201 protein-coding genes, 3 tRNA genes, 2 pseudogenes and 1 riboswitch (2 of these 207 only partly in view) are annotated in these 228,359 nt (G+C 70.6%); of the genes and pseudogenes, 114 read left to right on the top strand and 92 right to left on the bottom strand.

Translation table 11 applies throughout. From position 1 onward, the window contains the following. Positions 1-873: the 3' end of a penicillin acylase family protein gene (locus ACQPWZ_RS15410; protein ID WP_433571622.1), read on the top strand. It extends 1,953 nt beyond the left edge of the window; the window shows 873 of its 2,826 coding nt (coding positions 1,954-2,826); the start codon falls outside the window, past its left edge; the stop codon is at positions 871-873. On the opposite strand, the gene ACQPWZ_RS15405 is transcribed toward ACQPWZ_RS15410, so the two are convergent. Then, entirely contained in the window at positions 854-1,447 is a 594-nt protein-coding gene (locus ACQPWZ_RS15405; protein WP_433571621.1) for a 5-formyltetrahydrofolate cyclo-ligase, read from the bottom strand. The two genes, ACQPWZ_RS15410 and ACQPWZ_RS15405, sit on opposite strands and share 20 nt — an antisense overlap. A 94-nt stretch (positions 1,448-1,541) precedes the next feature. Here ACQPWZ_RS15405 and galU point away from each other — a divergent pair, with 94 nt between their 5' ends. The 7 genes from galU (at position 1,542) to ACQPWZ_RS15370 (ending at position 6,859) form a co-directional block, all read left to right on the top strand. Beyond that, positions 1,542-2,444 carry a UTP--glucose-1-phosphate uridylyltransferase GalU gene (gene galU, locus ACQPWZ_RS15400; protein ID WP_340473633.1) on the top strand — a complete coding sequence of 301 codons (903 nt, stop codon included), beginning with the start codon at positions 1,542-1,544 and terminating at the stop codon, positions 2,442-2,444. 4 nt (positions 2,445-2,448) lie between these two features. Further along, the gene (gene glp / locus ACQPWZ_RS15395; RefSeq protein WP_356705714.1) at positions 2,449-3,750 is read left to right on the top strand and encodes a molybdotransferase-like divisome protein Glp; all 1,302 of its coding nucleotides are present in this window, start codon (positions 2,449-2,451) and stop codon (positions 3,748-3,750) included. A 71-nt stretch (positions 3,751-3,821) separates the two neighbouring features. Beyond that, positions 3,822-4,301, top strand: coding sequence for a cyclic pyranopterin monophosphate synthase MoaC (gene moaC / locus ACQPWZ_RS15390; protein ID WP_433571620.1), 480 nt, complete (start codon positions 3,822-3,824; stop codon positions 4,299-4,301). A 23-nt stretch (positions 4,302-4,324) separates the two neighbouring features. Further along, complete coding sequence (locus tag ACQPWZ_RS15385; protein ID WP_433573826.1) at positions 4,325-4,852, top strand: MogA/MoaB family molybdenum cofactor biosynthesis protein; 528 nt, start codon at positions 4,325-4,327, stop codon at positions 4,850-4,852. After that, positions 4,849-5,478 (top strand): GNAT family N-acetyltransferase, encoded by a 630-nt coding sequence (locus ACQPWZ_RS15380; RefSeq protein ID WP_340477884.1) that lies wholly within the window; start codon positions 4,849-4,851, stop codon positions 5,476-5,478. Before ACQPWZ_RS15385 ends, ACQPWZ_RS15380 begins: the two co-directional genes overlap by 4 nt. 136 nt (positions 5,479-5,614) lie before the next feature. Further along, positions 5,615-6,715 carry a divisome protein SepX/GlpR gene (gene sepX, locus ACQPWZ_RS15375; protein ID WP_383234589.1) on the top strand — a complete coding sequence of 367 codons (1,101 nt, stop codon included), beginning with the start codon at positions 5,615-5,617 and terminating at the stop codon, positions 6,713-6,715. A gap of 70 nt (positions 6,716-6,785) precedes the next feature. Continuing rightward, positions 6,786-6,859, top strand: a tRNA-Ala gene (locus ACQPWZ_RS15370). 133 nt (positions 6,860-6,992) lie between these two features. Here ACQPWZ_RS15370 and ACQPWZ_RS15365 read toward each other — a convergent pair. Both ACQPWZ_RS15365 and ACQPWZ_RS15360 read right to left on the bottom strand, forming a co-directional pair. Then, positions 6,993-7,565, bottom strand: a complete 573-nt coding sequence (locus tag ACQPWZ_RS15365) for a hypothetical protein (RefSeq protein WP_433571619.1) — start codon at positions 7,563-7,565, stop codon at positions 6,993-6,995. Between the two features lie 15 nt (positions 7,566-7,580). Beyond that, entirely contained in the window at positions 7,581-8,150 is a 570-nt protein-coding gene (locus ACQPWZ_RS15360) for a hypothetical protein (RefSeq protein WP_433571618.1), read from the bottom strand. A 237-nt stretch (positions 8,151-8,387) separates the two neighbouring features. Between ACQPWZ_RS15360 and ACQPWZ_RS15355 the strand changes: the two genes are divergently transcribed. Then, complete coding sequence (locus tag ACQPWZ_RS15355) at positions 8,388-10,601, top strand: MMPL family transporter (protein WP_433571617.1); 2,214 nt, start codon at positions 8,388-8,390, stop codon at positions 10,599-10,601. 186 nt (positions 10,602-10,787) lie between these two features. After that, on the top strand, positions 10,788-12,158 hold the full coding sequence (locus tag ACQPWZ_RS15350) for a hypothetical protein (protein WP_433571616.1): 1,371 nt from the start codon (positions 10,788-10,790) through the stop codon (positions 12,156-12,158). 56 nt (positions 12,159-12,214) lie between these two features. Here the strand turns inward: ACQPWZ_RS15350 and ACQPWZ_RS15345 are convergent, their stop codons facing one another. Both ACQPWZ_RS15345 and ACQPWZ_RS15340 read right to left on the bottom strand, forming a co-directional pair. Beyond that, positions 12,215-13,192 (bottom strand): trypsin-like serine peptidase, encoded by a 978-nt coding sequence (locus ACQPWZ_RS15345; protein ID WP_433571615.1) that lies wholly within the window; start codon positions 13,190-13,192, stop codon positions 12,215-12,217. 109 nt (positions 13,193-13,301) lie between these two features. Beyond that, a complete protein-coding gene (locus tag ACQPWZ_RS15340; RefSeq protein WP_340473624.1) occupies positions 13,302-13,793 on the bottom strand; it encodes a GNAT family N-acetyltransferase in 492 nt (163 codons plus the stop codon). Positions 13,794-13,843: 50 nt separating this feature from the next. Here ACQPWZ_RS15340 and ACQPWZ_RS15335 point away from each other — a divergent pair, with 50 nt between their 5' ends. Then, on the top strand, positions 13,844-14,650 hold the full coding sequence (locus ACQPWZ_RS15335; RefSeq protein WP_405570396.1) for an exodeoxyribonuclease III: 807 nt from the start codon (positions 13,844-13,846) through the stop codon (positions 14,648-14,650). Positions 14,651-14,784: 134 nt separating this feature from the next. Here the strand turns inward: ACQPWZ_RS15335 and ACQPWZ_RS15330 are convergent, their stop codons facing one another. Continuing rightward, positions 14,785-15,420 (bottom strand): MerR family transcriptional regulator, encoded by a 636-nt coding sequence (locus ACQPWZ_RS15330; RefSeq protein ID WP_433573825.1) that lies wholly within the window; start codon positions 15,418-15,420, stop codon positions 14,785-14,787. Positions 15,421-15,587: 167 nt separating this feature from the next. Here ACQPWZ_RS15330 and ACQPWZ_RS15325 point away from each other — a divergent pair, with 167 nt between their 5' ends. The 4 genes from ACQPWZ_RS15325 (at position 15,588) to ACQPWZ_RS15310 (ending at position 19,358) form a co-directional block, all read left to right on the top strand. Beyond that, positions 15,588-17,174 carry a flavin-containing monooxygenase gene (locus ACQPWZ_RS15325; protein WP_433571614.1) on the top strand — a complete coding sequence of 529 codons (1,587 nt, stop codon included), beginning with the start codon at positions 15,588-15,590 and terminating at the stop codon, positions 17,172-17,174. Next, complete coding sequence (locus ACQPWZ_RS15320) at positions 17,171-18,109, top strand: alpha/beta fold hydrolase (RefSeq protein WP_433571613.1); 939 nt, start codon at positions 17,171-17,173, stop codon at positions 18,107-18,109. Before ACQPWZ_RS15325 ends, ACQPWZ_RS15320 begins: the two co-directional genes overlap by 4 nt. Beyond that, positions 18,106-18,987, top strand: coding sequence for an SDR family oxidoreductase (locus tag ACQPWZ_RS15315; protein ID WP_328860851.1), 882 nt, complete (start codon positions 18,106-18,108; stop codon positions 18,985-18,987). The genes ACQPWZ_RS15320 and ACQPWZ_RS15315 overlap by 4 nt, the downstream gene beginning before the upstream one ends. A gap of 98 nt (positions 18,988-19,085) precedes the next feature. Further along, the gene (locus ACQPWZ_RS15310) at positions 19,086-19,358 is read left to right on the top strand and encodes a hypothetical protein (protein WP_356705703.1); all 273 of its coding nucleotides are present in this window, start codon (positions 19,086-19,088) and stop codon (positions 19,356-19,358) included. 95 nt (positions 19,359-19,453) lie between these two features. Here ACQPWZ_RS15310 and ACQPWZ_RS15305 read toward each other — a convergent pair whose 3' ends face one another. After that, positions 19,454-22,720, bottom strand: coding sequence for a S41 family peptidase (locus ACQPWZ_RS15305; protein ID WP_433571612.1), 3,267 nt, complete (start codon positions 22,718-22,720; stop codon positions 19,454-19,456). Between the two features lie 185 nt (positions 22,721-22,905). Here ACQPWZ_RS15305 and ACQPWZ_RS15300 point away from each other — a divergent pair, with 185 nt between their 5' ends. Continuing rightward, the gene (locus tag ACQPWZ_RS15300) at positions 22,906-23,481 is read left to right on the top strand and encodes a TetR/AcrR family transcriptional regulator (RefSeq protein ID WP_327683330.1); all 576 of its coding nucleotides are present in this window, start codon (positions 22,906-22,908) and stop codon (positions 23,479-23,481) included. Positions 23,482-23,624: 143 nt separating this feature from the next. Then, positions 23,625-25,805 (top strand): MMPL family transporter, encoded by a 2,181-nt coding sequence (locus ACQPWZ_RS15295; RefSeq protein WP_433571611.1) that lies wholly within the window; start codon positions 23,625-23,627, stop codon positions 25,803-25,805. A gap of 108 nt (positions 25,806-25,913) precedes the next feature. Here ACQPWZ_RS15295 and ACQPWZ_RS15290 read toward each other — a convergent pair whose 3' ends face one another. After that, positions 25,914-26,261, bottom strand: coding sequence for an SsgA family sporulation/cell division regulator (locus tag ACQPWZ_RS15290; protein WP_313945822.1), 348 nt, complete (start codon positions 26,259-26,261; stop codon positions 25,914-25,916). A gap of 157 nt (positions 26,262-26,418) precedes the next feature. Here ACQPWZ_RS15290 and ACQPWZ_RS15285 point away from each other — a divergent pair, with 157 nt between their 5' ends. From ACQPWZ_RS15285 to ACQPWZ_RS15260, 6 genes are all read left to right on the top strand, one after another. Next, positions 26,419-27,498 carry an energy-coupling factor ABC transporter permease gene (locus tag ACQPWZ_RS15285; protein WP_433571610.1) on the top strand — a complete coding sequence of 360 codons (1,080 nt, stop codon included), beginning with the start codon at positions 26,419-26,421 and terminating at the stop codon, positions 27,496-27,498. A gap of 1 nt (position 27,499) precedes the next feature. Next, entirely contained in the window at positions 27,500-28,261 is a 762-nt protein-coding gene (cbiQ, locus tag ACQPWZ_RS15280) for a cobalt ECF transporter T component CbiQ (protein ID WP_340473616.1), read from the top strand. Continuing rightward, positions 28,258-29,064 carry an energy-coupling factor ABC transporter ATP-binding protein gene (locus tag ACQPWZ_RS15275; RefSeq protein WP_433571609.1) on the top strand — a complete coding sequence of 269 codons (807 nt, stop codon included), beginning with the start codon at positions 28,258-28,260 and terminating at the stop codon, positions 29,062-29,064. The genes cbiQ and ACQPWZ_RS15275 overlap by 4 nt, the downstream gene beginning before the upstream one ends. A 9-nt stretch (positions 29,065-29,073) precedes the next feature. Beyond that, entirely contained in the window at positions 29,074-29,202 is a 129-nt protein-coding gene (locus tag ACQPWZ_RS15270; RefSeq protein ID WP_356705695.1) for a hypothetical protein, read from the top strand. Between the two features lie 69 nt (positions 29,203-29,271). Further along, positions 29,272-30,435 carry a serine hydrolase domain-containing protein gene (locus tag ACQPWZ_RS15265; RefSeq protein WP_340477882.1) on the top strand — a complete coding sequence of 388 codons (1,164 nt, stop codon included), beginning with the start codon at positions 29,272-29,274 and terminating at the stop codon, positions 30,433-30,435. Then, a complete protein-coding gene (locus tag ACQPWZ_RS15260; protein WP_383233446.1) occupies positions 30,432-31,250 on the top strand; it encodes an SDR family NAD(P)-dependent oxidoreductase in 819 nt (272 codons plus the stop codon). The genes ACQPWZ_RS15265 and ACQPWZ_RS15260 overlap by 4 nt, the downstream gene beginning before the upstream one ends. Before the next feature lie 46 nt (positions 31,251-31,296). Here the strand turns inward: ACQPWZ_RS15260 and ACQPWZ_RS15255 are convergent, their stop codons facing one another. The 7 genes from ACQPWZ_RS15255 to ACQPWZ_RS15225 form a co-directional block, all read right to left on the bottom strand. After that, positions 31,297-31,737 carry a VOC family protein gene (locus ACQPWZ_RS15255; protein ID WP_356705693.1) on the bottom strand — a complete coding sequence of 147 codons (441 nt, stop codon included), beginning with the start codon at positions 31,735-31,737 and terminating at the stop codon, positions 31,297-31,299. 76 nt (positions 31,738-31,813) lie between these two features. Next, positions 31,814-32,665 carry a DMT family transporter gene (locus ACQPWZ_RS15250; protein ID WP_340473610.1) on the bottom strand — a complete coding sequence of 284 codons (852 nt, stop codon included), beginning with the start codon at positions 32,663-32,665 and terminating at the stop codon, positions 31,814-31,816. Continuing rightward, positions 32,662-33,150, bottom strand: coding sequence for a YbaK/EbsC family protein (locus tag ACQPWZ_RS15245; RefSeq protein WP_340473609.1), 489 nt, complete (start codon positions 33,148-33,150; stop codon positions 32,662-32,664). The genes ACQPWZ_RS15250 and ACQPWZ_RS15245 overlap by 4 nt, the downstream gene beginning before the upstream one ends. A gap of 115 nt (positions 33,151-33,265) precedes the next feature. Continuing rightward, positions 33,266-34,909, bottom strand: coding sequence for a penicillin-binding transpeptidase domain-containing protein (locus ACQPWZ_RS15240; RefSeq protein WP_433571608.1), 1,644 nt, complete (start codon positions 34,907-34,909; stop codon positions 33,266-33,268). Positions 34,910-35,045: 136 nt separating this feature from the next. Continuing rightward, on the bottom strand, positions 35,046-36,020 hold the full coding sequence (locus ACQPWZ_RS15235) for a helix-turn-helix domain-containing protein (protein WP_433571607.1): 975 nt from the start codon (positions 36,018-36,020) through the stop codon (positions 35,046-35,048). 351 nt (positions 36,021-36,371) lie between these two features. Then, positions 36,372-36,866 carry a hypothetical protein gene (locus ACQPWZ_RS15230; RefSeq protein ID WP_383233434.1) on the bottom strand — a complete coding sequence of 165 codons (495 nt, stop codon included), beginning with the start codon at positions 36,864-36,866 and terminating at the stop codon, positions 36,372-36,374. 122 nt (positions 36,867-36,988) lie between these two features. Beyond that, complete coding sequence (locus ACQPWZ_RS15225; RefSeq protein ID WP_340473605.1) at positions 36,989-38,710, bottom strand: dolichyl-phosphate-mannose--protein mannosyltransferase; 1,722 nt, start codon at positions 38,708-38,710, stop codon at positions 36,989-36,991. Between the two features lie 53 nt (positions 38,711-38,763). Between ACQPWZ_RS15225 and rsmI the strand changes: the two genes are divergently transcribed. The 12 genes from rsmI to ACQPWZ_RS15165 all read left to right on the top strand — a co-directional run bounded on the left by rsmI (position 38,764) and on the right by ACQPWZ_RS15165 (position 54,554). Continuing rightward, a complete protein-coding gene (gene rsmI, locus ACQPWZ_RS15220) occupies positions 38,764-39,651 on the top strand; it encodes a 16S rRNA (cytidine(1402)-2'-O)-methyltransferase (protein ID WP_433571606.1) in 888 nt (295 codons plus the stop codon). 128 nt (positions 39,652-39,779) lie between these two features. Continuing rightward, positions 39,780-40,208 (top strand): hypothetical protein, encoded by a 429-nt coding sequence (locus tag ACQPWZ_RS15215; protein ID WP_340473603.1) that lies wholly within the window; start codon positions 39,780-39,782, stop codon positions 40,206-40,208. 33 nt (positions 40,209-40,241) lie between these two features. After that, positions 40,242-41,111 carry a TatD family hydrolase gene (locus ACQPWZ_RS15210; protein ID WP_340473602.1) on the top strand — a complete coding sequence of 290 codons (870 nt, stop codon included), beginning with the start codon at positions 40,242-40,244 and terminating at the stop codon, positions 41,109-41,111. 385 nt (positions 41,112-41,496) lie between these two features. Further along, a complete protein-coding gene (locus ACQPWZ_RS15205) occupies positions 41,497-42,852 on the top strand; it encodes a ubiquitin-like domain-containing protein (RefSeq protein WP_433573824.1) in 1,356 nt (451 codons plus the stop codon). Further along, positions 42,849-43,706: a 16S rRNA (adenine(1518)-N(6)/adenine(1519)-N(6))-dimethyltransferase RsmA gene (gene rsmA, locus ACQPWZ_RS15200; RefSeq protein ID WP_313945836.1), complete on the top strand. Its 858-nt coding sequence runs from the start codon at positions 42,849-42,851 to the stop codon at positions 43,704-43,706. The genes ACQPWZ_RS15205 and rsmA overlap by 4 nt, the downstream gene beginning before the upstream one ends. After that, on the top strand, positions 43,703-44,614 hold the full coding sequence (locus ACQPWZ_RS15195; RefSeq protein WP_340473599.1) for a 4-(cytidine 5'-diphospho)-2-C-methyl-D-erythritol kinase: 912 nt from the start codon (positions 43,703-43,705) through the stop codon (positions 44,612-44,614). The genes rsmA and ACQPWZ_RS15195 overlap by 4 nt, the downstream gene beginning before the upstream one ends. A 164-nt stretch (positions 44,615-44,778) precedes the next feature. After that, positions 44,779-46,116, top strand: a complete 1,338-nt coding sequence (locus tag ACQPWZ_RS15190) for an acyltransferase family protein (RefSeq protein ID WP_433571605.1) — start codon at positions 44,779-44,781, stop codon at positions 46,114-46,116. Positions 46,117-46,163: 47 nt separating this feature from the next. After that, positions 46,164-47,963: an ABC-F family ATP-binding cassette domain-containing protein gene (locus tag ACQPWZ_RS15185; protein WP_433571604.1), complete on the top strand. Its 1,800-nt coding sequence runs from the start codon at positions 46,164-46,166 to the stop codon at positions 47,961-47,963. Positions 47,964-48,218: 255 nt separating this feature from the next. Further along, positions 48,219-49,874: a PQQ-binding-like beta-propeller repeat protein gene (locus tag ACQPWZ_RS15180; protein WP_433571603.1), complete on the top strand. Its 1,656-nt coding sequence runs from the start codon at positions 48,219-48,221 to the stop codon at positions 49,872-49,874. Positions 49,875-49,950: 76 nt separating this feature from the next. Then, positions 49,951-51,723 carry a PQQ-binding-like beta-propeller repeat protein gene (locus ACQPWZ_RS15175; protein ID WP_433571602.1) on the top strand — a complete coding sequence of 591 codons (1,773 nt, stop codon included), beginning with the start codon at positions 49,951-49,953 and terminating at the stop codon, positions 51,721-51,723. 58 nt (positions 51,724-51,781) lie between these two features. Beyond that, positions 51,782-53,587 carry a PQQ-binding-like beta-propeller repeat protein gene (locus tag ACQPWZ_RS15170; protein ID WP_433571601.1) on the top strand — a complete coding sequence of 602 codons (1,806 nt, stop codon included), beginning with the start codon at positions 51,782-51,784 and terminating at the stop codon, positions 53,585-53,587. 226 nt (positions 53,588-53,813) lie between these two features. Beyond that, positions 53,814-54,554, top strand: coding sequence for a helix-turn-helix transcriptional regulator (locus tag ACQPWZ_RS15165; protein WP_328860831.1), 741 nt, complete (start codon positions 53,814-53,816; stop codon positions 54,552-54,554). 16 nt (positions 54,555-54,570) lie between these two features. Here the strand turns inward: ACQPWZ_RS15165 and ACQPWZ_RS15160 are convergent, their stop codons facing one another. Together ACQPWZ_RS15160 and ACQPWZ_RS15155 are read right to left on the bottom strand one after the other, a co-directional pair. Then, the gene (locus ACQPWZ_RS15160; RefSeq protein ID WP_313945843.1) at positions 54,571-54,849 is read right to left on the bottom strand and encodes a hypothetical protein; all 279 of its coding nucleotides are present in this window, start codon (positions 54,847-54,849) and stop codon (positions 54,571-54,573) included. A gap of 21 nt (positions 54,850-54,870) precedes the next feature. Continuing rightward, positions 54,871-56,541: a sodium:solute symporter family protein gene (locus ACQPWZ_RS15155; protein WP_340473588.1), complete on the bottom strand. Its 1,671-nt coding sequence runs from the start codon at positions 56,539-56,541 to the stop codon at positions 54,871-54,873. A gap of 211 nt (positions 56,542-56,752) precedes the next feature. Here ACQPWZ_RS15155 and galT point away from each other — a divergent pair, with 211 nt between their 5' ends. The 4 genes from galT (at position 56,753) to ACQPWZ_RS15135 (ending at position 61,239) form a co-directional block, all read left to right on the top strand. Then, positions 56,753-57,796 (top strand): galactose-1-phosphate uridylyltransferase, encoded by a 1,044-nt coding sequence (galT, locus tag ACQPWZ_RS15150; protein ID WP_433571600.1) that lies wholly within the window; start codon positions 56,753-56,755, stop codon positions 57,794-57,796. Then, the gene (galE, locus tag ACQPWZ_RS15145) at positions 57,793-58,758 is read left to right on the top strand and encodes a UDP-glucose 4-epimerase GalE (protein WP_340473584.1); all 966 of its coding nucleotides are present in this window, start codon (positions 57,793-57,795) and stop codon (positions 58,756-58,758) included. Before galT ends, galE begins: the two co-directional genes overlap by 4 nt. Next, entirely contained in the window at positions 58,755-59,861 is a 1,107-nt protein-coding gene (galK, locus tag ACQPWZ_RS15140; RefSeq protein ID WP_433571599.1) for a galactokinase, read from the top strand. Before galE ends, galK begins: the two co-directional genes overlap by 4 nt. Before the next feature lie 589 nt (positions 59,862-60,450). Continuing rightward, entirely contained in the window at positions 60,451-61,239 is a 789-nt protein-coding gene (locus ACQPWZ_RS15135; protein WP_383237261.1) for a LuxR C-terminal-related transcriptional regulator, read from the top strand. Here ACQPWZ_RS15135 and tamR read toward each other — a convergent pair. Further along, entirely contained in the window at positions 61,198-61,695 is a 498-nt protein-coding gene (gene tamR, locus ACQPWZ_RS15130) for a MarR family transcriptional regulator TamR (RefSeq protein WP_340473580.1), read from the bottom strand. The genes ACQPWZ_RS15135 and tamR overlap by 42 nt on opposite strands. A gap of 131 nt (positions 61,696-61,826) precedes the next feature. Between tamR and ACQPWZ_RS15125 the strand changes: the two genes are divergently transcribed. Then, the gene (locus ACQPWZ_RS15125) at positions 61,827-62,651 is read left to right on the top strand and encodes a trans-aconitate 2-methyltransferase (RefSeq protein ID WP_433571598.1); all 825 of its coding nucleotides are present in this window, start codon (positions 61,827-61,829) and stop codon (positions 62,649-62,651) included. Then, positions 62,651-63,016 (top strand): VOC family protein, encoded by a 366-nt coding sequence (locus ACQPWZ_RS15120; protein WP_340473575.1) that lies wholly within the window; start codon positions 62,651-62,653, stop codon positions 63,014-63,016. The genes ACQPWZ_RS15125 and ACQPWZ_RS15120 overlap by 1 nt, the downstream gene beginning before the upstream one ends. Positions 63,017-63,145: 129 nt before the next feature. Here ACQPWZ_RS15120 and ACQPWZ_RS15115 read toward each other — a convergent pair whose 3' ends face one another. Both ACQPWZ_RS15115 and ACQPWZ_RS15110 read right to left on the bottom strand, forming a co-directional pair. Continuing rightward, a complete protein-coding gene (locus tag ACQPWZ_RS15115) occupies positions 63,146-63,829 on the bottom strand; it encodes a TetR/AcrR family transcriptional regulator (RefSeq protein WP_340473573.1) in 684 nt (227 codons plus the stop codon). Then, complete coding sequence (locus ACQPWZ_RS15110; protein WP_433571597.1) at positions 63,826-64,806, bottom strand: acyl-CoA desaturase; 981 nt, start codon at positions 64,804-64,806, stop codon at positions 63,826-63,828. Before ACQPWZ_RS15110 ends, ACQPWZ_RS15115 begins: the two co-directional genes overlap by 4 nt. A gap of 217 nt (positions 64,807-65,023) precedes the next feature. On the opposite strand from ACQPWZ_RS15110, the gene ppc reads away from it, so the two are divergent. Continuing rightward, positions 65,024-67,753: a phosphoenolpyruvate carboxylase gene (gene ppc, locus ACQPWZ_RS15105; protein WP_433571596.1), complete on the top strand. Its 2,730-nt coding sequence runs from the start codon at positions 65,024-65,026 to the stop codon at positions 67,751-67,753. Between the two features lie 54 nt (positions 67,754-67,807). Here ppc and ACQPWZ_RS15100 read toward each other — a convergent pair whose 3' ends face one another. From ACQPWZ_RS15100 to ACQPWZ_RS15070, 7 genes and pseudogenes are all read right to left on the bottom strand, one after another. Next, the gene (locus ACQPWZ_RS15100; protein WP_433571595.1) at positions 67,808-68,269 is read right to left on the bottom strand and encodes a hypothetical protein; all 462 of its coding nucleotides are present in this window, start codon (positions 68,267-68,269) and stop codon (positions 67,808-67,810) included. Positions 68,270-68,324: 55 nt separating this feature from the next. Then, complete coding sequence (gene pth, locus ACQPWZ_RS15095) at positions 68,325-68,918, bottom strand: aminoacyl-tRNA hydrolase (RefSeq protein ID WP_433571594.1); 594 nt, start codon at positions 68,916-68,918, stop codon at positions 68,325-68,327. A 132-nt stretch (positions 68,919-69,050) separates the two neighbouring features. Next, positions 69,051-69,647: a 50S ribosomal protein L25/general stress protein Ctc gene (locus tag ACQPWZ_RS15090; RefSeq protein ID WP_356705499.1), complete on the bottom strand. Its 597-nt coding sequence runs from the start codon at positions 69,645-69,647 to the stop codon at positions 69,051-69,053. Between the two features lie 239 nt (positions 69,648-69,886). Then, complete coding sequence (locus ACQPWZ_RS15085; protein ID WP_433571593.1) at positions 69,887-70,864, bottom strand: ribose-phosphate diphosphokinase; 978 nt, start codon at positions 70,862-70,864, stop codon at positions 69,887-69,889. 109 nt (positions 70,865-70,973) lie between these two features. Further along, entirely contained in the window at positions 70,974-72,419 is a 1,446-nt protein-coding gene (gene glmU / locus ACQPWZ_RS15080; protein ID WP_340473563.1) for a bifunctional UDP-N-acetylglucosamine diphosphorylase/glucosamine-1-phosphate N-acetyltransferase GlmU, read from the bottom strand. A 106-nt stretch (positions 72,420-72,525) separates the two neighbouring features. Next, positions 72,526-72,598: transfer RNA gene (locus tag ACQPWZ_RS15075), tRNA-Gln, on the bottom strand. A gap of 7 nt (positions 72,599-72,605) precedes the next feature. Then, a pseudogene (locus ACQPWZ_RS15070) lies at positions 72,606-73,482 on the bottom strand (hypothetical protein). A gap of 154 nt (positions 73,483-73,636) precedes the next feature. On the opposite strand from ACQPWZ_RS15070, the gene ACQPWZ_RS15065 reads away from it, so the two are divergent. Next, entirely contained in the window at positions 73,637-74,992 is a 1,356-nt protein-coding gene (locus tag ACQPWZ_RS15065; RefSeq protein ID WP_340473561.1) for a sensor histidine kinase, read from the top strand. Between the two features lie 43 nt (positions 74,993-75,035). On the opposite strand, the gene ACQPWZ_RS15060 is transcribed toward ACQPWZ_RS15065, so the two are convergent. Together ACQPWZ_RS15060 and ACQPWZ_RS15055 are read right to left on the bottom strand one after the other, a co-directional pair. Next, complete coding sequence (locus ACQPWZ_RS15060; protein WP_340473559.1) at positions 75,036-75,527, bottom strand: SUKH-3 domain-containing protein; 492 nt, start codon at positions 75,525-75,527, stop codon at positions 75,036-75,038. Positions 75,528-75,537: 10 nt separating this feature from the next. Next, the gene (locus ACQPWZ_RS15055) at positions 75,538-76,062 is read right to left on the bottom strand and encodes a YwqJ-related putative deaminase (RefSeq protein ID WP_340473557.1); all 525 of its coding nucleotides are present in this window, start codon (positions 76,060-76,062) and stop codon (positions 75,538-75,540) included. 218 nt (positions 76,063-76,280) lie between these two features. Here ACQPWZ_RS15055 and ACQPWZ_RS15050 point away from each other — a divergent pair, with 218 nt between their 5' ends. The 3 genes from ACQPWZ_RS15050 (at position 76,281) to ACQPWZ_RS15040 (ending at position 80,838) form a co-directional block, all read left to right on the top strand. Continuing rightward, positions 76,281-77,294, top strand: a complete 1,014-nt coding sequence (locus ACQPWZ_RS15050; protein ID WP_383242794.1) for an SMI1/KNR4 family protein — start codon at positions 76,281-76,283, stop codon at positions 77,292-77,294. Positions 77,295-77,301: 7 nt separating this feature from the next. Beyond that, complete coding sequence (locus tag ACQPWZ_RS15045; protein WP_433571592.1) at positions 77,302-79,794, top strand: SUKH-4 family immunity protein; 2,493 nt, start codon at positions 77,302-77,304, stop codon at positions 79,792-79,794. Between the two features lie 153 nt (positions 79,795-79,947). Further along, entirely contained in the window at positions 79,948-80,838 is an 891-nt protein-coding gene (locus tag ACQPWZ_RS15040) for a cellulose-binding protein (RefSeq protein ID WP_433571591.1), read from the top strand. A 94-nt stretch (positions 80,839-80,932) separates the two neighbouring features. Here the strand turns inward: ACQPWZ_RS15040 and ACQPWZ_RS15035 are convergent, their stop codons facing one another. Beyond that, a complete protein-coding gene (locus tag ACQPWZ_RS15035) occupies positions 80,933-82,495 on the bottom strand; it encodes an MFS transporter (protein WP_433571590.1) in 1,563 nt (520 codons plus the stop codon). Between the two features lie 345 nt (positions 82,496-82,840). On the opposite strand from ACQPWZ_RS15035, the gene ACQPWZ_RS15030 reads away from it, so the two are divergent. From ACQPWZ_RS15030 to mfd, 3 genes are all read left to right on the top strand, one after another. Further along, positions 82,841-83,629 (top strand): ABC transporter ATP-binding protein, encoded by a 789-nt coding sequence (locus tag ACQPWZ_RS15030; protein WP_313945866.1) that lies wholly within the window; start codon positions 82,841-82,843, stop codon positions 83,627-83,629. Further along, positions 83,626-86,196 (top strand): ABC transporter permease, encoded by a 2,571-nt coding sequence (locus ACQPWZ_RS15025; protein WP_356705505.1) that lies wholly within the window; start codon positions 83,626-83,628, stop codon positions 86,194-86,196. The genes ACQPWZ_RS15030 and ACQPWZ_RS15025 overlap by 4 nt, the downstream gene beginning before the upstream one ends. A 487-nt stretch (positions 86,197-86,683) precedes the next feature. Next, positions 86,684-90,214: a transcription-repair coupling factor gene (gene mfd / locus ACQPWZ_RS15020; RefSeq protein ID WP_433571589.1), complete on the top strand. Its 3,531-nt coding sequence runs from the start codon at positions 86,684-86,686 to the stop codon at positions 90,212-90,214. Positions 90,215-90,343: 129 nt separating this feature from the next. Here mfd and ACQPWZ_RS15015 read toward each other — a convergent pair whose 3' ends face one another. After that, positions 90,344-90,844: a GNAT family N-acetyltransferase gene (locus tag ACQPWZ_RS15015; RefSeq protein ID WP_433571588.1), complete on the bottom strand. Its 501-nt coding sequence runs from the start codon at positions 90,842-90,844 to the stop codon at positions 90,344-90,346. A gap of 55 nt (positions 90,845-90,899) precedes the next feature. Next, positions 90,900-91,448 (bottom strand): TetR/AcrR family transcriptional regulator, encoded by a 549-nt coding sequence (locus ACQPWZ_RS15010; RefSeq protein WP_433571587.1) that lies wholly within the window; start codon positions 91,446-91,448, stop codon positions 90,900-90,902. Positions 91,449-91,542: 94 nt separating this feature from the next. Here ACQPWZ_RS15010 and ACQPWZ_RS15005 point away from each other — a divergent pair, with 94 nt between their 5' ends. The 3 genes from ACQPWZ_RS15005 to ACQPWZ_RS14995 all read left to right on the top strand — a co-directional run bounded on the left by ACQPWZ_RS15005 (position 91,543) and on the right by ACQPWZ_RS14995 (position 94,160). Continuing rightward, positions 91,543-92,409, top strand: coding sequence for an SCO6745 family protein (locus tag ACQPWZ_RS15005; protein ID WP_433571586.1), 867 nt, complete (start codon positions 91,543-91,545; stop codon positions 92,407-92,409). Positions 92,410-92,526: 117 nt separating this feature from the next. Then, positions 92,527-93,306 carry an HNH endonuclease family protein gene (locus tag ACQPWZ_RS15000; protein ID WP_340473539.1) on the top strand — a complete coding sequence of 260 codons (780 nt, stop codon included), beginning with the start codon at positions 92,527-92,529 and terminating at the stop codon, positions 93,304-93,306. A 107-nt stretch (positions 93,307-93,413) separates the two neighbouring features. Then, on the top strand, positions 93,414-94,160 hold the full coding sequence (locus tag ACQPWZ_RS14995; protein WP_433571585.1) for an N-acetyltransferase: 747 nt from the start codon (positions 93,414-93,416) through the stop codon (positions 94,158-94,160). A gap of 118 nt (positions 94,161-94,278) precedes the next feature. Here ACQPWZ_RS14995 and ACQPWZ_RS14990 read toward each other — a convergent pair whose 3' ends face one another. Together ACQPWZ_RS14990 and ACQPWZ_RS14985 are read right to left on the bottom strand one after the other, a co-directional pair. Then, on the bottom strand, positions 94,279-95,082 hold the full coding sequence (locus ACQPWZ_RS14990; protein WP_433571584.1) for a hypothetical protein: 804 nt from the start codon (positions 95,080-95,082) through the stop codon (positions 94,279-94,281). A 137-nt stretch (positions 95,083-95,219) separates the two neighbouring features. After that, positions 95,220-96,053: a hypothetical protein gene (locus tag ACQPWZ_RS14985; RefSeq protein WP_433571583.1), complete on the bottom strand. Its 834-nt coding sequence runs from the start codon at positions 96,051-96,053 to the stop codon at positions 95,220-95,222. Positions 96,054-96,265: 212 nt separating this feature from the next. On the opposite strand from ACQPWZ_RS14985, the gene ACQPWZ_RS14980 reads away from it, so the two are divergent. The 3 genes from ACQPWZ_RS14980 to ACQPWZ_RS14970 all read left to right on the top strand — a co-directional run bounded on the left by ACQPWZ_RS14980 (position 96,266) and on the right by ACQPWZ_RS14970 (position 100,773). Beyond that, a complete protein-coding gene (locus tag ACQPWZ_RS14980) occupies positions 96,266-98,335 on the top strand; it encodes an N-6 DNA methylase (RefSeq protein ID WP_340473533.1) in 2,070 nt (689 codons plus the stop codon). 255 nt (positions 98,336-98,590) lie between these two features. Beyond that, complete coding sequence (locus tag ACQPWZ_RS14975; protein ID WP_433571582.1) at positions 98,591-99,229, top strand: hypothetical protein; 639 nt, start codon at positions 98,591-98,593, stop codon at positions 99,227-99,229. Next, positions 99,226-100,773, top strand: a complete 1,548-nt coding sequence (locus tag ACQPWZ_RS14970) for a serine/threonine-protein kinase (protein ID WP_356705515.1) — start codon at positions 99,226-99,228, stop codon at positions 100,771-100,773. Before ACQPWZ_RS14975 ends, ACQPWZ_RS14970 begins: the two co-directional genes overlap by 4 nt. 63 nt (positions 100,774-100,836) lie before the next feature. Here ACQPWZ_RS14970 and ACQPWZ_RS14965 read toward each other — a convergent pair whose 3' ends face one another. The 3 genes from ACQPWZ_RS14965 to ACQPWZ_RS14955 form a co-directional block, all read right to left on the bottom strand. Next, positions 100,837-101,763 carry a class I SAM-dependent methyltransferase gene (locus ACQPWZ_RS14965; protein ID WP_340473528.1) on the bottom strand — a complete coding sequence of 309 codons (927 nt, stop codon included), beginning with the start codon at positions 101,761-101,763 and terminating at the stop codon, positions 100,837-100,839. A gap of 475 nt (positions 101,764-102,238) precedes the next feature. Next, positions 102,239-104,227, bottom strand: coding sequence for a tachylectin-related carbohydrate-binding protein (locus ACQPWZ_RS14960; RefSeq protein ID WP_433571581.1), 1,989 nt, complete (start codon positions 104,225-104,227; stop codon positions 102,239-102,241). Between the two features lie 87 nt (positions 104,228-104,314). After that, positions 104,315-106,792 carry a YfhO family protein gene (locus tag ACQPWZ_RS14955; protein WP_433571580.1) on the bottom strand — a complete coding sequence of 826 codons (2,478 nt, stop codon included), beginning with the start codon at positions 106,790-106,792 and terminating at the stop codon, positions 104,315-104,317. Between the two features lie 124 nt (positions 106,793-106,916). On the opposite strand from ACQPWZ_RS14955, the gene ACQPWZ_RS14950 reads away from it, so the two are divergent. Both ACQPWZ_RS14950 and ACQPWZ_RS14945 read left to right on the top strand, forming a co-directional pair. Beyond that, the gene (locus tag ACQPWZ_RS14950) at positions 106,917-107,894 is read left to right on the top strand and encodes a glycosyltransferase family 2 protein (RefSeq protein WP_433571579.1); all 978 of its coding nucleotides are present in this window, start codon (positions 106,917-106,919) and stop codon (positions 107,892-107,894) included. Beyond that, a complete protein-coding gene (locus ACQPWZ_RS14945; protein ID WP_433571578.1) occupies positions 107,891-108,307 on the top strand; it encodes a GtrA family protein in 417 nt (138 codons plus the stop codon). Before ACQPWZ_RS14950 ends, ACQPWZ_RS14945 begins: the two co-directional genes overlap by 4 nt. Positions 108,308-108,383: 76 nt before the next feature. Here the strand turns inward: ACQPWZ_RS14945 and ACQPWZ_RS14940 are convergent, their stop codons facing one another. Together ACQPWZ_RS14940 and ACQPWZ_RS14935 are read right to left on the bottom strand one after the other, a co-directional pair. Beyond that, positions 108,384-110,318, bottom strand: a complete 1,935-nt coding sequence (locus ACQPWZ_RS14940) for a tachylectin-related carbohydrate-binding protein (RefSeq protein WP_433571577.1) — start codon at positions 110,316-110,318, stop codon at positions 108,384-108,386. Between the two features lie 31 nt (positions 110,319-110,349). Next, on the bottom strand, positions 110,350-112,269 hold the full coding sequence (locus ACQPWZ_RS14935; RefSeq protein WP_433571576.1) for a tachylectin-related carbohydrate-binding protein: 1,920 nt from the start codon (positions 112,267-112,269) through the stop codon (positions 110,350-110,352). A 257-nt stretch (positions 112,270-112,526) separates the two neighbouring features. Between ACQPWZ_RS14935 and ACQPWZ_RS14930 the strand changes: the two genes are divergently transcribed. Beyond that, complete coding sequence (locus tag ACQPWZ_RS14930; RefSeq protein WP_433571575.1) at positions 112,527-122,183, top strand: polymorphic toxin-type HINT domain-containing protein; 9,657 nt, start codon at positions 112,527-112,529, stop codon at positions 122,181-122,183. After that, positions 122,156-122,620 carry an Imm10 family immunity protein gene (locus ACQPWZ_RS14925; protein WP_433571574.1) on the top strand — a complete coding sequence of 155 codons (465 nt, stop codon included), beginning with the start codon at positions 122,156-122,158 and terminating at the stop codon, positions 122,618-122,620. The genes ACQPWZ_RS14930 and ACQPWZ_RS14925 overlap by 28 nt, the downstream gene beginning before the upstream one ends. Before the next feature lie 136 nt (positions 122,621-122,756). Here the strand turns inward: ACQPWZ_RS14925 and ACQPWZ_RS14920 are convergent. The 7 genes and pseudogenes from ACQPWZ_RS14920 to ACQPWZ_RS14890 form a co-directional block, all read right to left on the bottom strand. Further along, positions 122,757-124,036, bottom strand: a pseudogene (locus tag ACQPWZ_RS14920) (tyrosine-type recombinase/integrase). Beyond that, a complete protein-coding gene (locus ACQPWZ_RS14915; RefSeq protein ID WP_433571573.1) occupies positions 124,036-124,263 on the bottom strand; it encodes a helix-turn-helix domain-containing protein in 228 nt (75 codons plus the stop codon). The pseudogene ACQPWZ_RS14920 and the gene ACQPWZ_RS14915 overlap by 1 nt, the downstream one beginning before the upstream one ends. Beyond that, entirely contained in the window at positions 124,263-125,693 is a 1,431-nt protein-coding gene (locus tag ACQPWZ_RS14910) for a replication initiator (RefSeq protein ID WP_433571572.1), read from the bottom strand. Before ACQPWZ_RS14910 ends, ACQPWZ_RS14915 begins: the two co-directional genes overlap by 1 nt. Positions 125,694-125,845: 152 nt before the next feature. Continuing rightward, the gene (locus ACQPWZ_RS14905) at positions 125,846-126,583 is read right to left on the bottom strand and encodes a DUF2637 domain-containing protein (RefSeq protein WP_433571571.1); all 738 of its coding nucleotides are present in this window, start codon (positions 126,581-126,583) and stop codon (positions 125,846-125,848) included. A gap of 36 nt (positions 126,584-126,619) precedes the next feature. After that, complete coding sequence (locus ACQPWZ_RS14900) at positions 126,620-128,011, bottom strand: FtsK/SpoIIIE domain-containing protein (RefSeq protein ID WP_433571570.1); 1,392 nt, start codon at positions 128,009-128,011, stop codon at positions 126,620-126,622. A 1-nt stretch (position 128,012) separates the two neighbouring features. Beyond that, positions 128,013-128,201: a hypothetical protein gene (locus ACQPWZ_RS14895; RefSeq protein ID WP_433571569.1), complete on the bottom strand. Its 189-nt coding sequence runs from the start codon at positions 128,199-128,201 to the stop codon at positions 128,013-128,015. Then, positions 128,198-128,551: a hypothetical protein gene (locus ACQPWZ_RS14890; protein ID WP_251416331.1), complete on the bottom strand. Its 354-nt coding sequence runs from the start codon at positions 128,549-128,551 to the stop codon at positions 128,198-128,200. The genes ACQPWZ_RS14895 and ACQPWZ_RS14890 overlap by 4 nt, the downstream gene beginning before the upstream one ends. 155 nt (positions 128,552-128,706) lie before the next feature. Between ACQPWZ_RS14890 and ACQPWZ_RS14885 the strand changes: the two genes are divergently transcribed. Then, positions 128,707-129,570: a GntR family transcriptional regulator gene (locus ACQPWZ_RS14885; protein WP_433571568.1), complete on the top strand. Its 864-nt coding sequence runs from the start codon at positions 128,707-128,709 to the stop codon at positions 129,568-129,570. A 560-nt stretch (positions 129,571-130,130) separates the two neighbouring features. Here ACQPWZ_RS14885 and ACQPWZ_RS14880 read toward each other — a convergent pair. Next, the gene (locus tag ACQPWZ_RS14880; protein WP_336552384.1) at positions 130,131-130,376 is read right to left on the bottom strand and encodes a hypothetical protein; all 246 of its coding nucleotides are present in this window, start codon (positions 130,374-130,376) and stop codon (positions 130,131-130,133) included. Further along, positions 130,364-130,606 carry a hypothetical protein gene (locus tag ACQPWZ_RS14875; RefSeq protein WP_433571567.1) on the bottom strand — a complete coding sequence of 81 codons (243 nt, stop codon included), beginning with the start codon at positions 130,604-130,606 and terminating at the stop codon, positions 130,364-130,366. Before ACQPWZ_RS14875 ends, ACQPWZ_RS14880 begins: the two co-directional genes overlap by 13 nt. A gap of 281 nt (positions 130,607-130,887) precedes the next feature. Here ACQPWZ_RS14875 and ACQPWZ_RS14870 point away from each other — a divergent pair, with 281 nt between their 5' ends. From ACQPWZ_RS14870 to ACQPWZ_RS14850, 5 genes are all read left to right on the top strand, one after another. Further along, positions 130,888-131,607: an XRE family transcriptional regulator gene (locus ACQPWZ_RS14870; protein WP_336552456.1), complete on the top strand. Its 720-nt coding sequence runs from the start codon at positions 130,888-130,890 to the stop codon at positions 131,605-131,607. Positions 131,608-131,609: 2 nt separating this feature from the next. After that, complete coding sequence (locus ACQPWZ_RS14865; RefSeq protein ID WP_433571566.1) at positions 131,610-132,080, top strand: NUDIX domain-containing protein; 471 nt, start codon at positions 131,610-131,612, stop codon at positions 132,078-132,080. Between the two features lie 130 nt (positions 132,081-132,210). Next, positions 132,211-132,591: a hypothetical protein gene (locus ACQPWZ_RS14860; RefSeq protein WP_433571565.1), complete on the top strand. Its 381-nt coding sequence runs from the start codon at positions 132,211-132,213 to the stop codon at positions 132,589-132,591. A 51-nt stretch (positions 132,592-132,642) separates the two neighbouring features. Further along, complete coding sequence (locus ACQPWZ_RS14855) at positions 132,643-133,818, top strand: ankyrin repeat domain-containing protein (protein ID WP_433571564.1); 1,176 nt, start codon at positions 132,643-132,645, stop codon at positions 133,816-133,818. A gap of 96 nt (positions 133,819-133,914) precedes the next feature. Beyond that, positions 133,915-134,655 carry a DUF6193 family natural product biosynthesis protein gene (locus tag ACQPWZ_RS14850; protein ID WP_433571563.1) on the top strand — a complete coding sequence of 247 codons (741 nt, stop codon included), beginning with the start codon at positions 133,915-133,917 and terminating at the stop codon, positions 134,653-134,655. A gap of 15 nt (positions 134,656-134,670) precedes the next feature. On the opposite strand, the gene ACQPWZ_RS14845 is transcribed toward ACQPWZ_RS14850, so the two are convergent. Then, on the bottom strand, positions 134,671-135,252 hold the full coding sequence (locus ACQPWZ_RS14845; protein WP_433571562.1) for a hypothetical protein: 582 nt from the start codon (positions 135,250-135,252) through the stop codon (positions 134,671-134,673). Positions 135,253-135,572: 320 nt separating this feature from the next. Between ACQPWZ_RS14845 and ACQPWZ_RS14840 the strand changes: the two genes are divergently transcribed. From ACQPWZ_RS14840 to ACQPWZ_RS14770, 15 genes are all read left to right on the top strand, one after another. Then, positions 135,573-136,073, top strand: a complete 501-nt coding sequence (locus ACQPWZ_RS14840; protein WP_433571561.1) for a hypothetical protein — start codon at positions 135,573-135,575, stop codon at positions 136,071-136,073. 191 nt (positions 136,074-136,264) lie between these two features. Continuing rightward, positions 136,265-136,546, top strand: coding sequence for a hypothetical protein (locus ACQPWZ_RS14835; protein WP_433571560.1), 282 nt, complete (start codon positions 136,265-136,267; stop codon positions 136,544-136,546). Positions 136,547-136,730: 184 nt separating this feature from the next. Then, the gene (locus ACQPWZ_RS14830) at positions 136,731-137,579 is read left to right on the top strand and encodes a tetratricopeptide repeat protein (RefSeq protein WP_433571559.1); all 849 of its coding nucleotides are present in this window, start codon (positions 136,731-136,733) and stop codon (positions 137,577-137,579) included. A gap of 42 nt (positions 137,580-137,621) precedes the next feature. Then, positions 137,622-138,143, top strand: coding sequence for a hypothetical protein (locus tag ACQPWZ_RS14825; protein WP_433571558.1), 522 nt, complete (start codon positions 137,622-137,624; stop codon positions 138,141-138,143). Between the two features lie 185 nt (positions 138,144-138,328). Next, positions 138,329-138,979 carry a SurA N-terminal domain-containing protein gene (locus tag ACQPWZ_RS14820; RefSeq protein WP_433571557.1) on the top strand — a complete coding sequence of 217 codons (651 nt, stop codon included), beginning with the start codon at positions 138,329-138,331 and terminating at the stop codon, positions 138,977-138,979. Between the two features lie 19 nt (positions 138,980-138,998). After that, positions 138,999-139,973, top strand: a complete 975-nt coding sequence (locus ACQPWZ_RS14815; RefSeq protein WP_340473512.1) for a nucleoside triphosphate pyrophosphohydrolase — start codon at positions 138,999-139,001, stop codon at positions 139,971-139,973. Beyond that, complete coding sequence (locus ACQPWZ_RS14810; protein ID WP_433571556.1) at positions 139,970-141,205, top strand: cytochrome P450 family protein; 1,236 nt, start codon at positions 139,970-139,972, stop codon at positions 141,203-141,205. Before ACQPWZ_RS14815 ends, ACQPWZ_RS14810 begins: the two co-directional genes overlap by 4 nt. Before the next feature lie 132 nt (positions 141,206-141,337). After that, the gene (locus tag ACQPWZ_RS14805) at positions 141,338-142,267 is read left to right on the top strand and encodes a transglycosylase family protein (RefSeq protein ID WP_433571555.1); all 930 of its coding nucleotides are present in this window, start codon (positions 141,338-141,340) and stop codon (positions 142,265-142,267) included. Between the two features lie 262 nt (positions 142,268-142,529). Continuing rightward, positions 142,530-142,704: riboswitch (cyclic di-AMP (ydaO/yuaA leader) on the top strand. A gap of 4 nt (positions 142,705-142,708) precedes the next feature. Next, complete coding sequence (locus ACQPWZ_RS14800; protein ID WP_340473507.1) at positions 142,709-143,371, top strand: transglycosylase family protein; 663 nt, start codon at positions 142,709-142,711, stop codon at positions 143,369-143,371. 266 nt (positions 143,372-143,637) lie between these two features. Then, positions 143,638-144,924, top strand: a complete 1,287-nt coding sequence (gene eno / locus ACQPWZ_RS14795) for a phosphopyruvate hydratase (protein WP_313945899.1) — start codon at positions 143,638-143,640, stop codon at positions 144,922-144,924. Between the two features lie 160 nt (positions 144,925-145,084). Beyond that, the gene (locus tag ACQPWZ_RS14790) at positions 145,085-145,555 is read left to right on the top strand and encodes an FtsB family cell division protein (RefSeq protein ID WP_328860789.1); all 471 of its coding nucleotides are present in this window, start codon (positions 145,085-145,087) and stop codon (positions 145,553-145,555) included. A gap of 49 nt (positions 145,556-145,604) precedes the next feature. After that, a complete protein-coding gene (locus ACQPWZ_RS14785; protein WP_383243484.1) occupies positions 145,605-146,201 on the top strand; it encodes a DUF501 domain-containing protein in 597 nt (198 codons plus the stop codon). After that, complete coding sequence (locus tag ACQPWZ_RS14780; RefSeq protein WP_433571554.1) at positions 146,198-147,127, top strand: exopolyphosphatase; 930 nt, start codon at positions 146,198-146,200, stop codon at positions 147,125-147,127. The genes ACQPWZ_RS14785 and ACQPWZ_RS14780 overlap by 4 nt, the downstream gene beginning before the upstream one ends. Before the next feature lie 319 nt (positions 147,128-147,446). Continuing rightward, positions 147,447-148,832 (top strand): NAD(P)/FAD-dependent oxidoreductase, encoded by a 1,386-nt coding sequence (locus tag ACQPWZ_RS14775; protein WP_340473501.1) that lies wholly within the window; start codon positions 147,447-147,449, stop codon positions 148,830-148,832. A 224-nt stretch (positions 148,833-149,056) separates the two neighbouring features. Next, complete coding sequence (locus tag ACQPWZ_RS14770) at positions 149,057-150,346, top strand: cyclopropane-fatty-acyl-phospholipid synthase family protein (RefSeq protein ID WP_340473499.1); 1,290 nt, start codon at positions 149,057-149,059, stop codon at positions 150,344-150,346. Between the two features lie 61 nt (positions 150,347-150,407). Here ACQPWZ_RS14770 and ACQPWZ_RS14765 read toward each other — a convergent pair whose 3' ends face one another. Together ACQPWZ_RS14765 and ACQPWZ_RS14760 are read right to left on the bottom strand one after the other, a co-directional pair. Beyond that, positions 150,408-152,954 (bottom strand): ABC transporter permease, encoded by a 2,547-nt coding sequence (locus tag ACQPWZ_RS14765; RefSeq protein WP_340473498.1) that lies wholly within the window; start codon positions 152,952-152,954, stop codon positions 150,408-150,410. Between the two features lie 51 nt (positions 152,955-153,005). Beyond that, entirely contained in the window at positions 153,006-153,776 is a 771-nt protein-coding gene (locus ACQPWZ_RS14760; protein WP_433571553.1) for an ABC transporter ATP-binding protein, read from the bottom strand. A gap of 401 nt (positions 153,777-154,177) precedes the next feature. On the opposite strand from ACQPWZ_RS14760, the gene ACQPWZ_RS14755 reads away from it, so the two are divergent. Both ACQPWZ_RS14755 and ACQPWZ_RS14750 read left to right on the top strand, forming a co-directional pair. Continuing rightward, positions 154,178-154,260 (top strand) — tRNA-Leu (locus ACQPWZ_RS14755). A 186-nt stretch (positions 154,261-154,446) separates the two neighbouring features. Then, complete coding sequence (locus ACQPWZ_RS14750) at positions 154,447-155,337, top strand: Bax inhibitor-1/YccA family protein (protein ID WP_340473497.1); 891 nt, start codon at positions 154,447-154,449, stop codon at positions 155,335-155,337. Between the two features lie 78 nt (positions 155,338-155,415). On the opposite strand, the gene ACQPWZ_RS14745 is transcribed toward ACQPWZ_RS14750, so the two are convergent. Further along, positions 155,416-155,646 carry a DUF4287 domain-containing protein gene (locus tag ACQPWZ_RS14745; RefSeq protein ID WP_313945908.1) on the bottom strand — a complete coding sequence of 77 codons (231 nt, stop codon included), beginning with the start codon at positions 155,644-155,646 and terminating at the stop codon, positions 155,416-155,418. A 99-nt stretch (positions 155,647-155,745) separates the two neighbouring features. Here ACQPWZ_RS14745 and ACQPWZ_RS14740 point away from each other — a divergent pair, with 99 nt between their 5' ends. Then, positions 155,746-156,072 (top strand): hypothetical protein, encoded by a 327-nt coding sequence (locus tag ACQPWZ_RS14740; protein WP_327683490.1) that lies wholly within the window; start codon positions 155,746-155,748, stop codon positions 156,070-156,072. A gap of 118 nt (positions 156,073-156,190) precedes the next feature. Here ACQPWZ_RS14740 and ACQPWZ_RS14735 read toward each other — a convergent pair whose 3' ends face one another. The 3 genes from ACQPWZ_RS14735 to ACQPWZ_RS14725 all read right to left on the bottom strand — a co-directional run bounded on the left by ACQPWZ_RS14735 (position 156,191) and on the right by ACQPWZ_RS14725 (position 159,978). Further along, complete coding sequence (locus ACQPWZ_RS14735) at positions 156,191-157,033, bottom strand: hypothetical protein (protein ID WP_433573823.1); 843 nt, start codon at positions 157,031-157,033, stop codon at positions 156,191-156,193. Positions 157,034-157,609: 576 nt separating this feature from the next. Continuing rightward, complete coding sequence (locus ACQPWZ_RS14730; protein WP_340473496.1) at positions 157,610-158,830, bottom strand: acetyl-CoA C-acetyltransferase; 1,221 nt, start codon at positions 158,828-158,830, stop codon at positions 157,610-157,612. A gap of 152 nt (positions 158,831-158,982) precedes the next feature. Then, a complete protein-coding gene (locus tag ACQPWZ_RS14725; RefSeq protein WP_340477879.1) occupies positions 158,983-159,978 on the bottom strand; it encodes an SGNH/GDSL hydrolase family protein in 996 nt (331 codons plus the stop codon). 134 nt (positions 159,979-160,112) lie between these two features. Between ACQPWZ_RS14725 and ACQPWZ_RS14720 the strand changes: the two genes are divergently transcribed. Beyond that, a complete protein-coding gene (locus ACQPWZ_RS14720; protein ID WP_340473495.1) occupies positions 160,113-161,501 on the top strand; it encodes a cystathionine beta-synthase in 1,389 nt (462 codons plus the stop codon). 311 nt (positions 161,502-161,812) lie between these two features. On the opposite strand, the gene ACQPWZ_RS14715 is transcribed toward ACQPWZ_RS14720, so the two are convergent. Further along, entirely contained in the window at positions 161,813-162,643 is an 831-nt protein-coding gene (locus ACQPWZ_RS14715) for a helix-turn-helix transcriptional regulator (RefSeq protein ID WP_340473494.1), read from the bottom strand. 157 nt (positions 162,644-162,800) lie between these two features. On the opposite strand from ACQPWZ_RS14715, the gene ACQPWZ_RS14710 reads away from it, so the two are divergent. Further along, complete coding sequence (locus tag ACQPWZ_RS14710; protein WP_433571552.1) at positions 162,801-163,559, top strand: SDR family oxidoreductase; 759 nt, start codon at positions 162,801-162,803, stop codon at positions 163,557-163,559. Between the two features lie 33 nt (positions 163,560-163,592). On the opposite strand, the gene ACQPWZ_RS14705 is transcribed toward ACQPWZ_RS14710, so the two are convergent. The 6 genes from ACQPWZ_RS14705 to ACQPWZ_RS14680 are packed head-to-tail and all read right to left on the bottom strand — an operon-like array spanning position 163,593 to position 168,787. After that, a complete protein-coding gene (locus tag ACQPWZ_RS14705) occupies positions 163,593-164,018 on the bottom strand; it encodes a hypothetical protein (protein ID WP_433571551.1) in 426 nt (141 codons plus the stop codon). Between the two features lie 11 nt (positions 164,019-164,029). Continuing rightward, a complete protein-coding gene (locus tag ACQPWZ_RS14700; RefSeq protein WP_433571550.1) occupies positions 164,030-165,475 on the bottom strand; it encodes a purine-cytosine permease family protein in 1,446 nt (481 codons plus the stop codon). A gap of 3 nt (positions 165,476-165,478) precedes the next feature. Next, positions 165,479-166,420, bottom strand: a complete 942-nt coding sequence (locus tag ACQPWZ_RS14695) for an ABC transporter substrate-binding protein (RefSeq protein ID WP_356705534.1) — start codon at positions 166,418-166,420, stop codon at positions 165,479-165,481. Positions 166,421-166,429: 9 nt separating this feature from the next. Continuing rightward, on the bottom strand, positions 166,430-167,092 hold the full coding sequence (locus ACQPWZ_RS14690) for an ABC transporter permease (protein WP_433571549.1): 663 nt from the start codon (positions 167,090-167,092) through the stop codon (positions 166,430-166,432). A gap of 1 nt (position 167,093) precedes the next feature. After that, positions 167,094-167,738, bottom strand: a complete 645-nt coding sequence (locus tag ACQPWZ_RS14685) for an ABC transporter permease (protein ID WP_313945917.1) — start codon at positions 167,736-167,738, stop codon at positions 167,094-167,096. After that, positions 167,735-168,787, bottom strand: a complete 1,053-nt coding sequence (locus ACQPWZ_RS14680; protein ID WP_340473488.1) for an ABC transporter ATP-binding protein — start codon at positions 168,785-168,787, stop codon at positions 167,735-167,737. Before ACQPWZ_RS14680 ends, ACQPWZ_RS14685 begins: the two co-directional genes overlap by 4 nt. Positions 168,788-168,929: 142 nt before the next feature. Here ACQPWZ_RS14680 and ACQPWZ_RS14675 point away from each other — a divergent pair, with 142 nt between their 5' ends. From ACQPWZ_RS14675 to ACQPWZ_RS14665, 3 genes are all read left to right on the top strand, one after another. Continuing rightward, a complete protein-coding gene (locus ACQPWZ_RS14675; RefSeq protein WP_340477878.1) occupies positions 168,930-170,435 on the top strand; it encodes an aromatic amino acid ammonia-lyase in 1,506 nt (501 codons plus the stop codon). Next, on the top strand, positions 170,432-171,268 hold the full coding sequence (locus ACQPWZ_RS14670) for a MurR/RpiR family transcriptional regulator (RefSeq protein WP_313945919.1): 837 nt from the start codon (positions 170,432-170,434) through the stop codon (positions 171,266-171,268). The genes ACQPWZ_RS14675 and ACQPWZ_RS14670 overlap by 4 nt, the downstream gene beginning before the upstream one ends. Positions 171,269-171,427: 159 nt before the next feature. Then, the gene (locus ACQPWZ_RS14665; RefSeq protein WP_433571548.1) at positions 171,428-171,988 is read left to right on the top strand and encodes a hypothetical protein; all 561 of its coding nucleotides are present in this window, start codon (positions 171,428-171,430) and stop codon (positions 171,986-171,988) included. A gap of 35 nt (positions 171,989-172,023) precedes the next feature. On the opposite strand, the gene ACQPWZ_RS14660 is transcribed toward ACQPWZ_RS14665, so the two are convergent. From ACQPWZ_RS14660 to ACQPWZ_RS14630, 7 genes are all read right to left on the bottom strand, one after another. Then, entirely contained in the window at positions 172,024-172,398 is a 375-nt protein-coding gene (locus ACQPWZ_RS14660; RefSeq protein ID WP_313945921.1) for a hypothetical protein, read from the bottom strand. A gap of 57 nt (positions 172,399-172,455) precedes the next feature. Then, on the bottom strand, positions 172,456-172,884 hold the full coding sequence (locus tag ACQPWZ_RS14655) for a roadblock/LC7 domain-containing protein (protein WP_340473486.1): 429 nt from the start codon (positions 172,882-172,884) through the stop codon (positions 172,456-172,458). A 37-nt stretch (positions 172,885-172,921) separates the two neighbouring features. Further along, positions 172,922-173,674 carry a transcriptional regulator gene (locus ACQPWZ_RS14650; protein ID WP_433573822.1) on the bottom strand — a complete coding sequence of 251 codons (753 nt, stop codon included), beginning with the start codon at positions 173,672-173,674 and terminating at the stop codon, positions 172,922-172,924. Positions 173,675-173,691: 17 nt separating this feature from the next. Next, entirely contained in the window at positions 173,692-174,138 is a 447-nt protein-coding gene (locus tag ACQPWZ_RS14645; RefSeq protein ID WP_356705540.1) for a hypothetical protein, read from the bottom strand. A 174-nt stretch (positions 174,139-174,312) separates the two neighbouring features. Then, complete coding sequence (locus ACQPWZ_RS14640) at positions 174,313-175,677, bottom strand: APC family permease (protein ID WP_433571547.1); 1,365 nt, start codon at positions 175,675-175,677, stop codon at positions 174,313-174,315. Positions 175,678-175,828: 151 nt separating this feature from the next. Continuing rightward, complete coding sequence (locus ACQPWZ_RS14635) at positions 175,829-176,293, bottom strand: SRPBCC family protein (RefSeq protein WP_356705542.1); 465 nt, start codon at positions 176,291-176,293, stop codon at positions 175,829-175,831. 54 nt (positions 176,294-176,347) lie between these two features. Beyond that, positions 176,348-177,661: a diaminopimelate decarboxylase gene (locus ACQPWZ_RS14630; protein ID WP_433571546.1), complete on the bottom strand. Its 1,314-nt coding sequence runs from the start codon at positions 177,659-177,661 to the stop codon at positions 176,348-176,350. A 148-nt stretch (positions 177,662-177,809) separates the two neighbouring features. Here ACQPWZ_RS14630 and hutU point away from each other — a divergent pair, with 148 nt between their 5' ends. The 4 genes from hutU to hutI all read left to right on the top strand — a co-directional run bounded on the left by hutU (position 177,810) and on the right by hutI (position 183,292). Beyond that, on the top strand, positions 177,810-179,468 hold the full coding sequence (gene hutU, locus ACQPWZ_RS14625) for a urocanate hydratase (protein ID WP_340473479.1): 1,659 nt from the start codon (positions 177,810-177,812) through the stop codon (positions 179,466-179,468). Positions 179,469-179,494: 26 nt separating this feature from the next. Continuing rightward, positions 179,495-180,685 (top strand): allantoate amidohydrolase, encoded by a 1,191-nt coding sequence (locus ACQPWZ_RS14620; protein WP_433573821.1) that lies wholly within the window; start codon positions 179,495-179,497, stop codon positions 180,683-180,685. Beyond that, positions 180,676-182,013, top strand: a complete 1,338-nt coding sequence (locus ACQPWZ_RS14615) for a formimidoylglutamate deiminase (RefSeq protein WP_433571545.1) — start codon at positions 180,676-180,678, stop codon at positions 182,011-182,013. Before ACQPWZ_RS14620 ends, ACQPWZ_RS14615 begins: the two co-directional genes overlap by 10 nt. 109 nt (positions 182,014-182,122) lie before the next feature. Then, complete coding sequence (hutI, locus tag ACQPWZ_RS14610) at positions 182,123-183,292, top strand: imidazolonepropionase (protein ID WP_340473477.1); 1,170 nt, start codon at positions 182,123-182,125, stop codon at positions 183,290-183,292. Here the strand turns inward: hutI and ACQPWZ_RS14605 are convergent. Next, positions 183,271-184,137, bottom strand: a complete 867-nt coding sequence (locus ACQPWZ_RS14605) for an SDR family oxidoreductase (RefSeq protein ID WP_433571544.1) — start codon at positions 184,135-184,137, stop codon at positions 183,271-183,273. The genes hutI and ACQPWZ_RS14605 overlap by 22 nt on opposite strands. 74 nt (positions 184,138-184,211) lie before the next feature. On the opposite strand from ACQPWZ_RS14605, the gene ACQPWZ_RS14600 reads away from it, so the two are divergent. After that, positions 184,212-184,901 carry an aspartate/glutamate racemase family protein gene (locus ACQPWZ_RS14600; protein WP_383237488.1) on the top strand — a complete coding sequence of 230 codons (690 nt, stop codon included), beginning with the start codon at positions 184,212-184,214 and terminating at the stop codon, positions 184,899-184,901. Positions 184,902-184,964: 63 nt separating this feature from the next. Here ACQPWZ_RS14600 and ACQPWZ_RS14595 read toward each other — a convergent pair whose 3' ends face one another. The 6 genes from ACQPWZ_RS14595 to ACQPWZ_RS14570 are packed head-to-tail and all read right to left on the bottom strand — an operon-like array spanning position 184,965 to position 190,421. Next, the gene (locus ACQPWZ_RS14595) at positions 184,965-186,170 is read right to left on the bottom strand and encodes a cytochrome P450 family protein (protein ID WP_433573820.1); all 1,206 of its coding nucleotides are present in this window, start codon (positions 186,168-186,170) and stop codon (positions 184,965-184,967) included. Positions 186,171-186,196: 26 nt separating this feature from the next. After that, entirely contained in the window at positions 186,197-187,528 is a 1,332-nt protein-coding gene (locus ACQPWZ_RS14590; protein WP_340473474.1) for a cytochrome P450, read from the bottom strand. Then, positions 187,525-188,181, bottom strand: coding sequence for a GTP-binding protein (locus ACQPWZ_RS14585; RefSeq protein WP_433571543.1), 657 nt, complete (start codon positions 188,179-188,181; stop codon positions 187,525-187,527). Before ACQPWZ_RS14585 ends, ACQPWZ_RS14590 begins: the two co-directional genes overlap by 4 nt. Next, positions 188,159-188,518 (bottom strand): DUF742 domain-containing protein, encoded by a 360-nt coding sequence (locus tag ACQPWZ_RS14580; protein WP_340473472.1) that lies wholly within the window; start codon positions 188,516-188,518, stop codon positions 188,159-188,161. The genes ACQPWZ_RS14585 and ACQPWZ_RS14580 overlap by 23 nt, the downstream gene beginning before the upstream one ends. Further along, a complete protein-coding gene (locus tag ACQPWZ_RS14575) occupies positions 188,515-188,961 on the bottom strand; it encodes a roadblock/LC7 domain-containing protein (protein WP_313945935.1) in 447 nt (148 codons plus the stop codon). The genes ACQPWZ_RS14580 and ACQPWZ_RS14575 overlap by 4 nt, the downstream gene beginning before the upstream one ends. Then, positions 188,958-190,421, bottom strand: a complete 1,464-nt coding sequence (locus ACQPWZ_RS14570; protein WP_433571542.1) for an ATP-binding protein — start codon at positions 190,419-190,421, stop codon at positions 188,958-188,960. Before ACQPWZ_RS14570 ends, ACQPWZ_RS14575 begins: the two co-directional genes overlap by 4 nt. A gap of 323 nt (positions 190,422-190,744) precedes the next feature. On the opposite strand from ACQPWZ_RS14570, the gene ACQPWZ_RS14565 reads away from it, so the two are divergent. The 6 genes from ACQPWZ_RS14565 to ACQPWZ_RS14540 all read left to right on the top strand — a co-directional run bounded on the left by ACQPWZ_RS14565 (position 190,745) and on the right by ACQPWZ_RS14540 (position 197,596). Further along, entirely contained in the window at positions 190,745-191,830 is a 1,086-nt protein-coding gene (locus tag ACQPWZ_RS14565) for a GNAT family N-acetyltransferase (protein ID WP_340473471.1), read from the top strand. Between the two features lie 31 nt (positions 191,831-191,861). Then, positions 191,862-193,160 carry a glycosyltransferase gene (locus ACQPWZ_RS14560; RefSeq protein ID WP_433571541.1) on the top strand — a complete coding sequence of 433 codons (1,299 nt, stop codon included), beginning with the start codon at positions 191,862-191,864 and terminating at the stop codon, positions 193,158-193,160. 17 nt (positions 193,161-193,177) lie between these two features. Further along, a complete protein-coding gene (locus tag ACQPWZ_RS14555) occupies positions 193,178-193,969 on the top strand; it encodes a polysaccharide deacetylase family protein (RefSeq protein ID WP_433571540.1) in 792 nt (263 codons plus the stop codon). Positions 193,970-194,157: 188 nt separating this feature from the next. Beyond that, a complete protein-coding gene (locus ACQPWZ_RS14550; protein ID WP_433571539.1) occupies positions 194,158-196,086 on the top strand; it encodes a hypothetical protein in 1,929 nt (642 codons plus the stop codon). Continuing rightward, entirely contained in the window at positions 196,083-196,484 is a 402-nt protein-coding gene (locus ACQPWZ_RS14545; protein WP_356705556.1) for a hypothetical protein, read from the top strand. The genes ACQPWZ_RS14550 and ACQPWZ_RS14545 overlap by 4 nt, the downstream gene beginning before the upstream one ends. A gap of 26 nt (positions 196,485-196,510) precedes the next feature. Continuing rightward, entirely contained in the window at positions 196,511-197,596 is a 1,086-nt protein-coding gene (locus ACQPWZ_RS14540) for a glycoside hydrolase family 26 protein (RefSeq protein WP_433573819.1), read from the top strand. Here the strand turns inward: ACQPWZ_RS14540 and ACQPWZ_RS14535 are convergent. The 3 genes from ACQPWZ_RS14535 to ACQPWZ_RS14525 all read right to left on the bottom strand — a co-directional run bounded on the left by ACQPWZ_RS14535 (position 197,571) and on the right by ACQPWZ_RS14525 (position 202,002). After that, a complete protein-coding gene (locus ACQPWZ_RS14535) occupies positions 197,571-199,763 on the bottom strand; it encodes a lipopolysaccharide biosynthesis protein (RefSeq protein ID WP_433571538.1) in 2,193 nt (730 codons plus the stop codon). The genes ACQPWZ_RS14540 and ACQPWZ_RS14535 overlap by 26 nt on opposite strands. Next, positions 199,756-200,988 carry a DegT/DnrJ/EryC1/StrS family aminotransferase gene (locus tag ACQPWZ_RS14530; protein WP_433571537.1) on the bottom strand — a complete coding sequence of 411 codons (1,233 nt, stop codon included), beginning with the start codon at positions 200,986-200,988 and terminating at the stop codon, positions 199,756-199,758. Before ACQPWZ_RS14530 ends, ACQPWZ_RS14535 begins: the two co-directional genes overlap by 8 nt. A 120-nt stretch (positions 200,989-201,108) precedes the next feature. Next, entirely contained in the window at positions 201,109-202,002 is an 894-nt protein-coding gene (locus ACQPWZ_RS14525) for an RNA polymerase sigma factor SigF (protein ID WP_356705572.1), read from the bottom strand. Positions 202,003-202,330: 328 nt separating this feature from the next. Here ACQPWZ_RS14525 and ACQPWZ_RS14520 point away from each other — a divergent pair, with 328 nt between their 5' ends. The 6 genes from ACQPWZ_RS14520 (at position 202,331) to ACQPWZ_RS14495 (ending at position 207,541) form a co-directional block, all read left to right on the top strand. Further along, the gene (locus ACQPWZ_RS14520) at positions 202,331-202,699 is read left to right on the top strand and encodes an STAS domain-containing protein (RefSeq protein WP_340473464.1); all 369 of its coding nucleotides are present in this window, start codon (positions 202,331-202,333) and stop codon (positions 202,697-202,699) included. A 158-nt stretch (positions 202,700-202,857) separates the two neighbouring features. After that, a complete protein-coding gene (locus ACQPWZ_RS14515; protein ID WP_340473463.1) occupies positions 202,858-203,349 on the top strand; it encodes an ATP-binding protein in 492 nt (163 codons plus the stop codon). A 175-nt stretch (positions 203,350-203,524) separates the two neighbouring features. Continuing rightward, positions 203,525-204,244 (top strand): peptidase, encoded by a 720-nt coding sequence (locus ACQPWZ_RS14510; RefSeq protein WP_433571536.1) that lies wholly within the window; start codon positions 203,525-203,527, stop codon positions 204,242-204,244. A 5-nt stretch (positions 204,245-204,249) separates the two neighbouring features. Beyond that, positions 204,250-205,086 carry a COG1470 family protein gene (locus ACQPWZ_RS14505; protein ID WP_433571535.1) on the top strand — a complete coding sequence of 279 codons (837 nt, stop codon included), beginning with the start codon at positions 204,250-204,252 and terminating at the stop codon, positions 205,084-205,086. Beyond that, on the top strand, positions 205,083-206,171 hold the full coding sequence (locus tag ACQPWZ_RS14500; protein ID WP_433571534.1) for a hypothetical protein: 1,089 nt from the start codon (positions 205,083-205,085) through the stop codon (positions 206,169-206,171). The genes ACQPWZ_RS14505 and ACQPWZ_RS14500 overlap by 4 nt, the downstream gene beginning before the upstream one ends. A gap of 14 nt (positions 206,172-206,185) precedes the next feature. Then, positions 206,186-207,541 carry a hypothetical protein gene (locus ACQPWZ_RS14495; RefSeq protein ID WP_433573818.1) on the top strand — a complete coding sequence of 452 codons (1,356 nt, stop codon included), beginning with the start codon at positions 206,186-206,188 and terminating at the stop codon, positions 207,539-207,541. A 69-nt stretch (positions 207,542-207,610) separates the two neighbouring features. On the opposite strand, the gene ACQPWZ_RS14490 is transcribed toward ACQPWZ_RS14495, so the two are convergent. Then, the gene (locus ACQPWZ_RS14490) at positions 207,611-209,101 is read right to left on the bottom strand and encodes an oligopeptide:H+ symporter (RefSeq protein ID WP_433571533.1); all 1,491 of its coding nucleotides are present in this window, start codon (positions 209,099-209,101) and stop codon (positions 207,611-207,613) included. 459 nt (positions 209,102-209,560) lie between these two features. Here ACQPWZ_RS14490 and ACQPWZ_RS14485 point away from each other — a divergent pair, with 459 nt between their 5' ends. Together ACQPWZ_RS14485 and ACQPWZ_RS14480 are read left to right on the top strand one after the other, a co-directional pair. Then, a complete protein-coding gene (locus ACQPWZ_RS14485) occupies positions 209,561-210,238 on the top strand; it encodes a response regulator transcription factor (RefSeq protein ID WP_313945949.1) in 678 nt (225 codons plus the stop codon). 601 nt (positions 210,239-210,839) lie between these two features. Then, positions 210,840-212,105, top strand: a complete 1,266-nt coding sequence (locus tag ACQPWZ_RS14480) for an ATP-binding protein (protein ID WP_340473458.1) — start codon at positions 210,840-210,842, stop codon at positions 212,103-212,105. Between the two features lie 68 nt (positions 212,106-212,173). Here ACQPWZ_RS14480 and ACQPWZ_RS14475 read toward each other — a convergent pair whose 3' ends face one another. Then, the gene (locus tag ACQPWZ_RS14475) at positions 212,174-212,683 is read right to left on the bottom strand and encodes a GtrA family protein (RefSeq protein WP_340473457.1); all 510 of its coding nucleotides are present in this window, start codon (positions 212,681-212,683) and stop codon (positions 212,174-212,176) included. A 147-nt stretch (positions 212,684-212,830) separates the two neighbouring features. On the opposite strand from ACQPWZ_RS14475, the gene ACQPWZ_RS14470 reads away from it, so the two are divergent. The 4 genes from ACQPWZ_RS14470 (at position 212,831) to ACQPWZ_RS14455 (ending at position 216,960) form a co-directional block, all read left to right on the top strand. Continuing rightward, complete coding sequence (locus ACQPWZ_RS14470) at positions 212,831-213,970, top strand: 5-(carboxyamino)imidazole ribonucleotide synthase (protein WP_433571532.1); 1,140 nt, start codon at positions 212,831-212,833, stop codon at positions 213,968-213,970. Beyond that, a complete protein-coding gene (gene purE, locus ACQPWZ_RS14465) occupies positions 213,967-214,500 on the top strand; it encodes a 5-(carboxyamino)imidazole ribonucleotide mutase (RefSeq protein WP_340473455.1) in 534 nt (177 codons plus the stop codon). Before ACQPWZ_RS14470 ends, purE begins: the two co-directional genes overlap by 4 nt. Positions 214,501-214,506: 6 nt before the next feature. Beyond that, entirely contained in the window at positions 214,507-215,739 is a 1,233-nt protein-coding gene (locus ACQPWZ_RS14460) for a dipeptidase (protein ID WP_433571531.1), read from the top strand. Between the two features lie 120 nt (positions 215,740-215,859). Then, positions 215,860-216,960, top strand: a complete 1,101-nt coding sequence (locus ACQPWZ_RS14455; RefSeq protein ID WP_433571530.1) for a membrane dipeptidase — start codon at positions 215,860-215,862, stop codon at positions 216,958-216,960. Positions 216,961-217,022: 62 nt separating this feature from the next. Here the strand turns inward: ACQPWZ_RS14455 and ACQPWZ_RS14450 are convergent, their stop codons facing one another. Next, positions 217,023-217,385, bottom strand: coding sequence for a VOC family protein (locus tag ACQPWZ_RS14450; protein WP_340473452.1), 363 nt, complete (start codon positions 217,383-217,385; stop codon positions 217,023-217,025). 116 nt (positions 217,386-217,501) lie between these two features. Between ACQPWZ_RS14450 and ACQPWZ_RS14445 the strand changes: the two genes are divergently transcribed. Continuing rightward, complete coding sequence (locus ACQPWZ_RS14445; RefSeq protein ID WP_340473451.1) at positions 217,502-218,020, top strand: CGNR zinc finger domain-containing protein; 519 nt, start codon at positions 217,502-217,504, stop codon at positions 218,018-218,020. Positions 218,021-218,138: 118 nt separating this feature from the next. On the opposite strand, the gene ACQPWZ_RS14440 is transcribed toward ACQPWZ_RS14445, so the two are convergent. Then, positions 218,139-219,482 (bottom strand): UDP-glucose dehydrogenase family protein, encoded by a 1,344-nt coding sequence (locus tag ACQPWZ_RS14440; RefSeq protein WP_327683579.1) that lies wholly within the window; start codon positions 219,480-219,482, stop codon positions 218,139-218,141. 163 nt (positions 219,483-219,645) lie between these two features. Between ACQPWZ_RS14440 and ACQPWZ_RS14435 the strand changes: the two genes are divergently transcribed. Next, positions 219,646-220,827 (top strand): acyl-CoA dehydrogenase, encoded by a 1,182-nt coding sequence (locus ACQPWZ_RS14435; RefSeq protein ID WP_433571529.1) that lies wholly within the window; start codon positions 219,646-219,648, stop codon positions 220,825-220,827. A gap of 241 nt (positions 220,828-221,068) precedes the next feature. Here the strand turns inward: ACQPWZ_RS14435 and ACQPWZ_RS14430 are convergent, their stop codons facing one another. From ACQPWZ_RS14430 to ACQPWZ_RS14395, 8 genes are all read right to left on the bottom strand, one after another. Next, positions 221,069-221,557: a hypothetical protein gene (locus ACQPWZ_RS14430; protein WP_433571528.1), complete on the bottom strand. Its 489-nt coding sequence runs from the start codon at positions 221,555-221,557 to the stop codon at positions 221,069-221,071. A gap of 108 nt (positions 221,558-221,665) precedes the next feature. Then, positions 221,666-222,106: a hypothetical protein gene (locus ACQPWZ_RS14425; protein WP_433571527.1), complete on the bottom strand. Its 441-nt coding sequence runs from the start codon at positions 222,104-222,106 to the stop codon at positions 221,666-221,668. A 549-nt stretch (positions 222,107-222,655) separates the two neighbouring features. Then, entirely contained in the window at positions 222,656-223,486 is an 831-nt protein-coding gene (locus tag ACQPWZ_RS14420) for a helix-turn-helix domain-containing protein (protein ID WP_433573817.1), read from the bottom strand. Next, positions 223,483-224,010, bottom strand: a complete 528-nt coding sequence (locus ACQPWZ_RS14415) for a DUF6879 family protein (RefSeq protein WP_356706221.1) — start codon at positions 224,008-224,010, stop codon at positions 223,483-223,485. Before ACQPWZ_RS14415 ends, ACQPWZ_RS14420 begins: the two co-directional genes overlap by 4 nt. After that, entirely contained in the window at positions 223,994-224,185 is a 192-nt protein-coding gene (locus ACQPWZ_RS14410; protein WP_433571526.1) for a hypothetical protein, read from the bottom strand. Before ACQPWZ_RS14410 ends, ACQPWZ_RS14415 begins: the two co-directional genes overlap by 17 nt. Before the next feature lie 230 nt (positions 224,186-224,415). Beyond that, positions 224,416-225,561, bottom strand: a complete 1,146-nt coding sequence (locus ACQPWZ_RS14405; RefSeq protein WP_433571525.1) for an RNA polymerase sigma factor — start codon at positions 225,559-225,561, stop codon at positions 224,416-224,418. Positions 225,562-225,569: 8 nt separating this feature from the next. Next, positions 225,570-225,977: a YciI family protein gene (locus ACQPWZ_RS14400; RefSeq protein ID WP_383245815.1), complete on the bottom strand. Its 408-nt coding sequence runs from the start codon at positions 225,975-225,977 to the stop codon at positions 225,570-225,572. A gap of 167 nt (positions 225,978-226,144) precedes the next feature. Then, positions 226,145-227,350: an LCP family protein gene (locus ACQPWZ_RS14395; protein WP_433571524.1), complete on the bottom strand. Its 1,206-nt coding sequence runs from the start codon at positions 227,348-227,350 to the stop codon at positions 226,145-226,147. Between the two features lie 118 nt (positions 227,351-227,468). Here ACQPWZ_RS14395 and ACQPWZ_RS14390 point away from each other — a divergent pair, with 118 nt between their 5' ends. Further along, positions 227,469-228,017: an acyl-CoA thioesterase gene (locus ACQPWZ_RS14390; protein ID WP_313945972.1), complete on the top strand. Its 549-nt coding sequence runs from the start codon at positions 227,469-227,471 to the stop codon at positions 228,015-228,017. Positions 228,018-228,092: 75 nt separating this feature from the next. Here the strand turns inward: ACQPWZ_RS14390 and ACQPWZ_RS14385 are convergent, their stop codons facing one another. Further along, positions 228,093-228,359, bottom strand: partial view of an LCP family protein gene (locus ACQPWZ_RS14385; protein WP_433573816.1) — the end only. It continues 1,098 nt past the right edge of the window; 267 of the gene's 1,365 nt are visible here — the last part of the coding sequence; its start codon lies beyond the right edge, outside the window; the stop codon is at positions 228,093-228,095.

The raw sequence follows: 228,359 nt of genomic DNA, 5'->3' as shown, positions 1-228,359 counted from the left end.
GAGATCGCCGAGCTGCTGACGCCGTATCTGCTGAAGATCGACATCTCGGACCCCTACGTCCGTGAGGCGCAGAAGCTGCTGGAGGGCTGGCGCTACACCCAGGAGCCCGACTCCGGTGCCGCCGCCTACTTCAACGCGGTCTGGCGCAATGTCCTCAAGCTCGCCTTCGGCAACAAGCTGCCCAAGGAGCTGCGCGTCGAGGGCCAGTGCCTGAACGTCCTGCCCGCCGACAGCACGGCGCCCGAGGACGAGCTCACCGAGCGGGTGCGCGAGTGCGGCCAGCGCGACACGGACACCGCGCAGCCGGACGGCGGCGACCGCTGGTTCGAGGTGGTGCGCCGGATACTCAAGGACGAGCAGAACCCGTGGTGGCACTCGCCGGGCAACCGTACGGAGAAGCCGACCGACACCCGTGACGAGCTGCTCGCCCGGGCGATGGACGACGCCCGCTGGGAGCTGACGGCCGAGCTGGGCAAGGACGCCTCCCGCTGGAGCTGGGGCCGTCTGCACCAGCTGACGCTGAAGAACCAGACGCTCGGCACCGAGGGCCCCGGCTTCCTCCAGTTCGTGCTCAACCGCGGCCCGTGGAACCTGGGCGGCGGCGAGGCAGCGGTCAACGCCACCGGCTGGAACGCGGCGGGCGGCTACGACGTGGTCTGGGTGCCGTCGATGCGGATGGTCGTCACCGTCGGGGACTGGGACAAGTCGGGCTGGATCAATCTGACCGGCGCCTCCGGACACGCCTACAGCGCGCATTACACCGATCAGACGGACAAGTGGGCCGACGGCGAACTGCTCGACTGGTCCTTCAGCGAGCAGGCGGTGTCCGCGAAGACGGTGGACACCCTGAAGCTCATTCCCCGAAACGCCTGACGGCATCGGGTGTGACGACGGCATGGACGGGGTGGTCGTGCGGTTCCCGCGGAACGTGCGCGACCACCTCGTCCGCGTACAGCAGCACCACCAGCGCGGGATCGGCGCCGGCCGCCGCGAGCCGGGCGAGCACCCGGTCGTAGGAGCCGCCCCCGCGGCCGAGCCGCATCCCCTGTGCGTCCACGGCGAGCCCGGGAAGGAGCACGGCGTCGGCCTCCAGCACGGCGTCCGGTCCGAGCCGCGCCCCGTCCGGCTCCAGCAGCCCGCGCCTCGCGCGCACCAGCTGCTCGACGCCTTCGTACACGGCCCAGTCCAGGTCGTTGTCCGGCAGCAGGACGGGCAGCAACACGCGTACGCCGCGGGCGCGCAGGGCGTCGAGCAGCGCGCGGGTGCCCGGTTCGCGGCCGACCGAGACGTACGCGGCGACCGTGGCCGCCTCGGCCAGTTCGGGCAGGGCGAGCGCCTGTCGTGCGAGGACGGCGGCGGCGGCGCGGACGTCCTCGGGGGACAGGAGGCCGCGTGCGTCCAGGAGTTCACGGCGAACCGCACTCTTTCCGGACAAGTCACTGCACATGGTGACTTCACAAACCTCTCGTATACGTCTTTATGAGAAGGAAGTTAACCGGAGGCTCATCTTCAGCCCATACTCACCGGTTATTGTGCAGCGCATGACTCCTCCGAAGCCCAGGATCAGCAAGGCTGTCATCCCGGCCGCCGGTCTCGGCACGCGGTTCCTGCCCGCCACGAAGGCCACTCCCAAGGAGATGCTGCCTGTCGTCGACAAGCCCGCGATCCAGTACGTCGTCGAGGAGGCGGTCTCCGCCGGTCTCTCCGACGTGCTGATGATCACGGGCCGGAACAAGCGGCCGCTGGAGGACCACTTCGACCGGAACTACGAGCTGGAGCAGGCGCTCACCCGCAAGGGCGACGAGAGCCGGCTGAAGAAGGTCCAGGAGTCCAGCGACCTGGCCACCATGCACTATGTGCGCCAGGGCGATCCACGCGGCCTCGGTCACGCCGTCCTGTGCGCGGCGCCGCACGTCGGCGACCAGCCCTTCGCCGTCCTCCTCGGCGACGACCTCATCGACCCGCGCGACCCGCTGCTCGCCCGCATGGTCGAGATCCAGGAGCGGGAGGGCGGCAGCGTGATCGCCCTCATGGAGGTCGACCCCGCCCAGATCCACATGTACGGCTGTGCGGCCGTGGTGGCCACCGGCGAGGACGACGTGGTCAAGGTGACCAAGCTGGTCGAGAAGCCCGAGGCGTCCGAGGCCCCGTCGAACCTCGCCATCATCGGCCGGTACGTCCTGGACCCGGCCGTCTTCGACATACTGCGGGAGACCGCACCCGGCCGCGCCAACGAGATCCAGCTGACCGACGCCCTGGAGAAGCTCGCCGAGGACGAGACGATCGGCGGCCCGGTGCACGGCGTCGTTTTCCAGGGCCGCCGTTACGACACCGGCGATCGCGGCGACTATCTGCGGGCCATTGTCAGACTGGCGTGCGAACGTGAAGACCTGGGACCCGAGTTCCGGACCTGGCTCCGCAGTTTTGTGACCGAGGAGATGTAACACGGTGAGCAGCACGACCTGGTCGGTGGACGACCACCTCGAGGACATCCTCGCAGCGATCCGCCCGCTCGACCCGATCGAGCTGCAACTGCCGGACGCCCAGGGCTGTGTCCTCGTCGAGGACGTCACGGTCCCGGTCGCCCTGCCGCCGTTCGACAACAGCTCCATGGACGGGTACGCCGTCCGTACGGCCGATGTGCGGGGCGCCACCGAGGAGTTCCCCGCCCTCCTCACGGTGATCGGCGATGTGGCGGCCGGCAGCGGCGGGCTGCCGACGGTCGGCCCCGGCCAGGCCGCGCGGATCATGACGGGTGCACCGCTGCCGCCGGGCGCGGAGGCCGTCGTCCCGGTCGAGTGGACCGACGGCGGCACCGGCGGGGGAGCGGCCACCACGATGCGCCCGGCGGGCGAGTCCCCCGAGGGCGCGAGCGGTGAGGTCCGGGTCCACCGGGCCGCCGAGGCCGGCGCCCATGTCCGCTCCCGCGGCAGCGACGTCCAGGCCGGTGACCTCGCCCTCGCGGCGGGCACGGTGCTCGGCCCGCCGCAGATCGGCCTGCTCGCCGCGATCGGCCGCGGCACCGTGCGGGTCCGACCGCGTGCGCGTGTCGTCGTGCTCTCCACCGGCAGCGAACTGGTCCAGCCCGGCGAGGTGTTGGGCGAGGGCCAGATCTACGACTCCAACAGCTTCGCGCTCGCCGCGGCCGCGCGGGACGCCGGCGCGATCTCCTACCGGGTGGGCGCGGTCACGGACGACGCCGAGACCCTGCGCGCCACCATCGAGGACCAGCTGATCCGCGCGGACCTGCTGGTCACGACGGGCGGCGTCAGCGTCGGCGCGTACGACGTGGTCAAGGAAGCCCTGTCCTCGGTGGGCGACGAGGACGTCCCGGGCAGCGGCATCGACTTCCGCAAGCTCGCCATGCAGCCCGGGAAGCCGCAGGGCTTCGGCACGATCGGCCCCGAGCACACCCCGCTGCTCGCGCTGCCGGGCAACCCGGTCTCCTCGTACGTCTCCTTCGAGCTGTTCGTCCGCCCGGCGATCCGGCGCCTGATGGGCCTGCCGGACGTCCGGCGGCCGACGACCCGCGCGACCCTGAAGGCCGACAAGGCACTCACCTCACCGTCCGGCAGGCGCCAGTTCCTGCGGGGTGCGTACGACTCCGGCTCGGGCGCCGTCACTCCCGTGGGGGGTTCCGGTTCCCATCTGATCGCCGCCCTCGCGCACGCCGACTGCCTGATCGTGGTCCCGGAACAGGACACCTCGGTCCAGCCCGGCGCGGACGTCGAGGTGGTCCTCCTCGGCTGACCTGCTTACCGTGGCGGTACCGTGTCTGCCCACACAGGCCCTGAGGGCCCGGACGGGAGCAGCGCACCGACATGAGTACCCAAGGCAGGCTGACGCACATCGACAAGGCGGGGGCGGCCCGTATGGTCGACGTCTCCGAGAAGGACGTCACCGCACGCACCGCCCGGGCCAGCGGCCGGGTCCTGGTCTCCCCACGCGTCGTGGAACTGCTCCGGGGTGAAGGCGTCCCCAAGGGGGACGCGCTGGCGACGGCGCGTATCGCCGGGATCATGGGCGCCAAGCGCACCCCCGAGCTGATCCCGCTCTGCCACCCGCTGGCCCTCTCCGGCGTCACGCTCGACCTGGCCGTCGCCGACGACGCCGTCGAGATCCTCGCGACGGTCAGGACCACCGACCGCACGGGCGTCGAGATGGAGGCGCTGACCGCCGTCTCGGTCGCCGCGCTCACGGTCGTCGACATGGTCAAGGCCGTGGACAAGGCGGCCGTGATCACGGACGTCCGGGTGGAGGAGAAGACCGGCGGCAAGTCCGGCGACTGGAGCCGGCCGTGATCCGGGCGGCACGCGCCGGAGAGGTGCACAGCCACAGTCACGGCCCCGGCCCGGACGCGGTCCGCCGCGCCCTGGTGATCACCGCGTCCAACCGCGCCTCCGCCGGGATCTACGAGGACAGGGGCGGCCCCGTGCTCGTCGAGGGGCTGACCGCGCTCGGCTTCCGGGTCGACGGTCCGCGTGTGGTCCCGGACGGCGAGCCGGTCGAGCGGGCCCTGCGCGAGGGTGTCGCCGCCGGCTACGACGTCATCCTCACCACCGGCGGCACCGGCATCTCGCCGACCGACCGCACCCCCGACGTCACCCGGTCCGTCATCGATCACGAGGTCCCCGGCATCGCGGAGGCGATCCGCGCGTACGGGCGCGAGAAGGTGCCGACGGCGGCCCTCTCCCGCGGCCTCGCCGGTGTCGCGGGCCGCACCCTGATCGTCAATCTGCCCGGCTCGACCGGCGGGGTGAGGGACGGGATCGCGGTGCTGGAGCCGCTGCTGCCGCACGCCGTCGACCAGCTCCGCGGCGGGGACCATCCGAGTTCGGGGAGCCCGACCTGAACGCGCCCTGGCCGGTCATCCTGGCGGACGGCGACATCGTCCTCCGCCCGATAAAGCTGCGCGACCAGCGGAGCTGGCGCGAGGTCAACCGCCGCAACCGTGACTGGCTGCGGCCGTGGGAGGCGACGATCCCGCCGCCCGGGCCCGGCGCACCGCTCACGCAGCGCCCCACGTACCGGCAGATGGTCCGGCATCTGCGGGCGGAGGCCAACGCGGGCCGGATGCTGCCGTTCGTCATCGAGTACCAGGGCAGGCTGGTCGGCCAGTTGACGGTCGCCGGCATCACCTGGGGTTCGATGTGCTCGGGCCATGTCGGGTACTGGGTCGACCGCGAGGTGGCCGGACGCGGGGTGATGCCGACCGCGGTGGCGCTCGCGGTGGATCACTGCTTCCGCTCGGTCGGGCTGCACCGGATGGAAGTGTGCATTCGGCCGGAGAACGCGCCGAGCCGCCGCGTCGTGGAGAAACTCGGTTTCCGGGAAGAGGGTCTGCGCCCCCGATATCTGCACATCGACGGTGCGTGGCGGGACCATCTGGTCTTCGCGCTCACGGCCGAGGAGGTCCCTGACGGACTGCTCCGCCGCTGGCACCGGGCGCGACCGGGAACACCACGAGAAATAAAATAAACGTTCGAAATTGATCGGCACCGACCATGCGTTGATCTGAACAATCGCAAAAAAAGTCAGTGATATCAGCCGGATCGTGCGACACACCGGGCCAATTGGCGGATGCCCTTGCGCGAATCCCTCTACGGTGTGATGCGTGAGCAGCAGCGGCCTCATCTACGCAGTCATCGTCGGGGCCTGGGCCGCCTACTTGGTGCCGATGTGGCTCCGCAGGCAGGACGAGCTGAACGAAGCCCGTCCGACGGAACGCTTCTCCACCGCCATCCGGCTGCTGTCCGGACGCGGGGCGATGGAGCGCCGGTACGCCAGGGAGCTGCGGGAACGCACCGCCGAATCGGCGGAGCCGTCACACGGCGACGCCGATGAGGCAAGGCGGCCGGGCGAAGGGCGCAACGAACCCGACGCGGACCCGGATGTCGCCACGGACCCGATGAGTTCCGTGGACGTCCGGGCCTTCGCCGCGCCCCGCACCGAAGCCCGGATCCCGGTCCCCGCACCCCGTGCCCGTCCGCGCCAGAGCGGCCCGGCCGCCGAGCGCGCGCGGCGGAGCAAGGTGCTCGCCCGTCGCAGACGCACCACCGTGATGCTGTTCCTGGCCTTCACGGTGGGCGCGGTGGTGGCGGCGGTCGGCGGACTCGGCTTCCTGTGGGCGCCCGGTGTTCCCGCCGTCCTTCTCAGCGCGTACATCATGCATCTGCGCGCGCAGGAGCGGCGGCGCTTCGTGGTGGTCATGGACCGGCGCCGTGCGGAGATCGCCGCGCAGCGGCTTCGGGAGAACCGGCCCCGCCGGCACCAGGCCGCGGCAGCCTCCTCCGCCGAGCCGGACGAGGAGCCCGAAGCCCGCCCGGAGCCCGACGCCGCCAGGCTCTCGCCGCAGGAGGCGGGCCGCCGGGCGCTGGTCGAGCAGACCGATCACGCGGAGTGGGTGAGCCAGCAGCGCGACCGCGGCCCGGCGACGGGCGACAGCTGGGACCCGGTCCCGGTGCCCCTGCCGACGTATGTCACCGCACCCGTCGCCCCGCGGGCGACGAGCGGCGTGGACATGAGCGACCCGGAGACCTGGAGCTCCGCCCGCTCCTCGACGGCGGAGCCGGCGGCCGACCAGGCCGAGGAGGCCGAGCCGGCTGCCCCGAGCCGCCGCGCACCGCAGCCCCGCCGCTCCTCGCGCGACCGCGGCCGCACCCCGCTGTTCGACCAGTACGCGGACGAGGACCGGCCCCGCGCCGCCAACGAGTGACCCTCGTGACCAGCGAAGGAACGGATTTCCAAGCACCCCGATGGGGATGCTAGAGTTTCCTTCGTTGCAAGGGCCTGTGGCGCAGTCTGGTAGCGCACCTCGTTCGCATCGAGGGGGTCTGGGGTTCAAATCCCCACAGGTCCACCGCAGCTGAGAGCCTCTGTCGGAGAGATCCGACAGAGGCTCTCTCTTGTTGTCCGGCGGTGAAGCCACCCACCGGCCTCAACTGGTGTCCGCCCGGCGGCCTGTGGTCCTGCCCGGTCCCCACGCGGCCGGATCAGGTCGTCAGCAGCCGGTCGAAGAAGGACCGGTACTGGCGCAGCGCGATCCGCAGGTCCTCGGTGGCGACCTCGTTGCCCTGGTGCCACTGCTTCTCCAGACCTTCCTTGTGCTCGGCGAAGGTCGTGGCGAGCAGTTGCATGACCTCGGCGACCAGCGCGTCCGCGGAGCGTACGGCCGCCTGGGGGTCGTCGACGAAGCCCTGCTGGATGTCGCTCCAGCGGGAGCGCATGTCCCCTTCCGTGCCGGAGTCCAGCAGCGGAACGGCTTCTTCGTCGTGGCTCGGGGTGTCCGTCTTGTGCGAGGTCTTCTCGGTCGCCGACGGCCTGATGTCTTCCGTGGCCGGGGTAGCGCGCTCGCCGGGTTCCGCAGGCGCCGCGTCGGTCATCTCCTTGCGCCGGGGCGGCATCGCCGTCTTCGCCGGGGGACTCACCGGTGCGGAGGGCGCCGCGAGCCGGGGCGGCTCCGCCGGCTCCGTGTCCGTCCTGGCGATGTCCTCGGTGGACAGCTTCTCCTCGCCCGGTGCGAAACGACCGGGATTCTCTCGCCCGAGTCCGCCTTCTCGCTGCATGTCACTCTCCCTTGCTCACGGCTGTCGTCGGCCGGTGTCGGGTGAGCTGTCGGTCTCGTCCCGCAACAGCTCGTCGAACAACGCGCGGTAGTGGACCATCGCGCTCCGTAGCTCTTCGGTGGAGGTGTTTCCGACGCCGACACGGCTGTTGATCTCATGGGCGGTCCGGTAGTGCTCCAGCGTGCGGGCGTGATCGACCGACAGGTCGCGCGTCTGCTGCTCGTAGCCCTCGGTCGGGTATCCGCGTTCCCCCATCAGCAGGATCACCAGCCGGTCGGCCTCGCCCACCGCCTGGTCGGGACTGTCCACAAACCGTTCCTGGACCGCGGTCCACTCCCGCGCGTACCGGTCCCGGGTCGTGGGCGGCAGCGCTCTGATCTGCAGATCCTCATGCCGCTGTTCCCGCGCGGCGAGGTCGCGCTCGGCCTCGCGACGGCTCTCGCCGTCCTGCACCGCGCGGTCGTACTCGGGGCCGAAACGCTCCTGGAGGCGTCGGCGTCGCGTGGTCTGCTGCGCGGTCATGGCGAGCAGCGCGACGACGATCACAGCAACCACGATGATGACGATCAACCACACCGTATCCATGGCACTCTCCGCTCATGAGCAGCCAGGGGACCGCTTCATCCATCGGGTTCCACGTTCCTGGCACAAAATGCACAATTCTGTCCATCACTCCTGAATTTCCCCTGTCCTGCGACCGTCTGAGCGGCCCGAAGCCGGTCGTCACGATCCGGCGAGGCCCCGTCGTTGCGCCCACACTCTCGGCGGAATCGGCTATTTAATGCCTGATGTCCCATTGGTCTCGCTCGGTCGGGAGAAGCCATGCTGCGTCGGCTCGGTGAATGGTGTGCTCGGCGCTGTGTCTGGGTGATCGTGATCTGGCTGGTCGGTCTGGCGGGGCTTCAGGTGCTCAACCACGCCTACGGCGGGGACTACTCCGACAACTTCGCGCTGCCGGGTGTCCAGTCGACGGAAGGGCTGGACGTACTGAAGGCGCACGACCCCGCGGCCGGCGGGTACAGCAGCCAGATCGTGCTGCACGACTCCTCGAAGCCGCTCACCGCCTACAGCTCGCAGATGTCCACGGTGATCGGCAATCTGCAGAAGCTGCCGGACGTGCTCTCCGCCCAGAACCCGTTGCCCCCGGCGGGCAGCACGCCACCGCCTCCGCCGCCCGGGCCGAACGTCGGCCCGCTGTCCACGGACGGTGAGACCGCCTACATCACCGTCCGCTTCGCCGTGCAGCCCTCGACGCTCCAGGAGTCGTACCTCGACGGTGTCGACGAGGCCGTGGAGCCGCTGCGGGCCGCCGGGGTGGACGTGGAGTACGGCGGGCAGCTCGGCGAGCTGGCACGGCCCGAGGCCAATGACCACACCAGTGAGCTCATCGGCTTCGGGGTCGCGATCGTGGTGCTGCTGATCGGGTTCGGCAGCGTGCTCGCCGCCGTACTGCCCCTGGTCACGGCCCTGGTCAGTGTGATCTTCGGGCTCGCGGGGCTGGGGCTGCTCGCCGCCGCGTTCACCTTTGCCACGGTCTCGCCGACGCTCGCCACCATGATCGGTATCGGTGTCGGGATCGACTACGCGCTCTTCCTGATCACGCGGCACCGGCAGAACCTCATGGACGGCGTCGATCCGGTCGCCTCGGCCGGCAGGGCGGTCGCGACCAGTGGGCGAGCGGTGCTCGTCTCCGGCTGCACGGTCATCATCGCCCTGACGGGTCTGTCGGTCTCCGGGATCAGCTTCATCGCGCTGCTCGGGGTGGCCGCCGCCGTCACCGTCGTCTCGGCCGTCCTGGGCGCGCTCACCCTGGTGCCCGCACTGCTGGGACTCTTCGGGCGGGCGATCGACAAGTACCACGTGCGCAAGCCGATCGCGGAGACGGAAGCCGCGCCCGGCCAGGAGGCGCACGGTACCTGGCACCGGTACGCGATGCGTGTGGAACGGCGGCCCTGGTGGTTCCTCGCCGGGGGAGTGATCGCCATCGTCGTCCTCGCCATCCCGGTCTTCTCCATCCAGCTCGGGCACATCGGGGACGGCGCGGATCCGAAGTCGTTCACGGACCGGCGGGCGTTCGACCTGATGTCGGACGCCTTCGGGCCGGGCTCCAACGGGCCGCTCACCATCGTGATCGACCAGACCTCTCTCGCCGCGGCCGACCGGCAGGCGCTCGCGAGCCAGGCCCAGAAGGCGCTCACCGATGTCCCGAACGCCGCGCTGATCACTCCGCTGAAGCCGACGCAGGACGGCGACGTACTCGTCGGCACGGCCTACTCGACGCAAGCGCCGCAGGACGAGCGGACCACCGAGCTGACCAATCACCTCGTGGACGACGCCCTGCCCCAGGCGGTCGCGGGCACCTCCGCCAAGGGCTATGTCGCCGGCACGACGGCCGCCCAGGTCGACTTCCTCGACATCGTCTCCAGCCGGCTGCCGGTGATCATCGCCGTGGTGGTCGCCCTCGCGTTCCTCATCATCCTGATCGTCTTCCGCGGAGTGCTGGTCGCGGTCAAGGCGGCCGTGCTGAACGTCCTGTCCATCGCCGCCTCGTACGGCGTGGTCGTGGCCGTCTTCCAGTGGGGCTGGGGCGGCCCGGCGCTCGGGGTGTCGGGCACGGTGCCCATCGAGAGCTATGTGCCGATGATGATGTTCGCGATCGTCTTCGGCCTGAGCATGGACTACGAGATCTTCCTGCTCTCGCGCGTCCACGAGGCCTGGGTGCGCACGGGCGACCCGAAGGCCAGCGTCGCGCACGCGCTGGAGATCACGGCCCGGGTGATCACCTGTGCGGCGCTGATCATGGTGAGCGTCTTCGCCGCCTTCATCGTCAGCGACAACATCGTGATCAAGATGATGGGCCTCGGGCTGGCGGTGAGCGTGCTCATCGACGCGACCGTGGTGCGGCTGCTGCTGGTGCCCGCGGTGATGACGCTCCTGGGCAGCGCGGCCTGGTGGACGCCGCGCTGGCTGGACCGGATCCTGCCGCACGTGGACACCGAGGGGGAGCACGAGAAGGGGAGCCCGGTCTCCCGCTGACGCAGCGTCATGTGGGCGCGGGAGTGCCCGTGGTGAGGGTGTGACAGAGGTCATCCACGGGGTTGGCGGGAACGTCCTCGGTGGCTGCGGCGCGTGTGGGATCGTACGGCCGGTTGTTACTCGTCGGTATTCGCGAGTTCCTTCCTGTTGCGCGTACCCCCCACCACACGCTCCGAGGATTCCCACGTGCCCAAGCTGTCTGTCAGACATGCCCTGTTGGCGACTCTGGCCTCCATATCCCTGCTGACCACCGGCTGTTCGGCAGCCGCCACGGCGACGGCACCGGCCGCCGCCGACGTACCGAGCACCACCGCTCCCACCCCCGACACCGGCCCGTCGCGAAAGCTCGCCGTCGCCGGGGCGCCGGAGGGCAGGCCCACCGCCGCCGCCCGCTCCGGCAAGGACGGGCAGGCCCGCAAGTCCCCGCTGAAGGTGGCCTCGTACGACCGCACGAAGCGGCGGGCCGTCATCTCCACGGAGGGCATCGGGGCATCGCCGCAGAAGCCCGCGGAGAAGGCCCCCGCAGTCGGGGACATCATCGCCAGCGGACCCGCCCCGGGAGCTCCCGACGGACTGCTGGCCAAGGTCACCGACGTGGCCGGCAAGACCTCCAGGGGGACCGAGGTCGCCACGGAGCCGGCCACACTGGGCGCCCTGCTCGGTGACGACACCGCACGGGGCACGGTCCCGGTCGACCCCGCTGCCGTCGATGTCGAGCCGCTCGTCGAGGGCGTCAAGGTCTCGTGGGCGAAGAAGGGCAACGTCCACGTCGGCCCGCAGGGCGCGAAGGTGCCGCTCGGCAGCCTGCGCATCGACGTCGGGGCCTCCGTACCGCTCCCGGTCACCGAAGGCGCGCCCGTCGCCGGTGCGGCCTCGGTCGCGGGCCATGTGCAGCTGGCACCCGAGGTCGAGTTCTCCTACGACGGGTCCTCGGTGCTCTCGCCGGACTCCGCGTTCCTCGGGCTGAGCGGGCGGTGGACCTCCGGCTGGGAGCTGAAGGGCAAGCTGACGGCCGGCAACGAGCCGGTCCGGATCCCCTTCGCCAAGCTGCACGCCGACCCCGTGATCCAGGTCGGTCCGGTGCCGGTCGTGGTGAACCTCGACCTCACCGTCTACGTCCAGGTCGCCGCCGACGGCAGCGTCAGCGTGGAGGTCGCGCAGGATCTCGAGGGAGGCTTCCGCGTCGGCGGTGGTTACACCAAGGCCGAGGGCTGGAAGCCGGTCAGCACCTCCGACATGACCGGGACCCCGGTGCGGGCGAAGGTCACCGCGGCGGGCAAGGTCAAGGCCGCGCTCGGCGCCGAGGCCTCGATCGGTCTGTACGGCGCGGTCGGCGTGACCGCCGATCTCGCTCCCTATCTCCGCGGCGAGGCCGCCGCGTCCGCGACGCCCGGGTCCGTCGTCGGATCCTGGAAGCTGTACGGCGGCGTCGATCTCAGCGGCTGGCTCCAGCTCCAGCTGTCCGTCTTCGGCACACCCGTCTTCCAGCACCGCATCCCGCTCGGCACCCTCAACCGGGAGTGGCCGCTGGCGTCGGGCGAGGCCGCCCTCGCCTGACGCGGCGCACCATGTGATGAGCCCCTGCCGGGAGTTCCGGCAGGGGCTCGTGCGCGTCAGGCCACCTGGGCCTTGTCGTAGACGGCCTTGGCGTCGTTGCCGAAGTACGGGCCGAACATCCGGTTCGGCAGGAAGACATAGCCGAAGCTGTTCACCGACGCCTGGAGTCCGGTGCCGGTGGCCTCGTCGAAGGACGTGAACCAGGGGCCGCCGCTGGAACCGCCGGTCATGTTGCAGCCGAGGCTGTGGTCCTGCGAGAAGAGGAAGTCGCGGGAGGAGTTGCCACTGCAGTGGATCAGCTTGCTGCCGTCGTACGGGGCCGCCGCCGGGAAGCCGAAGGCGTACATCGCCTTGTTGTAGCCGCCGTTGAAGTTCAGGCCCTGCGCGCCGACCGTCGCCGCGAGTGTCTTGCCGTTCAGCGGGGCGACGACCGCCGCGCCCACGTCGTAGTTGATGTCCTCGCGCGCCACCCACTGCGGTGTCGAGAACGTCTGGGTGGCGGACCACTGGCCGTACGGCGCCTGGCCGTTGTCGTAGCCGGGGACGAAGACCCAGTTGGTGTGCCACGTGCCCTGGTACTTCACGCAGTGGCCCGCGGTGATCACCGTGCCGCCGTTCTGGCTGGTGACCGAGTTGCCGGAGCACGATGCCGTCCGGCCCTGGAGGGTGAAGAAGACCCGGCCGGACGTTTTGACGACGGCGCCGCCGCTCGTCCAGGGGCCGCCGGGCTGCGGGAAGGACAGGACGGATGTGCCGGATGCCGTGCCGGACGGCAGGGTCGGCGGGATCACGGTCGGTGTGCCCGCCGGCGCCGGCGCCGGGGCCGTGAGCGTGCCGCGTCGCTCACGCGGCAGCAGGTCGAGCGGTGTGGCGCCGCGCATCCGCTCCGCGGTCCAGAAGCCCTTTGTGTGCTGCTGGGTGAAGGCGGTGGGCGTGGGGGAGGGGGCGGCGTGCGCGGTGGCGGCCGAGAGGGCGCCTGCGAGCAGGGTGCCGACGGCCAACAGGATCCCGGCGGCGGTGCGATGGCGTCTCACGCATGTCTCCTTCTGCCGCGCCCGCGCGTGAGGCCGCGCGGGCAGGGTGGGGGATGAGCCGGTGCGGATCGGCGTGCGTGAGGCAGAGTGCCACGGGAAGCGTGCGTTGTCAGGAGCGCGACAAGACCTTGGCGAAGCAGCGGCTGCTGTCGTACTCGCGGTAGTGGCCGAATTTCTGCGGCGCCGGGGTGTAGCCGCTGGAGAGGTAGAGCGCGATCGCCTCGGGCTGCGCGGTGCCCGTCTCCAGCACCATCCTGGTCCGGCCGGCGGCCAGTGCGTCCGCCTCCAGGGCCGCGAGGATCCTGCGGGCGAGGCCCAGGCCGCGCGCCTCGCGGATCACGAACATCCGCTTGAGCTCGGCGTCGCCGTCCTCGTACCCCTCGCCGCCCGCGGCGTCCTGGGACCGCCAGCCGCCGGTGGCGACCGGGCTGTCCCGGTCGTCGTACGCGATCAGATACAAGCCGCGCGGCGGCGCGAACATCGATGCGTCGAGGGGTGTCACATCACCCTCGTCCCCGTACCGCTCGGCGTACTCGAGCTGGACCTGGTCGTTCAGTTTGGCGGCATCGGGGTGGTCGAAGGCAACCGGGCGCACATGCATGGCATCGAGCGTACGTGCAGCTGTTTCGAGGTCGTGGGTAAGGTGCCCGGATGCTCACCGTGACCTCCGTGAATGTGAATGGGCTCCGCGCCGCCGCCAGGAAAGGCTTCGTGGAGTGGCTGGCCGGTACCGCCGCCGACGTGATCTGTCTGCAGGAAGTGCGGGCCGAACCGGACCAGCTGCCGCAGGAGGTGCGGCAGCCGGACGGCTGGTACACGGTGCACGCCCCGGCCGCCGCGAAGGGCCGCGCGGGCGTCTCCCTCTACACGCGCCGGGAGCCGGACCGGGTGCGGACCGGATTCGGGTCGCAGGAGTTCGATGGCAGCGGGCGCTACGTCGAGGCGGATCTGCCCGGTGTCACGGTCGCCAGCCTCTATCTGCCGTCCGGCGAGGTGGGGACCGCGAAGCAGGACGAGAAGACCCGCTTCATGGACGAGTTCCTGCCGTATCTGGCCGGCCTGAAGGAACGGGCGGCGGCCGATGGGCGCGAGGTCGTCGTGTGCGGCGACTGGAACATCGCGCACCGCGAGGCCGACCTCAAGAACTGGCGCGGCAACCGGAAGAACTCCGGCTTCCTGCCCGAGGAACGGGCCTGGATGTCCCGTGTCTTCGACGAGGTGGAGTACGTGGACGTGATGCGGGCGCTGCACCCCGACCAGGAGGGGCCGTACACCTGGTGGTCCTACCGCGGGCGGGCGTTCGACAACGACTCCGGCTGGCGCATCGACTACCAGGTGGCGACGCCGGGGCTGGCGGGGCGGGCGGTGAAGGCGTGGGTGGAGCGGGCGTCGTCGCACGGGGAGCGGTGGAGCGACCATGCGCCGGTGAGTGTGGCGTACGAGTCGGCGCTCGGGTAGCGGGGGCAGGCCCCTCGGCGCGCCCGGGTCGGCTCAGGCGGATCGGGGCCGATGCGATCAGGCGGCTCGGGTCGGTCCGGCTCGGCTCAGGCGGCTGGGCTCGGGCCGGGCGGGATCGGCCTGCTCGCCCCGCCTCAGTCCCCCGCCGGACCCGAGGTGTCCCGCAGCCGCCGGTCCAGGGCCATCGACAGTTCCGCCTCCACCACGCTCTTGGCCAGCGGGCGCAGTTTCTCCACGTCCGACGCGGCCGTGTGGGCACTGAGGACCTCGACGAACAGGTCCGCCAGCGCCTCGGCGTGCGTCCGCACCCGGCGGCCCGCGTCCAGCACCGCCGCCAGTGGTACGCCCTCCCGTACGAGCGCCGCCGACACGTCGAGCAGGCGGCGGCTGATGTGGACGATCTCGTCGCCGTCCGTGGCGAGATAGCCGAGGTCCAGGGCCGCCGCGAGATTCTCCGGGGTGACCTCGCCCTCGAAGTAGTCGGCGAGTTCCTCGGGGCTCAGCCGCACCGGTGTCTCCTCGGTGGGTTCGCCGAGGCCGAGCACCTCCCCGACGTCGCGTCCGCTCTCGAAGGCGGTGGCGAGGTCGGCTATCCCGTTCAGGGTGTGCCCGCGCTCCAGGAGCGCCGCGATCGTGCGCAGTCTGGCCAGGTGGTGTTCGTCGTACCAGGCGATGCGGCCCTCCCGGCGAGGCGGCTGGATCAGCCCGCGCTCGCGGTAGAAGCGCAGGGTGCGCACCGTGATGCCGGCCTGTGAGGCCAGCTCCTCCATGCGGTACTCGCGTACTTCAGCCACGGGGGAAGCCTATGTTGTACCGCCGGTAACTTGTCGCGGCATACCCCTACCGCTCGGTATGCCGCTGCTCTACTCTCCCAACTGTGCCAGTGATTGCTGGCATGGTTGGGATCGGGTTGTGACGTTCAGCGAGAGGCGGCGGCATGGGCCAGGGGAAGCAGGCAGCGCACGAACATGTGCGGGTGGCGGTGATCGGATCCGGGTTCGGCGGCCTGGGGGCCGCGGTCCGGCTGCGCCGCGAGGGGATCACCGACTTCGTCGTCCTGGAGCGGGCGGACTCCGTCGGCGGGACCTGGCGGGACAACAGCTATCCGGGCTGTGCCTGCGACGTGCCCTCGCATCTGTACTCGTTCTCCTTCGCGCCCAACCCCGACTGGCCGCGCACCTTCTCCGGCCAGGAGCACATCCGCGCCTACCTCGAACACGTCGCGGACACCTTCCATCTGCGTCCCCACCTCCGCCTCAGCCACGAGGTGCGGATGATGACCTGGGACAACGAGCAGCTGCACTGGACGATCGAGACGTCCCAGGGCACCTTCACGGCGGACGTCGTCGTCTCCGCGACCGGCCCGCTGTCCGACCCGAAGGTCCCCGACATCCCGGGGCTCGCCGGCTTCCCCGGCCAGGTCTTCCACTCCGCCCGCTGGGACCACGACTACGACCTGCGCGGCAAGCGCGTGGCGATGATCGGGACCGGGGCGTCCGCCATCCAGATCGTCCCCGCCATCCAGCCGGAGGCCGGGAAGCTGACGCTCTTCCAGCGGACCCCGCCGTGGGTGATGCCGCGCGTGGACCGGAAGATCACCGGGGCCGAGCGCTGGCTGCACCGGCAGCTGCCGTTCACCGGGTCCGCGCGGCGCGGACTGCTGTGGGGCATCCGGGAGTTGCAGGTCCAGGCGTTCACCAAGCGGCCGAACGAACTCGGGCTCGTCGAGTCCCTGGCCAAGGCGAACATCGCCAAGTCCATCAAGGACCCGGCGCTGCGGGCCCGGCTCACCCCGTCGTACCGCATCGGCTGCAAGCGGATCCTGCTGTCGAGCACGTACTACCCGGCCCTGGCCCGGCCCAATGTGGACGTCGTGGCGTCCGGGCTCGCGGAGGTACGCGGCTCCACGCTGGTGGCGGCCGACGGCACCGAGACCGAGGCCGACGTGATCATCTTCGGTACCGGATTCCATGTCACCGACCTGCCGATCGCCGAACGGGTCGTCGGGGCGGACGGCATCACGCTCGCGGAGGCGTGGAAGGACGGCATGCAGTCGCTGCGCGGCGCCACCGCCGCCGGCTTCCCCAACTGGATGACGATCATCGGCCCCAACACGGGCCTCGGGAACTCCTCGATGATTCTGATGATCGAGTCCCAGCTCTCCTACATGGCCGACTATCTGCGGCAGTTGCACATCCTCGGCGGACGCAAGGCGCTCACCCCGCGGGCGTCCGCGGTCGGCGCCTGGAACCGCCGGGTGCAGGACCGGATGAAGCGCACCGTGTGGAACACCGGCGGCTGCACCAGCTGGTACCTCGACGCGAGCGGGCGCAACACCACCATCTGGCCGGGGACGACACGTGAGTTCCGCCGGGCGACGCGGGAGGTGGACCTCGCGGAGTACGAGATCCTGCGGGCGCCCGTGCCGGCCGGTGCGCCGGACCCCGCAGGTGAAGCCGTGGCGACCGGCCCGTCCGGGTCCGCCGATGACGTCGTGACCGAGCAGCCGGAGGCCGTGCGATGAGCCGCATACTGACCGCGACCCGCATCCTGACCGCCGTCTCGGTCGACGGATCGCGCATCCACGCCGAGGTGTACGGCCCCGACGGCGCGCCCGCCGTCGTCCTCGCCCACGGCTGGACCTGTTCGACCGAGTTCTGGTCCGCGCAGATCCGGGACCTGGCCGGTGACTTCCGGGTCGTCGTCTACGACCAGCGCGGCCACGGCCGTACCGCTGCCGCCGCCGTGAGCACGGACGTGCTCGCCGACGATCTGGAGGCGGTGCTCGCGGCCGCGCTGGCTCCCGGTGAGAAAGCCGTCCTCGTCGGACATTCGATGGGCGGGATGACGCTGATGGCTGCGGCGGGACGGACCGCCTTCGCGGAGCACGCCGCCGCGGTGCTGCTGTGCAGCACCGGCAGTTCCCGGCTGGTCGAGGAGTCGCTGGTGCTGCCGATGCGCCGCGGTCCGCTGCGGACCCGGCTCACCGGCATGGTGCTCGGGGCGCGCGCCCCGCTCGGGCCCGTCACGCCCCTGTCCCGGCGGCTCCTCAAGTACGGGACCATGGGGCCCGACGCCACGCCCGGGCAGGTGAAGGAGTGCGCCAGGATCGTCCACGCCTGCGCGCGGGCGGCCCGGGTGGCCTGGTCGCAGGTGCTCGCCGGCCTCGATCTCGACGACGGCGTACGGCAGTTGAACGTCCCCACCGTGGTGCTGGCGGGCACGGCCGACCGGCTCACGCCGATGGTGCACGCCCGGCGGATCGCCGCCGATCTGCCCGACTGCCGTGAGCTGGTGGAGCTCGACGGCACGGGCCACATGACACCGGTGGAGGCCCCGGAGGCCGTCACCGCGAAGATCCGTGAGCTGGCCGCTGCCCATGGGGTCACCGACTCCTCCGGGGACGCCGAGGGCGCGCCCCACGGGGACATCAAGAGCGTGAAGGAGGAGGCCGCATGAGCAGGACGAGCCTGGAGGGACAGGTCGCCGTTGTCACGGGTGCCGCCCGCGGCGTGGGTGAGCTGCTGGCCCGCAAGCTGTCGGCGCGCGGCGCGAAGGTCGCCCTGGTGGGCCTGGAGCCCGACGAGTTGAAGAAGGTCTCGGCGCGGCTCCACAGCGAGAGCGACCACTGGTACGCGGACGTCACCGACCACGAGGCGATGGCGCGGGTCGCGCAGGAGGTCAAGGAGCGCTTCGGCAAGGTCGACATCGTCGTCGCCAATGCCGGGGTCGCCGCGGGCGGGCCGTTCATGGACTCCGACCCGGTCGCCTGGCGCCGGGTCATCGAGGTCAATCTGATCGGAAGTGCCGTCACCGCACGGGCATTTCTGCCGGTCCTCGTGGAGAGCCGCGGCTACCTTCTCCAGATCGCGTCGCTGGCTGCCATCACACCCGCGCCGATGATGACGGCGTACTGCGCGTCGAAGTCCGGCGTCGAGGCCTTCGCGCACAGCCTGCGGGCCGAGGTCGGCTACCGCGGGGTGCGGGTCGGCGTCGCCTATCTGTCCTGGACGGACACCGACCTCGTACGCGGTGCGGACCAGGACGACGTGATGCGCGAACTGCGGCAGCGGCTGCCGTGGCCCTCCAACCGCACCTATCCGCTGGGCCCGGCGGTCGACCGGATCGTGGCCGGGATCGAACGGCGCTCGGCGCATGTCTACGGACAGTGGTGGCTGCGCGGGATGCAGTCGCTGCGCGGGTATCTCCCGCCCGTGATCGGGCTCGTGGGACAGCGGGAGATGAAGCGCTTCGAACCGCGTCTGGCCAGTGTTGCCAAGGGCCTTGTGGGTGCCGGAGGGGCGGCCGACGAGGCGGCGCGCACGCAGCGTAGTTGATCGAAATGCGCAGCGTGTCCGTGCGTGCCACGCTGGTCGAGGCCCAGGGGGCACACCAGTCCCCGCTCTCCCTCACACCCCTCTAGGAGTGAACAAGCATGGGCATTCAGGACCAGTTCAAGGACAAGGCGCAGGAGCTCAAGAACCAGGCCAAGCAGGCCCCGGCCGGCGCGAAGGACGAGACGTCCCAGCGCGGTCAGCAGGGTCAGGAGCGCCGGCGCCCGCAGGGTCAGCAGCAGCCGCAGGAGCGTCGTCGGCCGCAGGGCCACGAGGAGCCGCGTGAGCGGACCTCCCGTGAGGAGCCCACGCGTGAGCGGACGCCCCGCGAGGAGCCCATGCGTGAGCAGTTCGGTCAGGACCGCAACGCCTGACGCTGCGTGTGACTGAAGAGGCGCATCCGCGCGAGCGGATGCGCCTCTTGCCTGCGGTGCCTGCCCTCACCTGCGCGCCCCGGCGTCCAACTTCCTCAGCGCGGCGGGAGCTTGGGGCGGCGGAGGTCCGGCACGGAGTCGTAGCCGGGAGGTTCCGCCGGCGGCTGCCGGGTCAGCATCTCCAGGGCGAGCTGCACCGCGTCGTCCAGCTGGACATGGCGGCCCTCCGCCCAGTCCAGCGGCGAGCGCAGCGCGTCCAGGTCCGGTTCCACGCCGTGGTTCTCGACCGACCAGCCGTAGGCGTCGAACCAGGCCGCGTTCATCGGCACCGTGATCACCGTGCCGTCTCCCAGCCGGTGGCGGCCGGTCATGCCGACCACCCCGCCCCAGGTGCGGCTGCCCACCACCGGGCCCAGGTTGAGCAGTTTGAACGCCGCCGTGATCATGTCGCCGTCCGAGGACGTCGCCTCGTCGGCCAGCGCGACCACCGGGCCGCGCGGTGCGTTGGAGGCGTACGAGACCGGCTGCGCGTTCCGCGTCAGGTCCCAGCCGATGATCTTCCGGGTCAGTGTCTCCACCACCAGTTCGCTGATGTGTCCGCCCGCGTTGCCGCGGACGTCGACGATCAGCGCCGGCCGGGAGACCTCCAGCCGCAGATCGCGGTTGAACTGCGCCCAGCCGGAGCCGCCCATGTCGGGGATGTGGAGGTAGCCGCACTGGTCGCCGCTCAACTCCCGTACAACTTCACGGCGTTTGGCCACCCAGTACTGGTACCGCAGCGGGCGCTCGTCGATCAGCGGCACGATCGCCACCCGGCGTGAGCGCTCCTCGTTCTCGGCCGGGCAGAACGTCAGCTCCACCGTCGTCCCGCCCGCGGCGGCCAGCATCGGGAACGGACCGGTCACCGGGTCCACCGGCCGGCCGTCCACATGCGTGAGGATCTCGCCCTCGTGGACGCCCGTACCGGCGAGCGGGGAACGGGCCTTGGAGTCGGACGAGTCGCCGGGCAGGATCCGCTTGACCATCCACTGCCCGTCCCGGCAGACCAGGTCCGTGCCCAGCAGGCCCATCGCCCGCTGGTAGTGCGGCGGTCCTTCGTTGCGGCGGGCGGGGGTGACGTACGCGTGCGAGGTGCCCAGCTCGCCCAGCACCTCACGCATCAGATCGGCGAACTCGTCGGGTGAGGCGACCCGTTCGACCAGGGGGCGGTACTGGTCGAGCACCCCGTCCCAGTCGATCCCGCACATCTCCGGTTCCCAGAAGTAGGCGCGGATGAGCCGGCCGGCCTCGGCGTACGCCTGGCGCCATTCGGACGCCGGGTCCACGTCGTGCAGAATCCTGCGCAGATCCAGGTAGACCGTCGAGTCGCTGTCGCCCGACTCGGTGGCGGGCACCGCGCGCAGATCGCCGTCGTCGACGACCACCAGCCTGCTGCCGTCACCGCTGACCGCGAACCAGTCGAGATGGCCCACCAGTTCGGTCTTGCGGGCCTTGGCGATGTCGAAGTGCTCCAGCGTGGGGCGCCCGGAGGTGTCGGCGGGATTCACGAAGGTCTCGCCCAGGGCTCCGGAGATCGGCCAGCGCAGCCAGACGAGTCCGCCGCCGCTGACGGGATACAGCGCCGAGTACTTGGACGCCGAGACCGGGAACGGCGTCACCCGGCTCTCCAGTCCCTCGAGCTCCACCATGACCGTGCTGGTACCGGCTCCCTCCTCGGGCGGCAGCAGGGAGTCTTCGATGGGGTCGAGACCGCCGGCCGCAGGCCGTCCGTCCGGGGACAGCGCGAAGGGCGAGGGCGTGGCCGAGGAGAGCGGTACGAGGTAGGGCCGGCAGCCCAGCGGGAACGACAGGTCGCCGGTGTGCACGTCGTACACCGGGTCGAAGCCGCGCCAGGACAGGAACGCGAGATAGCGGCCGTCGCTGGTGAAGACCGGATTCTCGTCCTCGAAACGGCCGTTGGTGACATCGACGATCGTGCGGTCCGCGATCCGGGCCATCTTGATCTGGCGCAGGGAACGTCCGATGCCCGGGTGCGACCAGGTCAGCCACGTCCCGTCGGGGGAGAAGGCCAGATCGCGCACCGGCCCGTTGAGGGACCGGATCAGCTCGGTGGTCTCGCCCGCGGAGTCCTCCGCCGCGTCGAGCAGCAGCAGCCGGCCGTCGTGCGCGGCGACGGCGAGCCGCTCCCCGTCCGGGTCGGACACCATCTCCAGCACCCGGCCGAGCCGGCCGGACGCCAGCCGGCGCGGTTCCCGCTCGCCGCTCGCCCGCGGGAGATAGGCGATCTCGACGGCGTCGTCGCCCTCCGCGTCGGTGACATAGGCGACCTGGCCGCCGGTGCCGAGCATCTCGGGCAGCCGCACGCGTACGCCCGGGGTGTCGGCGATCGTCCGGGCCGGCCCGTCGCGGTGGGTGAGCCAGTACAGACTGCCGCGGACGGTGACGGCGCTGGCCCGGCCCGTCGTGTCGACCGAGATCGAGTCGACGTGGTTGGAGGCCGGTACCTGGTAGGGGCGGCGTCCGGCGCGCGGTCCGCCGAGCCGCACGTCCAGCTTGCGGGGCATCCCCTGCGGGCCGAGGTCGTCGACGATCCACAGGTCCCCGGCGCACTGGTACACGATTCGGTGGCCGTCGCTGGAGGCGTGCCGGGCGTAGAACGCGTCGTGGTCCGTGTGGCGCCGCAGATCGCTCCCGTCGGGAAGGCAGGAGTAGAGATTGCCGATGCCCTCGTGGTCGGAGAGGAACGCGATCCGGCCGGAGACGAACATCGGGCAGTCCAGATGCCCGTCCAGGTCGGCGAGGAGCCGTCGGCCGTGCAGCCACAGCCGGCCGGTGGCGCCACCGCGGTAGCGCTTCCACGCGGCCGGCTCGTGCGGCGGTTTGCCGGTGAGCAGCAGGGTGCGCCGTTCTCCCTCCACGTCGGTGACCGCGATGTGCGAGACGGGCCCCCACGGCAGCTTCGCGCCGGGAGCGCCGTCGGTCGGGACGTTGTAGGCCCAGGAGAAGTACGAGAAGGGCTGGGCGTGCGAGGAGACGGCGAGGATCTGGCCGTCCGGGGTCCAGCCGCACACCCGGGTGTCGGTGGAGCCCCAGTAGCTGAGTCTGCGGGCCGGTCCGCCCTCGACGGGCGCGAGATGGATCTCGGGGTCGAGGCTGCGCCAGGTCGTGTAGGCGATGTGCCGGCCGTCGGGGGAGAAGCGGGGATGGCCGACCCGGGTCCGGTCGACGGTGAGCCGCCAGGCCCGTCCCGGCCGCTGCCCCTGCGGCACCAGAGGGGCGATCCACAGATCGTCCTCGGCGGCGAAGCACAGCAAGTCGTCGTGCAGATGCGGGAAACGGAGGTACGCCACGTCGTCGCTCACCTTCCAATGCTTTCCGTGTGCAGGGGGTGCGGCAACTCGTGGGGCCGGGTGAATCCGGCCGGATCCGGTGTGGCCGGAACCGATTCGTGATCCACGACACAAGCGAAACGTTGTCGTTTCGCTGAGGGGTGGGGTACCTTTCGATGTGTACGAAACCGTTTCGTTCGGATGGAGGGAGGCCGATCATGACCACACGCAGTCGGCTCACCCCCGAGCGCGAGGCAGAGCTGTACGAGGCCGTACTGGACCTGTTGCGCGAAGTCGGATACGACGCCCTGACCATGGACGCCGTGGCCACCCGGACCCGATCGAGCAAAGCGACCCTCTACCGTCAGTGGCGCGGCAAGCCCGAGCTGGTGGCCACCGCCCTGCGGCACAGCAAGCCGGTGAATGTCGGCGACATCGACACCGGCAGCCTGCGTGGTGACTTCCACGCGATGCTGGACCAGACCGACGACTGTCAGATGGAGAGGGACTCCGCGCTGATGCGGGGTCTCGCCCAGGCCATCCACGGCAACCCCGATCTCCATGAGGCCCTGCGGGAGCTGCTGATCGAGCCCGAGATCACCGGGCTGGACACACTGCTGCGGCGGGCGGTGGAGCGCGGGGAGGTCAGTGCGGACAACCCCGCGCTGGACTTCGTGCCGCACATGCTGGTCGGCGCGTTCGTCGCCCGGCAGATGATCGAGGACCGGCTCCCCGACCGGGCCTTTCTCAACCGGTACATCGACGCCGTGGTCCTGCCGGCCCTCGGAGTCTGATGCTTTGTCGCCGCCCCACGGCGACCGACGTTCCCCACGTCACCTCTCCCCGCAGCACGACCCGCACCACCTGACGCGCGCCGCTCTCGTCGTCGGGCCGGCTCCCCATGCCCTGTTCACCTCACACACGGGAGTACGCCCTCGTGGCCACGTTCCTCTACAAACTCGGGCGGTCCGCCTTCCGGCGCCGCAAACTCGTCCTGCTGCTGTGGGTCGCTCTGCTCGCGCTCGCCGGGGTCGGTGCGGCCTCCGCGTCCACCGCCACCTCGTCGTCCTTCTCGATACCCGGCACCGAGGCGCAGAAGGCCTTCGACCTGCTGGAAGAGCGGTTCCCCGGGGCCAGCCCCGACGGTGCGACCGCACGTGTCGTCTTCAAGGCCCCGAGCGGCGAGAAGATGACCCAGGCGGACAACAAGGCCGAGGTGAACAAGGCGGTCGCCGACCTCAAGGCCGGCTCCGACCAGATCTCCTCCGTCACCGACCCGTACACCGCGAACGCGGTCTCCAAGGACGGTTCGACGGCCTACGTCTCGGTCACCTACAAGGTCAACGGCATGGAGCTGACCGACGAGACCCGGGAGGCGCTGGAGAAGACGGGCCACCAGGCGCAGGGCACCGGACTGACCGTGGAGATCGGCGGCGACGCGCTGCAGACCGTCCCGGAGACCGGAGCGGGCGAGATCATCGGTGTCGCGATCGCCGCTGTCGTCCTGGTCATCACCTTCGGCTCGCTCGTCGCGGCCGGACTGCCGCTGCTCACCGCGATCATCGGTGTCGGCATCGGCATCTCCACGATCACGGCGCTGGCGAACGTCCTCGACCTCGGGTCCACCACCTCCACGCTGGCGATGATGATCGGCCTCGCGGTCGGCATCGACTACGCCCTCTTCATCGTCTCCCGCTACCGGGCCGAACTCGCCGAGGGGCGTGAGCAGGAGGACGCGGCCGGCCGGGCCGTCGGCACCGCCGGCTCCGCCGTCGTCTTCGCGGGCCTGACCGTGGTCATCGCCCTCGTCGGCCTCGCCGTCGTCAACATCCCGATGCTCAGCAAGATGGGCTTCGCCGCGGCCGGCACGGTCGTGATCGCCGTTCTCATCGCGCTCACCCTCATCCCCGCCCTGCTCGGCTTCGCCGGCAAGCGGGTGCTCGGCCGCAAGGTCCGCAAGGGCAAGCCGGTCACCGACAAGCCGAACATGGGCACCCGCTGGTCCCGCTTCGTGCTGCGCCGGCCGGTCATGGTGCTGCTCGCCGGTGTGGTGGGCCTCGGCGCCATCGCCATCCCGGCGGCGTCCCTGGAGATGGGACTGCCCGACGACGGCTCCCAGCCGGTCAGCACCACGCAGCGCAAGGCCTACGACATGCTGTCCGACGGCTTCGGCCCCGGCTTCAACGGGCCGCTGCTGGTGGTCGTCGACGGCGACAAGAGCGCCGCGGACCGTACGGTCGAGACGATCAAGGGCCTGGAGGGCGCCGCGGCGGTCACCCCCGCGACGCTCAACAAGGCCGGCGACACCGCGATGATCACGGTCATCCCGAAGGACCGGCCGTCCTCGGTCGCCACCGAGGATCTGGTCCACTCCATCCGTGACTCCAGCGGCGACGACGTGCTCGTCAGTGGCGCCACCGCGATGAACATCGACTTCTCGCAGCGGATGAACGATGCCCTGCTGCCCTATCTCGCCCTGGTCGTCGGACTCGCGTTCCTGCTGCTGATGGTGGTCTTCAGGTCACTGCTCGTACCGCTGAAGGCAGCCCTCGGCTTCCTGCTCTCCGTCGTCGCCGCACTGGGCGCGGTCGTCGCCGTCTTCCAGTGGGGCTGGCTGGGATCGCTGTTCGGGGTCGAGCAGACCGGGCCGATCATGTCGATGATGCCGATCTTCATGGTGGGTGTCGTCTTCGGCCTGGCGATGGACTACGAGGTCTTCCTCGTCACGCGCATGCGGGAGGCGTACGTCCACGGGGAGCGCCCGGGTGCGGCGATCGTCACCGGCTTCCAGCACGGTGCCCGCGTCGTCAGCGCCGCCGCGGTGATCATGATCGCCGTCTTCTCCGGATTCATCGGGTCCAGCGAGCAGATGATCAAGATGATCGGCTTCGGCCTCGCGATCGCGGTGTTCTTCGACGCCTTCGTGGTCCGGATGGCCGTCGTGCCCGCGGTCCTCGCCCTGCTCGGCCACAAGGCCTGGTGGCTGCCGCGCTGGCTGGACCGACTGCTGCCGAACGTCGACGTCGAGGGCGAGAAGCTGCACAAGCAGCTGACCTCGAAGGACGACGGCGTCAGCCCCGAAGACCCGGACGAGGAGCGCAACCTGGTGCGCGTCTGACTCCGGCACGAGCCCGGGGGCGCCGCTGCGAGCGGCTGTGCGCGCCCCCGGTTGCGCGACGGACCCGTGGGGACGGGGGCCGTCGCGGGGACACGGTGGTCGTGCTCGTCACCCCTGGGGGGCGGGTGCGGCCACCGCGTACGTGTGCCGCAGGAAGCGCATCAGGGCCTTGGAGTCGAACTGCACCACCGCTACGCCGTCCGAGGTGTGGAACTCCACGACCGTCTGGACCCGGCCGCACGGCCAGACCTCGACATCGCCGCGGCGCACGGGGACGCGCAGTCCCTTCTCCAGCAGCTCGCGGGGGAAGGTCCACTCCCGTCCGTCGGGGAAGGTGAAGCGGACGGACTGCGGCGCGTCCGTCGGTTCGTACCAGAGAGCGACGCGGACCGGCCGGTGCTGAGGAGCGTCCGTGACGATGCGTGCCCATGCGTGTTCTTCGATGACCGTGGACATGTGCCGCTCCTCACGATTTAACCTCTATGCCCTCCAATGTCCCATATTTCCGGGCGAGGGACTCGATCACCAGTTGTGACGCGTCCGCTCTTGCAAGTCGTTCGCAACAGGGCACTATCATTGAACAGTTATTCACCTGTCCGGAGCGGAGCCCGCTATGCATGTCCCCGACGGATTCATCAACGCCCCGGTCTCGGTGGCCGCCGGTGTCGTCGCCGCCGGCGCGGTCGCCGTCAGCCTCCGCGGCGCCCGCCGTGAGCTGGGTGGATCCCCCGTCGCACTGATCGGCGCCGAGCGCACCGCGCCGCTGGCGGGCCTCGTCGCCGCCTTCATTTTTGCCGTACAGATGCTCAACTTTCCCGTCGCGGCCGGCACCAGCGGACATCTGCTGGGCGGCGCGCTCGCCGCGATACTCGTCGGTCCTTACACCGGCGTGCTCTGCGTCGCCGTCGTTCTGCTGATGCAGGGCGTGCTCTTCGCGGACGGCGGCCTCACCGCGCTCGGCGTGAACATCACCGTCATGGGCGTGGTCACGGTCCTCGTCGCCTACGGGCTGTTCCGTGGACTGCTGGCGGTCCTGCCCCGCAAGCGCCGCTCGATCACCGTCGCCTCCTTCGTTGCCGCGCTGATCTCCGTACCGGCCGCCGCCGCGGCCTTCACCCTGATCTACGCGATCGGCGGGACCACCGAGGTCCCGATCGGCAAGGTCCTCACCGCGATGGTCGGCGTCCATGTCCTCATCGGCATCGGCGAGGCCGTGATCACCATGCTCACCGTCGGCGCCGTCATCGCCGTCCGGCCCGACCTCGTCTACGGCGCCCGCGGTCTGAGCACCCCGCTGAAGCTCCGCGTCGGCGGTGAGCTGGTCGACGCCGAGCCCGTCGCCCCCGAGCCCGTCGCCGCGCGGTCGCCGCGCACGGTCTGGCTGGCCGGCCTCGCGACCGCCGTCGTCCTCGCCGGCTTCGTGTCCTTCTACGCCTCCGCCAGCCCCGACGGCCTGGAGAAGGTCGCCGCCGACAAGGGCATCGACAAGAAGGTCGAGGAGCACGCGGCCGCCGATTCCCCACTAGCCGACTACGGGGTCGCGGACGTCTCGAACGCCCGGATCTCCGGCGGTCTCGCGGGCGTCATCGGCGTCGGCTCGACCGTCGTGGTCGGCAGCGGCATCTTCTACGTCGTCGTCCGCCGCCGCCGGGCCACCGAGTCCGAGGCCACCCGCGTCCCCGACTCCGTCTGACATGGGCGCCGGCCACAGCCACAAGCTCTACCGGCACGGGCACTCGCCCGTGCACGAGCTCCCCGCGCACTGCAAGCTCGTCGCCGTCTTCTGCTTCGTGCTGGTCGTGGTCTCCACACCGCGAGAAGCGGTGTGGGCCTTCGGGCTGTACGCGGTGCTGCTGGCCACGGTCGCGGCCGTGGCCCGGGTGCCCGCCGGGTATCTCCTGCGCCGGCTGCTCATCGAGATCCCGTTCGTCGCCTTCGCGCTGCTGATGCCCTTCGTCGTGCCCGGCGAGCAGGTCTCCTTCCTCGGCCTCTCGCTGAGCGTCCCGGGCCTGTGGGGCGCGTGGAACATCCTCGCCAAGGGCACGCTCGGCGTCGCCGCGTCCGTGATCCTCGCCTCGACGACCGAGCTGCGCTCGCTGCTGCTCGGGCTCCAGCGGCTCAGGCTGCCACCCCTGCTGGTCCAGATCGCCTCCTTCATGATCCGCTACGGCGATGTCATCGCGGACGAGATGCGCCGTATGTCGATCGCCCGACGTTCGCGCGGCTTCGAGGCGAAAGGGGTGCGCCACTGGGGTGTGCTCGCCAAATCCGCGGGCGCGCTGTTCATCCGCTCCTACGAGCGCGGCGAGCGGGTGCACCTGGCGATGGTGAGCCGGGGATACACCGGGACGATGCCCGTGATCGACGAGGTCACCGCGTCCCGGGCCCAGTGGTCGTACGCGGCGGCCCTCCCCGTGACCGCGCTCGCGGTCTGTCTGCTGGGATGGACACTATGACGAACGCGCCGACCGACCCGACCGACCCGGTGACGAACGCCCCCGCCGACCCGACGCCTCCGTCCCTCGAAGTGAAGGGGCTCGCCTACGCCTATCCGGACGGGCACCAGGCGCTCTTCGGCGTCGACCTGACGGTCGGCCGCGGTGAGCGGGTCGCCCTCCTCGGCCCCAACGGCGCGGGCAAGACCACCCTGGTCCTCCATCTCAACGGCATCCTGGCCGGCGGCGCGGGGACCGTGTCCGTCGCCGGACTCCCGGTCGCCAGGCGGCATCTCGCGGAGATCCGCCGCCGCGTCGGCATCGTCTTCCAGGACCCCGACGACCAGCTGTTCATGCCCACGGTCCGCGAGGACGTCGCCTTCGGACCCGCGGCCTCGGGCCTGCGCGGCCCGGAGCTCGAAACGCGCGTCGTGGCGGCCCTGACGCAGGTGGGCATGGCGGAGTTCGCCGACCGGCCCCCGCACCATCTCTCCTTCGGCCAGCGCCGCCGGGTCGCGGTCGCCACCGTGCTCGCGATGGAGCCCGAGATCCTCGTGCTGGACGAACCGTCGTCCAACCTCGACCCGGCCTCGCGGCGAGAACTCGCCGACATCCTGCGGTCGTTGGACGTCACCGTCCTGATGGTCACGCACGATCTGCCGTACGCCCTGGAGCTCTGCCCGCGTGCGGTGATCCTCAGCGAGGGCGTCATCGCCGCCGACGGGCGTACGCAGGATCTCCTGGGCGACGACGCCCTGATGCGCAAGCACCGCCTCGAACTGCCCTTCGGCTTCGACCCGAGGTCCGTGACCATGGGCGCGTGAACGAGGACTGTGTCCCGCTGGCTCGCTGCCCCGCTCGACCAGGAGCTCGCCGCCGCACGGGTCTGCGCCGCACACCAGGTGGGCCCGTACTCCCACGCCACCCGCGACAAGATCGACCTCCCGATCGTCCTGAGCTGACCCGCGAGTCACGAGCGGTGGCGTCCGATGCACCATGGAGGGATGAGCGGGAGCGGGAGATCAGCAGCAGTGGATGTCCGGGGCACGGTGGCGGCAGGCTTCGAGCCGGTCCAGGACGCCTTCCTACGCAATTTCGAACAGCGCGGTGACCGGGGCGCGGCCGTCGCCGTCTACCGGGACGGGAAGAAGGTCGTCGACCTCTGGGCCGGCACACGTGACGTGGACGGCCCCGAGCCGTGGGCCCTGGACACCGCACAGATCGTCCGCTCCGCCACCAAGGGCGTCGCGGCGGCCGTCGTCCTCCTGCTCCACCAGCGCGGCCAGATCGACCTGGACGCCCCCGTCGGCACGTACTGGCCCGAGTTCAAGGCGGCCGGAAAAGACCGCGTCGTCGTACGGCAGTTGCTCTCCCACCGTGCCGCAGTGCCCGTGCTCGACCGTCCGCTGACCCCGGCGGAGGCCTGCGACGGTGTCAGCGGGCCCGCCGCTCTGGCCGCGCAGCACCCCGCCTGGGACCCCGGAACCGCTCACGGCTACCACGCACAGACCTACAGCTGGCTGATCGGCGAACTCGTCCGCCGGGTCACCGGCCGGACCATCGGCCGCTGGGTCGCCGAGGAGATCGCCCGCCCGCTCGGCCTCGACTTCTGGATCGGACTGCCGGCGGACGAAGCCCACCGCGTGGGCCGCATCGGGCCGGTGCCCGAGCCGGAGACGGCCGACGGCGGCGGACTCAAACTGCGGCCCAAGCCGGCCGTCGTGGAGGCCTACCACAACCCCGACTCCCTCACCCGCCGCGCGTTCGGGGCCATCGACCCGCTGCCCGACGAGAACGACCCCACTTACCGCGCCGCCGAACTCCCGGCCTCCGGCGGCATCTCCACCGCCCGCGCCCTCGCCCGCTTCTACGCCGCCACCATCGGCACGGTGGACGGCGGCCCGCGGCTGTTCGCCCCGGCCACCCTCACCCTCGCCCGCACCGAGGAGTCGGCCGGCCCCGACCGCGTCCTGATCGTCAACACCCGCTACGGCCTCGGCTTCATGCTCCACGGCCCGGCCGCCCCGATGCTCGGCCCGGGCTCGTTCGGCCACCCCGGCCGCGGCGGCTCCCTCGGCTTCGCCGACCCCGAGTCGGGCATCGCGCTCGGCTATGTGACCAACGGGATGCGCAAGGGCGTCACCGCGGACCCCCGTGCCCAGGCGCTGATCCGGGCGGTACGTTCGGCGCTATGAGCAGCGGAAGCGGCATCGGCGGACCGAGGCGGTTCGAGGGACAGGGCGCACTGATCACCGGCGCGGCGCGCGGCATCGGCGAGGCGATCGCACGACGGCTCGCCTCCGAAGGCGCCCGCGTCCTGGTCACCGACCTGGACGCGCAAGCCGCGGCACGGACCGCCGACGACATCCCCGGAGCCGACTCCCTCGGCTGCGACGTCGGCGACCGCGCCCAGGTCGAGGCGGCCGTGGCGTACGCCGTCGAACGGTTCGGCGCCCTGCACGTCCTGGTCAACAACGCCTACTCCTGCGCCCCCGACACCCCGCGGCTGGAGGACCAGCCCGACGACACCTGGGCGCGCGACCTCGACATCTCGCTCACCGGGGCCTTCCGCTGCGCCCGCGCCGCCCTGCCGCATCTGGAGGCCTCCGGCACCGGCGCGATCGTCAACATCGGCTCCGTCAACGCCGAACAGGACTTCGGCAACCACGCCTACAGCGCGGCCAAGGCAGGCCTCGCCTCGCTCACCCGCACGCTGGCGGGCGACGCGGCACCCCGTGGCGTGCGCGTGAACCAGGTCAACCCGGGGACCGTCCGTACGCCGTCGTGGGCGGGCCGCGAGGAGAGCCTCGCGGCACTCGGCCGGGTCTACCCCCTCGGGCGCGTCGGTGAACCGGAGGACATCGCGGCGGCCGTCGCCTTCCTGGCCTCGCGGGACGCGGCCTGGATCACGGGCATCACGCTGCGGGTGGACGGCGGCCTGCTCGCGGTGAACACGGGGTTCGACGAGGTGATCGCGCCGCACCGGGTGACATGGGCGCAGCAGGACTGAAGGCGGCGGCGGACCGGTCTCGCCGGGCCTGCCGGGTCCGGGCGCGTCAGGCCGGATCTGCCGGGCCGGCGGCGACGCAGAACTCGTTGCCCTCCGGGTCGGCCATGAAGAGGTGATGGCCGTCGAAGACATGCTGGACGGTGGCGCCCGCCGCGACCAGCCGGTCCGCCTCCGCCCGGATCCTGCCCCACCGTTCCTCGTCGCTGCCGTGCCCCGGCACCCGGATGTCGATGTGCAGCCGGTTCTTCGCGGTCTTCGGCTCAGGCACCTTGAGGATCGAGAGCCGCGGCCCCGCACCCTGCGGATCGCAGAGCCACGCCCCGTCGTCCTCGTCGTCCTCCGGCAGGTCGAACTGCGCGAGCCACTCCTCCCGGGTGGCGAACGGCGGCGGCGGAGGCTCGTCGATGTATCCGAGCGCCAGCTTCCAGAACTCCGCGAGCCGTTGCGCGTCCGTACAGTCGAGGGTGAGATCGATTCTGGCTGTCATGAGGCCGACCGTAACGGTCGCCTCTGACAACGCCCACCGTCGACGACGGCCGCCCACGACCACGTCCGTCGGCCGCTCAGCCCACCCGCAGCATCAGACCGATGCCGACGACCATCAGTCCCGCCGCCGCGATGCGCGGGGCGCCGAACCGCTCCTTGAAGAAGACGGCGCCTATCGCCGCGCCCACGATGATCGACGACTCCCGCAGCGCCGCGACCGGCGCCAGCGGCGCCCGCGTCTGCGCCCACAGCACCAGCCCGTACGCCGCCATCGACAGCGCCGCGCCGAGCAGGCCGCGTACCGCGTACGGCTTCATCCGGGCCACCAGCGAGCCCCGGTACACATGCACGGCGTACGCCGGGATCAGCAGGCCTTCCAGGATCATCAGCCAGGCGATGTAGCCGACCGCCGACCCCGAGGCGCGGACGCCGACCCCGTCCACGACCGTGTACGCGGCGATCGACAGGCCGGTCGCCAGCGCGGCCAGCAGGGCGGGCCAGTGCGGCCGGGCGCCCTTTCCGCGGAAGCCCCACAGCGCCACCCCGACCAGACCCGCGGAGGCCAGCACCACACCGGCCAGCTGCCAGCCGCCGAGCCGCTCGCCGACGAACACCGCGGCCAGGACCGTCACCACGAGCGGGGCGGTGCCCCGGGCGATCGGGTACATCTGGCCGAAGTCGCCCAGCGAGAACGACCGCATCAGCAGGGCCTGGTAGCCGATGTGAAGCAGCGCGGAGACGACCAGATACGGCCACGCGCCGGCGGCCGGCACCGGGCTGAAACAGGCCAGCACCGCGCCGATGACCGCGGCCCCGCCGCCGATGAGCGTGAAGCCGACGAGCTGATCGTGGACGGTGTGCGCGATCGCGTTCCAACTGGCGTGCGTGACCGCCGCGATGAGAACCGCTACGGCGACCAGTACCGTCACGCCGTGCGCTCGCGGACGTCCACCAGGGTGCCGCCCGCGTGCGCGATCAGCGACTTCGGGTCGAGCGGAAAGACGGTGTGCGGGGTCCCGGCCGCAGCCCACACCACCTCGTGGGCGAGCAGACCGCGGTCGGCCAGCACCCGGGTCCTGGTGACATGCCCGAAGGGCGGTACGCCCCCGATCGCGTAGCCGGTGGTCTCGCGGACCAGGTCGGCGTTGGCCCGCCCGACCTTCGCGGCGCCGAGCTCCTCACGTACCCGCTCGATGTCGACCCGCGAGGAGCCGTCCATCAGCACCAGCACCGGCTCGCCGTCGGCCTCGAAGATCAGTGACTTGACGATCTCGCTGACGTCGCAGCCGATGGCGGCCGCGGCCTCGGCGGCCGTCCGCGTGGCGTCGGGGAACCGGCGGACCGGCACGTCGAGCCCCAGCTCGCGCAGGGCGGCCGCGAACCGGGGATGGGCTTCCGTTTCGTGAGTGCTCATGGCCGCACGCTAGCGGTGGTTGTACGGGGCACGCGAACAGATTCCGGATGGTGGAAACGACGACGGGCGGGTGTTCGAGGAGCCTCCCGGGGCCCCTCGCTCTCGGCCCTTGCCGCTAGCGGGCGTTGAGGACCTGCGCGACCACCGGGCCCGCCGCGTCGCCACCGTGACCTCCGGACTGGACGACGGCCGCGGCGGCCAGATCCCCGGCGTATCCGGTGAACCAGCTGTTCGACGTGCCCTGCCCGTCGACCTCCGCCGAGCCGGTCTTGGCGCCCTTGTCGCCCTGCACCACGGACATCGCGGCCTGGCCGGTGCCGTACCGCGCGGTCGCGCCCATCATCTGGCGCAGCGCGCCCGCGATGGAGCCGGGCAGCCGCTGCGCGGTGGCCAGCGGGCGGTCGTCGAGGCCCTTCGGCACGATGACCGGCTGGAGGAAACCGCCGTTCTTCACGGTCGCCGCGACGGACGCCATGTTGAGAGCGTTCATCGTGATCCTGCCCTGGCCGATGTACGAGGCGGCGGTCTCCGCGCCCGCCGACTCGGGCACACTGCCGTCGACGCTGACGGCGCCGGTCTGCCAGTCGAGGCCGATGCCGAAGTACTTGCTCGCGGTCGCACCGAGCGCCGTCCCGGACACGTCACGGTCGTCGAGCGGCTTGACGGCCTTGATGAAGGCGGTGTTGCAGGAGCGGCGGAAGCTCTCCTCGAACGTGCCGCTCGGGATGGAGAAGCCGTCCAGGTTGGTGAACGTCCTGCCCATCCACTGCACGTTCGCCGGGCACTCCACCTTCGCGGACGGGCCCTTGACGACGCCCTGGTCCATCATCATCGCCGCGGTCACGATCTTCATCGTGGAACCGGGGGCCTGGGCGCCCATCATCGCCGTGTTGTACCCGTCGGCCGGGCTGTTGGCGACGGCCCGGATCTCACCGGTACTGGGCTTGACGGCGACGGCCGATGCCTGGCTGTACTTCTTCACCGCCCGCTCGGCGGCGGCCTGGACGTCCGCGTCCAGCGTCGTCGTCAGCTTGCCCTCCTTGCCCTCGCTCAGCGTCAGCAGGGTCCGGTCGGCGACGGCCTGGTCGGTGGAGGTGACGACGAGTTCGATGCCCGCGGTACCGCCCGCGGCCTCGCCGTACTTCTTGCGCAACGCGTCCAGGACGGCGCCCAGCGAGGGGTACTTCTCCTTCGTCAGCTCCCGGCCCTTGCGGTCCACGGCCTTGATCGGCGGGGCGGACGCCTGGTCGGTCTTGAGCGAGGTGTTCTTCGTCAGCTTCGGGTGCACGACGGCCGGCGCCCAGTCGATGAGCGCCTTGCCGGTGCTCAGCCCGCGCACCACGGTGAGCGCCGAGCTGTACGTCCAGGGCTTGCTCTGCCCCTCGTACGACACCGTCGCGTTCACCGTGAAGGGCACCTTCGCGCCGACCGCCTTGCCGGGGGTGATCACGGCCTGGGAGACATGAGCCTGCTGACGGTAGCCCGCGAGCAGTGGCTCGGCCTCGACGGCGTTGTTGGTCAGCTGCGCGGCCTTCGGCGCGTCACCGCCGGCCCACGCCGCGAGGAAGTCCTTCGCGGTCTCGTCGATCTCCTCGGCACTCGGCGGCCCGGACTTGCGCTCCCCGGACGCGGACCTGGTCCCGACGCCGTCACCGTCGCCGGTCAGCCCGCTGTACAGGTTGTAGCCGCCATAGCCGACACCACCGGCGACCACCGCGAACACACAGCCGATCACGGCGACTTTCGCCCCACTGCGCATGACTTGCAGTCCCCTCCCCAGGAGCACACTTCCTTGAACACGTTCAAGGGCATGTATCGCGTGCACTCTACGGGACGGGGGTGATCGTCTTCGATGCTGTTACGAGACCGCGACGATCGGCCCGGAACCGCGGACGTTACGGTGGATTTGCCCCGCCGGCACGGGGTTTCGCGGTGTGGCAGGCGCGGCAGTCTCCCGGTTCCGCAGCGCGAAAAGCCCGGTCGCAGGAGTCGCAGTTCTGGAAAGGGAGCGGGAGCGGGGTCCGGGAGACGGATGAGCGGAACGGCGGTGGCGGCGGGAGCTGCGCGGTGAGCCGGTGCGCGAGAAAGCCGATGGGACGGCGCACACCGTCGGGCGGCAGGCCGGAGGTCAGGGCGTGCCGTACGGCGACGGGGCCGACGTCCCGCTCCAGCCAGGCGGCCACTCCCGGTGCCAGGGTTTCCGCGTCCCGTGCGGAGAGCAGCAGGCGTGGGTCCTGGTGGTGCAGCCCCGCGAGAAGGTCGGTGGCGGCCCGCAGGAGGGTCTCGGCGGGGAAGGCGGGCTGCGGTACGGGCGGGGCCGCGGGTGCGCGGCGAGACGCCTGGCGCGGCCCGCTCGCGACCGGCGCGGTCGGGCGGGCCGGCGGTGGGCAGGTGCGGTCGGGCACGGACCGCTCGGGCACGCACCGGTCGGCGGCTCTGCCGGGACGACGGTTCCGCTCGGCCCCCGGCTGGTTGCAGGAGACGGTGCGGGTGACGATCCGGCCGCCGGGAACGCGTTCGCGTTCGCGCCGCAGATAGCCGTGGGCCTCCAGCTCGCGCAGAGCGCCGGAGATGCGGTCCGCACCCTCGGGGAACCGCGCGGCGAGGGTCTTGATGTCCACACGGGCGCCGGTCGGCAGGGACTGGATGTGCACGGACAGGCCGATGGCCAGCAGCGACAGCTGGGAGTGCTGCGCGAGGTGGTTGCCGATGACCGTGAAGCGGCTGGTGTGGCGGGTGTTGGCGTGCGTGACGCCGTACGGCTGCCGCTCGCGCGGCTTGCTTCGGGCCCGTGTGCGGACGACGCCGGGTGGTGCGTCGGCAACTCCGGGCGGGGCGTGCGAGGGCACGCTAGGCTGCTGGGTATCCATCGGGAAGCCTTTTCTTCCTCGGTGGTCAGGCCCTCGATCGGGATTGCGAGTCCCGGCCGGGGGCCGTCGCATTTCTGCGGTACGTGGTGGTGTGTCGCGGTGAGCCTAGAACACGTAACCCGGCTCGCCACCAGTCCAGTTGGCGATGTTCACCCCTGAGGGTGAGAGCGGCCGACGGGCGGGGAGGGGTGGGGTTCGGTGGGGTTCTTTTCTCTCGTCCGTTCTTTGGGAAAGGCCGCGCGTACGGCCTGAACACGGGCGACCGGAACGGGGGCCGCCGTGCTCCGGGGGGACGTGCGGCGACGGATCCTTGCCCGGGTGCGCCGGACCCTGCGGGTGGCAGTGCACGACTCAGGACGACCGCCACATCGGGTGGTCGGCGGGGGGCCTTCCTACCGACCTGCTCAGGCCGGCGCTGCGGCGATCCAGGTTTCCCCTTGCGGCGTTGATGAACTGCAGATGCCTGGCTTCCAGTTGTTCTTGATAGACCAGCCAGTTCTCGAGTCCACCTTGACCGGACTTGAGTTTGCGCTCGATCTGCCACAACTCGGCGTTGATCGCATCGCCGGCGGCGATCACATCGGGTGTCGCAACCAGTCGGACCATGTTCATCGCGTGGCCCCATTCCGACCATTCGATGTCGGGCCGTTCCCCTCGACGGGCCCAACGGCCGAGCTGGCCATGGAGGATGACGTACGCGCGGAGTACGTCAGCACACGCCTCACGCCGGGCGTTTCTCATCCAGTGGCGTTCTTGCGAACGGCTACCGATGCCACCTCCGGCGACAACACCAGCCAGTGTCGCCAGAGCACCTATCGACGGTCCGAGTAGCTCATGGAAGGCCATCGAGTCACGGTATGTGAGGTGGTGGTCACTCAGGTAGCGGGCGGTTCCGGAGAGCGCAGGGCGTCAGGCAGCCAGGGAGGCCGGCCCACGCCGTCGCGCCGGGACGGGTCCGAACCACCCCGCTACACCCAGGTGTCCAGCCACATCCTGTTCCGCCAGTCCTCAACCGGGATCGGCGTCCCCGTGTACAGCGGGTGGAAGTAGATGAAGTTCCAGATGATCAGCAGCACCAGCACACCCGCGCCGATCGCGCCGATCGCACGGCGGCGTTCGTCCGAGCCCGGGGGGCCCAGGATCGCGCCGAGCATCATGGCGACCGCCAGACACAGGAACGGCACGAACACCACCGCGTAGAACAGGAAGATCGTGCGCTCCTGGTAGAAGAACCACGGAACCCACCCGGCCGCGATGCCGCACGCGATCGCGCCCGCGCGCCAGTCGCGGCGGAACAGCCAGCGCCACAGGATGTAGGCGATCGCGAAGCAGGCCGCCCACCACAGCAGCGGGGTGCCGAGGGCCAGGACCTCGGACGCGCACTTGTCGGCCGCGTCCGAGGGGCAGCCGTCGATCCCCGCGGACGGGGACTCGTAGTAGTACGAGACCGGGCGGCCCAGCACGATCCAGCTCCAGGGGTTGGACTGGTACGTGTGGCCCGAGGTCAGGTTGACGTGGAACTGGTAGACCTCGGTCTCGTAGTGCCACAGGCTGCGCAGCCAGTCCGGCAGCCAGGTGAAGCTGCCGCCCTTGCCCGCCGTCCCCGCCCAGTCGCGGAAGTAGCCCTTGTCGGTGACGATCCAGCCGGTCCAGGACGCGATGTAGGTGACGATCGCCACCGGCACCGTCGAGACGAAGGCGGGCACCAGGTCCTTCTTCAGCACCGCCCTGTACGGCTGCACGGCGCCGGCCGTGCGGCGGGTGCCCACGTCCCACAGCACCGTCAGCAGACCGAACGCGGCCATCACATAGAGGCCGTTCCACTTGGTGCCGGCGGCCAGGCCGAGCATCAGGCCCGCCGTCAGCCGCCACGGCCGCCAGCCGAGCCGCAGGGTCTCCGCGACCGTGGCGTCCGGCCGCAGCACGCCGTCCTCGTCCACGGGCAGCGCGGCCGCGAGTCTGCGGCGCGCCCAGTCCCGGTCGACGACCAGCGCTCCGAAGGCCGCGAGCACGAAGAACATCAGCACCAGGTCGAGCAGAGCCGTACGGCTCATCACGAAGTGCAGACCGTCCACGGCGAGCAGCGCTCCCGCGAGACAGCCGAGGAACGTGGAGCGGAACAGCCGGCGGCCGATGCGGCACAGCATCAGCACCGACAGCGTGCCGAGCACCGCCACCATGAAGCGCCAGCCGAAGGGCGTGAAGCCGAACAGCTGCTCGCCGATGCCGATGACCCACTTGCCGACCGGCGGATGGACCACATAGCCGGGGTCGGTGGGGATCGGGACGGACGAGGGGTCCCGCAGGATCGACTTGTCGATGTCCTTCGGCCAGCTGCCCTCGTACCCCTGGTTGATCAGCGCCCAGGCGTCCTTGGCGTAGTAGGTCTCGTCGAATATCACCGCCTTCGGCGAGCCCAGGTTCCAGAACCGGAGCACGCCCGCGACCAGCGCGACCAGCAGCGGTCCGCCCCAGGCCGCCGTCCGCAGCAGCGGGTTCACCACGGCCGGAGGGATGCCGAACACCGGCCACAGCCGTTCGGAGGGGCGGGTGTAGGGCGGCACCAGGCGTTCGCGCAGCCCGATCACGGGCCGGGGCGCGTAGCCGAATCTGCGCAGCCGTTGCTGCCAGCCGGCGGGCTGCGGATCGGCGTCCTTGCCCTGAAGGGTCTTCGGCGCGGTACTGGTCACCGCGCCATCGTAGGGAACGCCACTGTGCGAGTCGTGCGCACGGCCCTGGGAGGATGGACCGTGTGACAGGAACGCTGGTACTCGCAGGGACGCCCATCGGCGATGTGACGGACGCGCCGCCCCGGCTCGCCGCCGAGCTGGAGGGCGCCGACATCGTCGCCGCCGAGGACACCCGGCGGCTCCGCCGGCTCACCCAGGCCCTCGGTGTGCACACCACGGGGCGGGTCGTCTCCTACTTCGAGGGCAACGAGACCGCCCGTACGCCGGAGCTCGTCGAGGCACTCGCCGGCGGCGCCCGGGTGCTGCTGGTCACCGACGCGGGCATGCCCTCGGTCTCCGACCCCGGCTACCGGCTGGTCGCCGCGGCCGTCGAGAAGGACATCAAGGTCACGGCCGTCCCCGGCCCGTCCGCGGTCCTCACCGCGCTCGCCCTGTCGGGACTGCCGGTCGACCGCTTCTGCTTCGAGGGCTTCCTGCCGCGCAAGGCGGGCGAACGGCTCGGCCGGCTGCGCGAGGTCGAGTCCGAGCGGCGCACGCTCGTCTACTTCGAGGCGCCCCACCGCCTGGACGACACCCTCGCCGCGATGGCCGAGGTCTTCGGCCCCGAGCGCCGGGCCGCGGTCTGCCGCGAGCTGACCAAGACGTACGAAGAGGTCAAGCGCGGCGGCCTGGGAGAACTGGCGGCGTGGGCTGCCGAGGGCGTACGCGGTGAGATCACGGTCGTGGTGGAGGGTGCGCCGGCCGCCGGGCCCGGAGATCTCGACGCCGAGGAGCTGGTGCGCAGGGTGCGGGTGCGCGAAGAGGCGGGGGAGCGGCGCAAGGAGGCCATTGCGGCGGTCGCCGTCGAAGCAGGCCTGCCCAAACGCGAGGTGTTCGATGCCGTCGTGGCGGCAAAGAATGCGGATCGTCCGGCCCCCGGGGACGGCAAAGGACTATCGTAAAAGGCAAAGCGCAGACCGTGTCCTGCCCCTTTGTGCATGGGAAGGCCCAAGACTAATCCATTAATCGACAGGCGCTGATGCGCTCCCGCCGTCAAAGGCGTCCACTGGATCGGTGGAGAGGAGCTGGCATGAGTGAGGTCACAGGCACCGCCAAGGTCCATGAGGCATACGCGTTCTGCTGCATGCGCTGTGGGCACGGCTGGGAGCAGTCCTACGAAATAGAGCACCATGTGGACGGCGCCGGCCAGGAATTCATCGTCTACAAGGCGGACGGGGTGCGGGTGCCGTCGCCGCTCTCGAGCCCGACCTGCACCAACTGCGGGGGGCATGTCGTCAGGATCATGCGGTCCGGACAGGTCTCCTCGGTACTCGACCTGATGGCGCGTCCCGCCGCGCGCCGCCCCGCGAAGCCCGCGCGTCCCGCCCGGAAGGCATCGGCGGAGGGGGACGGGGTGCAGCAGCCGGACAGTACGGTCGTGCAGCAGGCAGGGAGCCCGGAGAAGCCGGCGCACCACTGGCATCTCTCCGATCTGCTCCACCCCTTCCACCGCAAGTGAGCTCGCGGGCGCGGGCCTCGTAGGATCGCGCCCATGAGTGCGAAGTCCGACCCGCCGCCGCTGCCCGACCCCCTGCGGGTCCCGGTCGCCGATTCCCACACCCACCTGGACATGCAGGAGGGCACGGTCGAGGAGGCGCTGGCCAGGGCGGCCGCGGTGGGAGTGACGGCGGTCGTGCAGGTCGGATGCGACATCAAGGGCTCGCGCTGGGCCGCGCAGACGGCGGCAGACCACGACGCCGTGCACGCCGCCGTCGCGCTCCACCCCAACGAGGCGCCGCGGATCGTGCTGGGGGATCCGGATGGGTGGTCGCGGCAGGGGGCGCGTGAGGGCGGCGGTGACAGTGCGCTCGACGACGCGCTCGCCGAGATCGACGCGCTCGCCGCGCTGCCGCAGGTGCGCGCGGTCGGCGAGACCGGACTCGACTACTACCGCACGGGCCCCGACGGAGTCGCGGCCCAGGAGCGCTCCTTCCGCGCGCATATCGAGATCGCGAAAAGGCACGACAAGGCCCTCGTGATCCACGACCGCGAGGCGCACGCCGATGTCCTGCGCATTCTCGCCGAGGAAGGCGCACCCGCACGGACCGTCTTCCACTGCTATTCCGGCGACGCGGAAATGGCGGAGATCTGCGCGGCCGCGGGCTACTACATGTCCTTCGCCGGCAATGTGACCTTCAAAAACGCGCAGCCGCTGCGGGACGCGCTCGCCGTCGCGCCCCGAGAGCTCGTGCTCGTCGAAACGGATGCGCCGTTTCTCACGCCGGTGCCGTACCGCGGACGGCCTAACGCGCCGTATCTCATTCCGGTCACGCTGCGGGCCATGGCCGTGGTGAAGGGGCTCGACGAGGACACCCTGGCGGCGGCTGTCGCCGCCAACACCGCCGAGGCGTTCGGTTACTGAGGGACAACGGGCCGAGCCCTGCGGAAGGCCTCGCACAGGATGTCGACGCGACACTGTGTAGTCGAGTCACTTTGGAGAGTGACCACGGCTCCGATAGTGTCCCGGGCCGCAACGCCATCGGGCGGACCGGAACCGGACCTTACGGAGCGTCGTGAGCAATTCGCAGGGCAGTCACCGTGCCGCACGAGGCGTTCGCCGCGCCGCGACCAGAGCCGCTGAGCCGTACGAACCACCCGGCCCCACGGAGCCGTCCCTCCCGCGGGACCCGCGCACGGCAGGAGGCTGGACGCCCACATATGCCGGTCCGGCACCGGGCGGAGGGCCGGGCGCGTACGACGCACCGGTGACGCGGACCGGGAGCCCGGGCCCGTACGACCTGCCGGTGATGCGGACCGGGGGCCCGGCGCCGTACGACCTGCCGGTGACCGGTCCTCGTCCACCCGACCCGTACGAGATCCCCCCGCCCGGGGAGCCCGGCGCCGGATCCGCCGGCGCGTACGCCGCCGCCTACGCGCCGACCGTGGCCGCCCTCGCCCTGCCGCGCCAGAACTCCGCCGTCCGCGCCGCGGGCGTCCCCGAACTTCCCGCGCCGCCCTCCGGCCGGGCCGAGGCCCGCAGGGCCGCGCGGCGGCGGAAGACCGCCGACCGGCCCGACACCTTCCGCAAGCTCGTGCCCCAGGCTCTCGTCGTCGCCTTCCTGGCGGGCGGGACCTCGGCGTTCGTCGCCAGCGACAAGGACGTACGCCTCACCGTCGACGGTGTGCCCCGCACCATGCACACGTTCGCCGACGACGTGCAGGAGCTGCTCGACGACGAGGGGCTGGACGTCGGCCGGCACGACATCGTCGCCCCCGGCCCCGGCGCCGATCTCGCCAGCGGCGACGACATCGTCGTCCGCTACGGCCGGCCCGTCACGCTCACCCTCGACGGGCAGCGCCGCCAGGTGTGGACCACCGCCCGCACCGTCGACGAGGCGCTGCGCCAGCTCGGGGTGCGGGCCGAGGGCGCCTACATGTCCGTCTCGCGCTCCTCGGCCATCTCCCGCAGCGGTCTCGCCCTGGACGTGCGGACCGAGCGGACCGTGACCTTCATGGCCGACGGCCGCGAGCGGACCGTCCGGACGAACGCCGCCACCGTCCAGGAGGCGCTCCACGACGCGGGTATCGCGCTCGGTGGCCAGGACACCACCTCCGTACCGCTCGGCAGCTTCCCCCGCGACGGGCAGACCGTCACGGTCATGCGCATCACCGGCACCCAGCAGGTGCGCGAGGAGCCCGTCGGCTTCGACGTCGTGCGGACCCGGGACTCCGCCCTCTTCGCCGGGACGGAGGTCGTCGAGCAGCAGGGCAGGCCCGGTGTGCGCCGTGTCACCTACGCCCTGCGGACCGTCAACGGTGTGCGGCAGAAGCCCCGCAGGATCGCCGAGGAGATGGTGCGGCAGCCGGTCACCCAGCGGGTCAGGGTCGGCACCCGGCAGCTGCCGGACTCCGTGCAGGGGGCGGACGGGCTGGACTGGGGCGCCCTCGCGCACTGCGAGTCCGGCGGACGGTCGGGTGCGGTGGACGCGTCGGGGACGTACGGCGGGCTGTACCAGTTCGACACCGGGACCTGGCAAGCCCTCGGCGGCAGCGGACGGCCCCAGGACGCCTCCTCCTCGGAGCAGACCTTCCGGGCCAAGAAGCTCTACGTGCAAAGGGGGGCGAGTCCGTGGCCGCACTGCGGCCGTAGGCTGTATCGGTGAGCACCACTGAGCCCGACGCCCTCCTCGGCCCCGCCGACATCCGTGAACTGGCCGCCGCGCTGGGCGTACGCCCCACCAAGCAGCGCGGCCAGAACTTCGTCATCGACGCGAACACCGTCCGCCGGATCGTCCGCACGGCAGGCGTCCGCGAGGACGACGTGGTCGTCGAGGTCGGGCCCGGGCTCGGGTCGCTGACCCTGGCGCTGCTGGAGGCGGCCGACCGGGTCGTGGCGGTGGAGATCGACGACGTGCTGGCGGCGGCGCTGCCTTCCACGATCGTGGCCCGGCTGCCCGAGCGGGTCGCGAACTTCTCGCTGGTGCACTCCGACGCCATGCTCGTCGACGAACTGCCCGGCGTGGAGCCGACCGCGCTGGTCGCGAACCTTCCGTACAACGTCGCCGTGCCGGTCCTCCTGCACATGCTGGACCGCTTCCCGACCATCGAGCGGACGCTGGTGATGGTGCAGGCGGAGGTCGCCGACCGGCTCGCGGCCGCACCCGGCAACAAGGTCTACGGCGTCCCCTCCGTGAAGGCGAACTGGTACGCCGAGGTGAAGCGGGCCGGATCCATCGGGCGCAACGTCTTCTGGCCGGCGCCCAATGTGGACTCCGGTCTGGTGTCCCTCGTCCGCAGGGATCCCCCGAAGACGACCGCGACGAAGCGCGAGGTCTTCGCCGTCGTCGACGCGGCGTTCGCGCAGCGCCGCAAGACACTGCGGGCCGCGCTCGCCGGATGGGCGGGATCGCCCGCCGCGGCGGAGACGGCCCTGGTCGCCGCGGGCATCTCGCCGCAGGCGCGCGGCGAGGCCCTGACGGTGGAGGAGTTCGCGCGGATCGCGGAGGCCAAGGCGTGAGCGCCACGAACACCGGGCCGGTGACGGTACGCGTCCCCGCGAAGGTCAACGTCCAGCTGGCGGTGGGCGGAGCGCGGGCCGACGGGTTCCACGACCTGGCCAACGTCTTCCTCGCGGTGTCGCTGTACGACGAGGTCACGGTCCGCCCCGCGGCCGGGCTGACGGTCACCTGCGAGGGCCCGGACGCCGGCCAGGTCCCGCTGGACCGGACGAATCTGGCGGCGCGGGCCGCGGAACTGCTCGCCGCGCGCCACGGACTGTCGCCCGACGTCCACATCCACATCGCGAAGGACATCCCCGTCGCCGGCGGTATGGCGGGCGGCAGCGCGGACGGCGCCGGAGCGCTGCTCGCCTGCGACGCGCTGTGGGGGCTGGGCTCGTCCCGCGCCGAACTGCTCTCCATCTGCGCGGAGTTGGGCAGCGATGTGCCGTTCAGCCTGGTGGGCGGGGCGGCGCTCGGCACCGGCCGCGGCGAACAGCTCACGGAGCTGACGGTCGGCGGCACTTTCCACTGGGTGTTCGCGGTCGCGGACGGCGGGCTGTCGACCCCGGCGGTGTACGGGGAGTTCGACCGCCTCCACGAGGGAGTGCCGGTCCCCGCGCCCGAGGCGTCCGGGGCACTGCTCGAAGCCCTGCGGACGGGAGACGCGTCCGCGCTGGCCGCCGCGCTCTCCAACGACCTCCAGCCGGCGGCCCTTTCGCTGCGTCCCTCGCTGCGCACGACGCTGGACACGGGGCTCGCGGCCGGTGCGCTCGCGGCCCTGGTCTCGGGCTCTGGGCCGACGACGGCGTTCCTGGTGAAGGACGAGGACACGGCGGAGGCCGTGGCACAGGCGCTGCGGTCGTCCGCGACCTGCCGAGCGGCGCGGGTTGCGGTGTCGCCGGCGGGCGGTGCGGTGGTCCTGTAGGGGCCGCTGGGGTGGGGCACTGTGCCGCACGGGCCGTGGGGCTTCTGCCCGGACGCCCTGGCACCCGGCGTCCCGAGGACCGGTCGGCCGGGGTCACGTACTCAGAGCCGAGTTGAGTATCAGCGCCCTCACCCGGCGGGCCCGCTCCACGGGAGCGTGGGGCCATGGGATCAAGCGTTCGTGAGCTCGCCGCCGCCACACCCGGGGACCGGGACCGGTACATAGACCTGCTGCGGGTGGCCTCTCTCGGGACCGTCGTGCTGGGGCACTGGCTGATGGCCGTCGTCACCGACGACGGCGTGGGCAATCTCCTCGCCGTCGTGCCCGAGCTCCAACTGCTCACCTGGGCCTTGCAGATCATGCCCGTCTTCTTCTTCGTCGGCGGGTTCTCGCACGCGCTCTCCTACCGCTCCCTGCGCCGCCGGCACCCCGAGGGCTCCGTCTACTCCGCCTTCCTGCGGGCACGGCTCCAGCGACTGCTGCGGCCCACGATGGTGTTCATCCTCGTCTGGGGCGCCGCCGCGCTCGTGGTGCAGCTCCTCGGCGGGGACGGCGGGCTGACCGGTGTCGCCCTGCGCCTGGTCGCCCAGCCGCTCTGGTTCATCGGCATCTACCTCGCGATGGTGGCGTTCACCCCGCCCCTGCTGAAGCTGCACGAGCGCTACGGCTGGGCCGCCTTCGCGGCGCTCGTGGCGGGAGCCGTGGCCGTCGACGTGGCACGGTTCGCGTTCGGTGTGCCCTTCGTCGAGTTCCTCAACTTCGCGTTCGTCTGGCTCGCCGTCCATCAGCTCGGCTTCCTGCGCGCCGACGGCCGCATCCGCGTCCCCGCCGCCCTCGCGGCCGGCGGGCTCGCCGCCGCCGTCACCCTGGTCGTGTACGGGCCGTACCCCCTCTCCATGGTCGGGATGCCCGGCGAGAAGGTCTCCAACATGGCCCCGCCCACCCTGGCGCTCCTGTGCCACGGGCTCTGGCTCGTCGGCGCCGTCGAGCTGCTGCGCGGCCCCGGCACCCGCTTCGCCGAGCGTGCCCGGGTGTGGCGAGGAGTCGTCGCCGCGAACGGCATCGCGATGACGGCGTTCCTGTGGCACCTGACCGCCATGCTCGGCGTCTACGGCGCCTTCCTCGCGCTCGACGTGGCTCTGCCGGAACCGGCCTCCGGCGCCTGGTGGGCGCAGGTCCCGGTCCGCCTCGTCCTGGCCGCCGGGCTGACCGCGGTCCTCGTCGCCGCCTTCCGCACCTTCGAGCGCCCGGCCGCGAGCGCCCCCGCGACCGCTCCCGCCGCGTCCACGGGCGGCAGGTCAGGCGGCCCGGTCGCCGCCCTCGGGATCACGCTGTGCCTCTTCGGGGTCCTCGGGCTGTCCATGGTCGGCTTCGGCGGCATGCTGGAGGGCAGGTCGGCGGTGCTGGTCGCCGTACGGGTCACGGCTCCGGCCGCCGTCGCGACGGCGCTCGCCGGCTGGTTCCTGGTCGAGCGGGCGGGACGCCGGAACCGGAGTCGCTGACGGCGACTACGCTGGGACGTCGATCCGTCCCCCCGTACAGGAGAAAAATGGCCGTCAATCTGGTCAATGTCGAGGCAGTCAGCAAGGTGTACGGAACCCGTGCCCTGCTCGACGGAGTCTCCCTCGGCGTCTCCGAGGGCGATCGCATCGGCGTCGTCGGCCGCAACGGCGACGGCAAGACGACGCTGATCCGCATGCTCGCCAAGCTGGAGGAGCCCGACACCGGGCGGGTCACCCAGAACAGCGGCCTGCGTCTCGGCGTGCTCACGCAGCACGACTCGCTCGACCCCGAGGCCACCGTGCGGCACGAGGTGATCGGGGACCTCGCCGACCACGAGTGGGCGGGCAACGCCAAGATCCGTGACGTGCTCACCGGACTGTTCGGCGGCCTGGACATGCCCGGCTTCCCGCAGGGGCTGGACACCGTCATCGCCCCGCTGTCCGGCGGCGAGCGACGCCGGGTCGCGCTGGCCAAGCTGCTCATCGCCGAGCAGGACCTGATCGTCCTCGACGAGCCGACCAACCATCTCGACGTGGAGGGCATCGCCTGGCTGGCGCAGCACCTGCGGGCCCGGCGCTCGGCCCTCGTCTGCGTCACCCACGACCGCTGGTTCCTCGACCAGGTCTGCACCCGGATGTGGGACGTCCAGCGCGGATCGGTGTTCGAGTACGAGGGCGGCTACAGCGACTACGTCTTCGCCCGCGCCGAGCGCGAGCGCATCGCCGCCACCGAGGAGTCCAAGCGGCAGAACCTGATGCGCAAGGAACTGGCCTGGCTGCGGCGGGGCGCCCCCGCCCGTACGTCCAAGCCGCGGTACCGCATCGAGGCGGCGAACGAACTGATCGCCGACGTGCCGCCGCCGCGGGACACCAGCGAGCTGATGAAGTTCGCCAGCGCCCGGCTCGGCAAGACGGTCTTCGACCTGGAGGACGTGACCGTCCAGGCCGGTGCGAAGGTGCTGCTCAAGCACCTGACCTGGCAGCTCGGCCCGGGTGACCGCATCGGTCTGGTCGGGGTCAACGGCGCGGGCAAGACCTCGCTGCTGCGCGCGCTGGCCGATGCCGCGGTGAGCGACGGCGAACAGCAGCCCGCGGCCGGGCGGGTCGTCGTCGGCAAGACGGTCCGGCTGGCCTATCTGTCGCAGGACGTCACCGAGCTTCCGCCGGCGCTGCGCGTGCTGGAGGCCGTCCAGCAGATCCGCGACCGGGTCGACCTCGGCAAGGGCCGGGAGATGACCGCGGGCCAGCTGTGCGAGCAGTTCGGCTTCGGCAAGGAGAAGCAGTGGACCCCGGTGGGGGACCTGTCCGGCGGTGAGCGCCGCCGGCTCCAGCTGCTGCGGCTGCTGATGGCCGAGCCGAACGTCCTCTTCCTCGACGAGCCCACCAACGACCTCGACATCGAGACCCTCACCCAGCTCGAGGACCTGCTCGACGGCTGGCCGGGCACGATGGTCGTGATCTCCCACGACCGGTTCTTCATCGAGCGGACGACCGACCGGACGTTCGCGCTGCTCGGCGACTCCACGCTGCGGATGCTGCCGCGCGGTATCGAGGAGTACCTGGAGCGCCGCCGCAGGATGATCGAGACCGCGGCCCCGTCGGCCGCGCCCGCCCCGGCGGCCAGGGAGAGGACGTCGGGGGACGCCCGCGTCGCGAAGAAGGAGCTCCAGAAGATCGAGCGCCAGCTCGACAAGCTCTCCGACAAGGAGACGCGACTGCATTCCCAAATCGCCGATAACGCCACGGACTTCGAGAAGGTGGCCAAACTGGACGCGGAGCTCAGGGAACTGGTCGGTGAGCGCGAGGAGTTGGAGATGCGCTGGCTGGAGCTGGCCGACGACGCGTAGTCCGAACGCCTTTCCCGTCCGCGTAGAGAGCGCGTGCAGGTCTCGTAACAACGGCATCACGGGCCGGTCCTCCCTTGGGAACAGGGGCGGACCGGCCCCTTGTTCGACACCCCCTGAGTGATAGAAAGAAGCACCGCTCGACTGGTACAGGACAGCGGATTTCATGTCCGAAACGCTTCCTCGCGGAGCAGGACGCTCGCCGGATCACCGAGGCGAGCGGCTCGGGCAGCAGGACCGCACAAGGGGGAAGTGCAGATGACTCAGCCGCCCGGGCAGCCACCGCCGCACGGGGACTTCGGCGTTCCCGGGGGCGCGCAGCAAGCGGTTCCTCCTCAGCCGGCCCGGCCGTCGTACACCCCGTCGGGGCCGTACGACGAGCAGCCGGGACCGTACAACCAGGCGCCCGGTCCGTACGGCGGTCATGCCACGCAGCCGCAGCCCGCCGGTGCGCCCACCCCGCCCGGCAGCGGCGGCGGCGGTTTCTTCACCGGCAAGTCCGGTGCCGTCGTCGGCGCGGTGGTCGCCGGGCTGCTGGTGATCGGCGGCGGTACCTGGTTCGCGCTCAGCGGTGACGGCAGGGACGACAGGGCGGGAGCCGGCCGGAGTGATGGCGGCCCGAAGCCGTCAGCGCCGGCCGCCCAGCGGAGCGCGGACGCCGGCCGGGCCCAGCTCAACGCCGGGCGCAGGCCTGGTGAGGCGAAGGTGTTGTTCCTGGGGAAGAACGACGTCGACGTGCCGGGCAACGGCGCCGACATCTTCGGACCCTGGATTCAGGGCGACACGCTCGTCAAGGCGATGTACCGCGAGGTCGCCGGGTACTCGGTGACCGACGGCAGCAAGAAGTGGAGCGTGCAGCTCGGCACCGATGTGTGCCTGGCCGCCCCACAGGCCTCGGCCGAAGGAAAGATCGTCGTCGGCGTAAGGAGCAGCCCCTCCGAGGGGGCCAGCTGCAACGTCCTTCAGATGATCGACACGAAGACCGGCAAGGCGGGCTGGAAGACCCCGGTCCCCAAGCCCAAGCAGCTGACCGGCTTCACCGACCTCATTCTCGCCATCGGCGGGAACACGGTCACCGCGGCCGGCCTCGAGACCTCCTACGGCTTCAGCGTGAGCGACGGCAGGCAGCTGTTCGGCAGGCAGGCGTCCCGCTGTCTGCCCTATGGCTTCGCCGGCGGCGTCAACCGGCTGATCGCAGCCGCCGACTGCCCCACCACCGATGCCGAGAAGGTCAAGCAGGAGATCCAGGACGTCGACCCGGCCAGCGGCAAGGCGAGATGGACGTACGCGCTCCCCGCGGAATGGGAGGTCGATAAGGTCTACTCGGTGGCCCCGGCAGTCGTCGCCCTGAAGCGCCAGCTCGACGAAACCGGCGAGAAGACCGAGCGCCGGGTGATCGCCCTGACGGACTCCGGAAAACTGCGCTCACAACTCCAGCTCGGCAAGGAGGAGTTCGAGGCCGGCTGCACCAGCGCCCAACTCGCCTTCCGCGGGGACATCCAGGGGTGGTGCACCGGCGTCGCCGCCGACGCGTCCGCCCTCTACCTGGCCACGAAGCCGACCGACACCAACAGCGTGGTGGCGTTCGGGCTGGACACCGGCAGGCCCGCCTGGCGCTCACCGGCAGGAGAGGGCCGCACCATGACGCCGGTGACCGTCGAGGACGGCAGCGTCGTGGTCTACATCGCTCCGACCTACACCATCGCCGGTGCCGTCGCGACCATCCCCGCCGGTGGCGGTTCACGACACGTCGTGCTGAAGCACCAGTTGTCGAACGTCGAGAACGAGTCCGGCTTCCCGGAAGCGCGGACGGCGTACGCGGACGGCCGGTTCTTCCTCACCGCCACCCGCATCAACGGCCTCGACGACGCGGAAGAGAGGGAGACGAAAACGATGATGGCCTTTGGCAAGTGACCGCGTTCTGAGTCATTCGAGTCCTTCGGACATCCCCATTCCCTTCTCCCAACTCCCCTTTCAGAGGTAGACACTCATGACACAGCCGCCGCCGCCCAACCAGCCGCCGCAGCCGCCGAACCAGCCGCCCAACCAGCCGCCGTACGGCGCCCCGCAGCCCCCGGCGCAGCCGCCGCAGGGCCCGCCCGCCGGTGCGCCCGGCTACGGCTACCCGCAGCAGCCGCCCGCCGGTGCATCCGGTTACGGCTACCCGCAGCAGCCTCCGGGGCAGCCGGGTCCGTACAACCAGCAGCCCGGACCGTACAACCAGCAGGCGGGGCCCTACAGCCAGCAGCCCGGTCCCTACGGCGGCTACCCGACCCAGCCGCAGTACCCGGGTACGCCCACCCCGCCCGGCAACGGCGGCGGAGGCTTCTTCAAGGGCAAGCCCGGTGTCATCATCGGCGCGGCGGTCGCCGGGCTCCTGGTGATCGGCGGCGGTACCTGGTTCGCCCTGAGCGGCGACGACAAGGACGACAAGCAGAAGAACGTCAGCAAGAGCGACGACCCGAAGCCGTCCACCTCCGAGTCCCTTGACCAGGGCGACGGCAACGGCACCGGCGAGGAAGGCAACGACGACCTCAACGCCGGGCGCAAGCCGGGCGAGGCCAAGGTCCTCTTCCTTACGAAGAACGACGTCGACCTGCCCCGCAACGGCTCGGAGACCTTCGGCCCGTGGGTGGCCGGCGACACCGTCGTCAAGGCCATGTACAAGGAGGTCGTCGGCTACTCGGCGACCGACGGCAAGAAGAAGTGGACGCTGCCGCTGCCGGCCGAGGTGTGCTCGGCGCCCGCGCAGACCACCACCGACGGCCGGATCGTCATCGGCGTCAAGGACGGTCTCACCGAGAAGGCCAAGTGCCTCAACCTGCAGATGATCGACCTCAAGACCGGTAAGGCGGGCTGGAAGAAGTCCATCCCGAAGGTCAGCGGTTTCGGGGGCCTGTCCGACTTCACCCTGTCGATCAGCGGCAACACCCTCGCCGCGGGCGGCACCGGCAACTCCTACGGCTTCTCGATGGCCGACGGAAAGCAGATCTTCCAGGGCCCGAGCAGCGGCTGCAAGCCGTTCGCCTTCGCCGGTGGCCCCAAGCTGATCGCCGCCGCCAGCTGCCCCACCTCGGACTACAACAAGCCCAAGCACCAGCTGTCGGAGGTCGACCCGGCCACCGGCAAGCCGAAGTGGACGTACAACGCGCCCGTCGGCTGGGAGATCGACAAGGTCTACTCCACCAGCCCGCTCGTCATCTCGCTCACCCAGCGCGAGCCGAAGAAGTGGTCCATCGTCGCGCTCAAGGACAACGGCACTCCGCGCTCGCAGATCGACGGCGGCAAGGACAAGTTCCAGCCCCGCTGCGGCGGTTCGTTCGTGGTCTTCGGCCAGAACCTCGAGGGCTGCACCGGTGTCGCCGCCGACGTCAGTACCTTCTACATGGCCACCGAGCCCGCACAGGCCGGCAAGGCCAACGAGGTCGTCGCGTTCAACCTGGACACCGGCAAGGCCAAGTGGCGCTCGCCCTCGGGCGGTGACAGCCAGATGACGCCGCTGAAGATGGAGGGCGGCAACGTCATCGTCTACCGGGAGGCGTCCTACGACGCCGGCGGTGCCATCGCCTCGATCGCTCCGACCGGCGGTGCCCCGAAGGTCCTGCTCCAGCACCCGGAGTCGACCGCGGAGATCGAGAACACCTTCTACTCCCCGCACATGGTCTACGCCGACGGCAGGTTCTTCCTCGCCGCCGGCCGGGTCAGCGCGAGCAACGACGCCGAGGAGAAGGAGACGAAGACCATGATGGCCTTCGGCAAGTGACCGCGTCCGAGCACCCGACCGCCGCCCCGCATCCCCTTTCATCCGAGGTACGCACGCCATGACGCAGCCGCCACCGCCGCCGCCGCCGAACCAGCCCCCGCAGGGGGGAGGGTTCGGCGCGCCCCAGGAGCCTCCGGCCGGAGGCTTCGGGGCTCCGACCCCGCCGCCGCAGGATCCCTCGTACGGCTATCCGCAGACCCCGCCGGCCGGCGGACCGCCGCAGGCGCCGCCGCCCGGACAGCCCGGCTACGGCTATCCGCAGGCCCCGGGCCAGGCGCCCGGCTACGGCTATCCGCAGACCCCGCCGGGACAGCAGCCGCCCACCCAGCCCGGCTACGGGTACCCGACGCAGCCCGTGCAGCCGCAGTACATGCCGCCGCAGCCGGGCGGCGGTGGCGGCAAGAAGCTGAACACCCAGATGCAGATCATCATCGCGGCGGCCGTCGCGGTGCTGCTGATCGTCGGCGGTGGCGTCTGGTTCGCCTCCACCAAGGACGACGGCGAGAGCAAGAAGGACGAGGCGAAGAACAGCTCCGGCGGCTCGTCGGAGGGCACCACCGGGGCCACCGGTGGCAAGGCGGCCGACGGACCCGGCAAGGAGAAGGCGCCGGCGAACGTCAACTCCAAGGTCGCCTTCCAGCTGCCGGAGCCGGCCCGCACCGACCTCACCAACGTCAAGGGCGCCTGGGTCACCGACAAGGCCTTCGTCAAGCCCGGTGTGAACTCGATCGTCGGCTACGACGCCGCCAAGGGCACCCCGCTGTGGACCCTGCCGCTGCCCGGCCAGGTCTGTGCCACCTCCCGCCACCAGTCCACGGACAACAAGGTCGGCATCGTCTTCGAGGCCGCCAAGCGCAAGCCGCCGCGGAACTACGAGCCGTGCACCGAGGTCGGCGTCGTCGACCTCAACACCGGCACGCTGAAGTGGCACAAGTCCGTCACCGGCACCCAGAGCGGTGACGGCAAGGCCAAGTTCACCGAGGTCACCCAGAGCGGGACCACGGTCGCCGTGGGCGGCACCGACGGCGGCGCCGCCTTCGACATCAACACCGGCGCCATCCGCTGGAAGCCCGACATCGGCGCCGACGGCTGCTACGACATGGGCTACGGCGGCGGCGCGGCGATCGTCGCGGTCCGCAAGTGCGGCTCCTACGACAACCGGCAGGTCGTCATCCAGGGCGTGAACCCGGACAACGGCACCCCGCTGTTCTCGTTCAAGATGCCCGCCGGCGTGGAGTGGGCGAGCATCGTCAACTCCAAGCCGCTGGTGGTCGCCGCCGACGTCGGCGACACCGGTTCGTTCGGCATCTCGGACTTCTTCTCGGTCGACGAGAAGGGTGTCCTCAAGACCAAGATCTCCGCGACCGGCGACAAGTTCCAGGCGCGCTGCCGCTCCACGGAGGTCGAGTCCTGCACGAAGGTCACGGTGGGCAACGGGCGGATCTATCTGCCGACCGCCGACCACGAGGGCACGGGGGAGTACGGCGACACCAACGAGATCGTCTCCTTCGACCTCGCCACCGGAAAGCCGACCAGCGACCGCGCGGACGCGGGCGACCGGTACACGATGTTCCCGCTGCGCATGGACGGCGGAAACCTGATCGCGTACAAGTGGCCTCCGTACGACAAGGGCGGCCAGGTCGTCAGCATCGACGGCGCCACCTTCAAGCAGACGGTGCTGATGGAGAACCCCTCCGACAAGTCGGTGCGTGAGGCGGAGACCAGCTTCGTCGCCGACAGCGCCGACTACCGGTACGCGAACGGGCGGTTCTACATCGGCGCCACCCTGATGAGCAAGCCGTCCTCGACCTCGTCGTCGTTCGGCAAGAAGTACCTGGCGGTCGCCTTCAGCACGGCGGACTGATCGCACCACCCCGTCGCCCGCCGTCCGGCGACCGCACATGATCAAGGGCCCGGCACATCGGAGAACCGATGTGCCGGGCCCTGGTCACAAGTAGCCCCGTTTGGCGAAGAATTCGGCACCTTGGGGGGCTTCTGCCGAGTTAGGGGCGCGCAAAGTCGAACAAGCGTGTAGCTTGCCGGGTCAGAAGGCCGGGGGGTCATCCGCGGCGGGGGATGGGGGTTGCTCGATGGGCGTGCGGCTCATGGTGCTGGACGATCACCGACTGCTCGCGGAGGCGCTCGCCTCGGCCCTGAAGCTGCGGGGACACCGGGTGCTCGCGGCCGCGGCTCCCGCGGCAGGCGCCGCCGATCTCGTCGTCAGCAGGGCGCCCGAGGTATGTCTGCTGGGCACCGCGACACCGGCCGAGCCGGGCGCGTTCGACCCGATCGTGAAGATCAAACGGGAGCGGCCCCAAGTGGCGGTGGTGGTGCTGGGCCCGGTGCCGAGCCCCCGCGGAATCGCCGCGGCCTTCGCCGCCGGCGCCTCGGGTTATGTGCGCCACGACGAGCGCATCGAGGGCGTGGAGCGCGCCATGGTCAAGGCGCGGGCGGGCGAGGCGGTGGTGGCCCCGCAACTGCTCCAGGGCGCCTTCGCCGAACTGCTCAACCCCGCGGTCCAGCCGGACGACGAGGGGCAGCGGCTGCTGCAACTGCTCACCCCGCGCGAGGTCGAGGTGCTGGTCAGGGTGGCGGAGGGCGAGGACACCCGGCTGATCGCGGCCGGTATGGGCATCGCGCCGAGCACGGCCCGTACCCATGTGCAGCGGGTGCTGATGAAGCTGGGGGTGGGCTCCCGGCTGGAGGCGGCCGCGCTCGCGGCCCGTACCGGACTGCTGGACCGGGCGGCGATCGCCTCGCCGCCCGGCCCGTTGCCCGGTTACCCGGGGGCGGCCGGTCTGTCCGACCCGCCGCCTCCACCGGAGCAGTAGCCCGGGCGTCCTCGGCTCAGGCGTCCTCGGCCGGGGTCGGCGGTGCGATGGGGCGAAGCTTCAGCCAGAGGAGGAAGAACAGCCCCAGGGCGAGCATGCCGAGGCCGGTCCAGAGATTGATGTTGACGCCCTCGGCCTTCTTGAGATCCGCGTCGGACGCGAGGATCCCGGCGATCGTGACGATGATCCCGTAGAGGGTGAACAGGCCGCCGATGATGAGCCGGATGTCGAAGAGGCGGGCCGCGGTGGCGGACTTGCGCTCCAGCTCGGAGACTTCACGCTGCAGTTCGGACATGTGGGGGTGCCTCCGATCGGGTCAGAAGGAGAAGGGGATGTAGCAGGCGGCGGCGAGGACGATTGCGCCCCAGCCCAGCAGGGCGGGCCTGCGGTACCAGACGCTGTCGCCCTCGTCCGGCGCCTCCTCCATGCCCGGTGAGGTCGTTCCGTAGACCAGACCGGCCAGTTCGGCCTCGGGCTTCGGCGCGGTGAACAGCGTGACGACCACCATCACGAGCGCGCCGGCGACGAAGGCGACGATCGCGGAGACGAAGTTGGCGCCCTGGTCGGTCGGGATGTCGATGACGCCCTGCTTGTAGATCCAGAAGTAGTTGACCATCGCGGCCGAGGTGCCCGCGAAGAGGCCCCAGGCGCCGGACTTCATCGAGGCCCGCTTCCAGAACATGCCGATGATGAAGACCACGAACATCGGGACGTTGAAGAACGAGAACAGCGTCTGGAGGTAGCCCATGATGTTGCTGAAGCTGGAGGCGAGGAAGGCGGTGCCGATGGAGCACAGCACGCCGAACGCCGTGATCAGCCGGCCGAAGCGCAGGTAGTAGCGGTCCTCGCGGCCCTGCTTCACGTACTTCGCCCAGATGTCGTACGTGAACACGGTGTTGAAGGACGAGACGTTCGCCGCCATGCCGGCCATGAAGGCGGCGAGCAGTCCGGTCACCGCGATGCCGAGCACGCCGTTGGGCAGCAGCTCCTGCATCAGCAGCGGGATGGCGTCGTTGTAGGTGAGGTCGGAGCCCGCCGTGCCGATCTTCGGTACGAGGACGGCGGCGACCAGGCCCGGGATCATCACCAGGAAGACGATGAAGATCTTCGGGAAGGCGGCGATCAGCGGGGTGCGCTTGGCGGCGTTCAGGTTCTTCGCGGACAGGGCCCGCTGGACCTCGGCGAAGTTGGTGGTCCAGTAGCCGAAGGAGAGAACGAAGCCGAGGCCGAGGACGATGGTGAGCCAGTTGGCGCCGAGCGGATTGGGATCGCCGATGCCCGTGCCGCCCCACGCGGTGAGGAAGGCGTCGCCGTGGCTCGCGGTGAGCGAGTCGCTCAGACCGTCCCAGCCACCGACGCGCTTCAGGCCGAGGAAGGTCAAGGGTATGAGCGCGGCGAGGATGACGAAGAACTGGAGGACCTCGTTGTAGATCGCCGAGGAGAGCCCGCCGACCGTGATGTACGCGAGGACGAAGAATCCGGCGACGACGATCGAGACCCACTGCGGCCAGCCCAGCAGCGCCTCCACCACGATCGACAGGGCGTAGAGGTTGACGCCGGCGATCAGGATCGCGGCGAAGGCGAAGAGGACCGAGCTCAGCAGGTGTGCGGATTTGTCGAACCGCTGGAGCAGGAACTCGGGGACCGACCGGACCTTGGAGCCGTAGTAGAACGGCATCATCACCAGGCCCAGGAAGACCATCGCCGGGATGGCGCCGATCCAGTACCAGTGCACGACGGCGACGCCGTACTGCGCGCCGGTGGCGGCCATGCCGAGGATCTCGGTGGCGCCCAGGTTGGCGGCGACGAAGGCCAGGCCGGTGACCCAGGCGGGCAGCGAGCGGCCGGAGAGGAAGAAGTCGAGACTGGTCTTGACGCTCGCCCGCGCGGCGAAGCCGATGCCCAGGACGACGGCGAAGTAGATCGCCAGGATTGCGTAGTCGAGTCCGTTGGTGGGGAGCCGAAGCCCTTCGGCCAGGTATTGCATGAAGTACTCGCTTCGTCGCGCGAACTGAACCCTGCGGAACCTACGCGTCCGTGTTCAATAACTGAACAGTTTTGTTGGTGTTCTTTGTTCGATCGTGATCGAGCTGGTGGAAATGTCCGAGGTAGGTGCATGCTGCATGTCCATTGACGGGGCCTGTTGGCTTGTGATTTGTTATGTGCGGTTCTGTTTGGGAGGGTGAGGGAGTGCCACGGTGAAGAAGACGTCGACCCGGCTTGCCGACGGTCGTGAGCTGCTCTACTTCGACTCCCGGGACGACACCGTGCGGGACGGGGTCGACCGGCGCCCGCTCGATCCTGTGGCCACCAGCGCCGAGATCCGCCGGGACCCCCTGCTCGGTGACTCGGTCGCCGTCGCCTCGCACCGCCAGGGCCGCACCTACCACCCGCCGGCCGACGAGTGTCCGCTGTGCCCCTCACGCGACGGCCGTCTCAGTGAGATCCCGGCGTCCGACTACGACGTCGTCGTCTTCGAGAACCGCTTCCCCTCACTCGCCGGCGGCTCCGGCCGCTGCGAAGTCGTCTGCTTCACCTCCGACCACGACGCGTCCTTCGCCGACCTCGACGAGGACCAGGCGGGCCTCGTGCTGGAGGCCTGGACCGACCGCACCGCCGAACTCGCCGAACTCCCGCAGGTGGAACAGGTCTTCTGCTTCGAGAACCGGGGCGCCGAGATCGGCGTCACCCTCGGCCACCCGCACGGCCAGATCTACGGATACCCCTTCGTCACCCCGCGCACCGAGCTCATGCTGCGCTCGGCCGCCGAACACCGCGAGGCAACGGGCCGTAACCTCTTCGACGACATCGTGGAGCGTGAACTCGCCGACGGCACACGGGTCGTCCTCACCGGTGACCACTGGGTCGCCCTCGTGCCCTACGCCGCGCACTGGCCCTACGAGGTCCACCTCTACCCCCGCAGACGCGTGCCGGACCTGCGGGCCCTCGACGACGCGGCACGCACAGAGTTCCCACAGATGTATCTGGAACTGTTGAGGCGCTTCGACCGGATCTTCGGCGAGGGCGAGCCGCCGACGCCGTACATCGCGGCCTGGCACCAGGCACCGTTCAACGACCCCGGACGGGACGACTTCGGGCTCCATCTCGAGCTTTTCACCATCCGACGCACGTCCGGCAAGCTGAAGTTCCTCGCCGGTTCCGAGTCCGGAATGAGCGTGTTCATCAACGACGTGCCGCCGGAAACCGCGGCCGAACGACTGCGAAAGGTAGCGAGCGAGTGAGCAAGTACCTGGTGACGGGCGGAGCCGGATACGTCGGCAGCGTGGTGGCGCAGCACCTGCTGGAGGCGGGGCACGAGGTCACCGTCCTCGACAACCTGTCGACCGGCTTCCGGGAGGGCGTCCCGGCGGGCGCCGTCTTCGTCGAGGGCGACATCCGCGACGCCGCCAAGTGGCTGGACGACTCCTTCGACGCGGTGCTGCACTTCGCGGCGTTCTCGCAGGTCGGCGAGTCGGTGCTGAAGCCCGAGAAGTACTGGGACAACAACGTCGGCGGCACGATGGCGCTGCTTGCGGCGATGCGGTCCGCAGGAGTGCGCACGCTCGTCTTCTCCTCCACCGCGGCCACCTACGGCGAGCCGGTCTCCACGCCGATCACCGAGACCGACCCGACCGCGCCGACCAGCCCGTACGGCGCCTCCAAGCTCGCCGTCGACCACATGATCACCGGCGAGGCGGCGGCCCACGGACTCGCCGCGGTCTCCCTGCGCTACTTCAACGTGGCCGGGGCGTACGGCTCCTGCGGCGAGCTCCACGACCCCGAGTCGCACCTCATCCCGCTGGTCCTCCAGGTCGCGCTCGGCCGGCGCGAGTCGATCTCCGTGTTCGGCGACGACTACCCGACCCCCGACGGCACCTGTGTACGGGACTACATCCATGTCGCGGACCTCGCCGAGGCCCATCTGCTGGCGCTGGACGCCGCGGCACCCGGCGAACACCTGATCTGCAACCTCGGCAACGGCAACGGGTTCTCGGTGCGCGAGGTCGTCGACACCGTCCGCCGCGTCACCGGACACCCGGTGCCGGAGGTCGTGGCCCCGCGGCGCGGCGGCGACCCGGCGGTGCTGGTCGCATCGGCGCGGACCGCGCGCGAGCGCCTGGGCTGGCAGCCGTCCCGCGCCGACCTCGCGGGCATCGTGTCGGACGCGTGGGCCTTTGCCCGGGAGAGGGAGAACGTTTCATGAGCGATGGTGTGTGGGCGGCGCCGGGGCGGGTCAATCTGATCGGTGAACACACCGACTACAACGACGGTTTCGTGATGCCTTTCGCGCTGCCGCACACCACGGTCGCGACGGTGTCCCGGCGCGACGACGGCGTCCTGCGGCTGCACTCGGCGGACGTCCCGGGCGATGCCACCGCACTGCGCGTCACCGACCTCGCCCCCGGACACGGGCCACGGGGCTGGACCGACTACCCCGCCGGCGTCGTATGGGCGCTGCGCGAAGCCGGCCACGCGGTCGGCGGCGCGGACATCCACTACGAGTCGACCGTACCCACGGGGGCGGGCCTGTCGTCCTCCGCGGCACTGGAAGTCGTCACCGCACTGGCCCTGAACGACCTCTACGAACTGGGCCTGGAGCGCAGCCAGGTGGCGCGGCTGTGCCAGCGCGCCGAGAACATGTACGTCGGGGCGCCGACCGGAATCATGGACCAGACGGCGTCGGCGTGCTGCACCGAGGGCCACGCACTGCACCTGGACACCCGCGACCTGTCCCAGCGCCAGATACCGCTCGACCTGGCCGGACAGGGCCTCGAACTCCTCGTCGTCGACACCCGCGTCCAACACGCCCACAGCGACGGGGAGTACGGCAAACGCCGCGCCGGCTGCGAAGCGGCGGCCGCGACCCTGGGCGTGCCCGCGCTCCGGGACATCGCCCACCATGCGCTCCCCGAGGCCCTCGACCGGCTGCCCGACCCCGAGATCCGTGCGCTGGCCAGGCACATCGTCACGGAGAACCACCGGGTGGAACGGGTCATCGCCCACCTGGAAGCGGGCGACATCCGCGCCACGGGCCCCGTCCTCACCGAGGGCCACGCCTCACTGCGCGACGACTTCCGCATCTCCTGCCCCGAACTGGACCTCGTCGTCGACACAGCACTGGCAGCGGGCGCGCTCGGCGCGCGCATGACCGGCGGCGGCTTCGGCGGATCGGCGATCGTCCTCACCGACGTCGCACTGACGCCCGCGCTGACGAAGTCGGTCCAGGAGGCGTTCACTTCGGCGTCGTGGAAGCAGCCGAGGATCTTCTCGACCACACCGTCGAGAGGCGCACGGCGGCTGTCCTGACACCGGTCCCGAGACAGCGGGCGGGCGGGGTCGTGGAGGCGTCGGCGGACGGGCTTCGCGAGTGTTCGGCGGACGGGTCGGGCAGGCACCGGCGGACGGGCCCGCGGGTCCCGGTGGACCGGGCCGCGCATGTGCCACACGACCATGCGTCCGCCCTTTGCGTCCGGAAGGCCGCCCGTCACCGCCCGCGCCCCGGCGCGCATCCGCGCGCACGCTCCGCCCCCCGTTCCGGAGAGTGCCTCCTCACGCCCCCATGTCCTGCGCCAGCAGGATCTCTGCCGCCCGGGGCCGTGAACCGGGCAGTCCGCGCCGAACTGCGTCGACTTCTGTCTCACGACGAAACATCCGGCTCACCCTGCACAGGGTGAGCCATCAGTTCTGCAAATAACCTTCCCCTCCGGCCCCCCGCCCGTACGCTGATGCTCAGCACCGGTGGGGGCCGGTGTTGATCAGGGGGCGAGACAGTCGGGTACGACGCCCGGGGCGGGGTAACAGTCACAGCACGGCGGCGGCCGAGCAACCGCTGTACCACCCCTCCTTTCCGGGCGCCGTACCCGCGCCGGTCCGTCCTCCGAACCTGGGGGTGTCTGTGGTTCGTATCCGGGTCCTGGTGGTGGACGACCACCGCATCTTCGCCGAGTCGCTCGCTGCCGCCCTCGCGGCCGAGCCCGACGTCGACGTCTCCGCGGCCGGCAGCGGCCCCGCGGCGCTGCGATGTCTGGAGCGCGCCGCGTCCGAGGGCCGCAGGTTCGACGTCATGCTCGTCGACGCCGACCTCGGCACGTCCGCGGTCCCGAACCGCCCCGGCACCCACGCTGTCGTCGCGCCGCGCGCCGTGTCGGACGACGGCGAGGAGGGCCTCGTCGACGGCATCTCCCTGGTCGCGGGCGTCCGTTCGGGCCAGTCGTCCGTCCGCAGCGTCGTGCTCGCCGAGAAGGACGACCCGCGCCGCGCCGCACTCGCGCTACAGGCCGGCGCCTCGGGCTGGGTGGCCAAGGACTGCTCGCTCCAGCGGCTGCTCGCGGTGATCCGGGGCGTCCTGCGGGACGAGACGCATCTGCCGCCCGCGCTGCTCACCGGCGTGCTGCGCGAGCTGACCGCGGCCCGCAAGCACCGCACCGAGAGCGAGCGGCTCGTCGAGTCCCTCACCCCGCGCGAGCGGGAAGTGCTGCGGTGCATGGTCGCGGGCCTGGGGCGCAAAGCCGTCGCCGAGCGCCTCTTTCTGTCACCGCACACCGTCCGGACGCATATGCAGAACGTCCTCGGGAAGCTCGGGGTGCACTCGACGCTCGCCGCGGTCGCCCTCGCCCGCCGGGCCGGGGTCGGCCCGGCCGAGCTAGCCGGGGATGTTGTCGAACGGGGCGGTCAACTGGCGTAGCAGAGCGGCCAGTTCCCCGCGCTGGGACCGGGAGAGTTCGGCGAGGATCGCCCGCTCCTGGGCAAGCAGCCCGGCGAGCGCCTGGTCCGCCCGGTCCCGCCCCTCGGGGGTCAGCCGCACCAGCACCCCACGCCGGTCGCTGGGGTCCGGAAGCCGCTCCACCAGGTCTTTCTTGGCCAGCCTGTCGATGCGATTGGTCATCGTGCCCGAGGTGACCAGGGTCTGGGTGAGCAACTGCCCGGGCGAGAGCTGGTACGGGGCGCCCGCGCGCCGCAGCGAGGTGAGAACGTCGAACTCCCACGGCTCCAGCTGGTGCTCGGAGAAGGCGAGCCGGCGGGCGCGGTCGAGGTGGCGGGCGAGCCTGGAGACGCGACTGAGGACCTCGAGCGGTTCCACGTCGAGGTCCGGGCGCTCACGGCGCCATGCTGCGACCAGTCGATCGACCTCGTCCTCCATGTCGATCAGTGTAGAGGGTCTGTCGATGTGAAGTCTCTTGACGTCAAGATATAATCTGCTGGACGATTGGGCATGGTCGGGCCGGACCTCAGTTCCGGTTCGGCACACCGTTCCAGCAAGGGGGCTCGATCATGCATTCCGCACCAACGTGGGATCCGCACCAGTACCTTCGCCACTCCGGGCATCGCACCCGCCCGTTCCTGGATCTCCTCGCCCGTATACCCGACCTGCCCCGGGGCGACGGCAGGCCCGCCCGCATCGCGGACGTCGGATGCGGACCCGGCAATGTCACCACACTGCTCGCCGACCGCTGGCCCGACGCCCACATCACGGGCTTCGACCTGTCGCCCGAGATGCTCGCCCTGGCGGAGAAGGACCACGCCGGCACCACCGCCGGCGGCGGCTGGCTGGACTTCCGGCCCGCGGACGCGGCGCACTGGATTCCCGAGGAGCCGTACGACCTGATCGTCTCCAATGCCGCACTGCAATGGGTGCCCAACCATCCCGAGTCGTTTCCGCGCTGGATCGACGGACTGAACCCCGGCGGCACCCTCGCCTTCCAGGTCCCCGGCAACTTCACCTCGCCCAGCCACGCCCTGCTCGGCGAACTCTGCGACACCCCGCAGTGGCACAGCCGGCTCGGCGACCACGGACGGCGCTTCGTCCACATCCTGGAGCCGGCCGACTATCTCGCGCGACTGGCCGACCTCGGCTGTGAGACCGACACCTGGGAGACGACCTACTTCCAACTCCTCGCCGGGGAGGACCCGGTCCTGGACTGGGTCAAGGGCACCGCCCTGCGGCCGGTCCTCACCGAGCTCGCCGATGACGCGAACGCCACTCATGAATTCCTTGCCCAGTACCGCGACCTGCTCCGCAAGGCCTACCCGCCGGGCCCGCACGGCACGGTGTTTCCCTTCCGCCGCATCTTCGCCGTCGCCCGGAAGGCTCTCTGATGCTCACCGCCGTCGACCATGTCCAACTGGCCGCGCCGCCCGGCTCCGAGGACGCACTGCGCACCTACTACGGGGATGTCCTCGGCATGACGGAGATCCCCAAGCCGCCGGTGCTCGCCGCCCGCGGCGGCTGCTGGTTCGCACGGGGCGCCGTCCAGCTGCACCTGGGCATCGAGGCGGACTTCCGCCCTGCCCGCAAGGCCCATCCCGGTCTGCGGGTGTCGGACATCGAGGCGTACGCCGCGCGCCTGGAGAAGCACGGCGCGGCGGTGGTCTGGGACGACGCGCTCCCCGGCCACCGGCGCTTCTACTCCGAGGACCCCGTCGGCAACCGGCTGGAGTTTCTTCAGCCGGTCACCCGATAAAACCGCGGCGCCCCGTCACCCTGTCCGATGACGGGGCGACGGGGCGTACGGATCAGCTCTTCGGCGTGATCGAAGGCCGGGCGGATGTCAGGCGGGGGATTCGGGGCAGCGCGGATACGGGCGGGCGGATCAGCTCTTCCGGTGCCCTATCAACCGCGGCTTCGGCTCCAGACCGTCAAGTCCATGCCAAGCAAGATTCACCAGATGCGCGGCGACCTCGGCCTTCTTGGGGCGGCGCGCATCCAGCCACCACTGACCCGTCAGCGCCACCATGCCCACCAGTGCCTGGGCGTAGAGCGGAGCCAGCTTCGGGTCGAACCCCCGGTTCTTGAACTCCATCCCCAGGATGTCCTCGACCTGGGTGGCGATGTCGCTGATGAGCGAGGCGAACGTGCCCGTCGACTGGGCCACGGGGGAGTCCCGCACCAGAATGCGGAACCCGTCCGTGTAGGTCTCGATGTAGTCGAGCAGGGCAAAGGCCGCCTGTTCCAGCAGCTCACGCGGGTGACCGGCGGTCAGTGCGCCGGTCACCATGTCGAGCAGTTGACGCATCTCGCGGTCGACCACCACTGCGTACAGCCCCTCCTTGCCGCCGAAGTGCTCGTAGACCACCGGCTTGGAGACGCCGGCCTTCGCCGCGATCTCCTCGACCGACGTGCCCTCGAAGCCCTTCTCGGCGAACAGGGTGCGACCGATGTCCAGCAGCTGCTCGCGACGCTGCGCCCCGGTCATCCGCACCCGCCGGGCCCGCCTGGATGTCCGGTTCTTCTCCGTACCGCTGCTGCCGCCGTCGATCGCCACGTCGTCAATCATGCCGCGTCTACGGGCTCGCCCTTGCGCCGGGCGTCGATACGGGACGCACTGGGCCACCGGACGTCATAGGCCCAGCCGAGCTTCTCGAACCAGCGGATCAGGCGCGCGCTGGAGTCGAGCTGGCCGCGCAGCACGCCGTGACGTGCACAGGTCGGGTCCGCGTGGTGCAGGTTGTGCCAGGACTCGCCGCACGACAGCACCGCGAGCCACCACACGTTGCCCGAGCGGTCACGCGACTTGAAGGGGCGCTTGCCGACCGCGTGGCAGATCGAGTTGATCGACCAGGTCACGTGGTGCAGCAGCGCCACGCGGACCAGCGAGCCCCAGAAGAAGGCGGTGAACGCGCCCCACCACGACATCGTCACCAGACCGCCCACGATCGGCGGGATGGCGAGCGAGAGCATGGTCCAGAAGATGAAGTCGCGGGAGATCCGCACCAGGGCCTTGTCCTTGATCAGGTCCGGGGCGTACTTGGCCTGCGGCGTGCGCTCCTCGTCGAACATCCACGCGATGTGGGCCCACCACAGGCCCTTCATCAGCGCCGGCAGCGTCTCGCCGAACCGCCACGGCGAGTGCGGGTCGCCCTCGGCGTCCGAGAACTTGTGGTGCTTGCGGTGGTCGGCCACCCAGCGCACCAGCGGCCCCTCCACCGCCAGCGATCCCATGATCGCCAGGGCGATCCGCAGGGGACGCTTGGCCTTGAAGGCGCCGTGCGTGAAGTAGCGGTGGAAGCCGATCGTGATGCCGTGGCAGCCGATGTAGTACATCGCCACCAGCAGACCCAGATCCAGCCAGCTCACACCCCAGCCCCAGGCCAGCGGCACCGCGGCCAGCAGGGCGATGAAGGGAACCGTGATGAAGAGCAGCAGGGTGAGCTGTTCGATGGACCTCTTGCTGTCGCCACCGAGGGTCGCGGAGGGAGCGTCGGTGGCGGGCGGCTTCGGGGTGTCATCGAGCAGGTCGGGGCTTGTCGTCATTTTGGGGTCCCCTGGGGGGTGAGAGATGCACGGTGAGGGCCGGGATACGGATGCGTAACCTACGGCATCGTAAGTATGGCAGTGAGGAGCCTCGCGGCAAGAGACCTGTGGACAACGCCAGGGAAATGGACACCTATCCTGGGTCTCGTCGGACAGCGCGGTCCGCAGCCTCCAGTACCCCTCCAGACGTGCTCAAACACTGCAAGGAGCCGCACCTGTGAGCAGTGCCGACCAGAACCCCACGGCCAACGCCGAACTGCGAGCCGACATCCGCCGACTGGGCGACCTCCTGGGCGAGACCATCGTCCGCCAGGAAGGCCCTGACCTGCTCGAACTCGTGGAGAAGGTCCGCGCGCTCACGCGCAGCGACGGCGAGGCCGCAGCAGAGCTGCTGGGCGACACCGACCTGGAGACCGCGGCCAAGCTCGTCCGCGCGTTCTCCACCTACTTCCACCTGGCCAACGTCACCGAGCAGGTGCACCGCGGCCACGAGATGCGCGAGCGGCGCGCCGCCGAGGGCGGCCTCCTGGCCCGCACCGCGGACCGGCTCAAGGACGCCGACCCCCAGCACCTGCGCGAGACGGTCAAGAACCTCAACGTCCGCCCCGTGTTCACCGCGCACCCCACCGAGGCCGCCCGGCGCTCCGTACTGAACAAGCTGCGGCGCATTGCCGAACTGCTCGAAAGCCCCGTGGTCGCATCCGACCGGCGCCGGCACGACCTGCGGCTCGCCGAGAACATCGACCTCATCTGGCAGACCGACGAGCTGCGCGTCGTACGGCCCGAACCCGCCGACGAGGCACGCAACGCCATCTACTACCTCGACGAACTGCACGCCGGCGCCGTCGGCGACGTCCTGGAGGACCTCGCCGCCGAGCTCGAACGCGTCGGCGTCGAGCTGCCCGCCGGCACCCGCCCGCTGACCTTCGGCACCTGGATCGGCGGCGACCGCGACGGCAACCCCAACGTCACCCCGTCCGTGACCTGGGACGTCCTGATCCTCCAGCACGAGCACGGCATCACCGACGCCATCGAGGTCATCGACCAGCTGCGCGGACTGCTCTCCAACTCCATCCGCTACGCCGGCGCCACCGAGGAACTCCTCACCTCCCTGCAGAACGACCTCGAACTGCTGCCGGAGATCAGCCCCCGCTACAAGCGCCTCAACGCCGAGGAGCCCTACCGGCTCAAGGCCACCTGCATCCGGCAGAAGCTCGTCAACACCCGCGAGCGCCTCGCCAAGGGCACCCGGCACGCGAGCGGCCGCGACTACCTCGGCACCACCGAGCTCATCGCCGACCTCACCCTGATCCAGACGTCACTGCGCGAACACCGCGGCGGCCTCTTCGCCGACGGACGCCTGGACCGCACCATCCGCACCCTCGCGGCCTTCGGCCTCCAGCTCGCCACCATGGACGTACGCGAGCACGCCGACGCCCACCACCACGCCCTCGGCCAGCTCTTCGACCGGCTCGGCGAGGAGTCCTGGCGCTACGCCGACATGCCCCGCGACTACCGGCAGAAGCTGCTCGCCAAGGAACTGCGCTCCCGCAGGCCGCTCGCACCCACACCCGCCCCGCTGGACGCGGCCGGGCAGAAGACCCTCGGCGTCTTCGACACCGTCAAGGAAGCCTTCGAGCGCTTCGGCCCCGAAGTCATCGAGTCGTACATCATCTCGATGTGCCAGGGCGCCGACGACGTCTTCGCCGCAGCCGTCCTGGCCCGCGAGGCCGGCCTCCTCGACCTCCATGCCGGCTGGGCCAAGATCGGCATCGTGCCGCTGCTGGAGACGACCGACGAGCTCAAGGCCGCCGACGTCATCCTCGACGGCATGCTCGCCGACCCCTCCTATCGGCGCCTCGTCTCCCTGCGCGGCGACGTCCAGGAGGTCATGCTCGGCTACTCCGACTCCTCCAAGTTCGGCGGCATCACCACCTCCCAGTGGGAGATCCACCGCGCCCAGCGCCGGCTGCGCGACGTCGCCCACCGCTACGGCGTCCGGCTGCGGCTCTTCCACGGCCGCGGCGGCACCGTCGGCCGCGGCGGCGGCCCCTCGCACGACGCCATCCTGGCCCAGCCCTGGGGCACGCTCGAGGGCGAGATCAAGGTGACCGAACAGGGCGAGGTCATCTCCGACAAGTATCTGATCCCGTCCCTGGCCAGGGAGAACCTGGAACTCACCGTCGCCGCAACCCTCCAGGCGTCCGCCCTGCACACCGCCCCGCGGCAGTCCGACGAGGCACTGTCGCGCTGGGACGCGGCGATGGACACCGTCTCGGACGCCGCGCACGACGCCTACCGGCGGCTCGTCGAGGACCCGGACCTGCCCGCGTACTTCTTCGCGGCCACCCCGGTCGACCAGCTCGCCGACCTCCACCTCGGCTCCCGGCCCTCCCGCCGGCCCGACAGCGGCGCCGGACTCGACGGACTGCGCGCCATCCCATGGGTCTTCGGCTGGACCCAGTCCCGGCAGATCGTGCCCGGCTGGTTCGGCGTCGGCTCCGGCCTGAAGGCCCTGCGCGAAGCAGGGCTCGACACGGTCCTCGACGAGATGCACGAACAGTGGCACTTCTTCCGCAACTTCATCGCGAACGTCGAGATGACCCTCGCGAAGACCGACCTGCGGATCGCCCGCCACTACGTCGACACCCTCGTGCCCGACGACCTCAAGCACGTCTTCGCCACCATCGAGGCCGAGCACGCCCTGACGGTCAGCGAGGTCCTCAAGGTCACCGGCGGGAAGGAACTGCTCGGCTCCAACCCGGTGCTGCGGCAGACGTTCGGCATCCGCGACGCCTACCTCGACCCGATCTCCTACCTCCAGGTCTCGCTGCTGGCACGCCAGCGCAAGGCGGCCGAGAAGGGTGAGGAGCCCGACCCGCTGCTGGCGAGGGCCCTGCTGCTGACGGTGAACGGCGTGGCGGCAGGTCTGCGCAACACCGGCTGATGACAGGGGACCGGGCCCTGCGCGACGACGCGCAGGGCCCGGCACCGACCTCGATCACAGCGTGAAGAAGGCCCCCACCAGCAGCGCGCCGCCCAGCGCCGCCGCCGACCAGGCCAGACGCGTCATCCGCAGTCCACCCCCGATCACCAGCGCCGCCAGCACCAGCGCCCCACCGAGCGGAACCCACGCGTGCAGCGCACCGCCCGCGCCGGTACGGACCAGTTCGCTGGACCCCGGCTTCACCACCACGGGCAGCTGGGCGCCCTTCTTCACCGCGACCGACTTCTCGATCGTCATGTCGCCGCGGGCAGGCAGCGAACCCTCCGGCTTGTAGCGTCCGGTACAGGTCTGATCGCCGCAGTGGTCGACCCTGAGCGTGCCGTGTTCGCGGCCCTTGGCCAGCAGAACATGCTGCGCCGTACCCCACGACGACCAGAAGCCGGCCGCCAGCAGCAGGACGGCGACACATCCCATCGCGGCGCGGCGGGCGTAGAGGAGCAGGTCAGTCCGCTTCATAGGGCGCGATCCTTGGCCATACGACCGCGCTCGGTCAACCTGAGGCCTGAACTTGTCAGGAGTTATACGTACTTTGGGCCCGCTCCAGGCCCTCCGTCACCAGACACTCCACCGAGTCCGCCGCCCGGTCCACGAAGTAGCCCAGCTCCTTGCGCTCCACCGACGAGAAGTCCTTCAGCACGAAATCCGCCACCTGCAGACGACCCGGCGGACGGCCGATACCGAAACGCACCCGGTGATAGTCCGGGCCCATCGCCTTCGTCATCGACTTCAGACCGTTGTGGCCGTTGTCCCCGCCACCCAGCTTCAGCCGCAGCATCCCGTAGTCGATGTCCAACTCGTCATGGATCGCCACGATGTTCGCCGTCGGCACCTTGTAGAAATCCCGCAGCGCCGTCACCGGACCGCCCGACAGATTCATGTACGACAGCGGCTTCGCCAGCACCACCCGCCGGCCCGCCGGACCCGGCGGCCCCACCCGGCCCTCCAGGACCTGCGCCTGCGCCTTCTGCGCCCGCTTGAAACTGCCGCCGACACGCTCCGCGAGCAGATCGGCCACCATGAAACCGACATTGTGACGATTGGCGGCATACCCGGGACCCGGGTTGCCGAGGCCCACGACGAGCCACGGGGCGTTCGCGTCCGACATCTGCGCTGCGTCTCCTCGCATGACCAACAGCTCGCACCACGTACAGCCGGCACACCGCCGCCGGCAGTACCTACAGACAGGGAAACGGGGCGGCGGGCCAGGCCCGCCACCCCGTCACGCAGAGCCTACGGCTCAGACCTCGGCCGACTCGTCGCCCGCGGCGGCCTCTTCCTCGCCCGACGGCTCCTCGGCCTGCGCGGCCAGGATCTGGAGCACGACGGTGTCGTCCTCGACAGCCAGCGTCGTGCCCTTCGGCAGCGCGATGTCCTTCGCGAGGATGGCGGCACCGGCCTCCAGGCCCTCGATGGACACCGTGACCGACTCGGGGATGTGCGTGGCCTCGGCCTCGACGGGCAGCGCGTTCAGCACGTGCTCGAGGAGGAAGGCGCCCGGGGCGAGCTCGCCCTCGGTGTGCACGGGGATCTCGACGGTGACCTTCTCGCCGCGCTTCACGAGCAGCAGGTCGACGTGCTCGATGAAGCCCCTCAGCGGGTCACGCTGGACAGCCTTCGGGATCGCGAGCTCGTTCTTGCCCTCGATGTCCAGGGCGATCAGGACGTTCGGCGTACGCAGGGCGAGCAGCAGCTCGTGGCCCGGAAGCGTGATGTGGACCGGGTCGGTGCCGTGACCGTAAAGGACACCCGGAACCCGGTTGTCACGGCGGACGCGGCGGGCGGCACCCTTGCCGAACTCCGTACGGGTCGCGGCGGCGAGCTTCACCTCGGACATGTGCACTCCTCGTCAAGGCAGACATTGTGGTGGTCACCCGGCCACGACAGGCCTGCTACGAAGAGCGCGTCGATAACGGACAGCCGCACCAGAAGTGCGGCCTCCCTCGCCGAGCAACTTAGGCAGTCTACGCAACACCGCCCCTCCCACCCAATCGATCATCGAGGACCGCTGCACGGGCACGCGAAAGGGCCGCACCCCCAAGGGGTGCGGCCCTCTCGACAACTACCGGGAGACCGTCAGGCCTGCTCCTCGAAGAGGCTCGTCACCGAACCGTCCTCGAACACCTCACGCACCGCGCGCGCGATCGTCGGCGCGATCGACAGCACCTTGATCTTGTCGAGCTCCAGCTCACCCGGCGTCGGCAGCGTGTTCGTCAGAACGAACTCACTGACCTTCGAGTTCTTCAGACGGTCGGCCGCCGGACCGGACAGGATGCCGTGCGTCGCCGTGACGATGACATCCTCCGCACCGTGCGCGAACAGCGCGTCCGCCGCGGCACAGATCGTGCCACCCGTGTCGATCATGTCGTCCACCAGCACACAGACCCGGCCCTCGACCTCACCGACGACCTCGTGCACCGTCACCTGGTTGGCCACGTCCTTGTCACGGCGCTTGTGCACGATCGCCAGCGGCGCGTCGAGACGGTCGCACCAGCGGTCGGCGACCCGCACCCGGCCCGCGTCCGGGGACACGACCGTCAGCTTGTTGCGGTCGACCTTCGCGCCCACGTAGTCCGCCAGCACCGGCAGCGCCGACAGATGATCCACCGGGCCGTCGAAGAAGCCCTGGATCTGGTCGGTGTGCAGGTCCACCGTGAGGATGCGGTGCGCACCCGCGGTCTTCAGAAGGTCGGCGACCAGACGGGCCGAGATCGGCTCACGACCACGGTGCTTCTTGTCCTGACGGGCATAGCCGTACGACGGAATGATCACGGTGATGCTCCGGGCCGAGGCCCGCTTCAGCGCATCGAGCATGATCAGCTGTTCCATGATCCACTTATTGATGGGAGCCGTGTGGCTCTGCATCAGGAAGCAGTCCGCTCCACGGGCCGACTCCTGGAAACGGACGTAGATCTCACCGTTCGCGAAGTCGAAAGCCTTCGTCGGCACGAGGCCCACACCCAACTGGTGCGCAACCTCCTCGGCCAGCTCGGGGTGGGCGCGGCCGGAGAAGAGCATCAGCTTCTTCTCGCCGGTCGTCTTGATCCCGGTCACAGCACTGTCTCCTCAGACGTGTTCTCTGGCCGCGAAGAAACGAAGCGCGAGCCAGCCGAATTTGTGTGCACGTATCACCGTACGCCGAGTCCGACGCACCTGTTTCCGGTCAGTTCCCGTCGGCGACCTGCTCCGTTGCCGCCGCGGCCGCCTGCGCGGCAGCACTTCCGGGACGCTTTCGAGCCACCCAGCCCTCGATATTCCGCTGCTGGCCGCGGGCGACAGCCAGCGAACCCGCCGGCACATCCTTCGTGATGACCGACCCCGCCGCGGTGTACGCGCCGTCCCCGACCGTGACAGGCGCCACAAACATGTTGTCCGAACCCGTCTTGCAGTGCGAACCGATCGTCGTGTGGTGCTTCGCCTCGCCGTCGTAGTTCACGAACACGCTCGCCGCGCCGATGTTCGAGTACTCACCGATCGTCGCATCGCCCACGTACGACAGATGAGGAACCTTCGTCCCCTCACCGATCGTCGCGTTCTTCATCTCCACATACGTACCCGCCTTGGCCTTCGTGCCGAGCCGGGTACCGGGACGGAGATACGCGTACGGACCCACCGAAGCGCTCTCGCCGATCTCCGCCGAGTCGGCGACCGTGTTGTCCACGCGCGCCCCCCTGCCGACGACCGTGTCCCGCAGACGCGAATTCGGGCCCACCTCGGCACCCTCGGCCAGATGCGTGGCCCCCAGCAGCTGCGTACCGGGATGAATGACCGCGTCCGGCTCGAACGTGGCGGTCACATCGATCAGCACCGACCCCGGATCGACGACCGTCACACCCGCCAGCATCGCCCGCTCCAGCAACCGCTCGTTCAGCAGCCTGCGCGCCTCGGCCAGCTGCACCCGGTTGTTGATCCCGAGGATCTCGCGATGATCACCGGCGACCGACGCACCCACCCGGTGGCCGGCCTCGCGCAGGATGCCGAGCACATCGGTGAGGTACTCCTCGCCCTGACTGTTGTCCGTGCGCACCTTGCCCAGAGCATCCGCGAGCAGCTGCCCGTCGAAGGCGAACACACCGGAATTGATCTCCCGGATCGCGCGCTGCTCGTCGGTGGCGTCCTTGTGCTCGACGATCCCGGTCACGGCGCCGGTGCCGTCGCGGACGATCCGGCCGTAGCCGGTCGAGTCCGGGACCTCGGCGGTCAGCACGGTCACGGCGTTGCCGTCGGCGGAGTGCGTGGAGGCGAGGGCGGTGAGCGTCTCGCCGGAGAGAAGGGGAGTGTCGCCGCAGACGACGACCACGGTCCCGTCGATGCCCTGCCCGAGCTCCTCGAGCGCCATCCGGACGGCGTGCCCGGTGCCGTTCTGCTCGGCCTGGAATGCGGTGCGGGTACCGGCGTACGTCTCGGTGAGATGGCCCTTGACCTGCTCACTCGCGTGGCCGACCACCACGACGAGGTGCTCGGGGTCCAGCTCGCGCGCGGCGGAGACGACATGACCGACGAGCGAACGCCCGCAGATTTCGTGCAGGACCTTGGGGGTCTTCGACTTCATGCGGGTGCCCTCACCCGCTGCGAGGACGACGACGGCTGCCGGGCGGTTGGCGCTCACGGGAATGCCCTTCGGCTTCGGGTGGTGGACATCCGAAGGATACCGGGGGGTTTCGGGGGTGAAATGAGGGCGGGTCCTGACGGTGAACGTCAGGACCCGGTGACAGCTCCGCCGCTAGGACTCGAACCTAGACCGAACACCTCCAAAGGGTGCCGTGCTGCCAATTACACTACGGCGGAACGCGCCTCACGGCGCCGGAGAACGATCTCCGTCCGGAGCGCTGCCGACCACTATGCCGCACCACCAGCCCTCAATGCGACGGTAGAGCTCAGCACAGCCCAGGACGCGGACGACGAAACAGCCGCGGTAGGCGTCCCCGACATTCTTGCGGACCGTCTTGGGGTTGTGCCGCTTCAGTGTCGTCCTGCTCAAGGCGGACGTGTCGATGCCCGCCACTGCGGCCCAGTAGCCCTCCGCTCCCTCAACGTCGGCGGACTCGTGGATCATCACGCGGTAGCGCAGCCTGTCCGGCTTGACGTCCAGCAGGGCGAGCCACGCCAGATAGACGCGGATCATGTCCGCGTCGCTGTTGATGAAGGTCACGGACTCCTGCCGCCGGTAGGGCTTGCTCTTGGCGCCCTCGGACCAGTAGAGCCCCACCCCGAGCAGGAACAGCTCCCGGTCCGTCAACGTGCCGATCTCTTCGAACGCCTCCTGCGTGGTCCTCCGTCGCTCGGCCTCCCGAAGCGGGCGCTCGTGCTCCCAGCTTGTCCGACGCGAGCTTCGCCTGCTCGGCGGGCGTGCGCTGAGCGGGAGGCTTCGGCAGATCCCGCACCCACAGCGAGATCGAGCTCTTCGAGCAGCCCAGCTCCACCTGGATCTGGTCGTACGTCATGCCTGCCAGGCGCAGCTCCCTTGCTCGCGCCCGCAGGTCGTCCTTCGCGTTCGGGCGCTTCGTCCACTCCGGTGGCGGCTCTCCCTCGAGGAGGCGGTTGAGGATGTCGTTGTTGTGGACGTGGAGCCGGTCGCGGATCTGGCGGCGGCTGAGGCCCTCCCGGCGCAGGGTGAGGGCCTGTTCGCGGAGGGTTTCGAAGTCGGCGTACCTGCCGGGTGATTCCGTCATGCGGCGAGCGTCGTCCGGAATCCGGACGTCCGGGTCGAAACTCTGGCCGATTCACCAGTTCGAGCGGTTCTGGTGCATTCCGTGCCAGGGGCGACTCGCCCGCGCTCCGATACTCCCGAGAAAATGACGTACACCCGCCCGTAGGCTGGAAGACATGACCACAACGGGGGCACACCAGGACGGCACGGGCACGACCGCCCGTACCTGGCTGTGGTGGGGACGGCGGCGAAGTGTCGCGCTGGACGTGGGGCTCGGGCTGTTCTCCGCCTTGGAATGCGCGCTGGAGGGTGTGGGGTTCGCGGAGCAGGCCGCCGTCCCCGTGCCGATCGGGGTGCTGTTCGGGCTGGTCGTCGGGTCCGTGCTGGTGCTGCGGCGGCGCTGGCCGATCGCCGTCGTCCTGGTGTCGATCGCGATCACGCCGGCCGAGATGGGCTACCTCATGGGCGTCGTCGGGCTGTACACGCTCGCCGCGTCCGAGGTTCCGCGCCGTATCACCGCGCTGCTGGCGGGCATGTCGCTGACGGCGACGCTCATCGTGACGTTCGTGCGGGTCCGTCAGGACGTGCAGTCCGCGGGCTTCGATCCGGAGCCGGGGGCCTGGTACGTACCGACGATGGCCGGTTTCATGTCGGTGGGTCTGACCGCCCCGCCGGTGCTCTTCGGGCTCTACATAGGTGCCCGGCGCCGGCTGATGGAGAGCCTGCGGGAGCGCGCCGACAGTCTGGAGCAGGAGCTGTCTCTGCTGGCGGACCGGGCGGAGCAGCGGGCGCAGTGGGCGCGGACGGAGGAGCGGACCCGGATCGCGCGGGAGATGCATGACGTGGTGGCGCACCGGGTGAGTCTGATGGTGGTGCATTCTGCGGCGTTGCAGGCGGTGGCGTTGAAGGATCCGCAGAAGGCGGTGAAGAACGCGGCGCTGGTGGGGGACATGGGCCGGCAGGCGCTGACGGAGTTGCGCGAGATGCTGGGTGTGCTGCGGGCGGGGGACGACGAGCAGCGGCGGGTGGCTCCGGTGCCGTTGGCGGCGGTGGCCGCGGCTGCCGCGGCGGCGGCCGAGGCGGCTGCGGAGGACGGGCCGTGCATCGCCGATGTCGAGGATCTGGTGGGGCAGTCGCGGCAGGCGGGGATGGTGGTGGAGCTCGCGGTGCAGGGGGAGGTGCGGGTGTATGCGCCGGAGGTGGAGCAGACCGCCTATCGCGTGGTCCAGGAGGCGCTGACGAATGTGCACAAGCATGCGGCGGGGTCGAAGGTGATGGTGCGGCTCGCGCACCGTGATGCCGAGGTGGCCATGCAGGTGGAGAACGGTGCCCCGGATGCGGCCGGTGAGGCGGGGGTCGCGCGGCTGCCGAGCGGGGGGAACGGTCTGGTGGGGATGCGGGAGCGGGTGCTGGCGTTGGGCGGGGTGTTCGTGTCGGGGCCGACGGACTCGGGGGGTTTCCGGGTGTCTGCGGTGTTGCCCGACCGGGATCCGTCGGACGGGCAGGAGCTTCCGGCGTCGGTGAGTCTGTGACGCGGCCTGGGTGTCTCGGCCGCGGTTGTGCGGCGGAAGCCCGTCAGCCGAGGGTGAGCCGCGTGGGCTGGACGCCGTTGACGAGTGTGGCGAGTGCCTGGTCGACGTCGGGTCCGAGGTACCAGTCGCCGGTGTGGTCGAGGCTGTAGACGCGGCCCTCGCTGTCGATGGCGAGGACGGCCTGGTGGTCCCCTTCCATGCCGAGTGGTGAGACCTCGGTGTCGAGAGCGCGTCCGAGGTCGGCGAAGGTGCGGGCGAGGTGCAGTCCGGCGAGCGGGTCGATGTGCAGGGCTGTCGGTGCGGTCTGCCGGCCGGGGCCGGATGCGGTGATGTGCAGTCCGCCGAATTCCGCCCACGCTTCGACGGCCGCGGGGAAGACGGTGTGCCGGTGGCCGGCGGGTGAGGCGTGGGAGCGCAGGGTGTCGGCCCAGTGTTCGGCGAGTTTGATGTCCCAGCGGCCGGGCTGCCAGCCCGCGTCGCGCAGGGCGGCGTCGACGGCGACTGGGAACCGGGTGGTGCTGAGGTGGTCGGGCATCGGTGCTGGTTCAGCCATTCTCGGAGGCGCCGGCGGCGGTCGGGTCCACTGCCCGGACACCGAAGTGGTCGAGCATCGCCGTACAGGAACGGCAGGGCGGCGCGTAGCTGCCGTGCAGCGGGTCGCCGTCCTCGCGGATCCTACGTGCCGTCAACTTCGCTTGTTTGAGGGCGCGTTTGGCCTCGCTGTGGGTGAGGGGCTTTCGCTGGGCCCGCTTGGAGCGCTGGTTCTCGGCGGCGGTGAGGTGCCGGGAGAGCAGGATGGCTTCGGGGCAGCGGCCGGTGAAGCGTTCGCGCTGGCCACTCGTGAGGGTGTCGAGGAAGTCCTGTACGAGTGGGTGGAGTACGGGTGGCTGGTCACCCTTTCCGGCGGTGCTGGTGAGGGTTTCGCCGCGCACGGAGAGTGCTGCCGCGACGGCGGGCAGGATGCCGTCGCGCCGGTGGTTCAGTGCGGGCGTGCGGGCTGTTTCCGTGCTGCTCCAGCTGAGACGAGGATCACCTGACGTGCCTGACGTACGTGGTTGCGCTGTGTGCATGGTGCTGTAGTCCCCTCCCGTGCACTCCCCCGAGTTGCGGGACAGCCTGCCAAATGGGCGCTTGGGTGGGGAAGCGGGGGCACTGAAACGTGTCGGTCCGTCGTCGTTCGGTCACTCGGTTGTGACAGTTGGTGACGGAACCGGAGGGCCGGTACTGCCTATTGCAGCACCGCATAGGCTGTCCTGAACGAGTCAGAAGCAGCAGGGGGCAGATCGCCATGACGACAGGTCGGCAAGGGCTGGGGGCACCTCCCGGCCCCCGGGCCGGGGGACACGTCGCGCCACCGAATGCGGCCTACGCCGGTCAGGTCGTGAACTTCCCGGACCCGGTCCGGGCTTCGCGCCATCCTCGGGGTGTGCGGGTGGACGAGAACGGGTTTCCGGTGTTCTCGCCGTATGCGCGTGCCGCCGCGGAGATCGCGGAACCGCCGGAGGGCTTCGGTGTCGATGAGTTGCGGCTGACCGACTATGTGTCGGCGAACGCGGCGCTGCACGCGGACGGCCATGAGCTGTGGGACACGATTCCCGCGGTGGCGACTCCGCACGGCTGGACGTGGCACCACGTGGCGGGGACGCGCCGGCTGGAGCTGGTGCCGGTCGAGGTGAAGGCGCTGCTGCGGCATCACGGCGGGCTGGCGACGACGGCGGTCGACGGGGACAAGCGGGGTACGCGCCCGTTGCAGGAGACCCGGCCGGCGCACTTCGGGCTGCCGAAGGGGTCGGTGTCGGTGTCCGAGCAGCAGTTGCTGGGTGTGGAAGAGGATCTGGGCTACCGGTTGCCGGGCGCGTACCGCTCTTTTCTGAAGGCGGCGGGCGGCTGTGCGCCGGTGGGTGCGGCGCTCGACGCGGAGCTGGGGCTGCTGGTGGACCAGCCGTTCTTCACGGTGCGCGACGAGGCGGCGGTCAATGATCTGCTGTACGTCAACAAGTGCCTGCGGGACCATCTGACGAAGGACTTCCTGGGTGTGGCGTTCGTCCAGGGCGGGATTCTGGCGGTGAAGGTCAGGGGCTCGGGTGTCGGTTCGGTGTGGTTCTGTGCCTATGACGACGCGCGTGACCAGGACGGGTGGAATGTCCAGGAGCGCGTGGACCGGCTGCTGTTGCCGTGCGGCGATGATTTCGACGCCTTCCTTCAGCGGCTGGCGGGCAATCCGCCGGAGCTGGAGACCGTGGCGAATCTGATGGTGGACGGCGGCTTCGCGCGTGCCGTCCCCGTGGCGGACGAGGGGTGACGCTCCGATGGTGACCTTTGCGCAGGCGCAGGAGCGCGCGGAAGAGTGGGTCAACGGCGATGTGCCCGGCTATCAGCACCGTGAGGTGCGGGTGCGGGAGTTCGAGCTCGGGTTCGTGGTGTGGGCGGAGGACCGCGAGGGCGGTGCACGCTCGGACGGCGGCCGGCAGCGGCTCGTGATCGCGCGGGACAGTGGTGAGGCGACGCTGTGGCCCGGGCTGCCGGTGGGTGAGGTGATCCGCCGGTACGAGGAGGAGTACGGCATCCAGGACGCGCCGGCCGTGGTGCCGGAGCAGCCGCAGCGGATCGATCTGCATCAGACGTCGTTCCTGCTGAGTCCGCCGGAGTGGTTGCAGGACGCGGCGGACAAGCTGGGGATTCCGGACCGGCGGCCGTCGGCGGACGAGCCTGCGGCGCCTGCGGCTTCTGTGCCTGCGGCTTCGGCGCCTGCGGCTCCCGTGGCACCGGTGGCTCCGGCAGCTGCCGGTACGCCGTCGGCCGGGTCCGACTGGTCTCTGGCGGACGCCTCTTCGGGTACGGGTGGGGCCAACGCATCGCAGGCGGGCGGGAGTTCGTCGGTCGGTGGTTCGTCCTGGCCGGAGGCCGGGTCCTCGGGGGCGGATGCCTCGCGGGGTGGGTCGGTGTGGCCCAGTGCGGGTTCGGACGGCGGCGAGTCGGCTGCTGGGGACGGTGCGCCGTCGTCGCGGACGGGTGGTACGCCGTGGACGGACACGAGTGCCGCGGGCGGTGACGACGCGTCCGTGCCGCTTCCGGCGACGGTGTTCGCGCCGCCGATCTCCGGCCGTGACGACGACGACACTCCGCCGCCGGTGGTGGGCGCGGATGCGCCGACCGCGTTGATGTCCGGGGGCAGTCAGCTGCCGCGGACGGCGGTGGCGCCTGCGGTGGGCGAGCCGCAGCCGGGTGCCGCCGACATAGCGGACGCGGCGACGAGCAAGGCGCAGGCTCCGCCGCGGGGGGCACGTTCTCCCCGCGGAGGGGGGTCGACGACTCCGCCGCCGCCCGGCGCGCCCGGTACTCCGGGTGCGCGGCCGGGTGCGACGCCGCCGCCGTCGGGGCCGGGTGCTCCGGGTGCGCCGGCGGGTGGGTATCTGCCGACGCAGCTCGTCTCGCAGACGGGTCCTGGTGCTCCGCAGCCTCCTGGTCCCCCTGGGCCTCCTGGTTCGACGCCGCCTCCTGGTGGCGGTGTTCACCATGCGGCGACGATGTTCGCCGATCCGGGTCAGGTGGGTCCCGGTGCTCCGCAGCCTCCCGGTCCTCCCGGTGCGCCGGGTGCCCCTGGTGCTCCGCAGCCTCCCGGTCCCCCTGGGCCTCCTGGTTCGACGCCGCCTCCCGGTGGCGGTGTTCACCATGCCGCGACCATGCTCGCCGGCCCCAACCCCATGGGTCCCGGTGCTCCGCAGCCTCCCGGTCCGCCCGGTGCGCCTCCGGGCGCCGTGCCGCCCGGTCCGCCGCAGCAGGGCGGTCAGCCGCCCGCGTACGGCTATCCGCCGCAGCCGCCCGGGCAGCCGACGGTCGGTCCCGGCTACCAGGCGGTGCTGCGCTACCGCGCGCCCGACGGTTCCGAGGCCCAGCTGATCCGCCGTTCCGCGCCCGGCACTCCGCATCCGGAGTGGCAGATCCTGCATGAGCTGCGGGCCATGAATGTGCCGCCGCAGCAGGTGCTGGAGCTGCACACCGAGCTGGAGTCGTGCGAGCTGCCGGGTGGCTACTGCGCCCGGATGATCCGCGAGACCTGGCCGCAGGCGCGGATCACCAACATCGCGCCGTACGGCAGGGATCACGCGAGCCGTCAGCAGGGCGTGCAGCAACTGGTCACGCATCAGGGCGAGTTGCACCAGGTCGCGGACGGTCCGGCGCGCCCCGCGCCGGTGCGGATGCCGCTGCCGCCCGTGAAGGCGGTGCCTCCGGTCCCGCCGCAGGCGATCGCGCAGGAGCTGGTGGCGGCCTTCGGGCCGCAGGGCATCTGCCGGTTCGACCAGCGGGCCGTGTCGCGTCAGGGCGTGCCGGAGGTGGTCGGTGCCACGCTGGTGTGGGCCGGTCTGCCGGGTGACTTCAACCCGTTCTTCTGGGCGCAGCCCGCTCAGCCGGTCGTTCCGACGCTGGCCGAGCTCGCGGCGCAGCGTCAGGTGCAGCCCGCGGTGGACGCGGGGTCGTATCTGGTGGTGGGCACCGACTTCGGCCGGGCGATCTGCGTCCAGTACGGAACGGCGCACATCGTGGCGGTGCCGGTGGAGGCCGGTCCCGGTGGTCAGGCGGTGGCGCCGCAGTTCGTGAACAGCGGGCTGCCGGAGTTCGTGCGCTGTCTGGCGTTGCTGGGCCGGATGTGGCGGCTGCGCTTCGGTCTCAATCCGGAGCAGGCGGGCCGCTGGACGGTCGACTTCCAGGCGCAGCTCGCCGCGCTGGACCCGGCGGCGCTGTCGTCGCCGGAGAGCTGGTGGTCGGTCCTGCTCGAGCAGATGTGGGACGGTCTGCTGTAGGGAGTTAGTACGACAATTGGGGCGCCCGGTCGGTGGTCGGACCGGGCGCCCCTCTTTGCTTTCTCCGCAGGGAGTGTCGCGTTATGAGCGTTTCGCCCGCATCCATCAGGATATGCGAACAATCGCGTTTTCTGTCGGAGAGGGGCTTGAAGGATGAGCGCTGCATCGGTGTCACCCCATGGCTTCGCCGCCGTCCGTGGCCGGGGCTACCGCACGGAGGAGACCGACGCCTACGTCACCGCCCTGTCGCAGGACCGCGACGACGCCTGGGAGCGTGCCGCGCGGCTGACCGTCCTCGCCAAGGATATGGAGGCGGAGGCGGGCCGGCTGCGTGAGGTCGTCACGACGCTCGTCCCTCAGACGTACGAGACGTTCAGCCGCCGTGCCCAGTACCTGCTCGCGCTGACCGAGGAGGAGGCCGAGGAAGTACGGGCGTCGGCGCGCAACGAGGCGCAGGCGGACGCGGACGCCGCGCAGGCGGAGGCGGAGAGGCTGCGCGACAAGGCGCGCGAGGAGGCGGACGGGCTGCGGGCCGACGCCGAGGAGCGCGCCCGGCAGATCCTTCTCGCGGCGCAGACGGCGGCCGACGAGGCCCGTGCGGAGGCGCGCGGTGAGATGAAAGAGCAGCGCGGCGAGGTGATGGGCGCATGGCGGGAGATGCGCCGCCGTGCGGAGGGCATGCTCGCCGAGCTGGAGGAGGAGCAGGCCGAGCGCTGGGAGACGGTGGAGCGGGAACTCGCCGAGCGTGGAGCGGCGTTGGAGGCCGAGCACGCCGAGCGGACCGCATATGCGGAGGGCGCTCTCGTCGAGGCGGAGCGCACGTTCGCGGAGGCGGAGGAGTACGCCCGCGACGGCCAGGAGGCCGCGGAGGCGCAGGCCGCCGAACTGCTGGCGCAGGCACGGATGCAGGAGGAGCGCACGGCGCGCGAGACGGAGCTGATGCTGCGCGAGCACGAGGAGGCGCGTGAGGAGATGCACGCGAACATGGCGCACATCCGCAACAGCCTGGCGACGCTGACGGGCCGCGCGGCGGCGGAGGGCTGAGCGCCCGCCCGGACGAACGGGCGGCATCAGCGCCATAGGGGAGACCCGGGCCTGAAGAACCGGCGCCGCCCGCTCCCAGGGCCGGGGAGAACCCCTAACTCTTCGGCACCGGCTGCTCGTTGTCGTCCAGTACGGGAAAGCGCCGGGGTGCCACGAACAGCAGCACCAGCAGCGACAGCCCGGCCGCGACCGCCGCGCCGAGGTAGACGTGGTCGACCGCCGCGTCCACCGCCCGGCGCAGCTGGTCCGCCGCGTCGGCGGTGAGGGCCGCGGGGTTCTCCAGGGCGTGCGAGACGGAGTCCAGGTCGCCCGCGCTGCCGAGGCGGGAGGCGAGGACCCCGTTGGCCACGGCGCCGAACAGTGCGGCGCCCATGCTCTGGCCGACCTGGCGGCAGAAGAGGACGGATGCGGTCGTCGTGCCGCGTTCGGCCCAGCCCACGGTGGACTGGACGCCGACGATCAGGGGGAGTTGGAAGAGTCCGAGCGCCCCGCCGAGGAGCAGCATGAGCAGGGCGGGCTGCCAGGGCGCGCCCGGGTAGGGCAGCAGGGGGAAGGCCGCGAGGATCAGGCCGGCGAGGGTGATGCCGATCATCGCGGTGCGCCGGAAACCGATGCGGTTGTAGACGTGGTTGGACAGGGCCGCGCTGACGGGCCAGCTCAGGGTCATCACGGACAGCACGAAGCCGGCGGCGATCGGTCCGAGGCCGAGGACGGACTGGGCGTAGGTGGGCAGGAAGACGGTCGGGGCCACCATCAGCAGACCGAGGGCGCCGAGGGCGAGGTTCACGGCGGCGATGGTGCGCCGACGCCAGACCCAGCCCGGGATGATCGGTTCCGCCGCGCGTCGTTCGACGACGACGGTGACGGCGATGAACGTGGCGCTGCCGCCGAGCAGGGCGAGTGAGGGCGCGGACCACCAGGGCCAGGCGATGCCGCCCTGGACGAGTGCGGTGAGCAGCAGGACACCCGCGCCGAAGATGGCGAGCGCGCCCGGCCAGTCGATACGGGGGCGTGCCGCGGGCCGGGTGCGGGAGGGTTCGCGCAGATGGCGGGCGACCAGCCAGAGGGCGACGGCGCCGACGGGGAGGTTGATCAAAAAGATCCAGCGCCAGTCGGCGTACGAGGCGAGCAGTCCGCCGATCGCGGGGCCGGCGACGGCGGAGACGGCCCACACGGTGGACAGCCGCGCCTGGATCTTCGGCCGTTCCTTCAGCGGGTAGAGGTCGGCGGCGATGGTCTGCACGGTGCCCTGGAGGGCGCCGCCGCCGAGGCCCTGGACGACGCGGAAGGCGATCAGGGCGCCCATGTTCCAGGCGGCCGCGCACAGGACGGAGCCGAGCAGGAAGAGGATGATCCCGGCGATGAGGACGGGCTTGCGGCCGAAGGTGTCGGAGAGCTTCCCGTACACCGGCAGGGTGACGGTGACGGCGAGCAGATAGCCGGAGAAGAGCCAGGAGAAGACGGAGAAGCCGCCGAGGTCGCCGACGATCTGCGGGACGGCGGTGGACACGATCGTGCCGTCCAGCGCGGCGAGCGCCATGCCGAGCATGAGGGCGGCGACCACGGGACCGCGGCCCGTAGGGGCTGCCGTGCCGGCGTCGCCGCCGTTCGTGGGGGAGACGGGCCCTCGCGGTTCCGTCTCCGGTGTCTCCGTCACCGCTGGATCCTTTCCCCCTGCATCTATTTTCCCCACACCTTCTCACTTGAGGCTGACGCTGCGGGAGGGTGCAGCCTGAGCGGGTCGGCCTCCACCCGGGGGTGGAGGCCCCCTAGGGGGACCTCCCTACTTGTGGCCAGGGGGCTTTCGTTCCGGGGGACGACGAAGCGGCGGACGCGTTTCCTTAAGTTGTTCTTACGGCCGCAACCGGGGCCGCACCACCGGGGGGTGGGGAAAACCCCCGGTCGAAGACTGCGCCTCGCACCAGCGCGCCGGAGCGCTTCCGCCGACAGACTCGAACCGCACGCGGCGACACCCTTACTTCACCGACATAGGAGACTTACCGTGACAACGGCTGTGACCATTCCCCCGCACGGGGACACCGGAGGGCGTACGGCCGTCGCCGCGCGTGGGCGGCAGGTCGTCAAGGCGTACGGCAGCGGGGAGACCCGCGTCGTCGCACTCGACCACGTCGATGTCGACATCGCCCGCGGACAGTACACCGCGATCATGGGCCCCTCCGGCTCCGGCAAGTCCACACTCATGCACTGCCTCGCCGGGCTCGACACCGTCACCTCGGGTCAGATCTACCTCGACGACACCGAGATCACCGGTCTCAAGGACAAGAAGCTCACCCAGCTGCGCCGGGACCGGATCGGCTTCATCTTCCAGGCGTTCAACCTGCTGCCGACGCTCAACGCCCTGGAGAACATCACGCTCCCCATGGACATCGCGGGCCGCAAGCCGGACGCCGGCTGGCTGAACCGGGTCGTCGAGACGGTCGGCCTGTCCGACCGGCTGAAGCACCGGCCCACCCAGCTCTCCGGCGGCCAGCAGCAGCGCGTCGCCGTGGCCAGGGCGCTCGCCGCCCGGCCCGAGATCATCTTCGGTGACGAGCCGACCGGAAACCTCGACTCCCGCGCCGGCGCGGAGGTTCTCAGCTTCCTGCGCCGCTCGGTGGACGAGCTCGGCCAGACCATCGTGATGGTCACCCACGACCCGGTGGCCGCCTCGTACGCGGACCGTGTCCTCTACCTCGCCGACGGCCGGATCGTGGACGAGATGTTCCGTCCCACCGCCGACGCCGTACTCGACCGCATGAAGGACTTCGACGCTCGGGGGCGGACGTCGTGACCGTCTTCAGGACCTCCCTGCGCAACTTCCTCGCGCACAAGGGGCGAATGGCGCTCTCGGCCGTGGCGGTGCTGCTGTCCGTGGCTTTCGTGTCGGGGACGCTGGTGTTCACCGACACCATGAACACCACCTTCGACAAGCTCTTCGCCAGCACCGCGTCCGACGTCACCGTCAGCCCCCAGGGCGCCGATGACGACGACGCACCGCAGACCGGCCGGCCCGAGACGCTGCCCGCGTCCCTCGTCGAGAAGGTCAAGAGCGCCGAGGGCGTCAAGTCCGTCGACGGCGGCGTCTCCAGCATGAGCGTCACCGTCGTCAACGCGAAGAACAAGGACGTCGGCGCCACCAACGGCGCCCCGACCATCGCCGGCGGCTGGAGCGACAACGACCTCAAGTCGATGGAGATCACCTCCGGCCACGCGCCGCGCGGACCCACCGAGATGATGGTCGACGCCGACACCGCCGACAAGCACCATCTGAAGATCGGCGACGAACTGCGCACCATCGCGGTCACCGGCGACTTCACGGCGAAGATCTCCGGTATCGCCTCCTTCAAGGTGACCAACCCGGGCGCCACGATCGTCTACTTCGACACCGCCACCGCACAGCGTGAACTCCTCGGCCGTGAAGGCCTGTTCACCGGCATCTCGGTCACGGCCGCCGACGGGGTCAGCGACGAGCAGCTCAAGAAGAACATCGCCGCCACGCTCGACGCCCCCTACAAGCTGCAGACCGCGAAGGAGGCCGCCGACGCGGGCCGTGAAGAGGTCGGCTCCTTCCTCGACGTCATGAAGTACGCGATGCTCGGCTTCGCCGGGATCGCCCTCCTCGTCGGCATCTTCCTGATCGTCAACACCTTCTCGATGCTGGTCGCCCAGCGCACCCGCGAGATCGGTCTGATGCGGGCCATCGGCTCCAGCCGCCGGCAGGTGAACCGCTCCGTCCTGATCGAGGCGCTCTTCCTCGGCATCGTCGGCTCGGTCGCGGGCATCGCGGCCGGTGTCGGCCTCGCCGTCGGACTGATGAAGCTCATGGGCTCCATGGGCATGAACCTGTCCACCGACGATCTGACCGTGAAGGTGACGACCCCCGTCGTCGGCATGGTCCTCGGCATCGTCGTCACCGTCGTCGCCGCCTATGTGCCGGCCCGGCGCGCCGGCAAGGTCTCCCCGATGGCCGCACTGCGTGACGCCGGAACCCCGGCGGACGGCAGGGCCGGCAAGGTGCGGGCCGCGATCGGACTCCTGCTGACCGGCGGCGGCGCCGCGGCCCTGCTGGTCGCGACGCAGGCCGACAAGGCCGCCGAAGGCTCGATGTTCCTCGGTCTCGGTGTGGTCCTCTCGCTCATCGGTTTCGTCGTCGTCGGACCGCTGCTCGCCGGTGTCGTGGTCCGGGTGATCAGCGCGCTCGTGCTGCGGATGTTCGGCCCGGTCGGGCGGATGGCCGAGCGCAACGCGCTGCGCAACCCGCGCCGTACGGGAGCGACCGGTGCCGCCCTGATGATCGGGCTCGCCCTGGTGGCCTGTCTGTCGGTGGTCGGCTCCTCGATGGTCGCCTCCGCGACGGACGAGCTCGACAAGTCGGTCGGCGCGGACTTCATCGTCCAGGCCTCCAACGGCCAGCCGATCGTGCCGCAGGCGCAGAAGGCGCTGGAGAAGACGCCCGGCATCGCGCACGTCACCCAGTACAAGGGCGTCAACGCGAAGATCACCTCGCCCGACGGCAAGACCGTCGACGACGAACTGGTCGCCGCCGACGCCACGTACGCCCAGGACCTGCGCCGCAAGACCGTGGGCGGCGAACTGTCCGCCGCGTACGGCAAGAACGCCATGTCGGTGGGCGACACCTACGCCGAGGAGCACGGCGTGAAGGTGGGCGACACGCTCACCGTCGCCTTCAAGGGCGGCGAGAGCGCGAAGCTGAAGGTCGCGGCCATCACCTCCGACGACGGCAACGTCGACAAGGGCGTGAAGTACACCAGCACGGCCACGGCCGAGCAGTACATCCCGGCCGACAAGCTGCCGAAGAACCTGATCCTGTTCGCCTCCGCCGACGACGGCAAGGAGAAGGAGGCCTACACGGCGCTCAAGTCCTCGCTCGCCGCGTACCCGCAGTACAAGGTGCAGGACCAGACCGACTTCAAGCAGGACCTGAAGGACCAGGTCGGCCAGCTGCTGAACATCGTCTACGGCCTGCTCGCCCTCGCGATCATCGTCGCGGTGCTCGGAGTGGTGAACACCCTGGCGCTCTCGGTGGTCGAGCGGACCCGCGAGATCGGCCTGCTGCGGGCGATCGGTCTGTCCCGGCGCCAGCTGCGCCGCATGATCCGGCTGGAGTCCGTGGTCATCGCCCTCTTCGGCGCGCTGCTCGGCCTCGGTCTGGGCATGGGCTGGGGCACGGCGGCCCAGAAGCTGCTGGCACTGGAGGGCCTGGGGGTCCTGGAGATCCCGTGGCCGACGATCCTGACCGTGTTCGTCGGGTCGGCGTTCGTGGGACTGTTCGCGGCCCTGGTCCCCGCCTTCCGTGCGGGACGGATGAACGTCCTCAACGCCATCGCCACGGAGTAGCGCCACAGCCTCCGGGCGTACGGAACGGGGGGCGCGGCCCCGGAGTGTCCACCGGACACTCCGGGGCCGCGGTCTGTCCGGGGGCGGTCTGTCCGGGGGCGGGCGGACCGGAGGCGGCGGTCGGGGGCGGCGGTCCGGGACTGCGGTCCAGGGTCGTGTCTCCACGGTGCTCGCCTCGCGCAGGGCGGGCCGGCGGGACGGCCGGCGACGGGGAGCGGCCGGTGCCGGTCGGGGCGGCCCGCGGGGAGCCGTCCCGCCGGTCAACGCGGCTCCGGCGCCGGGCGGCCGGGCCCGGTGGTGCGGACGCGCCTGGTCACGCCGGTCCGGGCCGCACCGCGCAGCGTGGGTTCCGGACGCGAGTGTCGGAGCAGCGTCGTAGGCTGGAGACCCCCGGCCCTCCCCCTGCCCTCCCTCTGCCCTCGGCAGTGGGGCGCGACAGACGAGTCGGGTTATTCGCGTTGCCCACTCCCCGGGATGGAAGCCCTTGATGAGCCTGCACGGTCTGCTCGATGCCGTCGTCACCGACCCTGCGCTCGCCGAAGCGGTGCGGGCCGCACGGGACGCCAACCGTATGCATCTGGACCTGGTCGGACCTCCGGCGGCGCGCCCCTTCGCCGTGGCGGCGCTGGCCCGTGAGGCCGGGCGTCCGGTGCTCGCCGTCACCGCGACGGGGCGGGAGGCGGAGGACCTGGCGGCGGCGCTGCGCTCGCTGCTGCCGGAGGAGGGCGTCGCCGAGTACCCCTCGTGGGAGACGCTGCCGCACGAGCGGCTCTCGCCCCGCTCCGACACCGTGGGCCGCCGCCTCGCGGTGCTGCGCAGGCTGACCCACCCGTCGAAGGACGATCCGGCCGCGGGCCCGGTCTCCGTCGTCGTCGCACCGATCCGCTCCGTGCTCCAGCCGCAGGTCAAGGGCCTCGGCGAGCTGGAGCCGGTGGCGTTGCGCACCGGGCAGCAGGCCGATCTGAACGAGATCGTGGACGCGCTCGCGGCCGCCGCCTACTCCCGGGTGGAGCTGGTCGAGAAGCGCGGCGAGTTCGCCGTGCGCGGCGGCATCCTGGACGTCTTCCCGCCGACCGAGGAGCACCCGCTGCGGGTGGAGTTCTGGGGCGACGACGTCGAGGAGATCCGGTACTTCAAGATCGCCGACCAGCGTTCGCTGGAGATCGCCGAGCACGGACTGTGGGCGCCGCCCTGCCGCGAGCTGCTGCTGACCGACGAGGTGCGACGGCGGGCGGCGGTCCTCGCCGAACAGCACCCGGAGCTCGGCGAGCTGCTGAACAAGATCGCCGAGGGCATCGCGGTCGAGGGCATGGAGTCCCTCGCGCCCGTCCTCGTGGACGACATGGAACTGCTCCTGGACGTGCTGCCGCAGGGCGCGATGACCGTCGTGTGCGATCCGGAGCGGGTGCGGACCCGCGCCGCCGACCTGGTGGCCACCTCGCAGGAGTTCCTCCAGGCGTCATGGGCGGCGACGGCGGGCGGCGGCGAGGCGCCGATCGACGTCGGCGCGGCATCGCTGTGGGGCATCGCCGACGTGCGGGACCGGGCCCGCGAGCTCGGCATGATGTGGTGGTCGGTCTCGCAGTTCGCCGCCGACGAGGAGCTGTCCGACGACACCCTCAAGCTGGGCATGCACCCTCCGGAGACGTACCGCGGCGACACCGCGCGGGCCCTCGCCGACACCAAGGGCTGGCTGGCGGACGGCTGGCGCACGGTCTATGTGACCGAGGCGCACGGCCCGGCGGCCCGCACCGTCGAGGTGCTCGGCGGCGAGGGCATCCCCGCCCGCCTGGACGCGGCGCTGACCGACATCTCGCCGTCCGTCGTCCATGTCGCGTGCGGCTCGATCGACTACGGATTCATCGACCCGGGCCTGCGGCTCGCGGTCCTCACCGAGACCGACCTGTCCGGTCAGAAGGCGGCCGGCAAGGACGGCCGGCGGATGCCGGCGAAGCGCCGCAAGACCATCGACCCGCTCACGCTGGAGGCGGGTGACTACATCGTCCACGAGCAGCACGGTGTGGGCCGCTACATCGAGATGGTCCAGCGCACCGTCCAGGGCGCGACCCGCGAGTATCTGCTCGTCGAGTACGCCCCCGCCAAGCGGGGCCAGCCCGGCGACCGGCTCTACATCCCCACCGACCAGCTGGAGCAGGTGACCAAGTACGTCGGCGGCGAGGCGCCCACACTGCACCGGCTCGGCGGCGCGGACTGGACGAAGACGAAGGCGCGCGCGAAGAAGGCGGTCAAGGAGATCGCCGCTGACCTCATCAAGCTCTACAGCGCCCGCATGGCCGCGCCCGGTCACGCCTTCGGGGCGGACACCCCCTGGCAGCGCGAGCTGGAGGACGCGTTCGCGTACGTGGAGACGCCCGACCAGCTCTCCACGATCGCCGAGGTCAAGGAGGACATGGAGAAGACGGTCCCGATGGACCGGCTGATCTGCGGTGACGTCGGTTACGGCAAGACGGAGATCGCGGTGCGTGCCGCGTTCAAGGCGGTCCAGGACGGCAAGCAGGTCGCCGTGCTGGTGCCGACGACGCTGCTGGTGCAGCAGCACTTCGGGACGTTCTCCGAGCGCTACTCCCAGTTCCCGGTGAACGTACGCGCCCTGTCCCGCTTCCAGTCCGACACGGAGGCCAAGGCGACCCTGGAGGGGCTGCGGGACGGTTCGGTCGACATCGTCATCGGCACGCACCGGCTGTTCTCCTCCGAGACGAAGTTCAAGGACCTGGGCCTGGTCGTGGTGGACGAGGAGCAGCGCTTCGGCGTCGAGCACAAGGAGCAGCTGAAGAAGCTCCGCGCCAACGTCGACGTCCTGACGATGTCGGCGACACCGATCCCGCGAACGCTGGAGATGGCGGTCACCGGCATCCGCGAGATGTCGACGATCACCACCCCGCCGGAGGAGCGGCACCCGGTGCTGACCTTCGTCGGCCCCTACGAGCAGAAGCAGATCGGCGCGGCCGTCCGGCGTGAACTGCTGCGCGAGGGCCAGGTCTTCTACATCCACAACCGTGTCGAGTCCATCGACCGGGCCGCCGCCCGGCTGCGGGAGATCGTCCCCGAGGCCCGGATCGCGACGGCGCACGGTCAGATGGGCGAATCGGCGCTGGAGCAGGTCGTCGTGGACTTCTGGGAGAAGAAGTTCGACGTCCTCGTGTCCACCACGATCGTGGAGTCGGGCATCGACATCTCCAACGCCAACACCCTGATCGTGGAGCGCGGTGACAACTTCGGTCTCTCGCAGCTGCACCAGCTGCGCGGCCGGGTCGGCCGTGGCCGCGAGCGCGGCTACGCCTACTTCCTCTATCCGCCGGAGAAGCCGCTCACCGAGACGGCGCACGAGCGTCTCGCGACGATCGCCCAGCACACCGAGATGGGCGCGGGCATGTACGTGGCGATGAAGGACCTGGAGATCCGCGGCGCGGGCAATCTGCTGGGCGGCGAGCAGTCCGGCCACATCGCGGGCGTCGGCTTCGACCTGTACGTGCGCATGGTCGGCGAGGCGGTGGCGGACTACCGTGCCTCGCTCGACGGCGGCGTGGAGGAGGAACCGCCGCTGGAGGTCAAGATCGAGCTCCCGGTCGACGCGCACGTCCCGCACGACTACGCCCCGGGCGAGCGCCTGCGGCTCCAGGCGTACCGCGCGATCGCCTCCGCGAACTCGGAGGAGGACATCAAGGCGGTCCGCGAGGAACTGACCGACCGCTACGGCAAGTTGCCCGAGCCGGTCGAGAACCTGCTGCTGGTGGCGGGCCTGCGGATGCTGGCACGAGCGTGCGGCGTCGGCGAGATCGTGCTCCAGGGCCCGAACATCCGCTTCGCGCCGGTGGAGCTGAGGGAGTCGCAGGAGCTGCGCCTCAAGCGTCTCTATCCGCGCACGATCATCAAGCCGGCGATCCACCAGATCCTGGTGCCGCGGCCGACGACGGGCAAGATCGGCGGGAAGCCGGTGGTCGGACGCGAACTGCTGAGCTGGACCGGGGAGTTCCTGACGACGATTCTGGGGTCGTAGGGGCGCCTCGCGGCACCGGGAGCCTCCTGGCACCCGGTCCTTCCCGGCGCCGGGCGCCACCCAGGACGGGCCCCTGCCGGATCAGCGGCACCGGGGTCCCTCCGCTCCCCGGTGCCGGCGCGGGTCCCGTCACCCGGCGGCGTCGGCCGCGGTCAGCTTCCGTACGTAGCTCGTTCCCGGCTGCCCGGACAGGGTGACCTCGCCGGTGGGTACGAAACCGGCGCGGACCAGCACGGCCCGCGAGCCCTCGTTGTCGAGCGTCGCCCGGGCCCGCAGGCTCGTCAGCCCGTACTCCCCGGCGGCCAGCGCGCAGATCCGGCGGACGGCGGAGGTGGCGAGGCCCTGCCGGGCGGCGCTCTTGGCGATCCGGAAGCCGAGTTCGGCGGACCCGTCCGCCACGTCGACCAGGTTGACCCGCCCCAGGACCTCCCCGTCGGCGCCGACCAGCAGATGGAAGTGGTCCAGGCCGGCGGCCTGATCGGCGAGCAGTGCCGCGTGCCGTGCGTCGAACTGCGCGAAGTAGTCGTCGCCGCGGTCGGGGACGGAAGCGGCGAAGTAGTCCCGGTTCTCCAGCTCGAAGGCGAGCAGGGCGGGAGCGTGGTCGGCGCGCAGGCGCTGGAGTTCGGGCATGGAGGTACGGTACGCAGCCGCGCGCCCCGACCGGACCTGATTAACGGGTGAGCAGTCAGCGGCCGAACATCACGCTCGTCAGCCCCCGGAACGCCTCTTCCGGGTCCCTGCCGTCCAGTTGGCGGTCCAGGTTGTGGGTGAGCAGCAGGGTCGCGAAGCCGTGGGCCATGGACCAGGCCGCGAGGAAGCCGGTGTCCGGGTCGGCGCCGCGGACCGCGACCGCCTCGCCCAGGAGGGTGCGCACGCGCTCCCGTGCCGCACGCAGGTCCTGGTCGTCGGGGCGCAGGAGCTCCGGGCTGAACATCACCTGGAAGTGCGCCGGGTGGCCGGTGGCGAAGCGCACGTAGCGCAGGCCGAGATCGCGCAGGTCCGAAGCCTCGGAGAGCGTGGTGCCCAGGAGGTCGAAGCCTTCGGTGGCAATGGCCGTCAGCAGGCCGGCGCGGTCCTTGAAGTGGTGGGCGGGGGCCGCGTGGGAGACGCCCGCACGGCGGGCCAGGTCGCGCAGGGAGAGAGCGGACGGTCCGTCGGTGGAGATGGCGTCGAGTGCCGCGGTGAGGACGGCCCGCCGCAGATCGCCGTGGTGATAGGTGCGCTCGCTGGTCATGGTCGGAAGCCTACGCCTCATCTAGGCATTGACAAGTTCGTGGGACCGGATGCAATCTTGTCACCGACAAGATAAGGCGACGAAGGGAACGGTCATGGCCGGCGACACCGCACGCGTACGACAGATGTGGCACCTCCTGGAGCCCCTGCACGCGGTCCTCTACTACGCGCCCGAGGTGTTCGAGGAGTCCGCCGCGCTCGGCTACCGCACCGATGAGCGCTGGCCGAGCTATTTCGCCCTGCGGGCCGCACCGCTCGGCGCCGTCGGCCCGGGGCGGGTGGCGTCCGCCTTCTACGGCTTCAGCCCGCGCAAGGTTGCCGAGCACCTTCCCGCCGCGTGGCGCGTCGCCGCCCCCGACGACGTGCTCGCCGCGCGGACACGCGGCATCGGCCGGGCCTACCGGGCCCTCTTCGGTGACGTCGTGGACGGGCCGGAGTTCGCCGAGGCGGCCGCGCTCGCCCGCCGCGCTGCGGAGGCCGTGAACACCGAGGGCCGGCCGCTTGCCGCGGCCGTCGCCGAACTGCCCTGGCCCGACGAGCCGCACCTCGCGCTCTGGCAGGCCGCGACCGTCCTGCGCGAGCACCGGGGGGACGGCCATCTCAGCGCCCTGATGACCGCGGGGCTCGACCCCGTCGAGTCGCTCGTCTCCTTCGCCGCGGTCGGCGCGGCCGGCGTCAAGACCTTCGAAAGCCGCGGCTGGGACGAGCGCGCGTGGGCTGCGGGGGGTGAACGCCTCCGTGTGCGCGGCCTGTTGAGCGACGACGGCGGGGCGACCGACGCCGGACGTGCGCTGCGGGCCGAGGTCGAGCGCCGTACGGACGAGCTGGCCGCCGTGCCGTGGAGAACGGTCGGCGACGAGGAGCGGGACCGGCTGGCCGAGCTGCTCGGCCCGCTGTGGGTAGAGGTGTTGAGCTCCGGTCTGCTGCCGGGCGAGACCACCCTCGGCATCGGCAAGGTGTGAGCGGCCGGCCCTCCCTCGCGCCCGGCGGACACCGCCCGCTCCGGCACGCAGCGGATCACGCGGCAGGAACCGGACTGCTCCCCCCAGGACGTGAGACCGAGTCAGTACCCTACGGACGTGAACAGAACCCGGGGCCGTATATCGCGCACATTCGCCGCCGGCCTCACCGCCGCCGTCGCCGCCGCACTGCTCACCTCCTGCGAGGGCACCGCGCTGCCCGGGGACCCCAAAGCCACCGACTCGGCCGTCGCGCCCGGCACGGGATCCGGCACCAGCCCGCTCGCCAACCCGGACGGGACCAAGCCGGGGCTCGCCCCCATCAGCTCCGAAGGCGAACGGGCCGCCGCCCGCAGGCTGATCGAGAAGGTGGCCACGAAGGGCCGGGGCCCCAGGACGGGGTACGACCGGGACCGCTTCGGCTACGCCTGGATGGACAGCGCCGACGGTGTCCCGCTCGCCCGCAACGGCTGCGACACCCGCAACGACCTCCTGGCCCGCGACGGCAAGGAGGTGCGGCACCGCTCCGGCTCCGACTGCGTCGTCGTCGCGATGACCCTCGACGATCCGTACACCGGCGCCGTCATCGACTGGCGCAAGCAGGACGCGACGGAGGTCCAGATAGATCACGTCGTCCCGCTCTCGTACGGCTGGCAGCTCGGCGCCGCGCAGTGGCCGGTGAAGAAGCGGCAGCAACTCGCCAACGACCCGCTGAATCTGCTGCCCGTGGCGGGCCGGGCCAACAGCTCGAAGAGCGACTCGGGCCCGGCGTCCTGGCTTCCGCCGAACAAGTCGATCCGCTGCTCGTACGCGGTGCGGGTCTCGCAGGTCGCGGTGAAGTACGCCCTGCCGGTGACGGTCGCGGACAAGAAGGTCATGCTCGCGCAGTGCGGCGGCTGAGCGCGGCCACCGCATCCCGAAGGGTGTGGCCGGTGCCCGGTCCGGCGAGCCGCCAGCCGCCGGAAAATCCTGTGGGGCCGAGAGGCTTCCGGAGCTAGCCTGCCCGCATGGACCTGACCGTCACGACCCTCGCCGACCGGCCCGAACTGCGCGATCCGCTCTGGCAGATGCCCGAGACCTGGCCGGAGTTCGTCCTGCACGACCCGGTGGGCTGGGCCAACATGGGGCGGGTCCTCGCCGAACTGCCCGAGTACGTACTGGTGGCGACCGACTCCGAAGGCCGCGTCGCCGCACGGGCGTTCAGCGTGCCCTTCCGGCTGGACGCGGACGGGCGCCGCTCCCTGCCTCCGGGCGGCTGGGACCAGGTGATGCTGTGGGCCTTCTCCGACCTGCGGCACGGCCGCGCGCCCGACACGGTGAGCGCGATCGAGATCACCGTCGCGGACGGCCGGCAGGGCAAGGGCATCTCGGGCCGGATGCTGGCGGCGATGCGCGACAACGTGCGCCGGCTCGGCTTCACCGATCTGGTGGCGCCGGTGCGGCCGAGCCGCAAGAGCGAGGAGCCGCGGACCCTGATCGAGGAGTACGCCCACCGCACCCGCCCCGACGACGGCCTGCCGTACGACCCGTGGCTGCGGGTCCACGTCCGGGCCGGCGGAGTGATCGACTCGGTGGCCCCGGCGTCGATGACGGTCTCCGGCTCGCTGGCGCAGTGGCGCACCTGGACCGGCCTCCCGTTCGACACGGCCGGACCCGTGGAGGTGCCGGGCGCGCTGGTCCCGGTGCACTGCGAGAGCGACCGCGGGTACGCCGTCTACGTGGAGCCCAACGTGTGGGTGCGCCACAGCGTGTGAGCGTCTCCGGTGGGGGAGCGACGCGGGTTTCGGGATTGCCGCGGAATCCGGGAGCGACGCGAAGAGGCCGCCCGCAGGGGCGGCCTCCTTCGGCTGTGGGTAGGCGCGCGGCCGCCCGTCACTGCTTGCCGAGCTTGTCCAGGTCGAGGATGTCCTTGGCCGCGGGCTTCTTCGCCGGCACCGGCCTGTCGAACCCGGAGAACGTCATGGTGCCCGGCTCCTCGCCGCCCACCTGCTCGAACTTCAGCAGATACGGCTCGCCTTCCGCGGCGACGTACATCGTGTAGGTCTCCTTGCCGTCCGACTCGGTGAGCTTCACCGCCTTGCGGCCGCCGACCGTGGTCTCTCCGACCCGGCGCGCGGCGGTGTCGTTCGCCTCGACGTCCGCCAGCAGCTTGTTCAGATCGCAGAGTTCGAGGCTGTCCCGGGCCTCGGCGTCGGAGGCGGCCGTCTTGATCCAGCGGCCCTTCATCATCTCCAGCACCGCCTCCTGCTCGTCGGCCGGCGCCCCCTTGTTCTGTGACCTCAACAGCGCTTCGTCGAAGCGCAGATATGCGGTGCCGCCGGTCTTGATCAGCTCGGCGGTCCCGTCGGAGCCGACGGACAGGGTGCCGGCGCAGTCGCCCTTCTTGCTGATCGCCATGTAGCCCTTCTGGGGGCCGTCGGCCGTCTTCAGTGTGACGTCGAGGGTCAGCGAGGTGGCCGCCTTGGTGGCGGTGACCGCTCTATTGGCTATCTCGGGGCCGGACAGGCCGGGGAACGCCTCGGCGGGCTTCTCGGCGGTGGCACCGGCCGGACCCTTCGTGCTCTTGGGGTCCGCGTCGAGGGATCCGCAGGCCGCGCCGCCGAACGCGACGGCGACGGCGACGGCGAGGACGGTGAGGGCGGTGCGGCGGTGGCGGGCGGAAGCGTTGGCCTGCATGGCTGGTCTCCGGGGTGGGTCGGGACGGAGGGAAGAAGGACCGAGGAGAAGACAGAGGGAGGGGAGAAGGGGAGGGGAGTGGAAGGGAGGGGAGGGGTGCGCCGGGGAGCGGGGGTGTCAGGGCCCGGCGCGGCCGGTCAGAGCTTCAGCTCCCACTGCGAGGCGTCGTAGGTGAAGCCCGGGCTCATCTCAACCGTCAGGTCCTTGGCGGCGGCCGGGACATCGAAGGCGAACCGGACCGTGGACTTCTTGCCGGGCAGGACGGTGCCGCTGAAGCCGGTGCCGACCTTGTCGTCGAAGATCTGCTCGGCGGGGACGCCGTCCTTGCCGGCGCGGGCGTCCGGGGTCACCAGCGTGGCGTCGAACTTCTTGCTGCCGCCGTTCTCGAGGACCACGGTCACCTCGTACGCCTTGTTGCCCTCGGTGTGACCGACGGCGAACTCGCTCGGCCTGTATGCCTTCGGCGCGGAGACGGTGATCTTCACGCCGTCGTCGTAGACGGCGCTGTCACCGGCCGCGAGGCCCGCACCCTTGGTGCCCTTGGCGTCGTCCTTGGAGGCGTCCTTCGCCGCGCCGTCGCTCTTCGCGGCGCCCGGCTCCTTCGACGCGGTGGTGCCGGTGGCCGCCTTGTTGAGCTCGTCGACCGCGTCGTCCACGGCCTTGAAGGTGAGCACCGCGCCGACCACCGAGAGGATCATCGCGACCAGCCCGAGCACCGCACCGGTGGTGGTCACTCCCTTGTTGCCGGCCTCGCCGCGCTTGACCCGGCCCCGGCCCGCCAGGCCCAGGATCAGGGCGATCAGTCCGAGGATGCCGGCCAGCCAGAAGAAGAACGGGATCAGACCGGAGACGGTGCCGATGATGCCGAGCACCAGCGCGGCGGTGCCGAGACCGTTGCGCGCCGGAGCGGGTGCCGGGGCGTACGGCGGCTGCGGCGCGTTGTACGGCGGCTGCTGCATGGAATGGGACATGGATGTCCTCCGGGGACGTGGAGTGTGGTGGGGACTGGTGAACTTCCCGTGTAGCGACGGGTCAATAAGAGCAGAGCCTGTGAACCGAGTCAACACGGTTCACAGGATTTGGGTCCACTCACACTGTGAAGCGTCGGAATCCATGCGCGCCGGTATGCTCGGCGGCACAACCCACGGGCAGGGCCGGGCGGTGCGGACGAAGGAGGCGGCAGGTGCCGGAGAACGCGAGCGAGGTGACGGCCGCGGGGATCGCCCGGCTGGCGGGGGTCGGACGGGCCGCGGTCAGCAACTGGCGGCGCCGGCACGCGGACTTCCCCAAGCCCGTCGGCGGCACCGAGACCAGCCCCTCCTTCGCCCTCGCGGAGGTCGAGCAGTGGCTGCGTGACCAGGGAAAACTCGCCGAGGTCCCGCTGCGCGAACGGGTCTGGCAACAACTCGCCGACCACCCGTCCACCGCCGCCACCGCGCTGATCCAGGCGGGCTGCACCCTGCTGCTCGTACGCGAGCGGCCAACCGTCTGGCAGGAGCTGACGGCGGCTTCGGACGAGCGGATGGCGGAGCTGCTGCCGACCGCGGTGGAACAGGTGCTGGCCGTGCGGTTCGGCGACGACCGCGGCGAACTCTTCCGTGAGCTCGGCGCCTCCGAACGCTCGTCGGGCGTGCCGTCGATCGCCGGAGGTGTTCACAGCGTGCCCCTGCTGCGCTCGGTCGCCGAGCTCGCCGGCGAGCTCGGCCACCGGCAGACCTACGAATTCCTGCTCGGGCGCTTCCTCGACGCCAACCTCCGGCAGTACACGCTCACCCCGCCCGGTCCTGCCGCCCTCATGGCCGCCGTCGCCGGACCCGCCGCGAGCGTCCTCGACCCGGCCGCGGGAACCGGCACGCTGCTGCGCGCCGTGGAGTACCCCGAAGCCCTCTACGCCCAGGACGCCGACCCCGACCTCACCGCGCTCACCGCTCTGCGGCTCGCGCTGCACTCCGACGCCACCGTCAGGGCCCGCTGCGGCGACACCCTGCGCGCGGACGCCTTCCCCGAGGCCGCCGTCGACGCCGTGCTGTGCCATCCGCCGTTCAACGAGCGCAACTGGGGCCACGACGAGCTCGCCTACGACCCGCGCTGGGAGTACGGGTTCCCGGCCCGCACCGAGTCCGAACTGGCGTGGGTCCAGCACGCGCTGGCCCGGCTGCGCCCCGGCGGCACGGCGGTGCTGCTCATGCCGCCCGCCGCCGCGTCGCGTCGCTCGGGTCGCCGCATCCGCGCGGGGCTGCTGCGCCGCGGTGCGCTGCGGGCCGTCATCGCGCTGCCCGCCGGGGCCGCGCCCCCGTACGGAATCCCCCTGCATCTGTGGGTGCTGCGCAAGCCGGAGGCCGGCCGGCCGCCCGCCTCCGAACTGCTGCTCGTCGACACCGCGGAGCTGGCCGGTGCGGCCGGTGGCCGCGACAAGCTCGACTGGCAGGCGGTGCAAGCCGCCGCCCTCGACGCCTGGCGGCGCTTCGACCGGGACGGCACCGCCGACGAACGGCCCGGCGTCAGCCGCTCGGTGCCGGTCATCGGGCTCCTCGACGACGATGTGGATCTGGCGCCCGCCCGGCATGTGCCACCCATCGCCGCGGGCGGCGGTGCGGACGAACTCCTGCTCGTACGCGACCGGCTCGCCGACACCCTCCGGCTGACCGGCGAACTCACCCCCTCACCCGCCGCCGACGACCGGCCCGCCCCCTGGCCCGCCACCACCGTCGGCGAACTGGCCCGAGCGGGCGCGCTGTTGATCCGGGCGGGCGGCACGGGCGCGACGGCGGGCCCGCACGTCCCCGTCCTCACCGAGCACGACGTCCTCGCGGGTGCCGGGCCCTCCGGCGCGCTCCCCGAGGGGCCCGAGGAGGAGCCCGTCCTCCTGGAGGAGGGCGATGTCGTCGTCCCCGTCCTCGGCGGCGGATCGGTGGTCCGCGTCGTCGACACGGCGACGGCGGGCGCGGCGCTCGGCCGCAACCTCCAGCTTCTGCGGCCCGATCCGGCCGCGCTCGATGCGTGGTTCCTCGCCGGGTTCCTGCGCGGTACCGCCAACACCCGGCAGGCCAGCAGCTATGCGTCGACCGCGACCCGGCTCGACGTGCGCCGGCTGCAACTGCCGCGGCTGCCACCGGCCGACCAGCAGCGCTACGGCGAACGCTTCCGCACCCTGGCAGCGTTCGAGGACGCGCTACGACTGGCGGGACGGCTCGGGGAGCAGCTCGTCCAGGGGCTGTACGACGGTCTGACGGACGGCACGCTCAGGGCGTGACGGGCGACGTGCGGGACGGGCGTGACAGGGGCCCCGGGATGGTCCCGGGGCGGCCGGAACGGCCACGCCCCCGGTCCGCGGCACGGCAGTGATCACGGTCCCTGGCGCCCTTGTCGAGCGGGCCGGGAGCGGTCGTCCTCTCCCGAAGTGACGTATCGGACAGCCGGTCCGTACAACCCGGGTCACGTTGTCCGTGTCGGTGTATACGCTCGTCCCCTCATCATCTGCCTTGTCCCCAGGCCATCAGGAGCAGGAATGCACGGCCACGGCTATGCCCCGCCGCAGCCCGGTACCCCGTCGAGCGCGGTCCTCGTCACCCTCCGCGTGCTCTTCGTGGCTCTCGCGCTGCTCACCTGCGGCCTCCTCGCCTGGGGCACGATGCTGCGGATCGCCGTCATGCGCCGCCGGCGCATGGACTGGCTGCTGTTCTGGCTGAGCCTCGCCCTGTCGATCACCGCGTTCGTGGTCATCGGGGTGTTCGGCTCCGAGACCGAGGTGAACGCCGCCAAGGAGGCGGAGCCGGGCCCGGTCGACTATGTGTGCCTGGCCGTGCTGTTCGGCATGGCTCTCGGTGTGCCCGTGCACTATCTGGTGGCGGACATACGCCACTTCCAGCAGCCGCGCCCCGCCTGGAACGCCTACGGGCCGCCGGCCCATCCCGTCGGACATCCGGTGCAGTCCACGCCGCCTCCGCCGTTGACACCGGCACCGGGCTACGGCTACCCGCCCGCGCAGCCGATCCCGCCGCAGCAGCCGCACCAGACACCGCCGCCGCACCCGGCACCCCAGCCGCAGGGGCAGCCGCACACGCCCTCCGACAAGCCCCGCATCGACCAGGTACGCGCCGAGCTCGACGAGCTCAGTGACTATCTGCGCAAGGAGCAGGGCCGGTGAACGGACGCGTCATCGCGGGCCGTTACGAGCTCTCCACCATCATCGGGCAGGGTGGCATGGGCCAGGTCTGGACGGCGTACGACGGGCGGCTCGACCGCCGGGTCGCCGTCAAGCTGCTGCGCCCCGACCACATGGCCGCCGCCACCGCCGCCGGCGAGATGCGCCGCCGCTTCGTGCGCGAGTGCCGGGTGACCGCCCAGGTCTCGCACCCGGGCCTGGTCACCGTCCACGACGCGGGCAGCGACGACGACGACCTCTATCTCGTCATGCAGTACGTCGAGGGCGCCGACCTCGCCGACCATCTCGCCGAACACGAGCCCTACCCCTGGCAGTGGGCCGTCTCGGTCGCAGCCCAGCTGTGCGCCGTCCTCGCCGCCGTGCACGCCGTGCCCATCGTCCACCGCGACCTCAAGCCGCGGAACGTCATGGTGAAGCCGGACGGCACCGTCACCGTCCTCGACCTCGGCGTCGCCTCCGTCATCGACACCGACACCACGCGCCTCACCCACACCGGCTCACCGATCGGCAGCCCCGCCTACATGGCACCCGAGCAGGCGATGGGCGGCGCCGTCGGCCCGTACACCGATCTGTACGCCCTCGGGGTGCTGCTGCACGAACTGCTCAGCGGGAACGTGCCGTTCGCCGGCTCCACCGCACTCGGAGTGCTGCACCGCCATCTGTACGAGGCACCGCTCCCGATCCGCCGGCTGCGCCCCGAGATCCCCGAGCCGCTGGAGGCGCTCGTCCTGCGGCTGCTCGCCAAGGACCCGCAGCACCGCCCCTCCGGCGCCCAGGACGTGTACGAGGCGCTCGCGCCGCTGCTGCCGGTGCGCGGCATGCCCGCGGCCTCCGCCGTACGGACCCCGGCGGGCGGGCCGCTCGACCCGACCCGCCCCTTCCTGCGCCCGCACGCGCCCTGGCCCGACCGGGTCGCGACGCCGCCGCCCGCGATGCCCACCGCCCCGCCCGCGCCGCGCCCCGATGTCGCGGGCGCCGTCGACGAGGTCAAGCGTCTCCTCGGCGAGGGCAGCATCACCCGGGCCGTGGACATCCTCGGCGGGATCCTCCCGGCGGCCGCCGCCGAGCACGGCGAGCACTCGCCGGTCGTCCGCATCCTGCGCAAGCAGTACGCCACCACGCTGATGGACGACGGGCAGTACCGCCGGGCGCTGCCCGAGCTGCGCCGGCTCGCGGACGACCGGGCCGCGGAGGCGGGTCCGGCTGACCCGCAGACGCTTCAGTTCCGCTACGACGCGGCGCAGTGCCTGGAGCAGCTCGGCGAGCCGGCCGCGGCTCTCGCCGAGTACCGGGCGGTCCTGCCGTTCTACGAGAGCGGGCAGTCGGCGAGTTCCGACCCGGCCCGGGCCTTCGACGTGCGGCACCGGATCGGGAACCTGCTGCTGGCCGTGGGCGATCACACGGCGGCCCAGCAGCAGTTCCAGGGCCTGCTGTACGACACGGAGCGGGCGTACGGGCCCTATCACCAGATGCCGCAGGAGCTGCGCCGCGCGATCAGCCGGCAGCAGAAGTTCTTCAGCCGCTGACGGTCCCCGGCATCCGGCATCCGGCATCCGGCATCCGGCGTCGGGGCACCCGTCCGACGGTGCTCAGTCGGCACGCAGGAACGCGGACGTGGCGACCCGGCCCAGCATGCGCAGCCGCGAGGTGCCGCCCACCAGGTGCTTGTCCAGGGCGTCCTGGACGCCGGGCCAGGCCACGTCGCCGTAGTCGTCCAGGACCACGATGCCGCCGGGGGCGGCGATCTCCTCGACCCACTCCAGGTCGGCGCGCACGCCCTCCTCCGAGTGGTCGCCGTCCACGATGATCACGCCGTACTTCCGGTCGGAGACCGCGGCGCGCACCTCGGGGTCGGAGGAGAAGCCCTGCTGGATCCGGGCGTCGAGACCGGCGCGGCTGCCGCCGAGCGCCAGGTTGGCCCGCACCACGTCCTCGCGCACCGGGGTCCCGGTGGGGTCGGCGCCCGTGGAGGTGCCCGGCTGGAGCTGCGCTCCGGCCAGCGGGTCGACGATGGTGAGGTCGGGCTCGATACCGGCCCGGTGGACCATGCGCACCAGGGCGGAGGCGAACAGTCCGTGCAGGGTGCCGATCTCGAGGATGGTGCCGTTGGGCGGGGAGAGCAGCGGAACGGTGGCGAGCTTTCCGCAGATGTTGGAGGTGGAGCCCGCGATCCGGCCCACCGCGAGGGCTTCCATCGCGATCAGCGTGCGGTAGGCGACGACCACGTTCCGGCGGGCGTGTTCGGTGCCGCCGCTCACCGTCTCTATCGCGCCCACGAGCATGTCGATCTGCCGCTCCTGCGGGACGCGGTGGCCGCTGCGGGCCGTGGCATCGAACAGCAGCCCCACCGCGTACTGCTGCCGCTTCAGCTCGTCCATCTCGCGTCGCAGGACGTCGAGTTCGTGCCGCAAGGGCTTCGCGTTCCGGACCGCACCACGGTCCAGGAGGTGGTCGACCGCGGCGACCGCGGGGTGCAGGACTCGCTTCGTCAGACGGTTGCGCAACAGAGAGGGCATGTCGGGAACGTAGGGGTGAACGGGCGCCACGCACACCACGGGCCAGTGTGAGGCAGGTGAAGTGTTGGCGTCGTCGCGGCGACGCGGCTCCGGGACCGTGATCAGCGGGGCGGGTGCCCGCTTCCGGGCCCCGCAGCCCCTGCCGCCGGCCGGGCCGTGCGGGGCGCCCGGCGCGGCGGCGGACGGTGCACAGCGGGGGGCTGCGGGAGGCTGCGGGTCACTGCGAAGGGCTCGCTACATCCGGGCGTAGCCCTGAGCGCTCCCCGTCTCGAACGGCAGCCTCACCGTGGTCGCTGTCCCGGTGTCCGCGTTCGACGACCTGAGCGCGGCCGCCTCCGTCCCGCTCAGCGCCCGCCGGACAGCCGGAACTCGTCCAGCGACCCCGTGAACCGCTCGACGCCGTCCGGCCGGGTGAGATGCGGCCGCCGCCCGGTCCTCGGCGGGACCGGGCGGCGGCGGGTGCGGTGTGCGGGGACTACGGGCGGGGCAGTGCGCGTCCGGCGAAGTCCGGTGCCTTGTCCGCGGTGCGCATCGCGGACAGCGACGACGTCACCTGGACCTGGTATACGCGGGTCTGGTTGTCGGGCGTGCGGAAGGAGTATGCCCAGGCCGGACCCGCGGAGTTGGTGTAGGTGAACGCGGTCGGTTCCGTGGCGGACGTCTCGGAGGAGACCTTCTGCCAGGTGCGCCAGGCGCCGGAGCCCTGGGTGGTCTCCCCGGTGCTGTAGATGCTGCCGTCGCTGCCGCGGACGACGACCTCGGTGAGACCGGTCAGCGGGGAGATCACCGCGCTCGGGGAACCGTCGCCGGTGAGGGTGACGGGGGTGCCGTTGTCCTGCGCGGCGTCACCGAGCGCGCTCCACTCGCCGTAGGCGCCGCCCTCGGCGGACTGGGCCGCGGTCACGACCTTGCCGAGACCGTCCGCGGCGAAGACGCGCAGTCGGTAGCCGGGGTACACCACCACGGTCGGCGTCCCGGAGATGCCCTGGGCGCCGAGAGCGGACCAGGAGGACACGGTCCCGGCCTCCTTGAACAGCGCGGTGCTCAAGGCGCCGGAGGCGTTCGTGCCGAAGAGCTGGATGCCGTCGCGTACGGTCACGGCGGTGAAAGGGCCGGTGAAGCCGGAGCCGGCGAGCGGCGTCCAGCCCATGAAGTCCACGTTGGCCCGCTGCTGGATGCGGTACCAGGGCTTGCCGTCGGCGGCCACGGCGAACTGCACGAGCAGCCCGGAGGGGGTCTTCCCGGTCACGACGTGCTGCGCCATCGCACCGGCCAGGTTGATCCAGCTGCCCCAGTCGGCGCTGGACTTGGCGGCCTGGTTGCGCTGCCAGACACTGCCGGAGATGTTGTGCGCGGAGACGACCACGCGTCCGTCGGTGTGCTCGGCGAGCGAGGGCTGTCCGGAGAATGCTTCGTTGCCGGAGATCGTCGTCCACTGGACGTCGTTGAGGTTGGAGGCGTCGGCCGCCCGGCCGTGCACCAGGCGCCCGATGTTGTCGGTGTACGCGAACTCCAGCGATCCGGCCGACGACTGCGTCACCGAGGCGCGGCTGTAGCTCTCCAGCGGGACGGACGGCGAGGCCGGGGTGTGGTTGACGTCGAGACGGCAGCCGTCGGGAGCGCCGGAGACGGCGGTGTACGAGGCCCAGCCGCTCGCCTCCACCTGCTTGTTGTAGACCGGGAAGTCCCGGATGCCCTCGTCGAAGCGGTAGTAGGTGACCGCGCCGTTGCCCTTGACCCGGAAAAGGGTGTCACCGCCGTAGGAGGTCATCGACTTGGTGTCCGACCAGTCGGCGGCCGACTCCAGGACGTGCTGCTCGATCCAGCGCTGGCTGGTGACGTCGTAGCGGGACCGGTAGAGCTTGCCGTCCGTGGCCGAACGCCCGTAGATCACACCCTTGTCGGTGGCATAGATCGCGTCGTAGCGGCTCCAGCCGGAGGCGACGATCTTGCCGCTGCCGGTGATGAACGCCTGGGCGGCGGCGTCGTAGCGGTTCCAGCGCAGGGTGTCGCCCGTCAGCGTCCAGATGTAGCCGCCGCGGTCGATCGTGATGTCGTCCTTGCGCCCGGCGTTGTCGAACTCCGCGAAGCCGGTGCTGATCTTCCGGTGGTGCACGTCCCACGTGGTGGTGGCGGTGATGCGGTGGGAGTAGTACAGGCCGTCCGACTTGATGCCGTAGAAGGACGCACCGGGCCCGGCGAGCATGTTCCCGTAACCGGTCCAGGTGGTGTCGATGACGCCCCCGGCCGGCAGGGCCGCACCGGTCAGCGGCGAGGGCATGTCCGACCGGGTCAGCTTGCCCGTCGAGTCGAGCATGTACGTGGGCCCGATGCCGCAGGTCACCGGCGCGGGGGCCGCCTGGGCGCTGCCGGCGGGAAGCGTCACGAGCAGGGGCACCGCGATCGCGAGAGCGGCGGTGAGAGCGGTGCGTCTTATGTGTGCACGGGGTGAAGTCCTAGTCATGGTCTGGACGTTAGGCGTCGTCAGGTGAACGCTGCGGTGGCGTTCACGTGAACAAGATCCACCGGAAGATCAAAGACTGATGAACAGTCAGTGTGCCTGTTGGCGTGGAGAGTTGACGACGTCCGTGCCGGTGCGGGCGCCGTCGGCGCCGGTGTCCGTACCCGTGTCCGTGCCCGTGCCTGCGCCCGTGTCCGCGGCGGCGCCGGAGCTGCGACTGCGCATGCGCGTACGGAACCCGGGCAGCACACCCAGCGCGATGAGCGCCAGCAGTCCGGCCGATCCGGTGACCGCTCCCGCCTTCAGCCCGGGAGGCCGGAACGAGCAGTCGAGCGTCGTCGAGCCCTCGGTCAGCGGGACGGCGACGAGTCCGAGGTAGGAGCCCGCCGGCCTGCCGTTGCAGCTCCACCCCGCGATCCGGGGTGCGGCGAGCACGGCCGTCCCCCGGGTGCCGGGCGGCAGCTCGGCATGTACGCCGCTGTCCGTGACCCGCATCGACACCGCTCCGGTCGACGTCAGCTCCGCCACCGCGGCGCCGAGCTTCGCCCGGTCCAGACACCCCAGCGTCGTACGCGGGGTGCCCTTGCTGTAACTCACCTGAACGCCGGGGGAGTTCACCACGCCCAGCGAGGTGAGCGCGGCACGCCGCTTGGGCTGTCCGCCGCGCAGCGTCACCCACTGCGCGTCGCCGAGCCGGGCCTTACCGGTGTAGTTCGGTGCCCACAGGAAGACCTCGCTGCCCACCGGGCAGGCGCCGTCCACCGGGGCGCCGTAGACCGGGGAGCCGAGCAGCAGCTCCTGGTTGCGGAAGGGGTTCCACCCGTAACGGCCCTGCGGCTCGGCGGTCCGTACCGTCACCAGCGGCGGCGTCCGCTCCGCCCGGGTCGCCCGGGGGCGCTGCCCGGGGAGGGTGCGCACCCGCGCGCCGACGGAGAAGATCGCGTCGGTGACCGGATTGTCGAGGGACTGCACGCTGCGCCCGTTGGACGTCCAGCCGGCGCCGAGCGCGGCCAGCGTGCGCGTGAACACGTCCGGCGTGTGGCTGCTGTAGTACGAGCCGCCCTGGCCGCCCATCAGGACGGGGTCGTTGCCGGTGATCTGGTCACGGCCCACGTCGGTGCGGTACGCGGGCCAGCCGTCCGCCCCGGCCACGGCGGCCGCCCGCTCGCTGTGCTGCTCGCCCCAGGCCGGATAGTCGTCCAGCCTGCCGAGCCGCTGCCGGTCGGCGTACGCGGTGGTCGCCGCCGCCTGCCCGACCAGTGCGCCGCACAGCAGCAGGGCGGCGACCACGACGTACTTCCCGCGCCGGGCCAGCAGCAGACCGCCGAGCACCGCGGCGATCCCGGCCGCGAACAGCGGGAAGGTCCAGGCGGTGACCAGCTCGCTGGTGGACGCCCCGAGCGCGGCCAGCGCGACCACGGCGCCGCCGCCGAGCAGCGCCCGCCGCCCCGGCCAGTCGTACGAGAGGCAGATCCAGGCGGCGATGACCAGGATTCCGGCGAAGACGAAGGTCTGCCGGTAGGGGCTGCCGTTGGGTGTGGCGAAGACGTGCCACACCAGATGCGTCGGCGCCCACTGGAGGGACACCAGCGTCGCCGCCGCGAGCCCCGACCACAACAGGCGCTCACGCCGGGGGACCGCGCTGTTGAAGGCGAGCGCGCAGGCGAGGAGCAGTGCACCGCTGCCGAGGAAGACCGCGGGGGTGAAGAAGCTGTACGTCGCCGGCAGCGTTCGGGCGAACACATCGCCCCAGCCGGCGGGCGCGAACTGTTTCGTCCACCCCGGGTAGGCGTGTTTCGAGCCGAGGAAGACCGGGATCAGGACGGGCGTGGCCAGCGCGATCCCGAGGAGCACGGACCGCGCGGCACGCAGCAGCGCCCGTATCCGCTCACGCGCGTCCGCGTCCGACAGCAGCAGCCGGACCGCCAGCACCAGCGCGGCCCCGATGGTCGCCATGTAGGCGGTGTAGAAGTTGGCGACCCAGGCGACGGTGACGACGAGGGGCCCGAGGACCGGCCGCCGCGCCGTGCGCGCCCACTCACCGACCAGGCACAGCAGCGGGAAGGCGACGAGTCCGTCCATCCACATCGGGTTGTAGGAGGCCTCGACCACCGACCAGCCGCACAGGGCGTACGAGGCACCGAGCACCGCCGCCATCCACCAGCGCCCGCCCTTGTGCAGCGCGAACAGCAGCCACGTCATGGCCGCGGCGGCGGTGGCCATCTTCAGCAGCGTGACCACATAGACGGCCAGATCGATCTCGTCCCGCGGGAAGAGCCCGACCAGTATCGAGAAGGGGCTGGTGAGATAGGTCCCGAGGTCGGGCAGGAAGCTGGTGCCGTACCCGGACTGCCAGTTGAGCAGGACGCCGCCGTCGGCGCGGCCGTGCAGCAGATCCCACAGATGCGCGTGGAACGGGACGAACTGGTTGCCGAGGTCGTTCACGCTGCGAGTGCGGGGCCCGAACGGAAAGCTGCGGGCGACGGCGTCACCGGCGCACACGGCGCCCACGGTGATCAGCGCGGCGAGGGCGGCAGCGCGGCCGCGCACGGATTCCAAGGTCGACATGATGTCTCGAATATGCCAGCGTCGATCGTGAAAACATCCTGCGGGCGGCCCAGTTCATGCAATGGTCGCCCAGCCGTCATGTGGCGAATCCGCCGGCGACATTCGGGTGGGATGTTGTTCTTCCGTGCTGATCTCGATAGTTGTCCCGTGCTTCAACGAAGAGGAGATCATCGGCCGCTTCCACGACCATGTGACCGCCGAACTTTCCCTGCTGGGGCAAGAATTCGAGCTGGTCTATGTCGATGACGGAAGCCAGGACCGGACGCTCCCTCTCCTCGAGGAGATCGCCGAGGCCGACCCTCGTACCCGCTATGTCTCCTTCAGCCGCAACTTCGGCAAGGAGGCCGCGATGCTCGCCGGCCTCCAGCACGCCCAAGGCGACGCGGTGGTCATCATGGACGCCGACCTCCAGCACCCTCCGGAGCTGGTCAGGCGCATGATGACGCTGCACGAGGAGGGCTTCGACCAGGTCATCGCGCGCCGTACGCGCACCGGCGACCGGGTCACCAGGACCATCACCGCCCGCGCCTACTACTGGCTGATCAACCGGCTGGTCGACGTGGAGCTGGTCGACGGCGTGGGTGATTTCCGGTTGCTGTCGCGCCGTACCGTCGACGCCATTCTCGAACTCACCGAGTACAACCGCTTCTCCAAAGGCCTGTTCGCGTGGGTGGGTTTCCGCACGACGACCTTCAGTTACGAGAATGCGCTGCGTGAGCAGGGACGCTCCAAATGGAGCTTCGGAAAACTGCTCAACTACGGTCTCGACGGACTTCTGTCCTTCAACAACAAGCCGCTGCGGGCCGCCGTCTATCTCGGTCTCGTCCTGCTCACCCTCGCCATGGCGTATACCGCCTGGATTGTCGGTGTCGCCATGGTGAACGGCGTGGACACCCCCGGATATGTCACCCTGCTGGTGGCAGTCACCGCACTCGCCGGCGTCCAGATGCTGATGCTCGGGGTGGTCGGCGAGTACGTCGGCCGTATCTACTACGAGGTGAAGCGGCGGCCGCACTTCCTGGTGAAGGCCACCAACGCCGGCCTCCCGCGTGAGCAGGAGGGAGACCGGCCCGCACGCACGGGGGAGCTCGTAAGACGATGACGGTCCGGGGCCAGATGGTCAGATTCGCCCTGGTGGGAGCGGTGAACACCGGGACGTACTACGGCCTGTACCTGATCCTGCTGACCTGGCTGCCGTATGTCGCGGCGCATGTGGTCGCTTTCCTGCTGAGCATGATCGGGTCGTTCTTCCTGAGCTCGTACTTCACCTACCGCACCCGGCCGACCTGGCGGAAGTTCCTGTTCTTCCCGCTCACCAACGCGGCGAACTTCGTGGTCACGACGACGGGTGTGTACGTCCTGGTGGACGTGCTGCACTTCGCCACCCACTACGCACCGCTGATCTCGGCGGCGGCGGCCATCCCGATCACGTTCGTGGTCTCCCGGACGATCATGCTGCGTCCGGAGCCGGCGGGCCGGGAGCGGAAGCGGGAGCCGGAGCGGGTACCTCGCTGAGCTGTGCGACGGCGTGTACGGGGGCGGCGCGTGCGGGGGCGGCGGAAGGGCCGCCCCCGCGGTGGTGCCGTCGCTGTCAGCCGGCCGGCGGCGTGGGCAGCGAGCGCGCGCTGAACGCCGACGTCTGCTGCGCGGCGTAGAGGCGCGTCTGGTTGTCGGACGTGCGGAAGGAGTACGCCCAGGCAGGCCCGTTGCTGTTGGTGTACGTCAGCGCGGTCGGCTCGGTCGCGGACGTCTCGAAGCTCTCCTGCTTCCAGGTGCGCCAGACACCGGAAGCCTGCGTGGTCTCACCCGTGTTGTGGATGAAGTTGTCGTCCGCTCCCCTTGCGACGATCTCGGTGAGGCCCGTCAGCGGAGAGATCACCGCGCTCGGCGAGCCCTTGACCGTGAGGTCGCCGACCTGACTCCACTCGCTATACGCACCGCCCTCGGCGGGCTGCGCGGCGGTGACGACCTTGCCGTCGACGTCGGTGGCGAACAGGCGGATGCGGTAGCCGGGGTAGACGACCGCGGCCGGCGTGCCGGTGACGGCCCGGGTGCCGAGCGGGCTCCAGGCGGTGAGGGTGCCGTCCGCCGCGAAAAGGGCCGTGCTCAGCACACCCGACGCATTCCGGCCGAAGAGCTGGATCCCGTCGCGCACGGTCGCCGTGGTGAAGGACCCGGCGAAGCCGGAGCCGGCGAGCGGCATCCAGCCCTTCAGATCACCGTTGACCGCGGTCTGGATGCGGTACCAGGGCCTGCCGCCCGCGTCGGCGGCGAACTGCACCAGCAGCCCCGACGGCGTCTTCGCGGTCACCGCGTGCTGCGTCATCGCGCCGGCCAGATCGATCCAGGGCGCCCAGTCGGCACTGGACTTGGCGGTCTGGTTGAGCTGCGAGGTCGCACCGGAGATGTTGTGTCCGGTGACCACGACCCGGCCGTCGGCCTGTTCGGCGAGCGAGGGCGTCCCCGTGAAGGCCTCGTTGCCCGAGACGGTGGTCCACTGCACGCTGCCGGTGTCCGACGCGTCCGCCATCCGGCCGTGCACCAGCCGGCCGATGTTGTCGGTGTACGCGAACTCCAGCGAACCGGCGGAGGACTGCATCACCGACCCCCGGCTGTAGGACTCCTGGGTGAGCGAGGGCGCGGCCGGGGTGTGGTTCGCCAGGATGCGGCAGTTGTCGGGCGCGGCCATGACGTCCCGGAAGTTCTGCCAGCCGCTGCTGCCCACCTTGACCCGGGAGACCGGCCAGGTGCGGGTGTTCTCGTCGAAGCGGTAGTAGTACGCCTCGCCGTTGCTCTTCACGGTCGCGACCAGAGTGTCGCCGCCGTTGGAGGAGAGGGACTTGAACTGGTTCCAGTCGCTGGTGCTCACCAGGACGTGCCGCTCGATCCAGCGCTGGCTCGCGATGTCGTAACGGGAGCGGTAGAGCTTCCCGTCCGTCGCGGCCCGCCCGTAGAAGACCCCCGCGTCGACAGCGGTGATCAGGTTGTAGCGGTTCCACCCGTCGTCGTGCGCCTTGCTGATGCTGACGTCCCACGAGCCCGCAGCGGCGTTGTACTTGTACGCGCGCAGCACGCCGGCGTTGTCCACGACCCAGAACCAGCCGTTGCGGTCGACGGTGGCCTGGTCGCGATCGGCCGCGCCCGCGAGAAAGCCGAAGCTGCTGCTGACCTTCTTGGGGGCGATGTCCCAGGTGCCGGCGGCGTTGCGGTGGCCGTAGTAGAGGCCGTCGGCCTTGACCCCGTAGAAGGAGCCGTCGGGCCCGGCGAAGACGCGGGCGAAGTTGTTCCAGCCCGTCCCGATCCCGGTCGGCCCGGCGTAGAACGTGCCGCTGAGCGGCGTCTTCATCGTGTACTGCTGCAACGCCCCGGCCGCGGTCACGGCGAACGTCGGCCCGTTGGCGTCGCAGCTCGCGGCGTCGGCGGCGTGGGCGCTGCCGGGTATCGCGATGAGCAGGGGGAGGGCGGCCGCGGCCGCCGAGGTGATCGCGGCCAGGCGCCGGGATCTGTGCGCGGAATTCTGCGTCATGAATCGCCTTCTGGTCCGAGTGTCCGGTGGGTCACTTCACGGGAAGGGCGGGAAGCGAGCGCGCGCTGAACGACGCCTGCTCGGCGGTATAGAAGCGCACCTGGTTGTCGGGTGCGCGAAAGACGTATCCCCATGTCCGGTTCGCTCCGGCGCCGTACACAATCGCTGTCGGGTGGGTGGCCGAGACCTCTTGGCTCACCAACTTCCAGGAGCGCCATACTCCGGACGCCGGGAGGGTCTCGCCGGTGGAATGGATGTTGCCGTCCGTGCCGCGAACCACGATTTCGGTGCGGCCGGAAGGGGCGAGTACGGCACTCGGTGAGCCTGCTGCGCCGACCGTGTCGACCTGGGTCCACGCGGTGTAGGGGGCGCCGGGCGCTGACTGTGTCGTGGTGAGCACGTTGCCTGTGGTGTCCGTAGCGAACACGCCGATACGGAAGCCGGGATAGACCACCACGGCGGGTGCACCGGTGACCGTCTGCGCTCCGAGCGAGGTCCAGGCGGACAGGCTCCCGTCGTCCTTGAACAGGGCGGTGGACAGCGTGCCGTCGGTGTTCCTGCCGAAGAGCTGGAGACCGTCGCGTACCACGACGGGAGTCAGGGCCCCTGCAAGGCCCGAGCCGGTGAGAGGCATCCAGCCCATGAAGTCGGCGTTGACCGCGGTCTGGATGCGATACCACGGCCTGCCGCCGTCGACGGCGAACTGCACCAGCAGTCCACCGGCCGTCTTGGCTGTCACCGGGTGCTGCGCCATCGCACCCGCCTGGTCACTCCAGTTCGCCCAAGCGGCACTGGACTTGGCGGCTTGGTTGCGAAGCCACACACTGCCGGAGGTGTTGTGTGCGGTGACAGCGATGCGGCCGTCCGCCTGCTCGGCGAGCGAAGGCGTTCCTGAGAAAGCCTCTCCTTCGGAGAGGACGGTCCATGTCACGTTGTTGACGTCAGAGGAATCCGCCGCACGGCCGTGTGACAGCTGGCCGAGCGAGTCGGCGACGGCGAACTCCAATGTGTTGGCCGAGGACTGCATGACCGCGACACGGCTGTCTGCCTCAATGGTCAGCGGCGGCATGGATGGCGTGTGGTCCGCGACGAGGCTGCAGTTGTCCGGTCGGGAGGTCACGTTGGGGAAGTTCTGCCATCCACCAGCCGCAACCTGCTTGGCAAGGACCGGCCAGGTGCGCGTGTTCTCGTCGTAGCGGTAGTAGAGCGCCTCGCCACTTGTCTGGACCGCCACCAGGGTGTCACCGCCGCCCGCCGTGATGGTCTTGAAGTTGCCCCAGGCCGCGGAGCCGACGAGAACATGGCGCTCGATCCAGCGCTGGCTGGTGACGTCGTAGCGAGACCGGTAGAGCCGGCCATCGGTTGCGCGCCCGTAGAGGACGCCCTTGTCACCCGCGGTGATCAGGTTGTAGCGGTCCCAGCCCTTGTCCAGGATCTTGAGCGACTTCAATCCACCGCTCGTCCCGATCGTCGGGTCGTACCGGTACGCGTACAGCTGGCCGAGGTTGTCGGCCACCCACAGCCATCCGTCACGGTCGACGGTGGCCTGCTCACGGTCGGCGGCGTTCCCCAGCCAGCCCAGCGCTGTACTGATCTTCTTGGGGTTGATGTCCCAGGTGCCGCTGTCCGTGCGGTGGGCGTAGTACGTGCCGTCCGACTTGAAGGCGTAGAACTCGCCCTTGGGTCCCGCGAGCACCTTGCCGTAGGCCCCCCAGCCTGCTCCCGCTGTGCTGTATGCCGAGAACGTGGAACCGCTCAGCGGCGTCGCCATCGTGTACTGAAGCAAAGAGCCCACCGAATTGACCACATAAGTCTTGCCGTTGGGAGCGCAGGTGGCCGCGTCCGCTGCGTGCGCCGTGCCGGGCATCGCTATGAGAAGTGGAAGTACGGCTGCCGCGGCCGTGGTCGCGGCGATCAGGGTCCGCTGTCTCTGTCGGGTTGTGGAAGCCATGACGTGTTCCCTCGTTGTCGTTCCGTCAGATGAGCCTGTGAAGACGCCTCTTGAGGCTCCATCACGGAACCCCCCCTGGCGACGGAGAACAATACGGGTGATCACGGGCTCGATGATCACGAAAGGATAACGGGCGGGTGAATGGTGCACACATTCAGTCGACATGACCATCACAAACGGTCAGGATCTGACTGCTCTTTGACTTCTGTCCTGTGGGGGGACCGCCGGTGTACCGGAGACACGCGCGCACTTTTCTGATGACCAGGCTGCGCGGCAGCAATGTCGCGAAGGTCATCGGCGTCGCCGTCGCCCTGGTGATCGCCGTGAGTTCGCTCGCCGTCGCCGGTGTCGGCTTCCCCCTCTTCCCGGAGGCGCCCGCCGCCGCCAAGGGCCCTGGCCAGCGCTGGGGAAGTGCCGAGGGGCGCAGCCACCAGGCGGGCGGTCCCGGCAACAGCCAGGCCCCCGAGTCGATGCGGTCCAAGTACCCGCTGACGCAGCAGATGTCGGCGCGGCCCGCCGCCGGGCGGAACACCGCTGAGGTCGTCGCGCCGCCCGCGCCGAAGGTCAAGGGCTTCGACCGGAAGACCAGCCGGGAGATCCTCTCCGAGCGCGACGCGCGCAGCCGCACCTACGCCAACGAGGACGGCACGCAGACCAGCGAGCTTTCGACCACGCCCATCAACTACCGCGACAACAGCGGCACGTGGCGTCCGATCGACGCCGGCCTGGTCGAGCAGAACGGTGGCTGGGCCAACACCGCCGACTCCGTGAGCCTGCGCATCTCCGAGCGCGCCGACGCCCAGCAGCTCGCCACCGTCACCTTCCCCTCGGGTGAGTCCTTCGGCTACGGACTGAGCGGAGCAGCCGCTGCCAGGGGCAGCGCCGAGGGCAGCCACGTCGCGTACGACAGCGTCCTGCCGAGCACCGATCTGTGGCTCGACTCGCAGGCGGGCGGGGTCAAGGAGACCCTCGTCCTGCGCTCGGCGACCGCCCCCACCGGCTTCGTCTTCCCGCTCACGCTCAGCGGTCTCACCGCCCGCGCCGTTGACGGAACGATCGTGCTGGCGGACACCGAGGGCCGCACCAAGGCAGTCATCCCGGCCGGTTTCATGGAGGACGCGAAGGGCGCCGTCTCGCACGCCGTCCGCTACGAACTGATCCAGCAGGGCGGCGGCCAGGCCCTGAAGGTGACCGCCGACGCCGGCTGGCTCGCCGACCCGGACCGCGCCTTCCCGGTCCGTATCGACCCCTCCGTCGACACCACCGCGGCCTCCACCTCGATGTATGTCAGGAACGGCGGCGCCTCGGTCGTCGGTTCCAGTGAACTCCAGGTCGGCAAGGGCCCGAACGGTGCCACATACTCCTTCCTCGGCTTCCCGGGTCTCGACGAGGAGCTGCGGCGACACCGCATCTTCGGTGCGCAGCTCCAGGTCGTGAACTTCGACTCGGCCTCCTGCAAGCCGCGGGCCGTCTCCGTGCACCCGGTGACCGCGTCCTGGACGGCCGGGACCGGCACCTCCTACCCCGGTCCGGCGGTCGGCGGCTCGCTCGCCTCGAAGTCGTACGCGTATGGCCACATCGGCTTCGGCCAGTCCCAGTCCGCGTGCCCCGCCGCCGGTGAGCTGTACGACCTCGGCAAGGGCGGCCGCGACCTGGTGCAGCGCTGGGTGGACGGCACGCAGCCCAACTACGGTCTGTCCCTGCGTGCTTCGGCCTCCGACTCGCTCGCGTTCAAGAAGTTCACCGGTCACTCCACGGCCAACCCGCCGAAGCTGTTCGTGACGCACTCGCCCTACAGCGCCTCCTACTCCTTCCCCAAGCCCGTCCCCGACCCGCCCGTCCTCCAGAACCAGGCCGGCAAGGTCAAGGTCACCGTCACCAACAAGGGCGCGGAAACCTGGACGCCGGGCACGTACTACCTCGCGTACCGGGCCTACAACTCCAAGGGCAAGCTGGTCACCCAGCAGCGCGCTGGCAGCCTCCCCGGCAACCTCGCCTACGGGGCGAAGGCGACCGTCGACGCTACGATCAAGGCGCTGCCGCCGGGCACCTACATGCTCGACTTCACGATGGTGCGCCAGGGCGGCAAGGTCTTCACCGACGAGCAGGTGCCTCCGGGCCGCCTCACGCTCCAGGTCTTCGACATCGCTCCGGTGGTCAAGGAGCAGTTCCCGCCCAACGGTTACCAGGCGCAGACGCTCACGCCGCAGCTCTGGGCGGCCGGTGTCGACATCGACGCGCCGGCCGGGTCGCAGCTCCAGTACAAGTACGAGATCTGTGAGTCGGACAAGGACGGCAAGCCGACCGGCTGCACCACCTCCGCCTATCAGACGGCTTCGGCCTATCCGGTCCCGGCCGGGCGGCTGAAGTGGGGCAAGACCTATCTGTGGCGCGGCTTCGTGAAGGACGCCTCCAACGAGGTGCCGACCGCGCAGATCGCCCTGGTGGCGGCCGTTCCCCAGCCCGAGATCACCTCCCGCCTCTCCGAGGCGCAGGGCAAGGAGTTCGACCCCAATGTCGGCAACTTCACCAGCGCGGCCATCGACGCGTCGGTCACCAACGTGGGCCCCGAGCTGACCCTCGTGCGGACGTACAACAGCCTCGACCCGCGCCGTGACCTCGCCTTCGGTGCCGGCTGGTCCACCCGCTACGACATGCGGCTGACCGCGGACGACGACGGAACCGGCAATGTCCTCATCCGCTACCCGGACGGCCAGGACGTCCGCTTCGGCAAGAACTCGGACGGCACCTTCGCGCCGCCGCCGGGCCGCTTCGCCAAACTGACGTACGACGCGACCACCAGCACCTACAAGCTCCAGGACAAGTCCGGTACGACCTACGACTTCAGCTCGAGCGGCCTGCTGACGAGGATCACGGACAAGTCCTCCAACGTCGTCACCTACACCTACTCCAGCGGCAAGATCTCGACCGCGCTGCACGCCCGCAGCGGTCGCTCACTGACCTTCACGTGGACCGGCGCGCATGTCACCAAGGTGTCCACGAACGCCGTCAACGGAGCCCCGCTGAGCTGGACGTACACCTACACCGGCGATCTGCTGGACAAGGTCTGCGACCCCGAGGGCGGCTGCACCCAGTACACCCACGGCACGGGCAGCCACTACGGCACCACCGTCCTCGACTCCCGCCCCCAGTCGTACTGGCGGCTCGGCGAGGCGGAGGGCGCGGCGGCGAACAGCACCATCGAGGCCAACCTCGGCAAGGACCGCGGCACCTACACCAACGTCACCCTGGGTGCGGCCGGCGCCATCACCGGCGATCCCGGCACCGCCGCCGGCTTCAACGGCTCCACCTCACGCGTCGACCTGCCCACCGGCACCCTGAAGAAGAGCCGTGACGCGGCGGTCGAGGTGTGGTTCAAGACCTTCGCGGGCGGCGTCGGCGGACCGCTCGTCGGCTACCAGAACAAGGCGTGGGGCACGACGCCGACCACCGGTGTCCCGATGCTGTACGTCGGCACGGACGGCCTGTTGCGCGGCCAGTTCTCGACCGGCACCGTCGCCCCGATCACCGACATCACCAAGTACGTCAACGACGGCAAGTGGCACCATGCCGTGCTGTCCGCGTCCGGCTCCACGCAGACCCTGTACCTGGACGGCAAGCTGTCCGGAACGATCACCGGAAAGCAGCTGGTCCAGGGTGATCTGACGTACAACCAGATCGGCGCGGCCAACGCGACCACGCCTGCCTCCTGGCCGGGCTGGGGCGCCACCGTAGGCAAGTCCTTCGCCGGCACCATCGACGATGTCGCCGTCTACCACCACCCCCTCGGCACCGCCGCCGTCGCCGGTCACTACCGCGAGGGCAACCGCGCGTCGTCCGTGCTGACGAAGACGACCCTGCCGTCCGGACGCATCGCTTCCGAGGTGCAGTACGACACCTCCCGCGACCGTGTCGAGGAGTACACCGACCGCAACGGCGGCACCTGGAAGATCGGCACCCCCGCGGTCTTCGGCAACGACAAGGATCTGCGCCGCACGATCGAGGTCCACGACCCGCTGGACGCCCCGTACTTCTACGAGTACGACGGTATGACGGCACGCATGCTGCGACTGGGCGAGCCGATGGCGCTCGGCGCGCGCGAGCCCGCCACCCCGTCGCCGACCCCGTCCGGCACCGATCCGCCCGAGCAGATCTGCACCCAGCCCGACCCGGGTGACCCGGCCTTCTGCACCAATCCGCCCGGTGACGGCGGTGGCGAGCCGGACTTCATCCGGCACCCCGTCGACGGCGTGGCGATCAGGCTGTTCGAGTACGACGACAACGGCTACCAGACCGGGATCGTCAGCGAGAACGGTGACAAGGTCACCCTCGGGTACGACAACCGCGGCAATGTCACCAGCAGGAAGACGTGCCGGGCCAAGGACGACTGTCAGACGGCCTACACCACGTACCCGGCGGCAGCGGGCGACTTCGACCTGAGAGGCGACCAGCCGACCGAGACCCGCGACGGACGCTCGTCGGGGCCGACGGACAACCGCTTCCGCACGCAGTACCAGTACAACACCGCCGGTGCGCTCACCCTCCAGACCGCGCCCGACAACGGCACCGTCAAGCACACCTACACCACCGGCGCCGAGCAGGCCGTGGGTGGCGGCAACACCCCCACCGGTCTGCCGCTGACGACGACCGACCCCCGCGGCAAGATCACCCGCTATCAGTACTTCACCAGCGGTGACCTGGCACAGGTGACCCAGCCGTCGGGCGCGATCGTCAAGTTCACCTATGACACGCTCGGTCGCAAGCTCACCGAGACGGCAATCTCTGACGCGCAGCCGGCAGGCGTCACCACGACGATCGCTTACGACAAGCTCTCCCGCGTCACGTCCACCACCGATCCTGCTGCCACCAACGTGGTCACGCTGGGCAAGCACCAGCAGAAGACCGTCAGCACGTACGACGCCGACGGAAATGTGGTGCGCACAGAGGTCAGTGACGTGCTGGGCGGCGACGCCACCCGGGTCATGACGTTCGAGATCGACGACCACGGACGCCCGGAGAAGGCGATCGACGCCGAGGGCAGCGAAACGACGTACACCTACGACGTCCTCGGCAACAAGACGTCGATGGTCGACGCGGGCGGCAACAAGTTCAGCTACGACTACACGGCCCGCAACATGATGGCCGAGACGCGTCTGCACGACTGGGAGGACGACGGCGGCAACGACGACTACACGGTGCTCCAGTCGTACGCGTACGACATGGGCGGCCGCGTGGTCCGGCACACCGACTCCATGGGCCGGTCGCTGAGATACCAGTACTACGGCGACGACCTCATCAAGTCGATCACGCTCAAGGACTTCCGCAACCCGGACGGCACCAAGCGGGACATCGTCGTCGAGTCCAACACCTACGACGGCGCCGGGAACGTCCTCACGGAGACCGGCGACAACGGCAAGCTCGTCACGCAGTACACCTATGACGCGGTCGGCCGCCAGAAGACCGAGGTCACGGACCCGACCGGGCTCGCCCGCCGCACCACCTACACCTATGACCTGGCCGGCAACGTGGAGACCACCGCCTCCAGCGGCCAGCCCTCCAACGTGCCGTGGCCGACCGGTGTATCCGCCGAGACGGTCCGCTATGTCTACGACGACGCGGGCAACGCCAAGCAGGAGATCATCGAGAACGGATCCGACTCCCGCACCACGGCCTACGAGTACGACCAGCGTGGTCTGATCAAGGCGAAGACCGACCCGGCGGGCAACCGCACGGACTACGCCTTCGACGAGCTGGGCCGCCCCCTGTCGGTCACCGCGCCCACCGTTCAGACCGAGTCGAACGGTTCCGCGCCGATCGCATCGCGCCCCACGACCTACACCGGCTACGACACCTTCGGCGCCGTGACCGAGTCCGTGGACGCGCTCGGCAACACCAACCGCACGACGTACGACAGGCTCGGCCGAGCGGTCACCAGCACCGCTCCGTCCTACACGCCTCCCGGTTCGGCCGAGCCCGTAACGCCGACGACGACCAACGCGTACGACCCGCTGGGCAATGTCGTGGAGTCCACCGACCCGCTGGGCCGCGTCACCAAGTTCACGTATGACCGCCAGAACCGCATGACGGTCAAGGACGTACCGGTCGGCACCGGTGACGACCGCGCGCAGTGGAAGTACACCTACACGCGCACCGGTCAGGCGCTCACGGTCACCGACCCGAACGGCGCGCGGGCCGAGACGACATACGACGATCTCGACCGCCCCGTTACCACCACCCAGATCGAACGTAAGCCCGTCCCCGGGGCCTTCACCACGCGCATCGAGTACGACGACGCGGGCAACGTGGTGAAGCAGACCGCACCCGGCGGCGGTATCAGCAACTTCGCCTACGACTCGCTCGGGCAGATGACGCGGATGGTCGACCCGTCCGGTGTCGTCAGCCAGCTCGGCTACGACATGTCCGGTCGCACCGTGCGCGAGACCGACGGCCTCGGCCGCACCTCCGCCAAGCTGTACGACCGCCTCGGTCAGCTGATCGAGGACGCGGACCTGGACGCGACCGACGGCCAGCTGCGCAAGGTGCGTTACGGCTACGACAACGCCGGCAATCTCACCTCGTCGACGGACCCGCTGAACCGGGTCACGACCTTCGCGTACGACGGACTGAACCGGCTGACCGGTCAGACCGAACCGGTCTCGGCGACCAAGTCGATCACCACTTCCTTCGGCTACGACGCGCTGGGCAACCGCACGCGCTACACCGACGGCCGCGGCAACAAGACGATCTACACGGTCAACACCCTGGGCCTGTCCGAGTCGGTGATCGAGCCCTCAACCGCCCGGGACCCCTCGCTCGACGCCCGCACCTGGACGACGGCGTACGACAAACTCGGCCAGGCCGTGAAGCTGACGGCTCCGGGCGGTGTGGTCCGCGAGCGTGAGTACGGCAAGGCCGGCGAGCTGGTCCGCGAGACCGGCTCGGGTGCCGAGGTCGCGACCCCGGAGAAGACGTTCCGGTACGACTCGGCAGGGCGGCTCACCAAGGCATCGTCCCCGAAGGGCGACAACAGCTACGAGTACAACGACCGCGGTGCGCTGCTGAAGGCGGACGGCCCCTCCGGCAAGGCCGAGTACGAGTACAACAACGACGGCCAGCTCGTTTCCCGCACCGACGCTTCGGGCACGGCGAGCTTCAGCTACGTCAAGCAGCAGCTGAAGACGGCGACGGACCCGCTCACCGGGGTCGCGCAGAGCTACGGCTACGACAACGCGGGTGCGATCAAGCAGGTCAACTACGCTGCGGGCCAGTCCCGTTCGTTCACCTACGACGATCTGGGCCGGCTCGACACCGACACGGTGAAGAACAGCGGCGGCGGCACCGTCGCCGCCACCGACTACGGCTACGACTCCGACGACCACATGACGTCGAAGACGACGGTCGGCACCACCAAGGCCGGTGAGAACACCTACGACTACGACGACGCCGGCCGCCTCACGTCCTGGACGGGCGACGGTCAGACGACGCAGTACGACTGGGACGACAGCGGCAACCGGGTCAAGAACGGCGCCAAGACCTCGACGTTCGACGAGCGCAACCGGCTGCTGTCCGACGGGGACTACACCTACGACCACACTCCCCGCGGCACGCTGTCCAGCCGTACCAGCTCGGGTCTGACGGAGAACTTCACCTTCGACGCCTTCGACCGCATGACCAAGGCGGGCGAGTCGCAGACGCAGTACACCTACGACTCCCTGGACCGGGTGGCGTCCCGCAACGGCACGGACTTCAGCTACGCGGGCCTCGCCCCGGACCCGGTGAAGGACAACTCCTCCACCTACGGCCGCGGCGCGGCGGACGAACTGCTCTCGGTGGCGGAGGGCACCGGCCCGGCGCAGCTGACGGTCACCGACAAGCACGGCGACGTCGTCGGCGACATGTCCCCGACGAACGGCGCGGCCGCCTCACTCACCCGGTCGACGGCGTACGACCCCTTCGGCCAGACGCTGGGCACCGGCGATGTCACCGGCAACGCCGGCTACCAGGGCGACTACACGGACCCGGACACCGACCAGGTGAACATGGGCGCGCGCTGGTACGACCCGGGCACGGGAGCCTTCGACTCGCGCGACTCCTACACCTACGCCTCGGGCGCCTCGATCCTCGCCAACCGGTACACGTACGGCGCAGGTTCACCGATGGACTACACGGACCCGGACGGCCACTGGCCGAGCTGCGGCTGGTGCAAGAAGGCCGGCAACTGGGTCGCCAAGAAGGCCTCCCAGGGCGCGAGCTACGTCTACAAGGGCGCCCGTGCGGTCAAGAACGCCGTGGTCTACGCCGTCCGCCACCCGGGCGCGGCCCTGAGGAACACCCTCAACTTCGTCGGCAAGGCCGCGAGCTGGGCATACCGGAAGTCGGGCCTCAAGACGGTCGTCGACAATGTGGTGCGAGCGGCGAAATGGGTCGGCCAGAAGACGGGCTTCACCCAATGGGCCCGAGAAAAGGCTGCACAGGCCCGCAAGGCGGCCTACCAGGCCAAGGTCTACGTCACCCAGAAGGCCAAGGCGGCGGCGTCCTACGTCGCCAAGCACAACCCGATCCCGGAGATCGTCGCCGCGACGAAGCCGCTGCTGGCGGTCGCCAAGGCGATCGTCACCGCCGACCCGAACCTCCCGGCGATCCTGGTCAGCGCAACGCGGGACGTGATCGCGGACGTCGCGAAGGTGACGAACGCGATCCGCGACGCGGTGGTCGAGCAGGTCGGCAGTGTCGTGGAGACGGTCACCAACGCGGTGGACTGGGGCGCGGTCTGGGAGGGCGTGAAGACCGTCGGCAACGTGGTCGGCGAGGTCACGGGCTTCAACGACATCAAGAACTGCGTGACCAAGGGCGACATGGAGGCCTGCGCCTGGGCGGTCGCGACGGTGGCGGGGCTGGCACTCGGCGGCGCGGGAGCGGGCCTGGTCCGGGCGGCGAAGGCCGGCCGGATGATGTCGAAGGCGGCGAAGTACGCGGACGACATCGGCAAGGCCGCGAACAAGGTCGAGGAGACGGTCGACAAGGTCGAGACGGCGGTGGAGTGCGCGAGCACGGCCGCGGATGTCGCATCGCTGGCCTCGGGTAACAGCTTCACCGCGGGCACGAAGGTGGTGATGGCCGACGGCACCCGTAAACCGATCGAGGAGATCAAGCCCGGGGAGTCGGTTCTCGCGACGGACCCGACGACGGGGGAGACCTCGAACCAAGAGGTCACGGACACGATCAAGGGCAAGGGCCTCAAGAAGCTCGTCAAGCTCACTGTCGACACTGACGGCGACAAGGGCGAAGCGACGGACACGATCACCGCCACGGCGGGCCACCCGTTCTGGGTCCCGTCCCTGAAGAAGTGGCTCAAGGCCGGCGAACTCAAGCCGGGCCAGTGGCTCCAGACGGGCGCGGGCTCGTGGGTCCAGGTGGACGCGGTCCAGGCGTGGACGCAGCAGGCGGCGGTCTACAACCTCACCGTCGACTCGACGCACACGTACTATGTGCTGGCGGGGGCCACACCGGTCCTTGTCCATAACACTGGTGGCAACGGGCACATGTGCGATATCTCCGTGGCTTCGTCGGATGGCAGCACGAGTAATATCTCGCTGGAGAGTGGAGATATGACGCCCGAAGAGGCTGCTCTCGGGTATCCCAATAACTCGGCTTTCACGCACACGGAGCACCGATTCTCGCGTATGGCGGGCGCTTCAACAGGACCGAAGGTTTCACTCCCGAATGACCCCTTCGCTGGCAAGTTCCCGTTGAGCGCTGGCGACTCGGTTAGGATGCAAGGCCAACTCCCCCCTTGCTCGCGATGCAAGGGCGCGATGAACCGCATGGTCAACGAGTTGGGAGTTTCGGTTACGTATGAATGGTCCGGCGCCAAGGGGGCTGGGTCATGGACGGCTGGAAGGAGGAGGCGCTAATGATGAGATTGACTGCCTCGGAGGTTGGTTTCTTCGAGGACTACGAGGACGAAGAGGCCCTTGAGGTGGGACTTGCCGGAGTGGATGAGGCCGGCGCCCCGCGATCGTTCTCAATTCAGCGGTCCACGTATGAGCCTGATGAGCAGGAAATCCAGTCTGGAATGGATTCCTATAACGTCTCCACTGAGCGAGGCTTTACCGTTTACGGTTGCCTTCGGAGCGTGCGGCTTTCCAATCTTGTTCTCGCGCTGGAATTTACTGCCGAGGATGCAGAGATCCTTGAGATCTCGACGCCTGTTGAAGTGAACCTGAGCGAAGCCCAGGTTGATGAAGGAAATCTGTCTCGGAAGCTTCGTGAGATCCTCGACTGGGGCTCTCTTGAGAAGCGGCCGGAGTTGGTTGGCCTGGAGGGGCCGGAACCTGCCACCGATGTGTAGGCGACGCTAATCGAGGACTTCCCGTTAGGTAATTCCTAATGGGAGGTTGAGTAGCCATCGCCCAGAAGAGGGCCCCCTCCGTGCTTGTGCGCGGAGGGGGCCCTCAGGCCGTTTGACGGCAACGGTGACGGCAACGTCAGCGGACGACGGCTGAGCCGGGTGGGTCTTCGGGGTCGTCGTCACTCCGGCCGAGGGCCTCTCCGAGGGTGTCGATGGCCTGGCGTTGGAGGCGGAGCCGGACGTGGGCGTAGACGCCGGCGGTGACGCCGATGTGGGCGTGGCCGAGGAGTTCCTTGATGACGATGAGGTCGACGCCTTGTTCCAGGAGCAGGGTCGCGGTCGAGTGCCGGAGATCGTGGAAACGGATGGTCCGGAGTCCTGCGCTGTGGAGGAGACGGCGAAAGCGGCGGGTGAGGTTGCCGGGGTCGAGCGGCTTGCCCCTCGGGGTGGTGAAGACGAGCCCGCTGTCCATCCACCCCGTTCCGGCTGCCTGGCGCTCTTCCTCCTGCCGTTCCTGGTGGATCTTGAGGGGGTTGATGCATTCGGTCGGGAGGGCGATGCGGCGTTCGGAGGCGAGGGTCTTGGTGTGCAGGATGGTCAGGCCCTGGCTGCGGGTGCGCTGGAGGGAGCGGTGGATGGTTGCGGTGCCGCTGTCGAGGTTGAGGTCTTCCCAGTGGAGGCCGAGGAGTTCGCCTTTGCGGAGTCCGGTGCGTAGGGCGAGTTCGTACAGGGCGTGAAGCCGGTCGCTGCTGGCTGACTGGAGGAACTGCCGGGCTTCGGTGGCGCTGAGGGGCTGGAAGCGTCTGGGGCGGGGCGTGGTGGTCTTGACGTTGCGGGCGACGTTGCGCGGGAGTTCGTCCTCGCGGACGGCGTGTTCCAGGGCGGACTTGAGGACGGCGTGGACGTACGTCACGGTCAGCGGTGAGAGCCGCTTCTCGCAGCACTGGCCGATGGCGCAGCAGGACCGCCGGACGGAGTCCCGGTCCTGGGCGCAGCACTGGCAGGTGGTGCGGAGTCCGTCGAGGAAGGTGCGGACGTCGCGGGTGGTGAGCCGGGCGAGCTTCTTGACTCCGAGGCCGGGGTTGAGGTGGAGGCGGCGTAGCGGGTGTGGGTGTTCTCCCGTAGGTGGTGTACGGCGACGCCGTTCAGCCAGTACGTGAGGTATGCGCTCACGGTGCTGTCGGCCGCTGCGACGGGAAGGCCGCGGTTGCTGGCGGCGATCTTCTCGGTCAGCTTGGCCAGGGCTTCCTTGCGGGTGGTGCCGTAGACGCGGATGCGCTTGCGGGTGTTGCCGGGGGCGAGGACGTATCCGGCGGCTTCCCAGCGGCTGTCCTTGCGCTGGTAGACGGTTCCGTCGCCGTTGGCGCGGGATCGGGTGCGGGTGCGGCGGGATGAGGCGGGGCGCGGAGTGGTCATCAGGCGGCGGCTTCCTGTTCGAGGCGGGTGTGGATGAAGTCGGTGAGGGCGTGGGTGGGGATGCGGCGGGCGCGGCCGAGGGTGATCGAGGCGAGTTGCCCGGTGCGGAGGAGGTCGTAGACGGCGGAGCGGCCGAGCTGGAGGCGGGCCATGACCTGGGGCACCGTGAGCAGATCCAGGACCGGGACCGCTTCCGGGCGGAGGGCGGCAAGCGGGGGTGAGGTCATCAGCGGCCCCCTTCGGCCGTGAACTGCCGTTGCAGTTCCCTGCGGTGCCATACAGCGGCGGCGAGGAGTGCGGCGCCGGGGCTGTAACCCGAGCCGAGGTACTCCCAGTGGCCTACGACGAGCGTGGTCGTCGGGTCGGGTTCGGGAAGGCAGGCGTGGGCGCGGGCCTGTTCGGTACGCCAGGTGCGGCGGGCATCACGCAGCGCGCCGAGAGTGGTCGAGTAGGCGCGGGACTTGGTGGAGAAGTGGCCGCGGAAGCCGAGCATGTGCGCCCACTTCCAGAGCTTCAGGTGGGCGAACTCCGGCAGGCGGCCCAGTTCCCAGCAGGTGCGGATCATCTGCCGCACGTGGCGGGCGACGGCGAGCCGGGGCAACGGCCGGGCCTGCCCGGTGGCGTCGCACGCGCTGCACGGGAGCGCGGTCCCGTGGGGCAGGAGGGTTGCGCCGCGTCCCTGGCAGGGGCGGCAGAACAGGGAGCGGTCGAGAGTCCCAGAGGCGTCGGCGGACTTGGTGGCGTACTTGGCCACGTAGGCGGCCACGGCCTGGTCGCTGAATTCGGCGTCGGTGCCGAAGGCGGCGATCTCGCGCACGTCGAGCTGCTGGCCCCAGGTGAGTTCGCGTTCCCCGACCGCGTCGGAGTCGACGGAGATGCGGGCGCGCGGCGCGGCAGCGCGGATGGCGTCGGTGAGCACGGCGACGGTGGCATACGGGGGCGGGGGCTGGGTGCTGCCGTCGGGGCCGTCGAGGCGGATCACGGCGTGGAAGTGGACCAGGCCACGCTTCTGGTACTCGGCGACCTTCGCGAAGGACACCCGCAGCACGGCGCGGGCGGCCTTCTGCGTCATACCGAGCCGGGTGGCGATCTCCCGGCGCAGGTAGATCGTGAAGCGGGCCCACAAGGCTCCGGCGTGGGCGTTGAACAAGACCGCGCCCGCGTAGTCGTACGTCGCCGGATTGAGCGGCGTACCGAGCAGCGGGTCCGTGGGGTCGTGGCGGGTGCCACAGCGACAGGGCCGGGCGTCGGGACGGTTGTGGACGGGGCCGAAGGACGGGGCGGTGAGGGTGGCGAAGACGCGGGGGTGGGTGCGGACGGTGTCGGGCACGTTCTTGCCGCCGGTCAGGCCGGCGCGGATGAGGTGGTAGGTGTCGGCGGCGTAGAGGCGGGAGCAGGCCGGGCAGCGGGAGGCGCGGCGGTTGCCGCACGCAGTGAGCAGACTGCCAGCAGGTTCGTCGGAGGATGTGTAGGAGCGCAGTACCTCGCCGGTTGTGGTGTCGATGGTGGTGGTGCGGCCGGTCAGGCGGACGGGTTCGGTGCAGCCGCCGAGGCGTTCGATCTGCTGCTGTGCGCGGTCGAAGTCGGGGTGGTTGACGAGATGGAGCAGGTCCCGTACGGCGGGGCTTGCCACATGGCGCAGGTCCAGGGTGACCATTCGGGGCGTGTCCCTTCTGTTCGGGTAGGTGGCCCCGAGCAGCAACCAGCCAGGCGAGAGGGCGCGTTGGTGCTGCTCGGGGCATGACGAACCAGGCCCGTCGGGTGGGCGTGGGGTCCAGCGAGGGGGATGCGGCCGACGCGGGCCGGGGCTCAGAGCTGAGCGAGTGCGGCGGTGGCCACCGGGAGGGCGATGCCCATGCGGGTTCCGAGGTGGGCGGCGGTGATCGGTGTTCCGTGCTCGGTGCGGTGGGTGTCCGCGATGCGCCGGGCCGCGTCCAGCAGGGCGGCAGGCAGGGCCGTGCCGGAGGCGGGCCGAGTCGTTTTGGCGACGGCGACGGGCGGAGCAGCGGCCGGAGCCAGAGCGGGCTCCAGTTCCTCGGCCGAGGAGGCGGCGACGACCGGGGCGGGCGTCGGGGGCTCGGATGCGGGTGCTTCGTCGGGCACCGGTTCGGTGATGGCGGCTGCCTCCGGGTGCGGGGCGGGGGTGGTGGGCGTGTGGAACTGGGCGAGGAAGGCGGGGCCGACGTGGCCCCAGCCGAGGAGCAGGAGCGGGGCGACGGTGTCCAGGCAGGCCCGTCCGTAGCGTCCTGTTAGCAGGGGTTCGGCGGTGTTCAGCGCGAGGGTGAGCAGCCCGCACAGGTGCAGCAGCCGGGTACCGGCCCGCAGCTCCGCCTTGGACACCCCGCGCAGAGCCAGGAACCGCAGCGCGACCAGGAGCCCGACGACCGACAGGTCCACCATGGGGGCGATCAGCGGCGCGATCGGACGGGGCACACCGAGCCGCAGGGCGAGCGCCCAGACGTTGCCGAAGGAGAAGACGAAGGCCAGGGCCGCGATGACCGCCATGACCACGGTCACGGTGCGCCGGGTGAACCGTTCCTCCGCCATGATCTCAACCTCCCTTCTGGTGTGGGCGTTTCGGGATCACTTGGTGAGTGAGGGTGCAGGCGTTGACGTCCGGCCGGTCGAGAGGAGAAGGGCGTCCAGGCACAGGTCCGGGTCAGCGGTCAGGTGCGAAGTGGCTTCGGCGACGCGGGCCGCGTCGGCATCCGAGACGTAGGGGGTGCGGATGCGGGTGTAGCCGGGTCGGCCCTGCATCGCCATCACCGCAACGCCGACGTAGACGGGGTCCTGCAAGGTCACCGGGCTGGCATCAGGCCAGTTGCGGATGTCGTCACCGAGTGCGGCCACCGCGGCTTCCACGGTCTTCTGCGCGAAGGACAGCCCGATGGGGCACACGTCGCGGATGAAGGTGGGGATGGCATCGCCGGTGGTCTTCTGGCTAATCAGGACCACCAGGATGCCGACGCTGCGGCCCTTCTTGACCAGGTCCTCCACCAGCCGGGCGTTCTCCGCCGTCAACGCGGCCAAACGTTTTGTTTCGGCGTCGCTGCCCTTGTACTCGCGGAAGTACGTGTGCGCCTCATCGATGATCAGGACCGTGAGCGGCCACTCAGGAGAGGGGCCGACGTGCCACATGTTCTTCACGCCCAGTACGTCACGGATGGTCGCCGAGCGCCGCTTGCGCAGCTCCACCAGACGCTTGAACAGCGCGTTCGCCTCATCAAGGTCGTCACCGCAGAACGCGAACATCCGCTTGACCAGGTCGGCGTAGTCCCCCTCCGAGGCCCGCGACACCTTCCCGTCCGCACCCGCGATCTGCACGGCGGCCGACGGCGCGAAATCGCAGACGAACTTGTTGACCCCCGAGGTCTTGCCCGCCCCCGGGACGCCGGCCACCGTCACCCCGGGCACGTTGGCCAGGGACACGCACACCCGGGCGGCATACTCGTCCACGCCCAGCTCCCAGCGCGTCAGGTCCGTGGGAGGGTGGCCGGTGGGGCGGTGTTCGGTCGGCGTGGTCAGCGGGTCGGAGCGCACGCCCCGGATCACCACTCTGCCGGGGCCGTCCGGCAGCACGGACACCCGCGTGCACCGCCAGGCGTCCGCTAGGAACCGCGCCGACTTCTGGTACTCCTCCAGCCCGACCTGCGGCAGTGTCCGGGCCCGCACGATCACCCCGTACTGGTCGGGCTTGACCTTGATCTTCGGAGTCAGCACCCGAGGCGCGGGGCCGGGGCCATCCTTCTGGGCGGTGATCTGCGCGAGCAGGCTCGGCGTCTTGTCGGTGACCGTCAGCTTGGCCATCCGCGCGAGCCGTACCCAGCCCCAGCGCACCCGCACGGCCTGTCGCATGCTGACCCGCGTGCCCTTGTCTGCGCGGACGTAACGCACCACCGTCACCAGCAGCCACGCGCCGACCAGCACGACTGAGACCATCAGCGCAACCGTCGCGTATCCCGTGATGGCTTCCACGTCAGGCCCCCTCTTCGTGTATCAGCTGGAGCACGTGGGCCAGGTCGAGGCGGGCCGCCTGCTCCGGGCTGAGGCCGAGCAGATCGAGCACGGCTGCCGAGACAGCGAACGTGGCCTTGCCCTGAGTCCCCGGCAGGGGCCGGAGCGGAGACAACTCCCGCTCCGGCACGCGGCGTGCGAAGCGGGTCACTGGGTTGCCTCCACGGTGATCAGCTCCAGACGGGCCGCCCGGTAGGCGACGCCGTCGGAGAGCTGGCCGTTGAAGATCCGCGCCCACGGGGTCGCGAACAGCTCCACCGGCCGCACCATCGCCCCCGGCTTGAGCCCGGCCGCCAGGCCCGTCTCCGGGACGGTGATCTTCAGGACCTCGGCGCGGCCGTCCTCCATGAGCATCACGGTCACCGTGTACAGCGACGCACCGGTCTCCCGGTCGGTGGCGACCTCCCCAGTCTGCTGGTCCTTGATCTTCAGCACCGGTTCGGTGCCCGCGATACACACCGCCGACGGCAGCAGAGCAACACGGATACGGGTCATGGCCATGCCATCACATCCTTGTTCGTTGGAGTCGCTCGATCGACTCCATCATGACCATAGCGCTACAGCGATACGGATGCAACGCACGCATAGGTGGGACGGTCGATAAGGGAGGTGGTGCGGGCGTGTGCGGCAGGCGCTACGGACGCTACGGTTGGCCCATGACCCTGCCCTTGGACGACGACCCGCGGCCCCCCTACCTCCAGGCCGCCGAAGTGCTGCGGGCCGCCATCCTGAGCGGCGAGCTCCAGCCCGGTGAGCGCCTGCCGTCGGCGCGTGAGCTGCAAGAGCGGTTCGGCGTCGCCAGCTCCACGGTCCAGAACGCCCTGCGCGTTCTGCGACAGGAGGGGCTGGTCTACTCCGTCCTCGGCCGGGGCAGCTACGTCAGCCCGCCCCTTGACCAACAGGACACCGGAGAAAAGGACGGCGACGAAGACGCGGCAGGAGACGGTCCCTTCCCTCCTGGGTGGCGTTCGGCCCGCGCAGAGGACAACCGCCCCCCATTTGTCCGGACCGCGGACACCCTGCGCGAAGAGATCAAGGAAGGACTCTTCCCCCCGGGTAGCAAGCTGCCCTCCGCGCGTGAGCTGCAAGAGCGGTTCACCATCGCCAACTCCACTGCGCAGAACGCCCTTCGCCTCCTCAAGAGCGAGGGGCTGATCTACGCCGTCAAGGGGCGCGGCGTCTTCGTCCGCACCGCCCCGACACCCGGCAAGAACTACAGCTCCAAGGTCGTCCAGCACCTTCAGCGCGAGGAGGTCGAACGCCAGGCCCACAGGGCTGTCGGCGAATTCGCACATCTCGCCGACGCCGAGCTCAAAGCGCTTGCCGACCAAATCCATGACGAGCTCAACCAGACCCGCACGGCCTACCAAGCAGCGGTCGAGAAGGGCCGGAAGATCACCCGCGAACTGGCCCGCCGTGGTCAACTCGCGCCACCGCTCCACGACGATCCCGCAGCCGCCCGCAAGGAACTCGAAGAGAGACTCGCCGACGCGAAGAAGCGCCGCCAGCAGGGTCCCTGACGGACAGGCTGACAGCTCGGCCCGTGGGTGAGCTGTTCAGAGTTTCTTTACTGGATCAAGGGCGTCCCGCTGACGCGGGCCGCCGCGCCCCGGCGGTCGGTGACCGCCGCCCGCTCCTGTCTGCCGCCCCGCTGGCGACGGCCGCCGACCACTCGGCGCGCAGAGCCCGGGAGCGCAAGCCGGACCACCAATCGGAAGCCCGGTCCCGACCACTCAGCAGCAGACTGGCCGGGCACCTGAGAGGCCGCCCGGCGGGCTCGCGCCGTCCCGTACGCCCATGGTTGCTGCCTAGCTGGGGGCCGTGACGATGGAGATAGCTGAGCTGATGCCGGTGCGGGGTTGAGCGAGACACACGTGGCAGGTGATCGGTCGGCGCGCCCGCCGTCGTGGCTGACTTTCTGTGGCAGAGGCCAAAGCCTCATGACCATGGGAGCGGCACGCACGTGAGGGCCCGTCCCTGCCGGGGCTGACGACTGCGGGGGAGCCTCGATCGGCTGCGCCCGGCTGGGACGGGAGTCGGGTGGGTCAGCGCGGTGATCCGCCTGGGCGAGCGAGGCGGATCACGGCTGGCGCCAGGCGCGCCAGGGACGGGTGATGATCTCCCGGTAGGTGTGGTGGGACGGGTTCTGGCCGCAGTGCCGCAGCACCCAGTTCTGCGGTTCGGCGAAGTCCTCGCTTGTCGGCGAGGTCTCTCCGTCCACGGCGCACTGCATCGCGTACAGGACCGGCTCCGCGTCCGGCTCGCGGTCGGGCTGGAGCGTCCAGGTCTCGTAGCGCAGGACCGAGCGAGGGGTCACCGTCCCCACCTCCGGTTGGCCACGGCCACCTTCGCGCTCAATTCCTCGGCCGGGGTCGGCGGACGAACGTCTTCGGGCGGCACATCCCACTCCAAGCCACCGCACGGTGGCCGAAGTTGCACGTACGGCCCCACATGCCCCATCACCACGCCGACCTTGCCGTTCCGCCGGTCGACCACCAGGGCGCCCACACCGGGCGAGGTGGTGTGCTCGACCGCGTCAGGGTCGCGGGCCGTCATCGTGACCACCCCGGCGAGGCGGACCGCGACCAGGCATCCAGTCGCAGGGAGGGAACACAAGTGGTCGCGCTCGTGCGCACGTTGACACTCCTCGACGGCGTGGATCGTGCCCCCGGGCGTATCGGTGCCACAGGGTCGACCCCGATCCTCACGCCGGTCGCTGGGACGAAGGAACCTCCACCAAACCCCACTCCGGGACGTCCCACACCATGTAGAACGTCCCTGGTGCCGTCCCGAGACCAAGGGGGAGACTCGTGCCGAACGAGAGACTACGAGCCGTCATGGCAGCTGGAGGCTGGACGTACGCTGCTCTTGCCCAGGAAGTCGAGATCGACCCCAAGTCGGTCGAGCGCTGGGTGAACCTCGGGCGCACCCCACGCCGTGCCACCGCCCTCCAGGCGGCCAAGGCCCTGGGAGAAGACGTGCACGCACTCTGGCCGGCGCTCCGCCAGGCCCGCCCCGCCCGCGCCATCAGCCCCGAGCTGGTGGCACTCTACGAGCAGAGGGCCGACCTCCCCGTCTCGGCGTTCACCGACCTGATGGCCCAGGCCCGGGAACGGATCGACATCCTCGTCTACGCCGCCGTCTTCCTCCATGAGGCGTACCCGCGGCTGAACGAACTCCTCACCGAACGTGCCGCCGAAGGCTGCACCGTCCGCGTCGCGATCGGGGACCCCGACAGCGACACCGTCCAAGCCCGCGGCCAGGAGGAGCGGTTCGGCCACGGCATCGAATCCCGCTGCCGCCTCGCCCTCATGCACTACAGGCCACTCGCCGCCACCCCCGGCATCGAAGTCCGCACCCACGAAACCACGCTCTACAACTCCCTCTACCGCGCCGACGACCAGCAACTCGTCAACGCACACGTCTGGGGCGTCAACGCCTACGCCGCCCCCGTGTGGCATCTTCGCCGACACGAGACAGGCGGCATGTTCGACACCTACGCCGACAGCTTCGACGCCGTGTGGGCGACGGCAACCCCCGTACGAGAGGAAGGCTGACCGTGGCCCGCACCGAGTACTACGACGACCCCACCGCACCCAAGCCGAACAGCCTGGTCGTCGCCGCCTCCGCCGTCGTCACCGACGACCACGGCCGCATCCTCCTCCAGCGCCGCCGCGACAACGACCTGTGGGCACTGCCCGGCGGCGGCATGGACCTCACCGACTCCCTGCCAGGCACAGCCGTCCGCGAGGTCAAGGAAGAGACCGGCCTCGAAGTCGAGATCACCGGCCTGGTCGGCACCTACACCGACCCGAAACACATCATCGCCTACACCGACGGCGAGGTCCGCCGCCAGTTCAACGTCTGCTTCACCGCCCGCATCACCGGCGGTCAGCTGGAGATCTCCGACGAGTCCACCGAGCTCCGGTTCGTGCCGCCCGAAGAGATTGAGCAGTTGCCGATGCACCACACCCAACGACTCAGGCTCCAGCACTTCCGGGAACACCGCGAGAAGCCATACCTGGGCTGAACCGCCTGACGGCAGTAGCGACGGCAACAACCCCGCACAACCACGGACAGCCACGCACCTCACCGGACCAGCAGACCGCACTTGACCTGCGAAAAAGCAGGTCGAAGGCTTCGCGTAGCACACGTACTATGTGCTTGCAGGCCAAGTATCAGTACTCGTTCACAACTGCGACTTCGGCCCGGGCAAGGCAGACGAGAAATATGACAAGCATGTGCTGGGTCTTGACGACCACGGCAACCCGACCCGCACACCTGACATGCCGGAGTACGACTATGACGGTGGCTTCGAGCAGATGGTGGACGATGCGAAGGCTCTGATGTGTAGCGACACCTGTCCGGTTGGTGCACAAGAGACCCGACGGACTCTCAATGGGGTAACGACGATTATCCGATTGGATTCGCAAGGTCGCGTCGGCATGCGTGTTGGCAACAAGATCACGACCTACTTCAGGCCAGGGGTGAATGGGGGAAAATCGCCTCAAGAGTATTTCGACGGCGAGGCCAACAGGTAATGGTGCTGGAGTCTGGTGGGGAAGCAATGCCTGCCTGTAGAATTTCTGTACATGAATGCTGATGTGTCAGGGAGGCTGCTCGACGCCGTAAAGGCCAGCGACGAGCTTGGTGTTGAGCGTTCTCTCGCCCTTGGTGCTGATCCGAATGCGTCGCTGGGGCGGACTCATGGTTCCGCTCTGGCCTTTGCAGCCGGCAACGGTGACCTGCGCATCGTCCGCTTGTTGCTCAAGGGCGGAGCTGACATCGGAACTTCGGATCCGCGCATACTCTCGCCGCTGCGCCATGCGATCAAAGGATCCCATCCCGCGGTTACTCGGCTGCTGCTTGAACAGGGAGCGCTCGATCGGGAACCCGCTGACCCCGATGGTGTCCTTGCTGATGCCCTGAGCGCTGTTTGCCACGTGCCGCAAGCGCCGGCGTTGGAGATTGTGCGAATGCTGCTTGCCCATGGTGCTCATCCCCAGCCCGGATCGAGAGCATCCCTCGTCGGTGCGGTGGAGCTGAGGGCGGCGCCTGCGGTGGCGCGGATCCTTGTGGAGGCCGGGGACGATCCGAACCAGCGGCGTGGTGACGGTACTCCTGTGTTGGTTCTGTCCGCGCGCCGCGGAGACACTGCCGTCGTGGACCAATTGCTGCAAGCGGGGGCAGATGTTGATGCGGTCGACGCCAAGGGGTGGACAGCTCTGATGCATGCAGTCGAACGCGATGAGCAGGATGTCGTGAGCGTCCTCCTTCTTGCTGGTGCGGACATCGAGAAGGCAAATGCCGACGGCGTGACGGCCAAGGAACTTGCCAAGGGTTGGCAGCGGAAAAGAATCCGGATTCTGCTGGGTGAACGCGTCGTCGGAATGGACCATGCTCAGATCCCTCGAAGCGTGATGGGCATCCGCGCTACTGGCTACAGACTCGCAGGCGACCACGGCACATTCGGACGATGGGCCCAAGTGCTTGGGCACGCTGTGAAGGACCTCGGTAGCGAGGAGTGGGAGACGCATACGGGAAGAAGCGTGGATAGTGCCATCGCTCTCGTACGGCGCTTCAGTGGCGAACCGCAGCCAGTACCCAATGCTTCCTGGTATGCGCTGGATGTTACTGCTGATGAGCTTTCAATTCTCAGGGCCGCGTTGCTTGAGCTCGCGTACGGCAGTCCGGGAGCGATGCCCGTTGACGTGAGTCGGGACGAGATCATAGATATGTACGAGGAACTCGACCGCCGGATAAATTGATCGAAGCGTGCGACGTACTGCAGGGCGTGGCATCCGGCGAGTGGCGGTACTGAGAACTTCGCGCTCGACGGCTGACTGGCCAGAGTGAAGCGAGACATGACAGCCGGCGAAGCACCGGAGGCGATTCCGGTCGACCCGGCGCTGTACCCGGATGTCGCCGACACGGGCGGTCTTGTCTCCGCGCTGTACCGCGAGGCGTCCGGGCAGGGATTGGAGCTCGGTCCTCTCGTGGCCGGTGCTCAACCGGGCGCTCTGGTGCGGGCCAAGGCCGTGACCGGCCGGGGGACGTTCCTGGTTGCCGCCGACCGCGACACCGAGCGTGCCTTCGACATCACCGTGTGGGCCCCTGGCGTACATCTCGGGACGGGGAGTACCGGAGATCTCGCTGCAGCGGCGGCTGCTGTGCATGACTGGCAGTCGGGCAGACCGGTCGGCGAGATGGCTGCGGCCTGGCCGTTCATCGACTTCGACCGGCTTGCCGAGGCGCACGTGGAAGGCCGTGCGGTCATCACAGCGTGGCGACTGATGCGCGAGCGTGATCCGGGCGTCAGACTCGCCGATCCGGAACTTACCGAGGCCGCGTACGCCGAACCACGACTGCGCGTGCTGTTCCCGTTTCCCACCCACGGCGGGCTCCAGTTCAGCGGCACCACGCGTGATCCGTACACCCACGACATGCCGAGCATCGAACCGCTGCGGGACGGCTGGCGCGTACGCGGTGCGGACGCATCGACGCTCGGTGATGTGCCTACGGCGGCGGCTGCGGTGGCACTGGTTGTGGCGCATCTGCCCGATGGATGCGGACCGGCGGTGGAGGGCCGCTTGCCGGAAGGGTAGGTCTGGTGGTGGTCGTCAGTCGAAGACCAAGGGGCCGATTTCCTGCTGCGCAAGATCGATCAGGAGACTCAGCCCCCGGCCCTGCACCGGTGCTTCGGGCGCTCCCAGCGCATCAGGGTTGTCGTCAGGATGCTCGGCGAGATCGCCCAGTGCGGCGACGATCGCCACTTCGTGGTCCGCAGCCAGGGCAGAAGCCAAGGCGAGCGTAGCGGCGCGAGGAGCCACAGGCTGTTCGGCCTGCGGGCGTCCGATCTGAGAAACCCGGTCGGTAGCCGTGCAGGCAGCGGCCAACACGGCAAGCGCGAGCCGCACAACCTCGGGCTCGTCCTCCCAGTCGGCGAACAGGCTCGCAGCCGCCTCTTGGACAGCCTCACGGACCTGTGCGAGAAGCACCATGTCGGCATTCGCGTACCCGTCGGGGTCTATCGCGGCATCGCGTTGCCCGATCGTCCCCGCCTCGGCCAGGGTCACGATGAGCGCGGCCCGGACTGCGGGGCTGACGAGCTTGTCATCGGCTAGCTCCGCCAAGAGCAGCGCCTGGTGCGCGGTGTTGCCGTCCTTCACCCCTTGGAGCAACTGATCGAAGAGCTCACCCAACAGCTCCGATCATCGTCGAAGGTATCCATCTCCTCATCCAGCTACTGCGTCATCGAGGCCGGCACGGATTGGTTCCCGGCAGCGCGTTGCGTGATGACAACTCGCAACCGCTGCAGGAGCGGCGTGTGTGGGTGATCATGTGTACCAACTGCCAGTGGTGGCACTCTGTTTGGCGTAGAGAGGGAATTCGGCATCGACGCGGAGACTATCTGCCGAGGGTGGACCGAGTTCGGTCCACCGACATGGAGCGGCTCACGGAACCATGCCAGGGTTGACCGATTCGAGAGGCGGACAGGGTGAGAGCCGCGTCTCGGCGACCGGTGAGGGCGTCGCTGCTCGAACTGGAGCGTCACGACTGGCCGGTTCTGCGCTGCGGATGCCGGGAATCGGGCGCCCACCTCCCGGAGACCTTCTCCAGACTCCTCGAAGCCAGGACGATCGAGGAGACCGTGGGCTACAGGCTGGACGGCCACCTCGAAGAGCAGTCGATGCTCTTCGAGGTGGCACCCCACGCGGTCCCGGTGATACTGGCGGCGCTCCACGAAGACCTGCCTGCGTTCGTCAGAAGTCACTTCCTGACGGTGCTCTGGCGACTGGTGACGGGAGAGTCGCACCGCAGTGAGGCGGAGGCCGGCTCTCCCGATCTCGAGGAGGAGTGTTGCGCGAGGGCTCGGGAGGGCATCTGGCTGCTCTACCACGAAGCGGCATCCGGGGACGTCGAGACGGCGCTGGACATCCTGGAGTTCGTCGATCCCGACGAGGCCCGGTTCGAAGCCTTCCGGTCCGCCCTCCAGGATCGGCTGAAGAGGAAGCGGTCGTAGGTGATGCAAGCGGACCGGTCACGCCTGCACTGAGGGGCCGCATCGGGCTGGTCCTCGACACCTCTTCGCAGCTGTCGCTCGGGATCTGGTCCGTGCGCAGCATGTGTTCGCTTCGTGCAACCTCGCTGTACTCCCGCTGCACGAACGTCGTGGGCCGGCGGATCTGTACGAGAAGACGGAGGTTCGATCAGGTGGAGTCCCATCTGCTGCGGGTGGTCGCGCTGTTGGAGGATGCGTTTCCGGACGGGCTGGACGAAGCCGACGTCGCACCGCTCCTGGTCGTGCTTTCGGAAGGCGTGTCCGAGGAGAACGTGGGGATCACAGCGGGAGCGTTCCTGCGGATTCACGAGGCCGAGGCCACGTGGCTGGCGGTCGAGGCGCTGAGGGCCGCCGCAAACCGCGTGCGGCGGGCTCGGGTCGAGGCGCTGCGGGCGCGCATGGTGTCTCACGGGTGGGACCCGGACGAGGACTGATCTCGTTTCGATGGTTGGAGTGCCGGGAGGCCTGTGGTGCCAGTCTCGAGACGTTCCGGTCGCCGCTCAGGGCCGGTTGAGTGGGACGAACCCGATCTCGGAGGATCCGTCAGACCGGGCCTCTCCCGACTCCCCGCCTCCCGCCGCTGTCACCTTGCACGTCGCCATCACCTGGAGGTCCGCAGTGAGCACCCATGACGAGCTGAACCGGCGCGCCGAGGACGGCGACGTTCCCGCCATGCTCGAGCTCGCCGCGGCCTCCGCTGATCTCCCGGACCGCGTGAACTGGTTTCTGCGTGCCGCCCAAGCCGGTGATGCCACGGCGAGTGATCAACTCATCGCCTGCCGACCAGAGTTGGAGGCACGGGCCGTCGGCGGGGACGTGGAGTGCCAGAGCGTCCTGGGCGGGGTTCTGCTGGCCCGGGACGAGGATCCCGGCCGCGCCGCGAGCTGGTTCCGTCGTGCGGCCGAGGCGGGCCACAACGAAGCACGGCGCAGTCTCGGCTACCTTCTCGTCGAGGGCGCGGGCGTGCCGAAGGACGTGACAGGCGCCGAGAGACTCTTCCGGGCTGCCGCGGACGAGGGCGATGTGCTCGCGCAGTACAACCTCGCCGTACTTCTGCTGGACGAGATCCCCCGGCCCGTGGACCTGAACGAGGTCGTTCCCCTCCTCGAGTCGGCCGCGCAGGCCGGAATCGAGGAGGCGGCGACGCGGCTCGGTGACGAACTCGACGCCGTGGGGGACGAGGCGGGCGCGCTGCGGTGGTACGAGGTCGCCGCCGAGGGCGGGCACATCGGTGCCATGTTCGCCGTCGGCAGCCGGTACCGGGACGGTGTCGGCGTGCAGGCGGACAGCGTCCAGGCGGTCAGGTGGTTCCTCGGCATGCTGGACATGCCCAGCTTCGACGGCGTCCACGAGATCTTGTCGATGGCGCCTTCGTTGACCGACGAGCAGATACGTCGTGGCGGGCGGCTCGCCGGCCGGGACGACGAGGCGGAGAAGATCATTGAGATGCGCGCCTCATCGTCCTGAGAGTCGTTCCGAGCCTTCACACACAAGCAGAGGACGAGTTACATGAGTGCCCCACCCGAGCTGTCGCGCCTCATCGCCCTCTGCCCCCCACCCGCCGCGCCTCCGCCGCGGGTGGAGCGGGGCCTCATCCCTGTCCCTTCGGCACACACAGAACTGCTCGCGGTCTACGGCGTCGGCTGCTTCGACGACTTCCTGTCCATCTACGGAAACGGTGTCGGCAACACCTATCTCGACATCTCGGACAGCACAGTGCGGTCCACAAAGATCCTCGCCGGCAAGGAGATCACCGAACTGCGCGCGCAGCTCGATACCTTCGGGGCCCGTCCCGAGGACCTCATCCAGTGGGGTGGGACCACCAACGCCGACTGGCTGTTCTGGATTCCGATCGGTGAGCCCGGGGTGTGGCCCACGGTCATCGTGGAGGCGGGACAGCTCGCGTTCGCCGTCCTGCACAGGTCGTCCCCCGGGGTGCTCCTGGACGTGCTTTCCAGGACCTGGAGCACCCCGATCTTCCCGGACGACTTTCCCGACGACTGCCCTGCATTCGAGCCCTACCGAGCCTGACCTTCGGCCGGGGGGTACATCCCCGGACAGCACGGCCCGCCGCCCTCTCCTGATCCGAGCGCATCGCGCACCCGGATCCGCTGCCGAATCGTTGGTCGAACCAGTGGCCCAGACCCCCTGGACTGCCTACCATCGATCACCGCAGGACTTTGTGCACCGCCGCACAATCACGCCGGGAGGCTCCCTTGCACCGCCGTCGTCGTACCGCGATCACCGTCTCCGCCGCGCTTCTCGTCGCCGCGCCGCTTCTTGCCGGCTGCGGGAACGAGGCTCACCCCGGCGCCGCCGCCGTCGTCGGTGGGGAGCGGATCGACGTGTCCACCGTCCAGGCGAAGGTGAAGGACGTCCGCACCGCGCAGCAGGGCTCCCCGCAGTCGGCCCAGCTCATCAAGGAGAGCGGGCAGCTCAGCCGGGCCAAGCTCTACGACCTCATCGTCGAGCAGGTCGTCGAGCGCGCCGCGAAGGACGCGGGGGTGCGTGTCAGCCGCAAGGAGATCCAGGACGGGCGGGCCGCCCTCGTGCAGCAGTCCGGTGGGGAGGAGCAGCTCGCCGCCATGTATCTGCAGCAGCGCGGTGTCGCTCCGGGCCAGGTCGACGACGTCGTCCGCCGCGACCTCCTCGTCAGCAAGCTCGCCGCCTCGCTCGGCGCCGGCAACACCCCCGAGGGCCAGCAGAAACTGAACGACGCCTTCAGCGCCGCCGCCACCGAGCTGGACATCGACGTCAACCCGCGCTTCGGCGTCTGGGACAACAAGAAGCTCGAGCTCGGCGACTACAAGGCGCCCTGGATCGCCCAGGTCACCAAGGCGCAGGAGCCCGTCGAGACGGGTGCGTAGCGGGGGGTAGGTTCGAGGGGTGACCACACACACCCCTTCTCCCGGCCGCATCGTCCTGCTCACCGCCAGCCATCGCGTCGCCCCCGGACTGCTGTCCTGGCCCGCCTGGCAGACGCTGCAGGCGGCCGACCGGGTGCTGTGCGCCGATGCCTCGCACCCGCAGCTGCCCTACCTCCGCGAGGCCGGTGTCGCCGTGGAGATCGCCGCGCCGAGCGCCGAGGAGCTCCTCGCCGCCTGCGAGGGCGGCGCCACCGTCGTGGTCGTGCCCGCCGGTGAGGGGGACCAGGCGCTGACCGACGGGCTCGCCCGGCTCGCCGGCTCGGGCCGGGTGCAGATGCCGGACCTGGAGCTGCTGCCCGGCTCGTACGACCTCCCGGGCGCGCGGCTGCTCGATCTGGTGCAGGTCATGGACCGCATCCGTATCGAGTGCCCGTGGTCGTCGCAGCAGACCCACCGCGGTCTCGCGAAGTACGGGATCGAGGAGGCGTACGAACTCGTCGAGGCGATCGAGGAGGGGGACCGGGACGAGCTGCGCGAGGAGCTCGGGGACGTCCTGCTCCAGGTGATCTTCCATGCGCGCATCGCGCAGGAGGGCAGCGAGGAGGACGGCGCCGAGCCGTTCTCGATCGACGACGTCGCCGGCACGATCGTCGAGAAGCTGATCCACCGGCATCCGCATGTCTTCGGCGACGAGAAGGCCGAGACCCCGGAGGACGTGAAGGAGCACTGGCTCCGCACGAAGGCGATCGAGAAGCAGCGCGACTCGGTGACCGACGGCGTACCGCTCGGCCAGCCGGGCCTGGCGCTCGCGGCCAAGCTGGCGTCCCGGGTGCGGACGGCGGGGCTCGACGTACCGCTCCCGTCCGGCGACGGAATCGGCTACGAGCTGCTGGCCGCGGCCGTCCGTGCCGAGGCGGCCGGGGTCGACCCGGAGGCCGCGCTGCGTGCCGCCGCCCGCGTCTACCGGGACGAGATCAAGGCCGTCGAGCGGTGACCGACCGGCCCGAGCTGTTCACCTGGGAGTTCGCCACCGACCCCTATCCCGCGTACGCCTGGCTGCGCGAGCACGCGCCCGTGCACCGCACCCGGCTGCCCAGCGGGGTGGAGGCGTGGCTCGTGACCCGGTACGCCGATGCCAAGCAGGCTCTCGCCGACCAGCGGCTGTCGAAGAATCCCGCGCACCACGACGAGCCCGCGCACGCGAAGGGGAAGACGGGGATTCCCGGCGAGCGCAAGGCCGAGCTGATGACGCATCTGCTCAATATCGACCCGCCCGACCACACCCGGCTGCGGCGGCTCGTCTCCAAGGCGTTCACCCCGCGGCGCGTCGCCGAATTCGCGCCGCGTGTTCAACAGTTGACCGATCAGCTCATCGACGGCTTCGTGGAAAAGGGGGAGGCGGACCTCATCCACGAGTTCGCCTTTCCGCTCCCCATCTACGCCATCTGCGATCTGCTCGGTGTCCCGCCGGAGGACCAGGACGACTTCCGGGACTGGGCGGGCATGATGATCCGTCACGGGGGCGGTCCGCGCGGAGGTGTCGCGCGGTCGGTGAAGAAGATGCGGGGGTATCTCGCCGAGCTGATCCACCGCAAGCGCGAGGATCCCGGCGACGATCTGATCTCCGGGCTGATCCGGGCGAGCGACCACGGCGAGCACCTCACCGAGAACGAGGCCGCCGCGATGGCCTTCATCCTGCTGTTCGCCGGTTTCGAGACAACGGTGAACCTCATCGGGAACGGTGTGTACGCGCTGCTGCGCCACCCGGAGCAGCGCGAGCGGCTGCAGGCCTCCCTCGCCGCCGGCGAGAGCGCGCTGCTGGAGACGGGCGTGGAGGAACTCCTGCGCTACGACGGCCCCGTGGAGCTCGCCACCTGGCGCTTCGCCACGGAGTCCCTCGTCATCGGCGGCCAGGAGATCGCGGCGGGCGACCCGGTGCTCGTGGTGCTCGCGGCCGCCGACCGGGACCCGGAGCGGTTCACGGACCCCGATGCGCTCGACCTCTCCCGGCGCGACAACCAGCACCTCGGTTACGGGCACGGCATCCACTACTGCCTCGGCGCACCGCTGGCCCGGTTGGAGGGCCAGACCGCGATCGCCACGCTGCTCCGGAGAATGCCGGACTTGCGGCTTGCGGGCGATCCGGCCGATTTGCGCTGGCGTGGGGGTCTCATTATGCGTGGATTGCGAAGTCTGCCCGTTGAGTTCACACCTGGGCACAGCTGACGATCCGTCAAGACTGTGACTTTCACGTGATCTCCGCTGCATCGACTTGTGACACACGATCGAATCCGGCTACTTTCACGGTCGTCTCAGAAGACATCAGTTGTTATCTGTAGTCACTCGAAGGGCACCCGCATGCTTTCCGGCCAAGGTCGTCACCGTCGTCCCCGTCAGGCTCCGGCCATCGTTGTCGCGGCAGGGGTGACGGGATCGGCCATCGCGATCCCCCTTCTCGGTGCGGGTTCGGCCTCCGCCGCCGACGCCGCCACCTGGGACCGCGTCGCGGCCTGCGAGAGCGGCGGCCAGTGGAGTGCCGACATGGACAACGGCTACTACGGCGGTCTGCAGTTCGCCCAGGAGACGTGGGAGGACTTCGGTGGCACGGACTACGCGGACCGGGCCGACCTCGCCAGCCGCTCCCAGCAGATAGCCGTCGCCGAGAAGGTCCTGGAGGCCCAGGGCCCCGAGGCGTGGGCGACCTGCGCGGGCATCGCCGGGCTGACGCAGGACGGCACCGGCACCGGTGTCGACCCGGGAGCCTCCCCCTCCGGGGAGCAGAGCGCGCCGGCGACGTCCGACAACCCCCTCGCCTCGCTGGCGCCCTCGAAGTCCGCCTCGCCCTCCGAGACGGCCGAGCCCGCGCCGGCCCCGACGCAGGGCATCGGCAACAGCGGGACCGGTGACAGCGGCAGCGCCACCGGCAAGCACCGCGGCGAACCCGCCGCCGAGCCGACGGAGCCGGAGTCGACCGGGGCGACCGGAACGACCGGGCCGGGCAATACGGACAATGAGCGCGAAGCGGGGCGCCATGCCTCGCGCGATGACGATGCGGCACGCGACGGCGAGGGTGCGGCCGATGAGGCCGGCAAGCCGGCCGAGACGAACGGCGCGGACGCCACGCCCGGTTCGTACACCGTCCGCCCGGGCGACTCCCTGTCGGCCATCGCGGCCGCGCAGAAGCTGCCGGGAGGCTGGAGTTCCCTCTACAAGGCGAACGCGGAGACCGTCGGTGACGACCCCGACCTGATCCTGCCTGGCCAGAGCCTGGAGCTCGACCCGAAGTAGGGGCAGTACAGGCGCCTTTGTCCAAATCGTGCAACTGAGACAAGGGTCTCTTTGCCGCAACTCGCCCATCTTGCCCGGCGGAACGGGGCATTCCGCCCTCGACCTGCAGAAACGCACGGTTCCGGAGGGGCGGGATGGGCGTTTTCTCCCCGATGTTCGTCTTTGAACATCGGGGAGCTCTGTGTTTACGGTCTGAACCGCTCGCCATCGCGGGCACCGCTGACCGTCACGCCGAATCCTGCCGTCGGTCGGGGGAGTAGTCGACGCGTATGCGCCGTAGGCAGGAGCGGGGGAACCAAGGTAAGCGCCGGCCCCGGCAGTTGAAGATGAACTGCGGGTACCGGCTTGGGGTGGAGCCGTGCGCACGACTGCGCGGCCGGGCAACTCACTTGGCCCGAACCCGACAGCTCACCTCGTAGGCGTCGGTGAGAGAGATGTTCCATGCTGTTTTCCGGCAAGGCCAAGCACCGTCGCCCGTCCAAGGCCACCCGTATCGCCACGCTCGCCGGCATCACCGGTGCGGCTGTCGCCGCCCCGCTGCTCGGCGCCACCACCGCCTCCGCCGCGACCACGTCCGAGTGGGACCAGGTCGCGCAGTGCGAGGCCGGCGGCAACTGGTCGATCAACACGGGTAACGGGTACTACGGCGGCCTGCAGTTCTCCGCCTCCACCTGGGCCGCCTACGGCGGTACCCAGTTCGCCTCGACCGCCGACCAGGCCTCGAAGGCGCAGCAGATCCAGATAGCCGAGAAGGTCCTCGCGGGCCAGGGCAAGGGTGCATGGCCGAACTGCGGCGTGAACCTGTCCAACGCCGCCAACGACGCCGGCTCCGCGCAGGAGGCCCAGCCGCAGCAGCGTGCCGAGGCCCCGACCACCCGCTCCGAGCGCGCCGAGGCCCCCGCCCCGGCGAAGTCCTCGAAGCCGGCCGCCAAGTCCTTCAAGAAGGGCGACGGCGAGTACAAGGTCAAGGCCGGTGACACGCTCAGCAAGATCGCCAAGGCCGAGAAGGTCAAGGGCGGCTGGGAGAAGCTGTTCGAGCTGAACAAGGGCGTCGTCACCGACGCCGACGTGATCCACCCGGGCCAGCAGCTCCACCTGAGCTGACCCACCCGGGCCGGCGCACCTGCGCCGGCCCGCACCCCCGGGACACAGACCACCCCGGTCCGGAGCGCATCCCCCGTACGCGCCGGGCCGGGGTTCTCTCTGTTACCCATGGGTAGATTGGGGGCGTTTTGTCCCCAGCACCCGCTGTTCATGCCCTTTTTCGTCCCAGGAGGCGGGCATCGGGCGGCTGATGCCCCGCCGCCGGTTAGGCTCGTGCCGCAAGGCCAATGAGACCCTGCACTCCAAGCGTCACATCCCAGAAGGAGATGCTCGTGCCGTCCATCGACGTCGTCGTAGCCCGGGAAATCCTGGACTCCCGAGGCAACCCCACGGTCGAGGTCGAGGTTGGCCTCGACGACGGCAGCACGGGTCGTGCTGCAGTTCCGTCCGGCGCATCCACCGGTGCGTTCGAGGCTCTCGAGCTCCGCGACGGTGACCAGAACCGCTACCAGGGCAAGGGTGTCGAGAAGGCCGTCCTCGCCGTCATCGAGCAGATCGGCCCCGAGCTCGTCGGCTATGACGCCACCGAGCAGCGCCTGATCGACCAGGCGATGTTCGACCTGGACGCCACCCCGGACAAGTCCTCGCTCGGCGCCAACGCCATCCTCGGCGTCTCCCTCGCCGTGGCCCACGCCGCCTCCGAGGCCTCCGACCTGCCGCTCTTCCGCTACCTGGGCGGCCCGAACGCGCACCTGCTGCCCGTTCCGATGATGAACATCCTGAACGGCGGCTCGCACGCCGACTCCAATGTGGACATCCAGGAGTTCATGATCGCCCCGATCGGCGCGGAGTCCTTCTCCGAGGCCCTGCGCTGGGGCGCCGAGGTCTACCACACCCTGAAGAAGGTGCTGAAGACCAAGGGCCTGTCCACCGGTCTCGGTGACGAGGGCGGCTTCGCGCCGAACCTCGACTCCAACCGCGCCGCCCTGGACCTGATCCTCGAGGCCATCAAGGAAGCCGGCTACGCCCCCGGCAAGGACATCGCGCTCGCGCTCGACGTCGCCGCGTCCGAGTTCTACAAGGACGGCGCGTACGAGTTCGAGGGCAAGTCCCGCTCGGCCGCCGAGATGACCGAGTACTACGAGGAGCTCGTCGCCTCCTACCCGCTGGTCTCCATCGAGGACCCGCTGTTCGAGGACGACTGGGCCGGCTGGAAGGTCCTGCACGACAAGCTGGGCAGCAAGGTCCAGATCGTCGGCGACGACCTGTTCGTCACCAACCCCGAGCGCCTCGCCCGCGGTATCGAGGAGGGCTCCGCCAACGCCCTGCTGGTCAAGGTCAACCAGATCGGTTCGCTGACCGAGACCCTGGACGCCGTCGAGCTGGCCCAGCGCAACGGTTTCAAGTGCATGATGTCCCACCGCTCCGGTGAGACCGAGGACGTCACCATCGCCGACCTCGCCGTCGCCACCAACTGCGGCCAGATCAAGACCGGCGCCCCGGCCCGCTCCGAGCGCGTCGCCAAGTACAACCAGCTGCTGCGCATCGAGGAGATCCTCGACGACGCCGCGGTGTACGCCGGCCGCAGCGCCTTCCCCCGCTTCAAGGGCTAGGTCGTGTCCAGGTCCTAGCGGCTAGCAAGTCGTCCACACGTCCCCGGCCGCGGTCCCGTACCGTGTCCGGGGACGTGCGCACGTAGGGTCTGTCGTTGTGGATCAGGCCGGGGCACACGAGCCCGGCACCAACGACAGGCCCTAGCAGGGGAGGCAGGACATGGCCGCGAAGGACCGCGATCGGTTCTCCACCGCGACCAGGCTGCGGCTGCTCGGTGAGCAGACCGCGGCTCGTGTCTACCGCTCCCAGACCCGGCGGCAGGCCCGTCGCTCCCGGCTCACCGGCCGTGCGGCGTTCCTCGCCCTGATCGTCTGTTCCCTCGTCGTCGCCCTCGCCTATCCGATGCGGCAGTACGTCTCCCAGCGTTCCGACATGGCCGAGCAGAGGCGTCGGATGGCCGAGGCGGAGCAGCAGGTCGAGGAGCTGCGCGACGAGAAGGCGCGCCTCCAGGACGACATGTACGTCAAGCGGCTGGCCCGCGAGCATCTGCACTACGTGATGCCGGGCGAGACCGGCTACACCATGATCGACCCCGAAGTCGCGGAGAAGCGCCGTACGGAGGAGGGGGCGGCCGACCGTCCCTGGTACTCCAACGTCTGGGACGGCGTCGACACCGCCGACCGCCGGTAGACGGCACCGCACGCCAGTAGAACCGTAGAACCGTAGAGCCAAGGCAGGCATGGAAACCCCTCCTCCCCACACCGATCCGACCGAGCCCACCGACGCGGACATCGCCGCGTTCAAGGAGCAGCTCGGGCGTCCGCCGCGCGGACTGCGCGCCATCGCGCACCGCTGTCCCTGCGGGCAGCCCGATGTCGTCGAGACGGCGCCCCGGCTTCCGGACGGCACCCCGTTCCCGACGCTGTACTACCTGACCTGCCCGCGGGCGGCGTCGGCGATCGGCACGCTGGAGGCGAACGGCGTGATGAAGGAGATGACCGAGCGCCTCGCCACGGATCCGGAGCTGGCGGCGGCCTACCGGGCGGCCCACGAGGACTACATCGCGCGCCGTGACGCCATCGAGGTCCTGGCGAACTTCCCGAGCGCGGGCGGTATGCCGGACCGGGTGAAGTGCCTGCACGTCCTGGTGGGCCACTCGCTGGCGGCGGGCCCGGGGGTCAACCCGCTGGGCGACGAGGCGATCGCGATGCTGCCGGAGTGGTGGCGCAAGGGCCCGTGCGTCTCCGCGGGGATCGTGGACGAGCCGGGCGCGGCGGCCGCGGGCACGGCGGCGGACACCGCAGCGGGCGCCGGCGACGACGGCGGCCCGGCATGACGAGGGTCGCCGCCGTCGACTGCGGCACGAACTCGATCCGGCTGCTCGTCGCCGACGCGGACCCCGCCACCGGCGAACTCGTCGACCTCGACCGCCGGATGACCATCGTCCGTCTCGGTCAGGGCGTCGACCGCACCGGCCGTCTTGCCCCCGAGGCGCTGGAGCGCACCTTCGCGGCCTGCCGCGAGTACGCGGACGTCATCAAGGAGCACGGTGCGCAGAAGGTGCGCTTCGTCGCCACCTCCGCCTCCCGGGACGCCGAGAACAGAGGGGACTTCGTCCGGGGCGTCCTCGACATCCTGGGCGTCGAGCCCGAGGTGATCACGGGTGACCAGGAGGCGGAGTTCTCCTTCACCGGCGCCACCAAGGAGCTCGCCGGTGACGAGGAGCGCCTGGTCGTCGACATCGGCGGCGGGTCCACCGAGTTCGTCATCGGCCGGCGCACCGTCGAGGCCGCCCGGTCCGTCGACATCGGCTGCGTACGGCTGACCGAACGCCATGTGCGCAGCGATCCGCCGGCCGCCGCCGAGGTCGCCGCCATACGGGCGGACATCGAGGCGGCGCTCGATCTCGCGGAGCTGACCGTCCCGCTGAGCGGCGCCGGCACCCTCGTCGGTCTCGCCGGTTCGGTGACCACCGTCGCGGGCATCGCGCTCGGCCTCGACGCGTACGACTCCACGGCGATCCACCACGCGCGGATCTCCTACGAGAAGGTCGCCGAGGTGACGCGCAGGCTCCTGGAGTCCACCCACGACGAGCGGGCGGCGATCCCCGTGATGCACCCGGGGAGAGTGGACGTCATCGCCGCCGGAGCCCTCGTCCTGCTCGCCGTCATGGAGCGGATCGGAGCCGGGGAAGTGGTCGTGAGCGAGCACGACATCCTGGACGGGATCGCCTGGTCCGTCGCCGCCGAACGAACTTCGTGAAGTTCTTCACAAGGAAATGGTCCCTGGTGGGCGCTTCAGGGGGCCGAATGGCTGTCGAGGCCCGGCGGCGGGGGCTCGCCGGGCGCGGGCCCGGCCGGTCCGGACAGCCGCCGACCGGCGGGGCCGCGACGGTGGTTCACCTCGGGCCCCGCTCAAGCGGGCAGCTCACAGGGGGTGAACAACGACTCCGACGGAGGGCCGGTTCCCTTTCGGGATCATGACCTCCATCACGTGGGCCGCGCAGTGTAGCAGAGGTGGGTCCACTCCTTGTGAAGGGGCTCACGAGCACCCCCTCCGAGGGGGGTGGATACTCGATGGCATGAGCACCACGGAGCGTCCCCGGATCCTCGTAGTAGGCGGTGGGTACGTAGGCCTGTACGCAGCCCGGCGCATTCTGAAGAAGATGCGCTACGGCGAGGCGACCGTCACGGTCGTCGACCCGCGGTCGTACATGACGTACCAGCCCTTCCTTCCCGAAGCTGCCGCCGGCAGCATCTCGCCCCGGCATGTCGTCGTCCCGCTGCGACGCGTCCTGCCCAAGGCCGAGGTGCTCACCGGGCGGGTCACGACCATCGACCAGGACCGCAAGGTCGCCACGATCTCGCCGCTCGTCGGCGAGGCGTACGAGCTGCCGTTCGACTACCTGGTCGTCGCGCTCGGCGCGGTCTCCCGTACCTTCCCGATCCCCGGCCTCGCCGAGCAGGGCATCGGCATGAAGGGCATCGAGGAGGCCATCGGCCTGCGCAACCACGTGCTGGAGCAGCTCGACAAGGCCGACTCGACCACCGACGAGGAGGTCCGCCGCCGGGCGTTGACCTTCGTCTTCGTGGGCGGCGGCTTCGCCGGCGCGGAGACCATCGGTGAGGTCGAGGACCTGGCGCGGGACGCGTCCAAGTACTACGCCAGCGTCAAGCGCGAGGACATGCGGTTCATCCTCGTCGACGCGGCGGACAAGATCCTTCCCGAGGTCGGCCCGAAGCTGGGCAAGTACGGCAAGGAGCACCTCGAGGGCCGCGGTATCGAGATCTACCTCTCGACGTCGATGGACTCCTGCGTGGACGGCCACGTCGTGCTGAAGAACGGCCTCGAGGTCGACTCCAACACCATCGTGTGGACGGCCGGTGTGAAGCCGAACCCGGCGCTCGCGCGCTACGGCCTCCCGCTCGGCCCGCGCGGCCACGTCGACACCGCCACCACCCTCCAGGTGCAGGGCACCGACTACATCTGGGCCGCGGGCGACAACGCCCAGGTGCCGGACATGGCGGCCCGCAAGGCCGGCGTGGAGAACGCCTGGTGCCCGCCGAACGCGCAGCACGCGCTGCGTCAGGCGAAGATCCTCGGTGACAACGTCATCTCCGGTATGCGGGGCTTCCCGCAGAAGGAGTACAGCCACGCCAACAAGGGTGCGGTCGCCGGGCTGGGCCTGCACAAGGGCGTCGCGATGATCGTCATGGGCAAGGTGAAGATCAAGCTCAAGGGCCGGCTGGCGTGGTACATGCACCGTGGCTACCACGGCATGGCGATGCCGACCTGGAACCGCAAGATCCGCGTCTTCGCCGACTGGACGCTGGCGATGTTCCTCAAGCGTGAGGTCGTGTCCCTGGGCGCGATCGAGACGCCGCGCGAGGAGTTCTACGAGGCGGCCAAGCCCGCTCCGGCGGTGACGGCGGCGACGCCGGCCCCGGAGAAGGCCAAGGCTTCCTGACGCGGTACCTGTCCCTGAGGGCCGTCCGCCATCCGTGGTGCGGGCGGCCCTTCGGCATGTCCGGGGGGATTCAGGCGGTCCGAACACCGTGCCCGATGGGGCCTGATGGGTGTGCGGACCGCACCTTTTGCTTGGGCATTGCGTGTCACGGGAAGCACCCACAAGGGTCGGGTTGTTCTCGGAAACGTGGATTTCTGGGACCCACCGTCACGGAGGTGTTCGCCATGGCCGACGCCGCACTGCGGCTGACCACCGTTGCCGAAGAACTGCTCGGTTTTCCGCTGCCGGTCCGCGTGCGGGCCTGGGACGGATCGGAATCCGGGCCGCCGGGCGCGCCCGTGCTCGTCGTACGGCATCGGCGGGCCCTGCGGCGGCTGCTGTGGCGGCCCGGCGAGCTCGGGCTGGCCCGCGCCTGGGTGGCCGGGGAGATCGACGTCGAGGGCGACCTCTACGCCGCTCTCGATCTCCTCTCCGGCATCATCTGGGAGCGCGAGGAGGACCTCGCTCCCGCCGTCCATCCCGTGCGCGACCCGCGCCTGCGCACCGCCGCCCGCGCGCTGCTCCGGATCGGCGGGGCCCTGCCGCCGCCGCCCCCGCCGCCCGAGGAAGTGCGCCGCCGCAGCGGCCCGTTGCACACCAGGCGCCGGGACAGACAGGCCATCAGCCACCACTACGACGTGGGCAACGGCTTCTACGAACAGGTCCTCGGGCCGTCCATGGTCTACTCGTGCGCCTACTGGAGCGATGGCGGCACCCTCGAAGAGGCCCAGCGGGACAAGCTCGACCTCGTCTGCCGCAAGCTGGCCCTCCAGCAGGGCGACCGGCTGCTCGACGTGGGCTGCGGCTGGGGTTCGCTGGCGATGCACGCGGCCCGCGAGTACGGCGCCCAGGTCACCGGCATCACCCTCTCCCGCGAGCAGGCCGCCTACGCCCGCAAGCGCATCGCCGAGGCCGGCCTCACCGACCGTATCGAGATCCGCGTCCAGGACTACCGGGACGTCAGGGACGGTCCGTACGACGCCATCGCGTCCATCGGCATGGCCGAACACGTCGGCCAGGTCCGCTACCTGGAGTACGCCGAGCAGCTCCTGACCCTGCTGCGGCCCGGCGGGCGGCTGCTGAACCACCAGATCGCGCGCCGCCCGGAGCGCAACGAGGCCGACTACCGTCTCGACCCGTTCATCGACCGGTACGTGTTCCCGGACGGCGAGCTCGCCCCCCTCGGCCGTACCGTCGCCACCCTGGAGCTGGCCGGCTTCGAGGTACGGGACGTCGAGTCCATCCGCGAGCACTACGCCCTGACCCTGCGCCGCTGGGTGGCCAACCTGGAGGCGGACTGGCGCCGCGCCGTGCGTCACAGCTCGCCCGGACGGGCGCGCGTCTGGCGGCTGTACATGGCCGCCTGCGCCCTCGCCTTCGAGCACAGCAAGATCGGCGTCAACCAGGTCCTTGCCGTGCGGACCCCGCACAGCGGTGACTCGGGACTGCCGTTGCGCGCCCGCGACTGGCGCTGACCGGGATACGCGAAGGGCCCCGCGACCGGTTCGGTCGCGGGGCCCCTGTGCGGACGGGCGGCTACTCCGTCTTGATCGCCGTCAGCATGTTCAGCCGCGCGGCGCTGCGGGCCGGCCACAGCGAGGCCAGCACACCGACGACTCCGGCCAGCAGCAGGAAGATGCCGATCCGCTCCCACGGCAGGACCAGTGCGTAGTTCGGGATGCTGGAGCGGATCGTCTCGCCGATCGCCCAGGCCAGGAACGTCCCGAGTCCGATGCCGATCACCGCGCCGAAGAGCGAGATGACCACCGCCTCCAGGCGGATCATGCGCTTGACCTTGCCGCGGTCCAGGCCGATCGCCCGCAGCATGCCGATCTCCTGCTGGCGTTCGAAGACGGACATCGCGAGGGTGTTGACGACGCCGAGCACCGCGATGAGCAGAGCCATGGCGAGCAGCCCGTACATGATGTTCAGCATCGTGTTGATCATGCCGCCGAACATGTTGCGGATGTCCTGACGGTCCATGACGCTCATCGCCGGGTTGTCACCGAGCGCGTCCACGAGTGCCTGCTCGTTGGCCTTGCTCGCGCCGCCGTCCGTCTTCACCCAGATCTCGGGGATGTACGGCTTGGGCTCGAAGGGCGCGACCAGCGAGGTGGGCACCACGACCGGCGAGAGGAACTCGTTGTCCTGGTAGATCGCGCCGACCGTCATCGTCTTCGTCGCCGACTTGCCGCCGTCCTGGTCGTCGCCGACCGTCACGGGAAGCTTGTCGCCGGTCTTCCAGCCGTTGGACTTCGCGGTCTTCTCGGCGACGGCGATCCCGCCCTTGCCGAGGGTGTCCAGGGAGCCGGAGAGGAGCTTCAGGTCGAAGACCTGCTGCACGTCGCCGGGGGTGACCGCGGAGGCGGAGTGGAAGGTGCCCTTGACCTCCACCGAGGTGGCCTGCTGCGGGGAGACCGCGGTGACGCCGTCGGCCTTCTCCAGCGCGGTCAGCGCCGACTTGTCGAGGGCTCCGCCGCCCGCCATGGTGACCATGTAGTCGGCGCGGATGTTGTCGGTGGTCATCTTGTCGATGGCCTGGCCCAGCGTGACACCGATGACGGTGAGACCGGTGACCAGCGTGAGCCCGATCGCCAGCGCCGAGGCGGTGGCTCCGGTACGGCGCGGGTTGCGCACCGCGTTCTTGCCGGCGAGCTTGCCGGACACCCCGAACACACGGTGCAGCAGCGGCTTGGCGAGTGCGATGACCGGGCGGGACAGCAGCGGGATCAGCACGATGATGCCGATCAGCGCCAGGAAGGCACCGGCACCGATGAGCATGCGGCCGGTGCCCTCGCCGACGGCCGCGCCGCCGAAGATGGCCGCGGCGCCGCCCAGCGTGATGATGCTGCCGAGGGTGTTGCGCACGACCAGCGACTTGGTGCTGGCGGGCAGATGGGCGCTGCCCATGGCCGCCACCGGCGGGATCTTCGCGGCCCGGCGGGCGGGCAGCCAGGCGGCGAGGACGGTGATCAGGACACCGACACCGAGGGCGGAGAGCACCGCGGTGGGGGAGACGATCAGCGGTCCGGCCGGGACCTTGGCGCCGAACGAGCCCATGGCGGAACGCAGTCCGGTGGCGAGTCCGATGCCGAGCGCGAACCCGACGACGGAGGCGATCACGCCGACGACCAGGGCTTCCAGGATCACCGAGCGCTTGACCTGCCGGCGGGAGGCGCCGACGGCCCGCAGCAGGGCGAGTTCCTTGGTGCGCTGGGCGACCAGCATGGTGAAGGTGTTGGCGATCAGGAAGACGCCGACGAACAGGGCGATGGCGGCGAAGGCCAGCAGCATCGTGTTGAGGTCGCGCAGTCCGGACTCGATGTCCTTCGCCTGCTTGTCGGCGAGCTCGCTGCCGGTCTGTGCCTCGGAGTCCTTCGGCAGCAGCGGCTGGACGGCGTCGAGGAGCTTCGCGTCGGACGCGCCCGGCTCGGCGGCGATGGTGACGTCCTGGAAGTACCCGGGCTGGAGGTACAGCTTCTGCGCCACGGCGGTGTCGAACAGCACGAGGCTGCCGCCCGCGTTCACGGCGCCGTCCTCGGTGGTGAAGACACCGGCGAGGGTGTACTCCTTCACCGGCCCGTTGGTGGCGACCCGTACGGTGTCGCCGACCTGGTACTTGCCCTTGGCCGCGGAGTCCTTGTCGAGCGCGATCTGGTCGTTCTTCACCGGGCCCGAACCGTCGGTGAAGGTGTACGCGGCATCCTTGCCGCTCTTGCCCGGGCTGTAGTTCGCGCCCGTGTTGGACCAGCCGTTGCCGATCAGCTTGCCGTCCTGGTCGGCGACGCCGGCGAAGCCGGAGACCCGCCCGGTGGCCTCGGAGACCCCGTCCAGCGAGCGGATCTTCTCCAGGGTCGCGGTGTCGACGCCGGACTTCTTGCCGTCGCCCTGCCCGCCGTACGTGGTCACGGCGACGGCGACGTCGTCGTAGCTCTTGGCCGACTGGTTGCGGTAGGCGTTGCCGAGGGTGTCGGTGAAGACCAGGGTGCCGGAGACGAAGGCCACGCCGAGCATCACGGCGAGCACGGTCATCAGCAGTCTGGCCTTGTGCGCAAGCACATTGCGCAGGGCGGTACGGAACATGTCTGTGTCAGTCCTGTGGTGAGAGCCGGAGGTCGACGGATCGGCGGATGGTCAGCTGGTCCGGCCCTTGGCGTCGAATTCCTTCATGCGGTCGAGGACGCCGTCCGCGGAGGGGTGGATCATCTCGTCGACGATCCGGCCGTCCGCGAGGAAGATCACCCGGTCGGCGTAGGAGGCGGCCACCGGGTCGTGGGTGACCATCACGACGGTCTGGCCGAGCTCGCGTACGGAGTTGCGCAGGAAGCCCAGCACCTCGGCGCCGGAGCGGGAGTCCAGGTTTCCGGTCGGCTCGTCACCGAAGATGATCTCCGGCTGGGAGGCCAGGGCGCGGGCGACGGCGACGCGCTGCTGCTGACCGCCGGAGAGCTGGGTCGGGCGGTGACCGAGGCGGTCGTGCAGACCCACCATGTCGATGACGTGTCGGAGCCACTTCTTGTCCGGCTTGCGGCCCGCGATGTCCATGGGGAGCGTGATGTTCTCCAGGGCGGTCAGCGTCGGGAGCAGGTTGAACGCCTGGAAGATGAAGCCGATCTTGTCGCGGCGCAGCTGGGTGAGCTGCTTGTCCTTGAGCGTGCCGAGTTCGGTGTCGCCGATGCGCACGGACCCGGAGCTGAAGGTGTCGAGGCCGGCCACGCAGTGCATCAGCGTGGACTTGCCGGAGCCCGAGGGGCCCATGATCGCGGTGAACTGCGCCTGCTGGAAGTCGACGGTGACCCGGTCGAGCGCGACCACCTGGGTCTCGCCCTGGCCGTACACCTTGGACAGATCCGTGGCGCGGGCGGCCACGGCGGTGGCGCGGTGAGCGATGGGCGTGGTGGTCACGAGAAGGGCTCCTGTCACATGGGGTGAGCGTCGGGGACCACCCCATCGTGTCTGCCCTGCGGCCGCGGATCGTCAGTCCCCGTGCCCGTTCCCGGGGCCCTCTTGGGTCGGACCACGCACCCCGCTCCTCCTCCTTTGGTATGACGGTGCCCCTGAGAGGGGACCGGTGGCGCGGGGTGGTGGGAGGGGCCGTCGACGGGCGGGCCGAGGCGGCGAGTTTCCGTCAATCCCAGGGGGGTGCGGTGGCGCCCACCTGTGGGGACCGCTGCCCCGGCATGCCATCTGACCTGGGCTGACGCACCCTCAGGCGGCAATAAAATAAGACAACATCGGGCCACGGCCGGCCGGGCACGTCGATCTACCCGGATAGGCTCCTGTGCTTACGCGGAGCCGCGCACCTGGCCCGGATGGTGGAATGCAGACACGGCGAGCTTAAACCTCGCTGCCCTTCGCGGGCGTGCCGGTTCAAGTCCGGCTCCGGGCACCTCATACGCCCGGTTACCCCCACAAAATCGTTGAAAACCCAAGTGTCGGACGTCACGGGCCCCCGGCCGGCAGGCCCCTGCCGGTCACGATCGTGGAAAGATCCTCCCCGAGCACTAGGGTGCTTCTTTTGCTCCCGCATTACTCTTGACTTCAAGGCCGCGCTGGGCGGCCATGAAGGAGTGAGATGAGGAGCAGCAACCCGGTCTTCTCGCGACGGGGGTTCAGCCGTGACAGCGGCTACGCCGGCTTCAACGCGCAGCAGCCGCAGGCCGGGGGCCCCGCCGTAGGAAACAACCCCTACGCCCAGGGCACCGGCAACCCGTACGCGACCAACCCGTACGCCCCGGCCGACACCCGGACCGGTGCCGGACCGCAGGCGCCCGCGCGCGCCGATGTGATGACCATCGACGATGTCGTCTCGCGTACCGCGATGACGCTCGGCACCGTCGTGATCACCGCCGTTCTCTCCTGGGTCCTGCTGCCGGTCGACGAGGCCAACATCGGCAAGTCGTACGGCATCGCGATCGGCGCGGCCCTCGTGGCTCTCGTCCTGTCGCTCGTCCAGGCCTTCAAGCGCAAGCCGGTTCCGGCGGTCATCCTGGCCTACGCCGCGTTCGAGGGTGTCTTCCTCGGCGTGATCTCCAACGTGGTCAGCACCTACATCAGCCCCGGTGTGGTGGTCCAGGCCGTCCTCGGCACCATGTGTGTCTTCGCCGGTGTCCTCTTCGCCTACAAGATGCGCTGGATCCGCGTCACGCGCCGTTTCTACGGCTTCGTGATGGCGGCCGCCATGGGCTTCCTGCTCCTGATGGTGGCCAACCTGCTGTTCTCCGCCTTCGGCGGCGGTGACGGCCTCGGCTTCCGCAGCGGCGGTCTCGGCATCCTGTTCGGTGTGATCGGCATCATCCTCGGTGCCTGCTTCCTCGCCCTCGACTTCAAGCAGGTCGAGGACGGTGTGACGTACGGCGCTCCGCGCGAGGAGTCGTGGCTGGCGGCCTTCGGCCTCACCCTGACCCTGGTGTGGATCTACCTGGAGATGCTGCGTCTCCTGTCGATCCTTCAGGGGAACGACTAGCGCCGCTCGCGGCACTGGCCGACCACGCAATGACGAAGGGCCCGCAGGCATTGCCTGCGGGCCCTTCGGCGTCGAGACCTAGAGCAGTTTGCGCGCGGCGCGCCTCAGGTCGTACTCGTGGATGATCGCTTTGGCATGCCCGTACGCGAGGTTGTGTTCGCTCCGGAGCCAGCTCACCTTCTCCTCGAAGCGGAAGAGGGAAGGGCCTTCGTCGACGGCGCGGAGCCAGTCGGAGATCTCACGACCGGTGCAATGAGGGATTCGGGAGAGCAGATTTCGATGGGTCTCTTCGGAGAAGACTTGGGACATCGGCGCCTCCGGACGCGTTGCGCGTGTGCTCCTTCACGCCACCGTGCCTGAGTGTTCGCGTATTGGCAACAGTCCGTGGGGTGCACATAGGGTCGAACCGTGCTGGATACGAGTGAGCTGACCGACGCCGTGGACCGCTTCGCCGACCGTCTGCGGGCCGCTCCGCAGAGCCGTCTGCAGCGGGGCGCCGCGGCTGAAGGGCTGGACCTGGCCAGGGAGTTGGCCCGGCTGGCCCAGCGCATCGAGGCCCCGGGGACGGAGCCGTCGATCATGCCGGACGCGGGCATCTTCGCAGTTGCGGATCAATTGATGGTGGCCGGAACGGATTTGGCCGAAGCGCTGCGGACGGCCCCGTCCCGTTCCGTGGCGGAGGTGGACGAGGCCGTGAGTCTGGTCCGGGCGGCCGAGGGGCGGGCCGGGCTGTAGGTCCGGCCGGCCGAGGCGCGCGGGTTGAGCTGAAGGCCCGGGGGGCCGCTGAGGGAACTCCGGGCAAGGGGGCCGCCGGGCGGGCCCCGGAAGGGGCCCGCAGAGGCCCTGGCGAGCCTCAGAGAGACGCGATGACGCGGTCGGCCAGGATGTAGACCGTCTCCTCGCCGCACTCGAAGGTGAGGGCGTATGCCCCCGAGATGCTGGAGCCGCCGAGCAGGACCGGGGTGTCGCCGGTCCGCAGGGCCTCGGCGAGGCGCTCCGCGGTCTCGCGGTGGCCCGGGGTCATGCAGAGCGTGGTGCCGTCGGCGAAGACATACACGTCGAGCGTGCCGAGCGGGCCGGGCCGCACGTCGGCGAGCTCGGTGCGGTTCTCGGACAGCTCTTCGAGCCGGGAGACCGTGCGCTCGTGGTCGGTGACGACCGGCGTCTGCACCGGGACGAAGTCCGGGTGCGAGGGGTGGCGGCGGCGGGCCGCGGCCAGCTCGGGGGAGTCCTCGGCGAACTCGGTGACCTCGGGGAGGTCCGCCATGTCGTCGAACGCCTCGACGGCCTCGAAGTCCATGGCCTCCAGGCCCACGAAGTCCGACTGGCGCGGGACGTAGAACGGGAGCTCCTCCCCGGGTGCCACCAGACCGCCCAGCAGGGTCACGGGGGCCTCGCCGATGAGACGCGGTGAGGCGTCCGCGGCGTCGCGGGACTCCTGTGCGGCCCAGAAGGCGCGCGCCTCGGCGAGCTCGCGTTCCCGCTCCTCGGCCAGCGCCTCGGCGACGGCCTCGCGTATCTCGGCGGCGGGGGTGGGGCGGGCCTGCGGCACGGAGACCTTCGGCCCGGTGCCGTGCACCTCGGCCAGCTCGCTGCGCAGGGCGGTGACCTGCTTGCGGAGCCCGTGGGCGGCGTGCAGGGCTGCGGCACCCACAGCCGTCGCGGCGGCCGTGGTCAGCAGCAGGGCAAAAGACATGGCGCTCACTGACATACTCCCGGTTCCATCGATACCCCCGACTTCCTACATCAGAGTGCGGTGAGCCCGCGCCCCCTGTCAGTGCATTACGTCACGAAATGGACAGGACTTTGGGCCTGGTGTTTAGCGGGATAACCACTGTGACCTGGGGGAATGATGCTCCCCCAGGAGATAGGTCACATCCTGGGGGAGTTTCGGTCACGACTTGAGCTCCGAGGAGCCCGAAAACCTGTCCGGAGGCTCAGCCGCCCGGGCTTCGCGGGGGCAGGTGCCGCCCTCGTACCTCGGGCGACCCCCACCCTCCGCTACGACTCAGCTCAGCCGCCCTGCTCTTGTGGTCGCGCTGAGCTTCGCCTCCGCTGCGGGCAGGTGCCGCCCTCGTACCTCGGGCGACCCCGCAGGGGCTGTCGTTCGGATCCTGCCGGGCTCGCGTGCCCTGGCACGCACGCTCGCTGCGTTGTCGTCAGTCGCCGACGCTCCGCGTCGGCTCCTTCCTCCGCCTTGCGATCGCACGCACCAGACCCCGCTCACTGACCCGGCCTGATCCGAACGACAGCCCCTACCCTTCGCTACGACTCAGCTCAGCCGCTCGATGACCATCGCCATGCCCTGGCCGCCGCCCACGCACATCGTCTCCAGGCCGAACTGCTTGTCGTGGAACTGGAGGCTGTTGATCAGCGTGCCCGTGATGCGCGCGCCCGTCATGCCGAAGGGGTGGCCGACCGCGATCGCGCCGCCGTTGACGTTGACCTTGTCCAGCGGGATGCCCAGGTCCCGGTACGACGGGATGACCTGCGCGGCGAACGCCTCGTTGATCTCGACCAGGTCGATGTCCCCGGCGGTCAGGCCGGCCCGCTTCAGCGCCTGGTTGGATGCCTCGACCGGGCCGTAGCCCATGATCTCGGGGGACAGGCCGGAGACGCCGGTGGAGACGATCCGCGCCAGCGGGGTCAGGCCCAGCTCGCGGGCCTTGGTGTCGCTCATGATGACCAGCGCGGCGGCGCCGTCGTTCAGCGGGCAGCAGTTGCCCGCGGTGACCATGCCGTCGGGGCGGAAGACGGGCTTGAGGCCCTCGACGCCCTCCACCGTGACACCCGCGCGCGGACCGTCGTCCGTGCTGACGACCGTGCCGTCCGGCGTGGTGACCGGGGTGATCTCGCGCTCCCAGAAGCCCTTCTTGATGGCTTCCTCGGCGAGGTTCTGGGACCGGACACCGAACTCGTCCATGTCCTGACGGGTCACGCCCTTGAGGCGCGCCAGGTTCTCGGCGGTCTGGCCCATGGCGATGTACGCGTCGGGGACGAGACCGTCCTCGCGGGGGTCGTGCCAGTCCGCGGCGCCCTTCTCGGCGACGGAGGCGGTACGGGCCTCGGCCTCGGCGAACAGCGGGTTGTGCGTGTCCGGCAGGCTGTCGGAGTTGCCCTTGACGAAGCGGGACACCATCTCGACGCCGGCCGAGATGAAGACGTCGCCCTCGCCGGCCTTGATGGCGTGCAGCGCCATGCGCGAGGTCTGGAGGGACGACGAACAGTAACGGGTCACGGTGCAGCCGGGGAGGTGGTCCATCCCCATCTGCACGGCGATGATGCGACCCAGGTTGTGGCCCTGCTCGCCGCCGGGCAGACCGCAGCCGAGCATCAGGTCGTCGATGTCCCGGGGGTCCAGCTCGGGCACCTTGGCCAGTGCGGTCTGGATGATCGTCGCGGTGAGGTCGTCCGGCCGCAGATCCTTGAGCGAGCCCTTGAAGGCCCGTCCGATGGGGGAGCGGGCGGCGGAAACGATGACGGCTTCGGGCATCACGGCTCCAGGAGGAGTGCTGGTGGGCGGACTGTCTGGAAGTTACTAGGAGGTACGGGCCGGGTCACGGGTACGCCGGTGTGACGGTCGCCTCAATTCTAAGCGAGCGCTCACTTTTTCGGCAGGGCTGCGCCGGGCCCGGCCCGTACGCCCTACTGCCGCGCCCGGGACGGCGACGGGCTCGGTTCCGCCGCCGTGGACGCGGACGGCAGCCGCCGGCGCCTGCGGTGCTTGAGCAGAGCCCAGGGCCCGCGCGCGCCCGTGACCTCGGTGCCCGCCTCCTTGGCCGCCGTCGCCGCGGCCTTCGCCACCGGGAGCATGCCCTCGTCGCGGTCCGCCTCCGGGCGGTCCGACTCCGGCCACACGCCCAGCACCGCGCCCAGCGTCGGAAGCATCGCCATCGCCGCCGTCGCGTAGCCCTCCGCCGAGGGGTGGTAGTTGTCCGCGCCGAACATCTCGCGCGGGTTCGCAGCGAACTCCGGGCCCAGCAGGTCGCCCAGCGACACCGTGCGCCCGCCCTGCTCCACCACGACGATGGTCTGCGCGGCCGCCAGCTGGCGCGAGACCCTGCGGGCCAGCCAGCGCAGCGGCTGGTAGACCGGCTCGATGGTGCCGAGATCCGGGCATGTGCCGACCACCACCTCCGCACCCGCCGTACGCAGTCTCCGCACCGCGGAGGACAGATGGCGGACGGACTCCGTGGGCGGCATCCGGTGGGTGACGTCGTTGGCGCCGATCATGATCACGCAGACGTCCGGCAGCCGGGACCTGTCCTCCAGCAGCACCGTGACCTGACGGTCCAGATCGTCCGACTGGGCACCCGGCAGTGCGACGTTGCACACCTCCACGGGGCGCTCGGCCACCGCCGCCAGCCCGGACGCGAGCAGCGCCCCCGGGGTCTGGCCCGCCCGGCGCACCCCCTGGCCGGCCGCAGTGGAGTCGCCCAGCACGCCGAGGAGCAGCGGATCGTTGTGCCCGAAAGCCAGCCCGTACAGGCCGTCGCCGCGCGGTGGCATCGGGGCGATGCCCCCGCCCACCGAGCGCTTGGCCAGCTGGACCTCCGCGAGTACGACTCCCACGGCCGCCGCTCCGAGCAGACCGATGCTGCCTCCGCCGTACGCCGCGCCTGCCGCGATCCGCCGTGCCACCCTCGCCCTCGACACCGAGCCACCTCCTCTCCTCGTCGCCTGTCATCAGCTAACTGCCCCGTAGCGGCCGTCGCCCAATCCCGCGCCGGTCCGCATACCCTGGCCGCATCACTACGGAGATCCCGGAGAACATTGTGCGCATCCATGACTCGATGATCAGTCTTGTCGGCAATACCCCGCTGGTGAAGCTGAACAGCGTGACCGCGGGCATCCAGGCGACGGTCCTGGCCAAGGTCGAGTACTTCAACCCGGGCGGTTCGGTGAAGGACCGCATCGCCGTGCGCATGATCGAGGCGGCCGAGGAGAGCGGAGCGCTTCAGCCCGGCGGCACGATCGTGGAGCCGACCAGTGGCAACACGGGCGTGGGCCTGGCGATCGTGGCCCAGCAGAAGGGCTACAAGTGCATCTTCGTCTGCCCGGACAAGGTGTCCACCGACAAGATCAACGTGCTCCGTGCGTACGGCGCCGAGGTCGTGGTCTGCCCCACCGCGGTCGACCCCGAGCACCCCGACTCGTACTACAACGTCTCCGACCGTCTGGTGCGGGAGACGCCGGGTGCCTGGAAGCCTGACCAGTACTCCAACCCGAACAACCCGCGCTCGCACTACGAGACGACCGGTCCCGAACTCTGGGACCAGACGGACGGGAAGATCACCCATTTCGTCGCGGGCGTCGGCACCGGCGGCACCATCTCGGGCACCGGCCGCTACCTCAAGGAGGCCAGCGACAACGGTGTGCGGATCATCGGCGCGGACCCCGAGGGCTCGGTCTACTCGGGCGGTTCCGGGCGTCCGTATCTGACGGAGGGTGTCGGTGAGGACTTCTGGCCGACGGCGTACGACCGGACCGTGACCGACGAGATCGTCGCCGTGTCCGACAAGGACTCCTTCCAGATGACCCGCCGTCTCGCCAAGGAGGAGGGCCTGCTCGTCGGCGGCTCCTGCGGCATGGCGGTCGTCGCCGCGCTGCGCGTCGCGGAGGGCCTCGGCCCCGACGATGTGGTGGTCGTTCTGCTGCCGGACAGCGGTCGCGGCTATCTCTCCAAGATCTTCAACGACGAGTGGATGGCCGACTACGGCTTCCTGGAGGAGGCCGGCCACGCCGCGCGGGTCGCCGATGTGCTGCGGCACAAGGAAGGCGGCAAGATCCCCAGCCTGGTGCACATGCACCCGGAGGAGACCGTCGGCGAGGCCATCGAGGTGCTGCGCGAGTACGGCGTGTCGCAGATGCCGATCGTGAAGCCGGGCGCGGGCCACCCCGATGTGATGGCCGCCGAGGTCATCGGTTCGGTCGTGGAGCGCGAACTGCTGGCCGCTCTGTTCACCCAGCGTGCCGCGCTGAGCGACCCGCTGGAGAAGCACATGAGCGACCCGCTGCCGCAGGTCGGCTCGGGCGAGCCGGTCGGCGACCTGATGACCGTGCTCGGAGCCGCGGACGCCGCGATCGTGCTGGTCGAGGGCAAGCCGATGGGCGTGGTGAGCCGTCAGGACCTGCTGGCCTTCCTCGCCGGCGGCGGCAAGTAGCAGCGCGGGGAAGGGGCTTCGCGCAAACGGTACGCGCACGTCACGTACGCGCAGCACCTGCTTAACACGCGTCCGTCACAGTCATGGGTGTCGGCAGGGTTCCCGGGCAGGGAACCAGGCCGGCGCACAGGCGGCGTCGAAGAACTCCGGAGCGGCTCCCGGACTCCCAGACGCCCCGGACGCGGCGACCGGCCCTGACCCGGGACCGTGTCCCACGCGGGGACCGTCGTCGTCCCGCCCCCCGGCCCTGCCGGGGGTGAGGCGGTCCCCGCGCACACTCTTTCCCGGCGCCCGCGTGGCGCCGTCCGGGCTCACTTGTGCAGCGAGGAAGCCGTCCAGCTCGCCAGCACCGACAGACGCTCCGCCGTGGGCGATCCGGGTTCCGGCGTGTAGACGACGAGCAGTTGGTCCGGGTCGCCGGGCAGCGTGAGGGTCTCGTACGGCAGCGTCAGCTCGCCCACCACGGGATGCGAGACGAGCTTGACGCCATGCGTCTTCTCCTTGACCTGGTGGTCCGCCCACAGCCTGCGGAAGTGCTCGCTCTTCACCGACAACTCGCCCACCAGCGCGCTGAGTTCTTCGTCGTCGGGATGGCGGCCCGCGTCCAGGCGCAGATAGCCGACCACCTCGGCGGCCACCGCCTCCCAGTCCGTGTACACATCCCGCGCGGCCGGGTCCAGGAAGACCTGGCGGGGGACGTTGCGCTCGCGCGGGCTCATGTCCGCGTAACCGATCATCGCGTCACCGAGCGCGTTCCACGCGAGGACGTCCATCCGGCGGCCGAAGACGAACGCGGGCGCGGTGGAGAGGGTGTCCAGCAGCAGCCGCAGCCCCGGGCGCACCCGCTGGGAGGGCGTCGGGGTGCTGCGCTTCTTCGGCCGGGCGACGTCCTTGAGGTGTGCCTGCTCAGTGGCGTCCAGCCGCAGCACGCGGGCGATCGAGTCCAGGACGGCGTCGGACACCATGGGGCCGCGCCCCTGTTCCAACCGGATGTAGTAGTCGACGCTGACACCCGCGAGCTGGGCGACCTCCTCGCGGCGCAGGCCGGGAACGCGCCTCCTGCCGTACGGGGTGAGGCCGAGCTCCTCCGGCTGGATGCGGGCGCGGCGCGAGCGCAGGAAGTCTCCGAGGTCACCGTCCATGCCTCAACGGTAGGGCAGAGGCCGGCGCGGAGCCTGGTACTGGCAGACCCAGGAAGAGCGCAGCCCTGGGTGGAGGGGCGGCCGGCGCGGAGGGTGGTGGATGTCCACCACCGGACGGGTCCCACCGGGACCCGCAGTCCGTACAGGAGCGAACGACATGACCTACGACAGCCTCTCCGGCCGTACCGCCGTCGTCACCGGGGCGGCCAGCGGCATCGGTGCCGCGACCGCCGTGCTGCTCGCCGCCCACGGCGCCCGGGTGGCGCTGCTGGCCCGCCGCACCGAACGGCTCGGTGAACTGGCCGCGAAGATCACCGCCGACGGCGGCCACGCGCTGGCCGTCACCGCCGATGTCACCGACGAGGAGTCGGTGGCAGCCGCCGTGCAGCGGATCCACAGCGCGTACGGCCCGGCCGACCTGCTCGTCAACGCCGCCGGCGTCATGCTGCCGAACCCCGTCGACGACGGCCGCGCCGACGAATGGCAGCGGATGACCGACACCAATGTGACCGGCGCGCTCCGGCTGATCAGGGCGTTCACCGGGGACCTGCTGGCTGCGGCCGCCGACGGCCGCAGCGCCGACCTGGTCAACATCTCCTCGATCGGCGCGCACGTCGTCTTCCCCAACTACGCGGTGTACGGGGCGACCAAGGCGGCGCTCACCCATCTCTCCCAGTCGCTGCGCGCCGAACTCGGCCCGCGCGATGTACGCGTCACGAACGTCGAGCCCGGGTTCACCGAGTCGGAGCTGCGGGACCACATCGACAACCCGGAACTGACCGGGCAGCTGGACAGCATGCTCGACGCGGTCGGACTGCTGACGTCCGAGGACGTCGCCGACCTGATCGCGTACACCACGAGCCGTCCGCGGCACGTCAACCTGCGGCAGGCGATCGTGCTGCCGACCCGGCAGTGAGGCCGTGGCCCGGCGGCACACGATCGCCGGGCCTCAGCCCTCCCAGTCGGAGGTCTTCTCCGGCGTCTTGTGCCGCAGCCACGGCCAGCCCTTGGCGGCGTGGACGGCGTTGACGCCGACGATGCCGCCCCAGGCGACGATCAGCCCCGGCAGATCGGCGTTGACGACACCGATCGCCGAGAGCGGGATCGCGAGGATCATCGAAATGATCCCGAAGCCGAAGCGCTCGCCGAAGTTCGGGTCGGCAGGCTGCTGCGGCGGCCGGGTGCCGCGGGCGACCACCATCTGCTGCTCGGCGAGCTGCCGGCGTACACGGCGGTCCACCGTGCCGTCCAGGCGCTGTTCGACCTTCTCCAGGAAGGATTCGACGAGCGCTGAATCGTATTCTTCGCCCAGCTCACGGCGGGCGTGCAGGGTGGCGTCGAGCTCTTTCTCGAGCTCAGGGTCACGGGCTTCCATAGCCGTTCACGCTACGGGTGCCCGGCCGTCGCGTCAGTGGGGGTAGCCCCACTGTTTTCGGGTGGGGTTACCTGGGGGGCGAGGATCGTCCGCTCGGGGATGTGTGCGGTGCGGCGGCGCGCGATCAGCCAGTACAGCAGCGCCGGCACCACGAGCCCCACCATCCAGGAGATGTCCGCACCGCCCAGCGGCTCCACCAGCGGGCCGGTGTAGAAGTGCGTGACGAGGAACGGCAGTTGGGCCAGCAGACCCACGCCGTACACGGCGAGGGCGTCCACGCGCCAGGCCCCGTAGCGGCCGTGCGGATCGGCGAGCGCCGGGATGTCGTAGCGCTCGCGCGAGATCAGGTAGTAGTCGACCAGGTTGATCGCCGACCAGGGCGTGAAGAAGGTCAGCAGGAAGAGCAGGAAGTCCTTGAACGAGGTGAGGAAGCTGTCCTTGCCGAGCAGGGCGACGACCGTGCCGGCGATCATGATGGCGGCGATGTAGAGCGCCCGGCCGCGCGGCGACAGCGTCTTCTGGCCGCGGAAGCCGCTGATGCTGGTCACCATCGACATGAAGCCGCCGTAGGTGTTCAGCACATTGATCGTCAGCTTGCCGAGCGCGATGACGAAGTACAGGAACGAGGCGATCAGGCCGGTGCCGCCGAGGGCCACGACATAGCTGACCTGGCCCCCGAGGAAGGCGTCCCCGGCGGTCGCGGCGACCAGCACGCCGAAGACCATCGACCACTGCGAACCGATGGCCGATCCGGACAGCGTCCACCAGAACGTGGCGCGGGCGCTCGTGTGCCGCGGCAGATAGCGGGAGTAGTCGGCGACGTACGGACCGAAGGCCAGCTGCCAGGACGCCGAGAGCGAGACCGCCAGCAGGAACATCGGCAGGTCGAAGGCCCGGTCGGCCAGGACCGTGCCGAGGTCGATCCGCTCCAGCAGCCGGATGCCGAGGTAGACGAAGGCGAGCGCGCACACGACGCTCGCGACCCGGCCGAGGACATGGATGACGCGGTAGCCGATCGCCGCCGTCACCGCGGTCACCAGCGCGAAGATCACGATGCCGGGCGTCTCGCCGAGATGCGTGAGCTCGCCGACCGCCTGGCCGGCCAGCACGCTGCCGCTGGCGAAGAAGCCGACGTACATCACGATCACCAGCAGCAGCGGGATGATCGCGCCCTTCACGCCGAACTGCGCCCGGGACTGGATCATCTGCGGCAGGCCGAGCCGGGGTCCCTGCGCCGAGTGCAGGGCCATCACCGCGCCGCCGAGCAGATTGCCCACCGCGAGGCCGACGACCGACCAGAAGGCGCCACCGCCGAAGACGACGGCGAGCGCACCCGTGACCACGGCGGTGATCTGGAGGTTCGCGCCGAGCCAGAGAGTGAACTGGGAGAAGGCGGTGCCGTGCCGCTCGCTGTCGGGAACGACATCGATGGACCGTACTTCGACGAGGCCTGCCATGGTTCAGCTGCCCTTCTTCGTGATTCCGTGCTGTCGGGCCCAGTCGTTCGCGACGTCCTCCGGGTCCTTCTTGTCCTTGTCCACCAGCCGGTTGAGCTCGGTGAGCTGCTCGGTCGTCAGGACGGCGCCGAGCCGGGCCAGCGCCTTGCGTACGCGCGAGTCCGCCTTGCGGTCGGCGATCAGCGGGACGACGTGCTGACCGGGAATCAGGTTCTTGGGGTCGGAGAGCACGACCCAGCCCTCGGCCTTGATGTCGGTGTCCGTGGTGAAGAGGTTGGCGACGTCGACATCGCCCTTCTTCAGCGCGCCCTTGACCAGCGGCCCGGAGGAGTCCAGGGACTTGAACTCCTTGAACTCCACGCCGTACATGTCCTTCAGGCCGACGACGCCGACGACCCGCTTCTTGACCTCGGGGGCCGCGCCGATGACGAGTTCGCCGTTCTTCTTGGCGAGGTCGCCGAGCGAGGTGAGCCCGTACTTCTGCGCCGTCTCGCGGGTGACGGCGAAGGCGTCGGAGTCCTCGGCCAGGCCGTACGGGAGGATCTGGAGGCCCTGGGGGAGGACGACGGCGAGCGCGTTCTGCATCTCGCCCTCCTCGGTGGCCGTGGCCTTGGGGTCGAGGTAGTGCAGCAGCGCGCCCTGGTACTCCGGCAGCAGATCGATGTCGCCGCCGCGCAGCGCGGGGATGAGGATCTCGCGGGTGCCGAGGTTGGGGCGGACGGTCGCCTTGACACCGGCCGCCTTCAGGGCGGCGGCGTACAGGAAGCCGAGTATCTGGTTCTCGGTGAAGTTGGCGGTGCCGATGGTGACACCGTCCTTGCTGGATCCGCCGCCGGACAGCGAGCCGCCCTCGCCCTCGAGCGAGGTGATGCCGCTGCTGCACGACGCGAGCGCGGGGACGGATGCGGCGGCCAGCAGACCGCCGAGCAGGGTGCGTCGGTTCATGGGAAGTCCTTACGCGGGGCGGTTGCTGAAGAGGACGCGCTGGAGGCCGGCGAGCGCCAGGTCGAGCACGACGGCGACGACCGCGACGAGGACGGCTCCGCCGAGCACCTGGACGAGGTCGCGCTGGGCGAGGCCGTCGAAGACGTACCGGCCCAGTCCGCCGAAGCTGACGTACGCGGCGATGGTGGCCGTGGCCACCACCTGGATCAGGGCGAGCCGCAGCCCCGTCATGATCAGCGGCATCGCCAGCGGTACCTCCACCTGGAGCAGCACCTGGTGGCCGCGCATGCCCTGGCCGCGGGCGGCGTCCCGGACCTCGGGGTCGACCGCGGACATGCCGGCGTAGGTGTTGGTGACGATGGACGGGATCGCGAGGGCGACCAGCGCCACGTACACCGGCGTCATGGACAGGCCGCTGGCGAGGAAGACCAGCACCACCAGGCCGACGGTGGGCAGCGCCCGCCCGAACGACGAGAGGTTGATGGCGAGGAACGCGCCGCGGCCGGTGTGCCCGATCAACAGGCCGACCGGCAGGGCTATCACGGCGGCGATCAGCGTCGCGAGCAGCGAGTACTGGAGGTGCTCGACGAGCCGGTGGGCGATCCCGTCGCTGCCGGACCACTGGGCGCCGCTGGTCAGCCAGGAGCCGAGGTCCTTGATGAGCTCGTACATCTCAGGCCCTGCCCTTCCTGGTCCAGGGGGTGAGGACGTACTGCACGGCGACGAGCAGCGCGTCCGCGATCAGCGCGAGGAGGAGGGTGAGGACCACTCCGGCGACCACGGGGGTCGGGAAGTTGCGCTGGAATCCGTCGGTGAAGAGCTGGCCGAGGCCGCCGTCGCCGATGTAGGTGGCGACGCTGACGAGCGAGATGGACATGACGGTGGCGATCCGCACTCCGGCCATGATCACCGGCAGCGCCAGCGGGAGTTCGACGGTGAACAGGGTCCGCAGCGGGCGGGTGCCCATGGCCTTGGCGGCCTCCTTGGTGCGGGCGGGAACGGCGTCGAGGCCCTCGACGGTGTTCCGCAGGAGGACGACGAGGGTGTAGATCGTCAGCCCGATCACGGTGGTGGTGCGGGTGAGCCCGGAGACCGGCAGGAGCAGCACGAACACGGCGATCGACGGGATCGTGAACAGGACGTTCGACATCCCGAGCAGGAAGCCGCGCAGCGGGCGGACGCGATGGGCGAGCACCGCGAGCGGGAGCGAGATGACCAGCCCCAGGAGCACCGCGCTCAGAGCGGCCTGGAGATGGGAGACGCTCAGCGTGGTGAGGTCGCCGGCATGGTCGGAGATCCACGACCAGTCGACGGTCATACGGCCACCCGGGCCGCGGAGTGGGCCGAGCCGGCCCGCTCGTGGATGTCCTCGCGCGAGGTGACGCCGGTGAGCACGCCGTCCGCGTCGACCCGGGCGACCAGGCCGGCGGGCGAGGCCACCGACTCGTTCAGCGCGGAGAGCAGGGAGTCCGTGTCGCGCAGCGGACGGACCGGGAGGAGGTCCGCGTCGGACGAGTCGGTGGCCGTGTCGCGCCAGCCGAGCGGGACGCGGGCCTCGTCGAGGGCGAGCTCCCAGCGGCCGGTCTGCGGAAGGGGGCTCTGCGGCACCTCCGCGAGGGTGCTCAGCGACAGCAGCTTCAGGCCCCGCTCGGCGCCCAGGAAGTCCGCCACGAAGTCGTCCGCCGGACGGGCCAGCAGTTCGGCCGGGGTCGCGCACTGCACCAGATGACCGCCCGTGCGGAACACGGCTATGCGGTCGCCGAGGCGCACGGCCTCGTCGATGTCGTGCGTGACGAAGACGATCGTCTTGCTGAGCTCCTGCTGGAGACGCAGCAGTTCGTCCTGGAGCTGGGTGCGGACGACCGGGTCGACCGCGCCGAAGGGCTCGTCCATCAGCAGGACGGGCGGGTCGGCCGCGAGGGCCCGCGCCACGCCGACACGCTGCTGCTGGCCGCCGGAGAGCTGGTGCGGGTAGCGCTTGGCGGTCTCGGGCGCGAGGCCGACCGTCTCCAGCAGTTCCGCGGCGCGGGCGCGGGCCTTCTTGCGGCCCCAGCCGAGCAGCAGCGGGACCGTCGCGATGTTGTCGATGATCGTGCGGTGCGGGAACAGGCCCGACTGCTGGATGACGTAGCCGATGGAGCGGCGCAGTTCCGCCGCGTCCTGTGCGAGGACGTCCTTGCCGCCGACGTGGATGGTGCCGGATGTCGGGTCGACCATCCGGTTGATCATGCGCAGGGTCGTGGTCTTACCGCATCCGGAGGATCCGACGAGGACGGTGATCCCGCCGTCCGGCATCTCCAGAGTGAGGTCGTGGACTGCAGTGGTGCCGTTGGGGAACCGCTTGTTCACTGCATCGAATTTGATCATCAGTCGTCCCTTGCCCGGGCTGCATATAGTCATGCAGAGTTCTCGGTGTCTGAATAAGTTGTCAATGCCTCGGGGTAAATCGCTGGGTACGGATGCTCGCGAGGCAAGACAGACCGTCCGGAAAAGGAGGGTTTCGCGCATGATGTCGTCCCACATGGTGGACTCACCCACCGGCATCGTGGTCCTCGACGGACAGAGCCTCCCGGTCGCGGACATCGTCCGGCTGGCCGACGGCGCGGCCCGTCCCGTACCCGGTTCCGAAGCGATGAAGCGCGTCGAGGTCGCCTGGGACGCCGCCCGCGAGCTGGCCGCGTCCGGCAGGGTCTACGGCCGTTCCACCGGCGTCGGCGCCAACCGGAACGAGGCCGTGCCCTCCGACGCGGCGGCCGGCCACGGCCTGCGACTGCTGCGCTCCCACGCCGGAGCGATCGGCGACGAACTGCCCGCCCGCGAGGTCCGTGCCATGCTCGCCGTCCGCGCCAACCAACTGCTCGCGGGCGGCGCGGGGCTGCGGCCCGGCGTCGTCACCGCGCTGTGCGAGGCCCTGGAGTCGGGGGCGTACCCGGTCGTCAACGAGTTCGGCTCGGTCGGCACCGGTGACATCGCGGCCCTCTCGCAGATGGGTCTCGCCCTCGCCGGCGAACACCCCTGGCGGGGCGGTACGCCTCCGCAGGCGCAGGCCCTCGACAACAACGACGCCCTGGCGCTCATCAGCTCCAACGCCCTGACGCTCGGCCAGTCCGCCCTCGCCCTCGGCGAACTGCGCGCCCTCGTCCGCGCCACCGAACTCGTCGCCGGGCTCTCACTGCTGGCCGTCGACGGCTCCTACGAGGCGGTCGCCGAGCCCGTGCACGCGGCGCGCCCGCACCCCGGCACCTACGCCGTCGCGACCAGGATGCGCCGACTGCTCGGCGCACCCGAGCGGCCCACCCCGCCGCTCGGCCGCATCCAGGACCCGTACGGATTCCGCTGTCTGCCGCAGATCCACGGCCCCGCCGAGGACGCCGCCGACGCGCTGGAGCGGACCCTCGCGGTGGAGATCAACGCGGCCGCCGAGAACCCGCTGATCTGCCCCACGGACATGGCCGCCTATCACCACGGCGGTTTCTACATGGCCCAACTCGCCCTGGACCTGGACCACTTCAGGCTGGCGCTCACCCAGACGGCCCGGCTCTCCACCTCCCGGCTCTCCGCACTCAACGAGCCCGGGTTCACCCGGCTGCGGCCGTTCCTCGCCGACGCGGAGGCCGCGAGTTCCGGCGTGATGATCCTCGAGTACGCGGCCGGGGCCGCCCTCGGCGATCTGCGGGCGTACTCCGCCCCCGCGTCGCTGGGCCACGCGGTACTGTCCCGTGGCGTCGAGGAGCAGGCCAGCTTCGCGTCGCTGGCATCGCGTCAGACGCTGCGCACGGGCGCCGCCTACCGGCTCGTGGTCGGCTGTGAACTCGTCGCCGCGGTACGCGCGTTGCGCCAGCGCGGGCTGCGGCCCGACCCGGAGCTCCCGGTGGGGATGGCCTACGAGCTCGCCGAGTCCGTCCTGGACGAGGAGCTCGCCGACCGGCCGCTGACCGACGATGTGACGGCGGCCGCCGCGCTGCTCGACCGGTTCACGGACCTGATGACGGATCTCATGAGGGGGACGGCATGAGCGACAGCCCTGCCGCACGACTGCAGCAGCTCTTCGAGGGGCACCGGCTCACCCCCACCCAGCGGCGGATCGCCCACAGCATGGTGCGCCGGGCGGGCGACGTGCCGTTCCTGTCCAGCGTCGAACTCGCCGAACTCGCGGGCGTCAGCCAGCCGTCCGTCACCCGCTTCGCCGTCGCCCTCGGCTTCGACGGCTACCCGGCGCTGCGCAAGCACCTGCGGGAGGTGGCGCCCGCGGAGAGCGAGGAGGCCGAGGACGGCCTCAACGAGTACCAGCAGGCGGTGCAGGCCGAGATCGAGAACCTGCGCCATCTCTCCGACCTGCTCGCCGACCCCTCGCCGGTCGAGCGCGCGGGCCGGCTGCTCGCCGCCTCCCGCCCGCTGCCCGTTCTCGGTCTGCGGGCCGCGTCCTCGCAGGCCCGCGGCTTCGCCTACTTCGCCGGCAAGGTCCACCCCGACGTACGCCTCCTCGACGAGGGCGGCACCATGCTCGCCGACCGCATCGACTCCGCCCGCCGCGCGGGCGCGAGCGCGCTGCTGTGCTTCGCGCTGCCCCGGCATCCCAAGGAGGTCGTCGAGGCACTGGCGTACGCCCGCTCGGCGGGTCTGACCGTCGTCACCGTCGCCGACTCCGCCTTCGCCCCCGTCGCCGCGCACAGCGACCTGCTGATCCCCGCCGCGGTCGGCACGGGCCTGGCCTTCGACACCGCCTGCGCGCCGATGCTGCTCGGCCGGGTGCTGCTGGAGGCGATGTGCGACGACCTGCCGGACGCGCAGGCGCGGTTGGAGGAGTTCGACGGGCGTGCGGCGGCCCGCGGACTGTTCGTGGAGTAGCGCCGGCCGGCGGAGCAGGACCGGCACCGGTTCTGTGAGCAGGACACCGGCCGGCCGGGTGCGACACCGCCCGGGCCGTTCTCACGCTGCCTTCAGAATCCGCCGCTGATCTCCGCGCCCGAAGGGCATCCGCCCGGGATTCGCGGAAGGGGACCGGACGTGGGGCGCGGGGCGCAGTCGCTGGTGAGGGTGGCGGTGGTCGTACGGGCCGGGGCGGCGCCCCTGTGGTGGCTGGGGGTGTTCGCCGCCGGTATCGGACTCCTGGTGCCGGGGCTCACCGGACGCCGGATCGGGGTGCTCGCCGGGGCGGCGCTGTGCATCGTCACGGCCGCCGCGGTCGCCGTCGTGCGGCGGAGGCGGTACGTACACTTCGCCGAGGCCGCCACCCGCGCCGGGCGCACCGACTACCTCCAGGACCGCCGGGTGACCGTGCGGGCCTGGCGACGCGCGCACCGGTGGCAGTTGCTCGGGGCCTTCGTCGTCGCCGTCGCCATCTCGTTCGCGCTGCCCGCCGCGGGTGGCGCCGTGCTGGCGGGCGCGGGGGCCGGTCTGTGGGCCAAGGCCTGGTGGCTGGGCCACCGGGAGAGCCGGGCCGGGACACTGCTGTGGCTGCGTTCCGACTGGACCGCCAGGGGCCCGGTCGGCAGGCCGGTCAAGGGATTTCGGAGCACCGGTATCGCGGCGGGGGACGCCGCGCCCGGAGGGGCGCGGCGCCGCTGACCGCCCACGGGGGCGGACGGCGGCGCCGCGGCCGGTCAGAGTTCCAGCTCCGCCTCGATCTTCTTCAGCTGGTGGCGGGCCATGGCGAGGTTCGACCGCTCCTTGTCGAGTGCCAGGTAGAGGAACAGGCCGTTCGTTCCCCGGCCCTTCATCAGCCGGATCAGGTGGTACTGCGTACCGAGGGTGATCAGGATGTCCTCGATGCCGTCCTTGAGTCCGAGCTGCTCCATGGTGCGCACCTTGGCGCGCACCACATCGGTGTTGCCGGCGGCGGCGACCGAGAGGTCCAGGTCCTTTCCGCCGCCGACCGTGCCCAGCGCCATTCCGCTGGTGTAGTCGACGAGTGCGGCGCCGATGGCGCCCTCGATGACAGTGGTGGCTTCCTTGAGGGCGCGTTCGGTGTTGGCCATGAGATGCGCACTTCCTTTCCGTCTGCTGGGTGTGCGTGATGGTGTGTCGGTCATGGGTCAGGTGTTCTCCGGTCGTTCGAGGGCGCCGTCGACCAGCTCGCCGACGCGAACGCCGGAACGGCGGGCCTCGAGATGGAGCCGTCCCACGTTGATGCGTGGCTCGGCCAGGAGGGTGAGGACGGCCGAGGAGCCCGCCGCGTAGGTCGCGACGTACCCCCGGTCGCCCCGGACCAGCAGCTCGCAGAAGCTCCCCTGTCCGGTGGCCTCGGTCAGCCGCACGCCGACACCGAGTGCGGCGGCGGTGAGTGCGGCGACGCTCTCCGCGTCGGCGGTGTCGGACGCCAGCACGAGACCGTCCGCGGTGGCGGCGAGTGCGCCCGTCAGCTGTGGCACCCGCAGGCGCAGCCGCTTCAGTTCGGCGAGCACATCCGCCCTGGCCGTCATGAGCTGTCTCCTTTCTGCGCGCAGCCTCATCGCGCGCCTCATGACGTGCAGCAATGGACCTGGTGGGCGGAGCGGGGCGTCACAGCGTGGCCTCCAGGGCGTCACGGAGCCGGCGGAGCATGGCGGAGTCCAGTGCCGAGGACGGCTCCTGGACCCCCGTCCGCACGGCGTTGACGGGCGGGGCTGCGGCTGCCGCGGACTCCTCCGGTGTGCCGATGAGTCCCTCGGCGGCCAGCCGCCGTATCTCGATGAGGGTGTTGAAGGCGGGACGGCCCAGTTCCCGGGCGATGGCGGACGGGGTCCGTACGCCGTCGGCCAGGTCCAGCAGCGACCGCCGCCGGGGGCTGACCGTCCGTCCCGTGAGGTGCCGGCTGCGTGCCACCGGCGCCGTGTCGACCGCCGGGTGCGGCCACACGGCGTTCAGCAGCGTCGACCGCCGCCGGGCCTCCCGTTCGACGACCCGGGTGGGCACCGGCCGCACCCGGCCGATCCAGTGGACCACCCCGTAGCGGAACCGGGTCGGGCCGCTGGTCGGCGCGAGCGCGAAGAAGGCGGCGTCGAACACGGCGGCGAGATGGCAGATCTCCAGCTCGCCCCCGGGTACCTGCCCGCTGTCGACGAGGAAGCGGGCGACCTCGTGCCGCGCGCCCGCCCGGGCGACCGCCTCGGCCCAGTTGTCCGGCCGCAGCCGGCCGCTCGCCGTCAACAGGACGTCGATGCCGGGCGCTTCGGGGCTCTCGGCGTGCACGACCTGGCCGTCGGCCAGATAGAGCACCCCATGGTCACGGACGAGAACGCCGGTGGCGCGCTCGTCCGCGAGTCTGACGAGCATCGGGGACACGGCCGCTCTCATCCGAGCACCAGCCCTTCCGCGAGGTGCTGGAGACGGATGCGGGCCAGTGCGAGATTGCCCAGGTCCCGGTCGAGCCACAGATGGAGGAAGACGCTGCTGTCGACGGTGGTGTCCACGAACCGCACCAGGTGATAGCAGGTGCGGGTGGTGACGATGAGGTCCTCGACGACCAGCCCGTCGTCCTTGGGCGGCTCCGTGCCGCCGCCCTCGAGATCCCGTCCGCCGTCGCCGCCGAGCATGCTGGGCTCCTGGGCGACGACAGCGGTGTACTCGGTGGCCATGCGGGCCACTTCGGCCGTCTCGGCCGCGGTGGTCTCGTGATCAGGGCCGGCCGCCTCACCGACGGTGCCGAGCGCGAGCCCGCTGATCCAGTCCACGATGGACGCCCCGCGCGCACCGGGCACCAGCATGGCTTCCAGCAGGCACTCGTCGATTCCGGGCACGCCGACTCCCCTCCCCGCCTCGGCGTTCCGCGCACTGTTGTGCGCCAGTGACGGGGAGGTTACGCAACGTGGCTACTGTCGGGGGGAGTTGGGGCATTTTCCATCGGAACATGCCCCCGTCCCGATAAGGTCCGCGCTTCGAACGACAGACAATGCCGTCGGCAGCCGTACGGATCAGGCGGTGTCCTCGCCGCCCGCCTTCATCACGAGCTTGTTGAGCGCCCAGAGCCCGATGCCGATCGCGACCAGCACGCCCGCCCGGATGTAGACCTCGGCGTCACGGTCGGCCAATGGGCTGGCCAGGATCAGCGAGGTGATCGCACCGAGTACCGGCAGCACGGTGGGGGCGCGGAAGTGGGAGTGCTCGACGGGGTCCTTGCGCAGCACCAGAACGGCCACGTTGACCACCGCGAAGACACACAGCAGCAGGAACGCCGTGGTGTCGCCGAGCCCTTCGATCTCGCCCGTCGACACCAGTCCGATCGCCAGCGCCGAGACGAAGACGATGCCGACGACCGGCGTACGGCGCTTGGGCAGAACCTTGGCCATCGCCCGCGGCAGGATGCGTTCGTTGGCCATGCCGTAACAGAGCCGCGAGGCCATCATGATGTTGATCAGCGCGGAGTTGGTGACCGCGAACAGCGCGATCAGGGCGAAGAGTTTGGGCGGGAAGTCCTGGCCGCCGGCCTTGACCACCTCCAGCAGGGGGCCGCTGGACTTCTCCAGTGTCTTGTAGTCGACCAGCAGCGAGGACGCCAGCGCGACCAGGACGTAGATCGTGCCCGTGACGCCGACACCGATGAAGATCGCCTTGGGGAAGGTGCGCACGGGGTCCTTGGTCTCCTCGGCCATGTTGACCGAGTCCTCGAAGCCGACGAACGCGAAGAAGCCGAGGGCCGTGGCGCCGAGCACGCTGGTGATCAGCGCGTATCCCGTGCCGGTCGCCTGGAACTCGGTCAGCCGGGAGGCGTCGCCCTCGCCGGACAGCACCGCCGAGGCGCCGATCGCGAGAATGACCATCAGGCCGGTCAGCTCCACGATGGTGAGCACGACATTGGTCTTCACCGACTCCGACACACCGCGCAGATTGAGCGCGGCCAGCGCGAGGATGAAGAGGATGGCGATCAGGGTGGCCGGGATGGCGTCGGTGAACTCCTGGAAGTAGTCCCCGCTGAACGCCCGGGCCGCCGCGCTCGCGGACGACAGTCCGGAGCACATCACCATGAAGGCGATGATGAAGGTCAGGAACGGGACCTTGAACGCCTTCTGGGTGTAGAGCGCGGCTCCGGCGGCCTTCGGGTACTTGCCGACGAGCTCGACGTACGACGCTGCCGTGAGGATCGCGACGACGAACCCGATGACGAACGGCAGCCACAGCGCACCGCCGACCTTGCCGGCGACCTTGCCGGTCGTGGCGTAGATGCCGGTGCCCAGGATGTCGCCGATCACGAAGAGGATCAGCAGCTTGGGCCCGATGGCTCGCTTGAGCGGACTGTCTCCGCCCGGAGCCTCGGAAGCCTGGGGCGTTTCGGTGGTCACGGCAGCCTCCCCCGGAGTTCGGTGTGGGATGAGGTGTGCCCGGTCCGGCGCGGGTGATGCCTCCGGGGCGCCGATCACGCCTGTCCGGGGGAGAGTCCGCCCTGTCCGGGGGAGGACGCGCCTTCTGCCGGGGAAGAGGCCGCGCCCCGGATCAGGTGCTGCGGCCCTCCACCGCGGCCGCCACGTCGTCGAGGTCCTTCCCGATCGCCTTGGCCACCGCCCGCGCGCCGAGCGGACCGAGAACCTTGGCCAGCAGGCCGGCGAACCCGCCGGGCGGCTCGGCGCTGAAGGTCATCCGCACCTGCGTCGCGTCCGGACCCTCCGCCCGCAGCAGGAACTCCGAGACGTAGTGCGCGCCCTGCGAGTCCGCCTCCGCCACATAGCGGGCGGGCGGCTCGCTGGCCGTCACGTAGATCTCCTCGGTCGCCTGCTTGCCCATCATGCGCCGGGTCTCGCGCCAGCGGGTGCCGACGCCGAACGGGCCGGGGGAGAGCACCTCCACCGCGTCCACACCGCTCAGCACCTTCGGCGCGTTCTCCAGATCCGTCAGGGCGTCCCAGACAGCGGCCGGCGGGGCCGCGATCCTGCGCTCGACGACAACACTCGTGTTGGCCATGCTCACAGGAAAGCAGCCGGGTACGACAATCGCCCCCCGGCCGCTCGCCACGGGCTACAGCAGGGCGTCCGGCTGTGCGCCGCCCGACTCGGCGACGATCTCGGCCATGGTCTGGGGAGCCCGTACGACCGAGAACCGCACCGTGTCGTCCGGGGCGGTGGTGTACCCGTGCACCCCGGGCCGCGGCAGGCTGTTGTAGCCGTAATGGTTGGAGAAGTAGTACGCGCCGGTGTCGAGCGCGGCGATCACATCGCCCTGCTCCAGCGGCGGCAGCGCCCGGGCCTCGGCCAGCAGGTCCCCCGCGAAACACGCCGGTCCCGCGACGTCCTGCACGACGCTCTCACCCGTCCGGGGCCGCCCCTTGGCGTCGTAGGCCTCGATGCGCAGCGGCCAGGACGCCGGGTCGTAGACGGTACGGGTGGCGACCTGCACGCCGGCGTGCGTGACCGCGACGGGCCGCCCGCCCGAGGTCTTGGTGTACTCCACGCGGGCCAGGATCAGCCCGTGCTTGGCGAGCAGCGACCGGCCGAACTCGGTCACCAGGCCGTAGCGGCCGTCGAGCAGCCCCGGCACCCGCTCCCGGAGCAGTTGTGCGTACTCGGCGAAGGACGGGGTCTGGTCGTCGGAGGCGAAGTTGACCGGAAGCCCGCCGCCGATGTCCAGGGTGTCGATCTGCTGCCGGCCGGCGGCCCGGTTGATCTCCTCGGCGAGGTCGTACGCCGCCGCGACGCCCTCCGCCATCAGCGCCAGCGGTACGCCCTGCGAGCCCGTGTGCGTGTGCAGCCGGGTCAGCCAGGGCCGGTCGAGATACGCCCGGACGACGCTCTCGCGGGCGCCCTCGTCCCGCAGCGCGACGCCGAACTTCGAGGTCGCCGTGGCGGTGGAGAGCGCTTCGATGGCTCCTGAGCCAACCTGGGGGTTGATGCGCAGTCCGACCGGCGACGTGCTGGGCGCCGACCGCACGAGGGCGTCGATGCGCGCGAGCTCCTGGGGGTTGTCGGCGTTGACCGCGATGCCGAGGGCGAGGGCCTCGCGCAGCTCGCCTGGGGTCTTGGCGGGGGAGTCGAGCACGATGCGTTCGGGGCGCACACCCGCGGCCCGGGCCAGCGCCAGCTCGCCCGGGCTCGCGACCTCCGCCCCGATGCCCTCGTCGTCGAGCAGCGCCAGCACCGGCACGAGGGGCGCGGCCTTCACGGCGAAGGCGTGCAGCACGGGCGCGTCGGTCACGGCGGCGAAGGCGTCCCGCAGGGCGGCGGCACAGGTGCGGATCCCGGCCACGTCGAGGAGGGCCGCGACGGGTTGCTCCTCGGTGAGAAGGCCCTGCTCGACGGCTGCTCGTACGGCTCGGTCCCGGCGTTCGGAAGACATGTGTGCCAGCCAATCATCCGGCGGGACCGGGTGCAGCTGTTGACTAAGACTATTCAGACCTCCAGGATGTGAATAGATGCGGCAACATTCACCGTCGCACCCGTAGTCGCAGTCGCAGTCGCAGTCGCAGTCGCGAGGAGGCATCGCCATGTCAGGACCCCGCCCCGTACGGGCACCGCGCGGTACGGAACTGAGCGCCCTGGGATGGCAGCAGGAAGCCGCCCTCCGCATGCTGCAGAACAACCTCGACCCCGAGGTCGCCGAGCACCCCGACAAGCTCGTCGTCTACGGCGGCACCGGCAAGGCCGCCCGTGACTGGCGCTCCTACGACGCCATGGTGCGCACGCTGCGGACGCTCAAGCAGGACGAGACGATGCTCGTCCAGTCCGGCCGCCCCGTCGGCGTCATGCAGACGCACGAGTGGGCCCCGCGCGTGCTCATCGCCAACTCCAATCTGGTCGGCGACTGGGCGAACTGGGAGGAGTTCCGGCGCCTGGAGTCCCTCGGCCTCACGATGTACGGCCAGATGACGGCCGGCTCCTGGATCTACATCGGCACCCAGGGCATCCTCCAGGGCACGTACGAGACCTTCGCCGCGGTCGCGGCCAAGAAGTTCGGCGGCACACTCGCCGGGACGATCACCCTCACCGCCGGCCTCGGCGGCATGGGCGGCGCCCAGCCGCTCGCCGTGACCATGAACGACGGCGTCGCGATCTGCATCGACGTCGACCCGCGCGCCATCGACCGCCGTATCGAGCACCGCTACCTGGACGTGCGCGCCGACTCCCTGGAGCACGCGCTCCAGCTGGCGACCGAGGCGCGGGACGCCCGCCGCCCGCTCTCCATCGGCCTCCTCGGCAACGCGGCGGAGCTGCTGCCGCGGATGCTCGCCGAGGGAGCGCCCATCGACATCGTGACCGACCAGACCTCGGCGCACGACCCGCTGGCGTATCTGCCGCTCGGCGTCGACTTCGACGACATGGCCTCCTACGCCGCCGAGAAGCCCGCCGACTTCACCCAGCGCGCGCGGGAGTCCATGGCCCGGCACGTCGAGGCGATGGTCGGCTTCATGGACGCCGGGGCCGAGGTCTTCGACTACGGCAACTCCATCCGCGGTGAGGCCCAACTGGCCGGTTACGACCGAGCGTTCGACTTCCCCGGCTTCGTGCCCGCCTACATCCGGCCGCTGTTCTGCGAGGGCAGGGGCCCGTTCCGCTGGGCGGCCCTGTCCGGCGAGGCCTCGGACATCCACAAGACCGACAAGGCGATGCTCGAACTCTTCCCCGAGAACGAGTCGCTGCACCGCTGGATCAAGATGGCCGGCGAGCGGGTCCACTTCCAGGGCCTCCCGGCCCGTATCTGCTGGCTCGGCTACGGCGAGCGGGACCGCGCCGGCGAGCGGTTCAACGACATGGTGGCGAGCGGCGAGCTGGCCGCCCCCCTCGCGATCGGCCGCGACCACCTGGACTGCGGCTCGGTGGCGTCCCCGTACCGCGAGACCGAGGCCATGCTCGACGGCTCGGACGCCATCGCGGACTGGCCGCTGCTGAACGCGATGGTCAACGTCGCCTCCGGTGCGTCCTGGGTCTCCATCCACCACGGCGGCGGTGTCGGCATGGGCCGCTCCATCCACGCCGGCCAGGTCTCGGTGGCCGACGGCACCAAGCTCGCGGGCGAGAAGATCCGCCGCGTGCTGACGAACGACCCGGGCATGGGCGTCATCCGGCACGTCGACGCGGGCTACGACATCGCCGAGTCCGTCGCCGACGACAAGGGCGTCCGCGTCCCGATGCGGGAGGAGTCGTGAGCGACGCCGGTGGCTCGTTCCACTCGATGTGGGCCGAGCTCGCACCCGTGGGGCGGCACGCGGAGACCAAGGGGTACCGGCGCCACGCGTGGACCGGGGCCGACGCCGACTGCCGGACCTGGTTCCAGGAGCAGGCCGAGGCCCGCGGCCTCGCCTACGAGACCGACCGCAACGGCAACCAGTGGGCCTGGCACGGCGACCCCGGGGCCGGCAACGCCGTCGTGACGGGCTCGCACCTCGACTCCGTCCCCGACGGCGGCGCCTTCGACGGCCCCCTCGGTGTGGTGTCCTCCTTCGCCGCGCTCGATGAACTCCGTCGCAGGGGAGCGGAGTTCACCAGGCCCCTCGCCGTCACCAACTTCGGTGACGAGGAGGGCGCCCGCTTCGGCCTCGCCTGCGTCGGCTCCCGGCTCAGCGCCGGGCAGCTGACCAAGGAGAAGGCGTATCAGCTCCGGGACGGCGACGGCGTCTCGCTGCCCGAGGCCATGGAGGCGGCGGGGTACGACCCCGACACGATCGGGCCCGACCCGGAGCGGCTCGCCCGGATCGGGGCGTTCATCGAGCTGCACGTCGAACAGGGCCGCGCGCTCGACCTGTCCGGCGACGCGGTGGGCATCGCCTCCGCCATCTGGCCGCACGGCCGCTGGCGGTTCGACTTCCACGGCGAGGCGAACCACGCCGGCACCACCCGCCTCGTGGACCGTCGCGACCCGATGCTGACGTACGCGGAGACCGTCCTCGCCGCCCGCCGCGAGGCGGAACTCACCGGTGCGGTCGCCACCTTCGGCAAGATCTCCGTCGAGCCGAACGGCGTCAACGCCATCCCCTCACTGGTGCGCGGCTGGCTGGACTCACGCGCCGCCGACCAGGCCACCCTCGACACCGTCGTCGCCGCGGTCGAGCAGGCCGCCAAGGAGCGCGCCCAGCGCGACGGCGTCGACCTCACCGTCGTCCGGGAGTCCTTCACGCCGGTCGTCGAGTTCGAGCACGCCCTGCGCGACGAGCTGAACCGGATCCTCGGCGGACGGGTGCCCGTCCTCGGCACGGGCGCGGGACACGACGCCGGAATCCTCTCCGGCTCGGTCCCGACCGCCATGCTGTTCGTACGGAACCCCACGGGTGTCTCGCACTCCCCGGCCGAGTTCGCGGCCGAGGACGACTGTGTGGCCGGGGTACTGGCGCTCGCCGACGTACTGGAGGGTCTCGCGTGCCGCTGACGACGTACTGGGCCGAACACGCCTGGCTGGACAGCTATGTCGAACCGGGTGTGGCACTGGACGTGCAGGACGGCCGGATCCTGGCCGTCCGCACCGGCGTCGAGGCACCGGAGCCCGGCGCCGTGGCGCTGGGCGGACTGACGCTGCCGGGCCTCGCCAACACGCACTCGCACGCCTTCCACCGGGCGCTGCGTGGCACCGTCCAGGTCGGCTCCGGCACGTTCTGGACCTGGCGCGAGGTGATGTACCAGGTGTCGTCCCGGCTGACCCCGGAGACGTACCACGCGCTGGCGCGGGCGGTGTACGCGGAGATGGCGCTGGCGGGGATCACCGCGGTGGGTGAGTTCCACTATCTGCACCATGGGCCCGGCGGAGTTCCGTACGCGGACCCCAACGCCATGGGCGAGGCCCTGATCGCGGCGGCCGCGGACGCGGGTATCCGCATCACCCTCCTCGACACGGCCTATCTGTCGTCCGGCTTCGGCAAGGCGCCCGACGCCCACCAGCTCCGCTTCTCCGACAGGACCGCGGACGCGTGGGCGGAGCGTGCCGCGCTGCTCAAGGACAGCGACCAGGTGCGGATCGGCGCGGCCGTCCACTCCGTGCGGGCGGTTCCGGCGGCGCAGCTCGAGACCGTCGCCGCCTGGGCATCCGCCCGGCGGGCCCCGCTGCACGTCCATCTCTCCGAGCAGACGGCCGAGAACGACGCCTGCCGCGCGGCGCACGGCGTCACCCCGACCCGGCTGCTCGCCGACCACGGCGTACTCGGCCCCCGGACGACGGGCGTGCACAACACCCATCTGACGGACGAGGACATCGCGCTGATCGGCTCCACCGGCACGGGAACCTGTATGTGCCCGACCACCGAACGCGACCTCGCCGACGGTATCGGCCCGGCCGCCGCCCTCCAGCGCGCCGGATCACCGCTCTCGCTCGGCAGCGACAGCCATGCGGTGATCGACCTGCTGGAGGAGGCGCGGGCGATGGAGCTGAACGAACGTCTGCGGACCCGGACCCGGGGCCACTGGACGGCGGCGGCGCTGCTGCGGGCCGCGACCGGTGACGGGCACGCGGCACTGGGCTGGGAGGAGGCGGGGCGCCTGGAGACCGGCGCGCTCGCCGACTTCACGACCGTGGCACTGGACTCGGTCCGCACGGCGGGCCCGGTGGCGCGGCTGGCGGCGGAGACGGCGGTGTTCGCCGCGACCTCGGCGGATGTGCGGGACACGGTGGTCGCGGGCCGTCATGTGGTGCGCTCCGGCACCCACACACTGGTTCCGGACGTGGCATCGGCCCTGGCGGAAGCGATCACCGGGCTGAGGGCCTGAGGCCGGAAGGCCTGAAGCCTTGCAGGCCTGAGGCTTCGAGGCGCGGCCGTCGGCGCCGCAGGCGCGGGGCCCGGATGCGCCCCGGTACGGAACGACCCGAGAGGAACCCATGAGCACGCTCGTCACCAACATCGGCAGCCTCGTCACCAACGACCCCGCCCAGGGCGACGCCACCCCCCTCGGCCTCGTCCTCGACGCCGCCGTCGTCATCGACGGCGACCGCATCGCCTGGGTCGGAGCGGCCGCGGACGCCCCCGCCGCCGACGAGGCCTTCGACGCCGGCGGCCGCGCCGTGATCCCCGGGTTCGTCGACTCCCACTCCCACCTCGTCTTCGGGGGCGACCGCACCGCGGAGTTCAACGCCCGCATGTCCGGCCGCGCCTACTCCGCCGGCGGCATCCGGACCACCGTCGCCGCCACCCGCGCCGCGAGCGACGCCGCCCTCGAGGCGAATCTGACCCGCTATCTCGACGAGGCCCTGCGGCAGGGCACGACCACCTTCGAGACCAAGTCCGGCTACGGCCTCACCACGCACGACGAGGCCCGCGCCCTGCGCATCGCCGCGCAGCACACCGAGGAGGTCACCTACCTCGGCGCGCACATCGTCTCGCCCGACTACGCCGACGACCCCGCTGGCTACGTCGACCTGGTCACCGGAGAGATGCTCGACGCCTGTGCGCCCCACGCCCGCTGGATCGACGTCTTCTGCGAGAAGGGCGCGTTCGACGGCGACCAGGCGCGCGCGATCCTCACCGCGGGCCGGGCGAAGGGCCTCATCCCCCGCGTGCACGCCAACCAGCTCAGCTTCGGCCCCGGGGTCCAGCTCGCCGTCGAACTCGACGCGGCCAGCGCCGACCACTGCACCCATCTCACGGACGCGGACGTCGACGCGCTCGCGAACGGCGGCACGGTCGCCACGCTGCTGCCCGGTGCGGAGTTCTCGACCCGGGCCGTGTGGCCCGACGCGCGCCGGCTGCTCGACGCCGGAGCCACCGTGGCGCTGTCCACCGACTGCAACCCCGGCTCGTCCTTCACCTCGTCCATGCCGTTCTGCATCGCCCTCGCCGTACGCGACATGGGGATGACCCCGGACGAGGCGATCTGGTCGGCGACCGCGGGCGGCGCGGCCGCCCTGCGCCGCAGCGACATCGGCCGGATCGCCCCCGGCGCCCGCGCGGACATCGCCCTGCTCGACGCGCCCAGCCACGTCCATCTCGCCTACCGTCCCGGCGTGCCGCTGGTGAGCGACGTGTGGCGTCAGGGCGTCAGGTGCCGGTAGGCGTCCGGGTTCTCGGCCAGGTAGCGTGCGAGGCCCTGCGCGGGACGCCCGGTCAGTTCCGGGACCGCGTCGGAGACCTCGGCCATCTCCCCGTTCGCGATCGCCTCGTAGGAGGTGACCCAGCCGGTCACCTCCCAGTCCTCGGCGCCGTATCCGGCACGTGAGGCGTAGGCCTGCTGCCGGGTCTCGTTCTCGTAGCGGACCGTGCGGCCGGTGACGCGGCTCAGCTCGGCGGCCACCTCGGTCAGCGAGAGGGCCGCCGGTCCGGTGATGTCGTACGTCCGGCCGTCGTGGCCCTCCCCGAGCAGCACGCTCACCGCCGAGTCCGCGATGTCGTCGTGGGCGACGGCCGAGACCCGCCCCTCACCCGCCGGCCCGCGGATCACCCCGTCCGCCCCGGTCATCGACGCCAGTGCGAGCAGATAGAAGCTGTCGCGCAGGAAGGTGTACCGCACGCCCGAGGCCCGGATGTGCTCCTCGGTGTGCCAGTGGTCGCGGGCGAAGGTGAACGTGGCGTCCGGCGAGGCGCCGAGGAAGGACACGTACACGATCCGGCCGACCCCCGCGGCGACGGCCGCGTCGACGGCGGTGGTGTGCTCCCGCACCCGGTCCCGCGCCTCGTGCGCGGAGACGAGGAAGAGGGTTCCCGTGCCCTCGCACGCCCCGCGCATCGCCTCGCCGTCCCCGTACGGGGCACCCGGCGCGAGAGAGGACCCCGCGATCCGTGGCAGCCGTGCCGGATCCCGTCCCAACAGCCGCACGGCGGCACCCTGTTCGGCGAGACGACGTGCGACACGGCCGCCGATGCGGCCGCCGGCTCCGGTGACGGCGATGACCTCAGACATGCCCTCCAGTGTCGGTCACCCCGGCCGGGGGCCGCAGCTCGCCCCGCCGCCCGCCGGGCTGGCACAGTGAAGCGATGAGGACCATCGGACTGATCGGCGGCATGAGCTGGGAATCCAGCGCGGAGTACTACCGGCTTCTCAACGAGTTCGTACGCGAGAGGCTCGGCGGCCTGCACTCCGCCCGGTGCGTACTGCACTCCGTCGACTTCGCCGACATCGAGGAACTCCAGGCCGCGGGGGAGTGGGAGCGGGCCGGCGAACTCCTCGCCGACGCCGCGAAGGGGCTGGAGGCCGCGGGCGCCGAACTGCTGCTGATCTGCACCAACACCATGCACAAGGTCGCGGGTCAGGTCGAGGCGGCCGTTTCCGTCCCGCTGCTGCACCTGGGAGACGCCACCGCCGACGCCGTACGGGCCGCGGGCCTCGGCCGGGTCGGGCTGCTCGGCACCGCCTTCACCATGGAGCAGGACTTCTACCGCGACCGGCTGGCCGGGCACGGGCTCGACGTCATCGTCCCGGACGCCGAAGGGCGCGCCCTGGTGCACCGGGTGATCTACGAGGAACTCTGCCTCGGTGTCGTACGCGAGGAGTCCCGTACCGCGTACCAGGAGGTCATCGCCGCACTGGTCGCGGCGGGCGCGGAGGGCGTCATCCTCGGCTGTACCGAGATCGAGCTGCTGATCGGGGCCGGGGACAGCCCGGTGCCGGTGTTCCCGACGACCCGGCTGCACGCGCAGGCCGCGGTGGACGCGGCGCTGCGCTGAGCCGGAGCGCGAGGGCCGCCCGGGCTGCCGTACCCGCTGGAACCGCGCCCCGGACCCGCCGTGTCAGCCCCCCGGCCGCACCGGCAGCTTCTGCACGCTGTTGCCCACGAAGCTGGCGTGGCGCGGCAGTTCGTCGTCGGGCACCGCGAGGTCCAGCTGCGGGAAGCGGGTGAACAGCTGCTCCAGCGCGATCGTCGCCTCCATCCGGGCCAGCGGCGCTCCCAGGCAGTAGTGCGCGCCGTGGCCCAGCGACAGATGACGGGTCGCGGCGGTACGGGTGATGTCGAAGCGGTCGGCGTCCGGCCCGTGCGCGGCCGTGTCCCGGCCGGCCGCCGAGTACCCGGCCAGCACCGGCGTGCCCTGGGGGATCACGGTCCCGTCCAGCGTGATGTCGCGGGTGGGATAGCGGAACGGGAAGAAACTGACCGGGCTGTCCCAGCGCAGCGTCTCCTCCACCACGTCCGCCCAGCTCGCCTTGCCGGACTGCGCCAGCTCCAGCTGGTCGCGGTGGGTGCACAGGGCGCGGACGGCGTTGGTGATCAGGTTCAGCGTGGTCTCGTGACCCGCGATGATCATCAGCAGCAGGGTGCCGATCAGCTCCTGGCGGCTGAGCCGGTCGCCGTCCTCCTCGCGGGCCGCGATCAGCGCACTGGTCAGATCGGTTCCGGGGTCCTGCATCCGGGTCGCGGCCACCGTGGCGAGGAGTTCCACCATCTCGCGGTTCGCGGCCATCGCCTCCTCGGGACCGATGGACGTGCTCACGACCTGGTTCGACAGATGGTGCAGCCGGTCCTGGTGCTCGGCGTCCACACCGAGGAGTTCGCAGATCACGCCCATCGGCAGCGGCAGCGCGAAGTGCGTGCGCAGGTCGGCGACTCCGCCGCCCGCCGCGGCCGCGGCGGCGAGGCCGTCGAGCAGTTCGGCGGTCACCGTGGCGATCCGCGGCCGCAGCGCCTCCACCCGGCGGGCGGTGAACGCCTTGCTCACCAGCGACCGCAGCCTGCGGTGGTCGTCACCGTCGGCGGTGGTCATCCCCTGCACGGTGGCGAAGGTCTTCAGCGGCCAGCCGTCGGGTATCTCACCGGCCTGGAGCGCGGCGAAGTGCGCGGCCCCCTTGGCGACGTCGGGCCGGGCGAGGAATTCCCTGAGTGCCTCGTGCCCCAGGACGGCCATGGCCGGGACGTCGCCGGGCAGGACGACCTCGGCCACCGCGTTCTCGGCGAGCAGACGGGCGTTGGCCGCGTGCGGGCAGCCACCGGCCGGGTCCATGCGGTGCGGCGTGCTGGGGGAGGTGTTCAACGGGGCTCTCCTGACTGCGGGAAGGTCTGCGAGAAGGCCTGCTGCTCCGCGGCGTGGGACGTCGCGGCCTGCGGCAGCTGGGGCTCGGTGAACCGCACCGGCAACGCCGCGAGCCCCTTGCTCCAGGGCGACTTGATCCACCCCAGGTCCGACTCCGGTACGGCCAGCTCCAGATCGGGCAGCCGGTGCCGGATGGTGTCCACGGCGGTACGGGTGATCAGCCGGGCCGGGTCCTGCGCCGGGCAGGTGTGCGGACCGGCGCCGAACGCCAGATGCGAACGGTTGCCGGTCACCGGGACACCGTCGGGCGGCAGGACCTCGGGATCCTGGTTGGCTCCCGCGAGACCGAGGAGGAGCATGTCGCCGGTGCGGATGTGCTGGCCGCCGAACTCCAGGTCCCGGGTGGCGTAGCGGGCGGGGAAGTTCTGCGTCGGCGGGTAGCGCCACAGCACCAGGTCGAGCGCGTCGTCGACGCTCAGATGCCCGCCGGTGAGCGAGGAGCGGAAGGCCGGGTCGCACAGCAGGATGCGCAGCGTGGTCGCGATCCAGTTGACGGTGGTCTGATTGCCGGCCACGAACATCACCACGAGGTTGTGCAGCACCTCCTCGTCGGTGAGACGGGCCGGGTGGTGCAGCAGGGACGAGGTGACGTCGTTGCCGGGTCTGCGCCGCTTCTCCTCGATGAGGCCCTGGAGGATCGTGTTCATGCGCTGGGCGGCGTTGACGGAGTCCGCGTTGGCGGCGACCATCCCGGCGATCGCCTGCACCAGCTGCTGGCCGGTCCGTTCGTCCAGGCCGAGCAGGCCGGTGATGACCTGGAGCGGCAGCTTGCGCGCGTAGTGCGGCACCAGGTCCGCCTCGTGGCGGTCGGCGAAGGAGGCGATCAGCCGCTCGGCGGTGGCCCGTACGCTGCGGCGCAGTTCGTGCCCGTTGATGCAGGCGAGTGCGTGGGAGACGGCGGAGCGCATCCGGCGGTGCTGCTGTCCGTCGGTGAACAGCAGCGCGGGCCGCCAGCCGACCATCGGCATGATCGGTGAGTCGAGCGGGACCCGGCCCTCGCGCAGCAGGGTCCAGCGGCGCGGGTCGTGCGAGAAGTCCTGCTCCTCGCGGGTGAGCCGGAGCAGTTCGCGGTGGCCGAGCACCAGCCAGGCCTGCATGCCGGGTGCGATGGTCACCGGCGCCACCGGGCCGTGTTCGCGGCGCAGCTTCTCGTAGAAGGCGGGCATGGTGTCGCCGTCGAGGTCCGGGCCGTACAGCGGGGTGGCCACCGGGCAGCGCCCGCCGGCCGGCGGACGGGAGGTGCCGGTGGGCGGGGGCGGGAGGGTCATGACGACTCCGTGGCGGCGTTGATGAGGTGGCCGACCAGAGCGATCAGCGCTCCGACCGACGAGCGGGTGTCCCGGGCGTCACAGGTGACCAGCGGGGTCTCGGGGAGCAGGTCGAGCGCCGCCCGCAGTTCCTTCTCGTCGTGCTGCGGGCTTTCCGGGAAGAGATTGACGGCGACGGCGAACGGCAGCCCGAGGTCCTCCAGATTGCCGAGGGCGTCGAAGGACGCCTCCAGATCACGGGTGTCGACCAGGGCCAGCGCGCCGAGCGAGCCCTTGGCGAGGTCCCGCCAGGCGGGCAGGAAACGCGGCTGGCCCGGGGTGCCGAACAGATAGAGCACCAGATCGCCGTCGATCGTCATCCGGCCGAAGTCCAGGGCGACGGTGGTGGTCGTCTTGCCGCTGTGGACGTGGGTGTCGACGCGGGCCCCGGCCCGCGTCATCATCGCCTCGGTCGACAGCGGTGCGATCTCCGAGACCGTGCCGATGAGGGTCGTCTTGCCGACCCCCAGCGGTCCGACGACGAGGATCTTCGCGGCGCCCGCGACGCTGGGGGTGACGTACTTGCCCGGCTGTGCGACCGGGGGCGGGCCCGGGTGTCCCGCTGCGGCGCCCGGCGCCCGGCCCGGGGCGTCAGAGACGGCTTTCGAGGCCATGGAGGACCTTTCTGAGCATGGTCACATCGGTGCGTTCGGCCGGCGGGACGGGCGGGCGGACCACGATCAGTCCCCACTCGACGAGATCGGACAGCAGTACCTGGACGACCGAGGGCGGCTGGCCGAGGTGGGCCGCCACCTCGGCGACCGACAGCAGTCCCTGGCAGTGGGCCAGGATCATGTGGTGCTCCGGCTGGAGGGACGCGGGAAAGGCGGCGTCCGTGGCCATCACGAGGGTCTCCCAGGACAGCGGCTCACCGCCGCCGTCCGAACGGCCCCCTGTGATCACGTACGGGCGTACCGCCGATGTGGTCCGTTCCTCCGGGCGGTCGGTCATGACGAATCGGTCACCGGATCCCGCGGCTGGCTGGCCAGGTGGGCGCCGATCTTCGCGACCAGCAACTGCATCTGCTGGGCGACCAGTCCGACATCGGCACTCGGGTCGGTGGCCACGCCCAGATGCGCGCCCACTCCCGCGTGGGTGAAGAGCACGAAACCGTGCTCGGACTCCAGCATCAGCTGGCGGACCCCGGCGCCGCCGCCGAACAGCAGCGCGGCGGTGGAGCGTCCGGTCATCGTCATCGCCGCGCACGCCGCGGAGAGCGCCTCGGCCTCACCCACGCTGAGCGAGGCGACGGGCCCCGAGAGGTTCTCCGCAGAGGCGTGTCCGAGACGCAGCCCGTCCTCGGAGACCACCACCGCGTGCCGGACGCCCGGGATCTCGGTCAGCGGTCGCAGCATCCAGCCCAGGTCGGGAAGTCTGGTTATGGTCCCGGTCACGGCCGGCCTCCATCGCTTTCGTCGTACGGATCGGTTGTGGTGTCCTCCACGGCCGCGCGCCCGCGGCGCGAGCCGGAGACCACACTGGCGATCGACGCCCGAGCGGCCTCCGGGGTCCAGGCGGGACCGTCGGGTGCGGCCGGGGCGGGCGGCGGTGCCTGAAGAGCCTGTTGGGCGGCGGCCTCCACGGCGGCGCCGCGGCGGCTGCGCCGGCGGGGCAGCGCCCCCGGCGCGGCATGCCCCTGGAGGGCTGCCTGTTGAGCGGTGCCGTGCGGCGACGTGTGGGTGCCGGGCCGGTCGGCCCGGGCCACGGAGACGGAGCCGCGGTCGGTGAGGTCGGTGACGCCGGAGAAGTGCGACAGCGGCTCGGTCAGCAGCCGGTACGGCACGAAGGTCACCGCACGGGTGCCGCCGTACGCGGACGCTCCCGTCAGTTCCACCTTGAAGCCGAGCTCCCGGCTCCAGCGCCCGACGCAGGCGAGACCGAGGCGCGGCACGGCGCCGAGGTTCGCCAGGTCCATCTCCTCGCGCAGCCGGGCCTGGGCCTGGTGGAGCACGTCCGGCGGCATGCCGAGCCCGGCATCGTCGATCTCCACCACGGCGCCGGCGCCCACCTCGCGGACCGTGACGACGACCTGGGTGCGGGAGGGGGAGAACACCGTGGCGTTCTCCAGGAGTTCGGCGACGGCGTGCATCAGGCCCTCGACCGCGGGCGGTACGACGTAGAGCGTCTGGCCGCCGTGCACGTCGATCCGGCCGAACTCCACGATCCGGGACTGTGCGCCGCGCACGCAGTCGTAGAGCGAGACCGGCCGGGTCTCGCGCCGGGCCGGCCAGATGCCGCACATCACCAGCAGGGTCTGCGACTTGCGGGTCATCTGGGCCGCCGCGTGGTCGGCCTTCATGACCTCGGCCATCAGCCGCGGGTCGTCGATGGTCTGCTCGACGCGGTCGAGCACCTGCTGCTGGACGGTGGCCATGGCGTGCATGTTGCGGGCGACCGACTCGAAGGCCGCCTGGACGGAGTCCCGCAGTGCCCGTTCGCGGCGCACGGCGTCGTCCGAGCCGAGCGCGCCGACCACGGCCGTCAGTGCACGGGCGAACTCCTCGCCGGTGTGGGCGGCGGGTGCGAGCGGGCCCGGCACGGTGTCCAGCCGCTGGCCCGTGCGCAGCCGCTCGGTGATCGCGGGCAGCCGGACCGCCGCGAGGTGGGCGATCTCGGCGCCGCGGGCGGCCGCGGTGCGCCGGTCGAGGTCGCGTCCCGCCCGCTCCAGCGCCAGCTGCCGCGACAGCATCACGGCCCAGGCGATCACCAGCACCGCGACGGCGGCGCAGCCGCCGGCCAGGATCTGCCGCCACTCGGCGTCGGCCGCGGCCCGGCCGGTGAGCGCCGCTCCTGCGGCGGCGACGATCAACGCGACGGGCCACCACACCCCCGGCCCGGCGCCCGCCCGGCTCACCACGACGACCTCGAATCGGCGTCTTTGCAGACCACGACGTTGATCACGATCACGGAGCTGAGCCCTTCCAGGACACACAAAGCTCCCTAGGGGGGTCGGGAGCAGTCAGATCCTACGATCAACCGGTCCCGTTCGAAGGACAGTTGGCCAACTCCCGCCACATTGGTGCACAAGCCCGCCCGTCACTCGAACACCGCACATAACCTCACGGCCTGGAACTGCACAACTCCGTCACAAGATGGGTGATGCTCCCTGTCCTGGGCGCATTTCGACCGGTAGCGTCCTGTGCGGGGAAGTTCCAGGGGAACGGCCGGGGGGTCGAGTTGAGCGGTGTACGCATTCATGTCGTGAAGCCGGAGGAGCTGGAGGAGGGGGAGACGGAGGCCTGGCGTGAGCTGCGTGCCAAGACCGGCATGCCCGCCAACCCCTTCATGGAGCCGGAGTTCACCCTGGCCGTCGGCCGGGTGCGGCCGGACGCCAGAGTGGCCGTACTGCGTGAGGACGGGGAGCCGGCCGGCTTCTTCCCCCACGAGCGCGGTCCGCTCGGCCACGGCCGGGCGATCGGACTGGGAGTGTCCGACTGCCAGGGCGCGATCCTGCGCCCCGGCCTGGAGATCACGGCCCGCGAGCTGCTGCGGGCCTGCCGGCTGTCCGCCTGGGAGTTCGACAACCTCGAAGCGGGCCAGCCGCTGTTCTCGCCCGGAGCGGCGGAGGAGTTCGCCTCCCCGGTCATCGACGTCGGCACGGGATACGAGGTGTACGAGGAGGGTCTGCGGGCCCGTTCGCCCAAGTTCCTCAAGACCACCCTGGCCAAGGAGCGCAGGCTCGGCCGGCAGGCGGGCGAGGTGCGCTTCGTCTTCGACGAGCGTGATCCGGCCGCGCTGCGCCGGCTCATGGAATGGAAGTCCGCGCAGTACCGCAGGACGGGCCGCCGCGACCGGTTCGCCAAGGACTGGATCAGCACCCTGGTGCGCGACCTCCACGAGACACGGACGCCCGGCTGCTCCGGAGTGCTCTCCGTGCTCTACGCCGCGGACCGGCCGGTCGCCGCGCACGTCGGTCTGCGGTCGAGGACGGTGCTGTCCTGCTGGTTCCCGGCCTACGACCCGGAGTTCGCCAAGTACTCACCGGGGCTGATCCTGCATCTGCGGATGGCCGAGTCGGCGGCGGCGGAGGGGATCGGGATGCTCGACCTCGGCCGCGGCGACGCGGAGTACAAGGACGCGCTGCGCACCTGCGAACTGCTGGTCCAGGAAGGCTCGTCCGTCCGTCCGGGACCGCGGGCCGCGCTGTACCGCATCAGCCGTGAGCCCGGCCGCCGCGCCCACAGCTTCGTCCGCAGCAGGCCCAGGCTCGCCGGATACGGCCGGTCGGCGCTGAACCGGCTGGCCCGGCTGCGGGGCCACTGACAGCGGGAGCACTCGGAAGCAAGGAAGAACGATGGACACCCACGTACCGCAGTTGCCGCCGATCCAGGTCACCGAACTGGACCTGGACGGCCCCGAGGGCGCCGTGCTGAGCTTCGGCCCCGCGCTGGAGGCGGCAGAGCCCGCAGCCGACGGGGACGTCTACGCCCTGGTCCGGCTGCGCGGCCGCCCGGTCGCCACGATCGTCTGCCATGTCCCGCCGGGCGAGGACCCCGCGACCACGGTGGCGGCGGCCGCCCACGCACACCTGAAGGGGACCCGCCCGGCCGGGGACGACCGCACCGCGGGCCCGGCGGACGGTCCGCCACCGCGGGTCAGTGTCGTCATCGCGACCCGCGAGCGCGCCGATCAGCTCGCCCGCGCGCTCGACTCGCTGCTCGTGCAGGACCACCCCGGCTTCGAGATCGTCGTCGTCGACAACGCGCCCGTCACCGGAGCCACCCAGGACCTGGTCGAGCACAAGTACGCCGACCGCGTCCGCTACGCCCGCGAGGCCGTGCCCGGTCTCGCGATCGCCCACAACCGCGGTGTCGCGGTCGCCGAGGGCGAGGTCATCGCCTTCACCGACGACGACGTCGTCGCCGACCGGCAGTGGCTCTCCGCCCTCACCGCGCCCTTCGCGGCCGACCCCGGCCTCGGCTGCACGACCGGCCTGATCCTGCCCGCGAAGCTCGGCACCCCCGCGCAGATCCTGCTGGAGAGCCACGGCGGCTTCGCCAAGGGCTTCGCGCCCCGGACCTACGACCCGGCCGACCCGCCCGCGGACGAACCGCTGTTCCCGTTCACCGCGGGCAGCTTCGGCTCCGGCGCCAACATGGCCTTCCGGGCGTCGGCACTGCGCGCGATCGGCGGCTTCGACCCGGCGACCGGCACCGGCACCCCCGCCCGGGGAGGCGACGACCTCTACGCCTTCGTGAGCGTCCTCGCCGCCGGGCACCGGCTGCGCTACACCCCCGAGGCCCTGGTCTGGCACCACCACCGGGAGACCTGGCGGGACCTGACGAACCAGGCGTACGGATACGGGGCCGGCCTCACCGCGTATCTCACCGCCCTGCTGGTGCGGCGCCCCGCGCTGCTTCCCGCGCTGCTGCGGAAACTTCCCCGGGGCCTCGCCCACGCCCGCACCATCACCGCGCACCGCGACTCCGAAGGCGCCGTCGTGCCGGGGGCGCACGGCGCCCAGGACCACCCCTGGCCGCGCCATCTCTCGCGGCTGGAGCGCCGCGGCATGCTGGCGGGCCCCTTCGGGTACGCCAGGGCGCGCCGCCGGGTCCGTGGCGTACCGCTGCCGTGGGACCGCGACAACCGATGAAAGGCGGTGGCGCGACGATGCCACGCATTCCCGTACTGCTCTACCACGCCGTCATGGACGATCCGCCGGACTGGATCGCGGAGTTCACCGTCACCCCGAAGGACTTCGAGGCGCAGCTCGACGCCGTCGTGGCGAGCGGCCGCACCCCGGTCACGATCGGGACGCTCGTCCGCGCTCTCGCGGGCGACGGGCCGCTGCCCGACCGGCCCGTCGTCCTCACCTTCGACGACGGCTTCGCCGATCTGCCGGGTCCGACCGCCGAGGCACTCGCCGCCCGGTCGCTGCCCTCCACCGCGTATCTCACCACCGGTGCCATCACCCCGGGCCGGCACTCGCTGCTGCCGCCGGCGCCGATGATGACGCTCGCGCAGGTGCCGCTGCTGGTGCGGCACGGCATGGAGGTGGGCGCCCACACGGTCACCCACCCGCAGCTGGACACGCTGTCGCGGTCGGAGCTGCGGCGTGAACTACGCGAGCCCAGAAGGGTGCTGGAGGACGTGCTCGGCCACGAGGTGACCCATCTCGCCTATCCGCACGGCTACAACAGCCGGGCGGTGCGCCGGGCCGCGCTGCGCGAGGGCTACGCCTCGGCGGTGGCCGTCCGGCACGCGCTGAGCTCGGAGACCGACGAGGCCTACCGCATCTCCCGGCTGATCCTGCGCCGTACCCACACGACGGCCGACGTCGAGGAGTGGATGGAGGGCCGCGGCGCACCGGTCGCGCCGTTCCCCGACTCGTTCAAGACGGTGGGCTGGCGGCTCTACCGCCGGGCCCGCGCGACGGTCAGGGGGCCGGTCTTCGCGGGGTAGCCGGACGCGTCCACGGACCGGCGCCCGGCAAGCGGCGGAGCGGTTCGCGGACCGGCGGCAGAAGCGGCGGACAAGAATCCGGAAGAGCCACGCAAACGCGAAATCTCTTTCTATACTTCGCCGAAGGGACAAGCGGCGTGACGGCCGCGACCACATTTCGTGGGGGGAGTCGCACTGTGCGCCTACGCATGCCTGCACCGCTCACCGGGCGCAGCGTGCCGTCGCCCGCCCTGGAGACGGCACAGGGCCCGCCGCCCGCCGACGCGGCCCGGACCACCAGCAGGACACCCCCGGACCTGCTCCGGCCGGATCTCCTGCTCACCTGGCTGCCGCTGCTGACCGGCGTCTGTCTGTGGCTGTTCGCTCTGCCGCGCATCGGATTCCGCACGATGGGCGACTACGGCCTGCTCGACCGGCTGCCCATCGCCTTCCATCTGTCGCTGCTGGTGCTGACCTGCGGCTTCCTGTTCAGTCTGCGCCGCGCCGGAACCGCACCCTGGTGGCCCGCCGCCTACTGCGTCGCGCTGCTCTTCGCGCTCAAGGCGGCGCCCGCCGTGCTGTACGACTCGGTGCGCTATCCCTGGGCGTCCAAGCACGACGCGGTCATCAACCAACTGCTGGCGAACGGTGAACTGCGGCCTGGGGCCGCCCTCTCCGGCAACATGTCGGCGTACGACCAGTGGCCGGGATTCTTCTCCCTCAACGCCGCCCTGGTGCGGATCTTCGGGGTGGAGAGCGCGGCCGCCTATCTCAACTGGGCGCCGATCGTGCTCGGCCTGCTGGTCATGCCCGTACTGATCCTGATCTACCGCACCTTCACCGAGGACTGGCGGATGGTGTGGACCGCCGTCTGGATCTTCCAGGTGGCCAACTGGGTCGGGCAGGACTATCTGGCCCCGCAGGGCTTCGCGTTCCTGCTGCATCTGACCGTGCTGGCCGTGGTGCTGCGGCACTTCGTGCGCCCCGGCTCGGCGGGCAGGCTGCGCGACCGCACCTGTCTGGATCCGGTGGCGGCCCCGGTGCCGCCCCCCACCGGGGTACGCCAGCGGGCCGTCTGCATCGCGATCCTCGCCCCGCTCATCGTCGCCATCAACGCCTCCCACCAGCTCACGCCGGTGATGCTGTGCGCCTCGCTGCTCGCCCTCACGCTCACCCGCCGCTACCGCAACTGGGGGCTCCTGGCCGTCGCCGGGCTGCTCATGCTGGTCTGGGACCTGACGATGGGGCGGCCACTGTTCCTCGAGACCCTGCGCACCCTGCGCGACTCGCTCGGCGAGCTGATGCAGAACTCCCGCGCGGGGTACGCCGGTGAGCTCACCGGCCCGGGGCCGGAGCTGGCGGGACTCGCCAATGTGCTGATGGTGCTGGCGGTGGCCGCGCTCGCGGGCATCGCGGTGCTGACGCGGCGCAAGCTGACCCGCAGCGCACTGCCGCTGCTGCTCGTGTCGGCCGCTCCCGTGCCGCTGTTCGCCGTCAACGACTACGGCGGCGAAATGCTGTTCCGCGTCTACCTCTTCGGGCTCCCGGGTGCGGCGTTCTTCGCGGCCGCCGCGCTCGTCCCGCCCGTCGCCGGCCTGCGCAGACCGGCCGGCCGGGTCCATCTGGTCCGCCGCCGGGTCACGGCGGTGGCGCTCCCCGCGGTGCTGGTGGCGCTGGTCGTGGGATTCCTGCCGTCGTACTACGGCAAGGAGAGGATGTACTACACGCCGCCCGCCGAGACGGCGATGGTCACCCGTGCCATCGACCGGGCTCCGAAGGGCGCGCTGCTGCTCGCCACCACCGGCTCGTTCCCGCAGGCGCTGCACCACTACGACCAGGTGGAGCACTGGTTCTTCGCCGAGCAGGAACTCCCGGAGAACGAGAAGATGCTGAAGGATCCGGCGGGCTATCTGGCCGCGGGCATCCCCCGCGGCACCGAGGCCTTCGTCCTGCTCACCCGGACGCAGGACATCTACAGCGCCGGCGAGGGACTGCTCCCGGCCGGCGGCTTCGCCACGCTGCGTTCGCGCCTGGAGGCATCACCGTTGTTCAGGGTCGTGGAGGAGCATCCGTACGGCGTCGTACTGGAATACCGGCCGCAAGGCCCCGGGACAGGAAGCGGGGGGACCGGCCGATGAAGCTGGAAGAGCACCGGCTCAGAGTGGCGGTGGCCCTCTCCGGCTGGGTGGCCCTCGCGGCGACAGCGCTGCCCGGCGGTTCGCCGCTGCGCTGGATCCCGGCGCTGCTCTTCGTCTGCTTCGGGCCGGGGTTCGCCGTGCTCCATCCGCAGCCCGCCCGGCTGCGGTCGGGCGCCCGGCTGGAGGCGTTCGCGCTGGCGGCCCCGATCAGTCTGTCGCTGGGTGTGCTGACCGCCACCTCGCTGTTCCTGGTCGAGGCGTTCTCGGGTACGGCGTTCATGGTGTCGCTCGCCGCGTTCGCGACCGTTGTCGCCGCGCTGCCCGGGCTGCCACTGCCCGCCGCCACCCAGGGGGCGGCCGAGCGAGTGAAACGCAAGCCCGCGACGGGTGACCGGTGAAGGGGCGCGCCGTGCCGCGCGGGCAGATGTACACCGCCGCAGTCCTGATGGTCGTGGCGCTGCTCGTCGCCGGGATCGCCGTCTGGGGCGGGGACGCGGGCACGACGTCCGGGAAGGGCGGGGATCTGCCGGCCGACGCCGCGTCCGGCGTGTCCCCGACGGGGAGTTGCGCCCCCGACGAGCGGCTGGTCCCGGGGTGCGGTGCCTGGTGGGGGGCCTACATTCCGTACGACGAGGACGGCTCTCTCGCCGAACCGGTCCTCGCGTTCGAGAAGAAGATCGGCCGCAAGCTGGACCTCGTCTACACCTACCACGACATGTCGGGCAACAAGGTCGACGGTGAACTCCTCACCGAGGACGAGCAGCAGCTCGGCAGGGAGCGCATGCTCATGCTGGCCTGGGAGTCCACGGTGTGGACCGAGCGCCATCACGAGAACTACACGGAGACCCAGCTCGGCTGGAAGAACATCGCCTCCGGCAAGCACGACAAGGAGATCATCGACCCGCAGATCCGCCGTCTCAAGGCGTACGGGAAGAAGGTCCTCTTCTCCTTCGACCAGGAGGTCGACGCGCGGATCAAGGAGGGCGCGGGCACCCCCGCCGAGTACGTCGCCGCCTACCGGCATCTGTACCAGCGGTTCCAGGAGCTCGGCGCCGACAACGTCGTCTGGGTGTGGACGGTCTCCGGATATCTGGGCAGCGCCGAGGTGATGAAGCAGCTCTACCCCGGCGACTCTTACGTCGACTGGATCGGCATGGACCAGTACAACTACTTCGGCTGCCACGACACCACCGACTGGAAGACCTTCGAGGACAGCCAACGGCCCACCTACGACTGGCTGCTGGAGAACATCTCCGCGAAGAAGCCGCTGATGATGGCGGAGTTCGCCACCGCGCCCGACCTGGCCGACGCCGACCGGCAGCGCGGCTGGTACACCGAGATCCCCGAGGTCATCCGGACGATGCCGCGGGTGAAGGCGATGGTCCACTGGAACCGGCCGACGTCCGAGGAGCGCAGGTGCGACCTCACGGTCAACGAAGGACCGGCGCTCGCGGGTTACCGCGAGGCCGGCCTCGACAGCTGGTTCAGACAGCCGGTCCCGACCCGCTGACCGCCCGGCGCAGGGCGGCCCACAGCGCCGTGGCCGCGTAGAGCCCAGCGAATCCCGCGAACACCGGCTGCGCCGCCCCGGCCACGGCGTCCTGTGCCGCCCACCCGGCGACGGCCAGCAGCCACACCACGACCGCGATGACCCGTCCGTCCGCGCCCGCCGTGCGCAGGGCCGCCGCGGCGAGCCCGAGGCAGAGCAGCTGGACGACGACAGGCAGCGTGGACAGCACACCGGCGGGACTGTCCAGTCCGGCCGCCTCCGCGAGGAAGTCCGCGTACGCCCCGAACCACGAGCCGGCCGCCGGCTCCGGCCGGATGCCCAGCAGCAGGGGCGCGGTGTGCAGCGCGGCGACCGTCACCACGAGGACCGTGCCCGTCAGCACCGGCCGGGGCCGCTGGAGCGCGACGGCGGCGACGTACACCACGACCAGCAGAATGCCCGCGGTGAGCGTGACCGGGGGCAGCGCGTCGAGCAGTTCACCGTCGTGCAGATGGCGCCGGCCGAGGTCCTCGGCGCGGGCGAGCGGCACCCAGAAGAGCCCGGCGGCCATCCCGAGCCACAGCCACAGCCACTGGGTCAGCCGGTCCTCCCCGTCGGCCGCGGGCGGCCGTTCGTCCGCGGGCTCGGGGACGTACACCGGGAAGCCGAACGCGGGCGTCGCCGTGTCGTGTCCGCTCGACACATAGGTCGGGCGGGCGCCGTACTCCCGCTCCTCCAGGGCCGCGCGCTCCCGGCGCTCGGCGGCCCTGCGGGCCCACTCGGTCCCGTACTCCTGCTGCTCCGCGCCGCGCCGGGTGCGCAGCAGCCGGGCGAACCGGGAGGGCTTCGGGTCGCTGCCCGACAGCGCGGCACGCAGCCCCGGCGCCGACACCACGGCCATCAGCGTCATCGACAGCAGCATGGCCCAGCCCGCGCCGGCGATGCCGACGGGCGTCAGCAGCACGGCCGCGCTGCCCAGCACGAGGGCGCACATCATGCCCTGGAGGACCGCGAGCACGCCCGTGCGTCCCTGGACCCGCAGGACGCCGATGTAGAGCTCGACCGCCACGCGCGGGAGCGCGGCGGCCGCGAGGAGGCGCAGGACCGTCGTGCCGTGGGTGGCGTACTCCTCACCGAAGGGGGCGAGGATCTGCGGGGCGAAGACCACCAGGAAGATCACGACCGGCACGAGCAGCACGGTCATCCGCCGCAGCGCCCCGCGGACCCCCGCCGCGAGGGTCTCGGGGCTGTGCGAGGCGTGCGCGGTCAGCGAGGAGGCCATGTTGATGGCCATGAACTCCATCGTGCCGCCGACGGTGTACGCGATGTAGAAGAAGCCGTTGTGCGTGGCGTCGAAGCGGACGGCGACCATCACCGGCAGCAGGTTGATCATCGCCAGCGAGAACAGTGACCCCACCGAGTCGCCGGCCAGGAACCGCCCGATCTCCCTCGCCTTCGGCGGCTCGCGGTCGCGGTCGGCCGCGGCCTGCCGGGGGATGAGCCGGCGGAAGATCAGCCAGGCCAGCGGCAGCACCGACAGAGCGATGGCCGCGCCCCAGGAGACGAAGATGCCCAGCACGGGCAGTGTCGTCGCGAACACGGCGAGCAGCAGCAGCTTGCCGATGGAGAACACGGCGTTGCCCACGGGCACCCAGAAGGCCCTGCGCAGCCCGGTGAGCACCCCGTCCTGAAGCGTCAGCAGCGCCCAGCCGACACAGGCGGCCACGAAGAAGATCCCGGGCCCGAGGCCGCCGAGCGGCGCGTACGACGGGCCCCACAGGTCGAGGGTGAGCAGGAAGACGACCGAGGCCACGCACACCACGAGCGAGCTGAGCGCATAGGCCCGCCACACCAGCGGTCCGGTGGCGCGCCCGGCGCGGGGGACGTAGCGCACCACCGCGCCGATCATCGTGGTCGCCGTGATGGAGGACAGCAGGCGCATCGCGGCGATGGCCGCGGAGCCCTGGCCGACGGCCTCCTCGGTGTAGTAGCGGGCCGAGACGAGCCAGAAACCGAGGCCGAGAGCCGCGGAGACACCGGTGGAGAGCATCAGCGCGTAGGCGTTGCGGAACATCGAGTCGCCGCTGCTTGCGTCCGCCGGCGCCGCGTCCGTCCGGTCCGTCTCGGGCGCTTCGGGAACGGCGGAGTCCTCGGACCGCGGCTTCCGCAGTCGGGTGGTGTCAGACACCGGTCCCGCCCTGCATGGCGGGCTGTGCCGCCACGATGCGGGCCGGCGGCCGCACGGGACGGCTGCCCAGCTCGTCGAGGACCTCCAGCACCGTGTCGGCCCGCAGGGGATCGACGGGCAGCGCGTGGCGCGCGAACCAGGCCGCCCCCTGCGGCGCGGGCGACGGGTCGGTGAAGTGCGGCCCCGCGTAGGTGTCGAGCGGCGGGTCGTAGAGGTAGCCGACGGTGATCCGGCGCCGGGCGAGCGCGGCGACGGCGGCGTCACGGTCCCCGACGAACAGCGGCACCCGGAACAGCGGCTGGACGGGTCCGGGCCGCGGCAGCGCCCAGCGGGAGGCGGACAGGGTGCGGACCCCGGCCCGGTACGCATCGAGCAGCCCGTCGAGGCGGCTCAGCAGCCGCTGGGTGCGGCGCAGCCGCAGCGGGCCGGGTGCGAGCCGGTAGTCGTGCATGTCCACGCGTATCCAGGAGGTGAAGTCCGCGAGAGCGGGTGCGGCGGTCAGTGCCTGCTCCAGTTCGCCGGGCCGCAGTGCCATCCGTATGCCCTCACGCTCCTGCCGCCCGGTCAGCCGCAGGGTGGCGCGGGCCGCCCCGACGAGCCGGAGCCCCCGCACGGCGGCCTCGGCGTAGGGTCTCAGCCCGTAGGCCAGCTCCGCCACCGATCCCGCGGGTTCCATCAGCTCGTCGCGGGCCCGCTCCAGCGCGGACCGCAGGGACGGATCGGCGATCGCGAGGAATCCGCCGGTCCTGGCGCCGGTGTGCTTGGAGAGGCTGAAGACGGAGGCCTCGCCGAAGGTCCCGACCGGCTGCCCGCCGACCACGCTGCCGATGGCGTGCGCCGCGTCCTCCAGCAGGGGGATACCCAGCCGGTCGCAGTGCTCGCGCAGTCCGGGAGCCTGGTCGGGGTTGCCGTACAGATTGGTGGTGAGCACCGCGGACAGCCCCTGCCACGCGGCATCGGGCACGGCCGCGACGTCGATCGAGCCGTCCTCGGCACGCAGCGGTGCCTGCACCGGCCGCAGACCGGCCGCGAGCACCACGAAGAAGATCACGTCGTCGTTGACGGGTGACATCAGCACCCGGCCGCCGGGCCGGCACCAATGGCGCAGCGCCAGATAGAGCCCGAGACGGCATGACGGTACATACAGACATTCCCTGCCCAGACGCCGGCGCATCAGTTCTTCCAGTGGTGCGTACGCCGCAGGACAGCCCTCCCCAAGAGCCATGTTGTCCCCCCATTTACCCCGCGCTCAATGTGGACCAATCAGGATGGCCCCGTCAATAACGGGGAAGGGCCCATTCCTTGAGGAATGGGCCCTTCGCAGGTCGTTTCGGCGGGTGCGCTCTCACTCGTCGAGCGTCAGGCCCTTCCGGAGCTTGACCAGGGTGCGGGAGAGCAGCCGGGACACGTGCATCTGCGAGATTCCGAGCTCCTCGCCGATCTCCGACTGCGTCATGTTGGCGACGAAACGGAGGGAGAGGATTTTACGGTCCCGTGGGGGAAGGCTTGCGATCATCGGCTTCAGCGACTCGACGTACTCGATGCCTTCGAGTCCGTGGTCCTCGTAGCCGATGCGGTCCGCGAGCGCTCCCTCGGAGTCGTCCTCCTCGGGCTGGGCGTCCAGCGAGCTCGCGGTGTACGCGTTGCTCGCGGCCATGCCCTCGACGACCTCGTCCCGCCCGATGCCGAGCGCGGTGGCGAGTTCGTCGATCGTCGGCGCGCGGTCCAGGCGCTGGGAGAGTTCGTCGCCCGCCTTCGCGAGGTCGAGACGCAACTCCTGGAGCCGGCGCGGCACCCGCACCGACCAGCTGGTGTCACGGAAGAAGCGCTTGATCTCGCCGACGATGGTCGGCATGGCGAAGGTGGGGAACTCCACGCCTCTGCTGAGTTCGAAGCGGTCGATCGCCTTGATCAGGCCGATGGTGCCGACCTGGATGATGTCCTCCATCGGCTCGCTGCGGGAGCGGAACCGGGAGGCGGCGAACTTGACGAGCGCCAGGTTCAGTTCGACGAGCGTGTTGCGTACGTACGCGTGCTCGTGCGTGCCTTCTTCGAGGCCTTCGAGGCGCCCGAAGAGCGTCTTGGACAGCGCTCGTGCGTCCAGCGGGCCCACTTGGTCGAAGGGCGGGATCTCAGGGAGATCCTCCAGGCCTTCGAGGGGCCGGGACGAGTCGCCGGTGGTCTCGGGAAGTGTCGACGGCGCGGTGGGGGTACGCGAAGCGTCGAGCCGGGGTGACATGGTCTCCTCCATCGTTCTCGGCGTATGGCCGCCGAAGCCCATACATGCGCTGCGGTGTGCGGCGCCTCCAAAGCCGGTCGTGGGTCGTTGTGTCTGTACTAGGCCTACCCGCTCCCCAGGGGCAGTTGCAAGTGTCAATTATCCCGTATGTCGGATTTGCCAGGGAGTTCCGGTGGCTCCGTGGCGTAAGGAAGGCGTAGTCTTCCGCCGAGGTCGCGCCGTCGCCCGACGGCGCGATGATGCTGGGTGCGGTACGGCGTGCGGAGCGGCAGTGCGCGGCGTGCGCCCAGTGATGACACGGTGAACGACACGGCGAAGAGGGACGGGCATGGACCGCGGGACGGTCGGCAGCGCGAATCGGGGCCGGCTTCAGGTCGAGGTTCGGACCGAGGGCCGAAGTGAGGTAGTGAAACCGGCGGGTGAGTTGGATCACCACACCGCCGATTTGCTGCGCACTCCCCTGGAGGAGGCGCTCGCCCGAGGGCGCTCACGACTGGTCATCGACTGTTCGGAGCTGGAGTTCTGTGACTCCACGGGTCTGAACGTCCTGCTGGCCGCGAGGCTGCAGGCGGACGCGGCCGGCGGAGGGGTCCACCTGGCGGGACTGCTGCCGGTGGTGGCGAGGGTGCTGGAAATCACCGGTGCCGAGGCGGTCTTCACCGTCCACGAGTCGCTCGAAGCGGCTCTCGCCGACTGAGACGCAGACCCCTGTCGTCCGTGTCGGACAATCCGCTGTCGGCGTAGTACGTGTTGTCACGAGTCGGCAGGGCAGGAGAACCCCGCAGACCGTCGGCCACCCGGCACTCTGCGTATGGAAGCACTAGCGAAATGGTGAATCGGTGAGGTGAAGCGCTGATGAGCACCACCCGGCAGCAGCCGCCGGGCGACCTCGGCCCCGAGCCCGAAGGCGCCACCGGCGCTGCCTCCGCGGTTCCCGGCGCCCCGGTGCGCACTCTTGCCCTGGGCTCGGCCAGCGGGATCGTTCCCCTCGCCCGTGATTTCACGCGTCAGGCGCTGTACGACTGGGGCTGGCTCCCCGCGGCCACGGCCGACCGGCGGGCCGCCGCCGAGGACGTCCTCCTCGTCGTCTCCGAACTGGTCACCAACGCCTGCCTGCACGCCGACGGCCCGGAGCAGCTGAAGGTCGCCAGCGACGGCAAGGTGCTGCGCCTCGAAGTCACCGACCGCGGCGGCGGCCAGCCCGCGCCCCGCACCCCTCACCGCGCCGGACGGCCCGGCGGCCACGGCATGTTCATCGTCCAGCGGCTCTGTCTGGACTGGGGGGTCGTCCGCACACCGGAATCGGCCGGCAAGACCGTGTGGGCGGAGCTCGCGGCCCCGTCCTAGGGGCGGCGCCCTCCTGGTTCGCCCGGGTGCACCGGCACGTTTTTGAATCTCTTGTGGAGCACGTCAATACGGCGTGCTCTTTGTCTTCCCTCCCCAAGGTCCCAGGCGTACCTTGAGCGCCCGATCTGATGTGTCGTCAGTAACTTATGGCGACTTCCGGCCGAGGGGACTTGAGGTGAGGTACCAGAAACGGACGGCACTCGCGCTGGCGGCTGCGGTGGCGGGACCGGTGGTGCTCATGGCCGCCCCCGCCGCACACGCCACCGTCGTGGACGTCGACTACCAGTGTCAGACGCCGATCGGCCCCAAGGGCGCGGTCTCGCCGATCGACATCAAGGCGGTGAAGAGCGGCGGCGGCTACCGGCTGACCATGTCCTTCCAGAAGGGCGTCTCCTCCAGTCCCGTGGAACTGGGCAAGGGCGCGATGAACCCCAGCGCGCTCATCAAGGTGGGCGGGGCGGGTGAGGGGACGGTCTCGGTGTCCGGCGCGTCCAACGCGGCGGCGATCCCCGCCAACACCCCCATCAAGATCAGTGACTTGTCGGGCACGTACACCCCGAAGAAGAGCGGGAAGGTCACCTTCACCGCCGGGGTCCTGACGATCAAGGCACTCGGTACGACGACGACCTGTACGCCCAAGAACAATCCGCGGCCCTCCCTCGAACTGGACGTCACGGCGGCCGGCGGCGGCTCCGGGGCGAACGGCGGCTCGGGATCGGACGGCGGCTCCGGGTCGAACTCGCAGGCCACACCGTCCGGCGGCGACGAACTGCCCCGGACCGGCCCGCTGGACTCCGCGACGGCACTCGGCACGCTCGGCGGGACGGTACTGCTGTCCGGGGCGGCCGGCGTGCTGTGGCTGACCCGGCGCGGTGGCCGGCGGACCGCGGGCTGACCGTGATGGCACGGCTCCTCGCCGCGCTGCTGGCCGGGCTGTTGACGCCCGTCACGGCGGTGGCGGCGGACGGCCCCGCCTGGACGGCGACGCCCGGGCCGGGCGGGGACCGGCCGTACATCTACGCCGAAGGCGCGCCCGGCACCGTGCTCGAGGACACGCTGGCGGTGACCAACCCGGGCACGAAACCGCTCACCGTACGGCTCCGGGCGGACGGGGAGGGCAGCCGGATCGCGCTCGCCGCACCCTCCGTCACGGTCCCGCCGCGCACCCGCGCGGAGGTTCCCCTCTCCCTCACGGTCCCGCCCGACGCCGTGCCGGGTGACCACCGTGCCGCCGTCACGGCGTCGTCGGGCGGCCGTGAGTCGCGCGTACGGATCCATCTCCGCGTCAGCGGGCCGCTGTTGGCGGCCCTCACCGTCGAGGACGTCTCCGTCACGGGCGGCACCATCCGCTACACCCTGGTGAACCGGGGCAACACCGTTCTCTCCCCGCGCGTCACGATCACGGCGGACGGCCTCTTCGGCGAGGTGCTGCGCCGTACACCGGGCGGACTCCCCGCCGAACTCCTGCCCGCCCGGCGCATCACGCTCACGGAGAACTGGCGGGACCGCCCGGCGCTGGACGCGGTGGAGGTCCGCGTACGGGCCACCGCCGCGGGTGCACCCGCGGCTGACGCGACGACGTCCGTGCGGTTCGTGCCCTGGGCCTGGTGCGCGTCCGCCCTCGCCCTCGGCGCGGCGGCGGCAGCGCTGTGGCTGCGCCGGCGTCGCGGCCGTCCCTCTGCCCCCGAGTGCGAACAGGCCACCGCAGAACGGCAGTTGGCGAGGTCAGGAGCATGATGATGGACGAAGCCGGCCGCCCGCGCGGAACTGCGAGCAGGGCCATGGCGCTGCTGCTCGCCCTGGTCCCGCTGCTCCTGCTCCTGCCGGCGCCCACCGCCTCCGCCGCCGACCCCGGTCCCGGCGTGGCGGTCTCCCGGCAGCAAGCCGGCAAGGGCGGCGACATCACCGTCAGCGGCACGGGCTGGCGGCCCGGAGCCCTCCTCATGCTGCTGATCTGCGGACAGGCCACCCCCGCCAGAGGCGTGATCGGCGGCACCAACGCGTGCGCCAACGCCGACGGCCGCGCCGTCACCACCGACTCCAAGGGCGTGTTCAGCAAGAAGATGCCGGTCGCCGAACCGCCCAAGCCCTGTCCGTGCGTGGTGCACGTCGCCACGGTCACCGGTGAACAGACGGCGGTGGACGCTGTCTTCGCCGTCGCCGGACACCCCACGGCACCTCTGCCCAGCGCGACGACCGGCGGCAGACTCGCCGTGCTCGCCGCGACCCGGCTGGAAGGCGACTCCGGCGTTCTCGTCTTCTTCGGCGCCCCGCCCTCCCGCCGGCTCGAGTTCACCGTCGGCAACCTCGGCTCGGCGCCGGTGAAGGACCCGGTGTTCCAGGTCGGCACCTCGCACGGCGTCTTCGCGCCGCAGTGGGAGGAGCAGCAGTGGCGCGGCACCATCGAGCCCGGCCGGAAGGTGCAGGTCGAACTGCCCGTCCAACTGGCCGCCGGAGCCCACGGCGACTACGAGATCTCCGTGAAGTACGGCACGAAGGTCATCGTCGCGCAGCCGTGGGGAGTGGGCCGTCCCTGGGGCGTGACGCTCTTCTGGGTCCTGCTGGCCGTCGTCGTCCCGGCCGCCGTGTTCCGTATCGGCATGGCGGTCGTCGACCGGTTCCGCCCGCGGGGCGGTGGCAGGCACCGCACCGGCGACCTCACCGTCCGGCTGCCCGTCCTGCGCCTTCCCGGCACCAGGTCCCGGGGCGGGACGCCCCCGGCCCCCACGGCGGCCGGCACCACGACGACCACGGCACTGCCGTGGTTCACACCTGACTCCGCACCGTCAGAGAACCGACCCACGACGAAGGGACATTCGTGAGCACGCAACGGAGGATGAGCGCGGCGGGAGTCGCGCTGATGCTCGGCGGCGCGGGGATCCTGCTGGCCGCGAGCCCCGCTCAGGCAGCCGAGGTCTCGTACGCGACCGAGTGCATACCACCGCCGATCTCCGGCCTGCCGCCGGTGCAGGGCACCACCAAGGTGCAGATCACGGCGCCCGCCGAGGCCAAGGTCGGGGACGAGGTCGAGGTGGTGTGGAAGACGGTCGAGGCCGCGTCCAAGAACCCGGACGTCCTCGACCTGGAGAAGGACACGGTCAAGCCGACCGGCACGATCACGGTCGGCGGCGCGGCCTCGGGCGAGCTGAAGATGGAGGGACCGCGTCAGAACCCGCCCATCCCCAAGAACAGCCCGATGGTGCTGCCGGACATGAAGGGCAAGCTGAAGCTGGAGAAGGCGGGCGACATCACGCTGACGCCGGGCGCGTACAACATCAACGTCTCCAAGCCGCTGTCGACGGACACGAAGTGCTCGCCGAAGGCGGCCGTCCAGCCCGGTGCCACGATCAAGGTGACGGAGGGCGGCGGTTCGACGACCGGAGGGACGACCACCTCGGGCGGCACGACGAGCGGCGGGACGACGACAACCGGCGGGACGACCACGTCCGGTGGGACGACGAGCGGTGGCACCACCTCCGGCGGAACGACCTCCGGCGGTACGACGTCCGGTGGGACCACGGGCGGCGGCGGTGGCCAGACCGACTTCGAGGGCAAGGAGATCAGCGTCGCCTACGCCTGCAAGACGCCCATCGGCGACAAGAACGCCGTCTCCCCGGTGCAGATCAACGCCAAGAAGAACGGCGGCAGTTACGACCTGACGGTCAAGTTCTCCAAGTCCGTCATGGACAGCCCCGCCGACATCCCGGCGAACTCGGTCAAGCCGTCCATGGAGGTCAAGCTCGGCGGCGCCGACAAGGGCACCGTGCATGTCGAGGGCCCGTTGAACAAGGACCCCATCAAGTCCGGGGAGCCCATGACGATCCCCGACATGACGGGCACGTACAAGCCGGGCGCCACGGGCAAGGCGACGCTCGCCCCTGGTGTCTTCACGGTGAAGGCGCTCGGTACGACGACGACCTGCACCCCGCCCGGCAATGTCGCGTTCTCCCTGGAACTCGACACCGCGGCCCAGCCGGGCGGCGCGTCCGGCGGCACGTCCTCGGGCGGCGCCGCATCCGGCGGAGCGGGCAGCGCGGGAGGCGCGGGCACGAGCGGCGGCCTGGCCGAGACGGGCGCCGAGGACAACGGCGCCCTGCGTGCCCTGGCCCTGGTCGCGGGCACGGTGATCCTGCTGGGCGGTGCGGTGTTCACGTTCACACCGTGGCGGAGGCTGCGCGGTCTCTCCCGCTGAGGGGCAGACACGCGGGAAGGGCCGCCGCACCGGATCGGGTGCGGCGGCCCTTCTCGGCCAGGGGCAGGGTCAGCGGACGTTGCCCATGAGTTCCTTGACCTTCTTGCGGTACATCCACACCGCGATACCGGCGACCACGGCGAGCGTGGCCTCCAGGCCGACGATGCCCATCTTGTCGAGGTTCACCCCGGCGATGGAGAGCAGGCCGGTCGTGGCGTCACCGGCGGTGACGGCCAGGAACCAGACACCCATCATCTGGGAGGCGTACTTCACGGGCGCCATCTTCGTGGTGACGGAGAGGCCCACCGGCGAGACCAGAAGCTCACCGACGGTCTGCACGAAGTAGATGGCGACCAGCCACATCGCGGCCGCCTTGTGACCGCCCTCGGCGATCGACAGCGGGGCGAGGAAGAGGAAGAACGAGGCGCCGACCAGGACGAGGCCGGACGCGAACTTCACGATCGTGCTCGGCTCCTTGCCGCGGCGGTTCAGCGCGAGCCACAGCCAGGCGAAGACCGGCGCGAACGCCATGATCATGACCGGGTTGACCGACTGGTACCACGAGACCGGGAACTCCCAGCCGAACACGGTGTTCTTCGCGGATTCGTCGGCGAACAGCGACAGGGTCGAACCACCCTGGTCGTAGATCATCCAGAAGATGGCGGCGGCGACGAAGAACCAGATGTACGCGGTCATCTTCGACTGCTCGACGCGGTCGAGCGACTTGTCGCGCTTGATGCGGGCGATGACCCACACCGGGATGACCAGACCGGCGATGGTGAGCGGGACCAGCAGCCAGTTCAGCGTGTAGACACCGGAGAAGCCCACGATGCCGTAGAAGACAGCGGCGACGGCCAGCCAGAGCAGGCCCTTGCGCAGCGTGGACGTCTTCTCCTCGGCGGTCATCGGCGTCGGGACGATGTCGGAGCGCGAGCTGAGGTGGCGGCTGCCGAGCAGGAACTGGGCCAGACCCAGGCCCATGCCGAGCGCGGCGAGCGCGAAGCCGAGGTGCCAGTTGACGCTCTCACCGACGGTGCCGATGATCAGCGGGGCCGCGAAGGCGCCCAGGTTGATCCCGACGTAGAAGATCGTGAAGCCACCGTCACGGCGCGGGTCGTCCGGGCCGTTGTAGAGGTGGCCGACCATCGTGGAGATGTTGGCCTTCAGCAGGCCGGAACCGATCGCGACCAGACCGAGGCCGGCGAAGAAGGTGCCCGACGTCGGCAGCGCCAGCGTGAGGTGACCCAGCATGATGATCGCGCCGGCGACGGCGACGGTCTTGCGGGGGCCGAGGACACGGTCGGCGAACCAGCCGCCCGGGAGGGCGAGCAGGTACACGAGCGAGAGATAGACCGAGTAGATCGCGGTCGCGGTGGCCGCACTCATGTGCAGACCGCCAGGAGCCACCAGGTACAGCGGGAGCAGAGCCCTCATGCCGTAGTAGGAGAAACGCTCCCACATCTCGGTCATGAAGAGAGTGGCCAGTCCGCGGGGGTGGCCGAAGAAGGTCTTCTCGTCGCCAGGAATGCTGGCCGAGTCCTTCGTCAGGCTGGACGCCATGTCGATCCTTGCTTGCTCGGGACGCGACTGCCTCGTGAGCGGTTACGCGCCCGGTGGGGGGCGGCCGGCACCGGCAGCAAGCCGCTCCACCCCCACGCCCGAGGGGTTCGCTCCGTGTCGTGACGGAGGCGGGGACGGTCCGCACCGGGATCCACGCCCCTGGCGCAACGTCGCGTCCGGGGCCCGGCCCACAGGTCATTCACTGCGCTCGGGGCCGCAGGGCTCCGCGCAGAAAAGAGACCCTTGGCCGGCAGGCCAAAGGTCCCCGTGCAGTACAACAGGCGTCTCGCCACCATACGACACGACACAGTGGCATATGGAAGGACTTGAGACATGGATCACAGGTTTTACAGGAACCGACTGCCCTGAATCGAAGGTCGTAACCATGATTGCATCCCAGTCCCGCAGGGTGGTTGGAAGACGCACCGATGTGCACGTCACGCGGACTACCATCACCACATGACGCGTGTACTGCTCGCCGAGGACGACGCATCCATCTCGGAACCGCTGGCCCGCGCCCTGCGCCGCGAGGGGTACGAGGTCGAGGTGCGCGAGGACGGTCCGGCAGCGCTGGACGCCGGTCTGGCGGGCGGTGTCGACCTCGTCGTACTCGACCTCGGCCTGCCCGGCATGGACGGCCTGGAGGTCGCCAGAAGACTCCGCTCGGAGGGCCACACCGTGCCGATCCTGGTGCTGACGGCACGCGCGGACGAAGTGGACACGGTGGTGGGCCTGGACGCCGGCGCGGACGACTATGTGACGAAGCCGTTCCGCCTCGCGGAGCTGCTCGCCCGGGTCCGGGCGCTGCTGCGCCGCGGCGCGACGGAGCCGGCCCCGGCGCCCGCGACGCACGGAGTGCGGATCGACGTCGAGTCGCACCGTGCGTGGATGGGCGACGAGGAACTCCAGCTGACGGCCAAGGAGTTCGACCTGCTGCGCGTCCTGGTCCGCGACGCGGGCCGGGTGGTCACCCGCGACCAGCTGATGCGGGAGGTCTGGGACACCACGTGGTGGTCGTCCACGAAGACGCTGGACATGCACATCTCCTGGCTCCGCAAGAAGCTCGGCGACGACGCGGCGAACCCGCGGTACATCGCGACGGTGCGGGGTGTGGGTTTCCGCTTCGAGAAGAGCTGACGGGACGGTCGAGGCGCTCGGCGCGGAGCGACGGTGCGCGACGGGGCGCTCCCGCGCCCGGCGGGTTACGCCGGGGCCTGGCGAGGCCCACCAGCGCTCGGAGGGGAACCCACAGCCAGGGCTGGGGCAGAGAACGGCAGCGCTCAGCGGGGGACGTCAGCCTCGGCGAAAACGACCGCGCCGGCGGGGTGCCCACCGCCCGGTGGAGCGGGGCCGTGCTCGACGGGGTGCCGACCGCCCGTCGGGCAGGACCCCGCTCGGCGCAGAACGACAGCCGCCCGCGGAGGGCAGCCGCGCCCCGGCGGGGAGCCGACCGCCCGGCGGGCAGGATCGGGCTCGACGGGGAACCACCGCGCCCGGCGGGGTGCCGCCGCGCGGCGGGGAGGATCGGGCTCGACGGGAGACCACCACTCCCAGCAGGGCCCACCGCCCGGCGGAGCGGGACCGCGCCCGACAGGGAGCCCAACGCACCCCGCACGGCGCAGAACGACAGCCGCCCGCGCCCCGGCGGGCAACGCCCCCACACCCGCGCCCCGTCGAGAACGCCCCCCGCACGCCATAGGCTCGGTGTCGGCACCAGTCACCCCGCCCGGAGGGCATCTTGCGTCGACGGCTCATCAATTCCACGCTAGCCGTGGTCCTCGTCGTCATCGCCGTCTTCGGCGTGTCCCTCGTCCTCGTCGAGACCCGCACCATCAGCAACAGCGCCCAGGAGAGTGTCGACTCCGAGGCCGTGCGGCTCGTCAGCATCGTCGACAGCCGGCTCATCGGCGGTGAGCCCGTCAATCCCGGCATCCTCGCCGACCAGAGCGGCGCCCAGCGCTACGCCCTGATCGAGATCCCCGGGCGGCCGTCCATCGAGATCGGTGAGCGGCCCGAGGGCAGCGTCATCCGCGGGGTCGCCGAGGGGGAGCGCGGTGAGACGGTCACCGTCGAGGAGCCCCGTTCCTCCGTGACCCGCGAGGTCGGACGCACCCTCATGATCATCGGGGCCGTCGCGCTTCTCGCCGTCATCGCCGCGATCCTGCTCGCCGTACGGCAGGCGAACCGTCTCGCCTCCCCGCTCACCGACCTCGCCGAGACCGCCGAGCGCCTCGGCTCCGGCGACCCGCGCCCCCGCCACAAGCGGTACGGCGTCCCCGAGCTCGACCGGGTCGCCGACGTCCTGGACGCCAGCGCCGAGCGCATCGCGCGGATGCTCACCGCGGAGCGCCGGCTCGCCGCGGACGCCTCGCACCAGCTCCGTACACCGCTGACCGCCCTGTCCATGCGGCTGGAGGAGATCTCGGAGACCGACGACCCGGCGACCGCGAAGGAGGAGGCGAGCGTCGCGCTCGCCCAGGTGGAGCGGCTCACCGACGTCGTGGAGCGGCTGCTCACGAACTCCCGCGACCCCCGTATCGGCTCCGCGATCGTCTTCGACCTCGACGAGATCGTGAAGCAGCAGATCGAGGAGTGGCGGCCGGCCTACCGGAGCGCGGGGCGCGCGGTGGTCTGCTCGGGGAAGACGGGCATGCGCGCGGTCGGCACCCCGGGCGCCGTCGCCCAGGTCCTCGCCGCGCTCATCGAGAACTCCCTGATGCACGGTGGCGGGACCGTGGCGCTGCGCACCCGTGTCACCGGCAACCAGGCGGTCATCGAGGTCACCGACGAGGGGCCGGGCGTGCCCGCCGACCTCGGCGCGCGGATCTTCGAGCGGACCATCAGCGGCCGCAACTCCACCGGCATCGGACTGGCCGTGGCGCGGGATCTCGCGGAGGCGGACGGCGGCCGGCTGGAGCTGTTGCAGCAGCATCCGCCGGTCTTCGCGCTCTTCCTCAGCCGGGTGGCGCGCAAGCCCAAGGACGACCCGCCGACGGTCAGGTAGCCGGGACCGGCCCGTTCAGGTGGCGCGGCCAGCACCCATCACGGCGCAACGGGCAAGGGCGAGCAGGCTCAGCGGCCGACCCGGTCCGGCTCCGCCGAGGGCTGTCCCAGGAACGATTCCGCGGTCTGTACGGCCTCGCGCGCCGGCAGCGCCCGGAAGACCCAGGTGCGGTAGGACCAGAAGCGGAACAGCGTCGCGATGCCGATGCCCAGGAACTTGAAGAAGTTGCTCTGCAACGGGCTGTCCCAGCCGAAGCCGTACGTCGCCGTGTAGAGAACGCCGTTCTCGATGACCAGGCCGACGAGGCTGAACAGCAGGAAGAGCGTGAGCTCCTTGGTCCGGCGCGACTTGTCGCGGTCCCGGTAGGTGAAGTACCGGAACCCCACGTAGTTGAACGCGATGGCGATCACGGTGGCCAGGACGGACGCCCGGACCACGGGGAGCTCGGTGGTGTGCCGCACCAGGTTGAAGACGGCGAGATTGACGAGCAGCCCGGCGCCGCCCACCGCGCCGAACTTCGCGATCTCCCGCATGAGCCGATCGAGCCGCCCGCGTAGCGCTCCGCCTCGTTCACTCATAGTGAGAGTCCAGCCCATCAGATCGACAGCGTCATCACCGTCATGCTAACCAGCCGCCTCCGCGGTTGCCCGGGCACATCGACAATCGTGTGGCGAGGCTGTGACACGGGCGGCGGGGGCCCGCGGAGCGGCGGATACCCTAGGAGAGTGACGTTCCCGGTAGTCGGCATGGTCGGCGGCGGTCAGCTCGCCCGTATGACCCACGAGGCGGGCATCCCCCTCGGCATCCGTTTCAAGCTCCTCAGTGACACCCCGCAGGACTCCGCGGCCCAGGTGGTCAGCGATGTCGTCATCGGCGACCATCGCGACCTGGACACGCTGCGTGAGTTCGCACGCGGGTGCGATGTGATCACTTTTGATCATGAGCACGTCCCCATCGAGCACCTGCGCGCGCTGGAGGCGGACGGCATCCCCGTCCGGCCCGGCCCCGACGCGCTCGTGCACGCACAGGACAAGGGTGTGATGCGCTCGAGACTCATGGAGCTCGGCGCGCCCTGCCCGCGCCATCGCATCGTGACCGACCCCGCCGACGTGTCCGCGTTCGCCGAGGAGGTCGGGGGCTTCCCCGTCATCCTGAAGACCGTGCGCGGCGGCTACGACGGCAAGGGCGTCTGGTTCGTCCGGACGGAGGCGGACGCCGCCGACCCGTTCCGCGCGGGTGTGCCGGTCCTCGCCGAGGAGAAGGTCGACTTCGTCCGCGAGCTCGCCGCCAACATCGTGCGCTCCCCGCACGGCCAGGCCGTCGCCTACCCCGTCGTCGAGTCGCAGCAGGTCGACGGCGTCTGCGACACCGTCATCGCGCCCGCCCCCGGCCTCGACGAGGAGCTCGCCGGGCAGGCCCAGCAGCTCGCCCTGCGGATCGCGGGGGAGCTCGGCGTCGTCGGGCATCTGGCGGTCGAGCTGTTCGAGACGGCCGACGGCCGCATCCTCGTCAACGAGCTGGCCATGCGCCCGCACAACAGCGGCCACTGGACCCAGGACGGCGCGGTCACCTCCCAGTTCGCCAACCATGTGCGGGCCGTCCTCGACCTGCCGCTCGGCGACCCCCGCCCCCGCGCGCCCTGGACCGTGATGTGCAATGTCCTCGGCGGCGACTACCCGGACATGTACCAGGCGTATCTGCACTGCATGGCCCGGGACCCGCAGCTGAAGATCCATATGTATGGCAAGGACGTCAAACCCGGCCGCAAGGTGGGGCACGTCAACACCTACGGCAACGATCTGGACGACGTGCTGGAGCGCGCCCGTCACGCGGCCGGCTATCTCAAGGGAACCATCGTCGAATGAGCAGCATGACCGGTCCTGCCGTTGGCATCGTCATGGGATCCGACTCCGACTGGCCCGTGATGGAGGCGGCTGCGCAGGCCCTCGACGAGTTCGAGATCCGCTACGAGGTCGACGTCGTCTCCGCACACCGCATGCCGCGCGAGATGATCGCGTACGGCGAGAAGGCCGACTCCCGCGGCCTGAAGGTGATCATCGCGGGCGCGGGCGGTGCGGCCCATCTGCCCGGCATGCTCGCTTCCGTCAGCCCGCTGCCGGTCATCGGTGTGCCCGTCCCGCTGAAGTACCTCGACGGCATGGACTCGCTGCTGTCCATCGTGCAGATGCCGGCGGGTGTGCCGGTGGCCACGGTCTCGGTGGGCGGCGCGCGCAACGCCGGTCTGCTGGCCGCGCGCATCCTCGCCGTGCAGGACGCCGAACTGCTCTCCCGGATGCGGGAGTTCCAGCAGGAGCTGAACGACCAGGCCACCGACAAGGGCAAGCGCCTGCGCGCCAAGGTCGCAGGTGCGGACTCCTTCGGGTTCGGGAAGTAAGTGTCCATGACATCCCGCACGGATCACCTCGCCCGGGCGCGCGAGCTGCTCGCCGCCCACCCCGTCGTCGACGGTCACAACGACCTGCCCTGGGCGTTGCGCGAAAACGTCCGCTACGACCTGGACAAGCTCGACATCGCCGGTGACCAGACCGGCAGGCTGCACACCGACATCCCGCGGCTGCGGGCCGGCGGGGTCGGCGCCCAGTTCTGGTCCGTGTACGTCCGCTCCGACATGTCCGGCGAGGACGCCGTCAGCGCGACGCTGGAGCAGATCGACGGCGTGCAGCAGCTGCTGAGCCGCTACCCCGCGGACCTGGCGCCGGCGCTGACCGCGGGCGACATGGAGAAGGCCCGCGGCGAGGGCCGCATCGCCTCGCTGATGGGAGCCGAGGGCGGGCACTCCATCAACAACTCCCTGGCGACGCTGCGCGCGCTGCACACGCTCGGCGTGCGCTACATGACGCTCACCCACAACGACAACACCGCCTGGGCGGACTCGGCGACGGACGAGCCCGGCGTCGGCGGCCTCTCCGCCTTCGGACGCGAGGTCGTCCGCGAGATGAACCGCGCCGGGATGCTGGTCGACCTCTCGCACGTCGCCGCCTCGACCATGCGGGACGCGCTCGACACCTCGGTCGCCCCGGTCCTCTTCTCGCACTCGTCGGCCCGGGCGGTCTGCGACCACGTCCGCAACATCCCGGACGACGTGCTGGAGCGGCTCGCGGACAACGGCGGCGTGGCGATGGCCACGTTCGTACCGAAGTTCATCCTGCCCGCGGCCGGCGACTGGACCCGGGCCGCGGACGAGAACCTGCGGGCGCACGGCTTCCACCACCTCGACACCACACCCGAGGCGATGAAGCTGCACCAGGCCTTCGAGGAGGCGAACCCGCGGCCCGCCGCCACCGCGTCCACGGTCGCCGACCATCTCGACCACATGCGGGAGACCGCGGGCGTCGACCACATCGGCATCGGCGGCGACTTCGACGGGACGGCGTTCACGCCCGCGGGGCTCGACGACGTCGCCGGCTATCCGAACCTCGTCGCGGAACTGCTCCGGCGGAACTGGTCCGAGGCCGACCTCGCGAAGCTCACCTGGCAGAACGCCGTGCGCGTACTGGCGGACGCGGAGGCGGTGGCGCGGGACGAGCAGACCCGGCGCGGACCGTCCAACGCGACGATCGACGAGCTCGACGGCCAGGGCCCGTCCACAGGGCCCGGCCACGCCGGGCCCTGACTTCGGGCCCGGGGGTACGGGCACCTGCCCCGTACCCCCGAACGCTCCGTCCGCCGCGACCCCTCGCCGCTCCCGTGCCACGGTGGCCGTACGGCCCGCCGTCGGAGCACGGAGCAGCACATGGCAGATCTTCAGGACGACCCCCAGACCGCCTCGGTCGCGGTCGGCGACATCGAGGACGTCCGCGACTCCGCGCCGGCGGCCGGCCGTGCCCCCGCGGAGCCCGCCGACGCCCCCGCCGCCGAAGGCCCCGGACCTCTGGAGCGCGCCCGCGAACTGCTCGCGCGGTACCCCCTCATCGACGGTTCCAACGGACTCGCGCACGCCCTGAGGGAGATGGCGCACTACGACCTGGAGGAAGGCGAAAGCCTTCTGGAGACGGACATCCCGCGGCTGCGCGACGGGGGAGTGGGCGCGCTGTTCTGGTCGCTCCTGACGCCGCCCGGGCTCGCCGCGGACCGTGCGCCGGCCACGACCCTGGAACACATCGACCTCATCCGGTCCGTGGTCGAGGCACACCCCGAGGCCCTGCGACCGGCACGGAGCGCCGACGAACTCGCCCACGCCCGCAACTGCGGGCGTATCGCCGGTCTGCTCGGACCGGTCTCGGGCCCGGCGCTCGCCGACTCGCTGGGCACCCTGCGCGCGTACCACGCCCTCGGCGTCCGCAGCGCGGCCCTCGCGGGCACCCGCTGGACCCAGCGCGACGGCCTGACGCCCTTCGGCCACGAGGTCGTACGGGAGATGAACCGTCTCGGCATGCTGGTGGACCTCTCCGGCTGCACCCCCGCGACGATGCACCGGACCCTTGCGGTCACCCGGGCCCCGGCGGTCATCTCGCAGCACCCGACGCAGGTCCCCGACGACGTGCTGCGGCAACTGCGCGCCAACGGAGGCGTGTGCATGGCGGTCTGCACGGCCGCCTCGGTCCGTGAGACGGCTGATCTGCTGGACCACATCCGTGACCTGGCGGGCCCCCGGTCGACGGCCCTCACCGGCGCCTACGACACGGGGGCCGCGCATGCTCCCGGCCTCGAGGACGTCTCGTGCTACCCCCGCCTGATCGCCGAACTGCTCGAACGCGGCTGGCCGGAGGCCGACATCGAGTTGCTCACCTGGTCGAACGTGCACCGGGTGCTGCGGGACGCGGAGTTTGTCGCGCGGGCGACGCAGGCGAGGCGGCCGGCGTCGACGGCGAGACTGACGACGCTGGACGCGTAAGAGGTCCCGCTCTCCGGCCCTTGCTTCTGCCTCCTTCAGCCTTCGGTGGAGCGCGCGCGGGATCAGTTCGCGCAGAGGCAGAACGGGTGCCCGGCCGGGTCGGCGTAGACGCGGAAGCCCCGGGACCGGTCGTCCGCCTCCAGCACCGTCGCGCCGAGCGCCAGGACCTGCTTCTCGGCCGCGTCCATGTCGTCGACCATCAGGTCCAGATGGAACTGCTGGGAGTCGTCCGGCGCGGGCCACTTCGGCGGTACGTGACCGGGCGCGGCCTGGAAGGCGAGCGCGGTGCCGGTGGCGCCCACCAGGTTCACCCAGTCCGCGCCGTCGCTCTCGATCTCGCCGCCCAGCACCTCGGCGTAGAAGCGGCCGAGTGCGACGGGGTCGGGACAGTCCAGTACGACCGTGCCCAGGGTGGCGATGGCCATGGTTCCTCCTCGATCGGAATGCGGAGCCGACGGTGACCGTTGGCGCAGTTACCGCTACACCGGCTCAACCGGTAACCGTTACTGCATGGTCCCGCATCGGAGGTAACGTCGCAACCATGAATGAGAGGGCAGTCGCACCCGGCGGGCTGGCGCTGGTCGAAGCGCTGGTGAACACGCTGGACGTCGAGACCGGCAGGGACGCCCTCGACACGCCCGAGGGCCGCGCCGCCCACGGCCTCGCCGAGAACGAGGTCGCCGCGGCTCGGGAACTGCGCGAGGCCCTGCGCGCGGCCTGTCTCGCCCACGCGGGCCACCGGCCGGCGGGCGGCCCGCCGGCCACGGCCCTCGACGGGCTCCTCGCGGCGGCGCCTCTGCTGGTCACGGTCGCCGACGACGGCACGGCCGCCCTGCGGCCGGCGGCGCCCGGCACCCTCACCTCGCGGGTCGCCGAAGCGATCGCGGCAGCCGTGGCGGACGGCACGTGGGCGCGGCTGAAGGCGTGCGAGGCCGAGGACTGCCAGTGGGCGTACTACGACCGCAGCCCGTCGGGCCGGCGGCGCTGGTGCTCGATGTCGGTGTGCGGGGCGCGCGCCAAGATGCGTACGTACCGGGCCCGCCGCACGACGGCCGGCTGAACCGCGTAGGGTCCCCGGCTCAGATCCGCTCAGCGCTTCTGCACCCGGGCCCCGGCTCGGTCAGCACTCAGCGCGTCCGGCACCCGGGCCCCGGCCCAGATCCCGCTCAGCCCCCGGCTCAGGCCTTCGGGCGGCCCATCGCCCGGTACGTCCAGCCGGCCTCGCGCCACTTCACGCTGTCCAGCGCGTTGCGGCCGTCCAGGATGAGACGGCTCGAGGTGACCTCGCCCAGCTCCGCCGGGTCCAGCTCGCGGAACTCGCGCCACTCCGTCAGGTGCAGCACCACATCCGCGCCGCGGACCGCGTCCAGCGCCGAGTCCGCGTAGCCGAGCGTCGGGAACAGGCGCCGCGCGTTCTCCATGCCCTTGGGGTCGTAGACCGTGACCTGACCGCCCTGGAGGTGGATCTGGCCCGCCACGTTCAGTGCGGGGGAGTCCCGGACGTCGTCCGAGTCGGGCTTGAACGTCGCGCCCAGCACCGCGACCCGCTTGCCGAGGAAGGAGTCGCCGCCGACCGCGTCCCTGGCCAGCTCCACCATGTGCCCGCGGCGCCGCATGTTGATCGAGTCGACCTCCCGCAGGAAGGTCAGCGCCTGGTCGGCGCCCAGCTCACCGGCGCGCGCCATGAAGGCGCGGATGTCCTTCGGCAGACAGCCACCGCCGAAGCCGATGCCCGCCCGCAGGAACTTGGAGCCGATGCGCTCGTCGTAACCGATGGCCTCGGCGAGCTTCACCACGTCGCCGTCGGCGGCCTCGCACACCTCGGCCATGGCGTTGATGAAGGAGATCTTCGTCGCGAGGAAGGAGTTCGCCGAGGTCTTCACCAGCTCGGCCGTCGGGAAGTCCGTCACCACGAACGGCGACCCCTCCGACACCGGCGTGCGGTACACCTCGCGCAGCAGCTTCTCCGAGCGCTCGCTCTCCACGCCGACCACGATCCGGTCGGGGTGCAGCGTGTCCTGGACCGCGAAGCCCTCGCGCAGGAACTCCGGGTTCCACGCCAGCTCGGCGTCCGCGCCGACCGGTGACAGCTCCGCGAGCAGCGCCGACAGCCGGGCCGCGCTGCCCACCGGCACGGTGGACTTGCCGACCACCAGCGCGGGGCGCTTCAGCTGCGGGGCGAGCGAGGTGAAGGCACGGTCGACGAAGGACATGTCGCAGGCGTACTCGCCGTGCTTCTGCGGAGTGTTCACGCAGACGAAGTGGATGTCGCCGAACTCGCCGACCTCCTCCCAGGAGGTCGTGAAGCGCAGCCGTCCGCTGGAGCCCTCGATCCCGGCGACATGCTTCGCCAGCAGCTCCTCGAGCCCCGGTTCGTACATCGGGACCCGGCCTGCGGAGAGCATCTCGATCTTCTCCGGGACCACGTCGAGTCCCAGCACCTCGAAGCCCAGCTCCGCCATGGCCGCGGCGTGCGTGGCGCCGAGGTAGCCGGTGCCGATCACGGTGATCTTGAGGGCCATGCGGTGCTCCAGAGAATTGCGCGGCAAGAATGCGACCCGAGCATAGCCGCGCCGCGGCCGGGGCACTTTTCCGCTGTCGCCAAGCTCACGTATGCCGATGGGCCGGGGGACCTCTAAAATTGGGTTACTTAACGGTAGTTAGCACGCTTGGGGAGTGAGAGAAGTGGCCGGATCGACCGGTAACTCGGCTTTTGACCTGTACCGCCCGTCCGAAGAGCACGACATGCTCCGTGACGCGATCCGTTCGCTGGCCGAGGCGAAGATCGCTCCCTTCGCGGCCGAGGTCGACGAGCAGGCGCGCTTCCCGCGCGAGGCTCTCGACGCTCTCGTCTCCAACGATCTGCACGCGGTCCACGTCCCGGAGGAGTACGGCGGCGCCGGGGCGGACGCGCTGGCCACCGTGATCGTCATCGAGGAGGTCGCCCGTGTCTGCGTCTCCTCCTCCCTGATCCCTGCCGTGAACAAGCTCGGCTCCCTCCCGGTGATCCTGTCCGGCTCCGAGGACCTGAAGAAGAGGTACCTGGGCCCGCTCGCCAAGGGCGACGCGATGTTCTCGTACGCCCTCTCCGAGCCGGACGCGGGCTCCGACGCCGCCGGCATGAAGACCAAGGCCGTACGCGACGGCGACTTCTGGGTCCTCAACGGCGTGAAGCGCTGGATCACCAACGCCGGCGAGTCCGAGTACTACACGGTGATGGCTGTCACGGACCCGACGAAGCGCTCCAAGGGCATCTCGGCGTTCGTCGTCGAGAAGGGCGACGAGGGTGTCTCCTTCGGCGCCCCGGAGAAGAAGCTCGGCATCAAGGGCTCCCCGACCCGCGAGGTCTACCTCGACAACGTCCGCATCCCCGCCGACCGCATGATCGGCGAGGAGGGCACGGGCTTCGCGACCGCGATGAAGACCCTGGACCACACCCGCATCACGATCGCGGCCCAGGCCTTGGGCGTCGCCCAGGGCGCCCTCGACTACGCCAAGGGCTACGTCCAGGAGCGCAAGCAGTTCGGCAAGCCGATCGCGGACTTCCAGGGCATCCAGTTCATGCTCGCCGACATGGCGATGAAGCTGGAGGCGGCGCGTCAGCTCACGTACTCGGCGGCGGCCAAGTCGGAGCGGGTGTCCGCCGGAGGTGGGAAGGAAGACCTGACCTTCTTCGGCGCGGCGGCGAAGTGCTTCGCCTCCGACGTCGCGATGGAGGTCACCACGGACGCGGTGCAGCTGCTCGGCGGTTACGGCTACACCCGTGACTACCCGGTGGAGCGCATGATGCGCGACGCGAAGATCACGCAGATCTACGAGGGCACGAACCAGGTGCAGCGGATCGTGATGGCGCGGAACCTGCCGTAGCGGGGTTTTCGCAGGTCAGATGCCCTCGGGAGTGATCCGGGAGCGGTGATCGGATTCCGGTCCGCTCGGGCCCGTTCCGGGCTGTTCCTGGGCGTCATGGTGAGGGAATCCTGGGCGGACACTGGGCGCGAAACGGATTCTGACCTGCACAAACGAGAAGGCCCCCGATGTCGGGGGCCTTCTGTTCCGGTTGGGTCAGGCTACTTCGTCTCGCTCGGTGGGGTCATCCGCGCCGGGGGGGTCAGCATGGTTGTGATGGCTGCGCGCCCGCGCTGCTCGACCCCTTCGAAGATGTTCGCGGTGAGGCGTTGTAGAGCGTAGGGCGCTCCGCTACCTGGTCCGGAGTGAGCCCTTCGACAGTCAGGTTCCCCGTCCAGAGCTGGTCGCGGTTGGCGTAGGTCAGATCGAATCGGACGCGCTTTCCACCCGGCTCCAACTTCCACCCCTGTTCATGGAATTGTGCGATGCGGTCGCTGCCGCACACGAAGGCCCGGGTTGCTTGAGTGAGCACCCATTGGGCCAGTTCGGTCTCGCTGGCAGTGGGCCGCCCGCAGTTGCGGGCCATCTGCCACAGGCGCGGCCACTCGACCCCGGGAGTCAGCGGTCCGACGATGGCCACGTCTCCGATTCGCCGCTGGTCCAGGTGGTGCGTGGCGTACCCGAAGACCACGCCGAACAGGGCGAATACGGTGACCCTGCTGCTCCCGGTCAGACCCACATCAGATGGCATGGGCGGTACCTTTGCTCAGGGCAGGACCCGGGCACCTGTGACGTGTCCGGGTCCTCCTTCGTACGAGCGGATCACGCCGTGGTCCGTGTGTTGGGGCGAGTCAGCGGGTCAGCAGCCGTCGCCGTCGCCGCAGCAGGCCGGCTGGTTGCACTCGGCTGCGGTGCCCCACAGCCGGGCGTCGACGTCGAACCCGGCGGCTTTGAGGCGGTCGGTAACCGACACCATCAGTGGGCGCGTCCGGACCCTGGCGTTCGGTGCGTGGTGGACGAAGCAGCCGAACTGCTCCTGACACCAGGCGGCGTACTCCTGGGTGTGGAGCATGAACGAGTGCCATCCGGGGTCCACTCGCTCGCTGGGCGCCATGTCATAGGCCTTCTGGCTGCCCAGGACGTACACGAAGGCGATGGCCTGGTCCGTCACGCGGTCGGCGACGACCCGCTCAAGGCCGTACTCGTCCGCGCAGAACGCGGCCAGCCGCTCGAACAGCTCGGGGCTGACGAGATCCCGCCCGTGCCGTAAGGCGACGGGGCTTTCCACCATGGTCGTCATCGTGCGACTCCTTCTGTCGATGGGTGTTGCTGCCCGCCCTGGCGGGGGCGGGGGCTGTGTCAGGGCGTCTCGACCCGATGAACTAGGGCAATGTCCTCGAACCCTCGGAGAAAGCGGCCGTGTCCGGTGTTGAGGCCCGTGTGGGTCATGCACTGCCGGTCAACCTCGGCCACGTCAGGGCCGGGAACGGCAGCCCAGCCGCACTCCGCGTAGAGACAGTTCGCAATCACCGTGGGCGAGGCCTCGGGGTCTCTGATGATCCGATGCTCGGCGTGTCGGATGACTGAGCGTGTCATCGGCGCGAGCCGTCCGCCTTGACGCACCGGGTGTGCCAGTACGCGACTTTGGGCGGGCCGTCCTGCCCCCCGAGCATCCCCCGCCGGGCGAGGTGGTGAAGAGGGATGGGTATGTTGCATGAGGGGCACGTCTCGCGCTTTGCCGTGTAGGTCGCGTACTCGAACGTGTCCGTTGTGGTTGCCGTTGCGCACCCCTTCGCTGCTGTCTCCAGGAATCGACAGCCAATGGTGGCCCGGGGGGCGGGGCCAGGTTCTAGCCGGTTTCCTGTTCGCGCAAAAGCTCGTCTCTGATGCCTTCGAGCAGGGACCGCATGTCGTCACCGGCAACGGCGGTCCCGCTGAATCCTTCGAACTTGGCTACGTACAGGGCGACGTCCCTGGGATCGGTAACCACCGTTTCCGCGTGGACCGTCTCAATGGTTACCGTGCGTTCGTCCTTGATGGAGAACGAGTGGCCAGGAAAATCCACCTGCGGGGTAGATTGAGCGACGACTCGGATATCCACGTTGGGCAGCCGAGAGGCAGAGATCAATCGGTCGAGCTGCGCCGCCATCATCAAGGACGGGACGATGCGCCACCGGAGGACCGATTCCGTGATGATGAAACGGAAGGCCTTCCCTTCCGAGTACAGGGCACTTTGACGTGCCAGCCTCGCGCCGATGGTGCGCTCTAGCTGTTCTTCTGTGAGGCTTCTTCGGGCAAAAACCGCCCGCACGTATTCAGGCGTCTGAAGCAGTCCGGGAACGAGTGAGGGCTGGAATAGACGCAGCAGGGCTGTTTGTGATTCAAGGGCCTGTACCTGTTGTTGTTTACGGCTGTAGCCCAATCGGCGAATAAGCCGCCACGCTGTGACTTCCGTGGCCGCCTCTCTGGCAGCAGCCATGTACTCGGCCTTGACCTCATCCGATACGCCTATAGCTGTGAGGATGCAGTCGACGTCGGTGACGCTAGGCGCTGTGATCTGGTTTTCGATCTTGGATAGCTTGGAGCGAGACATGGCAGCGCCACGGGCAACCGCCTTCGCTTCCTTCCCGGAAGACTCACGCAGTTCCCGCAGCGCTGACCCAAGGCTGGATTTGTTCACTCGCCGTACTTCGCCCACCATTCAGCGAACGGCACAGCCTGAGCCATAGCCGTGTCCCTGTACGTCAGGAACCTGGACAGCTGATCTTCTCCGAGGAAATCGGCACCCAGGTACTTACCTTCCTCGTCGTAGTTCATGGCTCCGATTACTCGCTCATCGAAGAGCCAGAAATCCGGCGCATCCGAGATCGGGTTTTCCTGGGTGGTCGTATCCAGGATGAAGAACTCTTCTCCGGCCGCCATGTTGCGGTGGTACCCCCAGGAGAGCTCGAAGCGTAGGTAATCCGTCAACGGGCGCGAGAGGATGTGGACGCGATAGATGCGCTTTCCCGACTGGACCGCGTCCCCGACCGTCGCCATCCATCCGGCGGTCTTGTAATCCTCTGGCTGCGGCTCGCCGGCAAGGAATGCCCGAAAGGCATCAATGCCACCCGACTTGCTGTAATCGTCCAGAGTCTCCAGTCGGAACGCCTCCCGACTGAAGTCGTTGAGCCAATCCCCCAGCGTGTTAGATGAGGTTGTCACGAATGGCCTTTCGGATGAGCTCGATAGGGATTTCCACCATGGTTTCGTGGGCTGGAATCTCCTGCCCGTGGTCGGCCACGCGGTCCCCCTGCACGACCAGCGTGCCCCGATCGGTCGCAAAGATGGTGGGACACTCGCCCTCGTCGCACTGGCCTACCAGTCGTGTCAGCTTCACGGCCTGCCCCTCGTCGTCGGGTGTCGCGTCCGATGCTCGCGGCCCCCAACCCGAGGAACAAGGGGTTCGAGTTTCCGTTACTGGAAACCGGTCCCAAGGCCGTGACGGGGATCGGCCTCCCGCGCCCTCATCGCGGATGCGGTGGCATCCCTCGGCTGACCAGCGGTGGTGCCACCTCACGTACGGACGATCAGCGGATCGTGAAGGCGACGAACCTGGAGCCCGACCCCTCAGCCGCCCCCACGCGCGTTCAACCGCGCCGCCTGGCGCGTCAGGTGGTCCCGTTCCGCGAGGTTGGGAGCCTCGTGGGCCGCCTCGGCATACAGGCGGGCCGCCGTCGGCAGGTCGCCGTCGCGTTCGTGGAGGTAGGCCGACACCGCGGTATGGCGGGGCACCGTGTCGTCCAGTGCCGCGAGCGCAGCCAGCCCCGCGCGCGGGCCGTCGGCCTCGCCCACGGCCACCGCGCGGTTGAGGCGGACGACCGGACTGTCCGTCAGGCGCGCGAGTTCGTCGTACCACTCGACGATCTGCACCCAGTCGGTCTCCTCGGCCGTGGGCGCGTCCGCGTGGAGTGCCGCGATGGCGGCCTGGGCCTGGAACTCGCCCAACCGGTCGCGGGCGAGGGCCGCCTGGAGGATCACGACGCCCTCGGCGATCGACGGTGTGTCCCACCGGCCGCGGTCCTGCTCGGCGAGCGGCACCAGACTGCCGTCGGGTGCGGTCCGGGCGGCGCGCCGGGCGTGGTGGAGCAGCATGAGGGCGAGCAGGCCCGCCACTTCGGGGTGGTCGATCGCGGACGCGAGCTGCCGGGTGAGCCGGATGGCCTCGGCGGCGAGGTCGACGTCGCCGGAGTAGCCCTCGTTGAAGACCAGGTAGAGGACGCGCAGCACGGTGGCGACGTCGCCGGGCTGGTCGAAGCGCACGCTGGAGACGGTGCGCTTGGCCCGGCTGATCCGCTGCGCCATCGTCGCCTCGGGCACCAGGTAGGCCTGGGCGATCTGGCGGGTGGTCAGCCCGCCCACGGCGCGCAGGGTGAGCGCGACCGCGGACGACGGCGTCAGTGACGGGTGGGCGCACAGGAAGTAGAGCTGGAGCGTGTCGTCCGCCGCGGGCGTGGAGCCCGGCGCCGGTTCCTCATCGACGAGGTCCTCACGCCGGCGGCGGGCGGTGTCCGAGCGGGTGGTGTCGAGGAACTTGCGCCAGGCCACGGTGATCAGCCAGCCCTTCGCATCCCGCGGAGGGTCGGCCGGCCAGACGCGGACCGCCTCGACCAGCGCGTCCTGCACGGCGTCCTCGGCCGCCGCGAAGTCGGCTCCGCGGCGGACGAGGACGGTGAGCACGCTGGGCGTGAGGCTCCGGATCAGGGCCTCGTTCATCGACCGGGTCACTCCGTGATGGTTTGGTGGCATCCCAGGAACGGGCGCAGCTCGAGCCACTCGTGGATCGGCTTGCCGCCCGCCCCGGGGGCCGCAGACAGCTCCCCGGCCAGCTCGACGGCGCGCTGGTGGCTGTCGACGTCGATCACCATCCAGCCGGCGATCAGGTCCTTGGTCTCGGCGAACGGACCGTCGGTGACCGGCGGGCGCCCCTCACCGTCGTAGCGGACGAAAGTCCCCTCGGGGGCGAGCGCCTGGCTCTCGACGAACTCGCCGGTCTGCTCCAGCCGGGCCGCGAAGTCGTTCATGTACTGCATGTGGGCCGAGATCTCCTCCGGCGTCCACTGGTCCATCGGCACGTCGTTGGCCGCAGCCGGGGCGCCGCGGTAGTGCTTGAGCAGCAGGTACTTCGCCATCGTGGATCTCTCCTCGGTGTGGGTGCGACCCATTGTGGCCGCTTTCACCACGGGGACGGAGCCGGGCACGGGTTCTCGACATCACCGCCGGGATTTTCTCGGCCGGACACGAAAAGGCCCGCCGCGCGGTGTCGCGCGGCGGGCCCTCCCAGGCGATCGGGACACCGTCAGTTACCGGTGACCGTGACCTTCTCGTCGTTCTTGAGCTGCTCCACGAGCTGCTTCACCTTCGCCTTGTCCCAGACGAGGTTGCCGCCCCTGGTGCCCGAGATCGGCATGTTCATCGACGTGCCCTCACCGCCCGTGACGCCCTTCATCGCGAAGAACATCTGGCCCAGCGACCAGAGCGACATGTCCTTGTCCACGATCAGGGTGTCCAGGCCCGCGCCCATGGTCGGGTAGAGCTTGAAGGGGTTCAGGACCGTGCTCGGCGTCGCCGTCTGGGAGGCCAGGGCCGCGAGGAACTTCTGCTGGTTCTTCGTACGGTCCAGGTCGCTGCCCGCGAAGGCGTAGCGGGTCCGCACGAACGCCAGCGCCTGCTCGCCGTCGAGCGTCTGCTTGCCGGCCTGGAAGTCGGCGCCCGACTTCTTGTCCTTGAAGGCCTTCGGGATGTCCATCTCGACACCGCCGATGGCGTCCACGATGCCCGCGAACCCGGCGAAGCCGATCTCGACGTAGTGGTCGATGTGCAGACCCGTGTTGTGCTCGACGGTACGGACCAGCAGCTCCGGGCCGTCCTCGGCGTACGCGGCGTTCAGCTTGACCCGGCGGCCGGTGTTCGGGAAGAGCTTGCCGGAATCGGAGCCCTTGAACGACGGTATCTCGACGTCCGAGTCACGCGGCAGCGAGATCAGCGTCGGGCCGTTCGAGCCGTCGTGCAGGATCATCATCGAGTCGGTCCGCTTGCCCTCGGCCGAGCCGGTGTGCAGCTTCTTCTTGTCCTCGTCCGACATGCCCTCACGGCTGTCGGACCCGACGATCAGGTAGTTGGTGCCGTCTCCGGCGCCCGGACGCTCGATGACCTTGGCAAGGTCGACCTCGCGCTTGAGCTTGCCGTCGGCCCAGAAGTACGTACCGATCGTGACCGCGAGCAGCGCCACGACCAGGACGAGCGAGCCGATCTTGATCCGGCGCCGCCAGTCCGGGCCGTAACCGGCCGGTGCGTGCCCCGAGGGCGGCGGGGCGCCGGGGCCGCCGGCGGGCGGGGAGCCGTAGACCTGGCCCGTGTTGTAGCCGCTGTCGTAGGGGGCGTCGTCGTACCCCTGCGACTGCTGCTGCGGGACCGGCCGTCGCTGCACATGGCGCATCACGCGAGCGCCCTCGGGCTGAGAGCCCTGGCTGCCGCGTCCGTATCCTTCGGGCCAATCGTTCATGGCGACCAGTGTGCCGGGGAGACCTCGCGCCATATAGAGGGGGTGGGGAATCGGACCTGGCCTGTTGCCAAGCTGATGCAATGACCCGATTGTGTGACCCCCGCATAGGGTGGACGTCATGACAGATCAGGCCCAGCGCTCGGAATCCGTAATTCCGGGCAAGCCCACTTCGGCGTCCCGTACCACCCTCAGTCACATCATGACCGGCAGTGACACCAATCTCCTCGGCACGGTGCACGGCGGCGTGATCATGAAACTGGTGGACGACGCGGCGGGCGCGGTCGCGGGCCGGCACTCCGGTGGTCCCGCCGTCACGGCGTCCATGGACGAGATGGTGTTCCTGGAGCCGGTCAGGGTCGGTGACCTGGTGCATGTGAAGGCCCAGGTCAACTGGACCGGCCGGTCCTCCATGGAGGTCGGTGTGCGGGTGATGGCCGAGCGCTGGAACGAGTCGACCCCCGCCCAGCAGGTCGGCTCGGCCTATCTGGTGTTCGCGGCGGTCGACGGGGACGGCAAGCCCCGCGCCGTACCGCCCGTGGTTCCCGAGACCGAGCGGGACCGGCGGCGCTACCAGGAGGCCCAGATCCGGCGTACGCACCGGCTGGCCCGCCGCCGCGCGATCAAGGAACTCCGCGAGAAGCGCGCCGCCGACGGGATGCAGGACTAGGGCTCTGCCCCTGGGCCCCGGCGCGCACGAGCCGGTGTCGTGGGCCGCCGGCCATGCCGGCGCGCACCCGCCCCGTCAAGGGCAGACCACCTGGTCCCCCTTCACCGTGTCGAACTCGCCCTGCTTCACATCCTTCGCCCGCACGGTCGTCACCCCCTTGTAGTCGGCGCCCGCGGTCACCTTCAGCGTCTGCCCCTGGCCGTTCACGGGCCGCAGCTCGCACCCGGGCAGCGCCGCCGCCAGGGAGCGGGCCGAGCGGTCCCAGCGCGGGTCGTACTCGATGAAGGTGTGCCGTACCACCGGGCTGCCGCCGCCGTTGAAGGGCGAGCCGGTCGTGTTGAA

Source organism: Streptomyces sp. CA-251247 (assembly GCF_050952975.1).
GTDB classification, from domain to species: Bacteria; Actinomycetota; Actinomycetes; order Streptomycetales; family Streptomycetaceae; genus Streptomyces; species Streptomyces achmelvichensis.
The sequence above is the reverse complement of the archived record's forward strand: the minus strand, read 5'-3'. Positions and strand labels throughout refer to the sequence as shown.

Bases quoted from the DNA above. Each gene is read 5' to 3' on its own strand.
- ACQPWZ_RS15040 (WP_433571591.1), top strand. From the start codon at position 79,948: ATGAGCGCTGCATCGGTGTCACCCCATGGCTTCGCCGCCGTCCGTGGC.
- ACQPWZ_RS14525 (WP_356705572.1), bottom strand. From the start codon at position 202,002: ATGTCACCCCGGCTCGACGCTTCGCGTACCCCCACCGCGCCGTCGACA.
- ACQPWZ_RS15205 (WP_433573824.1), top strand. From the start codon at position 41,497: ATGCGGACCGGGGGCCCGGCGCCGTACGACCTGCCGGTGACCGGTCCT.
- ACQPWZ_RS15110 (WP_433571597.1), bottom strand. From the start codon at position 64,806: ATGACGACAAGCCCCGACCTGCTCGATGACACCCCGAAGCCGCCCGCC.
- ACQPWZ_RS14700 (WP_433571550.1), bottom strand. From the start codon at position 165,475: ATGGCAGGCCTCGTCGAAGTACGGTCCATCGATGTCGTTCCCGACAGC.
- ACQPWZ_RS14975 (WP_433571582.1), top strand. From the start codon at position 98,591: ATGCACGGCCACGGCTATGCCCCGCCGCAGCCCGGTACCCCGTCGAGC.
- ACQPWZ_RS15015 (WP_433571588.1), bottom strand. From the start codon at position 90,844: ATGCCCGAACTCCAGCGCCTGCGCGCCGACCACGCTCCCGCCCTGCTC.
- ACQPWZ_RS14595 (WP_433573820.1), bottom strand. From the start codon at position 186,170: ATGGACCCGGCCGGTGGCTGCCCGCACGCGGCCAACGCCCGTCTGCTC.
- hutI (WP_340473477.1), top strand. From the start codon at position 182,123: ATGAGCACGCTCGTCACCAACATCGGCAGCCTCGTCACCAACGACCCC.
- ACQPWZ_RS14680 (WP_340473488.1), bottom strand. From the start codon at position 168,787: ATGATCAAATTCGATGCAGTGAACAAGCGGTTCCCCAACGGCACCACT.
- ACQPWZ_RS14475 (WP_340473457.1), bottom strand. From the start codon at position 212,683: ATGAGTGAACGAGGCGGAGCGCTACGCGGGCGGCTCGATCGGCTCATG.
- ACQPWZ_RS15090 (WP_356705499.1), bottom strand. From the start codon at position 69,647: ATGTCCGAGGTGAAGCTCGCCGCCGCGACCCGTACGGAGTTCGGCAAG.
- ACQPWZ_RS15045 (WP_433571592.1), top strand. From the start codon at position 77,302: ATGGTGACCTTTGCGCAGGCGCAGGAGCGCGCGGAAGAGTGGGTCAAC.
- cbiQ (WP_340473616.1), top strand. From the start codon at position 27,500: ATGGGCGCCGGCCACAGCCACAAGCTCTACCGGCACGGGCACTCGCCC.
- ACQPWZ_RS14605 (WP_433571544.1), bottom strand. From the start codon at position 184,137: ATGTCTGAGGTCATCGCCGTCACCGGAGCCGGCGGCCGCATCGGCGGC.
- ACQPWZ_RS14960 (WP_433571581.1), bottom strand. From the start codon at position 104,227: ATGACTAGGACTTCACCCCGTGCACACATAAGACGCACCGCTCTCACC.
- ACQPWZ_RS15190 (WP_433571605.1), top strand. From the start codon at position 44,779: ATGGGATCAAGCGTTCGTGAGCTCGCCGCCGCCACACCCGGGGACCGG.
- ACQPWZ_RS15055 (WP_340473557.1), bottom strand. From the start codon at position 76,062: ATGCACACAGCGCAACCACGTACGTCAGGCACGTCAGGTGATCCTCGT.
- ACQPWZ_RS14405 (WP_433571525.1), bottom strand. From the start codon at position 225,561: ATGAACGAGGCCCTGATCCGGAGCCTCACGCCCAGCGTGCTCACCGTC.
- ACQPWZ_RS14460 (WP_433571531.1), top strand. From the start codon at position 214,507: ATGACATCCCGCACGGATCACCTCGCCCGGGCGCGCGAGCTGCTCGCC.
- ACQPWZ_RS15340 (WP_340473624.1), bottom strand. From the start codon at position 13,793: ATGCATGTGCGCCCGGTTGCCTTCGACCACCCCGATGCCGCCAAACTG.
- ACQPWZ_RS14590 (WP_340473474.1), bottom strand. From the start codon at position 187,528: ATGACCCTCCCGCCCCCGCCCACCGGCACCTCCCGTCCGCCGGCCGGC.
- ACQPWZ_RS14600 (WP_383237488.1), top strand. From the start codon at position 184,212: ATGAGGACCATCGGACTGATCGGCGGCATGAGCTGGGAATCCAGCGCG.
- eno (WP_313945899.1), top strand. From the start codon at position 143,638: ATGCTCGTGCCGTCCATCGACGTCGTCGTAGCCCGGGAAATCCTGGAC.
- ACQPWZ_RS15210 (WP_340473602.1), top strand. From the start codon at position 40,242: ATGAGTGCGAAGTCCGACCCGCCGCCGCTGCCCGACCCCCTGCGGGTC.
- ACQPWZ_RS14630 (WP_433571546.1), bottom strand. From the start codon at position 177,661: ATGTCTTCCGAACGCCGGGACCGAGCCGTACGAGCAGCCGTCGAGCAG.
- ACQPWZ_RS14945 (WP_433571578.1), top strand. From the start codon at position 107,891: ATGACGGTCCGGGGCCAGATGGTCAGATTCGCCCTGGTGGGAGCGGTG.
- ACQPWZ_RS14670 (WP_313945919.1), top strand. From the start codon at position 170,432: ATGAGCGACAGCCCTGCCGCACGACTGCAGCAGCTCTTCGAGGGGCAC.
- ACQPWZ_RS14885 (WP_433571568.1), top strand. From the start codon at position 128,707: ATGACCCTGCCCTTGGACGACGACCCGCGGCCCCCCTACCTCCAGGCC.
- ACQPWZ_RS14710 (WP_433571552.1), top strand. From the start codon at position 162,801: ATGACCTACGACAGCCTCTCCGGCCGTACCGCCGTCGTCACCGGGGCG.
- ACQPWZ_RS14450 (WP_340473452.1), bottom strand. From the start codon at position 217,385: ATGGCCATCGCCACCCTGGGCACGGTCGTACTGGACTGTCCCGACCCC.
- ACQPWZ_RS14915 (WP_433571573.1), bottom strand. From the start codon at position 124,263: ATGACCTCACCCCCGCTTGCCGCCCTCCGCCCGGAAGCGGTCCCGGTC.
- ACQPWZ_RS15185 (WP_433571604.1), top strand. From the start codon at position 46,164: ATGGCCGTCAATCTGGTCAATGTCGAGGCAGTCAGCAAGGTGTACGGA.
- ACQPWZ_RS14940 (WP_433571577.1), bottom strand. From the start codon at position 110,318: ATGACGCAGAATTCCGCGCACAGATCCCGGCGCCTGGCCGCGATCACC.
- ACQPWZ_RS14685 (WP_313945917.1), bottom strand. From the start codon at position 167,738: ATGACCGTCGACTGGTCGTGGATCTCCGACCATGCCGGCGACCTCACC.
- ACQPWZ_RS15260 (WP_383233446.1), top strand. From the start codon at position 30,432: ATGAGCAGCGGAAGCGGCATCGGCGGACCGAGGCGGTTCGAGGGACAG.
- ACQPWZ_RS14850 (WP_433571563.1), top strand. From the start codon at position 133,915: ATGACAGCCGGCGAAGCACCGGAGGCGATTCCGGTCGACCCGGCGCTG.
- ACQPWZ_RS14445 (WP_340473451.1), top strand. From the start codon at position 217,502: ATGAATGAGAGGGCAGTCGCACCCGGCGGGCTGGCGCTGGTCGAAGCG.
- ACQPWZ_RS15255 (WP_356705693.1), bottom strand. From the start codon at position 31,737: ATGACAGCCAGAATCGATCTCACCCTCGACTGTACGGACGCGCAACGG.
- tamR (WP_340473580.1), bottom strand. From the start codon at position 61,695: ATGGAGGACGAGGTCGATCGACTGGTCGCAGCATGGCGCCGTGAGCGC.
- ACQPWZ_RS15290 (WP_313945822.1), bottom strand. From the start codon at position 26,261: ATGTCCACGGTCATCGAAGAACACGCATGGGCACGCATCGTCACGGAC.
- ACQPWZ_RS15155 (WP_340473588.1), bottom strand. From the start codon at position 56,541: ATGCAATACCTGGCCGAAGGGCTTCGGCTCCCCACCAACGGACTCGAC.
- rsmI (WP_433571606.1), top strand. From the start codon at position 38,764: ATGGACCGTGTGACAGGAACGCTGGTACTCGCAGGGACGCCCATCGGC.
- ACQPWZ_RS14430 (WP_433571528.1), bottom strand. From the start codon at position 221,557: ATGCCATCTGATGTGGGTCTGACCGGGAGCAGCAGGGTCACCGTATTC.
- ACQPWZ_RS15300 (WP_327683330.1), top strand. From the start codon at position 22,906: ATGACCACACGCAGTCGGCTCACCCCCGAGCGCGAGGCAGAGCTGTAC.
- galU (WP_340473633.1), top strand. From the start codon at position 1,542: ATGACTCCTCCGAAGCCCAGGATCAGCAAGGCTGTCATCCCGGCCGCC.
- ACQPWZ_RS15355 (WP_433571617.1), top strand. From the start codon at position 8,388: ATGCTGCGTCGGCTCGGTGAATGGTGTGCTCGGCGCTGTGTCTGGGTG.
- ACQPWZ_RS15235 (WP_433571607.1), bottom strand. From the start codon at position 36,020: ATGGATACCCAGCAGCCTAGCGTGCCCTCGCACGCCCCGCCCGGAGTT.
- ACQPWZ_RS15010 (WP_433571587.1), bottom strand. From the start codon at position 91,448: ATGACCAGCGAGCGCACCTATCACCACGGCGATCTGCGGCGGGCCGTC.
- ACQPWZ_RS15405 (WP_433571621.1), bottom strand. From the start codon at position 1,447: ATGTGCAGTGACTTGTCCGGAAAGAGTGCGGTTCGCCGTGAACTCCTG.
- ACQPWZ_RS15365 (WP_433571619.1), bottom strand. From the start codon at position 7,565: ATGCAGCGAGAAGGCGGACTCGGGCGAGAGAATCCCGGTCGTTTCGCA.
- ACQPWZ_RS15165 (WP_328860831.1), top strand. From the start codon at position 53,814: ATGGGCGTGCGGCTCATGGTGCTGGACGATCACCGACTGCTCGCGGAG.
- ACQPWZ_RS14650 (WP_433573822.1), bottom strand. From the start codon at position 173,674: ATGCTCGTCAGACTCGCGGACGAGCGCGCCACCGGCGTTCTCGTCCGT.
- ACQPWZ_RS14580 (WP_340473472.1), bottom strand. From the start codon at position 188,518: ATGACCGACCGCCCGGAGGAACGGACCACATCGGCGGTACGCCCGTAC.
- ACQPWZ_RS14585 (WP_433571543.1), bottom strand. From the start codon at position 188,181: ATGGCCTCGAAAGCCGTCTCTGACGCCCCGGGCCGGGCGCCGGGCGCC.
- ACQPWZ_RS15125 (WP_433571598.1), top strand. From the start codon at position 61,827: ATGCATTCCGCACCAACGTGGGATCCGCACCAGTACCTTCGCCACTCC.
- ACQPWZ_RS14990 (WP_433571584.1), bottom strand. From the start codon at position 95,082: ATGCAGGCCAACGCTTCCGCCCGCCACCGCCGCACCGCCCTCACCGTC.
- ACQPWZ_RS15100 (WP_433571595.1), bottom strand. From the start codon at position 68,269: ATGAAGCGGACTGACCTGCTCCTCTACGCCCGCCGCGCCGCGATGGGA.
- ACQPWZ_RS14515 (WP_340473463.1), top strand. From the start codon at position 202,858: ATGAGCACCACCCGGCAGCAGCCGCCGGGCGACCTCGGCCCCGAGCCC.
- ACQPWZ_RS15170 (WP_433571601.1), top strand. From the start codon at position 51,782: ATGACGCAGCCGCCACCGCCGCCGCCGCCGAACCAGCCCCCGCAGGGG.
- ACQPWZ_RS14550 (WP_433571539.1), top strand. From the start codon at position 194,158: ATGCCTGCACCGCTCACCGGGCGCAGCGTGCCGTCGCCCGCCCTGGAG.
- ACQPWZ_RS14545 (WP_356705556.1), top strand. From the start codon at position 196,083: ATGAAGCTGGAAGAGCACCGGCTCAGAGTGGCGGTGGCCCTCTCCGGC.
- purE (WP_340473455.1), top strand. From the start codon at position 213,967: ATGAGCAGCATGACCGGTCCTGCCGTTGGCATCGTCATGGGATCCGAC.
- moaC (WP_433571620.1), top strand. From the start codon at position 3,822: ATGAGTACCCAAGGCAGGCTGACGCACATCGACAAGGCGGGGGCGGCC.
- ACQPWZ_RS14520 (WP_340473464.1), top strand. From the start codon at position 202,331: ATGGACCGCGGGACGGTCGGCAGCGCGAATCGGGGCCGGCTTCAGGTC.
- ACQPWZ_RS15115 (WP_340473573.1), bottom strand. From the start codon at position 63,829: ATGATTGACGACGTGGCGATCGACGGCGGCAGCAGCGGTACGGAGAAG.
- ACQPWZ_RS14495 (WP_433573818.1), top strand. From the start codon at position 206,186: ATGAGCGCGGCGGGAGTCGCGCTGATGCTCGGCGGCGCGGGGATCCTG.
- ACQPWZ_RS14620 (WP_433573821.1), top strand. From the start codon at position 179,495: ATGTGGGCCGAGCTCGCACCCGTGGGGCGGCACGCGGAGACCAAGGGG.
- ACQPWZ_RS14390 (WP_313945972.1), top strand. From the start codon at position 227,469: ATGACAGATCAGGCCCAGCGCTCGGAATCCGTAATTCCGGGCAAGCCC.
- ACQPWZ_RS15215 (WP_340473603.1), top strand. From the start codon at position 39,780: ATGAGTGAGGTCACAGGCACCGCCAAGGTCCATGAGGCATACGCGTTC.
- ACQPWZ_RS14455 (WP_433571530.1), top strand. From the start codon at position 215,860: ATGGCAGATCTTCAGGACGACCCCCAGACCGCCTCGGTCGCGGTCGGC.
- ACQPWZ_RS15175 (WP_433571602.1), top strand. From the start codon at position 49,951: ATGACACAGCCGCCGCCGCCCAACCAGCCGCCGCAGCCGCCGAACCAG.
- ACQPWZ_RS14730 (WP_340473496.1), bottom strand. From the start codon at position 158,830: ATGCCCGAAGCCGTCATCGTTTCCGCCGCCCGCTCCCCCATCGGACGG.
- ACQPWZ_RS14995 (WP_433571585.1), top strand. From the start codon at position 93,414: ATGGACCTGACCGTCACGACCCTCGCCGACCGGCCCGAACTGCGCGAT.
- ACQPWZ_RS15245 (WP_340473609.1), bottom strand. From the start codon at position 33,150: ATGAGCACTCACGAAACGGAAGCCCATCCCCGGTTCGCGGCCGCCCTG.
- pth (WP_433571594.1), bottom strand. From the start codon at position 68,918: ATGTCGGACGCGAACGCCCCGTGGCTCGTCGTGGGCCTCGGCAACCCG.
- ACQPWZ_RS15180 (WP_433571603.1), top strand. From the start codon at position 48,219: ATGACTCAGCCGCCCGGGCAGCCACCGCCGCACGGGGACTTCGGCGTT.
- ACQPWZ_RS14735 (WP_433573823.1), bottom strand. From the start codon at position 157,033: ATGTCTTTTGCCCTGCTGCTGACCACGGCCGCCGCGACGGCTGTGGGT.
- ACQPWZ_RS14440 (WP_327683579.1), bottom strand. From the start codon at position 219,482: ATGGCCCTCAAGATCACCGTGATCGGCACCGGCTACCTCGGCGCCACG.
- ACQPWZ_RS14985 (WP_433571583.1), bottom strand. From the start codon at position 96,053: ATGTCCCATTCCATGCAGCAGCCGCCGTACAACGCGCCGCAGCCGCCG.
- hutU (WP_340473479.1), top strand. From the start codon at position 177,810: ATGTCAGGACCCCGCCCCGTACGGGCACCGCGCGGTACGGAACTGAGC.
- mfd (WP_433571589.1), top strand. From the start codon at position 86,684: ATGAGCCTGCACGGTCTGCTCGATGCCGTCGTCACCGACCCTGCGCTC.
- ACQPWZ_RS15320 (WP_433571613.1), top strand. From the start codon at position 17,171: ATGAGCCGCATACTGACCGCGACCCGCATCCTGACCGCCGTCTCGGTC.
- ACQPWZ_RS14930 (WP_433571575.1), top strand. From the start codon at position 112,527: ATGACCAGGCTGCGCGGCAGCAATGTCGCGAAGGTCATCGGCGTCGCC.
- ACQPWZ_RS14715 (WP_340473494.1), bottom strand. From the start codon at position 162,643: ATGGACGGTGACCTCGGAGACTTCCTGCGCTCGCGCCGCGCCCGCATC.
- ACQPWZ_RS14965 (WP_340473528.1), bottom strand. From the start codon at position 101,763: ATGCCCTCTCTGTTGCGCAACCGTCTGACGAAGCGAGTCCTGCACCCC.
- ACQPWZ_RS14655 (WP_340473486.1), bottom strand. From the start codon at position 172,884: ATGAGGCGCGCGATGAGGCTGCGCGCAGAAAGGAGACAGCTCATGACG.
- ACQPWZ_RS15275 (WP_433571609.1), top strand. From the start codon at position 28,258: ATGACGAACGCGCCGACCGACCCGACCGACCCGGTGACGAACGCCCCC.
- ACQPWZ_RS14705 (WP_433571551.1), bottom strand. From the start codon at position 164,018: ATGGAAGCCCGTGACCCTGAGCTCGAGAAAGAGCTCGACGCCACCCTG.
- ACQPWZ_RS14935 (WP_433571576.1), bottom strand. From the start codon at position 112,269: ATGGCTTCCACAACCCGACAGAGACAGCGGACCCTGATCGCCGCGACC.
- ACQPWZ_RS15360 (WP_433571618.1), bottom strand. From the start codon at position 8,150: ATGGATACGGTGTGGTTGATCGTCATCATCGTGGTTGCTGTGATCGTC.
- ACQPWZ_RS15240 (WP_433571608.1), bottom strand. From the start codon at position 34,909: ATGCGCAGTGGGGCGAAAGTCGCCGTGATCGGCTGTGTGTTCGCGGTG.
- ACQPWZ_RS15005 (WP_433571586.1), top strand. From the start codon at position 91,543: ATGGCCGGCGACACCGCACGCGTACGACAGATGTGGCACCTCCTGGAG.
- ACQPWZ_RS14555 (WP_433571540.1), top strand. From the start codon at position 193,178: ATGCCACGCATTCCCGTACTGCTCTACCACGCCGTCATGGACGATCCG.
- ACQPWZ_RS14855 (WP_433571564.1), top strand. From the start codon at position 132,643: ATGAATGCTGATGTGTCAGGGAGGCTGCTCGACGCCGTAAAGGCCAGC.
- ACQPWZ_RS14780 (WP_433571554.1), top strand. From the start codon at position 146,198: ATGACGAGGGTCGCCGCCGTCGACTGCGGCACGAACTCGATCCGGCTG.
- ACQPWZ_RS14800 (WP_340473507.1), top strand. From the start codon at position 142,709: ATGCTGTTTTCCGGCAAGGCCAAGCACCGTCGCCCGTCCAAGGCCACC.
- ACQPWZ_RS15330 (WP_433573825.1), bottom strand. From the start codon at position 15,420: ATGGAGGAGCTGGCCTCACAGGCCGGCATCACGGTGCGCACCCTGCGC.
- ACQPWZ_RS15230 (WP_383233434.1), bottom strand. From the start codon at position 36,866: ATGGCCTTCCATGAGCTACTCGGACCGTCGATAGGTGCTCTGGCGACA.
- ACQPWZ_RS14955 (WP_433571580.1), bottom strand. From the start codon at position 106,792: ATGTCGACCTTGGAATCCGTGCGCGGCCGCGCTGCCGCCCTCGCCGCG.
- ACQPWZ_RS15060 (WP_340473559.1), bottom strand. From the start codon at position 75,527: ATGCCCGACCACCTCAGCACCACCCGGTTCCCAGTCGCCGTCGACGCC.
- ACQPWZ_RS14530 (WP_433571537.1), bottom strand. From the start codon at position 200,988: ATGGCTCTTGGGGAGGGCTGTCCTGCGGCGTACGCACCACTGGAAGAA.
- ACQPWZ_RS14750 (WP_340473497.1), top strand. From the start codon at position 154,447: ATGAGGAGCAGCAACCCGGTCTTCTCGCGACGGGGGTTCAGCCGTGAC.
- ACQPWZ_RS14775 (WP_340473501.1), top strand. From the start codon at position 147,447: ATGAGCACCACGGAGCGTCCCCGGATCCTCGTAGTAGGCGGTGGGTAC.
- ACQPWZ_RS14890 (WP_251416331.1), bottom strand. From the start codon at position 128,551: ATGGCCATGACCCGTATCCGTGTTGCTCTGCTGCCGTCGGCGGTGTGT.
- ACQPWZ_RS14485 (WP_313945949.1), top strand. From the start codon at position 209,561: ATGACGCGTGTACTGCTCGCCGAGGACGACGCATCCATCTCGGAACCG.
- ACQPWZ_RS14690 (WP_433571549.1), bottom strand. From the start codon at position 167,092: ATGTACGAGCTCATCAAGGACCTCGGCTCCTGGCTGACCAGCGGCGCC.
- ACQPWZ_RS14425 (WP_433571527.1), bottom strand. From the start codon at position 222,106: ATGACGACCATGGTGGAAAGCCCCGTCGCCTTACGGCACGGGCGGGAT.
- ACQPWZ_RS15310 (WP_356705703.1), top strand. From the start codon at position 19,086: ATGGGCATTCAGGACCAGTTCAAGGACAAGGCGCAGGAGCTCAAGAAC.
- ACQPWZ_RS14910 (WP_433571572.1), bottom strand. From the start codon at position 125,693: ATGGTCACCCTGGACCTGCGCCATGTGGCAAGCCCCGCCGTACGGGAC.
- ACQPWZ_RS14790 (WP_328860789.1), top strand. From the start codon at position 145,085: ATGGCCGCGAAGGACCGCGATCGGTTCTCCACCGCGACCAGGCTGCGG.
- ACQPWZ_RS14745 (WP_313945908.1), bottom strand. From the start codon at position 155,646: ATGTCCCAAGTCTTCTCCGAAGAGACCCATCGAAATCTGCTCTCCCGA.
- ACQPWZ_RS15160 (WP_313945843.1), bottom strand. From the start codon at position 54,849: ATGTCCGAACTGCAGCGTGAAGTCTCCGAGCTGGAGCGCAAGTCCGCC.
- ACQPWZ_RS14825 (WP_433571558.1), top strand. From the start codon at position 137,622: ATGAGTGCCCCACCCGAGCTGTCGCGCCTCATCGCCCTCTGCCCCCCA.
- ACQPWZ_RS14695 (WP_356705534.1), bottom strand. From the start codon at position 166,420: ATGAACCGACGCACCCTGCTCGGCGGTCTGCTGGCCGCCGCATCCGTC.
- ACQPWZ_RS14505 (WP_433571535.1), top strand. From the start codon at position 204,250: ATGGCACGGCTCCTCGCCGCGCTGCTGGCCGGGCTGTTGACGCCCGTC.
- ACQPWZ_RS14770 (WP_340473499.1), top strand. From the start codon at position 149,057: ATGGCCGACGCCGCACTGCGGCTGACCACCGTTGCCGAAGAACTGCTC.
- ACQPWZ_RS15285 (WP_433571610.1), top strand. From the start codon at position 26,419: ATGCATGTCCCCGACGGATTCATCAACGCCCCGGTCTCGGTGGCCGCC.
- ACQPWZ_RS14635 (WP_356705542.1), bottom strand. From the start codon at position 176,293: ATGGCCAACACGAGTGTTGTCGTCGAGCGCAGGATCGCGGCCCCGCCG.
- ACQPWZ_RS14785 (WP_383243484.1), top strand. From the start codon at position 145,605: ATGGAAACCCCTCCTCCCCACACCGATCCGACCGAGCCCACCGACGCG.
- galK (WP_433571599.1), top strand. From the start codon at position 58,755: ATGAGCGATGGTGTGTGGGCGGCGCCGGGGCGGGTCAATCTGATCGGT.
- ACQPWZ_RS15065 (WP_340473561.1), top strand. From the start codon at position 73,637: ATGACCACAACGGGGGCACACCAGGACGGCACGGGCACGACCGCCCGT.
- ACQPWZ_RS15050 (WP_383242794.1), top strand. From the start codon at position 76,281: ATGACGACAGGTCGGCAAGGGCTGGGGGCACCTCCCGGCCCCCGGGCC.
- ACQPWZ_RS15325 (WP_433571614.1), top strand. From the start codon at position 15,588: ATGGGCCAGGGGAAGCAGGCAGCGCACGAACATGTGCGGGTGGCGGTG.
- ACQPWZ_RS14500 (WP_433571534.1), top strand. From the start codon at position 205,083: ATGATGATGGACGAAGCCGGCCGCCCGCGCGGAACTGCGAGCAGGGCC.
- ACQPWZ_RS14925 (WP_433571574.1), top strand. From the start codon at position 122,156: ATGGACGGCTGGAAGGAGGAGGCGCTAATGATGAGATTGACTGCCTCG.
- ACQPWZ_RS14675 (WP_340477878.1), top strand. From the start codon at position 168,930: ATGTCGTCCCACATGGTGGACTCACCCACCGGCATCGTGGTCCTCGAC.
- ACQPWZ_RS15315 (WP_328860851.1), top strand. From the start codon at position 18,106: ATGAGCAGGACGAGCCTGGAGGGACAGGTCGCCGTTGTCACGGGTGCC.
- ACQPWZ_RS14490 (WP_433571533.1), bottom strand. From the start codon at position 209,101: ATGGCGTCCAGCCTGACGAAGGACTCGGCCAGCATTCCTGGCGACGAG.
- ACQPWZ_RS15120 (WP_340473575.1), top strand. From the start codon at position 62,651: ATGCTCACCGCCGTCGACCATGTCCAACTGGCCGCGCCGCCCGGCTCC.
- ACQPWZ_RS14765 (WP_340473498.1), bottom strand. From the start codon at position 152,954: ATGTTCCGTACCGCCCTGCGCAATGTGCTTGCGCACAAGGCCAGACTG.
- ACQPWZ_RS14395 (WP_433571524.1), bottom strand. From the start codon at position 227,350: ATGAACGATTGGCCCGAAGGATACGGACGCGGCAGCCAGGGCTCTCAG.
- ACQPWZ_RS14870 (WP_336552456.1), top strand. From the start codon at position 130,888: ATGGCAGCTGGAGGCTGGACGTACGCTGCTCTTGCCCAGGAAGTCGAG.
- ACQPWZ_RS14560 (WP_433571541.1), top strand. From the start codon at position 191,862: ATGGACACCCACGTACCGCAGTTGCCGCCGATCCAGGTCACCGAACTG.
- ACQPWZ_RS14905 (WP_433571571.1), bottom strand. From the start codon at position 126,583: ATGGCGGAGGAACGGTTCACCCGGCGCACCGTGACCGTGGTCATGGCG.
- ACQPWZ_RS14400 (WP_383245815.1), bottom strand. From the start codon at position 225,977: ATGGCGAAGTACCTGCTGCTCAAGCACTACCGCGGCGCCCCGGCTGCG.
- ACQPWZ_RS14540 (WP_433573819.1), top strand. From the start codon at position 196,511: ATGTACACCGCCGCAGTCCTGATGGTCGTGGCGCTGCTCGTCGCCGGG.
- ACQPWZ_RS14875 (WP_433571567.1), bottom strand. From the start codon at position 130,606: ATGACGGCCCGCGACCCTGACGCGGTCGAGCACACCACCTCGCCCGGT.
- ACQPWZ_RS15335 (WP_405570396.1), top strand. From the start codon at position 13,844: ATGCTCACCGTGACCTCCGTGAATGTGAATGGGCTCCGCGCCGCCGCC.
- ACQPWZ_RS14660 (WP_313945921.1), bottom strand. From the start codon at position 172,398: ATGGCCAACACCGAACGCGCCCTCAAGGAAGCCACCACTGTCATCGAG.
- ACQPWZ_RS14805 (WP_433571555.1), top strand. From the start codon at position 141,338: ATGCTTTCCGGCCAAGGTCGTCACCGTCGTCCCCGTCAGGCTCCGGCC.